Below are 230,686 nucleotides of genomic sequence, written 5' to 3' on the forward strand. Positions count from 1 at the left end.
TTGGGCAGAACTTATGGCTGCATTACCGAACATATTATTTGTTGAATTGACGATAAACAATATATTAGCTTTTTGTCCCAATTTTACTCGTTTTGAAAAATCATTAGGAATATCGAGGGCAATAAGTACTTTGCCTTCCAAAATTTGATTCTCCAAATCTTCCTGTGATTGTACATAAGTAATAATATTGTATCGTTCTGAATCATTGTATGCCTGGATGAGTGCCCGGCTTAATTTGCCTTGATCCTGGTCATATACAGCCATAGGAATATTATTGACAACGTTTTTTTCATATATGATGCCGAAAAGTATAGTGAACAATAATGGTACAAAAAAAATTATAAAAATAATAGGAAAACGGCCGCTAAAAATATACCTTGTTTCATCACGTAAAACAGTAAGAAAATTCATGAGATATCACCTGTAGCCTTAATTGTATTTGTAATAGAGCCGGATATTATACTGACTCAAAGTTTATTTGCAGCAATACAGTATAAGTTATTAATTTGGCTGGATTGAAGTTATTTTAATAATATATTGAACGTGTTCAAAAAATGAATAAAAAATATTGATATATGCAGATTAATTCATTTTTCAACTGGATAATCCCGCAAGTGGTTACCAATCCGCGACCATTCATCAGTTAAATTTTCAATTCTGCTAATTACATGAGTGATCTCGGACTGTTCAAAACCGAGAATATAAAGAGCTAAAGTAATACACTGATGACAACTTATCTGGTGATTTATTGGCCGTGTAAAATAAAATTCGGCAATGCAGCTTCGCATAGCGCCCTTGATAAGCAATGTCTTATGAAAGTAATCCTCTCTGGAACAGGCATGTTTTGTACCTGTAAATAGTGCCATTGCTAAATCTGTGAATTGTATTACCAATTGTTCAAATATCATGCGGGAGGAATATCCAGCAAAGTAACATTCCCGGACAATGGCATCGTTCTCTACAGCTTTTAGTTCCACAGCGCACACAGCTGCATAACGAAATTCAGGGGATTCTTCAGCGTAAATATCATCAATTTTTTTAATACAATTTTTAGTCAAAGATAAAATCAGGGCCTGAAAAATATCTTCTTTATTTTTATAAAGATAGTAGATACTTCCGGTTAATATACCGGATTTTTCCACAATTTGCCGAATAGTAGTCTTTTTATATCCTTGATGAGTGAAAAGATCCTTAGCACTGTTTAAGATTTTGTGCCGGACTTCTGTTAAATGGTCTTCCGAACGCTGCCGTTTTCTCATATTTTTCCTCCTGTTGTTGAATATGTTCTAGTAAATGATAAGATGAAGTTATACTTTTGTCAAGAATTTAATTAGGCAATGCTGAATTTTAGGTATCTATGTAAATTGTAATAGCGATTATAAGTAAAAAATTATATATAAAATATTTGAAGAGAAAATTTGTTTGTAAAAACTCACAGTTTAAATCGGGGAAATAAATAGACTGTGAGTTTTTTTTGTTAGATCAATTGATAAAATAAGCCATGTATAGTGCAATACCATATCAGTATTCCATGACCTCTTTTTGGAATTCGTACATCTAAGTCCCATTCGGGATATTGCTTGAGTAAATTGATTTGGCCTCCTGCAGTAAATGCAACAAATGAAATATAATGCGTTTTTGCCATAGGATGATTACTGGTAATATGCCAGTCGTCCTCTATGAATTGTACTGATAATTTTTCATTTTCCGGAGCTTTTTTAACAGTTTGTTCTCTTAATTGTTTGCCGCAGCATGAAACCGTTGCTCTACCAGTACAAAGTGAAATATTGTTGCATGACGGACAGATATAATATTTTGTATTTTTCATATTACCAGCTACAATATCATTTGGAGTTATATCACCAAGCAATAATTTCTGTGTGTCCACATTAAGAATATTCGAAAGTTGAGCTATAAGTGAAATATCTGGCCATCCCAGATTGCGTTCCCATTTGGAAACGGTCTTATCACTAATATTCATTTTATCTGCAAGTTGTTTTTGTGTCATATTTGCTTTTTGCCGCAATATGCGAATTACATTTCCTATTTTATTATTTTCCATTGAACAGTACCTCCATATTGAATTGTATAAAACTTTCGATTGTTTTTCAATAAACTTTCCGTAGAGTAAGACAAAAAGTATTCAACGGCAGGAGAGTTATTGAAAGATTAGGCGATATGCTCAATGGAAAAGTATTTTGCAGTATGAACATAATTGACAATACCTGAGAATTAAAGTACGCTATAACATATTAACATAAAGGGGGGATTACACATGAAAACAATTACGGCATTTTACTTGACAGATTGTCCTTATTGTCATAAAGCCAAGAAGGCTATTAAAGAATTGATAATGGAAAATGAAGATTATTCAGCTGTTCCTATTCAATGGCATGAGGAAAATGAAGAACCTGACGCCATAAAAGGATATAAATATTATTATGTGCCTTCTTTATTCATTGGCAGGGAAAAATTATATGAGGCTCAACCGGGACAAAGCTATGAAGAAATAAAAAAATATGTAAAAACAGCACTTGATAAAGCATTAAGTTAAGAGAATACAGCTCAAATAATAAAAGCGGGGCTGTCACACCGACGACATCGATCTCATAAAAAATGTAGCTTACCCTCATAGGGTTTTTTGTTTTCCTGGAATAGACAAGGAAAATGGGACAGCATTATTTGTGAATTGAAATGTTTGCATGTGGCAGCCCTGTTTTATGGTTTGTTTTAAAGAAGCATATTTGCTTTACTGAGAATGGCAGCTGCAGCCGTACAGGCTGGACAATCACAATATTTTGCTCCGGCAGATTGGATCTGCCTGGCATGAGCCGCAATATTTTTAGCCGTATCTGTACCAAAAACTTGTGCGCCTTTGTCTGATTCAACGAAGGCAATCAACATATTTATCGGCATGATATCGGCTTTTAGTTCAGTAATATATTTTTTTGTTTCAGCTGCCTGCTGGTTTGTACCGATGGCGGCTAACCAGGCATGAGCTGCTGCTTTTGCCTCATTGCAGCATGACGGGGCGTTTATTAAGTCATGTGTTCTGTCCGTTATATAGTCCAATAATTTTTTGTCCATAGTTGACATCTCCATTTTTTATTGTTTGTTCGTATTTTAGCACAACCAGTTTGCTTATACAAATTAGTCATTGAAAAAACATTTTATTGAAATATATCTATAATAGGAGTGTCACGGGTGATTCGTTGTTTTTTTATTGTGAAAAAATTTCTGTCAAGTTTTTTCAAATGGAATCACCTGTTTTGACTATAAATCATTATTATATTATTTATCTTATCCTTAGCTGCCAAAACGCAACAGCACTTGCAGCAGCAACATTAAGCGAATCGACCTGATGTGCCATGGGGATTTTTACTACATAATCGCAAGCAGCGATAATGGCCGGTGGCAGGCCATAGCCTTCGCTACCAAAAATTAAGGCCAGTCGTTTTTCAGCAGCTAATGATTTATCTTCAATACTGATGGAATTATTATTTAATACCAGAGCGGCTGTTTTAAACCCCCATTTTTTTAGTATGGATATATCCTTCACCAAATGAGACCAAGGCAGTTGGAAAACAGTTCCCATGCTGACACGTACTGAGCGTCGGCACAACGGATCACAGCAAGATGAGGTTATGAGTATGGCATCAATATTTAAAGCTGCCGCAGAACGGAATATTGCCCCAACGTTAGTAGAGTCTGTAATGCCATCAAGTATGGCTATACGCTGGGCTGAAGGTATTAGACTTTCGGCTGCGGGCAGTTTGGGGCGGGTCATGGCACATAAAATACCGCGTGTAAGTTTATAACCGGTTAATGTTGCTAATAATTCACGGTCACCTGTATATACGGGAACATTGCCATAGTTTTCAATAATATCATGTGCCTGACCTGAGATGCGTTTTCGTTCCATTAAAAAAGCCAGTGGTTTGCAGCCTGATTTTAGAGCCAGTTCAATTACCTTGGAACTTTCCGCAATAAATATACCCTTTTCAGGATCTGAGCGGTTGCGAAGCTGTACTTCAGTTAAACGATTAAATAATGCTAATTCCGGAGCAGTAAAATCATGTATTTCTATAATATTGGCCAAAAGATGTCAGCTTCCTCACATAATAGCAGCTACTAAATATGATGTTACAAAATTTCTTGAACTCTGCCGATGATTCCATTTTCAAGACGTACCTTTATACCTCTGTGGTGTATGGCACTATTTGTCAGAATGTCTTTTACAATACCTTCGGTTAATTGCCCGGTTTTTTGATGCTGTTTTTGTACGATTTTTACTTTTATTCCAGGGCGGATATTTTTTCGTTCTGTCCCGTTCATTATATACCTCATTTCTATTTTCATTAATGGATGTTCTTTTGAACTATATTGTATGCAATAAGCTGCAATGAAATGGCCGCCTATGATGTCAAATGGTCCAGTAGTAAATCACCCACCGAAGGATAGACTTTGACGGCAGTTTTTTTGATTAAATCTGCTGCACTTTCTACCGTATAACCTTGAAATCTCTCAATCATTGGTAAATCGTTTTTGTCATCTCCGATAGTCAAGAGCGGCATATGATTCCAATGCTGCTCTTGTAAAAGTTCTTGCAGTCCGGTTGCTTTATCAACGCCACATGCAGTGATGTCAACAAAACATTGGTTGGAACTTATATACAAACTGCCTGAGTAATGATTTTGCAGTATTGACTGGGCAACTGCTGTTTCTTCCGCATCAGGATAAAATAAAGTTATTTGTATAAGTCCGGATAGTCTGAAAGCTTCTTGCAACGTAATTTTGGGAATGTTCAAATTGGCCGAATCTATACAAATTTCATTATAAATGGGGTATAAATAAGCTTTTTTTGTAGTGAAAAATATAACATACTGGCAATGTTCGACCATCTTTTGTGATAGTAAATCTTGTTGGATTTGTGTAGGCAAGATATGATTTGCTAAAATATTAAGCTTGTCATCAAAAACTGCTGCACCATTTGTGCATACAAGAAAATCAAATGGAATATTATATTCATAAATTCTTTGCAAGATCAGAACTAGACCACGACCTGTAGCAATGCCAAATAGATTACCGGCTGCCCGCCAATGAGCAATAGCGGCAAGATCTTCCATTGTTACTTTTTGATTTTTTCGATATAAAGTACCATCAAAATCACTGGCTGCTATTTTCAAAGTATCATGCTCCCTACATTATTCTCTAATCATTATACTATAAAAAACAGAATATAACATTTTGTATTATTAAATGATTTATATTTTATTGCTTCAAATAAAATTGTTTTAGTTATTTGAATTTATAATGTGCCTGATGGTATAATAAAATCTATTTTCTCGAAGATATTGAATATAATGTTTTTAAAATCTTTACTGACGCTGTAAATAAAATGAACTGTCGCACAAACGGTATTGACCTCATAAAGATGCAATCAACCAACAGTTCTCTGTCTTTTGGAGAAGAGCAAAAAGAGGGGAATATGCATACTTATGAATAGAAAATGTCACGTGCGGCAGTCCCTTTTGCATTCTGAATTATGTATTGATTTAGTCTAAATTAGTATAAAAGCATAAACATACCAATAATCAGGGCACCAATCATGGGCAGGCAATTTCTTTTTGCGACTTCAACAGGATTGATTCCTGCAATACCGGCAACGATTATTGTTGCGCCTGCTATTGGTGACATTGTGCGTCCTAATGTTCCGGCCAAAGTAGCGGCACTGCCCATTTGTACAGGAGTCATGCCAAAAGCTGCTGCATGTGGCGTGATGGCTTCATTAAATGCAAATGTAGCGGCATCGCCTGATCCTACAAGAATAGCCAGAATAAATGGTCCGACAGCAGCGCAAAGTTTTACGATAGCAGGAGTGTTGAGCATAGCATTGATGAATAATTTGACTAAACCAATTGAGGTCAATCCTGCTACAAATACACCCGCTGAGATAATTATACCTAAAATAGAACCATAAGCTTTACCCATTCCGTCGAAAAAAGCTTTACCTAATGCAGATGGACTAGTACGAGTTACTAATAATGTCAACAAGGCACCGATTATCATCGCTTGCGGTACACCCATTTTAAAAATCGGCATGATGTGGGTTTCACCGAGTATTAATATAACTATTGGAACTATCGGCATGACTGCGTGTAATAAATTTACTTTAAAAGAACTATCTAGTGTAAGATTTTTTGAAACATAGCCCTTGTCCTCTTTTAACACATAAGCCAATGTGGTAATTAAAACAGTTGCCACTGCTAATGATGCAAGGTTGGCTTTATAGTGATAGCTGATAACGTCCATGACACCAACGCCGGCAATTTTTGCAACAAAGGGATTGTGGGCAAGACCTGGATTGAGCATGCTGCCATATGTCCCGCATTTGACAGCGGCAGCGGCCATTGCCGGATTTACACCACCGGCCATTAACAGCGGAACGAAAATTGCTCCTGCTGCAGCTGCTGTTCCGGCTGCACTGGGCAATGCTATATTTACCAAATAGGTGCAGATTACAACTCCGGGAATTAATAGTGGTCTGAATCTTTTTAAAATAAATGCCATGGCATTTATTAAATGTTTATCACACTCGGTGAAGCGTATGGCCATAGCAAACCCCATTACAGAACAAACTGCCTGTATTAAGCCTGAATTTGTCATACTCTTGGCAAATGCATTTAATGCTGCCATAGGAACTCCACCTATGCAGCTCATAAAAATTCCGGCACCAATCAAAACAACACGAGCGTCATACCCTTTAACAATAAGGTATACTACGGCAATGACTGTAATAATTCCTAAAATCGACATAAACACTATCATGATTACCTCTCCCTTATTATAAGTTCGCAGCACAACAAAAAAAGGATATACGCTGCCACATATTATTAAATATGCGTCATTGCATATATCCTATATAAACAATATTGTACTGCATGATTAATTGTTTAACGTAATTTATAATAGATAAATATTGTTAATTTGTCAACGTTAAAAAATAAATAATGTTATCAATGTGTCTGTCTGGTGTTAATTTTTTTATGTCATTTATTCGATGATAAGCAGCAGAGTGTTTCATATAATACATTTACACCTTGCTCAATATCATCCATGTCAGCCCATTCAGCCGGATTGTGACTGATACCATCACGGCAAGGAATAAAAATCATTCCGGCAGGTGCAAGTTGTGCTAAATGCATAGTGTCATGTCCGGCACCACTTGGCATTTTGTGATAAGTAATTTTTTTATTCTCACATATAGTTGCAATAGTATCTATTACCGATGGATTTAATTTCACCGGTTCCTCATTAGAAAGCATTTCAATTTTATAATCAATATTTCTGTTTTTTGTTATAGATTCTATACTTTTCTTTACATCAGCGGTTACATCAGTTTTTACCTGAGAATAAATGCTGCGAATATCTATGCCCAATTCAACTTTACCGGGAATTACATTCATGACATTAGGCGCTGCTTTTACGATACCGACGGTTCCCACAGCTGGCCGGACTGAGTTTGCTGCGGCATTTTCTACAGCAATAATGATTTCAGCTGCCGCACACAAAGCGTCATTACGCATCCCCATGGGGGTGGCACCAGAATGGTCGGCTTTGCCGGTAAGTATTAATTTCATTCTGGTAGGTGCGGCAATACCGGTTACAACACCGATGGTTTTATGCAATGTTTCTAAAACTTTTCCTTGCTCGATATGCATTTCAATGCAGGCTTTTAAATCACCTGGTTGAATTTCTTTTTGTACATTATCGGGGTGAAGATTTCTTGCCAATAATACATCATACAAAGAATTGTTTGATGCATCTTTTAATCGTTTCATTTCGTTTACAGTCAATTCACCGCACATAGCCTTACTGCCTAATGTAGCGACACCGAACCGGCTTGATTCTTCGCACATAAAAACTACGATTTTTAATGGATTATAATTTATAAACCCATTTTTGTTCATTCGGTTAATTGCCTCAATAGCTCCTAAAACCCCTAAAACACCATCAAAATTACCACCATGTGGTACGCTGTCTATATGAGAACCGCACATTACTGCGGGTGCGTGCGGATTCTGTCCTTCTTTGTGTCCAAATATATTGCCAAAGCTATCAATCCTTATGGAAAGACCGGCTTGTTTCATTAACCCTATAATAAAATCTCTGGCATTCCAGTCTTCATCGGAAAAAGCAAGTCGTGTTATACCATCGCCAGGTAATGAAAAATTTTTCATCGTAGCAAAATTTTTTGCTAAAGTAGTTGTCGAAGTCATATTATTTCCCCATTCCTAATCATGTTGTTAGTAAAATCTATAACGGTATTATCGCTATAAAATAATAATTTATTCAATATTTACAGGCTAAAGACGAAAGCACCTGCATTTATCCACAGCAGGTGCTTTCATCATATTTATCCACAAAATTTAATCTTAAAATGAATTTTTTCATTAAAAATGTCAAAGAAGAGGAAACTGCTGGTGGTAGTTTCCTCTTCTTTTTCTTCCACATTGCCAGCTTCTTTAAATTCATGCATGCGAAAGTGAGCGTTACCTGTAGTTTAATTTTTTCTAGGCCGCTCATTCTTGTATAACGCATTGCATGTTTTTCTTTTGCATCAGCAAAAACGCGCTCTATTGTTTGGCTTCTTAATTTATAAATATCCCTGTATTTAGGAACATACCGGTATTCTTCTGCAAGCTCCATATATTTTGACCATACATGCGAGGTTATGACTTTTACACAATTTTTACTATTAGTACACTGACTTAAAAGTGAACAGTTTTTACATGTTTTAGCATCACTTTTGTATTCACGGTAGCCTTCTTTATTGGTGGTTGAGTACTTTAAAACTTGGTTTGCTGGACAAATCATACAGTCATAATATTCATCATATACATACTCGTACTTACGAAAAAATCCCTGCTTAGTCATTGGTCGTTTATAAGGAACTGATGGTATTTTTCCATTTTTTATAATCTCTCTCATAATAGCAGGGGTTTTATAGCCGGCATCTAGCGCAACTACTTCATTTGTGTCATTGTATTTATCTAGTTTTTTATATACGCCATGAAACATTTGACTGTCATGGATATTGCCGGCTCCAACAACAAAATCCAATATGAAATTATTTTTATCACAAGCTGTATTAGCTACATAGGCAAAGCAACGTTCATGTTCTCCTTTTACAAATAATCCACTTTCTGGATCTGTCTTACTTTTGCAGATGCTTTTCCCTGATGGTGGCTTAGGCCCTTTTTTTGTAGGTTTTTTACCATGCTTTTTTCGATCAGCATCTATTTCTTTTTCCAATTCTTGCTGGTAATTTTTTATTGTTTGATCAACTTTTACACGTTCTTTTTTATTACGGTTAGCATTGGCCTTTATGTGAGTTCCATCTATAAAAATTGCACTGGTATCTACGAAACCTGCTTTTTGTGCTTCATCTAAAATCCTATAAAACACTCGTTCAAATATATCTGTACCTTCAAATCTTCGTTTGTAATTTTTACCAAACGTTGTAAAATGGGGGACTGACTCCATTAATCCGTAGCCTATAAACCAGCGGTATGCAACATTAACATCTATTTCTCTTATTGTTTGACGCATGCTTCTTATTCCAAACAAATATTGAATAAATACTATTTTAAATAAGGATACAGGATCTACTCCTAAATTGCCTTTTTGTGAAGTTGAGTACATTCCTTCCACTTCATCATAAATAAAACTAAAATCTATTGCTTCATCTATAGCACGAAGTATGTGATCTTTGGGAACTAAATCGTCCAGTGCTACAAATTGTATTTGTTTTTGTGATTGTCTATTTTTCTTTTCATACATAAAAAATTCCTCCCCAATATAATTTTACCATATTGGGGAGGAATTTGGGGTTATTGTCTACACTCTGGTATTTAAATATATTTAAATATATTTTGAAGGAGGAATATTATATGGGCTATAAAATTGCAGCAGCGTCTTCTGATGGGCAACAAGTAGATCGCCATTTTGGGCATGCTGACACATTTTATATTACAGAAGTTTTAGATGATGGCACATATTTCTTTTTGGAAAAGCGGATAGTAGAATCGCCCTGCCAACATGGAAACCATGATTCAGGGATCATGCAAAAAATGATAGAGAAAATTGACGACTGCAAATATGTTTTATGTGAAGCTATCGGTAGCGGTGCAGCAGCAATATTAGCTCAAAGGCATATAACTCCGCTGGAAACGGATAATATGATCAATAAGGCTATAGGTTATATTATCTTATATGATAAGCGTTTACAGCATGCATCATAGTAAAACGAAGGAGAAATGGAAATGAAGAAGACGACGAAAATGAATGTCTTGCGGGAACAGCATCCGTGTTTCGGTGTCAGAAATAATCGCGGCCGTATGCATTTGCCGGTATGCCCCGGATGCAATATTTTCTGCCGTTTCTGTGAACGCAGTATCAATGCTGAAGAAAACAGGCCAGGAGTTGCCGCAAAGGTGATAACACCGAGTGAGGCTTGTGAATATGTAGAACGAGCTATAAAATTCTGCCCGAAGATTACAGTAGTTGGGATAGCAGGACCTGGTGATACACTTGCGTCAGACAATGCCATAAAAACATTTGAGCTTATAGACAGGCAATTTCCCAAGCTTTTAAAATGCATGAGCACGAATGGGCTGCTTCTTAAGGAAAAGCTTCCGGATATTTTACGAGTAGGAGTAGATACACTGACAGTAACGGTCAATGCTGTTGATCCTAAGATCGAAGCTCAGCTGAATGATGGGATAGTTTATCATAAAGAAAAAATTATGGGTGAAGCTGGAGCGAAAATACTTATCGGCAATCAGTTCGCAGGTATCAAAGCTGCCGCAGATGCAGGGATAACAGTAAAAGTAAATACTGTACTTGTAAATGAGATAAACAGGTTTCATATAAAGGAGATAGCAAGAACAGTTGCAGAATGCGGCGCAGAAATTTATAACATCATACCTCTTATTCCGCAGCATAAGCTCAAGGATTTTTCTGTACCAAGTTGTATCGATATAGAAACAGTCAGATGCGAAGCCGGTAAATATATAGATGTATTTCGGCATTGTCAGCATTGCCGTGCTGATGCTGTAGGTATACCAGGAAAAAACAACTTTAGCCGGCAAGTATATCTTGATAAAATTTCCGTTAAAGAAACATTTTCACATGGTTAATCAAAAACAAAGGAGTATAAAAATTCATGGGTGATAAAAAAATTCGTCAGATTGCAATATATGGAAAAGGTGGTATCGGTAAATCAACAACGACGCAAAACCTGACTGCAGGATTGGCAGAACAAGGAAGGCACGTTATGGTTGTCGGCTGCGATCCGAAAGCAGATTCGACCAGGCTTTTATTGGGAGGATTGGCGCAAAAGACAGTTTTAGACACATTACGGGAAAAAGGACAAACTTTTGATATCGACAATATTGTAAAAGTCGGATTTAAAAATATACGCTGCGTTGAATCAGGCGGGCCGGAACCGGGCGTCGGATGCGCCGGGCGCGGCATTATAACATCTATAGGTTTATTGGAACGTATGGGAGCTTATACGGACGATCTGGATTATGTTTTTTATGATGTATTGGGCGACGTTGTCTGCGGTGGATTTGCCATGCCGATTCGTGAAGGCAAGGCAAAAGAGATATATATAGTAGCAAGCGGTGAGATGATGTCGCTATACGCTGCTAATAATATTTCAAAAGGAATCCAAAGATATGCAGTAAAGGGTGGCGTACGGCTAGGCGGAATAATCTGCAACAGCCGTAATGTCGACAGAGAATCGGAATTGCTGCGGGCTTTTGCCGAAGAATTAGGAACACAGCTTATTCATTTTATTCCGCGTGACAATATTGTGCAGCATGCTGAAATAAGACGCAAAACAGTCATTGAATACAAGTCGGATGCCAAGCAGGCTGATGAATATAGAGAGCTGGCCAGGGAAATTGAAGAAAATAAGTCTTTTGTAATACCTAAACCATTGGAACAGGACGATTTAGAAAAGATTTTAATGGATTATGGTTTGTATGACAATATAGAAAGCAATTATGCAATATAAATAGATTGCCATATAGATAAAGATAAAAATAATTATGAGTAAGATATAAGTTAATAGCAGAAAGTGAGCGAATTGGGACAATGTTAATAAACAAATGCTGCATTATGAATTGTAAATGTATGTGCAAAAATAAATACATTACTGCTTTGATATGAACATCCTGTTATAGAATAAATGTAGTAAAGGCAGGTAGTGTTTTAAATACCATGCCTTATTTTTTTATATATGTTTTTGTACAGAGAATAAAGATGTGATGTTTATTTGTCAATGGACGGGGAGAAATTTGCTATGGAAGAATTTATAAAAAAAATCAATAATCATCTTATTGATGCATTAGGCATAATTGTTTTTTTATTATTGTGGGAATTTTTACCAAGGGCAGGTATTATTGACGGACAATTCATCCCGCCTTTATCGAAAGTCATTGCGGCTATTATTAAACTGTTTCTGGCAGAGCATTTGATGCTGCATATTGCAGCTAGTCTGCAGCGAGTGTTTATTGGAGTGGTTTTGGCTGTCGTTTTAGCAGTACCTATTGGATTTTCTCTGGCGGCTTTTCCTAAAACAGCTGCTTACCTGCAGCCATTGTTGAAAATAGGTAGTCAAATTAATGCTTTTGCATTGTTCCCGATCTTCATTTTACTGTTCGGTATAGGAGAAACGGCAAAAATAAGTATTATTTTTTGTTCTGCTTTTTGGCCTGTATTATTTACCACTGTAGCAGGAGTAAGACAAGTCGATCCTCTGTATATAAAAAGTGCTAAATCAATGGGGGCGGGGCGATTTAGAATTTTTAAGGAAGTAATACTGCCAGGTACGACACCGTTTATTTTTACAGGTATCCATAATGGAACCACACACGCTTTTTTAATGCTGATTGCAGCAGAAATGATCGGAGCAAAGGCTGGTTTAGGATGGATAATTCTTAATTCTACAGCGAACAGTTTAATGCCGCGCTTATTTGCCGGCGGTATTATTATTGCGTTTTTAGGAATGCTTCTAAGTTATTTTATTTATTGGCTGGAGGATATTATCGTATATTGGCGGGAAGAAACTAATTGATTTTTGATGATGTTTTAGTCATAAGGAGGCAAGTTTTATGCAAACTATAGTAAAAGGACTTTCAATTCCAAAAGTTTGTCCGGTGAAGGTTAAGGCTTTGGGTATAGAGCTAAAAAAAATTGTGGTTTCTAATATTTCTATTGTAGCATTTTTTGTTTTTTGGGAAATTTTAGTAGATACAGGAATCGTTAAAGATACATTTGTAGCTTCTCCATCAACAATAATAATTACTATTTTAAAACTGTTGGAAAGCAATACACTTTTAGAGCATATCGGCATCAGCTTGTTTCGTGCTGTAGCTGGGTTTATTTTTGCTGTTGTAATTGCAATTCCATTAGGGTTCTTTTTAAGCGGACCATATACTATATTCCGGCGTATAGTTACACCGGTTATGCGGCTGATGAATGCTGCTAATCCATTTGCATTGCTGCCTGTATTTATTTTATTGTTCGGAATTGGTGAGATATCAAAGATAGCAATTATATTCTGGGTATGTTTATGGCCTATTTTGTTAAATACTATTGCCGGTATACGGAATGTTGATCCTTTATTGGTAAAATCAGCTCGTTCAATGGGAATGCAGGGGAGACCGTTGTTCTTTAAAGTTATTTTACCAGCAGCGGCGGCACCAATTTTCCATGGCCTTAAGATGAGCTGCGGGACGGCATTTTTTATGCTGATCGCAGCGGAAATGATTGGTGCTAGTACAGGCTTGGGCTGGATGGTATGGAATGCACAGATAAATTATCAAATACCTAAATTGTTTGCAGTTACTTTTATTATTTCAGTATTAGGGCTGTCTTTGAATTATTTGTTTGTCAGGATTGAAAAAAATGTTCTTTCTTGGCAAACGGATGACACAGAATATTGATTTTCAAAGTTAAAATATATTTACTTTTGTTGGTAAATAGGAGCGTGATGCCGGATATGAATAGAAACTTTAAAAAAATTTTGGCTGGTATAGTTGGGATCGTAATTATCGGTGCCGTAATTTATGGGGCCAATCATAGTGATCAGGCTCAGGGAAATGGACAAGATGCCACGGCAGATGACGGATTGTTTCCGATAAGAACATGGTCTCAAACCGATTGTTCTTCAACACCGTGGATTGTAGCTGACCAGAAAGGCTTTTTAGCGGAAGAAGGCCTTAAGGTGGTTTATACTGGCGATACTCAGCCAGCTCAGCAAATCCCTTCAGTAATGAACGGCAACAATGATGTTGGAGGCGGTACGCATCCAAATTCACTTGCAGTAGCTATTAACGGTGGGGCAACAATCAAGGCTGTAGTACCTGCCGGTATTGATCCTGGACCTGAAGTCGATCCTAAAATGCGTCATATGGCTTGGTATGTAAATCCGGACAGCGGCATAAAATCATTTGCTGATTTAAATAATATTCAGGGTAAAGTCAAATTTTCCACTATATCAACTAACATCTGTGCAGATTTTTTAGCAAATAACATTGCTGACAAAAATAACGTTCCCCGTGACAAAATTGAATGGGTAACGATGCCTGATATTCAAGCTGTACAGGCAGTAAAACAGGGATTAGTAACTGTGGCTGGTGTGCACCCGCCTTATTATAAGTCTATGGAAGATGCCGGTATGATAAAAATTGCTGATAGTTTTGATGCAGGTCTTGGGCCGACAGCAGGGCTTTCTTATTATTTCTTTAATGACGACTTTATTAAAAAGCATCCTGATATAGTTAAAAAGTTTGCCAAGGCAATGTCCAAAGCTGAAAACTGGGCCAATGAAAATCCAGAGGAGGCACGGGTCTTGACAGAAAACTGGATACATGTTCCTGTTTCAGCGACGCATTACTATTCTGGGAAGACTGATTTGAACCCACGCTTGGCTGATGTATGGATAAAAGATTTGGAGGATCATGGCGTTATTCCTGTGGGTAAGGTGAAATCTGAGGATTTGATGGCACTGGATATAAATCAATGACAAATTTGCCTAGTGAATACTAAAGAGGAGTGAAACAATATGGCTGATTTTAGTAATAATGCTCCTGCAAATGACGAAATAGATAAAATTATTGCTGTAAACATCAACAGAATATATAAAGTAAAAGAAAAGGACAGCAATGAATTAGCTGAATTTCAAGCATTGAAAAATGTGAATGTGACAATAAAAAAAGAGGAGTTTTTAGTTATTGTAGGACCAAGTGGTTGTGGAAAGTCGACTTTTTTGGATATGATTGCCGGGTTAGCACATCCAACATCTGGCGAAATCTACATGGATGGGAAGCTTATTACTGGCCCAGCGCTGGATCGCGGTATTGTTTTGCAAGGATATGCATTATTTCCTTGGCGAACTATCAGGAAAAATATTGAATTTGGTCTGGAAATAAAAAATATACCTAAGAAAGAACGGACAGAAATAGGTCAGAGATTCATTGATCTTGTTAATTTGAATGGGTTTGAGGATCGCTATCCGCATGAATTGTCCGGTGGGATGAAGCAGCGTGTGGCAATTGCCAGAGCATTGGCATATGATCCTGAGGTACTGTTGATGGATGAACCTTTTGCAGCGGTTGATGCCCAGACCAGGGAAACTTTGCAGGAAGAATTACTGCGTATCTGGGAGAAGACAAAGAAGACCATTATTTTTGTTACACATAGTATTGATGAAGCAATTTTTTTATCTGACAGAGTAGTGGTGATGTCAGCTAATCCTGGCACAGTCAGAGAAGTAATCAATGTTGATCTGCCGCGGCCGCGTGACGGTATTAGGGCATCAATTGAATTTGGCAGATTAAGGCAGCGAATATGGGAATTGCTGCAGAATGGACAGCAAAATACGGCAGGAAAATTGCATACAGAAAACAGTGTTGAAGATAAAGCGGTGTGATATGGGGATTTTGTACCAGTCAGCATAACTAATAGGAGTGATTATTAGGTGAGTGTTTATCAGGATACAGATGAAGTTGAAATAAGAGAAAGAAGACTTGATTCTATTCTTTCTTATAAAGGTGATGCTAAAACCCTTGACATACAGTCAAAAAACAGGAAGGTAAATTGTCCAGGCAGTTACTATAATCAGTGCAGCCAATGTGCTGAAGGCTGCGCAGAAACAATAACCTACCATGTTATTGATGCGGCAGTGATCAGCCATGCTCCGATTGGCTGCAGTATAGGCGTATCGTCACGTCATATTTTAGGTCGTGCGGTTGCTAAAGATCGTGGATTGCCTGAGCATAATGTGCATATGATCAGCAGTAACATTGATGAGGAAGATACTGTTTACGGGGCTTCTAAAAAGTTATTTGAGGCAATATATGAAGCTGATCACCGGTTTAAGCCTAAAGCAATTTTTATTCAGGCTTCGTGTGCTTCTGGAATTATTGGGGAGGATATGGAAAGCATTGCGAAGGAGGCAGAAAATAAACTTCATTATCCGGTTATTCCTGTGTATTGTGAAGGCTTTAAATCAAATATATGGTCAACTGGCTTTGATGCAGCCTATCATTCAATTTTGCGGAAATTAGTTAAACCGGCGAAAAAAAAGCAGAAAGATTTGGTGAATATATTTAATTTTGCAGGTTCAAACACATTTATTCCGTTTTTACATAAATTGAATTTGAAGGTAAATTATTTGGTGCCAATGGCAACATTGAAACAAATTGAGACAATGACAGAAGCTGCCTGTACAGCTCATATTTGTGAAACATTGGCTACATATGTAGCTGCGGCACTGGAGGAGCAATATGGCGTACCTGAAGTTAAAGCACCAGCCCCATTTGGTATTGACTGGACAGACAACTGGATAAGAGAAATAGCAAAATATACTGATCGGTCGGAATTGGCAGAAGAGGTTATTGCAAAGGAACATATAAGGATACTGCCGGAATTGATAAAACTAAGAGGGCAGTTAAAAGGGAAAACAGTTTATGTATTATCAGGAGATGCTTTTGCCCACAATCTGGCTAATATCGCTAAGAATTTGGACCTGAACATAATTGGACTGACTACATTGCACCATGATCTGCATTTTGAAACTGACCAACAGCCAGATACATTGGGAGCACTTATTAAAAGTAATGGCAATATAAAAAATGTAACGATATGTAATAAGCAGCCATATCGCATGATCAAGCTATTGCAGGATCTTAAGCCTGATATATTGATAGTGCGGCATCCTAATCTGGCACCTATCGGAATGAAGTTAGGAATACCTACTTTAAGTGAGGGCGATGGTAATTATAGTATTGGTTATGATGGCGTATTAAAATTTGGCCGGCGGTTGTTAGAATTATTGGCAGCTAAAAAATTATTCAGCAATATTGCGATGCATGCTAAACTGCCTTACAGCAAATGGTGGAGAGAAAATGACATTAGCAATTTTGACATCAGTGAAGGTAGTGAATTATGAGTACAATAATTGAACAGCCACGCCATGGCTGCGCTTTAAGCGCTCAACAAACTGTATTGGCAATTCCCCGTGCTATGCCTATTGTTCATGCCGGACCAGGGTGTGCTTCTAAATCATTTGGTTTTGCAGCTACTGGTGCTGGATTTCAGGGTGAAGGGTATGCTGGTGGATCTCATATATCATCTACGAATACGGGAGAACAAGAAGTTATTTTTGGTGGTGAACCTAGCTTGGATAAAGAAATAAAAGGTGCACTGCAGATTTTAGACGGTGACATGTTCGTTGTATTAACAGGATGCACATCTGATATTGTAGGTGATGATTCACAGTCTATAGCTGAAAAATATGCTGCTGATGGATATCCGGTAGTTGGAACAGAAACAGCAGGATTTAAGGGAAATAGTTACTATGGACATGAAATGGTTGTAAAAGCTATTATTGAACAATTTGTAGGTAATATAGTGCCAAAAGTGCGGCGCGGTTTAGTAAATGTGTTTGCAACAGTGCCTTTCCAGGATCTTTTTTGGCGAGGCGATTTGGAAGAAATCAAGCGTATTTTGACAAAAATAGGGCTTGAGGTAAATATTTTGTTTGGTAATGAATCTGCAGGAGTCAGTGAATGGCGGGATATTCCTAACGCGCAATTCAACTTATTGATATCACCTTCTACTGGTACTGAGGTCGTAAAGCTTTTGGAAGAAAAATATCAAACACCATATCTGCAATATCCTATATTGCCAGTCGGTGGCACTGAAACAAGCAGATTTTTGCGTGAGATAGCGGCATTTGCTGGATTATCTGCTGTGAGAACTGAGAAGGTTATAAAAGAAGAAGAAAAACGTTTTTATGATTACTTGGTTTCTGTATCAGATTTTATTGGCGAATATTGGAATAATCTACCGATTGATCTATATACTGTCGGTGACAGTATATATGCACCAGGTGTCAGTTCCTTTTTGGTAAATGAACTGGGGCTTGAACCTAAGGGCATTTATTTGACTGATGAGACAAAAGAGGATTGGCAGGCAGTTATAACTGATGCTTTAGCTGAGCGCGATACCAGATTAAAAACGTCATTAGTTTTTGAGAATGATGGTGGACGTATTGAAGCAGATATACGGCAAAAGTCAGATAAAGCTAGACATTCAATTATTTTGGGCAGCTCTTGGGAAAAATTTCTTGCACTGGATATTGGCAGCCTTTATGCCTATCTCAGTTTGCCGCTTGATGAAACAGTTATTTTAAATAATTCCTATCTTGGCTATAATGGCGGACTGCGTCTTATCGAAGAAGTATATTCGGCGGTATTTAAATGCAGGCCTGCGACAGCAAGATCAATTTATTGATACTGCGTGAAGTAAAAGACATATCATGTTTCACTAATAAAATTCAAATAATTTTTTTTTAGAAAGGAAGATTTATATGGCAAAAGATCGAATGTGCGGGATCAATACAGTATTAATACATGGAGGTATAGATGGTGATAAGCGGACGGGAGCAGTAAACGTGCCGATTTATCAGACATCCACCTATAAACAGTTACACTTGGGGGAAACTACCGGGTATGAATATTCACGTACAGGCAATCCGACAAGAGAAGCATTGGAAAAGCTTATCGCGCAGTTGGAAAATGGTAAATACGGATTGGCTTTTGCCTCTGGTATGGCAGCTATAGCCGCTGCCTTTACGCTGTTCTCCACAGGTGATAAAATTTTGATTTCGAGAAATGTCTATGGAGGAACTTTTCGTATTCTGGATAAGATTTTTTCTCATTTCGGTATAAAATATGAAATCATTGATACCGGAAATATTACAGATATAGAAACAAATATAACTGAAAATGTAAATGTTAAGGCAATTTTGATAGAAACACCAACTAATCCTTTAATGGAAGTAACGGATATAGCTGCCGTCACTAAGATAGCTAAGAAGCACAATGTGCTGACGATCGTAGATAACACTTTTATGTCACCATATCTGCAGAGACCATTGACACTAGGAGCAGATATAGTGCTGCATAGTGCTACGAAATATTTGGGAGGGCATAGTGATCTTATCGCCGGGATAATAGTGGTAAATGATGAAGAGTTAGCACAAAAATTCTATTTTATCCAAAATTCTACAGGAGGAATTTTATCGCCCAATGATTCGTTTTTGCTCATAAGAGGTATAAAGACACTGGGCGTGAGGATAGAACGTCATCAGGAAAATGCAGGAAAACTTGCCAAATGGCTGCAGACACAAGACTGGGTAACAAAGGTGTACTATCCCGGACTGCCGGATCATCCCGGGTATAAGACTCAGCTTGAACAGGCTGATGGTGCAGGCGGTATGCTTTCCTTTGAAATAAAAGAAGGATATAACTATGAAGCGTTTTTGGATAATTTAAAAATAATAACACTTGCTGAAAGCCTTGGCGGAGTTGAATCACTTATTTGCCAGCCGTCATCAATGACACATGCAGCTATACCTCCGGAAATACGGAAGCATATTGGTATTACGGATAGATTGCTTCGTTTATCTGTCGGTATTGAAAATTATGATGATTTGGCTGCAGATATAGAACAGGCTGCTAAGAAAGCGGGGGCATAGTGATGAAATACTATAATGGAATTCATTCATTGATAGGAAAAACACCGCTTCTTAAGCTTAATAATATAGGGCTGTCCTCCAATATTAATGTTTTTGCCAAGCTGGAGTTTTATAATCCAGGCGGCAGTGTAAAGGATCGTATCGGAGTATTTATGCTGGATGCTATGGAAAAAAGAGGAGAGATAAAGCCAGGAGCTACAATCGTAGAAGCAACAGCAGGAAACACCGGTATTGGGATAGCACTTGCTGCATTAAATAAAGGCTATAAAGTTATATTTGTAGTGCCGGAAAAGTTTTCTGTTGAAAAACAATGCCTGATGAGAGCGTTAGGGGCAGAAATCATAAATACACCGCGTGAGGGTGGAATGCTTGGGGCAAAAGAAAAGGCACTGGAAATAAAATCTAGATTATCAAATGCTGTTTCATTCGACCAATTTGATAATCTGGATAATACGCGGACCCATTATGAAACGACTGGTGTAGAAATATATGATGATTTGGACGGAAAAATCGATTATTTTGTGGCTGGTGCCGGAAGCGGCGGTACATATACAGGTGCTGCACGTTATTTGAAAGAGAAAAACCATGAAATAAAAGGAATATTGGCAGATCCTGTTGGCTCAACACTTGGCGGTGGTGAACATAGTGATTATGACATTGAGGGAATAGGCAATGATTTTGTACCGGCAACAATGGATTTAAAACTTGTTGATAAGGTCATCAAAATTTCTGATCAGGAAGCTTTGGACGGAGTGCGGCTGCTTGCTAAACATGAAGGTATATTTGTTGGGACATCATCAGGTGCAGCATTATCAGCTGTGTTGAAATTAACTAAACAAATAGATAAAGGTAATATTGCAGTTATATTTCCTGACCGCGGTGATCGTTACTTCAGCAAAAAGATATACGGATAGGTGATGATATGTTTGGCATTTATTGAAATCCATAATCTGGGGAAATGGTTTAAAAAAATTAGGTTATTAAAAATAATAAATAATACCAAATTCATGGGAGTAATCAGCTTTTACAGCGAGAATAACCCGGTTTTTGTAATAGAGGTTAATAAGTTGAATGAACAGGTTAATAGTGCAATAACTATCAATGGGAAGGAGATAATAATTTCCCCCATGGGACAAAAAGAATGTCAAATTATGGGTAAAATACTTAAAATATTATTTTTTGCTGATATTAGATTAATTGGGGTAAATGAATTATAAAATTTGATTGTGATAGTTGAATTATTCCAGCAGCGTGATCAGATAGGAGGCTTTTAAATTTATGAAAGAAAAAATTAATCTTGATATGCCGGAGGTGCAGCCTCGTGAACAGCGCTTAGGCACAATTATTGCTTGGGATGGCGATATAGATGAACTGCATCGTCAATCTGATTTCCTTGGCAGAGCATCAGGCTGCGACAGGAAGGCTGCCTGCAAGTTATGTGAGCTGCGGGGACCATTTTCGCAGGGATCAGTATGCAGTGAACAGATGGTCGAATGCCAGGCAGGAAATGTTCGTGACGCCGTCTTGATCCAGCATGCGCCGATAGGCTGCGGCGCTGGACAAGTCCCGTATAATTCCATTTATCGCAATGGACTTGCGATGCGCGGACATAAAGTGGAAAACATCCGGATAATAAATACCAATCTCGGTGAGGATGATGTAGTTTTCGGCGCTGCCGATAAACTGCGCACGGCTATTGATGATGCATGGACACGCTATAAACCTAAAGCCATATTTATTGCTACATCCTGTGCTACTGGTATTATTGGCGAAGATGTAGACAGCATTGCCAAAGAGAAACAGGAAGAGCTGAATATTCCCGTAATACCGATGGCCTGTGAAGGGTTTCGCTCAAAGCATTGGAGTACAGGCTTTGATGCTACGCAGCATGGGATTTTACGCCAGATAGTTAATAAGCATCCGCATAAACAGGAAGATTTGGTTAATGTAATCAATCTTTGGGGTTCTGATGTATTTACACCAATGCTTGCCAATCTGAATCTAAGAGTAAATTACGTGGTCGATTTGGCTTCTGTTGATGATCTGGCAAGAATGTCAGAAGCTGCAGCAACGGTCGGGTTTTGTTATACCTTGTCGTCATATTTGGCAGCGGCTCTTGAAAAGCATTTTGGTGTTCCGGAAGTTAAAGCGCCTATGCCATACGGATTTGCCGGGACGGATGCATGGCTGAGAGAATTGGCACGGGTAACTCACAGAGAAGAGCTGGCTGAAAAGTATATAAAAGCGGAACACGCCAGAGTTCGCCCACGTATTGCGGAATTAAAGAAAAAATTAAAAGGCATAAAAGGATATGTGGCTACGGGTTCAGCATATTCACATGGACTCATTCAGGTACTTAGGGAATTGGAAGTAGAAGTAAATGGTTCATTGGTTTTCCATCATGACCCTGTTTATGACAGCGGAGATGAACGGGAAGATTCATTGGGACATCTGTTAAAGCATTATGGCAATGTAGAAAATTTTCATGTCAGCAATCGTCAGCAGTATCAATTGTATGCTTTTCTGCAGAAAGTGCATCCGGATTTTATGCTGATCCGGCATAATGGGCTGGCACCTTTGGCATCAAGGCTTGGTATACCGGCGGCTCCATTGGGTGATGAACATATAGCTATTGGCTATCAAGGCATTATAAATTTAGGAGAAACAATTTTAGATATTTTAGCCCGCAAAAAATATCATGACAGCATCAAGAAGCATGTGACGCTTCCATATACAGATTGGTGGCTGAAACAAGAGGATGCATATATATTAGCAAGATAAAAATATATTTATAAGTGTGAGGTAAAAATGAGTACATGTGAAAATACCGGTTCCGGTTCGATTAATCAGGTGAGGTACGGCTGTGCCCTCGGAGCTTTTAATTCTGTGGTTGCCATTCCTGGTGCGATGCCTATTGCTCACTGCGGTCCGGGGTGTGTCGATAAGCAATATATGAGTCTGGATTTTTATAATGGTTTTCAAGGTGGAGGCCGATCAGGCGGGGCTGTCATACCAAGCACCAATCTGCAGGAAGAAGATGTTGTTTTTGGCGGGGCAAAAAGGCTGCATGAATTAATCGAGGCCACTTTAAAAATAATTAAAGCAGACTTGTTCGTTGTTTTGAATGGCTGCATTGGTGAATTGGTGGGTGATGATGTCGGTTCTGTCGTGGAACAGTTTCAGAAGCAGGGCGTTCCTATCGTGAATGCGGAAACAGGCGGCTTTAAAGGAAATAATTTTATCGGACATGAAATTGTTGTAAAAGCTATAATAGATCAATTCGTTGATAAATATGCTGCCAAGAATGTAAAACGACAAAAAGGACTTATAAATGTATGGTCGGAGCTGCCGTTTCAAAATACCTTTTGGCGGGGAGATTTTAATGAATTAAAGAGGATCCTTGAAGGCGCAGGATTTCAGGTGAATATTTTATTCGGCAATGGTTCAGGCGGAGTTGAAGAATGGAAGCATATACCTGAAGCACAATTTAATTTAGTCGCTTCTCCTTGGCTGGGATTGTCCATAGCTCAGCATCTTAATGATAAATACGGTCAACCATATCTGCATCTGCCTGTTTTACCGATAGGTGCAGGTCAAACGGCTGAATTTTTGCATAAAGTAGTGGAATTTGCCGGCATAGATTCTAAGCAGGCAGATGAATTTATTACGGCAGAAGAAAAAGAATATTATTACTATCTGGAGCATTTTACTGATTTTTATGCCGAATATTGGTGGGGACTGCCTTCTTCATATGCTGTGGTTGGCGATAGTACGTATAATCTGGCATTAAATAAGTTTTTGGTTACTCAATTGGGGTTGTTGCCGGTAAAGCAAATTATAACTGATAATCCGCCGCAGATATATCGTGAGCAGATACGCAGCGAGTATAAAAATCTGGATAGTGATGTTTCTACGGAAGTATCATTTTTGGAAGATGGATACAGAATCAACGATTTGCTGCAGCATTTAAATTATGGGCACAGGCCACCGATTATTTTTGGCACAACATGGGAACGTGATACTACTAAAAAATTAGGCGGAAGTATTGTGGAAGTCGGTTTTCCCGCATCATATGAAGTGGTCTTGAATAAAAAGTATATTGGATATCGCGGCGCGCTTAGTTTGCTGGAAAAGATATTCACCACAATAATCAGTAAATCAGCATGAATATATTTGAAATATACATCAGTATTTTGTTCGGTGGTAATAGGAGGTCAATATGAAAAAGATAGATTTAAATATGCCGGAAGTAGCTGTCAGAGAAATTCGCCTCGGTTCGATAACAGAATTCCATGGTAATGCTGAAACCTTAGTAAAAAACTCGTGTCGCGGTAAAATGTGCGATAAAGGCCGTTCTTTCAGTCAATGCCTTGACTGTTCCATAAGCAAGGCTACATGTATGGTGGCTTTGATACAGGATGCGGCTGTTATCTGTCATGGCCCGGTAGGGTGCGCATCGTGTCTGCATGAATTTGCCTTTACTTACAGGGTCAATGCACCTTTGCGAAATGTCGCCAATCCCACACAGCGCAGGATATTTTCTACTAATATAAGCGAAGAGGATACTGTTTACGGCGGCACAGAAAAGCTTGCGGCAGCGATCAGGCAGGTGTACAAGCGTACTCAGGCCAATGTTATTTTTGTGTTATCAACATGTGCTACCGGTATCATTGGTGATGATATTGAGAGTGTGGTAGATGATGCTGAAGCAGAGCTTGGCATACCGGTAGTGGCAATTTTCTGTGAAGGATTTCGTTCAACAGTATGGACAAGCGGGTTTGATGCCGGCTATCATGGCATTGCCCGCAAATTGATAAAACCGGCACGGGAACATAAAAAAGATATGATCAATGTTATTAATTTTTGGGGAAGTGATATTTTTTCAGAATGGCTGGCAGTATTTGGTGCAAAACCAAATTATATAACGCCATATTCGACTGTAGAAATTCTGTCGCATTCATCAGAAGCTATAGCTACGATACAGGCATGTCAGACACTGGGTTCATATTTGGGTGCAGCTTTGGAACAGGAGTTTGGTGTTACAGAAATAAAAACACCGCCGCCTTATGGAATAGCGCAAACCGATCGCTGGTTCCGTGAGCTTGGCAGATTATTGGGTAAAGAAAAAGAAGCCGAGCAGCTTATTGCTGAAAAAAAAGCAGTTTATCTGCCGAAAATAGAACAGATCCGGACTAAATTGAGGGGGAAGACAGCTTATGTGACAGCAGGAGCTGCGCATGGACATGCACTGCTTTCTGTTTTACGGGAACTTGGGCTGCGGGCTGTAGGCGCTGCAATATTCCATCATGATCCAATATATGACAGTAACACCGAAGTGTCTGATGGCCTGGCACAGAGTATACGTGATTACGGCGATGTACCAAATTACGATGTCTGTGATAAGCAGGAATTTGAATTGGTAAATATGCTTAATCATTTGCATCCGGATGTTCTTTTAGCCAGGCATGGGGGAATGACTTTATGGGGGGCCAAGTTTGGCATCCCATCACTGCTTATCGGTGATGAACATTTCAGTATGGGCTATGAAGGCATTGTAAAATATGGAGAACGGCTTATAGAAGTTATGGAAAATGATGAGTTTGTGAAAAATCTTGCACAGCATTCGATAAATCCTTACACAAAATGGTGGCTAAAACAGCCGCCATATAAATTTTTGAAAGGCGGAGAAGGATGTCAAAGATAATAGAGCAGGAACGGTATACATGTGCAATCGGAGCAATGCAGAGTGTAGTAGCTATTCCCAAGGCACTGCCGATTTTGCATTCAGGACCGGGCTGCGGAATGATGGTGCGGGGATTTTTTGAACGTTCAACCGGATATGCAGGAGGAAGTACTGCTCCGTGTACTAATTTTAGTGAGCAGGAGGTCGTTTTTGGCGGAATTGATAAGCTGCACTTGAATATTGAAAATTCGTATAAGGTATTGGAAAGTGATCTGCAGGTAGTTTTTACCGGCTGTACAGCCGGTATCGTCGGCGATGATGTTGAAAGCCTTGCTGAAGAGTTTCGTGCAATTGGCAAACCATTGGTAACAGTAGAAACTACAGGCTTTAAATGTAATAATTTTGTCGCGCACAGTGAAGTTGTAAATGCGATCATAGATCAATATGTACAGCTTTTTATTAAGAATAATCCTATACGCAGTGAAAAAAACACAGTAAATTTATTTGCTTCAATACCTTATCAAGATCCATTTTGGAAAGAAAATTTGAGAACATACAAATATTTATTGGAAAATCTTGGATTTAAAGTACATATACTGTTTGGTCCGGAATCAAGCGGTGTCACTGAATGGCAACAGATACCGCGGGCAAATTTCAACATATTGGTATCACCGTGGTATGGTCAGGAAATCGTTGAACATCTTGAGGCAGTATATGGACAGCCATTTTTTAAATTTCCTCATCTGCCTATAGGAGCAAATGAGACAGAAGAGTTCTTGCATGGTGTATTAGATATTGCAAAGCATTTGGAAATAGCAATTGATTATGACAATGCAGCTGGATTTATAAATCACGAAAGTGCTGCTTATTATGAGGAAGTGGATAATTTAGCGACATTTTTGTTGGAATTTCGTTATGGACTGCCGAACCATGTGCATATAATACATGATGCCGGATACGTTGTTGGTTTGTCGAAATTTCTTTTACATGAAACAGGAATCGTTCCGAAGGAGCAATTCATAGTTGATAATACACCGGAAAAATTCCAGCAGGCAATTGAAGAGGATTTGAAAACTACATCAAGCAAAAAAAGTATTCCTTTGACATTTGAGCCTGATGCAGGCAAGGTTCAGGATATTATCCGTGGCCTTTCACACGAAGGTAGGGGACTTATAATTGGCAGTGGCTGGGATAAACAACTGGCTAAAGAGAAAAAATATGATTTTATCTCAGCATCAGTGCCATCGCCATATCGTTTGGTCCTGACTACCGGTTATGTCGGTTTTCATGGCGGACTTAGAGTTATGGAAGATATCTTTAATTCCGTATTATCTACATATAAATAGGTCATTATTTTATACGAGGAGTGATTGATTTGAGTACGAAAGATTATGGTTTTGATACTGCACAGATACATGCGGGGTATAATGCGGATGAGCATAATTATTCAGTTTCTCCGCCAATTTATCAGACTGCCGCTTATGATTTTAAAAATGTTCAGAATGCTAAAGACTTATTTACGTTCAAGGAACTGGGCTGTGTTTATGCACGTGTTGGCAATCAAACAGCAGCAATTCTGGAAGAACGAATAAAAGCCTTAGATGGAGCTTCTGCTGCATTGGCAGTTAGCTCCGGTATGTCAGCAATAAGCTATACGCTGCTTAGCTTAACTGAAGGCGGCGGGGCTATATTGACGACACCATATTTATATGGCGGTACAGTTGATGATTTTAAAAAGACATTTCCCCGTTTCAATATACGTATAGATACTGCCAAAAATATAGAAACGCCATCTGAACTGGAAAAGGAAATTAAACCTGACACTAAGGCTATATTTATAGAAAGTATCAGCAATCCTAATGGATTTTTATTGGATGTAGAAGCTATAGCTGATGTAGCGCATCGTAATGGTATTCCATTGGTGGTTGATAACACTGTGGCTACTCCGTATTTATTCAATCCATTAAAGCATGGGGCTGATATTATTGTTTATTCCGCTACCAAGGCACTTAGCGGGCATGGCAATGTCATTGCAGGCTTGATTGAAGAAAGCGGCAGATTTGATTGGAATAATGGCAAATTCCCTCAGTTTTCCAAAAAATATTGGACATTGCGTGATGAAAATAATAAACCAAGAAGTTTTCTGGAAGTATTTCCTGATGCGCCGCTGTGTTTTCAAATTAGGAGGCATTATCTGGCATATCTTGGATCAACGCTATCCGCCCTTGATGCTTATTTGGTTTTAATTGGTTTAGAAACATTATCAGAACGTGTAGCCAAACAGACTAAAAATGCCGAAAAGATTGCCAGATTTTTAGCTGAAAATGAACATGTCGAATGGGTACGTTATGCTTCGTTAAAAAACAGTCCGCACAAAAAATTAGCTGAAAAATATTTTCCAAAAGGTGTAGGTGGTTTATTGGCATTTGGGTTTAAAGGAACACAGCTGCAGCGTGAAAAATTTATCGACAACATAGCTTTATTCCATTATCACGTAAATATAGGTGATGTTCGTTCATTGCTGGTAAACTCACCACAGACTACTCATGGCGAATTAGAGCCGAATGAGAAAATAACAGCAGACATTCCGGAGAATCTTATCCGTCTTTCGCTTGGACTTGAAGATCCAAAAGATTTAATAGAAGATCTGACACAGGCATTTAATAAAGCATTTGCATAAGATAATATAGAGATTTTACTAAGTCCGTTGTTTTATAGAGAAGGAAATAAAAATGGGATATAGGGGATGGCTTTTATTAGCAGCGCTGATATCAACAGGTTGCTTGTATTTAATGTATTTAGGAGGTGCGCATTAATAATGAATTTCAATAAGTTTCTTTTGTTGGCTTTTATTATATTTATCATAGGAATTATAACACTATACAGTGGTGTAAATAGGGCACCATTTAACGGTGCAAAACCTAAAATAGGGCCAAATCAGGAAAAATGTTCTTTCCTAATAATGGACAATACAAAAAATTATATAGCAACAAATGATAAAATTTGGCATATATAAGGAGGTGAGAAAATGAAACTTTATAAGCCATTAGCATGGATTTCTTTGATAGTCAGTATTGTTTTGCTGCTTTTGCCAAGAGTGGTGCCAATATGCACGGATTTGGCAGGTGGGATGAATTCTATGCGTTGTCATTATACATATCAGGCAGAATTTTTAGTTGGTCTTTTAGCAGTTATTATTTCTTTTAGCCTGTTTGTATTACATACACTGGAAGCAAAGAAATTAGCAAGCTTTATTATCTCACTTCTAGGCATTATTGTTACTCTTTTACCTCAACCATGGGTCATTGGCATTTGTGTTCATCCAGCTTCAGCATGTCATAGGACAACAGCCATTACAATTTGCCTTGGTATTATCCTTGTTTTGGTCAGTATAATTCAGCTTTTTTTGCTTTCTAAACAAAAAACATCTCAAGTAGAGGGATGATAAATATGGCATTTTTGATTTGGCAAAGTCTCCTGCACCGTAAGCTGCAAAATATGGCAATTGTTTTTTCTGTTGCTATTGGTGTAGGAATTGTATTTTGTATTATACCGATATTTTCCGGTGTTTCCAAGGGCATGGATTTATCAAGGCAGCGCATGGGAGCTGATATTGTTGTGGTGCCTGGTAATGCGGTAATGGAGGAACCCAGCTTGATATTGTTTAGCGGTGCGCCGGTTAATATATATATGCCTGAAAATATAACAGACGCAATACGAAAAATACCGGGCGTCAGCAATGCAACACCACAATTCTTTACCCATACATTGACGGCTGACTGCTGTTCTGTAGGCGACAGTATCCGCCTTATCGGTTATGACCCACCAAGTGACTGGATCATATCGCCTTGGTTAAAATCAGTTCGCCCTGATGGACTTCAGTCTGATGAAGTAATTCTTGGAGCTAAAGTTCAAAACATTTTAGGTGACAAAATAAGTATTTTGGGACAAATGTTTAAGATAGTAGCTGTACTGGAAGAAACAGGCACAAGTATGGATTATTCTATATTAACAAATATAGATGAAGCAAGAAATCTGGCTGCCAATAATCCACAGCTGAAAATAGCACTAAAAGATGTGGGCCCGACTGATGGATTGATTTCAGCTGTAATGGTAAAAGCTACTGAAGGAGCAAATTTGGAAAATATTGTAGAAAAAATTCAAGGAACAGGCTATGTCCATCCTATTGTGGCTTCAGAAGTAAAAAAGCATATTAATGATCAATTCAATCTTTTGCTATACCTATTAGGCGGTACAGGTATTTTGATTATTTTATTGTCGATATTCCAATTGTTTTCGCGATTCTATACATTGACGTGGGAGCGCCAGGCTGAATGGGGATTATATCTGGCATTAGGGGCGTCAGGGCGTGATATAGCTGTAATTGTCATTGGCGAGGCAATAAGTGTTGCTTTAGCAGGAACTATAATCGGTTTATTTGCAGGAGGAGCATTCCCGTTAAGTAAAAAATAGCGGGTTTGCAAAAAAAGAATACCTCACGTAGAATAAAGATTGTTAACCTGACCAGTTAATAAATCTATATTCAACGGAGGCATCCTTACTATGAATTATACACAGAATGAAAAGATTGAGCAAATCGCAGAAACAACTTTGGTAGTCGGCGTCGACATTGGCAGCAGAATCCATTATGCGCGTGCCTTTGATTGGCGAGGACGGGAACTGAGTAAAGTCCTGAAATTCGCTAATTGCAGAGACGGTTTTGACCGCTTCCACAAATGGATTGTGGAACTGCAGGCAGCACAGAAAAAAGATAAAGCTGTAGTCGGAGCAGAACCTACGGGCCATTACTGGTTCACGCTCAGAGATTATCTGGAGGCAGCTAGCATTCAGCTGGTACTCGTCAACCCGTATCATGTAAGGCAGAGCAAAGAAATGGATGACAACAGCCAGACAAAGAACGATCGTAAGGATCCCAAGGTGATCGCGAAGCTTGTTACGGAGGGCCGTTATGGCGTGCCGTACAGTCCGAAGGGCGCATACGCAGACCTGAGAATCATGTCGCCAATCCGCCAGCGGACGATGGAGCAGCTTATCAGCTGTAAGAATCGTCTAAATCGGTGGTTTAGCATATATTTTCCAGAATATGAGCAAGTCTTTGGCAGCTTTGAAGCCAAGAGCAGTATCATTCTGCTAAAGAAAGCTTGTATGCCAGCAGACATCGTAGAACTGGGAGCAGAGGGAGTCAACCGCATATGGCGAGATGCAAAATTGCGTGCAGTGGGAATGAAACGGGCAACGACCCTGATGAACGCTGCCAAAGTAAGCATAGGCCAGCGGCAAGGCTCCGAAGCGGCCCGGATGGAGATGGAACTCCTGTTGGAAGAATATGAACACCACAAGGTACAGTACGAGAAAGTCATGGAGAAAATCCAGGAACTGTGCAGCAAGATACCAGAAAGCAAGCAAATGCTAGCCATCAAGGGAATAGGGCTCATCACGGTAGCCGGGTTTCTGGCAGAGGTAGGAGACGTGAGGCGTTTCGACTCACCAAAGCAAATACAGAAACTGGCGGGACTCGCATTAAAGGAAAACAGCTCAGGAAGACACAAGGGGCAGACGACCATCAGCAAGCGAGGAAGGGCTAGGCTTCGAGCCATATTATTCAAGGGCGTCATCCCGCTGATCGCGAAGAACGAGGAGTTTCGTAGCATCCATGCGTATTACATTGGTCGCCCAGAGCATCCTTTAAAGAAAAAACAGTCCGTAATAGCCGTAGGATGTAAGCTGATCCGTATCTTTTATGCCATATTGACGAAAAAAGTAGTCTATGACGGACAAAAGATGTTGGAGGATATCCATCGGCCGCTCAAGGCCGCCTGAGCAAGAAAAGAAAATCTTTTGGGAAAACGTCCACCGAAAGGTGCCAGAAGAAAATAGATGCACAACAGCATAAGCAAAGAGCCGGTAGTCAGAAATTATTCCATTAGAGCAGAGACTCAGTCGAGGAGCATCCAGACACCCATATGTGGACAGGCCGAACGAGGGAATTCAGGACACTGGAAACAGAGGATCCCGTTAGACATAGGAGGTTGTGCCGCCGCAGGAAAAGTGGGCAAAGAGACGGCCTTTCAAAAAAAGAAAACAACGACGTTCTCTTTGTTGTACGCAAAAACCTGCGAATCCGAGCAGTAAATGCAGGATGAAGCCACATTGATAGCTCTTTTGTTTATGAAAAAGTGAGAAAAACAGAGATTTAAAGAGAAAAAGCAAGATTATATAAGGAGGATTATACTGGGCGGGGTTATGGTTGCTGAAGGCTCATCAATCATTTCCATTTATCAATCCATCTGGTGCTTTTTTCACTATACTGTCTTTGGCAATGCTTGTCGTGTTTTCCTGCATAGGAGCTTTAGCTGCATGGATACCTGCTTATCAAGGCAGTCATATTGATCCGAGCACTATTATGACTCGCGGCGAATTTGATTAAGGAGACTGATTATGGCTGAATTATTTGAACTTCGTGATGTAAAAAAAAATTACGCCGGAAATACGATATTAAATGGGATATCATTATCTTTGTTTAAGAAACACATTATTGCCATTACCGGAGACTCAGGTGCTGGAAAGACTACTTTATTGTCAATTATGGGACTTTTGCAACAACCAAGTTCAGGACAAATATTTGTTAATGGAACAGCAGTGAATAAACTACAGCTTAGTGAGCAGGCTAGGCTTAGAGGAAAATATTTTGGCTTTGTTTTTCAACGGGCAAGATTGATTGGATCATTGTCAGTTCTGGAAAATGTGCTTGTACCAGCGCATTTTGCCAAAACTGAAGATGATGTTATAAAGAGAGCCAAATTTTTATTGGAAAAATTTGACATGTCAAACCGTTTGAATTACAAACCGCAGGAACTTAGTGTCGGTCAGATGCGGCGTGTTTCACTGGCAAGAGCATTATTGTTTAGACCAAGCATTATTTTAGCAGATGAACCAACAAATGATCTTGATCCATCGTTGGCGGAAACTGTGGCTGAATATTTTTTACAGATACGTAATGATGGCACATCTGTTGTTATAGTAACGCATGATTATGTCTTGGCAAATCGTGCTGATCAGGTGTTTCGTTTGGAACATGGGCAATTATCACAGGTTACACATGCATAATATTTAATGAGTGCTGCACTAAAAGGGGGAACAATGATGAAAAGGTTTTTTTATTATCTACAGTATTAACAATGGTGACATTATTTATTTTGGGAAGTTCTGTTTTTGCTGAGGGACTCAGTGTCACTATAGTTAATGATTCGGGATTTAATTTAAGCGATTTAGCTATTAGTCCAGCGGGAACTAATCAGACGGGAAATGATGTTTTAAAGGATGCGATGCTTGGAGATGGACAAAGCAGGCAAGTGGTATTTGATAATTATGACACTTCTATTGTCAGCTGGGATATCATTGGACATGACTGCTGCGGTGAGGAACATGACTGGCAGGGTGTGCAATTGAGCCAAGGCCAGGCAATAACACTGAATAATACCGGTAAAGATGGAGCAGGAACAATGAATATGAAAGAGCCTATGAAAAAATCTCTGTAAACAAACTTCCACTCGAAGTCATAAGGTCTTCTATGGTACAATCTAATCATAGGAGGCCTTTTTATCATGGCAAAACAGCGGAAAGAGATTCACAAGGTTGAAATGACCGATGGGAAGCGGGCTATTATCCAGCAGCTCTTCCAAGAGTATAACATCGAGAAACCAAATGACATCCAAGATGCCCTGAAGGATCTGCTTGGCGGCACCATCAAAGAGATGATGGAGTCTGAAATGGATGAACACCTGGGCTATAGCAAATCGGAACGCTCCGACAGCGAGAACGCCCGCAACGGTTATAAACCAAAGCAAATGAACAGCAGTTATGGCAGCTTTCAGATTGACGTTCCTCAGGATCGGCAATCCTCATTCAAGCCACAGGTTGTCAAGAAGCGTCAGAAGGACATCTCTGCCATTGACCAGAAAATAATTTCCATGTATGCCAAAGGGATGACGAACAAACAAATTTCTGAAACCATTGAGGATATCTATGGGTTTGAGGCATCAGAAGGTTTCATATCGGATGTCACTGACAAAATCCTACCCCGGATTGAAGAGTGGCAGTGTCGACCACTTGCCAGCGTCTATCCTATTATCTTTATTGACACCATTCATTTTTCGGTACGTCACGACAGTATTGTCCGCAAGTTGGCTGCATATGTTGTGCTCGGTATCAATGAGGATGGCTACAAAGAAGTACTCGCCCTTGAAGTCGGTGAAAATGAAAACAGTAAATACTGGCTGGGTGTTCTGAACGGTCTGAAGAACCGTGGCGTGCAGGATATTCTTATCCTCTGCTCGGACGGACTCACAGGGCTTAAGGAAGCGATTGCTGCAGCCTTCCCAAAAACAGAACACCAGCGCTGTATTGTGCATATGGTACGTAATACCCTTAAATATGTAACCAAAATTTTGCCAGAGATCTTCGGACGAGATCTATACTGCTCCTGACGAAAAAACTGCTGTCAGACGGTTAGAGGAAGTAGATAAGAAATGGACGTCCCAGTATCCAGCAGCCATGAAACGGTGGCATGATCACTGGGATGTCATAACACCAATCTTTAAGTTTTCGATAGACGTTCGTACAGCTTTCTATACAACGAACACCATTGAGAGTTTAAATTCTTCCTACCGCCGTTTAAACCGTCAGCGAAGTGTTTTCCCAAGTTCACAGGCTCTGCTTAAGGCTTTGTACCTGTCCACTTTCGAGGCTGCCAAGAAATGGACTATGCCACTTCGGAATTGGGGAAAGGTAAGAGGTGAACTGGTCATCATGTACCCTGACAGATTACTGGCATGACAGTCCTAGCAAAATGACGATTTATTAACTCTTTATTAACTATCATAGAAGACCTTATTTACAGACTTTTATTCATAGTCCCTATTTCTACGGCTCCAGGCATTAAAAAAATAGCGTAATAAATATTAACAACTTAGTAGGCAGCTGACCTTTAGCTGCCTTTTTAATCTAAAGGAAGGGTTTAAAATAGCGATAGAACAGCGTGGTACGGATAGTTGGCGCATAATTATTTATGAAGGCTATAACTAACAATGGGAAAAAGCAGCGCAGGACGAAAACAATACATGGAAAAAGGATTGACGCAGAGCGCGAAGAAAAGATAATGATTGGTGAACTTGCCAAACAGCCATCAAAATTTACAAACCAAATGAAACTGCATGACTTTTTTCAATATTGGCTGGATAATTTTGCTAATGAGCATCTGGCACCAAAAACAGTTTTTGAGTATACTAAACTTTTTAAGCGAATAGATGCTGCTTTGGGACATAAGGCTTTGGATAAGATAGAACCAAGGTATTTATTGTTGTTTTATGCCAATCTAAAAGAGGCCCCACGCTTGGATGGCAGACCAGGTGGGCTTGGTGAAAACAGTGTTAGGAAACATCATGTATTTTTGCACTTACTCTTGGAAAAAGCGAAACGATGGGGATTTATATATATTAATCCAGCAGACAATGTTGATTCTCCAACATTTCATTATAGAAACAATAAAAAAATATTGAATTTATCAGAACTGAATCGGTTTATGTGTCTATTGGATGGTGAACCTTTAAAACACCGGTTATGGGTCCTGTTAGAAATATCTTTAGGCCTTCGTAAAGGTGAGATGTTTGGACTTCAATGGAAACATGTTAATTACAAGGAGAAGGCAATAACGATAAGTCAATCGGCACAATATTTGCCTCAAAAAGGTGTATTTATTAAAAGCACTAAAAATAAGTCATCCAATAGAATAGTATCAATGCCTGATGTCCTTATTCAATGTCTAAATAGTTATGAAGAAGAACAGAAAAAAATTGCAGTATCGCTGTCAAATAAATGGGAAGGTAGAGATATATCAAACTGGCAGGATAATTATATCTTTACTACTTGGAACGGACATCTGGCACATCCGGATTCGATAAATTCTTGGCTAAGTAAATTTGTGAAGAAACATGATCTTCCTCACATATCACCCCACAGCTTTAGACATATGGCTGCTACTTATTTAATTAATGCCGGCGTAGGTCTTGCCACAGTAGCTGGTAAATTAGGCCATAGCAACTCAACAACCACTCAGGTGGTTTATGTCACCTATTAAAACAGTCAGAGCGTGAGACAGCTAACATGATGGATAATATTTTAGCACCGCTTACAATATTTAATATAAATGATTCAGATAAAAAATAATTTAACCAGTTTTATAATCTTGGACCCCAAATTTGGACACCAAGGCAACAAAAAAAGGGGGCTGTGAAATAAAGTCCCAATAAAAACAAATGAGGATCACTGGCTGGAAATAGCCGGTGGTCCTCATTTTGTGGTAAAATTTTACGTACCAATGAAAAACATTACCCCTAATCATTCTAAAGTAAAACAGGCAGTTTTGCCACTATTTATTTCAGATTATCTGAATATCTGTGATCCCGTGCTGGTTTTTGACCGATTTATGGAGGGAATCGACTTGGAGAAGTACCTGAAAAATGTTCCGGAACACGTTACCGGACGCATCAGATACAACCCGACCAGTATGTTGAAAACAATCTTATTTGGATTTATGACAAATGGATATATCTCTCTGCGCGAACTGGAAGATTGCTGTAAAGTCAATCTTCGCTTTATGTACCTTATGGATCATGAGACACCTTCTTACCGAACTTTCGGATATTTCATCGAAAATATGCTCAATCCATCGGTTGAGGAATTGTTCAGCGATATCAATAAGAAAATCTTTGCCGAAGATCATGTGGATTTGAGCCATCTGTATATCGATGGTTCGAAATTTGAGGCAAATGCCAATAAATACAGCTGGGTATGGAAGAAAGCAACTGAAAAGTCCAGATACAGGCTTTTTGAAAAAATCACCGGGTTACTTGATGAAATCAACGATGATCTTGCCGGATTTAATATCAAAATTGATACGAATTCCGAATATGTTCCTGAATACCTGAATGAAGTAACAGATCGGTATGCCAAAATCTATGAAATAGATGAAACAAAATTTGTCCATGGAAAAGGCCATCGAAAAACATCCCGGCAGCGCTATTACGAACGGCTTCAGGAATATACAGCCAAACTCAAAGAATATGTTGAAAAAATAACTATTTGTGGTCCAGACCGGAACAGTTATTCCAAAACAGATCACTGTGCGACATTCATGCGGATCAAGACAGATTATATGGGCAACGACCAGCTCCTGCCAGCCTACAATGTTCAATTTGGTATTGCAGATGAATACATAGCTGTAGCTGATGTAAATCAATACCGTGCAGACATGGATTGTTTTGTTCCCTTACTGGAGAAATTTCATAATACCTACGGATTTTATCCAAAGTATCCCGCAGCTGACGCAGGCTATGGTTCATACAACAATTATATTTACTGTGAGCAGCACGGGATGGAAAAATACATGAAATTCACGATGTACAAGAAAGAAACCACAAATGCGAAGTATCGAGAGAATCAGTTTCGCCCAGTAAATTTCAAGATTGATGAAGAAGGTACTCTGCGTTGTCCCGCAGGACAGGCATTTCATCTGCAATACAGACAAAATGTAAAAGGAAATCGATACGGACGTCAGGAAGAAGTTTACCAGTGCGAAAATTGTACAGATTGTCCTTATGGTGCCGAATGTAAAAAGACGGACAAAAACAGGACGATTCGTCTTAACCAGGAACTAACCTCTATGCATCAAGAAGTTGTGAACAACTTAGAAAGCATTCAAGGAGCGCTTCTTCGTATGAATCGCTCGATTCAATCTGAAGGTACTTTTGGGATTATGAAAAATAACCGCTGGTACAAAAGAATTATTCGAAAAGGCCTGGAACAGGTACGTTTAGAGATTTTCCTGGTTTCCATTGGGCACAATCTTTATAAATACCACAATAAAAAACTACGCTTGAAGAAAGCCGCATAAACTGTAGAAAAGCAGTTTTTATGGGGAAAGGGGGATTATGCCATTTTTTCAGTAATTGCCTGCTTGTTGCCTCAAATTGTATAGAAAAAGAGGCTGTGGACAAAATGATTTCTCATTTTGTCACAGCCCCCTTGAATTTACTGGTGACCCACCGGGGAATCGAACCCCGAACCTGCTGATTAAGAGTCAGATGCTCTGCCAATTGAGCTAGTGAGTCAAATTGTTAAGTACTCCATCGAGTACCTTATAAATTATAAGGGATGAATTGGTGAAATGCAAGCTTTTTTTTAATTATTATAAAAACCTAAATTGCAAGGTTGATTGTATAATGAAATCGGACATATAAAAAGACAGGCAAAAGCTATATGGTAGAATGTTTTTAACCACAAAACAATACCAAAGGAGTTTTTGCCATGTCCCAAAAAGATTCTATCATAAAATGCCGTTCTTTTAAACACTTAACCGCATTTCAGCGAGGACAAATTGAAGCTCTCTTGATGCACAAAATGTTTCTAAGACAAAAATTGTCGAGCAGGTAGGCATAGCACGCTCCACCCTTTATGAAGAACTGAAGCGCGGTACAGCCCCACAACTAAAAAGTGACTTGATGTCTTACAAATGCTATTTTGGTCTTACCGGTCAGACTATCTATAAAAAGAATCGCAAGGCCTGTCGTAAGCCGTTTAAGCTAAAGCAAACACAGGCATTTGTAGAGTATCTTGAACATGAAATTCTAAAAAACAAGCTTTCACCCAACTGTTGCTGGGAATGATACAGTGGTGTATTTTGCGCATCTCTATTCTTCTGGTGGGCGCGGCACAAATGAGAAGCAGAATTCTTTGGTGCGACGTTTCATTCCTAAAAGAAAAGACATGTCTAACGTGACTCATTAATAAGGTAGAGGAATGGATTAACGAGTTACCACGAAAGATGTTTGGATACCGTTCTCCTCAAGCGCTTTTTGACGAACGATTATCCATGCTAAATATTTCCATATAGTTTTTGATAAAGTATCCGATTTGCCATTGCAATTAAGGAACTCAGTCATTTAGTTATCATCGTAAACTATTGTTTTGTTTCTACCACTGGATTTTGCTGAATATAATGCGGTATCAGCCTGCTTAATAAGTAAATCGGGTGTGGTAACTGAAGTCGGGATGATATGTGAGACACCAATACTGATAGTTATTTTAACATGATGCTGACTGTTGTCTACAAGAAAGACAGATTCAATAGTCTTTCTAATATTTTCTGCTAATGTTTTTCCACTTTTTGCTGAAAGGCCAACCAAAGTTATAATAAATTCTTCTCCTCCATAACGAGCAACAGAAACATTGTTCAAGTGAGATTTTTGTTCAATAATTGCCGCAGTTTTACTTAAAATTCTGTCTCCGAATTGATGACCATAAGTGTCATTGAATGTTTTAAAGTGATCTATATCAAGCAGGCATATTGTCAAATTTTTCTTTTGCTTTGAACAAATGTACCAATTCCTTTTTAAATTGTTATCAAAATAACGTCGATTGTAAAGTCCTGTTAAAGGGTCTATGTTTGCAAGATAAAAAAGATGATATTCATTTGAGTACATTTTTTGTGAAAAATATATGCCAATAAAGTTAACAAATATCATACCCATGTAAAAACTGCCAAAACCAAGTTCAGTTGGTGGAGTTTTATATAACATATATAAAATTATAGAAAAAGTACTTTGTAAAACTGGAGGAATAGTACGTAGTACATTATTATATTGAGGCATTATTAAATACATTGCCAGAAGCATTGGAACTTCAATTACAGAAGAAAGATAGTACGTTGTCGGCCTGGTAAAATCTGAAAAAGTACACATGACAGCAATACCGATTTCCCAGAAGAATACATAAAGATAATGATTTCTATTAATAGGTTTATGTTTTTGGGAAATAAGCCATAACAGGAAGTATATGGATGAACATATTATAATACCACGCATGATATAAACAACTATGCTGATAATAGTTATGCCCCGGCTGTTAAATAGGCAGGCATCATGGAAACTGCCGACAATGGTCAATAAAAGCATCATACTGATAAATATAATGCTGCTTTTGATGTCTTTTTGCCAATGATTATTATAATAATCAAGCTTATTAACTCGTATCAATTAAATATCACCTAATTAAAGTTTTACACCAAAATTGCCAATAATTAAAAATAGTAAATGAAAAATCATTAAAACAGTGTATCTGCCAGTATACTCGGATTATGCCAAAAGGCTGATTATTTGTGTTCTTTTCCAGTAATGTCATTTATTTGTATTCGCAGTATGTTAGTTTGGGCAAGTGACTTTTCGATATATTCTAAACCGGGTTCATAAAAATCATGACAATATTTGTTTAAAATAGCAATAAGCGCTGTCCTTTTTTCCTCAATGCTATTAACAAGTTCTGCCTTACCAAAAATGATGGCAGATTTAAAACGAGTTGAAAATTTTTCTTGGATAGTTACCACATCGGTTACTGTAGAAAAACAAACATTGTTATCATGGGCGATGTTATCCAATTTGGTGCCTGCTGTGGCACAATGTAAATAAATCATACCATTTTCATAAACAAAACTGATGGGTATGCCGTAAGGTTTATTTTCTGTATCAAGCATTGATAGTGTACCGTATTGAGCACTTTTTAAAACTTTTATTGTATCTGCTTCTGACATTTGCCGGTCTTTTCTACGCATTTTTTTATTCATTTTATCTGACCTTTCATAATGTGATAAAATATGTAATAATTAAAAATATCAACATATATTTATATTCTATCATAAATTATGGTAGTTTAGGTTAAGAAAAATATCTAAAAACTGTTGACAGTATCAATTGTTTTGAGTATAATATTTTCTGTTGGCAACATTCCTCGATAGCTCAGTTGGTAGAGCAATCGGCTGTTAACCGATCGGTCGTAGGTTCGAGTCCTACTCGAGGAGCCAATTTAATAATAATATTCCTTGATAGCTCAGTTGGTAGAGCAATCGGCTGTTAACCGATCGGTCGTAGGTTCGAGTCCTACTCAAGGAGCCATTACGGGCCTCTAGCTCAGTTGGTTAGAGCCACCGGCTCATAACCGGTTGGTCGCAGGTTCGAGTCCTGCGGGGCCCACCAATCCTGTAGATAATGCAAAGCGAGTTGCTTTGCATTTTTTTTAATGTAGTTATTTGCGATTTTTGTTAATAACTGATATAATACTCACCAAGTAATAATTGACAAGCTATATCAATCTAATGATTGATATGTTTATTGTGCGGCAGTGTAATAATTGATAAATTACCAGGAGGGTGTTACTATCAACTTTAAAGAATTAACTCAAGAAGACAAACCGGTATTTGATGCTTTTTTCAAAGCAGGATACTATGAAAATTCACATTTTACATTTACTAATCTGTTTATGTGGCGGAAACCGTATAATATGATGTGGCAAGTTGAAAATGGCGTGCTGTTTTTAAAGGCAAAATGGGAAACCGATGAGTTTGCCCTGCAGCCATTCGGTCCAAAAGAGAAAATGCAGTGGGCTATAGAAAAATGGGTGGAATATTTTAAAACGTTAGGTAAACCATTAATTTTTTATGGATTAGAAAAGTGGATGGCTGATGAATTGGAGAAATTTCCGTCAGCTGAATTTAATATTGTTTCTGATGTGGAAAATTTTGATTATGTGTATGACAGCCAGGACCTGATAAATTTGAGCGGGAGAAAATTTCATTCCAAAAAAAATCATTTGAATAATTTTCGCAAAAATTATCCTAATGCACATTATATTCCAATAAATAGTGATGTTATACTGCAATGCAAATTGACCGTTAATGGCTGGTACAAGATGCGCAGTCAGGATTTACCGGACGATCCGTTTATTGCAGCAGAACGTGATGCTATAATTGAAGTATTGAACAATTTTGACGGGTTGGCACTAAAGGGTGGAGCGATAATGGACAATAATCGTATAATTGCATTTACTTTTGGTGAACAATTGAATACTGATACGGCAGTTATTCATGTGGAAAAAGCAGATCCTGATATTAATGGAGCGTATACATTTATTAATCAGGCATTTGTGCTGCACGAATGGGCAGATATGAAATATATCAATCGCGAGGAAGACATGGGAATAGCAGGGCTTAGAAAAGCTAAGGAATCTTATCGACCTGTGAAATTGATATATAAATATAATGCGGAAATAAAATAATAATATTTATTATATAATTGTAGACTTAAGCTGATGCTGTCTGGCATTGGCTTTTTTATTGAAATTATTTGACTGTGCTTATTGGCTTTTAAGATGTGGTACGCTATAATATTTATATGTTTGTAAAAAAAGGAGCCATAATGGAAAAAGTCATTTTAAAGGTGGAAGGAACCCAGACAGATTTATTGGGAGAAAAAACAAGTTTGGAATTTCTTTCTGAGGGGCAGTACTACTGCAAAAATGGAATGAGTTATGTTTTTTATGACGAGTCTGACTCAAATGGAATGGAAGGTACAAAAACACTTTTAAAAATTGCTGGTGATTCATTGAGGCTGGTACGCAGAGGTACTATTGAGAATGAGCAGTTTTTTTCAAATGGTGTAAAAAGTGACAGTCATTATCATACGCCTTATGGCGATATAAAAATTTCGGTGGATACTAAGCAGATAGATATCACGATTGGTTCTATATCAAGCAGTATCCACGTTTTTTATGATGTATTAATAGATGGTAAATGGCAAAGCAATAATGAGCTCCATATTGAAATTGTTGCAGCAGACAGGCAAAGCAGGTATTTAAATTGATAGGGAGGAAGATTCTTTGAATATCCACGAACTGGTAATAAAAGAAATACAAGCGGCAGTGCAAAAGAACAGCACTATGAGTGTTTTTCCTGAGGTTAGGGAAATGCCGCCGGTAATACTTGAAATACCACCACAAAAAGAATATGGAGATTTAGCTACTAATTTTGCGATGCAGTCGGCAAAAGTATTTCATATGGCACCCAAAAAGATTGCTGAGGAATTGATAAAACAGATAGACATGACTTATCTCGAAAAAGTGGAGATAGCAGGTCCGGGTTTTATCAATTTTTATTTGAAATCAGATATAATTTATAGAGAACTCAAAGAGGCAATAAAACAAGGCAGAAATTTTGGAACAATGCCTTACAATGGCAGTAATAAAATACAAGTGGAATATGTCAGTGCTAATCCAACCGGGCCATTGCATGTAGGACACGGACGCGGTGCCGCTTTTGGTAGTTCTTTGGTTAATCTTTTGCGGGCTGCGGGTAATCAGGTAGAAAGTGAATATTATATTAATGATGCCGGCAGCCAGATCGATAATTTAGCTGCATCGGTAAATGCCCGGTATTTGGAATTATTGGGACATAAGACCGATTTTCCGGAAAATGGATACCACGGGCAAGATATTATTGAAACAGCTCAGCGTATAATTGACAAAGATTCTGATAAATATTTAAAAATGACTGATGAAGAACGGCTTACCGCGTTTAAAGAAGTAGCACTCAAAGAAAAATTAGCTGTACTAAAGGAAGATCTGGCAGCATTCAACGTTCATTTTGATGTTTGGTTCAGTGAACGGACTTTGCATCCGGCAGCAGTGAAAGCTGTATGTGATATATTGATAAAAAATAAAGCGATATATGAAAAAGATGGTGCTTTATGGCTCAAATCAACTGAATATGGTGATGATAAGGATCGCGTGGTAATACGGGAAAATGGGGTTCCAACCTATTTAGCGGCTGATATTGCCTATCACAAGAATAAATATGATCGTGGTTTTACAAAATTGATAAATATTTGGGGAGCGGATCACCACGGGTATATATGCCGGGTAAAAGCAGCCATGAAGGCATTAGGATATTCAGCCGATAAGCTTGATGTACTGTTGTTGCAGATGGTGAGCCTTTATCGTAATGGTGAACTGGTAAAAATGTCTAAACGAACGGGACAAAGTGTCACATTAGCTGAGCTTATTGAAGAAGTTGGCGTTGATGCGGCTCGTTATTTTTTCATAATGAGGTCGCTGGACAGTCAACTGGATTTTGATCTTGATTTGGCAAAATCTGAATCCAGTGAAAACCCGGTTTACTATGTTCAATACGCATATGCACGCATATGCAGTATTTTTCGTCAAGCAGCAGAAGCAGGGATAAAATCGGACGAAGCTGTTGATTTGGAATTATTGACTGATGATACTGAAATTGCTCTCATAAAAAGGATATTATCATATCCTGATGAGATTAAGACGGCAGCAAGAGACTATGCACCACACCGCATAGCCAATTTTTCGCATGAACTGGCAGCTGATTTTCATAGTTTTTATAACAGATGCAGGATTATTGGAGTTACCCGGCCGCTGGCCCAGTCTCGTTTGGCGTTAGCTGGTATGGCAGGGAATGTAATTCATCATTCGCTTGATATTTTAGGTGTAAGTTCACCAGAAAAAATGTAACTAATTATGAAGGGACGATATCAATGGATTTTACTAACAAAACTGAATCGGATGTAGCTTATTACATATTGAATGAAGCAGGAGATGCAATGTTTTATAAAGACCTCATAATGAAAGTTATAGAAGCCAAAAATAAACCGGTGCAATCGCTGCCAATTGCTATTTCAGAGATATATACATTGATAAATATGGATAGCCGCTTTCGCCATGTCGGCAGCGGTATGTGGAAATTAACGGAATGGCTGCCCACCGATACCAAGGGAACTTCAAAAAGTTCATCATCATCGACATCAGGTGGTGCAAAGGGAAAAAATAATACGCAAAGACGCATGAAATTGTTGGAGGGAATTCAAGATGATACACATTAATTGATAGTCCAAAAATGTATTATCTTGTTAAATAAAATAATTATAGATGGAGGAAAAAATGGCAAAGTATATTTTTGTTACTGGTGGGGTCGTATCTTCTTTAGGAAAGGGTATCACGGCTGCCTCTTTGGGACGTTTATTGAAAAGCCGCGGTATTAAGGTAACCATTCAAAAATTTGACCCATATATCAATATCGATCCGGGAACGATGAGCCCGTATCAGCATGGTGAAGTGTTTGTAACAGATGATGGAGCGGAAACAGATCTGGATTTAGGTCATTACGAACGTTTTATTGATATTAATCTTACTAAGGGGTCCAATGTTACTACAGGGAAAATTTATTGGTCAGTCCTCACCAAGGAACGTCGTGGTGATTACTTGGGCAGTACAGTTCAGGTAATTCCTCATATAACTAACGAAATTAAACAACGCGTATATGATGTTGCTGCATCGGATAATGCAGATGTAGTCATAACTGAGATAGGTGGAACCGTTGGGGATATCGAAAGTCAGCCATTTTTAGAAGCCATTCGTCAGGTAAAAAAAGAAGTAGGAAAAAATGATGCCCTATATATTCATGTGACACTTATTCCGTATATTTCTGCTGCTGGTGAATTGAAAACCAAGCCAACACAGCATAGTGTAAAGGAATTGAGAAGTATTGGTATCCAACCGGATATTCTTGTATGCCGCACTGACAAATCTATTTCTGCCGATATGAAGAAAAAATTGGCATTGTTTTGTGATGTTGACGTTGATGCTGTTATAGAAAACCAAACAGCTTCGACCATTTATGAAGTACCGCTTATCATGCAAAAGGAAGGTTTGGACAAAATAGTCTTACAAAAACTTAATATGGATTATAGTCCTGCCAACATGGAAGAGTGGGAACGCATGGTTTATAAAATAAAAAATCCTAAGCAGCGTGTAAAAATTGCTGTGGTCGGTAAATATGTGGACTTGCCCGATGCGTATATATCTGTGACAGAGGCATTGCATCATGCAGGTATATCTAATGAAGCAGATGTAAAGATAACCTGGGTGGATGCCGAAAAGATTGAAATGGAAGATTTGGAGCTAGATGAGGTATTTGCCGGTTGCAAGGGCATCTTAGTACCGGGTGGATTTGGTTATCGTGGTGTTGAGGGGAAAATTGCTGCTATCAAATACGCTCGGGAAAATAAGATACCGTTTTTGGGATTATGTCTTGGCATGCAGTGTTCGGTAATCGAATTTGCCCGCAATGTTTGTGGAATGAGTGATGCAAACAGTACCGAATTCAATAAAGAGACCGATTATCCGGTAATCGATTTAATGGAGTCTCAGATAGATGTAGAGGATAAGGGCGGAACTATGCGTCTGGGATCATATCCCTGCAAGTTAGCGGAAAATACAAAAGCCATGGCGGCCTACAACAAAAAACTAATACATGAACGTCACCGGCATCGGTATGAATTAAATAATAAATTCAGACAAAAATTGATTGATAATGGGATGGTTGTAGCCGGTACACTGCCTGATAACAGCTTGGTAGAGATCGTCGAAGTGAAGGATCATCCATGGTTTGTTGCATCTCAGTTTCACCCGGAACTAAAATCAAGACCTAATAGGCCGCATCCATTATTTAGGGATTTTGTGAGTGCGGCGTTGAAATACACTGGTTTATGATGCAGATATTTTTCAGGGATGATAGCAAAAATATACATCATGTAATGAGTTAAAATATTTTGGTGCTGAAAATAAAAATTATCTTGATATATGGTATAGAATAATTTAAATGCAATTATTTTGTGGAAAAATATAATAACAGGCATTGTTCTTGGATAATTCCGGGGAGATGTCTATAAAAATGAAAGTGCCTAATCTTCTTTTAAATTAAGAGATTAGGCACTATTTTATTGCCCTTGACAAAGTTTATCCGATTTAAGCAATCAGTTTTTTAAACAATCGGGTCAAGAAAAATGGCAATAAATTTTTTGCTTCTACAAATAATTTTATGCCATATAAAATTATAACAATTAAAAATACTTCCGATATCTATGGATACCAGAAGTATTAAATATTTTACATTATAATGTTGTTCTTAATCAGTGAATAATCTGGTCACAAGTATTTTATCGATACGATTGCGATCCATATCAGCTATTTCAAAGCGTAGATTATGCCATATTTTATATTCAGCAGCTTTAGGAATATAGCCAAAATACGATAATAAAAATCCGCCTACTGTTTGATATTGAGCTCTTTCCTCACCGGGGAGTTCGTCAATATCAAAGCGTTCTTTGAAGTCGTCAATATCATAAAGCCCGTCGATATACCAGGAATTTTCATCGCGTTGTATTATTTGGGCAGTATCTTTTTCTTCTGGATATGATATATCACCAATGATTTCTTCAATAATATCTTTTAAGGTAATAAATCCAACTACACCACCATATTCATCAGCAACTACAGCTTCGTTTACGTTATTTTGACGGAATTTTTCTAATATGCGAAAAGATTCCATAGAGCGGGGAATGAAAACAGGTTGTTTGATAAATTTTTCTAAATCATGTAAATCGTTATCGATAGCAGCTTTTAATATATCTTTTGCATAGATGATCCCAATCAGGTTATCCAGATTATCCCGACCTATAAGAAAAACATCGTCAGGACTATCTTTGATCAATGTAAGATTTGTCGATAAGTCATCTTCCAAATCTATCCAGTTTATTTGTGTACGCGGAGTCATCAGAGAATATGCGGTCTGATCACTCATGTGAAAGATACTGCCGACCATATCTTGTTCAGCTTTTTCAAATGTTCCTTCTTCAGTACCACGTTCTATGAGATCTTTTACTTCATCTTCAGTGACTGAGTCAGCAGATGGTGGATTGGTACCTGTAATCATTAAAAGAATATTTGCAATATGAGACATCATATTTATTAAAGGACGGATAGTTATCCTGAACAATAATAGAAAAGATAAATATTTGGTTAAATAATATTCAGGACGTATTTGTGCCAACTTATTAGGTATTACTATACCTAATAATATACAGATAAATAATAACAGAATGAATGATATTACAAATGTTATTTCATATATATATGGGATAAAAGAAATATTTGCCTGAAAAAACGAATATATACAAGGGATGATTATCATACCTGATGATATTCCTATAGCAAAATAACAACAAACGGAGCAAATCGTTAAAGCTGAGAATAGTTCATCAGGCGAATCAATTAGGTCACAAATTGATTCAAAACGGGAATCATCTTCCGGAATTATTTCATCAAGCTGACTTTTGTGTGATTCGGAAAGAGCCGTTTTTAAAAGCACCAGAAAAGTATTGAAAAAAAGTAAAACAACAGTTAAAATTAAAAAGAAATCAGTCTCGGGAACATCCAAGAGAAAGTCACATCCTTATTTATAATTATCTATTATCATTATAGCATAAAAAAACTAAAATGCTATTGACATTTATTTTTTTTCCTGTATAATGGTATCCGTTGCCATGATTGTGCTTATGCGGAAGTAGCTCAGTGGTAGAGCACCACCTTGCCAAGGTGGGGGTCGCGAGTTCGAGTCTCGTTTTCCGCTCCATTAATGCGGGAATAGCTCAGTGGTAGAGCACCACCTTGCCAAGGTGGGGGTCGCGAGTTCGAGTCTCGTTTCCCGCTCCATTTAAATTGCGGAAGTAGCTCAGTGGTAGAGCACCACCTTGCCAAGGTGGGGGTCGCGAGTTCGAGTCTCGTTTTCCGCTCCATCTAAGGATAGTAGCAGCCCGGCTTTATGCCGGGCCTTTTGTTTTGCTTGTATTTGCATAATGTTTATGTTATTATGCTTATAGTATATTAGGTGTATTGCGGTCTGTTCAGTACTATCTTCTGCCGCTATGCATTATATTTTAGGAGGTTATTTTATAATATGAAAGTCAGTATAGAAAAAGCAGACAACCAGAAATTGGTGTTAACTATAGAAACACCAGCAGATGAACTGGGAAAATCTGTTGATGTAGCATGTAAACAGTTGGCTAACCGTGTGAATATTCCTGGGTTCAGAAAGGGACATGCACCTAAACAAATCATTGTACAGCGTTTGGGTGAAACGGCCATTTTGGATGAAGCTTTTGAAATTCTTGCACCGAAGGCTTTCGATGATGCACTTGTTGAACAGAAAATTGAACCTGTTGACCGTCCTCAGATAGAAATAGTTACCTTGGAAAAGGGTAAGAATGTTGTTTTCAAGGCTACTGTAACACCTAAACCGGAAGTTTCCTTAGGGGAGTATAAGGGACTTAAGGCGCAAATGCCTGCAGTTGAAGTCAATGATGAACAAATTGCCGAACAAATAAAAAATATGCGTACTCACCATGCCAAAATGACGGATGCTGCGGCTGATGCTGTAGTCGAAAAAGACAATTTTATAACATTGGATTTTTTGGGAAAAGTTGATGATAAACCTTTTGACGGTGGTGAAGGTAAGGATTATCCGTTGCAGATAGGTTCCAATAGTTTTATTGCCGGTTTTGAAGATCAGCTTATTGGCATGAAGCTTGGTGAAGAGAAAGATGTAAATGTAACTTTTCCGCAGGATTATCAAGAACCTTCTTTAGCTGGAAAACCTGCTGTATTTCATTGTAAAATAAATAGCATCAAAATTCAGGAACTACCGGAACTTAATGATGAATTTGTCAAAAAATCAACATCATATGACAATGTTGAAGATTTGAAAAAAAACTTACGGGAAATTATGTTGAAATCAGCTCAGACTCGTGCTGAAGGCGAATATAGGACTCAGGTGATGAAACAAGTAGCTGATAATGCTGCCGTTGATATTCCTGAGGTTATGGTTGATAATCGTGTGAACAGTATGTTGAATGAACTTTCTGCTAATTTGCAAAGCCACGGTATGAATATGGAACAATATCTTAAATACAGCAATACTGATATAGCAAAATTACGCGAAACATATCGTGAAGCAGCTAAGGAAGCTGTGAAATCCGATCTTGTATTGGAAAAAATTGCCAAATTAGAGAATATAAAAGTTGAAACTAGGGAAGTCGATACCGAAATAGCGATGATGGCAGCTCGCTATGGCAGCACACCTAAAGAAGTCAAAAAGATAATAACTAAAAATGGATATATAACCAGTCTTTTTGATACAATCGGCAGAAAAAAAGCAGCTCAATTTGTTATGGACAACCTAGCAAAATAGTTGTATAATTCTCCGAAAAGGGAGGAGTGATCTATCATATGAATTATGTACCAATGGTTGTTGAACAATCAAGCCGCGGCGAACGTGCATATGATATTTATTCGCGCTTGCTTAAAGATCGCATAATTTTTTTAGGCGGCCCTATTGATGATAATGTTGCTAATGTTGTAATTGCACAGTTATTGTTTTTAGAATCGGAAGATCCTGATAAGGATATACATTTATATATAAATAGTCCGGGAGGGGTAGTTACCGCAGGACTAGCTATTTATGATACTATGCAGTATATAAAACCGGATGTCTCGACTATTTGTATGGGACAGGCGGCTAGTATGGGGTCGCTGCTTTTGACAGCAGGCGCCAAGGGTAAACGCTATGCGCTGCCATATTCGCGAATAATGATTCATCAGCCATTAGGCGGGGCTCAGGGTCAATCTACGGATGTTCAGATACAGGCCAGAGAGCTTTTGCGCGCGAGGGAAATTCTTAATGAAATATTGATACGTCATACGGGGCAGGATGAAGCTAAAATCATGCTGGATACTGAACGTGATAATTTTATGTCGGCGAAAGCGGCTAAAGAATATGGATTGATTGACGACGTAATTGTTCGCCCTGATGATTTAGGGAAAAGTAAAACAGATAGCAAGTAATAATTGTTCTGTTTTGTTTCCGAGGGAGAGGTGATAATATGTTGAAATTCGGTGATGATAAGGGACAGCTCAAATGTTCATTCTGTGGTAAACCGCAGACGCAGGTGCGTAAATTAGTGGCAGGCCCGGGAGTTTATATCTGTGATGAATGTATTGAGTTGTGTAATGAAATAATTGAGGAAGAATTAACCGATGGAGTTGAAGTAGAACTCAGGGATGTACCGAAACCTAAGGAGATAAAAGCTATACTTGACCAATATGTAATTGGTCAGGAAGAAGCAAAAAAGACTTTATCTGTGGCCGTCTATAATCATTATAAGCGGATAAATGCGGGATTAAAGAATAATGATACTGATTTGCAAAAATCAAATATTCTCATGCTTGGACCTACCGGTAGTGGTAAGACTTTGCTGGCGCAGACAATGGCACGTATTTTAAATGTACCATTTGCCATTGCCGATGCGACATCATTGACTGAAGCCGGTTATGTTGGAGAAGATGTTGAAAATATTTTACTAAAATTGATACAATCAGCGGACTATGACATTGAAAAGGCCGAAAAAGGGATAATCTATATTGATGAAATTGATAAAATTGCCCGTAAATCAGAAAATCCATCAATAACACGTGATGTTTCAGGAGAAGGTGTTCAGCAGGCTCTGCTTAAAATATTAGAAGGAACTGTTGCAAATGTTCCACCGCAGGGTGGTCGTAAACATCCGCATCAGGAGTTGCTGCAGATTGATACCACTAATATTTTATTTATTTGTGGCGGGGCCTTCGATGGATTGGAAAAAATTATAGAAAATCGGCTTGGACGAAAAAATGTAGGCTTTGGTGCTGAAATAAAAAGCCGTCATAGTCAAAATGCCAGTGAATGGTTAAAACATGTACTACCAGAGGATTTTCTTAAAAGTGGATTGATTCCTGAATTCGTTGGCAGGTTACCTATTGTTGTTACCCTTGATGCTTTAAATAAGGATGCATTAGTAGATATTCTTGTTAAACCTAAAAATTCGTTAGTTAAGCAGTATCAAAAGCTGTTGGAAATAGACGGCGTTTCATTGGATTTTGATGATGCGGCATTGCAGCTTATAGCTGAAAAAGCATTGAAAAGAAAAACAGGAGCACGTGGTCTGCGTTCAATAATTGAAACGACGATGCGTAATGTTATGTATGAAATACCTTCGGTTAAGGGAGTTACTAATTGCCGGATAACCAGGGAAACTATTGAAAAGGGTATAGATCCTTTACTTACGTATGGGAATAAGAAGAAACAGTCAGCTAAAAAATCAATAACAAGTGAAGAATCAGCTTGATTATTCCATTGTGAAACTATTATGGGGTAATGAAATTAGAAATAGTAGCAGATTACCCAATGGATAGGTCAGTATTATTCAATAATAAATAATTTGTGCAGACAAATTGTGAATTTATATAATTTTGTATTATATGAGGATGTTTAATATAAGTTGTTGTATCTATTTTTCAGCAAAACCTTTTATAATCAGGCTTTGTTGCGATAGTTGTAGAAAAGAGCAGTTGCAATCTTGCAAACTCATTTCTGTAAAATAGATATAGCAGCTTTTTTTTGATAAATAAAACTTGCAAGGGAAGTGCCCGAGAGATGAAAAATGAGAAAGATTCGTTGACCTTACCTTTATTGCCCTTACGTGGGATTGTCGTTTTTCCCTATGTGATAGTGAATCTTGATGTAGGACGTGACAAATCTATTGCGGCTTTAGAAGATGCAATGATCCATGAACATAAAATTTTACTGATTGCTCAGAAAGATCCAGCGGTAGGTGAACCAAAGCAGGAAGATATGTACAAAATGGGAACAGTCGCTGAAATAAAGCAACTGTTAAAGTTACCTGGTGGTTCAGTTCGTGTACTTGTGGAAGGTTTATATCGTGCTGAAATGCAAGAGATGATTGATAATGGTAAGTATTATGAAGCTAGAATTATTGAATATAAAGAAGAAGTAAAAGATGCCTCCATAGACATGGAGGCTTTGATAAGAGCTGTAGTCCATAAATTTGAACAATGGGTAAAGCTGAGTAAAAGAATTCCGCCTGAAACTCTTGTATCGGTGGTTATGATAGATGACGGAGGTCATTTATGTGATTTAATCGCCAGCCATATGAGTATGAAATTGGAAGATAAACAAAAGCTGCTTACATTGGTTGATCCGGCTAAGCGATTGGAATGCCTGTATGATATACTGGCACGGGAGCTGGAAATTCTCGATATTGAAAAGACAATCAGTGATCGTGTTCATCAACAAATGGGAAAAACGCAAAAAATGTATTATTTGCGTGAACAGTTAAAAGCCATTCATAAAGAGATGGGCGATGGTGATAACGGTTATACCGAGACAACGAAGTATAAGACAAGGATGATGGATGGTAAATATCCGGCACCTGTGCGTGAGGCACTCAGCCGGGAAATTGATCGGTTGGATGAAACTTCCAGCGCGTCACCGGAAGCAGGTGTAATACGTACTTATATTGAATGGCTGCTGGACTTGCCTTGGAAACACACCAGTCGTGATAAACTTGACATAAAAATGGCTGAGGAAGTTTTGAATAAAAATCACTATGGCTTGGAAAAAATTAAAGAACGTATATTAGAATATATAGCTATCCGCAAACTATCCAATCATACTAAAGCTCCTATTATTTGCTTAGTTGGGCCGCCTGGTGTCGGGAAAACATCTTTGGCAGCATCTATTGCCAAAGCCATGGGAAGAAAATTTGTCAGGGCATCATTGGGCGGTATGCGTGATGAAGCGGAAATACGCGGTCACAGACGTACCTATGTCGGTGCATTACCGGGACGGATAATTAATGGTATAAAAGTTGCCGGAACCAAAAATCCGGTGTTTTTATTAGACGAAGTTGATAAAATTGCTGCCGATTTCCGTGGTGACCCATCGGCAGCATTATTGGAAGTTCTTGACCCGGAGCAAAATAATACATTTTCTGACCATTATATTGAATTGCCATTTGATCTGTCACAGGTTTTTTGGATCGTTACAGCAAATAATTTAGCACAGATTCCGCGCCCTTTACGAGACCGGATGGAAATAATTATACTTTCAAGTTACACTGAGGCAGAAAAATATCAAATAGCTAAGCAATATCTGGTGTCTAAGCAGTTGGTGGCGAATGGTTTGGAAAAAGCACAATTGCAATTTATGAATGGTGTTTTGCAAAAAATAATAGCAGATTACACCCGCGAATCCGGTGTACGGGAATTGGAACGACAAATAGCGAAAATATGCCGGAAAACTGCTAAAAAAATTGTTGAAGAAGGAAAAGCCCGAATACGTATAACAACTAAAACATTAGCAGATTATTTGGGAAAACCTAAATATACCCATACTCATGCAGAGAATAAACCTCAGGTCGGAGTATGTACTGGCATGGCTTGGACTGAAGTAGGTGGTGATATTTTACCAACCGAGGCAACTGTATTGGCCGGTAAGGGGAATCTTATACTTACAGGACAACTGGGTGACGTGATGAAAGAGTCAGCTCAGGCAGGATTGAGCTACATAAGAAGCCGCAGCGGGAAATTGGGTCTGGATGACAAGTTTTATGAAAAAAAGGACATTCATATTCATTTACCAGAAGGAGCAATTCCCAAGGATGGTCCATCGGCAGGTATTACCATGGCGACTGCTGTAGTATCGGCGCTTACAGATAAAAAAGTCAGAAACGATGTTGCTATGACTGGGGAAATTACTCTCAGAGGCCGGGTTTTACCAATAGGCGGTTTAAAAGAAAAAGTTATAGCAGCATACCGTGAAAAAATATATAATATCATTTTGCCGAAGGAAAATGAGCGTGATACTGATGACGTACCTGAAGAAATACGTCAAAAGATAAATTTTATTCCGGTAGAAACCATGGATGAAGTATTAAAATATGCTTTGGTGAAAGAATGACGAATAATAATAGTAAAATGGTAAATATAATCCGAGCTGAATATATTGCATCCGCTGTAAAAAATGATCAGTTTCCCTGCGAAAAACTTTTGGAAATAGCTTTTATCGGACGGTCTAATGTAGGAAAATCTTCTTTGATTAATTCACTGACGCGTGTACGTAATCTTGCCCGTGTCAGCGGTCAGCCGGGTAAGACACAGACGATAAATTTTTTTAAACTGCGTGCTAAATATTATGAAAACGAAATAATAAAAGATTTCTATTTAGTCGATTTACCCGGTTATGGTTATGCTAAAACAGGTCAAGCAAATAGAAAACGATGGGCTGCATTTATTGAAAAATATCTTTTGTCTTCTAAACGGCTTTATTGTGTATGCCAACTTGTTGATATACGGCATGAACCGATGGAAGCGGATATCAACATGTTTAAATGGCTGGTAGAAAATAATCTGCCGGTATTTGTAATAGCTACAAAGGCTGATAAGATAAGTAAAAATTTGGTTAAAAGTAATATTGACCGTTTAAAAAAAGCCTTTTGCGTACCAGAATTGACAATACTGCCTTACTCTTCTACGAAAAATGAGGGGCGTTCATATTTACTTGACTTTATAGGACAAGCTTTGGTAGAATAGATATATAAATTATGAATCTGATTCAATTATGCAGTTCATAATGATGGAGTTATTTTGTACAGTGTTGCTGTATGAGGTGGTTTATTGCCCGCAAGGCTCATCGATATGCATGATGAAAGCCTGGCAATAATGATTTATGAGGTGTTATATGCTGTCGGTATCGGATAAGAAAATACTCAATGTAATCCAAACAAATCTACCGCTTGTTTCCCATCCGTTTGCCAGACTTGGTGAAATGGTTGGGTTATCAGAGGACATGGTCATTGATCGATTAAAAAAATTAAAAGAAGCAGGCTACATTCGTCGTATAGGACCATTTTTTGATTCAGGGAAATTGGGTTATGTAGGTACTTTAGTAGCGTTAAAGGTTAAAGACGGCTATATGGAAAGTGTTGCTGAAGCTGTCAATACCTATGAAGGAGCTACTCATAATTATGAGCGCAGGGGGAAATATAACCTGTGGTTTACTTTGTTGACACCGGATGAAGCGCAGCGCGATAAAATTTTGTATGACGTTCGCATGCTGCCCGGTGTGGAATCGGCAATGAGTTTGGTTTCGCGCAAAAAATATAAGGTCAATGTAAAATTTAACTTGAAGTAGGTAATGTAGATGGATGCATTGGACAAAAAGATTATCAAAGTTATGCAAAATGATTTTCCGCTTGTGGCAAAACCGTATGAAGAATTGGCAGATCGTATAGGAATCAGTGAAGCTGAATTGCTGGAAAGATTGAAAAAATACAAACAAAACGGTCAGATACGTAAAATGGGGGCTGTCTTGGGCCATTATACAGCAGGCTTTTCGGCAAATGTACTTTGCGCATGGGTTGTCCCAAAGGAAAGAATGGACGAAACAGGCCGGGCGATGGCGGCAAATGCTGCAGTATCACATTGCTATGATCGTACTACTACACCTGAATGGCCATACAATGTTTATACTATGATTCATGCCAAAACACACAATGAGTGTAATGCTATTGTTGACGAACTGGCACGAGAAAATAATCTTGACAGACGGGTAATGCTGTATAGTGTCAAGGAATGGAAAAAGACTAGTATGCATTATTTCCAGGATGAAAAAATAGCACAGTAATGTGCGTTTATTGAGTAACAGCTGCTTTTAAAGCCTTAGATTAGTTCTAAGGCTTTTTGTGTTACATATATTGAAGAGAATATTCAAAGATGTTACAATAAAAAGAAACTGTAAATTAGTAATGAAGGATTGATTAAATGATTGCACAGGCAATGTATGAATTGGGTACAAAAAAATCTACGATACGTACTATTTTTGAGTATGGCCGCAAGCGGGCAGCTCAAGTTGGTGAAGACAATATTTATGACTATAGCCTGGGAAATCCTAATGTTCCGGCACCAAATTTTATTAAACAGGCCATATTTGATATTTTAAATGAGGAAGATCCCTGCGCTGTCCATGGTTATACGATAGCAGCCGGATTACCCATTGTACGGGAAAAATTAGCACAAAGTGTAAATCGCCGTTTTAAAACAAATTTTACTGCTAAGAATTTCTTTATGACAGGCGGTGCTGCCGGAGCTATAACAATAACGTTTAAGGCGCTTAGTGAACCGGATGATGAATTTATTACATTTGCACCGTATTTCCCCGAGTATAAATGTTTTGTCGAATCGACCGGTGCAAAATTGGTAGTAGTGCCCGCCCAACCAGCTGATTTTCAGATTGATTTTGCGGCATTTGATAAATGTCTTTCGTCTCATACCAAAGCGGTGATTGTTAATTCACCCAACAACCCCAGTGGAGCAGTGTATTCGGAGGCTACGATAAAAAAACTGGCAGCAGTAATGACTAAAAAGGCGCAGCAATATGGACACCCCATATTTTTAATATCGGATGAACCGTATCGGGAAATAGCCTATAATGGGATTGATGTTCCTTATCTGACACATTACTATGCTGATACGATTGTTTGTTATTCATACAGCAAATCTTTTTCACTGCCGGGTGAGCGCATAGGTTATATTATTGTCCCTGATGAAACAGCTGATTATGAAAAAATATATGGAGCTGTTGCAGGAGCGGCCAGAGTGCTTACACACGTAAATGCGCCTTCGCTGTTTCAGCGGGTCGTGGCACGTTGCTGTGATTTGCCTTCCAATATAGAAGCTTATAGAAAAAATGGTGAATTGCTGTATAATGGTTTGATTGATGCAGGTTTTAAATGTTTGAAACCGCAGGGAGCATTTTATCTATTCCCGGAATCTTTAGAAACTGATGATTATGCTTTTTGTAAAAGGGCACAGTCATTTGATTTATTGCTCGTTCCTGGCAGTGATTTTGGTTGTCCTGGTCACTTTCGTGCATCATATTGTATAAAAGAGTCGACTATAAGAAAGTCTTTACCCATTTTTAAAAAATTGGCGCAAAGTTATAAAATATAATAAGGAAGCGATAATTTTGTTTGAGGTGCCGGATAAAACAGATTATGTTGGCAATAATCCTCATTTAAGGACGGAAAAACTTACCCCGCTGACGGAAAGAATGCCGCAATTTAATCAGCAGTTGCTGGCTTTGCAAGATATTATCGGTGGGACTGATTTCACTAAATATGTGCAGAATATCCATAATATAGCGCAAAATAATAACACTTTATTAATAACTGTAGGCAATGAGCTGCAACGTATGCATGTTCAGAATATGGGGGCTGCATTGAAAAAGGTGTTTAATGTAGAACGAGTGCAGGTAATCGGGATAATGAAAACTATTTTTTAAAACAAGAGCTGCCGTACGAATGGCATTGACCTCATAAAAATGCAATCTAATGCCGCTATGCGGTTTCCCGTCCTTTTGAAATGACAGGAGGAACGGAATATTGCATATTTTATGAATGAAAATGTTTATGTTCGGCAGCTCCTTTGTTTTATAGGGAGATAATAAATATTTGTTAAGATGATACTGTCAGTAATAATTGGCATATCTGGTTTTATATTGCTAAAAATCTTGTTAAAGCTTATAATTTACGTTATACTGTTTTTGACTTATATATAATTGTTTGATAAACTTTTATGTAGTTTGGGCAAATTTGCGGGGAATGACTGATAAATTTGCTGAAGAAAATATTTCTGCTTTATATATAGTAAGAGGTGACAATATTTGTTTGGTTTTTTAAAAAGTTTGCTGGGTGACAACAATGAAAATGAAATAAAACGTATGCGCGTCATCGTTGAAAAAATAAATTCATTGGAACCGGAATATAAAAAAATGAGCGATGGAACATTATGCGGTAATACTAAGTTATTTAAAGAACGTATTGCTAATGGGGAACCATTGGATTCTGTTTTACCGGAAGCCTTTGCTGTGGTGCGTGAAGCTTCACGCCGCACGTTGGGAATGCGGCATTTTGATGTACAGATGATTGGCGGCATCTGCCTGCATGAAGGTAAGATTGCCGAAATGAAAACCGGTGAAGGTAAAACTCTGGTAGCAACAGCGCCTGTATATCTTAATGCGCTATCGCAAAAAGGTGTTCATATGATTACGGTCAATGATTATCTGGCTAAACGTGATAGTGAATGGATGGGTAAGCTGTATCGTACCTTGGGTTTATCAGTGGGACTTGTTACACATGATATGGATTTTGCAGAACGCAAATTTGCCTATAATTGCGATGTAACATTTGGTACGAATAATGAATTTGGTTTTGATTATTTGCGTGACAATATGGTTATTTACAAAGATCAGATGGTGCAAAGAGATCTGCATTATGCTATTGTTGATGAAGTTGACAGTATTCTCATTGATGAAGCCAGAACACCGTTGATTATTTCCGGTCCCGGCAGTAAGTCAACTAATATGTATTCTATCATGGCGGGAGCTGTTGCACCATTAAAAGAAAATGAAGATTACACTATTAATGAAAAAGAAAAAACTGTGTCTCCGAGTGAAACGGCTGTTGCAAAAGTTGAAAAGACATTAAACATAAGTAATTTATATGATCCGGCTAACATTGAAATGTCACATTGTTTTACTCAGGCGTTGCGCGCTAAAGCGTTGATGAAACGTGATAGAGATTATGTAGTGCGTGATAATGAAATAATTATAGTTGATGAATTTACCGGACGCTTGATGTTTGGACGTCGTTATTCTGATGGGCTGCATCAGGCCATTGAGGCAAAAGAAAATGTGAAAATACAGCGTGAATCGCAGACGCTTGCTACAATTACTTTTCAGAATTATTTCCGTATGTATGAAAAATTAGCTGGAATGACTGGCACAGCGAAAACAGAAGAAGATGAATTCATAAAAATATATAAGCTGCCGGTTATAGTTGTTCCCACTAATATGCCTGTTTTGCGTACAGATTATCCTGATGTTATTTATAAGACGAAGAAGGCAAAACTTAAGGCGGTAATTCAGGCAATAAAGGATTATCATGCAAAAGGACAGCCGGTACTTGTCGGTACTACATCTATCGTCCAATCAGAAGAAATAAGTGCATTGTTAAAAAAGACACATATACCGCATAATGTACTCAATGCCAAATATCATGAAAAAGAAGCTCAGATAATTGCCGGTGCAGGGCAAATAGGAGCTGTGACTATTGCTACTAACATGGCCGGGCGTGGTACAGACATTACATTGGGTGATGGAGTTGCAGAAAACGGCGGACTTCATATAGTAGGTACAGAACGTCACGAATCACGCCGTATTGATAACCAGCTGCGCGGCCGTGCCGGTCGTCAGGGTGATCCGGGTTCTTCCAGATTTTATCTATCGCTTGAGGATGATCTGATGCGTTTGTTCGGTTCTGATAATATTGCTAACATAATGGATAAACTGGGAATGGGTGAAGATGATCCGATTGAACATAAACTGGTAACCCGTTCTATTGAACAGGCACAAAAAAAGGTTGAAGCACGTAATTTTGATATACGTAAACATGTTTTGGAATATGATGATGTGATGAACCAGCAGCGTGAGGTGATTTATGGTCAACGCCGTAAGATTCTGACCGGTGATAATTTAAAAGAAAATATTTTAAACATGATTCATGAAATTATCGATCATGAAATGGAGATTTATGCTAATGAGAAAGTTTATCCAGAAGAATGGAATCTTAAAGGACTTATTGATGATGCAGTAAAAATTTATGCACCTAAAGATACATTAAATATAGAAATATTGGGTAACTTTAGTCGTGATGAACTTAAGGAGTTCCTGTGTAAGACAGCTGATAATGCATATGCCGAACGAGAAAAATTATTTGGCGAAGAAAATATGCGTGAGTTGGAAAAAATTGTAATGCTTAAAGTAGTCGATAGCAAATGGATGGAGCATCTTGATGCTATGGATATGGTACGGGAAGGCATTGGACTGAGAGCTTACGGACAAAAGAATCCACTGGTTGAATATAAGATAGAGGCATATGATATGTTCCAGGCGATGATTGCCAGCATTCAGGAAGATATTGTAAAACTGATGTACCGGGTAAATATTGTTCGTCAGGAACAACCAACTTTGGAAGATCATTTAAAAGGTGCTACTACGTCGCATGGTGATACAGAAGAAGGTACTAAAAAGAAACCTATTGTGAATAATAATACTGTCGGACGTAATGATCCGTGCCCATGCGGCAGTGGCAAGAAGTATAAAAATTGTTGTGGACGCAATAAATAATATATGGGATGTGAGAAACAGTGCTGGAAGATTTACGCGTAACAATCGTGGATTTAAAGAAAAAACTGGATGAAATGGGGGCTTCACTTTGACGTCGCCCACAAAAAGGAAAAGATAGCCGAACTCGAATATAAAATGGGTGAGCCGGCTTTTTGGGATGATGCTCAAAAAGCGCAGAAGATATCTACGGAACTAAATTCACTGAAGGATAATGTTGATCGTTATGAGAGTATGCTCAGTAAGTACGATGACATGGAGATACTTTGGCAGATTAGCATGGAAGACAAAGATGAAAGTGTCTGTAGTGAAGTTGAAAATGAAATTGCAGCGATAAATACTCAGATTGAAAATCTGGAATTGGAAATATTGTTGTCAGGCAAGTATGACTCCAGTAATGCTATCTTAACTTTACATGCAGGTGCCGGTGGTACTGAAGCACAGGATTGGACGCAGATGCTGCTGCGCATGTATGGCCGCTGGGCGGAAAAACGGGGTTTCAATGTTGAAACGGTTGATCTGCTGCCGGGTGACGAAGCGGGTGTCAAATCAGTGACTTTAATGATTAAGGGGCATAATGCATATGGTTATCTGAAATCAGAAAAAGGGGTACATCGCTTGGTTAGGATTTCGCCTTTTGATGCCAATGCCCGGCGGCATACATCTTTTTCGGCTTGTGATGTTATGCCGGAAATAGATGATGATACTGAGTTTGATATAAATATGGCGGATGTTCGTGTCGATACTTATCGTGCCAGCGGTGCCGGTGGTCAGCATATAAATAAAACTGATTCGGCGGTACGTATGACTCATATACCAACAGGTGTTGTGGCACAATGCCAAAATCAGCGTTCACAGCTGCAAAACAGAGAACAGTGCCTTAAAATACTACGGGCCCGTCTGTTTGAATTAGAGATGCAGAAGAAAGAAGCTGAACTTGCTAAATTAGAGGGAGATCAGCAAAAAATAGAATGGGGCAGTCAGATTCGTTCTTATGTTTTTCATCCTTATAATCTTGTTAAAGATCATCGGACAAATGTTGAAACCAGTGATACTCAAGGAGTAATGGATGGTAATATTGATTTGTTTATCGAAAGTTATTTAAAAGCTAAGGCCAACAAACAAATATCGTGACGGTAGCGATGCAGGCTGTTGGATTTAAAGAAAACGAGAACTCCATTATGGCAGGTGATTGATTTGCGTAAAATTTTGGTTTTTGTCTCACTGTTGATTATAGCTCTGGCCGTATTCACAAATATGTTTTTGCCAGGATTTATTTCTTATACAATAGAAAACCATCTGGAAAAGGATATAAAAGCGCAGAATTTGCAGGGAGAGATTCAAACTCATCCGGCGTTTATGATAATAACAGGTCGGATAAATGATCTGCAATATAAGGCAGATAGTGCCATAATCGGAGAAACAGAAGTGCGTGATGTATCTTTGACCGGCAGTAACATAGTAGTAGATATGCCTAAATTGCTGGAAAAACAGCTGGTAGTTGATAAGGCAGAGAATATGACACTGACATGTGCTATCGATAAAAAATCACTTGAGAGATTACTGGTCAAGCGCATAAGTCGTCTGCATAATGCCACTGTGGAAATAAAACCGCAGGGAATAACAGTTCAGGCTGATATTCCTTTGCTTGGCAATAATATAGCAACAGTATTACAGGGAAAATTATACACTAAGGATGGAAATGTTTATTTTAAAATAACTGAATTTGATGTAGAAAATGATTTACTGGGTAAGTTTACTATTGACAGCAAAGAAGATATATTGTTGTTGGATAAAAGTAAGCTGCCATTTGATTCTAAAATTGACTCTGTGATGCAGGAAGAAAATCAAATATTGATAAAAGCAAGTGCTCACAAAGAATAATAAGGTGGGGAAAATTTTGAGGGTTTTCAATTATAACCGATGGTTTGTGCTGCTAATTGGAATAGGTCTTATTGCTGGGCTAATAATAAGTTTTCAGCGTTATAATGTGGAAAAAAATAATATGACGGTAGAGTTGGCACTTGATTATGAAGACTTGTTGAAATTGGCAGAAGACGAAGGTTTACCGCCCGCTGAAGTGCTTGCGGAAGCTAAAAATGCAGGGATAACTTCACTAGCTGTTTATGAAACTACATTTAAAAAATTAAATGCTAATGGAAAAGCGTCTGCTACTGCCGGCAGTACGATTTTACAGCAGTATTACAGTGGTTCGCTTACTGATCCGTCTTGGCGTGCATTAGTAAGTGACGGGGAAATAAAGGCTGCTGATATTTACGTAACAGGACATGACCAACAGACTTTTAATGAGTTGAAAGAAGATTTGCCGTTGCGCCTTGGGGCAGATCGGGTACATCCTATACAGGTTGGCAATGAAGAGGTTTTAGTAGTTAAGGCAAATTATGAAAACTTTTTGAAAATGAATTTGGGAATGCCCACTGATGAAATGAAGGCAGTAAATGCTGCTGGTTTTTATGTGATTGCTCGGCCAAGTAATTATACTGATGTAGATGAAACAGAGATAGACGCTGTTTTTAACAGGTTAAAGGGCATTAAGGTGTCTGATATTGTTTTTTCCGGCCCGCAAACTTTGGGGGCACCAAAACTAGTTGATTATACTGTAAACAAAATGAAGAAACAGAATATAACACTTGGCATGATCGAAAATGTTTCTCAGTTGCAATTTTATCCACAGGATGGACTTACCGATATAGCGAAAGAGCTTGATTATAAAGCGGCACGACTTTATACGATCCCTAAAGATGAACAACCTAAATTAAAGCTGGCTGATGCTGTAGAACGGTGGAGTAATACGGACGAAGAACGTAACATTCGCATAAATCTAATGCGCCCGTATGATAAACCATCACCGGGATTATCTGTTATGCAGACTAATATGCAGTATTTTTCTGCTACACGTAATAAATTGGAAGCCAAGGGATTCAGCATAGGTCCGGCCAGTACATTTACCAGTTACAATGGCAGTCCGTTGCTGCGGGCACTGCTTATGCTTGGAATTTGCGCTGCTGGTACATTATATTTGTCATTAGTTATTCCTGGATTTAAGATAAAATATCAATATTTATTATTTGCTTTAACAGCGGTGATTTGTATAGTTCCATTTATTATGGGACATGGCAACAAAATACGTGTCATCGGAGCTTTGGCTGCAGCCAACCTGTTCCCGGCCCTGGCAATGATAGGTTTGCTCGATAAATTACGTTCTATGAAACGAAGTAAAACCTTTTCTTTTAAACGAATTATAGCTTTTTCGTTTATTGCCATTGTTTTGACAAGTGCGGTTTCTTTGATGGGAGCAGCATATTTATCAGGGTTATTGTCAGATGTAAGATATTTCTTAGAAATAGACATATTCAGAGGCATAAAATTGACTTTTGTTCTGCCGATGATTTTAGTAGGAATAGCTTTGTGTCAGCGGTTTAATATTTTTGATGAAGATAATTCATTGGTACCCATGCCATTGAAAAAACAAATTATTGAATTTCTGAATATCAAAGTATTGGTAAAGACTTTAATGATTTTTTTGTTCTTAGTGGCAGCGTTAGTAGTATTTATCGCCCGTTCCGGACATACGGCGGGCTTTCCTGTTCCCGGAATTGAATTGAAAATACGGGCACTATTGGAACGAGGTTTTTTTGCCAGACCGCGTTCTAAAGAATTATTTATTGGACATCCGGCATTTATGATCGTAATCATGGCATGGCTGAGAAAATGGCCGATAGCGTTTTTTGCTGTTATGGTTTTTGCTGCAACTATCGGGCAAGGTTCGATGGTGGAAACATTTGCTCATATGCGTACACCCGTTTATATGTCTTTGGTTCGCGGCATAGATGGTATGGTACTGGGAGCTTTGCTGGGGCTGGCCGTGCTGATTGTCGTTGAACTATGGAGATATGCAGCTTCCTCACGGGAGAGGAGGAAAAATACTGAGCATGAATAATGTTGTCGTCTCAGGGTATTACGGTTCGAAGAATGCCGGTGATGAAGCGATGCTGGCTGCTATGCTGGAAGTATTTGCTGACCTTGATCCCAAAATAAAATTTACAGTCATATCAGCGAATCCCATGGATACGACAGAGCGACATGGCGTTAAAGCGGTAAATTGGCTGGATCTTTTTTCCATCATAAAAACACTGCGAAAAGCCGATCTATTAATAAGCGGTGGTGGCAGTCTTTTGCAAAATGTAACAAGTGGCCGCAGCTTGTATTATTATATGGGAATTTTATTTTTGGCAATGCTGGTCGGAACACCGGTCATGCTTTATGCACAAGGTATTGGTCCTGTTTATGGCTGGTTGCCGCGTAAACTTATGTGTTGGTTCGGCAATCATGCAAAACTTATTACGGTGCGTGATGAAGGTTCATTGGCAGAATTAGAAAAGATGAATATTCATCGGCCTACTATAAAAGTTACAGCTGATCCGGTTCTGGCTATACATTCTGTAGAAAAAACGATTGGGCAGAAGATTTTGGTAAAGGCTGGTATATCTCGTACGAAACCGATAGTGGGAATTTGTGCGCGCGAATGGCGGGGCCTGAGACATTATAAGCAAGTATTATCAGAGGCGCTTGATAAAATAAATGCTGATTTTGGTGTACAAATAGTATTTATACCAATGCAGTATCCCGAGGATGTCAAGGCAGCTGAGAAAATTGCCGCACATATGAAATCAAGGGCAATATTGTTGAATGATGAGTATACTACCAGTGAACTTTTGTCGATAACTGGTAATCTGGATATGCTTATTTCTATTCGGCTGCATGCGCTTATTTTTGCCGGAGTAATGGATGTACCGATGATAGGTCTTTCATATGATCCTAAAGTTGATAGGTTCTTGAATTCTATCGGGGAAAAAACTGCTGGAAACTTAGAAAATGTCACAGCGGGAAAAATTATGAGACAATTTATAGATAAGTGGCAAAATAAAGAGGAAATAAGGGTAATTAATCGGCAAAGGCTGGCTGAATTACGCGCATTGGCTTCTAGTAACGCTGAAATGGCACTGGATGTGCTGCAAAAAAATTGACGAATATAAAAAAACGCTGTAATGAATTTTAATTTATTCATTACAGCGTTTTTTACGGTGCCTAGAAAGAACACTAACAGACAAATATCCTGAATCTCATAGTTATATGAATATGTCTGAAAAATATGAGACATTTTATTCATATTAAATTATTTGATCGCGTATACCGAACGGCAGATGCAGTGGTATGAGAGGAAAGTCTATTTAATTAATGAATGACCTTCTACCCGATAAATCAATAATCAAAATGATATGCTGTAGACGCTTTATAAATATTTCCCGCTCTTAGTATAGGAGTAATAAAAGATGGAATATTGACTGCGTTGGGAAAGTATTGACTTTCGAAACAATAACCAGAACGGCGCTGCAAAGGAATATTGTTTTTACCCTTTACCTTGGGATCAAGATAATTACCGGTGTAGAATTGAAATCCTGGCAATGTAGTGAAGGCAGTCATGGTTATATTGGTTTTATCACTATGGGCACAGGCAATTTTTTTGTTGTTGCCATTGTATTCAGGTACGACGAAGTTGTGATCATAACCACCGGCTGCCTGTATAGTTGGAAAATCGGCATCCCAGCCATTTTTTATAGCAGACGGATCATGTAGGTCGAAGGGAGTTTTTTTGACCGGTAAAATCTTACCGGTGGGTATTGACAATTCATTGACCTCAGTGTATTCATCAACAAATAATTGAACAGTCTGATCTCCTACATTGCCGCTATCATAACCGGACAGATTAAAATAACTATGATTGGTGAGATTGCATAACGTATCTTTGTTTGACCAGGCAGTGTAATCAAGTGTGAGTGTATTGCAGTCAAGCAGACGATAGATAACGTTGACGGATAATTGTCCAGGATATCCTTCTTCACCATCAGGACTTATATACGATAGCTTTATAGCATTATCTTTCATTATTTCTACTGACCATATTTTTTTATCAAAACCTATTTTACCACCATGTAAATGATTGTGACCATTAGTATATAAATCATATGTTTGGTTATTTAAAACAAAATGTCCTTTTTCGATGCGATTACATACTCTGCCGATAAGTGAGCCGATATAAGTATCCTGCCGTTCATAGGATGCAGCATTATCATAACCCAGAACTATATCCACTGGTTTTGCTGCGGTCGGGATGATTATATTGGTAATTGCTCCGCCAAAACTGGAAATGGAAACTGTCATACCATTTTTATTGGTTATGGTATACAAATTAATATTTTTTCCAGTAGAGATCCTGCCGAAAAAACTTTCTTTTACACTCATTAAAATACCTCCTGATTATTATAATTATTAAAAGTAAACCTTTTCTGCATAATACCACTGTTATGTAAATTATGTCAATTTTATATTTTTTGAAAAAATATAATTAATAAGTTAACAAATGATAATAAATAGTATATAATGTATAACAACAATTTTATATATCATACATATTAGGAGGATACTATGTTAGATAATTTAAAAAAAAGCGTGTTTGAAGCAAATCTGCTACTGCCAAAATACAAAATGGTGACATTTACGTGGGGAAACGTATCTGGAATAGATAGAGATAAAGGACTTATGGTCATAAAGCCATCAGGTGTGAATTATGAAAAAATGAGAGCTGAAGATATGGTAGTGGTTGATATGACGGGAAAAGTAGTTGAGGGGGATTACAATCCTTCTTCAGATACTGCTACTCATATTGAATTGTATAAGGCCTGTTCCGCTATTGGCGGTATAGTGCATACCCATTCCCGGTATGCTACTTCATGGGCGCAGGCATGCCGCAGCATACCGGCACTTGGGACTACTCATGCAGATGATTTTTATGGACCTGTTCCCTGCACCAGAGCCATGACAAATGAAGAAATTGCCGGGGATTACGAGAAGGAAACAGGAAAGGTCATTATAGAAACTTTTCGGGAAAAGAAAATAGATATGATGTCTGTACCAGGTGTTTTGGTTTATTCACATGGCCCTTTTGCCTGGGAAAAAGATCCCATTGCCGCAGTGAAAAAGGCGGTTATTCTTGAAGAAATAGCTTTGATGGCATATAATACTCAAATGCTTTGCAAAGATAAATTGTCTATGCAGCAGGAATTGCTGGATAAACATTATCTGCGCAAACATGGTGCAAATGCTTATTACGGACAAAGTAAATAAAACCATTTTGACTGCCACAGATACGGTATAACTTATAAATATTGCAGTATAGCAGTATGGTTGTAAGTGAATTACCTTCGTGTGACAGTTTTTTTATATGTATGGTAAAATATGGGCACAAATCTGTATTTATTTATTCAATGAGCAATTATATATTCGATTTAATGGAGTTGGCGCACGCAGCTATTTTCATTCATATATGCATGTTTCTGCCCCGCTGTCCGGTCCTTAGAAGGACAGGGAACCGCATAGCAATGTGGCACCTTATGAGGTTGAGGTCAATGTTGTTAACGTGACAGCCCCGCATGTAAAATGGTATGCTGGAAAAATTAATTTTGGCTAATTTTGATATGGCAGTTACAACTATGTCAATATAAATGTAGACAAATTGGGATAAATCATTCATAATTACTAGAAAAGGTGGAGTTGATTATAAATGAGGCATTTGGTCGTATGAAAAGCATACCAAAATATGTAGAATTGATGAAGTGGCTGGAATCAGCAATTATTAACGGTGACTTGGCAGCAGGTGAGCGCCTTCCGTCGGAGAATGAGCTTGGCGATAGATTTTCTATAAGCCGTCAGACTGTACGTCAGGCAACAAGTATTTTAGAAAGCAGAGGGCTATTGGAAAGGCGTCGTGGATCCGGTACATATGTAAAGTATTCTGCTGAAAATCAAATAGCATTACCTCATTTAGTGAAAACGATTGGTGTTGTGACAACTTATCTTAATGAATATATTTTCCCGGCTATCATAAAGGGAATAGATGATATTTTAGTTGCTAATAATTATTTTGTGCAGTTGTCACTTACGTATAACAAGATGGAAAGAGAGGCTGACGTTCTTAGCAAACTATTGGCTCAAAAAGCAGAAGGATTGATTATAGAACCGGCTAAAACCGGATTGCCTAATACTAATAAAAAAATATATAGACAGATAACGCAGGCTTCAATACCGTGCGTTTTTATAAATGCGTCTTATCCTGATATGGATATTCCTTGTGTTGCGATGGATGATTATGCATGCGGGCAGGCGGCAATCGAACATTTGATAAAATGTGGTCATAAAAAAATTGGCGGATTATTTAAGCTCGACGACATGCAGGGCAGATTGAGATATGCAGGATGTGTAGATGCACTGCATAAACATCAGATGAATTTTGTTGAAAATAGTCTTATTTGGTATACTACAGAAGATAGAAATGAAGAGTTCATGCGATACTTTGGCGATAGAATTTTGAAGATAAACAACTGCTGCACTGCTATGGTATGCTACAATGACCAAATAAGCAGGGAAATCGTACGCGTTTTGTACAGTAATGGGAAAAAAGTTCCGGAAGATATTTCTTTGGTGAGTTTTGATGATTCAAATTTTGAATTTCAAATGGAATTTGGTTTTGGTCTTACAACTTTCCGACATCCCAAAGAGGAATTGGGGCGTGTCGCAGCAAGCATGTTGCTTAAATTGATAAAGGGGGAACCCGTAAAAAGTATAAAATTCCCACCTGAACTCATTGGAAGGACATCGGTAAAAAGAATAATATAAGAGAGCACCGTGCGTAAAAACATTTACAGATATGCAGTGATTATGGCTTTTGGGAATCTTTTCAAAAGCATAGGCTGCATTTAGGTTAATGTTATTCGTACGGTGGTTTTTTTATTCCATTTGGGAAAATATAAGTGTTTGTAATAGTGAAAAAATTATCAATAATTTTTTTTATTTGCTTATTTACATAATATAGAATAAGTTGTATTATATATATAAAGTTGTATGATATATTTTCCGGAAAATAATAACTTTAAATTAATGTCAGGAGGTGTACTATTTTTGATGAGCCTAATTGAGATAGCTGAAGCAATACAAAAGGGACATGTTTCACTGGGAATTGAGCTTGGTTCCACGCAAATAAAATCAGTCTTAATTGCTGATGATTTTAATACGATAGCCTCTGGTTATTATACTTGGGAGAATCAGTACAAAAATGGTATATGGACTTATTCATTAGAACAAGTTTGGGAGGGTATCAGGACAAGTTATAAACAATTGGCTGCCGATGTTTACAGCAAGTATCATCAGCCTCTTATCAAGATAGGAACTATAGGCGTTAGTGCGATGATGCATGGTTATTTGGTATTTTCCCAAGATGGGAATTTGTTAACACCATTTAGAACATGGAGAAATAACATAACAGGACCGGCTGCAGATGAATTGACAAGTTTATTTAAATTTAATATACCGCAACGCTGGTGTATTGCACACTTATATCAAGCCATATTAAATAAAGAACCCCATGTAAGGCAGATAAGATTTATTACTACTCTGGCAGGATATGTGCATTGGAAACTGACTGGCGAAAAAGTGTTGGGAATAGGTGACGCCTCTGGGGTATTTCCGATTGACGAAAAAACTTGCAGCTATGTTGAACCATTATTGCAGCAATTCAGCCAATTGCCGGAAGTGAAGAAATATTCATGGAATATACACGATATTCTGCCTAAAGTGCTTAAGGCCGGTGAGATAGCAGGCAGGTTAAGTGCTAAAGGAGCCAAACTGCTGGATATAAGTGGACGGCTGGATGCAGGTAGTGTAATGGCTCCACCAGAGGGAGATGCCGGTACCGGTATGGCAGCCACTAACAGTATTAGAAAAAAAACCGGTAATATTTCAGTCGGAACATCGGCCTTCTCGATGATTGTTTTAGATAAACCGCTTAAACAAGTGCATCGTGACATAGACATAGTAATGACACCGGATGGTTCGCCTGTTGCAATGGTGCATGTTAATAATTGTTCTTCAGATATCAATGCCTGGGCAGAAATATTCAGACAGTTTGCTGATCGTCTTGGAGTCAATTTAACAGCTGACGAATTATATGAGGCATTGTTTCTTGTATCGGCTAAGGCTAGTCCGGATGCAGGCGGTTTAATTAATTACGGCTATTTGTCGGGTGAGAATATTACAAAAATATCCGCTGGAAGGCCATTATTTGTCAGAACGGCAAATTGTGAATTTACCTTAGGTAATTTTATTCTAACGCAGCTTTATGCGGCGTTTGCCCCATTAAAAATTGGCATGGATATTTTGATAAATAAAGAACAGATAGAAACGGAAGTACTTATTGCTCAAGGCGGGCTATTTAAGACTCCGGTAATTGCACAGCAGATTTTGGCAAATGCACTCAACACGCCGATTACTGTCATGAAAACAGCAAGTCAGGGCGGCCCGTGGGGAATGGCTGTGCTGGCGGCTTATGTCAAAGAAACCGATAATATGGACCTTTGTGATTTCTTGGATAAAAAAGTATTTAAATTTCCCGAAACATTTACACTTAGCCCGGAACCAATTGGTGTTACTGGTTATAAAAAATTTATTACTGGATATGAAGACGGTCTGGCCGTTGAAGAAGCAGCAGTTGATAATATCAGTGAAAGATGACTATAGGCAGTATCAATTATTTTTATAAACACTAATAATGCGAAAATTGCAAATTTAGTAATTATTATTTTTAAATAAAAGGAGTAATGAAAAATGTTATCAATTTCTAAATATGAATTTTGGTTTGTTACCGGAAGTCAATTCCTTTATGGAAAAGAACAGTTGAAACAAGTTGCTGAAGATTCACGGGATATAGTAAAAAAATTAAACGCAAGCGGTAAGCTGCCTTACAAAATTGTTTTTAAGGATGTTATGACAACTGCCGACAGTATAACTAAATTCATGAAAGAAGCAAATTACAATGATAATGTGGCTGGGGTAATCACTTGGATGCATACTTTTTCGCCGGCCAAGAATTGGATTCGCGGTACTAAATTGTTACAAAAGCCATTATTGCATTTGGCAACACAGTATTTGGATAGAATTCCTTATGACACAATTGATTTTGATTATATGAATCTCAACCAAAGTGCACATGGTGATCGTGAGTATGGATATATTAATGCCAGACTGCATAAGAATAACAAAATCATCTATGGCTACTGGGGAGATAATGAAGTTCAAGAAGAAATTGCTCGCTGGGAAAATGTTGCAATAGCATATAATGAAAGTTTTAAAATAAAAATTTGCCGTTTTGGCGATACTATGCGCAATGTTGCTGTTACTGAACTGGATAAAGTCGGGGCGCAAATTACACTGGGATGGACGATCGATTACTATAGCGTAGGAGATTTAACTGAAGAAATAAATAAAGTCAGCGAAGAAGACATTGATAAAGAATATGATCTTTTGCAAAAAGAATACACACTTACTATAGGTAATAATAAGCCGGAAAAATTCAAGCATTCGGTAAGGGGGCAGCTGAAAGAATATATCGGAATCAAACGCTTTTTAGAACGCGGCAATTATACAGCTTTTACTACCAACTTTGAGGATTTACACGGGTTGGAACAATTACCGGGACTTGCTGTTCAATTGTTGATGCGTGACGGATACGGTTTTGGGGCTGAAGGTGATGGGAAGTCGGCAGGCTTAAGCAGACTGCTTAAGATTATGGCACGTAATGAAAAAACAGCATTTATGGAAGACTACACGCTGGACTTGCGCAAGGGGCATGAAGCGATATTAGGTTCACATATGCTGGAAGTAGATCCATCCATAGCGAGTGAAAAACCACGTGTCGAAGTTCATCCGCTTGATATCGGCGGTAAAGAAGACCCGGCCCGGTTAGTGTTTACCGGTTCGGAAGGTGCAGCGATAGATGTGACATTATCTCATTTTGCCGATGGATTCAAGTTACTCAGTTATCCGGTAAACGGCAATAAACCGGAAGCTGAAACTCCCAATTTACCAGTGGCAAAACAATTATGGACACCTAAAATCGGATTGAAAAAAGGCTCCATAAAATGGATCGAAAATGGTGGCGGACATCATTCTGTATTTTCATTTGTACTGACGGAAGGACAAATTACTGATCTGGCTAAAATGTTTGGCATAGAATCAATAGTGATAGATTAACAGGCGATTGACAATAAAGGTCAGAAGATAATTAGAAATTGTAAAAAATGATATTTTCTGACTTTTATAATGTAATCCATAATGAAGGAGTGCAGAAATTGGAAGGTACAAAGAAAATATCAAGTAGTTATATCTACTTTTTTGGTGCATTTGGCGGTATCCTCTTTGGATATGATATTGGTGTTATGACCGGGGCTTTGCCATTTTTGACACATGATTGGAATTTAGTGGATGCGTCGACAATCGGCTGGATCACCTCTGCCGTTATGTTTGGTGCAATATTTGGTGGTGCTTTGGCAGGACAGTTGGCTGATAGGTTAGGCCGCCGTAAAATGATTTTACTTTCAGCCGTATTGTTTGCAATTTTTGCCTTATTGTCAGGTTTAGCTCCCGACAATGGTAAAACATATATGATTATAGTTCGCATGTTTTTAGGTTTGGGAGTTGGTGCTGCTTCAGCCCTGGTTCCGGCATATATTTCCGAGCTGGCACCGGCACGACTGCGTGGACGCCTTTCCGGAATCAATCAGACAATGATTGTCTCCGGGATGCTGATTTCCTATGTTGTCGATTTCTTTTTAAAGGATATGCCAGGAGAAATGTCATGGAGATTGATGCTGGGATTTGCCTGTTTGCCCGCAGTCATCTTATTCTTAGGCGTTTTGCGCTTACCTGAATCACCACGTTATTTGATAAAGAATGGACATTATGATGAAGCTAGAAAAGTATTGGGTTATGTTCGTCCAGAGAATGAAATTGATGCTGAACTCAAGGATATTAAAGAAACTGCCGCATTGGAAAATCAAGCTGAAAATCAAACCAGCTGGGGTAGTCTGCTAAGTAAAAAATATCGCTATTTGATTACAGCCGGTGTTGGTGTGGCGGCTTTTCAACAATTTCAAGGAGCTAATGCTATTTTTTATTATATCCCATTGATTGTAGAAAAAGCGACTGGCAGTGCAGCAACCAACGAACTAATGTGGCCAATTATTCAGGGTATAATACTTGTTCTGGGTTCACTGGTATATATCTGGATTGCAGAAAAATTTAACAGGCGGACACTTTTGATGGTTGCCGGATTCATCATGGGGCTATCATTTATTTTGCCGGCTGTTATTAATTGGCTTATACCGGGAGCCAGCCCAATGATGATTGTATTTTTCTTGTGTATATATGTTGCCTTTTATTCGGCTACATGGGCACCAATTACCTGGGTATTAGTGGGAGAAATATTTCCATTGGCAGTTCGCGGCCGCGCGGCTGGTCTGGCTTCGTCCTTTAATTGGATAGGTTCATGGCTAGTCGGGTTATTATTTCCTATTATGACGGCAGCTATGCCGCAGGAAGCGGTATTTGCTATCTTTGGTGTTATTTGTATGCTGGGGTGTTTATTTGTAAAGACGCGCGTACCTGAAACACGCGGCCGTACATTGGAAGAGATTGAACGCCAGGAAACAAATAAGTAAGCTGTTAAACAATTAACGGGGCTGCCGCATGAACAGCATTGACATCATAAATATGTAATACTTATGAATGAAAATGATTACGTGCGACAACCCCATTAATTTTAGATATGAATGTTAGGAATAAACATATAAAACGGATGGTACCGGAAAACATATGCTAAATGTCGTTTTGTGTATCAATATACATGACTAAAAAGATCGGTCATGTTATATAAAGATAGATTAATCGACCTTGTCCTTATTGAAAGCCTTCATTACATATTCGACCGGACGGCTCCAATCAACATAAATATTGGTGTTTTCCCATAGACGAGTCAGCGCCAATTTGAAATTTTCCAGGCTTTCCAAAGGATTTATGGTGACCTGAGTGAAGTCATGTGCTGTTTTATGTGGTATCTGCATTGTCAGAGCCTTGGCAAAAAAGTTTCTCACAGTTTGTACAGCTTCTTCTGATTTTAGAAAGATATCAGCTTTTTTATCGGCTATATTATATTCTATATAACCAACGTCACTGTAGTCTTTTAAGTCATAACGGCTTATTGCCACACGAAATACATTTTCCATTGTAGAACAATACCTCTTTTTCTATAGCAATTATTAATTGAATTTACTTGTATAAAACTATATCCATTCTATCAAAAAAATGCTTATAAAACAACTTAATATAAAAGATTGCTACCTGTCAAGTCTTGCACGGCATATTTATTTATGCTATTATTTATTAAAAGATTACATATGCCTGCGATGTACGTAAGCTTTTTAAATATGTCTAACCTTACTCTTTTCAAAATGGAACCTGATTTTAGCATATAGCTGCTGGATCGTCTTGAACGAATAGCAAACGTATTGTCTTAAAGGTACCGCCCTGCATATATGCAGGTATAGGCATGTAAAAAGATACGGCACCATGGGCATAAAAAACCGCCATTCTTATGAATGGTGGTTTTTTTAGTGCGCCCGGCATGGGCGCAGTCTAACGGGTGAAAGTCCCGAGCACACCCGGTAGTGGGAAGTGCATAGCCAAGAGCAAGGGTGTCCATTGTGAGGTGGAATCTGAAGGAAGCTGGCGACAAATCTCTGGTCTGACGAACAGGAATCACATCAGGCGGTGTTGACGGATAAGGCTGCTAAACAAGTCGAAGTCCAATAACTACTCGGAAGTCAATGACGTAAATGTGGCAGATAGATGGAGAGAAAGACTGCGTTCTTACCTGGGGAGGTCTCACGAACACGGCAAGACAAATTCTCGAGCCGTGGTTGAAACAAGATTTATCGTGAGAAGTCAGCCGAAGCCATAGTACCAAGCGGCTATAGACGCGAGGGAAGGGCTGAACTCTAGGAGATGGAAGTAAATGAAGATTACTGAATATGGGATTAAGGATAGACAACTTCAAAAAGAAGGCCATGCGCAAAAGGCATCTGCGGAACAGAAAGAATATGAGCAGGCATCCGGCCATAAGAGGATAACTGAAAACAACACCGTCATTGCAAAACATCAGGGAAGCAGACTGTTGGAAAAGATACTGGAAAGGGACAATATGAACCTAGCCTATCTAAGAGTTAAAAGAAATAAAGGAGCCGGAGGAATGGACGGAATGCAGGTAGATGAACTTCTGCCCTACCTGAAAGACCATAAGGACGAACTCTTACAGCAGTTAAAGCGAGGAAAATACAAGCCTAATCCAGTCCGCAGGGTAGAAATACCAAAGGAAGAAAGGGGTAAATTTCGCAAGCTGGGAATACCAACAGTCGTAGACCGCGTCATCCAACAAGCCATAGCGCAGGTACTGACGCCAATCTATGAAACTCAATTCTCGGAACACAGTTATGGTTTCCGACCAGGTAGAGGAGCGCATGATGCGCTCAAAGCCTGCCAGAAAATAGCAGACAGGGGAAATGTGTATACCGTAGATATGGACTTGGAGAAGTTCTTCGACACAGTGAGTCAAAGCAAGCTCATCGAAGTACTATCAAGAAGTGTAAAAGACGGCAGAGTCATCTCGTTGATACACAAATATCTGAACGCTGGAGTACTGGAGCATGGAATCTATGCGAAAACACCGCAGGGAGTACCACAGGGCGGACCGTTAAGTCCGCTATTGAGCAACATCATGCTCAATGAACTGGATAAGGAGATTACCCGGCGTGGGCATGAATTTATCAGATATGCAGATGATTGTGTAATCCTGTGCAAGAGTCGGAAAAGTGCAGAAAGGACTTTGGAAAATCTACTACCATTTATCGAAAGAAAGTTATTCCTAAAAGTGAACCAGGAAAAGACGAAACTAGCGCACATCAGCCAAATAAAATATCTTGGGTATGCATTGTATCGTAGCAAAGGGAAATACAAATTGCGGATACACCCTAAATCCATTGCGAAGATGAAGGGAAAAGTCAGAGTATTGACAGCCCGGAGCAATGGATGGAGTAACGAAGGGCGAAAAGATAAAATCAATCAATTTGTCCGGGGGTGGGTGCAATATTTTCGGCTAGCAGACATGAAAGGGATGCTAAGAGAGATAGATAAATGGGTAAGAAACCGGATACGTCTTATCTATTGGAAGCAGTGGAAGAGAATTCGTACGAGATTTGAGAAGTTAAAACAGTTTGGAATTGAGGCAAGGGAAGCTTGGAAATTTGCTAACACAAGAAAAGGATTATGGAGAACAGTGCACAGCCCAATTCTTAGCAAAAGCCTTGAAAATAAAGAAATAGCCAGTCTTGGCTATATGACCATGACTGACTATTACCTGAAAGTATGCGAAAACTAGAGAACCGCCGTGTACCGAACGGTACGCACGGTGGTGTGAGAGGTCGGTCGCTCAAATAATGGGCGACCTCCTACTCGATTGTGTCGAAATAATTAATATAATTTATTTATATGTTGCTGTGCTTTACCGAATCGAAAATATTGATGATTTCTTTACTAGGCGGAGTATCAAGGAGACTGACGACAATTATTGCCAGTAGTGAAAATAAGAAACCGGGTATTATTTCGTATAACCCCCAAATGGCAAAATGTTTCCATAATATAACAGTTATACCACCAATAATGATGCCGGCGATTACACCTTTATTGGTCGTTCGCCGCCAAAATAGAGAGGTAAGAAGTGCCGGACCAAAGCAGGCACCAAAACCAGCCCAAGCATAAGCAACCATATCTAAAATCAGATTATCAGGATTTATTCCCATAAGTATGGCAATGACGGATATGACTATAACAGATAATCGACTCACCCAGACGAGTTCTTTTTGATTATTTGTCTTATGAATAAGAGTTTTGTAAAAATCCTGGGAAAAAGCGGAAGCTGCCACTAGCAATTGTGAAGATGCCGTACTCATGATTGCAGCCAATACTGCCGATAATATCAGGCCGGCAACAAAGGGAGAAAAAAGATCATGGCTCATAACTAAAAATACAGTTTCTGTATTGCTGCCGGTGAGTGGTTCTGTTAAATAAATTTTGCCGACCATACCGACCAGGACTGATGCGACTAAAGAAATAATTACCCATGTCATGGCAATATGAGAAGCTCTGGTGAGTTCGGAAGAAGCTTTTATGGCCATGAATCGTACTAAAATATGCGGCTGGCCAAAGTAACCCAGGCCCCAGCCAAGCAGTGATATTATTTCGATGAAAGTCATACTGGAATTATCCGGTTTCAAAAATGGATTGAAAACTTGTGGATCAAGCATGTGCATGGCTGTAAAACTGGTACTGAAACCACCCAATAAAAATATAGCGAATAATGGCACGACTACAATCGCTAAGAACATCATTACACCTTGGATAAAATCTGTCCAGCATACAGCAAGAAATCCCCCGGCAAAAGTATAAAAAACGATTACGAATGCACCCAGTATAAGTGAGTATACATAGGGAATACCAAAAACCGTGTTAAATAATTTTCCTCCGGCAACAAAACCTGATGAAGTATAAATGATAAAAAATATCAAAATGAAAATGGCAGAGATAATGCGGAGTAAATTATTATTACTATGAAATCTGTTTTGGAAAAAATCTGGTAAAGTCAACGAGTTATTGGCTAATTCTGTGTATTTTCTGAGGCGTTTGGCTACAAACTGCCAATTTGCCCAAGTCCCTAAAATCAGGCCGAGAGCGATCCAACCGGCATTTAGACCGGCAAGATAGGCAAAACCGGGTAGACCCATCAGCATCCAACCGCTCATGTCAGATGCTTCGGCACTCATTGAGGTGACCCAGGGACCGAGTTTCCTGCCACCCAGAATGTAGTCGGACATGTTATGAGTGCGGTGATAGTAATAAGCGCCAATGAACATCATGAGCAGCAGATAACAGGCAAATGCAAGAATAATGGCGATGTTGTTGTACAAATAATCCACTTCCTATGTTAGTTAATGTTATAAAAATATTACCGCCAATGTGATGAATTAATTTGAGATAGTTACGAAGGGAAATACAATTCATCGACGATATTATAATTATATTATTTTTTTATATGTTATTGCAAGGGTGAATAATATAACACGCAAATGAAAATTACCATGATAAAGATGGTACAGATGAGATTTAATCCATAAAATATTTGGGTTTGCAATGGTCATCTGTAAATAATAAAACTGAGTTTATTCAGTGTATGCAATTCAACTGAATAAACTCAGTTTTATCGTTTTTTAATGCCGCCTGATCTTGTTGCAGATAAGGTCATAACTGCAGGTATTTATGGTATTTTGACGAATCAATACTGATCGCAGAGCTTTTTACATTGGAGTTGCTAAAATAACTTATTATAAATATCTGGATCCTCCTTCAATATGGATGGTTTCACCGGAAATATTTCCGGCACTCTACAACAGCTGCGTATTGGAGGATTAGGTAATCTAGTGACTTATTTTCTTCCCAGATATATAGAGAGATTAAGAGCGAAAGGGAAAAATCAAGTAATTGTTGATATTTGTCTTTCTAATCAAGAGTTGGTCGAAGGTGTTGAGAATGGCAAGTTTGATATGGTATTGCTTTCCAACGCAGAACCACAGAAGGATGTTGCAGTAATTCCTCTTATGACGGAGCCGCTTTACGTGGTTTTTCCAGTAAAACATCCGCTGTATCATCGGAAAAAGATCAGTTTCTTGGATGTTGTGCTGCAGGAAAAATTAGTGCTGTATAAAGATCCGTGTACAATCCGAGCATCTATACGCAAAGCATGCAACCGTATAAAGGTTATACCTAATGTTGTATTGGAACTTGACTTGACGGAATCTTTACTTAGTTATGTAGGTAGAGGAAAGGGGGTTACGATTCTGCCTTCGATTGTAGCTAAAGCAATTAAGACACCGTATATTGCTGTGCGGGAAATTAATCAAATACCTATTTATCGTGAAATTGCCGTTGCTATGAAGAAGGAAAATATAGTTGCGTATCTGCCGATGTTTTCTGATAGTGACGAGATATTTTAAATATAAAAACCATGATGATGGAATTATTATTCCACATAAAATCATGTCTGATTTAAATAAGAAAATAAATTTATGAGGGCAGCTGTGAGGGGATTCTATTTTATTTCAAATTTTGTTTCCATATATGAAACTAGTCGGGAAATGGTAAGTGTCATGATCAGGTATATAATTGCCACACTGAGCCAGATTTCCATAGAACCATATGTGCGTGCTATGATCAGCTGCCCTCTGCGGGTAAGTTCTTCGAATCCGATAACTGAAACGAGTGATGAGTCCTTTAATAAAGCGATAAATTCATTACCCAATGGCGGTATAACGCGTTTAAATGCCTGCGGCATTATTACTAACTTCATAGTTTGTGTCCAGTTTAATCCTAGAGAGCGACCAGCCTCCATTTGACCATTATCTATTGACTGGATACCAGCTCGAAAAATTTCTGCAATATACGCACCACTGTTTATACCACAGGTAAAAATTGCTGAAAAGAAAGGACTTATTTTCAAACCTGTAAGCAGTGGCAATGCAAAGTATATAAAGAATAATTGTACTAACAATGGTGTGCCGCGCATAAAATTGATATAAATCATAGCTGCAATGCGAAGAAATTTAATATTTGAAATTCGTACTGTACCTGAGAGCAATCCCACTGCCAAACCTATTATAATGCTTAATACGGTTATTTTTATTGTAATCAGTGCTCCTTCTAAAAGTAATGGCAGCGAAGTTATGATCAATGAATAGTTTAATTCCATTTTGCAGAACACCTCTGTTATTAATAAATTATTTATAATAAGACAAAAAGGCCCCTGATTATTCATCAAAAGCGCCTTTGCTAAAAATGTATTTTTATATTATTTTAATATATGAGATTATGCTGCCAGACTTAATAAAATCTTTCTTGTAGCTTGGACTACTGCTGCCATTTCGAGCATAGTACCGACAGTAATACGAAGAAAATTTCTTATCCTGTCCGGTTTTTTATAATGACGGGCTAGTATACCATGTTCTTTTAATCTAATATTATATTCTTCAGCACTTAACCATGGGTGGCTTACAAAAACGAAATTTGTATTTGATTCTAAGACATAAAAGTTCATTTTACGCAATTCATTTGTTATATATATTCTTGCCTCAATTACAGCCTGTACGGTTTGCTGTAGATATTTTCTATCGAGCATAGCAGCTGTTCCTACTGCCATACTTATATCGCTTAAATTAAAAGGATTGAGTACTGATTTTATTGATTCTATATCAGCAATGAGTTTTTTATTGGCAATGCAGTATCCTATGTGCGCACCAGCTAGATTTCTTGATTTGGACATAGTATGTATGACCATCAGATTGTCATATTTTTTTACAAGAGGAATTGAACTTTCATTTCCATAGTCTATATATGCTTCATCGACTATCACTAATCTATCTGGTTTTGACCTTACAATTTTTTCTATTTCTCTGATAGAAAGGGCATATCCGGTAGGTGCATTGGGATTGGCTAAAATTATATGACGGTTTGTCTCTATAAATTGATTTATATCAATAGTGAAATCTTTTTTTAATTTAATTTCTTCTGCATCTATATCTAAGGCTAATGCTAATGTTGCATAAAAACTGTATGTTATATCGGGATAACATATATGCTTGTTTTCAAAAAAAGTCAGAAAAATATATCCAAGTATTTCATCAGAACCATTACCAACAAAAATTTCTGCCATTGATACATCGAATGTATCTGAAACTGCTTTTTTTAATTCTCGGGAATGTGGATCTGTATACATTCCTAATTGTTTCATTCTGTCACTTTTTAATACCTCGAGTACCTTGGGGGATGGTGGACGTGAAGTTTCATTGGCATTAAGTTTAATATAAATTTTGTCTTTTGGCTGTTCACCGGGAATATACGGTTTTAGATTTCTGTAACGATTGCTCATGAATTTTCCCATTATTATTGTCATCTCCTTAAAAATAAAAAGGTGCTTGAAATAAAATCATATCATTATTTCAAGCACCTTTGCTTTTATAAATCAAAATCGTATTTAGTTTCTTTTAGTATAATTTATGTTAATAGTTTTTTCTATTTGCTTTTGACTAAAAATTTGACCTTATTTTTATACAAACTGAAAAACTTTGCTCCAAATCGTTTTTTTTGTAAAAAGAAATTAATATATATTATAATGGTAGCATACTAATACAGAGGAGAATGACTTGTGTTGCAAATAAATGAGGTCATGAATCTTACAATCTTTAGGAACTTCAGATTAATAGCCGGTAAAAATGGATTGAATCGTGAAATTACTAATGTAGATATTTTGGAATATGAATGGTTCAACGATGGATTTGAAGTCTTTAATAAGGGAGATTTTATAATAACATCATTATTTTTTGCTAAGGATAATCAGGAGCTGATAGAAAAAAGTTTTATACGGTTAATAGAAAAAAAAATATCCGGCATTGCCATAAAAACAATTTTTTTTAAAGAACTATAATGGACCCAAGGATTCAGACCAGTACTGAAAATTTTAAGAGCACATGATATAGTATAGGTAACAAAATAGGAGGTTGTTATCATGCCAAGAAAAAAGTACACTGCTGAGTTCAAAACAAAGATGGTTTTGTCGATTCTTCAAGGCGATAAGGAATTCAATGTTATCTGTTCTGAGAACGACTTGAATCCGAGCATGGTCCGAAAATGGAAGCAGGATTTTCTAAAAAATGCCCATCTCGCCTTTGGTATAGATTCTGAACGTAAGGCCGTTCAGAGAAAGGAGGATGACCTGAAGAAAAAGAACGACCAGATGCTTAAGACCATCGGTCAGTTGACGCTGGAACGCGACTTTCTTCAGGACTGCTTTTGCCAAGCTGGAGAAGCCATCCCACAAATCCCAGAATATGATTCAAAGGGATAATGAGCTCTCCATACGTCGTCAGTGCGAGCTGTTGAGGCTGAATCGCTCCGGCCTGTATTACAATGCCATCCTGCCGGATGCAACAGCTGTTGAATTCGAAGAGTCTTTAATGGCGCGTATCGACCATTGGCATACCAGATGTCCTTATCTTGGATCTCGTAAAATTATCATCAAGCTGCTGGAAGACGGCTTTCCCGTATGTCGTAAGACTGTGCGCCGGTTAATGCTGAAAATGGGGATCTATGCCGTTTATCCTAAGTCCAATCTATCCAAAAGAAATTTCAAGGAGGCTATCGTGCCATATCTGCTACGCGATTATACGGCATCATATCCTAATCAGGTCTGGTCTATCGATATCACCTATATTCCAATGCCGCATGGTCATATGTACCTGACAGCAATCATTGACTGGTATAGCCGACGGCTGGTTGGACACTATCTCTCTGACACATTAGATGCGACTTCTGTCATTTATACAGTAAAGGAAACCGTAAAAAAGTGTGGAATTCCCGCCATTATCAATTCAGATCAAGGAAGTCAGTTTACCAGCGATGACTATAAGGCATTGCTTCACAGTCTTAATATCCGACAAAGCATGGATGGTAGAAGCCGCTGGGCTGACAACATCATGATTGAGCGATGGTTTCGTAGTCTCAAGACAGAACAGCTCTATCCCAACGAATACCATTCACCAAGAGAGTTGCGTCAGCTGATTAACACGTATGTAGATGACTATAACAACATACGCCCCCACCAAGCCTTAGGTTATAAGGTCCCAAATGATTTCTACTTCGGCAGTTTTGCTGCGTAGACTTACTTTGTTTGATGACACGCTTAAAAATTTACGAAGTGGTCTTGACAAGGGGCCCATTATAGATTTACTGGCGCCATATCTTGATGAAAAAAATTTTTATGAATATATTTTCATTTTTATGAATCTATATTTATTGAAGGTAGAATAAAATCAACAGGTTACCAATAAAGCTTTCAGTGTAGAAAAATTATACTGATAACAAAAGGACTGCCGTACATAGGCATTTCCATTCATAAATATGCTGTAACATTTTCCTTATCTTATCTGTCACTGAAAAGGCAGGAAAACAGCAGTAGTTATGGAGTCAATATTTGTGCGGTAGTCCTTTTTGTTATTTGATGCAGTCAGCCTTAATTGTCACAGTGCAAAATGGAGTATATATTATCCCCAATTTACTTCATTTCCATAGTATATGTTGCGGATAAATATTTTCATATCATCAACAGATACTTTTATCGGATTGACCATAGTCGAACCCAGCATGGCGTTTTCTACCAATTTGTCATAATTTTTGACAAAATCTTTCTCATCGACACCGGCCTCCTTTATGCAGGCTGGAATATTGATTTCTTGGCTTAATTCACGCACTTTTTCAATAATATCACCGTCTATTGCATGTGATATTATTTTATATTTTTTGGCAACTGCAATACTCCTTTTATTATAATCCATAGAATAAGGCAATATGACAGCATTGGTCAATCCGTGCGCCAGATTATACATCCCTCCAAAGGCATGGGAAACACCATGGACCATACCAAGCCCAGCATTGGAAAAAGCCATGCCAGCCATACATTGAAAAGCATGCATTTTCTGGCGGCTTTCAAGCGTGCCTTGTTTGCAGGAAATCGGCAGCCAGTGTAAAATACCTTCGATTGCTGATTTAGCTAGTGCATCGGTGAAATCATCACCACCTGTATTAATATAACTTTCCAGTGCGTGGGTCAAAGCATCCATACCGGTTTGGGCCGCTATATGCGGTGGCAGACTCATGGTGATATTGCCATCAAGTATTGTTATATCAGGGCGCAGACATTCTGCTTTTATTGCCAATTTTAAATTTTCTTCAGGATAAGTTATTACTGATACGTGCGTAACTTCGCTGGCAGTGCCCGATGTCGAGGGTATAGCGATAAATTTGGTCTTTTTCCTTTCAATCGGCAATGTTTTATCAAATACATTATCAAAGTTAAGTTCGGGAAATTCATAAAATAATAGTACTGCCTTTGTAGCGTCCAGTGGAGATCCACCGCCAACGGCAATAAAAGTATCCGGTTTAAAAAGCTTTGCTGTTTCTAATGCTGCATTTACTTGATATTTCGTAGGATTTTTACTTATTCCAGAATATATTTTAAGAGTGCTGTTTGGTTTTTCCATATATTTTTTTATCTTGTCGATTATTCCAGACTCATACATTGATTTACCGCCGGTTATAACCATAGCTCTTTTATATGTGATCTTTTTTAAATATGCCAATGAACCAACGCCATTAACAATATTTTCACCATGGAATCTCAATATTTTCATTTTTGCGCCTCTTTTAAATTTTTACCGACAAGGGGAGCTATTTCCTGCCAGTTTACTATTTTGAATACTTTATCATATTCATGTTTTAGATAATGTGCCACATTTTCACAAGAAATGCGCTGTAGATCATTCAATGATTCTCTTGAATAAAAAGCTGCATGCGGTGTTATTATAACATTTGTCTTGTTTGTTAATTCGCAGTCAGCTAGATCTGGATTCTCCTGACTTAAAACATCCAGTCCCGCCCCACTTATAAGTCCTGAGTTCAATGCCTGTACTAAATCTTTCTCACATACGCATTCACCGCGTGCTGTATTTATAAAAATAGGATTTTTTAGCATTTTTTCAAATCTGTCTTTATTAAAGAAATGATAGTTTTCTTTTGTTTGCCGCATATGATTAGTTATAATATCAGCATTTTGGCAGGCTGCATCAGCGTCGACTAGTTCTATACCAAGTCTTTTTGCCATTGCCATATTGGCAAACGGATCGAATGCCATTATCCGCAGACCGAATGCCATAGCACGTTCAGCTACAGCACGGCCTATTTTGCCAAGTCCGAATATGCACAAAGTTTTCCCAGTCAATCTTTCCAATAATATTGAATGATACTGCCATTTTTTTTTCTTGTCGATATCATTTATATAGTGTTTGATTCCGCGGCTCAGGGATAAAATCAGTGCCAGTGTATGATCTGCGACTTCGTTGGTGCAGTATTCGGCAATAGGTATTATTGCTATACCGCGTCTGGTTGCTTCGTCATAATCTATAAAATTATATCCTGTAGAATTGAAACCAACACATTTCAATTTTGGTGCCTGATCCATAACGACGGCATCTATTCGCAGAAAAGCTGTCAATAAGGCATCTGTATCTTTGATTATATTATAAAATTCGGCCTTATCAACATAACTGTAAGTTACAATTTCGATATCAGGTATATGCTTTTGCAGTATGGCTTTTTCATAATCAAGATTGCGTTTAATAACGTCAGGATAATCAGCAATTACTATTTTCACAATATTTTCCTTTCGAGCATTACTTTTGTAATTCTTCAGCTATTGTTTTGTCGAGAATATCTAGCGCAAAATCAATTTCCTTTTTAGTAACTATTGTCGGGGCAATAAAGCGGATAACGTTATGGTACGTACCGCATAACAATAACAATAATCCTTTTTCCAATGTTTTTTCTTTTATTTTGGCTGCCAGTACTGCATCAGGTATGGCATCCTTTTGTACTATTTCAATGGCAAGCATTAATCCGATGCCGCGCACGTCACCAATCACTGCCGGGTATTTTTTTTGCAGTGTGGAAAGTTTATTTTTCATATATTGTCCGGTTTTGACGGCATTATCCAGCATACCGTCATTTATCAGCACATCTAATGTAGCCAGTCCTGCTGCACAAGCTACCGGATTGCCACCAAAGGTACCGCCATGTGCTCCAGCCGGCCATTTCTCCATATATTTTTTACGTCCGATAATTGCGCTGAGTGGGAATCCTGATGCAATGCTTTTAGCCAAAGTAAAAACGTCGGGGCGTACACCAAAATTTTCGTAGGCAAATAATTTACCGGTACGTCCCATACCTGTTTGAATTTCGTCAAAAATCAGCATAATGTTATACTTATCACAGATTTCTCGTATATAATGCATAAACTCGACTGGTGGTACGATATATCCGCCTTCACCCTGTATTGGTTCCATAATAATTGCGGCGACACAATGAGGATCTATTAATGTTTCAAATAATCTTTCTAAGCATTCACGATACTCTTTAGGATATGGGCCATCTCCCTTTTTGTATGGCGTACGATATAAGTTAGGATATTCTGTAAAATAAATACTAGGCAGCAACGCTTCGTAATTTTTGCGATAAGCAGAATTAGATGATGTCAGTGATATAGTCCCTAATGTACGTCCATGAAAAGACCCTCTGAATGCTATAACAGCCTGACGCTTTGTAACATATTTGGCAAGTTTTATTGCACCTTCATTAGCTTCAGCGCCACTATTGCTGAAATATACCATGGTATCTCCACCAGATAGTTGAACTAATTTTTCAGCGAGCTTTACATAGCTTTCATAATATACAACATTGTGTCCGCCATGTATCAGTAAATCTATCTGTTTTTTTGCTGCGCTGACGACCTTGGGGTGATTGTGCCCTATATTGCATACGGCAACACCGCTGGCAAAATCCAATACCTTTCTTCCGTTTTCATCTATAAGATAGCATCCTTCACCTTTTACCACTCCCATAGTTGTTGCTCTTTTAGCTATCGGTGGCATTACTCTCATACATCTTTCATATAAATTCATATCAAATTCCTCTTTTATTATTAGAATTTCAAAAATTTTTTTATTGTATATTCAATAAAATATGGTAATACACCAAAAGAATATGGCATATATACACGTTCGGTCCATTTGTGTGCATCTTTACCAAAACAACCATAATTTATAGCTGGAATAGCAAGTTTTTTAATGTTTTTCAGCGGTATTGGATGCAGTATACTGAATGCAGGAAAATTTTTTAGTAAACTATCAATTGAGGCATCATCGTCATCTATTGATAGATAACTGCTATCTGATAAGCTCTGGAAAAATTGTTTTATTTCATACTTTTCGCCTGATATTATAGCAAACTCGTTAATGGTGTTTTTTAGTTTTGTATAGAGTGCATTTTGCTGCGGTTTTTCTTCGTGGATAGTATTATGTGGACAGTATGGTGCGGCAAAAAATAATACTGCCGATGGATTTTTTATTCTGGCTATATCAAAGAGTTTTTGCGTCATTTTCAATGGTATTTCACGTTTATCTGTATTATCTGCCAAGCAATCAGCTAATATATTATCCAAAATTTTATTTATATCACCATCGTATTTATTCTGTGCTGCAGTATATAGTTCATCATAAGTTAAAACCTGCAGTTCATATTCAAATGGCTGATAGTCGATATCGGAAATTTTGCAGAATTTCTTATATTGTTTATTAATATCTGACTGTACATTGCTTAGCGCTTGTTTAGCCGCAGATGTGAGTTTATTTATGATATCCTGTATTGATGTATTATGGATAAAATAATTGAAATATATAAAAGCTGAAACAGCGGTTTGCACATTATATGATGTTTTCAGGTCTTTGATTTTCAAAACTGAAGGAGGTAAAGTATATTCATCGCGATATTCATCACAAAAATCGCAATTTAAATTGATTATGCGTATAAGTTCTGCTGCCACCATTGATGCATCAAAACCCTCAAAACATTGTCCTACATGAGTTTCTTTACCATTAATATAGAAACATGGCAGTAATTTGCCGACTGCACCTGTGTAAACATATCGAGTCTTGTCATTCGGATATAACGGACATATATAATCATTATTGATGGCAAATAAATAATTCAGTCCTTCTTTTTCCTTTAGTTCGGTCAAAATTTCCAGTCCGTCAATCATACCTGTGTGGAGATTTTCTTCCACTGGATTAAATGATAATAGTATATTGCCGCTGAATTCATTGACGCGCGTGCTGAACCATTTAGCCAAAACTAAAAATACAGCATCGCCTGATTTCATGTCACAGGCACCACGACCAAACAAATAATCGCCGGAATTGAGATCAGCGCGGACCTCATCGCTTAGATCGAGTTCAGATAGTTTTTCCATTAATTTTTCGGAGTTAAATGCAAACTTACTCAATAAACCATAATCGTCAATACCAACTGTATCAATGTGTCCGTGCAGTAAAATTGTATCTTGTGAGATGCTTTTTTCACCTTTTATCAAAGCAAAAACATTATATCTACCTAATTTATCATTTTTCAAGTTCTGTATTATTATTTGTTCAGGATGGTTTTCGAAATATGGAAAAGCACGTAAATAGGTTTTAATATAGGCCGCTATCTTTTTTTCGCCTTCCCCCGCAGAATTTATACTGGAAATCGAAACCAATTTTTTTGTAAGCACAAGGATCTCATTGTACAAATCATTGTTTTTTTCTTGTGTATTATTCAATATTTATCAACTGCCTTTGAGCAGATCAATGTATGAGCATACGGCGATCGACGTTGGTCAAATGATGTGACATTGCCTGAATTGCTGTCTCAAAATTACCTGTTTCGATTGCATCCAGTATATCTTTGTGTTCCTGGCTTGCAACTTGGCAATATTTTGATAGTGTTCCGGATAATATCAGATACCGTTTAATAATAGTATTTACCCATTCTACTGTTTCAGCTAAAAAATTATTTTTTGTGCACCGGGCGATCTTAATATGAAATAAATAATCCATTTCGATATATTCTTCAAAATTATTTTCTGCGGCAGCTTCACATTTTTTTTCATCGATTTTTTTTAGTTCATTGATCTGTTTTTTTGTTATATTATTTTTTAAAAGTGATACGGCTAATTCTTCTAGACAACGGCGAACCTGGGTTACCTGCTGTACATCATGGGCAGTTATATTGGAAACTACTATGCTGTTATTGATGTTGACTGTAGCAATGTTTTCATGGACAAGCTTTATCAATGCAGATTTTATTGGTGTTCGGCTGATTTCAAGCTGTTCAGCAAGCTTTTCTTCTGTCAATATTTCTCCAGGTTTAAGTTCATTTTTTATAATAGCCCGCTTTATAATTTCATAAGCCTGATCAGAAAGTTTTTTAGTTTTTTTGACCGTTGCCAGTTTGGACATTATAGTTCCTCCATAATTGTTTATTCTCTGCTTAGAGGAAAAGTCATACAATGTGGTCCGCCACCAGCTTTTACGATTTCAGTTATATCGACTTCAATAACATTTATTCCGTGTTTATCCAGCTGGGTATTCACATATTTATTACTTTTTAATGATATGACTTTTTTATTTCCTAAAGCTTCTACATTGCATCCCAGCTGAAATACCTTTTCATCTGGGATATCAATTGTTTCAATTTCTTTTTGGTTTAATATTTTTAAAAAATCTTCTGGCAGAGCTTTTTTATAAACCAATGCCAGTTTTTCATCAACCAGATTAAACAGCAGGTCCAAATGCAAATAAGAGGTATCACATGGGACAGGCACTATTTTGTAATCATATTTACTGATGCCATTACGAATTTCTTCTATGCCTCTGGTATCGGTACGAGCTATCATACCGATTGCTAGTGTATTGTCGTCTAAAAATGAGAAATCGCCGCCTTCAAATAAACCATCTTTTACTTCTGCAATCAAAGGCAGGCCTATTTCCTCCATTTTTCTGCGATATGCTTCTTTTTCAAGAAATCTAATCGGTTCTTTAAAATTACCTAAAACATATCCTTCACGCAGACAGCAACCAAAATCACGTGAAAAAACAGCATTAGGACGTTTGGCGCCTGCATCCAATGAAACTACTTCTACACCGTTGTTTTCATAAGCTTTAAGTAATGCAAAATATTCATTTTCCATTATAACACGGTTCAATTTCGTATGCGACCACTGTACGGCAATCTCGTTTATTGGGGCTGCCTGTAAATATGTCGGGCGGCACATCAGAACTTTTTTTAATACTCCGCTGGAATTTTTGACAAACATATTTATACTTCCCATCTGTAGTTTATTTTTAACAAGTTGATCAAATTGGCTTTGCATCAATGCAGGTATCATTATTGTGCATTAGAATTGGCAAGTTTACTGTATTCTTTAATCCATTTATTAAAATTGCCATTGTCTTTATTTTCCTTGATAACTTCATTTATTATTTCTAGTAGGTCATCATTACCTTTTGTCACGGCAAGTGCTGTATCTTTATTATCGTTTTTGAACGCTGCATCACTGAAAGTCAGATCAGGATTAGCGGTCAGATACTGCTGTGCCACGATACTTTCGACAACGATGCCGTCGATTTTTTTATTAGTTAATTCAAGTACAAGGCTTGGGACTTTGTCCAATGCTACCAAAGAGGAGTTTGGCATTTCAGATTTAGCCAGTTTTTCCTGCGTAGTGTTCTTTTCTGCGCCTATTGTCTTTCCATTGAAGTCATCTAATGCTTTAAATTTATCAGCGTCTTCTTTTCTTATCAGCAATTTTTGGTGCGAGGTCAAATATATATCGGAAAAATCAACAGTTTTTTTTCTTTCATCAGTCGGATTTATACCGGCAATGGCTAAATCAACTTTTCCTGCGGTCAATGAAGATAGAAGAGCATCAAAGCTCATATCTTCAATTTTTAATTTTACGCCTAATTTGTCGGCAATAGCTTTAGCTAAAGCCATGTCAATTCCTGCCACATGATGATCACTGCTGGCTGTATCGACAAATTCATATGGCGGGTAACCAGATGCCGTACCTACGACAAGAACGCCTTTATCCTTGATTGACTGCATCAAGCCTGTTTTGTTTGCTGTTTGCTCACCAGAACCACTTCCGGTACTACCACCGCTGTTGCTACAGCCGGTGATCATAAATGCTGTCAGCAGCGTTGCCATAATACAAAATACCATTTTTTTCAATTTGATTTTCATACCATTCACCCCTGTTTTATTGACAAAATCATAAATATTAATTGCTTTTACTCATATATCTTTCCATAAATCTGACACCATAAGAAATAGTAAATGTTATTATAAAATAAATGGCTGCGACTATAATCAATGGCGGCATCGGCTGAAAACTTATTCCTTGTATCGTATTGGCAGTGTACATAAGATCAGCCATGCCAATCACAGAAACCTGCGATGATGTCTTGATTATTGTGACAAATTCATTTCCCAATGCAGGCAGTATATTTTTTATCGCCTGCGGTAATACAACCAAACGCATTGCAGAATGGCCATTAAATCCAAGTGATCTTGCTGCCTCCATTTGACCCTTTTCAACTGACTGTATCCCGCTGCGCACTATCTCACAAATATATGCGCTGGTATTAACTGTAAGTGCCATTATACCGGAAAGCATTCGATCAATGCTTACCCCGCCTATATCAATCGACGGTAAATTGATACCCAGCATCGGCAAGCCAAAAAAAGCAATGGCAATTTGAACTAAAACCGGTGTACCGCGGATTAATTCAACATAAGCATTGGATATCCAGCGAAGGCCTTTGACCTTACTGATTTTCATCAGTGCCAAAATTATACCGATGATAAGACCGCCTATAATCGAAAAAAACGATATGCTGATAGTCATTTTTGTTCCAGCCCAAAACATATCACTGTATTTAAAAAACACATCTAAAATTGACATCTCTCCACCTCTTTATTTATTGTATACAGAATTCCAAACTCCGAATACAGAAGACTGGTAAAAAAAACGTTAACAGCATTTAACTTATTAAATTACTTTTTGTAAAAAGGATCTTACACGCTTATTATCGCTGCTATTAAATACATAATTTGGACTGCCTTTTTCGATTATTCTGCCAGAATCCATAAAAACTACATTGGAGGCTACTTCACGCGTAAATCCCATCTCGTGGCTTACAATGATCATTGTCATTCCGGTTTTGGCAAGATTTTTCATTACCTGCAGTACTTCTCCGACCATTTCGGGATCCAGTGCTGATGTAGGTTCATCAAATAGCATTACATCAGGATTCATTGCCAATGAACGGGCAATGGCGATACGCTGCTTTTGTCCGCCTGATAACTGGCTTGGATACGCATCTTTTTTTTCAGCCAGACCTACTTTATTCAAAAGTGATATACTAATTTCTTCAGCATTTTTTTTAGACATTTTTAATAAATTTATTGGTGCCAGTGTAATGTTTTCCATAACTGTAAGATGTGGAAATAAATTAAAATGCTGAAAAACCATACCTATTTTTTGACGAATAGTATCAATATCGGAAGATTTATCCACTATTGAACGGCCATTATAGCAAATATCTCCATTATCGATACTTTCCAATTGATTTATGCAGCGCAGAAGTGTACTTTTTCCTGCTCCTGACGGACCTATTATAGTCACGACTTCACCTTTTTTTACAGAAAGGTCGACTTCCTGAAGAACATGCAATTTTTTAAATGTCTTAAACACATTTTTTACATCAATAACAGTATTAAATTCACTGGTATTTAATTCAGTTGTATCAGAATTATGCATATTGAACAAATTAAACAATTTTCTCCCACCCTTTCTACAGTGTAATTGAAATGATAAAAAAAAACGCCCTGATAGTAAATCTATCAGAACGTCTTTGTTCATTTTATTGTGATAAGTATACTATGCACAAATATACTTGTCAATGATATATTTTTTTATTTTTGGATGATTTTATAAATAATTTTCCTTGACACCGCATGGGTTTATCAGTATTCTTTATTGTATACTGAATACTGATAAGGAGCATTGCTGATATGCTGCAAATTATAGATCAAATGATAATTTTGATACTGTTGACATTGCTTGGTTTTGTCTGTTTTAAAACCGGTATTATGAATGAAATGTCCAATAAATACCTCTCCAAATTAATTATAAGCATAATGTGTCCGGCAATCATTATCGATTCCGTGGTCAACATGCAGCATGACGAGTCACAGGCAGCAGTACTGTGGGTATTTGGTGCTGCTATTGTGCTTTATTTTACGTTACCTTTACTTTCTAAATTATGTTGTTTTGCATTCGGCATAAAAGCACCTCAAGCAAAGCTTTATGAGGCCATGCTGACATTTTCTAATGTCGGTTTCATGGGAATTCCCGTAGTGCAGGCTGTGTATGGGAATAAAGCTATTTTCTATTTATCAATTTTTATTTTTGTTTATAACATGGTTGTATTTACTTATGGTACTTATTTAGTCAGTCATGGTGTGACTGAAAAAAAATTTGCCTTGAAAGATACATTAAACACTGCTGTAATAGGTTCATTATTGGGCATATTGATTTATTTTCTGCATATAGATTTACCATTCACAGTGTGTAAAGCTGTCGGCATGATAGGACAGACTACTACGCCGCTGGCCATGATTGTAATCGGTTCAACGCTTGCTGCCACTTCGGTGGAATCTGTCTTCAATATTAAGCATTTATATTTAATGAGTATTGTGAAATTGTTGTTTATCCCATTGGTAATACGGTTGCTGTTTGGCCTTTTTATCACTGATCAAATGATATTAGGAGTTTCTGTTATTGTTGCCGGAATGCCTGTTGCCAGTAATCTCGTTATGCTTCGCAATCAATATGGCGGGGATAGTTCACTGTTGGCAAAGGGAAGTTTTATGACCACTATTTTATCAGTATTTTCTATTCCTTTGGTGGTGTGGTTTATCATGCTCCCCCTGTAATTAAATATGGTTATGGTGAACGTGATAAACCAGCAGTGCATTGTAATTTTTCCGGGAATATAAATAATCGGTCATATGGATAGGCTATTTTTGACAGGTTAGGAGTTATTTTTGCTGCCGATGAAAAGAAAACATTTGATTTATGTCCATGTAAAAGTCAAATGGAAGAATTTTTCAGTAGTGAAATCTGACAACAGTTTTCGTATCCATAACAAAGATTAAGAGTTATAGAACTCCTGTTGACATATTGGCAGAAGTTTTTTGCGTGGAAGGGAGTAGTAAAAATTATCTAGTTTGTCTGTATAAAAATATCATATAATAAAACACCCCAAATTTTCTGGCTGATTTACAGCATTCATATATTTGGGGTGTTTTACTGATAATTAAAGCAATGATTAAAAAATATAACAAGAAAAACAGAGATAATTATTTATTGTTGAGAAATCCCTGAGCTTTCATTGTCGGATACACAGCAGGAAAATATACTTGCTTGTAAATATCGGCTATCTGCCGGCTCCAGTTAGTATCTTTGTCACCGCGCTGCCGATAATATTTTTCCATTGTTTTATCGTATTCATCAATGACTGTTCTGACATTATGTGAATCATAACTTTCTTTGTGAATAAATGTCTTAAATGGCAATCTTGGTTTTATGGCAGGTTTATCTGCCGGATAGCCGATAGCCAGCCCGACTATCGGACAAGTATATTTGGGAAGTTCAAGAAGTTCTATCATCTCAGCAGGATTATTCCTTATGGCACCGATGGGGACAATACCCAGACCCAGCGATTCAGCAGCAACAATAGCAGCTCCTAGTGCGATACCAACATCGATAGCGCCTACCAAAGTACCTTCAAGACTTTCCTGGATGATTTGCTTTTGCCCATTTTTTTCACAGGCGATACTTGAGCGGTAAAAATCAGCTGTAAAAACAAGAAATACCGGGGCTTTGCCAATCCATTGCTGATTGGCAGCCAGTTTGGCAATCTTTTGCTTTTTGGCAGTATTTTTTACTACAATAATTGAACACTGCTGCCCATTTATCGAAGTGGGCATAGCCTGTGCGGCTTGCAGTACTTGATCTAAGACTTCGTCAGCTATTGGTTTATTAAGATAACTGCGTATTGAACGGTGTTGTTTCATAGTTTCAATGGTATTATCCATATAATCACATCCTAAATATTATTGTGATTTGATAATACAACGATATAAGCTATTAGTAAAGTAATTACCTTTTTAATACTTACTTACCAATACTATATTATAAAGAAAATAAAAAAAAGCTGTCGCATGAACAGCATTGACCTCATAAAAATGCAATCCACCACTGCATAGCGGCTCCCCGCTTTTTAAAAGTGGACAAAGAAAGTGAAGTATTACATATTTATGAATGAAAATGGATACGTGCGACAACCCTTTTTGGTATGGAATATTAATTATTTTTTTGCTTTTTTCCTTTTCGGGGCAACATTCATTTTTTCTTTAAGGTTCTTACCAATTTTAAAGGTTGCAGTTTTTGATGCAGGAATCTTGATTTCGGCACCAGTCTGAGGATTGCGGCCTTTTCTTGCCGCGCGTGTCTTTGCTTCGAATGTTCCGAAACCGATGAGCTGTACATTGTTACCGCTGACAAGTGATTCGCTAATTGCTGTGAAAACGGCAGTTACTGCTAATTCAGCATCTTTTTTGGTGGTATCCATTTTTTGAGCCACTTCAGTGATCAATTCTGTTTTGTTCATATTATCCCTGTCCTTTTTAAAAAATTATGATTGATTTATAGACTATTTTATCATATATATTTGAATTTTTCCTCTAAAAATTGCAAATTTTATAAGAAAGTTTTTTAAATTTCAATAAAGTAGTCGATAAATTGAGCTAATGACCATAAAATCGAGTATAATCAAGCATTGTCGTTAAATTATTTGACCCTATAAAAACAGTCTGTAAATTTATCTGATAACAGATGTTTATTGACATGCCCAAATAATTTATGTAAATGATATTTTTCCCCAAATGGTAATATAATAGTATATACAGATGTTAAGCAAGGAGAAATATATGGATAAATGTTTAGGATTTAAGCCTATAGTAAATAAAAATGCTCAAATATTGATTTTAGGTTCCATGCCCAGTGTAGTTTCATTAAAACAGCAGCAATATTATGCTCATCCGCAGAATAGATTTTGGCGTTTAATGGCAAATTTGCTTGGTTATAATAATGCTCCAACAAACTATGATGAAAAGATAAAGATGCTGCAGGATAATCATATTGCGCTGTGGGATGCCATCGCTTCCTGCAGACGAGAGGGGAGTTTGGATTCCGCTATAGAAAATGAAATTCCCAATGATTTTACCGGTTTTTTACGAAAGTATCCGGCAATACGGACAGTGTGCTTCAATGGAGGGAAATCTTATCAGTGCTTTAAAAAATACAATAAACGGCTTTTGCAGGATAATAGCTATACTTTTTTGCCTATGCCTTCAACCAGCCCGGCTAATGCCCGTTTCCGCTTAGAAATGCTGGAAAAAACATGGGGGAAAATGTTTCAGCAGACAAAATAGGACGGCAGTTAATTATCAGCGTGCTGTAATGGGAATTTTATTGTAAATGTGGTGCCCTGTCTTGGTTCACTGGCAACAAATATTTTACCATCAAATAGTTCCACAAGAAACCGTACTAATGAAAGACCAATGCCTGAACCTCCGATATCCTGGCGTACACGAGATTTGTCACTACGGTAAAACCGATCGAAAATAAATGGAAGTTCTGATTTATCAATGCCTATACCGGTATCTTTTATGGTAAATACGGCAGTGTCTTTTTCGATTTTGCAGGAAAGATAAATGTTTCCTGCAATTGGAGTATATTTTATTGCATTTTCCATCAGATTGATAAAGATCTGTGTAAATAGATCAGGATTAGCTTTTATCAATATCGTTTTGTCAGGAAAATCTGTATTCAAATGTTGTTGTTTTTTTTCTAATAATGGAGTCATAGTTTTGCCGGCCTTAGCTAAAGCAGTCAGACTGTCGATATTAGTTGTGATAATTTGTTTTCGATAGTCATGGCTGTTTAATTTTGCCAGTTGCAGCAGATTTTTTACCAGGTATTGCATACGACAGCTTTCATCATAAATAATTTTTAGAAAATGCCGCGTTGTTTCACTGCTATTTGAATTTTCGTCAAGCAGAGTTTCACTGAATCCTTTTATTGAAGTGAGCGGTGTTGAAAGCTCATGAGCAGCATTGGCAACAAAACTATTCTGTCGGTCGGTTATTTCCTGCAGCAATGATATATCATGAAAAACACAAACGATATTTTGTCGGTCTTCTATGGCAAATGGGGCAAAAAAAGCGATGAATGTCTTTTCAGCATGTCCCAATCTGATTCGAAAAGTGGTTTTCTTATTTTGGTTTTCACGGGCACAATTTTTAGCGGTATCACTGATGATGGTACTGCCGATACAATTGATGCTGTAAGTATTTATGATGTCTGATGTTATGGCAAAAGTTTTTTGAGCTTGTTTATTAGCCTGAATAATGAGACCTTTTTCATTTAATAAAATCACGGCATTATCCATATTGTCGAGAATCAGGGACAAAGTATGGGCTTTTGCTTGAGAATCATTAATTTTGCGAAGCAGTCGACTGGTAAGTTTATTTATTGTGACTGCGAGAAATTCTAATTCGTCACCGGTTGTGATATGCAGCCGGGTATTTAAATCACCATTGATTATTTTTTGGGCGTCATTGGTCATTTGTTTTATTGGTTGAATAAAGCGGCGGGTTAAAAATATACCGATACTGATAGCAGCAATGGTGACAATTAAAAATATGAATAAGATATTATTTTTCATATCATTATAAGATTTTTCCAAAGGTGCAATACTCATAGCCGTCCGGCATACCCCAACTAATACACCCTTATTATAGACAGGAATAGCGACATAAAGAAGATTTTTCTGCAAAGTCTGGCTGAAACGTATGGAAGATCCGAGACCTGTATTCAGTGCGTCTTGTATTTCAGTGCGGTCTTCATGATTGTCCATGGATTCGATATCATAAGAAGAATCATATATAACAGTGCCAATGCTGTTTATCAGGGTGATGCGCAGGCCTGTGTCATCACTGACTGAATGCAGTAAAGCGGCACCATCATCTTCAGGATCGGTAAAGTATTTTTGTGAGATGTCGGCAATAGTTTTGGCTTGATTTTCTAAAGAAGTGGTTCTGTCTGTGATATTTATTTGATAGAAATAATTGACAATATAGATACTGCAAATCAGCAAAGGTAAAATTACTAATACCAGTGAATAAAGTGTAAGCCGCCGGCTGATACTTGATTTTAGCATAATGAGAATCCTCTCTAAGAATGTTTATTATAATATAACGCAAATCTTGTCGTTATAAAAGTGATAGATTTTGTAAAGAGAGATTTGTATGGATAAATTGTAAACGTTTAAAAATACTTTTTGCCTCAATAAAGCAGCGATATGGACTGAATGGTTGGAACAATACAGATAGATAATATTTTCATAAAAAAAAGGCTGCCACATGCAGGTGTTTTCATTCATAAGCATACACTATCCCGTTGACTTTATCCCCTTTGGCAGGGGATAACCGTATAACGGCGGTAGCAGTATCTGATGAGGTCAATACCCTTCATGCGACAGCTCCTTGCACTGAAGATAACGGTTATTTGATTTTTTTTGTTTTGCGGATGCGTTCGGCCGTTTCGAGATAAATGACCCATTCAGCAATATTTGTAGCATGATCACCAATTCTTTCCAAATAACGTGAGATAAATACCAATTCCGGTAGTGATTCAACACTGGTATAATTTGATATTTCAGTCAGAGTTTTGGCAAAAAGTGAATCAGCATTATCATCCTCATGACAAACCTGTTCGGCCAGACTAACATCACCATCTTTATAAGCTTGGATTGACATGTTGATCATCGTGACGGCACAATCAGATAATTCTTTTATGTAAGATTTATTGAAATTAAAAGGTTTTTTTAAATTACGGGTGATTCTGGCTATGTCAAAAGCATGATCACCAATACGTTCCAAGTCAGTGGATATTTTAAAGGAGGTGGCTATTATTCGTAAATCGTGAGCTATAGGCTGCTGTTTAGCAATCAGCAGTATGCAGGAATCTTCAATATCAATAAGTAATTTGTCGATTATGTCATCGTTGTTCATTACCTGGGCAGCAAGATCCTTGTCAAAATTCAATAACGCCTTAATTGAATCCCGAGCCGCTGCTGAGGCTGTCGTTCCCATATCGACTATTTTTTTTTGTATTTTTAGTAAATCTTCGGTATAGGCTTTGCGTGTCATTTGTTGATCCATAGTTTACATTCCCTTCTTAGCCGAAACGACCGGATATATAGTCTTCAGTTTGCTTGTCCGACGGATTGGTAAAGATTACATCGGTGACATCATGCTCGATTAATTTACCGTTGAGAAAAAATGCCGTATAGTCAGATACACGTGCTGCCTGCTGCATATTGTGTGTGACCATTACAATAGTGTATTTCTTTTTTAATTCAGTAACTAGTTCTTCTATTTTCATTGTGGAAATAGGATCAAGTGCAGAGCAGGGTTCATCCATCAAAATGACTTCCGGTTCGACTGCAAGAACGCGGGCTATGCAAAGCCGTTGCTGCTGGCCGCCGGACATTCCCATAGCAGAATCATTAAGCCGGTCCTTTACTTCATCCCAAAGAGCGGCATTATGCAGACTGCGCTCAACAATTTCATTTAATTTGGCCTTACTGTTCAGTCCGTGGATGCGCGGCCCGTAAGCAATGTTTTCATAAATGGACATAGGAAAAGGATTAGGACGCTGGAATACCATCCCGACGCGCTTACGCAGATAAACAACGTCGTTATCAGGTGCATAGATGTCATTGCCATCCAGATATACGTCACCGTCAATATGGACACTGTCAATTAAATCATTCATGCGATTGAGAGTTTTTAAAAAAGTCGACTTACCGCAGCCTGACGGACCGATAAGTGCAACGACCATATTAGACGGTACATCAAGTGAAATATTATATAAAGCCTGCTTACTGCCATAATATAGATTTAGATTTTTGGCCTGCATTTTATACTGCATTGTAGTACCTCCTGGACATGTCTTCCTCGTAAATATAGCATATAATAGCGATATCATTGTTAGCTGAATGTTAATTTTTTGTAAAACTATCTGACTGCTGAAGTGTATTGTTTTGTTGCAGGAAAAAGACCTGACTGTCAAATGGGGCGGTTTTACTGATGATTTTCTGATAATTGCCGTCGGTATCCAATGATCGCCCCTTAACTGTGTCCTGCCACATTATCAATAAATTTTTATAAATGCTTTCTTTCAGTGACTTGTCATATATGGGACAGGCCAATTCTACCCTATGTTCAGTATTTCTGGTCATCCAATCGGCAGAAGAAATATAAATTTTAATGTCTGCATCGCTGCCAAAACAAAAAACGCGGGAATGTTCTAAGAACCGCCCGACAATGCTTCTTACCTTGATATTTTCTGTTTTGCCGGCTATACCAGGCTTTAAGCAGCAAATGCCGCGAATGATCATTTTTATTTCTACACCGGTTTGCGATGCCGCTGCCAGTGCATCGATGAGTTCACGGTCAGTCAGGGAATTTATCTTTAGCAGAATATGTGCGGACTTACCTTGTGCAGCCTGCAGCTGTTCATGCTTGATTAGAGCTAAAAGACCGCTTTTAAGACCGTTCGGGGCTACTAGAAAGTGTTTGTAGCTGCCATATAAATTATCGGTGCCCATATTTTGAAAAAATTGTACAGCATCCAGACCGATACCTTCCGAAGCAGTGAAAAAAGCAAGATCTGTATACGCTTTAGCCGTTTGCTCATTATAATTGCCGGTGCCTATTTGAGTGATGTATTCAATTTTATCGCTTTGACGACGCATTATAAGGCATATTTTCCCATGTACCTTAAAACCTTCCATGCCGTAAATTACTTTACAGCCGGCATCTTGCAGCAGTTCAGCCCAATTTATATTGTTAGCCTCATCAAAACGGGCCCGTAGTTCCATTAGTACGGTGACGTCTTTGCCGAGTTCAGCAGCGATGCTTAACAGTCGGATTAATTTTGTTTTTTGACCGCCGATGCGGTAAATAGTAATTTTTATAGCAAAAACAGTTTCATCATAAACAGCTTCTTTTAATAATTGTAAAAATAAATCAAAACTTTGATAAGGATAGTTTAAAAGTAAATCATGTTCACTTATATAATCAATCATGCGGCACTTTTCTGGAACGGCGCATTTTTCAGATGGATTGAATGCCGGATAAGTTGAATCTGATGACGCTGCCAGTTTATGTTGCAGTAATGTCAAATAGGTAATATTTATCGGTGCTCGGCAATGGAAGATTTGTGCCTTTTTTATTTTTAAATGTTTTGCCAGAAAATCTACCATAAAGGGAGTAGTATTTCCGTTTAATTCTAATCGTACAGCGGCAAGCCTAGACCGCCTTCTCAGGCTTTTACGAGCATGCTGGAGATAATCTTCTCCCAATTCAAAGTCCTCGTCATCAAGACTTATATCGGCGTTTCTTGTGACACTGATGACTGCGGTGTTTTCTATGGTGTACATATCAAAAATTTTTTTGGCAAAATATTGAATGACATCTTCCATTAGAATATATTTTATTTTTTTGCCCGGCAGATACAATAATTTTGGTAAGTTTTTTGGTACTGGAATAATTCCAAGTATGTAAGATTTTTTTTCTCTTAAAATGGCTGTAACATACAGTGCTTTGTTGATTAAATGGGGAAAAGGATGGCGAATATTTATCACCAATGGGGAAAGCAATGGCATTACCTGCATACTGAAATATTTTTCAATAAAAATTTGTTCCAGTTTACCGAGCCTGACAGCGGTTTTATGCTGTATGCCGGCAGTCTTGCAAATTCGTTCTAGTTTGATAAACAAGGCATCGCGTTTTTTATATAATAAGCGTGTTGCTGAGAATATTTTGTCAAGTTGCTGTGCAGGAGTTAAGAAACTTTTATTGTCAAATTTAACTTTGTCTTCCAGAGATAAATCATACAGGCTGCCAACGCGTATCATGTAAAATTCATCTAAATTGCTGTTGAATATTGATAAAAAATTCAACCGTTCGCAAAGCGGTACTGTTTCATCAGAGGCTTCTTCCAATACCCGTTCATTGAATTTTAGCCATGATAGTTCACGATTTTGTGTATATGTCGGATGAAATTTTTTTACCATATATCACACCTCGATGTCATCAAATTCTTTTAGAACTATTTTTGACAGATAACCTTCCCGTACACCTGCCTGGCTTACAAATATATTTTGCGCTGCGAAATGTTCGACCAGAGCTTCCAATATAATTGTACCGGGCAGAATAGTACGTATTCGTTCAGGAACTATATCCAATAGAGTATCAAGTGAACTGCGGTCAATATGATTTTTGTTCTTCTTGCTTAAAAACGGTTTGATGATGTTGTTGATATATTTAGCTTGTATCGTGTTATTTTGCGGGCTGAGACTAAATATCTGGTTATATAGTTTTTTAGCTGCACGGATAGTCCCACCGACTCCGCAGATATTTTGGTATTCGGCAGCAAAGTTAATTTGTTTTTCTGCTTCCAGTAAAGATAAGATTTTGCTGCTGATTTTTTCCCGTTCGTCTTTATTGGGGAAAAAATGATTGGTATATTTATTATAAGCACTAAGCGACCCCAATGGCAGGCTGACGGCCTGTTTTATTTTCATATTTTCATAAGCGACCAGTTCAGTGCTGGCACCGCCAATATCGATCATCAGACCGCTTTTTAGTGCGGCCGTGCCGGCTATACCGATAAAATCAAGAGTGGCTTCTGTTCTGCCGCTGATTACATCTATTTTAAGACCGGTGCGGTATTCTATTTCCTGTACGGCTTGATTACTATTAGCTACATTTCGCAAAGCAGCGGTTGCAAATGCATATACATTGCTTATATTTAGTTCATTGACAATTTTTTTAAAAGTGGTCAAAGCATGACAGGCCTTGTCAATACCGGCTCCACTCATCATATTGTCATGAACGTAAGAGGCCAGCGCAGCCATTTCTTTTTTATTTAGTAAGACGGTATACGAGTTGTTTTCTGCCTTGTAAATGACCAAGCGTATTGTGTTAGAGCCAATGTCTATTATTGCATACATAAAAATCACCTCGTTAAAATTAGTGCAGTAAATAAATGATAACAGATGTTATATAAGGATATTCGGGAGTGTTATTTTTTATAATTTTGTCTGGTAAATCGATAACCGACTCCACGTACGGTTTTTATGCCGTCGCATATATCAGGTGCTGATTGCAGTTTGGCACGCAGGTGACGGACATGGACATCAACAGTTCGTGTATCACCGTAGTATTCATAACCCCATACTTTTTCTAACAGTTCATCACGCGAAAAAGCTTTTCCTTCATTGGTTATAAATAATTTTAATAGATCGTATTCCTTGGGTGTCAGCATCAGCTGTTCATCATCAAGATAAGCGGCATACCCATTAAAATCAATTTTTAAATGCCCCAGGATCAATTCACCATCGGAAGATTGTTGATGAGTGTTACTGCGTCGCAGTACAGCTTTGATTCGGGCTATAAGCTCACGCATACTGAAGGGCTTGGTCGTGTAGTCATCAGCGCCCAGTTCAAGGCCAAGTACCTTGTCTATTTCTTCGTCTTTAGCCGTTATCATTATAATTGGGATTTTAGAGGTGTTTTTATTCTGTTTCAGGCGGCGGCACACTTCAAAACCATCGATTTGCGGCAGCATGATATCCAGCAGAATAAGTGCAATGTCGTTTTGCTGGGCCAGCTCAATGGCACTAAATCCGTCTGCAGCGGTCAACACTGTATAACCATTCTTTTTTAGATTAAAAGACAGTAATTCACGAATCGGAGCTTCGTCATCGACAACTAAAATTTTCATATAAACTCTCCATACTAAATTAATTAAAATGAATTCAAAGTATAACTTTCGCTAAATTTCCTGAATATCCTATTGATAAATGCAAATATCACGATAGTTAACATAATATTAACAAATGCATAACAAGCAGTATTGAAATATACGTTAAAATGAATTTGAAGCATAAAGGATATAGTTCTGCAAAATGAGTAACAGGGAATAAATCAGGTTAGATGCCGATGAGAATTATCTGGTCGGTTTTAAATTTAATTAAATTTATTTGGAGGGTTTAGGATGCTATTTAGCGGAAAGAAAAAATTATTAGCTTTATTGGGAACAATGGTATTAGGAACAATGTTGCTTGCAGGCTGCGGGGCTGATAAAGCGGCGTCGGGCAGCGGAGATAAAGCAGCGTCGGCACTGGAAGGAAAAGTAACGGCTTCCGGGTCAACTGCCTTGCTGCCGATGCTTAAACCGGCACAGGAAGCATTTGAAAAAGCTCATGATAAGGTTACTGTAAATATTGCTGGCGGCGGTTCTTTCACTGGAATGAATCAGGTAGCCGAAGGTGCTGTTGATATCGGTGATTCAGATGTTGATTTACCGGATCAGTACAAGGATAAAGGCTTGGTTGATCATAAAGTCGCTGTGGCACCGTTTGTTTTGATAACCAACACTGAAAATAAAGTAGCTAACCTTACAATACAACAGGCATCTGATATTTTTACCGGTAAGATAACCAACTGGAAAGATGTCGGCGGTGATGATCAGCCAATTACAATTATTCATCGTGCTAAGTCATCCGGTTCCCGTGCAATTATTACGGCCACTATATTGAAAGGACAAGAATTTACTGATAATGCCTCTATTCAGGATTCTAACGGAGCTGTGTTAAAAGGTGTGGCAACTACGCCAGGAGCAATAGGATATGTAGATGCCGCTTATGCTGATAAAAGTGTAAAAACTTTCTCACTTGATGGTGTGGCATATTCAGCTCAGGCAGTTATTGATGGTAAATATCCTATCTTCGGTTATGAACATATGTACACAAAAGGTGAACCTAAAGATGCTGTAAAAGCTTTTATTGATTATGTAATGGGCGATGAATTCCAAAATTCACAGGTAGAAAAATTAGGATTTATCCCGATAAGCAAAATGAAAAAATAATTATAGAAAAATCATTGCAAAGGTAAAAACATGGAAAAAGATTTTAATCATCAACGAAAATTAATATATGACCGTTATGTGCGGTATTTGTTTATCGCCTGCGCAGCATTGATGACCATAATAATTTTTTCCATAATATTTTTTGTCGGAAAACAGGGGCTGATGACATTTCATGATGTCAGCCCTATTGAATTTTTTTTGACTGATAAATGGAATCCGTCAATCAATAAATATGGGGCATTGAGTTTTATATTGGGCTCTGTGGCAGTAACAATGCTGGCGATAGTTATTGGGACACCTTTGGGGCTTTTGGGTGCTGTATTTATGTCCAAGATAGCACCGCGTAAACTCAGAAATATTATGCGTCCGGCTGTTGATTTATATGTGGCGATACCATCGGTGGTTTATGGTTATATTGGTCTTACTGTGCTTATACCATTAGTAAGAAATTTATTTGATGTCAATATGGGCTATGGTATTTTTGTGACAGCGGTAATATTGTCTGTGATGATTTTACCGACGATAATAAGCATTAGTGAAGATGCTTTGGATGGGGTGCCAAAACCTTTAGAAGAGGCATCTTTGGCATTGGGGGCAACTTATTGGCAGACTTTATATAAAGTCGTTGTACCTGCAGCCGCACCGGGAATACTGACGGCAGTTGTGCTGGCAATGGCCAGAGCAGTGGGAGAGACAATGGCTGTGCAGATGGTAATTGGTAATACACCGCTTTTACCGAAAAGCTTATTTACACCGACAGCAACCTTAACCAGTGATATTGTCATTGAAATGGGCAATACTCCCTTTGGTTCACCATGGGGAAACGCATTGTTTTTAATGGCTCTGGTTTTGCTTGTGGTTTCATTGTTGATGATTTTGCTGATAAAGCGTATCAGTGCCAGGAGGTATGCCTGATGAGTGCCAGATTGATAAATAAAATAGCTATGCTGATATTATGGCTGACCGGATTTTTCATCATTGCGCTGTTGTGTGTATTCTTAGGGTACATTTTATACAAGGGAGTGCCGGTGCTCTCGGTGCATTTTATATTCGGCAAATCAAGTGATATATCAGCAGGTGGCGGTGTAGGCGCACAATTGTTCAATTCATTTTATATGCTGTTTTTATCATTGCTGATTTCTGTACCGGTTGCTTTGGGAGCCGGCATTTATTTGGCTGAATATGCCAGAAACAATGTTGTGACAAAAATTATCAGGCTCAGTACGGAAAGTCTTGCTACAGTACCATCGATAGTACTGGGACTTTTTGGCATGATCGTGTTTGTCAATATGGCCGGACTGGGATTTAGTATATTAAGCGGTACTTTTACTTTGGTACTTTTGAACTTACCGCTTTTAGTAAGAGTTACGGAAGAATCTATAAAACTTGTACCGCAGGCTTATCGTGAAACCAGTTTGGCAATAGGAGCCACTAAGTGGCAGACAATTTATAAAGTAGTGTTGCCATCGGCACTAGCGGGGATTATTACCGGGATCATTTTGACTGCCGGACGTGCATTAGGCGAGACGGCTATTTTGATTTTTACAGCTGGTACGACAGTATCAAGGTATATGTTTGATACTGATGTAATGGCTGCCGGTGAGACTTTAGCAGTGCATTTATGGTATTTGATGTCGGTAGGTCTGGTACCGGACAGAGGCTTGATTGCTGATGGTATTGGTGCCTTGCTCATAATTATGATTTTATTGTTTAACCTGGTGCTTACAATACCACTCAGGATAATTCAAAAACGCATGGGAATAATAAAGTAAAACAATAAAAATAAAAAATGCAGCAAACGAAAATTAATCGCTTGCTGCATTTTTTTATTTTAAGGTATTATTTTTGTAAAATGGTTTCTGTTATTTTTGTTAATTCGTCTTTGGCAGGAATATTTTTGATGCTTATTTTATCAAGCCATATTGAAAAACCGCACTTTTTAAGTTCATCTTCGACCTGGCCGATACTTTGTCCACCCCAGCCGTATGAACCAAAAGCAAAAGTGAGTCTGCTTTTGTTTTTAGGAGATAATCCCTTCAGATAACACAAAAAGGAGGCAACTGTGGGCATCATATTATTGTTTAAAGTAGGAGACCCTACGGCAAGATATTTTTTTGTCAATATTTCAGTTACTATATCTGAAATATGGTTTTCTTTTAAGTCATAAAGCTGCGCGGGGATATTTCTACGAACAAAGGCTTCAGTTATGGTTTTGGCCATTGTTTCGGTAGAATGCCACATACTGTCATAAACAATAACTGCTTCTTCGGTTGTTTCATCGGCAGACCATTTTTTATAATTGGCGATGATTTCGGCGATATGTTTTCGCCAAATTATACCATGTCCGGTAGCAATGGTTTCAATATCAAGATTGGCAACATCTTCAAGGGCCTTTTTTGCCTGACGATCGTAAAGCATCAAGATGTTGGCATAATATTTTTTTGCTTCATACATGAGAACGTTGAAATCAACTTGATCATCAAAACGCTGAACAGATGCAAAATGCTGACCAAAAGCATCATTAGAAAATAAAATTCTTTCTTCAGGACAATAAGTGAACATACTATCCGGCCAGTGCAGCATCGGTACCGGAATAAACTGCAAGGTGCGGCTGCCGATATTGAGAGAATCTCCGGCTTTGACACCTGTATAATCCAAGTCACCATAAAATTTTGGAATATTTTTCAAACCATTGGGAAAACAAGTATAAATTTTAGCATTAGGACATTTTGCCATAATACTGGGAATGGAGCCGGAGTGATCCTGTTCAAGATGGTTGCAGATTATATAATCAATCTTTGCCGGATCAATGACGGAGCTTATCCGTTCCAATATTTCGTCGTGAAAGGTATCTTTTGCCGTATCGATTAAAGTTATTTTTTCATCAAGTATCAGATAAGCGTTATAAGAAGAACCTCTGCTGGTTTGATAGCCATGAAAATTGCGTAAATTCCAATCGATAACACCTACCCAGTAAATCCCTTTTTTTATTTCAACTGCCTGCATAGTAATCCTGCCTTTCTAATATAAGATATAAAAATAATATATTATTATTATAACACCGCTAATGAATAGATACAATTAATCAATATATTGGTATTGGGCTAATGTACATCAGGTGTATCATAAAACATTTTCAGTTCATCATCACTGATGTCCACATCGACTGAACCATCATTTTCAGCTGCTGTTTCGATAATACGCTGCCAGTTAGCATTGATTGTCCGTCCCATAATTTCTTTACCATTGTCATCCAAGTGCAGTCCGTCCAACGCATATTCAGTAGGCAGTACATCAGGTGGAGTCGGAAAATCAGCCGCTGTATCAATATAAAGCTGTGTACGGATATAAGCATTGACTTTATTAAATTCATCAGCCCAGCCGGATGCTGTACCTTCATTGAATATTTTTTTTATGTTGATTGGATTTATTGGCGGTAATGTTAATAATACAGGCGTTATGTTATTTTGATAACATTTTTGTTGCAGCATTTTTAAGCCGACAATGATTTTATCGGCCGGTACACCTGCCCGCAGGCTGTTGCTGGCTCCCATTATGATTAAATATTTGGGTGCAAACGGCAGGACATCTTTATCAAATCGGTTTACCATCCTTTCAATGGTATCACCACTTTCTGATAAATTTATTGTAGGGAAATTGAGATAATGGGCATAGCTGAATTCAAAATCTGCCGGACTGTATGACATATGTCCTCCTCCATGGCTGATGCTGTCACCAAAGATACCGACATTGTAATGGGCAGCCGGATCATTACTGAATTTTTCAGTTTGTGAGTAGTCACCTACAGGCTGTCCGCTGTCATCAAGTCCGCGTACCCGCCAATAATATGTGCCAATGCGGGGAAATGGGTCATAATATTCACAGGCGAAGTCTATGGTATGGGAATAGACTGGCTGCGATGAGTCAGTATTGTCAGTTTCCGGCGGAGAAGACAGTATTTCTATTTCGAATTTGCTGGCACCGGCATTAGGTATCCATTGGTAAACCGGATATAAAAGGATACTGCCGTTACCTGAATCATAATCAGCGTCAGGAATTGGTGAATTTATTTTAGTGGGATGATTGTCAGTATACAAAACTTCCATAGAAGAAAAATTAGTAATCGGCCTGTTGTCGATATCCATTGCGCGAACCCGCCAATACAGCGTTGTTGGGACATCATGGTCAAGATTTTTCAAATCAAGATTAAAAGCATTTATAAATACCTGATTAGTGAAGTAAACATGTTCAGGTGAAGGCGCATTAATTTTTAGGTCTGTAGGAATTTTGTTAAAAACTTCCAGCTCATAGTAAACAGCCTGAGTGTTTTTATTCCATGCCAAAAGAGGTGCATCGGAAGCAGGTACAGCCTGGGTATAATGTGTACTTATTTCCGGCGCGGGATAAAGCTGTCGGAAGCTGTAAGCATCGCCTGATAAAACAGCAATAATGCTGAGTACCAGAAAAAAAATCGTATACTTCATAAACTGCCCCTCCCTTCAGCGGGCATTGAAACAATGAGAAAATGAGAATAAGATGCGGTCAAATATTCTAAAGTGCATATTTTTCAATAGCGATGGCTACACCATCATCTGCGTTGCTGACAGTGCTGTACTTAGCGGCTTTTTTAGCTTCGAATACGGCGTTTGCCATAGCCACTGAATAACCGGCATATTCCAGCATTGACACGTCATTGCTGCCATCACCGATTGCCATTACTTCGTCCGCTGCGGCGTGGAGCATTTGAGCCAGCTTGGATAAGGCTGTTCCCTTGCTGGCAGTCATACTGTTGAACTCCAGGTTAGCTTCTGTGGAGCCGGTCATTATTGCCGGCAAATCTTTGCACTTGGTACGGATATCCTCATAATTATCAGACTGGTAAAAAAAAGCATTTAATTTATATATTGGTTTTTGCCAATCCTGACGGAATAAGGCTTTAAGATTATCAAGCGGCGTACGTGTGTCCTTGACAAGCTGAACGAATTGCTTTGGTACATATTTTACTGCATGCTCGTAACATGATCGGGACGTGTATATTTGCTCATTGGTATATACCTCAAGCATCACTGGATATTCCCGTACGATTCGATAAATTGTGTTGGCGGCAGAAAAGGACAAGGGATCAGATAAAATAGTCTTATCAGCTTGTTTATCATATATTTTGCAGCCATTGCCATTTATGAAATACCGGATATCGGGCAGCTGATTTATAATAGGCAGCAACTCTGTATTGCAGCGGCCGGTGCAGACTGCCACGGCGATGCCTTTTTCCCGGGCTCTATGTATTGCTGCGTGATTCCTTTGCGATACTATATTTTCGTTATTCAGTGTAGTTCCGTCCATGTCAAGGGCGATTAATTTTACTGCCATTGTATGACTCCTTTCACATCTGATATTTTATGATTATGATAATATTTTACAATAAATAGTATGCATTGGCAATGACACGAAAAATTGAAAATAACGTGACTTTTTGCTATACTAAATTTTGTTTATATATGCAGATTTTATTTGATAATAATAAACGGATATTAAGCCGGTGAAATAGAATTCAGATAGAGAATTGATATTTAATCTATATGTTTTGCAAACCAGTATTAGAATATTGTGGATATTAATATGAAAATCATGGGGAATTAATAATTGGAACAAAAGAAAATAAAGTATAAACGAAGTTATCATCGCGTTATAATGCTGGGTATTATTTTGCTGCTGATGATTGCGGCGGCTATGGCTTATGCTTTTACCAGATATAGTACAACTAAAAATACTTTGGGACAAGCCGGCAATGAAAAAACAACGATAATGGTAATGGGAGTGGACAGTCGGGCTGACGATGTGGGGCGCAGTGATACTTTGATGGTATTTACTGTTGATGAAAAAAAAGATGATGTATCTGTGCTGTCAATACCGCGCGATACCCGGGTTAAGATAGATGGACATAATTACGACAAAATAAATCATGCCTATGCTTATGGGGGACATCAGCTGACGCAAAAAGCGGTTGAAGACCTGCTGAATGTTCCAATGAATTATTATGTATTGATAAATATTCAGTCATTCGCCAAAATTATTGATGCCATCGGCGGTGTGGATATTGATGTGGAAAAAAGAATGTACTATGATGATCCGTGGGATGATAATGGTGGCCTGCATATTGATTTATATCCGGGAATGCAGCATATGGATGGGAAAAAAGCCATTGAATATGTACGCTTCCGGGATGGCGAGGGAGACATTGGCAGGATAGCCCGTCAACAGCATTTTATAAAGGCTGTTCTGGCTAAAGTACTGACGCCGGCTGTTTTGCCTAAGATACCGGAGATAATCAAGGAAGTCAGTTCAACAGTAAAGACAAATTTGTCTTTTACTGATATGCTAAAATTTGCCAGGCTGCTGCCGGGGATGAAAGATGGTGGCGTCACATCATCGATGCTTCCTGGTAAACCAGCTTACATTGATGATGTGAGTTACTGGCTACCTGATATTGAAGAGTTGCGCCGCAATATGGCAGAGACAATGGATGTTGTGATGACAAGTCAGATGGAAGCCGATGCGCAGCAAACAGCTGAAGAATATAATAAATCGCTGCCTGATGGTTTAAAACTGCTTAGTAAGGGACCTGAAGAAAAAGTAAACAACAGCGATGCTGTCGAAAATAATACTGAGAAAAAAGATAGTCCGATGAAACCGGAAGATATTACTGTTATGGTGATAAATTCCAGCGGAATAAATGGCGCGGGGGCGGCTGTAGCTGAACAGCTGCAGCGTAAGGGTTTTAAAATCTCAAGTGTTGAAACTGGCCGCACTTCATCTAATCAGCAGACGAAAATCATGACTAATGATAACGCTGTAAATCTGTTCTATGGAATGTCATTCCCTTGTGTAATTATGACTGGCAGCGGTACAGGCCAGGCTGTAGTAAATATTGGCAGAGATTATAGAAGATAGCACATGCAGGTGGCGAAAGCTTATCATATAATTTGATTTGAAAATGATTTTAGCTATCATGAGATGCAGCGGTATGACAAATAAATTTAAGTTAGGATATAAAAATTGAGCACATTACATATACAAGATCTGGCGAAGGCATTTGGTATAAGACAACTATTTAATGACGTGACATTTGACATTGACAAAGGTGACAAAATTGGCCTTATCGGTGCCAACGGTGTTGGTAAAACAACACTTCTTAACTGCATCATGGGGATAGAAGACTATGATGGCGGTATTATTAAACTGGATCCGGCTGACCGAATAGGGTATGTTCAGCAGCAGGCTGAATTTACCGGTGCAACGCTATATGATGAATTCCTTACTGCTTTTGAAGATGTGTTATTATTGGGCGGCAGGAAAAGTCAATTGGAAAAAGCTATTGATACGGCGGCGCAGACAAATACATCGCTTGATGATGTAGTACGTGAATATGCGAAAGTCGCTGAGGAGTTTGAGCGCCGCGGTGGTTATGAATATGAAAATGATATTCGCCGGATTGCTTTTGGATTAGGTTTTAGTGAAGCCGAACTGCATAAATCGCCGTTGAATTTTTCCGGTGGGCAAAAGACACGTATCTGTCTGGCTAAGGCACTTTTGCGTGAACCGGATTTCCTTTTTCTTGATGAACCTACAAATCATCTTGATATTTCCATGATTGAATGGCTGGAAGATTTTTTGAAGAATTATAAGGGCGGAGTACTGATGATTTCTCATGACCGTTTTTTCCTTGATAAGGTAACTACTTCGATAATGGAACTGGTAAATGGGAAAATAGATAAATATGAGGGTAATTATACCCGGGCTCTGCAGGTGCGTAACGAACGTCGGGCAGCATTGGAATCAGCTTTTATCAAGCAGCAGGAACATATAAAAAAGACAGAAGAATATATTCGGCGTTATAAAGCCGGAATAAAATCAAAACAAGCTCGTGGACGGGAAAAGCAGTTGAATCGTTTGGAAAGAATTATTCTGCCGCCCGATGCCAGCGGTTTTAATTATTTTTTATTTAACCCTCCAGTCGAATGCGCTCAAAAAGTATTGGAAGTCGAAGATGCCGCTTTTTCTTTTGGTACGGAAAATGTATTTAGAAATATTTCACTGACAGTAAGAAAAGGCGACGGGGCTGCATTGGTAGGACCAAATGGAGTGGGCAAGACCACGCTGTTAAAGTTGGTAGTCGGTGAGTTAGAGCCTGACAGTGGTCGGATTAAGATTGGCAGCCGGGTAAAAATAGGTTATTTTTCCCAGTATCATGATGAACTTAGCGGGGAAAATAATGTTTTGCGGGAAATAACCGATAATTATGGTGTTACTGATGAGCAGGCCCGAAATTACCTGGGAACTTTTCTATTTAGAAGTGATGATGTCTACAAAATAGTAGCTGATTTATCAGGCGGAGAAAAATCGCGACTGGCATTGTTAAAGCTCATGATGGATGGGGCAAATTTTATAATTCTCGATGAACCTACCAACCATCTTGATATACCAGCCCGTGAGGCAGTGGAGAAAGCATTGATGTCTTTTCCAGGAACTTTTTTAGTCGTGTCGCATGATCGTTATTTTTTAGATAAAGTAACTAATTGTACTTATGAGATGGAAAATGGCAGCTTGACGCAATATGATGGGAATTATAGTTATTATCGTTTAAAAAAAAGCGAAAATATTAGGGCAATGGATATCGATAATGGGAAGATATTAAAAAACGCTAAATCAGCTAAAAGCAATAATAAAAAAAATACAGAAAAAATTAAGACCGGTGTAAAAGAAAATCATAGTATTGCTTTTGCCAGTGAAGATAAAAAACAACAGCTGCAGCAGCGTTGTGAAGCGCAGATTGCTATGCTGGAGGTCGAATTAAAGGGACTGGAACGAGAAATGAATGATCCGCTGAAACAGCAGGACCTTCAGGAAAGTCAGAAAATAGCGCGTGACTACGCAGCCAAGCAGCAGGAAATAGATGCAAAATACCAGGAATGGGATAAGCTGCTGGAATGATATTAAAAAAATGGTATAAATGGTTATCTTTTTATTGTTTTTTCTCTGCACCAAAGAAAAGATAGTACAAAAGGTAGTATAAATATATTATTAATCAGGGAAAAATTATGGAAAAAATTGAGGGCAGTGTTCAATCAGTGATATTTGCCAGTAGTGATGGCAGATTCTGTGTATTTCGCCTGCAGCCGGAACAACAAAATACTTCTATCACCGCTACGGTAAACGCTCCGGCACCATTAATCGGGCAAAATGTATGTGTGGAGGGAGAATGGGTAAGCCATCCGCGATTTGGACAACAGTTTAAAGCCTGCAGGATAACGGTATCGGCACCAAGCAGCGCTGATGGGATAGAACGTTTTTTGGCATCGGGAGCTTTAGATGGCATTGGTCCGGTGATGGCTAAGCGAATAATAAATAAGTTTGGCAAGGATACACTGCAGATAATCGAAAACGAACCGGGTCGTTTGTGTGAGATCGGCGGCATTGGCAAAAAGACATTAAAAAAAATTATTGATTCTTATAATGAGCAGGGAGAACTGCGTGATATAATGATCTGGCTTGAAGCGCATGGTGTGTCATCGACTTATGCCGGGCGAGTATTTGATGTTTATGGGTCTTTTGCCATTGAATTAATGGAAAATGATCCATATAGGCTGGCGTCGGATATTGACGGCATTGGATTTTTGACGGCAGATCAGGTAGCCGGCCAACTGGGAATTCAAAAAAACGATGATAACCGCATAACGGCAGGCATTGATTTTTCCCTGCAGCAGATTGCCGGCAACGGACATTGCTGTGTGCCGGAAGAAATGGTTGTTGCCAAGACAGCAAAACTTTTGAATGTTGATGATGAAAATGTTCGATTAAGGCTCAAGGCCGAGATTACTGCCAACCGATTGTATACAGAATATATTGGAGGGGAACAGCTCATTTATCCGGATTATCTTTATTTTGCCGAAAAACAGGTCGCACAAAAACTGCTGGATTTAAATAATAATGCGGATTCGCTGTCATTGGATAGTGCTGCTGAGATTACCACTAAATGGGAGCAAAGCAGCAACATCACATTGGCGCAAAAACAACGTGAATCTATTGATGCGGTACTTCAGCACGGCGTATTTGTGCTGACAGGAGGTCCCGGAACAGGTAAAACCACAGTAATTAGGGGCATCCTTGCCGTATTGCAGCATTTTGGATTACAGATATTACTGGGAGCACCTACCGGCCGAGCTGCCAAACGGTTGACAGAGGCTACAGGGCAAAGAGCCGTAACAATACATCGATTATTGGAAGCGACCGGGATCAATTATGACGATGAAGCAGCTTTTGGCAAGGATAGTGACGAACCCTTGGATGCTGATGTAATAATAATAGATGAGGTGTCAATGGTCGATATTGTACTGATGCAGCATTTTTTGAATGCTGTTCCCACAGGTTGTCGTATTGTTCTGGTGGGGGATGTTGATCAGCTGCCAGCAGTGGGACCGGGTGCTGTTCTTAAAGATATATTGCGGTCGCAGGTGATTTTTTCTTTAAAACTCGATGAAATATTTCGTCAGGCCCAGGAAAGCATGATAATTCATAATGCTCATGCAATCAATGCCGGCAGAATGCCGGATTGTTCTTCAAGCAAGGACTTTATTTTTCAGGAAATTGAAAATGATGAACTTACAGCACAGGAAATAGTCACACTCTGCAAGGATAAATTACCGCAAAATGGTTACAATTCACTCATTGATGTGCAAGTGCTTTCACCGATGCATCGTTTACCATGCGGAGTGAGTAATTTGAATAAACTTTTACAGGCGGCTTTGAATCCGGCGACACGGGATAAAAAAGAATATAAAACAGCGGTTCAGTCTTTTCGTGTCGGGGATAAAGTCATGCAGACAAAAAATAATTATGAAAAAAATGTATTTAACGGAGATATTGGATTTATCAAAGAAATAACAGCGGAAAAAATAGTTGTTAAATATGCCGAGGCAGACGTGGATTACCAGTTGGCTGAATGTAATCAATTGATTTTGGCTTATGCGATGAGCGTGCATAAAAGTCAGGGAAGTGAATATAAAATTGTTATATTGCCATTGACTGCCGGCCATTTTATAATGCTGCAGCGTAATTTATTGTATACGGCAGTGACCAGGGCCAAAGAGAAAGTTATCATATTGGGAACTAAGAAGGCATTGTTTACCGCAGTGCAGAACAATCGTACACAAAAACGCTATACTCTTTTGGCAGAACGATTGGCACATAAAATAACTTGATTTTATGAGGTTTATACAGATGGACATTCTGGATTATATAGCGACATTTTTATACCCGCCGCGTTGTCCTTTATGCCGGCACTATCTGCCGAATATTGGCAGCTGGTGCAGTAAGTGTATGGATAGTACTGTTCAGGCACATGTTGTTGCAATTGATCGATGGGAATATCAAAACTTTAACAGAATTTGGGCATTGGGAAGATATCACGGAGTGTTGCGCCGATTGATAATACAGCTTAAATATGGCGGACGGAAAAGCACGCTGCCATATTTAGGCAGCTTTATTGAGACAGCAATAAAAAATATTGAACTGCCCGAAGACATCGATATTGTTATCTGCGTTCCACTGCACCAAAAAAGGTTAAAAGAGCGCGGGTTCAATCAGACGGAACTGATTTTTAAAAAATGGCTTGCAAAAAAGCATTTTAAATGTGAAAATAACTTAAAGAGAATATTTTTTACACAAGCACAATATAAATTGCGTCGGCAGGAACGCTTAAAAAATCTGCAGAATGCTTTTTCACTAAAAGAAGGAATGACAGTAAGCGGGAAGAATTGTCTGCTGCTGGATGATATATATACGACCGGTGCCACGCTGTCAGCTTGTGCCAAGGTTTTAAAAAGGCATGGTGCGGTTAAAATATATGGTCTGGTTCTGGCAACAGATGCTGAATAATAGTTTTTGTTTAATGATATGAAAAATGTTTTAGAGAGACATTATCCTGGAGGTAGTAATATGGCTAACAAAATGAGAAATTGTCCGGAATGCGGCAGGCTGTTTATTGATACAGGGGCAGGGATGTGTAGTGATTGTGTTGCTGAAGAGGAAAAAAAAGAACTTGTCGTCAGCAGTTATCTTAGAGATAATCCGGGCAGTACTATCAGACAGATATATGAAGCCACAGGAATAAAAGAAAAAACAATAATGAGGATGATACGGGCCGGTCGGTTTATCGGCAAGGGTTCAATAACCTATCCTTGTGAAAGATGCGGCGAACTTATCAGCGAAGGCCGTTATTGTGTTAAATGCACTCAGGAATTACAAAATGATATTAAAAAAATGAGTGATGTTATGAATAAAAAACAGCAAAAAATTCGTGACTCAAAACTTGACAGTCGTGGTATGTATTCAAAATAAATACTTATGACCATTAACCTGCGAAAATTAAAGAAAACGAATGATTTGCTTAGAAAATATAGAAAAAATAACTAAAAACGCTATTTAATTGAATTATTGCAATCACCGATATTCTGTTTAGCAGGCAGTATCGGTAATTTTTTTAAGGAGGGGTGCATAATGATTTCTAATAGCGGTCATATTCAGTCAATTACCGGCATATATTTAAACGGTATTGATAAGACAGCTGCAAAACCGCGAAACAATATTGACATCAACAAAACTGATGACGGCGATAAAATTGTTTTGTCAAATGAAAGCCAGGAATTTTCTTCATATTTGAATAAACTTAGATCCATGCCGGATGTTCGGATGGATAAAGTTAATTTTTTCAGTGCCCAGATAAATAATAATGATTATAAAATTGATTCCCAAAAGATTGCCGGGAAAATTTTAAATGGCTAACTTAAGATAAATAGAGGATAATATTATGTGGCAGGAATTAATAAATGTATTGCTGAAACTTATAGAAACATATGATAATCTTTTTATTCTCAATGAAAATAAACGCAAAGCTATAGTAGAAATAGATATGCATAATTTGGATAAAATTGTGAATGAAGAACAAAAGATAGTGAATAAAATTGTTTTTATTGAAGCTGAACGCAGGGGCATTTTGAAAAAAATGGCTGAAAAAGATCCTTTGATAAATCAATTATCGAACAGTAAGACATTAACAGCATTTTGCCCGCAGGAATATAAGGAAAAGTTTTCAATTGCAAATACGAAATTATCAATGTCCGTGAAAAAGGTAACTGATATAAATGATGCTAACCGATTGCTGATGAGGGGAGCATTGACGGCAATAAATTTGAATATAAATTCAATATCACAATTAAAAGCTGATCCTAATTATAAGGGAAATGGGAATCAAGGTTTTTCTCCGCACAGAGAAGAACTGGGTTTTAAGGTTTAAAAGTGTTATGACAAAATTAATAGATATATTAAAAAAACAAGTGGAAAAGTATGAAGCTTTAAAAAAGAATATGGAAATGCAAAAAAAATTATTAATAGAGAAAAATGTAAATAATAAACTTTTCCATACGACAACCTGCAATCTGGAACAATTAATGAACGAAATAAAATTATTAGAAAGAACTAAGCAAAACATTCTGCAGTCAAATACCACAATATCAGATAATGAACAACTTGAAGTTGATGAAATTACAAAAAAAGTATGGGAACAAGCTAAATCAATAAAAAAAATAAATGAATGCAATAAATTGCTTTTGAAGAATAAAATGGAATGCATTCAGTTTAATATTAATGTATTAACTAAAACTACGGCTAATGTACCATATCAATCACATGGTGATATGTCTGATAAAGGTATAAATAAAATAAAGATGTTTGATGAAAGTATATAAAAAGGAGAGGCAAAATGCGGACAACATTTTCTGGATTGAATACAGTATTTAGTGGACTCCAGGCACATCAGCTGGGACTGGATACTGTTGGACAGAATTTAAGCAATGATAGTACTGAAGGCTATTCCCGGCAAAGTGTGAATTTGGTTGCGACAGCACCCTTGACACAAAATACTCTCTATGGAACAGGCTATGTGGGCAGTGGAGTGACAGCTGCTTCTATAACGAGGGCCCGGGACATATTTGCCGATAAGAATTATTGGAAAGAAAATGCCACAAATTCTTACTACACACAGTGTCAAAATAATTATACAGTGGTTGAAAATGTTTTTAATGATTCTGAAGTTAACAGTACCGACGTCGGTTTGAAAAGTTCTATAAATAGTTTTTGGTCGGCATGGCAGAAACTGGGTACTGCAGCCAGTACGCCGGCAAATAGAATAAGTGTTCGCGATACGGCTGTTACTATGGCTGATAAAATAAAGACGATGGCATCGGATATGCAGTCGCAGATTTCTACAAATTATGGGCAGCTGCAATCTGATGTCAATAGTGTTAATACGATAACGTCACAGATTGCAGCTCTTAACAAAAACATTGTACAGCTTGAGGCAAATGGTGGTTCGGCAAATGATCTGCGGGATCAACGTGATGAATTGGTGGATAATCTTTCCAAATATTTAAAAGTTAACGTTTCAGAAAAAAGCAACGGAGCATATACCATCAGCTGTGATGGCAGTAATATGGTAGATGAGGGGAGCAGCACTGATCTGGCTTTGCAGGCTGAAAATAATTCAGATTATGGCATCACTGATTATACACTGACTTTTAAAGATACCGGCGCTATCTTTAATCCTAGTGACGGTGAAATCAAAGGAATACAGGATAATGTGGCGACCGATAAATCTTATATGGATAAATTGGCCGATTATTCGGCGTTTTTTCTTACGACATTTAATGCCCAGCATAAAGAAGGCTATGGGATAGATGGTGCCAATAACGGGAATGGGACGACAGATTTAAATTTCTTTGGTGAAACGCAGAACTCATATCAATGGGCTGATGAAAAAAGCAGTGCATCGGAAGGCTATGAGTCAGCCTGCGTAGAAAAAACTGACAGCAGCGGTACAACGGAGAAGCTGCGCGGTATCAATATAATTAATGAACTGACGGTCAATAGTAAAATAACCGGTGACGGAGGAACGGATTATATTGCTGCCAAAGGGGCCAATACGACGACTGATGCTAATGGTAACACATACTACACTGATGCGAATGGCAATCAGGTGACCTATGCTAACAGGATACCGGCTAAAAATGGGACCGCGGGTATTGCCGACGGTTCCAATGCAGTGCTTTTAAGCAGTTTATTTAGTACATCGCTTTCCAATGCTAAAATAACCAGTACGATAAAAACAGCCGCAGGAATGTTGGATTCAAGCGGAAATGCGACGAAATTCAGCTCAACAGAAAACTTATCATTAAATGATTATTATGATAATTCAATGGCGAAACTGGGAGATGATTCTAGTAATGTCGATGATTATGTTACGAAGACAACATCTACCCTTACACAGCTGGATAATGCACGGCAATCAGTTTCTGGTGTCAACTGGAATGAAGAACTTACTAATATGATAAAATTTCAGCAGGGATACTCTGCTTGTACCAGAGTACTCACAACGATGGATCAGATGCTTGATAAATTAATAAACAGTACAGGTGAAGTAGGAAGGTGATGATTAGATGCGTGTAAGCAGTGCAATGATGATTAATAATTATATAAATGCTGTTAATGGTAATTATGCAACCCAGGCTAAGTACGTGGAGCAGAATTCTACACAGCAAAAACTCAATCGTCCGTCTGATGATCCGGTGGATTATGCTAAATATCTCAGCTATACAACAGATGATGTAGAAAATAGTCAATATACTTCGAACGCCCAATCAGCTGTATCGTGGATGACGGCCAGTGATAATGCACTTACTAATATATATCAGCAATTTAAAACTTTTATAGAGCAGACCAATCAGGCGGCAAATGGAACTAATCAAACATTTGACGGCAGTTCGACAGCTACACAATTGCTCAGCATATTACAGGAAACAGTCAGCCAGGCTAATAGTGATCAAGGTGGCAGATATCTGTTTTCGGGGCAGTCGGATAAGACACAGCCGTTTACTATGTCAACCGATAAGGTCCAGCGCGGCCTTACAAAGACACTCGATGAAAATCAATCGGCATTTTTTGGCAAAACTGTGAGCATAGGCGGGGTCACTACAAAAGTTGACGGCGGAACACAAGTCAATGGAATGGATCAAATGTTGAGCCTTAAGGGCAGTGACGGTAATGATTATTATCTGGATCCCAGCACAGGATATGTTTTCAGTAAGGATTTTGTCCAAAGTGGGTATAAAGATAAAATAAGCGCCGGGCAGACCAGCGTGACGGCTGATGATGCAGTGGGACGAATTACTTTGACCAGTAATTCTACCTTAGCGGATCTGCCGAAAACTGCTGCCGATTTGGCTGCGGGAAATTTAAATGCCACGACATATACTGACGAAGGAACTTATGAAAGTCTTACGACAAATGTGCGTAAGGATTTTATAAATAAATATTTTAATACTACCAACGGGGCAATTACCGATGCCGGAAAGGCATTGCAGACAACGGGGCTGTCAGTCAGCGGAACGAGTACGACATTTTCTTTTAACACCGTTGAACAATATGTAGTCAGTTATGCCGGTGACGATAATAAGATATCTATGGTAAAATTAAACGGTGGCGTCGATACAACACGTGACAGTGTTAATGTTACCGGCAGCGATATGTTTGGCGACAGCGATATTTTCGGTGCATCACATGGCACGGCTACATTAAATGATATGCTTACCGTCGTGGCAGAGATGGATAGCGGCAATCAAAACTGGTTGTCAAGCGATGGCATCACCCTTGCCAACAACGCGTCTAACTATCTTAGTGAGGCTCAGACGGGTCTGGCTTCCAGAAGCTCGGCATATAGCGCGGCTGTCACCACTTTAAATGATCAAAACACTGTTATACAGGGTAATATAACTGATGTGAATGGTATAAATGTGGCTGAGGTCGCTACTAAATTGTTGACTGCCCAGACAATATACAATATATCACTGGCCATAAGTAAAAATGTACTTCCTGGAACAATAGCAGATTATTTAAGTTGATATCGACACTTTTAGTATTACGAAGGAACGATGAATATGCTTACTTTAAATATCAGGACGACAGATTTTGCATCACAGATGCATACGGATTGGGGGAAAGCAGATGCAAGTTTTGGACAGCCCAGTGGTAAGGGGGAATATATACAGCCGCAAAACAAGTTAGTAGTCACTTCGGTGGAGGTAAAAATAGATTCATCAGCATGCAGAGAAGCGCTGGGACTGTATACGAATACCAGATGGGCACAAAAATATGGTGCGGAGGGGGAACAAAAACTCGCTGACAACATTGCCCAGACGATGAAAGAAGCCCGTGAAGTTATGAAAAAGGGAGCTAGAAGCAATGCCATCATCAATGTTGAACGTCAGCATCTGCTCCCTGAGCAAAAGCAGTTTAAAATAGCTTCAATGCCATCTGCCAAAATAACAGTTACCCCTTCTGAAATCAAAGGGGTAATTGATCCCGGCAGTGATATGATTGAATCTGTCCCTGGAAAATATCATCTTGATTATAGCCCGGCCAGTGTGGACATATCTGTAAATAGTTATTCATCGGTAAAGATGTGGACCACCGGAAATAAATATAGCATCTATGCTTAGTGGAGGCAGTAAATGTGAGAAGCATTAGTACCGTTAGATTCGGTAATATAAAGATTGATGAGACTAAAATAATAAAATTTTCTCATGGTATACCATCTTTTGAAGATGAACATGAATTTGTTATTATTCCCTATAGTGAAGAAAGTCCGTTTTTGTTTCTTCAGTCAATGAGTACAGCACGGCTGGCTTTTTTGATGGTAAATCCATTTATGTTTTTTAATGACTATGAGTTTGTTGTAAACGATGATGTAATGAATGAACTTCAGATAAAAAAACGGGAAGACATATTGATTTTTTCGCTTTTGACAATACCAAATAAAGATATAAAAATGACAACGGCGAATCTTTTAGCACCAATTATAATAAACCAGAGTAATTATGAGGGGCTGCAGTTGATTTTAGAAAATACAAATTATACTACTAAACATTTGTTGGTAGAGAAAAAAAATGTGGAGGATGATGAATAATGTTAGTACTTACGCGTCATCCGGGTCAATATATAACGATAGGCGACGATATCGTCATCCATATTTCAGATGTACAGGGTGCTAATGTCCGTATGGCAATAGATGCTCCACGGAATATAAAAATATATCGTGGAGAGATTTATGAAGCAATAATCGAAGAAAATAAAAAATCAGCGACACAGCCTGACAATATAGATTTGAATCAATTAATGCCGTCAAAGGATGATAAAAAAGATTGAAATTGGGATAAATTTGTAATTAAGGACAGCAGGATTCTTCAGGGAGGGAGTAATCATGATTAATAATTTATCGAATATCAATTTATCTAATGGTCAAGTGGAGAAAAATGATAATTCCTTGAGTCTAAGTGAACCGGCAGCAAGTGGCTCTTCTGATATGACAGCGGGAAATACTTTACCGAAAAATGCTGCGGCAGCTGGCAGTGAAAAATCAGCGTCAGATAATTTATCTGACGAAAGTGTGAAAAGTATGACCGAGAAGCTCAATAAAATGACAAAGGACATGAATCTTCAGCTTGAATTTGTCTGGTATAAACAATTGGATCGCTTGGGAGTGAAAATGGTTGATATTAATACCAATAAGACGATTAAATCATTTCCCCCTGAGGAAATCATGAATGCCCTTGTTCGGACTAAAGAATGGGTCGGAAAATTTTTGGACAAAGAAATATGATAACAGGAGATGACTATTATGGGAGTAAATGGTATATATGGTCTGGCATCGGGACTGGATATTGATTCACTTGTCACCCAGGCAATGAAGGGGAAACAGACGCAGTATGATTCCATTTATAAAAAAGAACAAAAGGCTGAATGGATGAAAGATGCATATAATACATGGTATAAGAAACTCATTGATTTTCAAAATAATACCCTTTATAAGTATGCTCTGTCCAGCGGTATGGATCCTAAAACGGCATCAAGTTCAGATACCAGTGTCGTAACAGCGACAGCCGGTGGTGCTGCGGCTTCGCTTTCCCATCAGGTATCGGTAAACAGCCTGGCGTCAAATGCATATTTGAAGAGTACCGGTACAGTGACAAGAAATACATCTGATTCGACAAGTATTAAACTATCTGACATTATAGGAATGTCAAATGTAAAGCTTACATCATCTACTGCCGATACAGCAGCAAAAGATACCCTTACTTTTACGCTGAATGGGCAAAATGTCACCTTGACCGGATCGCAGATGGATGAGACAGCTGTCAGTTTCACTGTCCGTGACGGTACAAATGTGACTAATACAGACAATAGTACTCAGACAAAGAACTATAAAACGATTTCCTATACTTACAGAGATTTGGCTGAGTCTACGTTGAATGATTTGGGCAATGATATAAGTAACAGCGGGACCAATATATCAGGCCAGTACGATTCTGTGAATGATTCCTTCAGTATTTATAATAAAGCCGGCGGGACGGGTAATATGGTCGATCTGACCGTGGATACGGTGACCAATAACCTTACCGGAGAGAATGTTACATCCAGCAGTAATGATAATACCCGTAAGCTTTTATCTGCGCTTAATTTAGGGGTTTATAATGCTGCCAGCAATACACTGGGAAGCGCTATTAATGCTGGTTCGTCAGCCAGCCCAACAGGTTTTGATGATACGCCGGCTGATGTAGGCAGTATAAATACCGCAGACAGCAGTACTGCTATTGCCGGTACAAACGGCAGTGTTACGATCGATGGCAAGACCTATGACAAAGTCACAGGAACTCAGATCAGCGTGGACGGGGTAACATATAATCTTGTCTCTGCCAATGCTGTTGGCAAAACAGCGACGGTCACAATAGGCAATGACACGGATACTGTCGTAAAAAATGTCCAGCAGTTTGTCACTGATTATAATGCGCTGCTGACCAGCTTGAAAAATGATGCATATACAAGTCCTGATAGCAATTATCAGCCCCTGACCGATGCTGAAAAGAAAACTATGACGACGGACCAGATAACCCAGTGGGAAACAAAAGCTAAAACAGGACTTTTATACAAGGATCCTGCATTATCTGACTTGATTGACAGCATGCGTTCGGCGGTCAATACAAAAATATCTGGGCTAAGCGGCAGCTATACCAGTTTGGCCAGCCTGGGTATTACTGTATCAGCCGATTGGAATCAGGATTCGAGCGGTATGCTGACTTTGGATACAAGCACTCTGCAAAAAGCACTGGCCAGCGATCCTGAGGCAGTGTATAAAGTTTTTGATAATCCGGATTATGATAAAAATGACAGCTCTACATATGGAGTGGTTAAAAGGTTGAATACGGCGCTGTCAACAGCAATTGGCAGTGGATCACTGGGAAGTAATGCTACAGGATTATTGGAAGATGCTGGTACTACTGATTCAAGCAACTATTCTGATCAAAGCTATTGGGGCGATAAGATAACTGATTTAAAGAAGCAGTTAAGTGATTTTCAGGATGCAATGAATAATTACCAGGATAGTTTATATAGCCAATTTGATGCTATGGAAACGGCCATATCAAATTTAAATTCACAATATAGCTTTATATCCAGTTATAGCAGCTAAAAAGGATAGGCACAAGGAGATTATGTAGATGCAAAATGCTTCTTATACTGCTGAAGCATATAAAAGGCAGCAGATTTTGACGGCTAGTCCGGAGATGCTCACACTGATGCTCTATAATGGGGCTGTAAAGTTCATTAATGAAGGAATCAAACATATCGGTGAAGAAGACTGTATAAAGTCCAATAAAGTCCTGATTCGTGCACAGAATATAATAATAGAACTTATGTCATCACTTAATATGGAATATGATATAGCTAAACAGTTGTATCCTATTTATAACTATATATATCGCATTCTGATAGAAGGCAATATGAAAAATGATGCCGATAAATTGGAAGAAGCAAAAAAACTGGTATTGCAGTTACGGGATACTTGGGCTCAGGCGATGAAAAAGGCGCATCAGACCGAGTAAGATATATAGTTATTGATATTTCAGTGGACATTATCGGTATATGCGCAGTTATCGTCGTAGAAAAACGTGAGGATACTGTTGATTTTATCACGAAATAGTTTGTTTTTAGTATTGCAACTTGACAAAATAGGTTATATAATGAATGAAGTTGGAGTATATTATGGAAAACAGTGATGCAAAAGCAGAAGTTTTATGGAAGAAGTTTTATATGGTGACGACGGAGATGTATCGTTTTATCAAGAAAAATGATACGGATATGTTTCTCAGCCTTTTGGATCAGCGTTTGGAACTGCAGAAACAACTAGAGCAGCTTAATAATAAAACTTATCATAAAACGGAAGCCGGTAAGGCATTGATCAGGCAGATCAATCCGCTTAATGTCAGAATTCGTGCTCTGGCGCAGTCCTGGCTGATAAGTCATCGCAATTTAAATAATAAGGTACATTCTTATGATGCAGCGATGTCTTTGTCAGGAAATTTTTTTAACGAAAAACTATAAAAGCTATTAAGTTTGAATTAAAATGACACGATAGTATTATTGAGGTTGGAAATTATATAAGCCGAGCGATCGGCGGCTGTATAATTTTTAATTATATATACCGTTCAGGATGAGCGGAACAAATTAAATTATCAGGGAGGAATTTCTCATGGCTTTAGTAGTAAAAAATAATATGTCAGCACTTAACACGCTGAATATAATGAGTAAAAACAACAAAAATTTGGCAGCTAGTCTGCAGAAGGTATCATCTGGTCAGAAAATCAACAGCGCTGCCGATGATCCGGCAGGATATGCTATTTCTCAGCGCATGCAGACTCAGATTCGTTCACTGAACCAGGATAATGAAAATGCAGCAAATGGTCAGAATATGTTAAAGACAGCAGAAGGTACTGTTTCTTCAACAGTCGATATCTTGAAAACGTTGAAGGAAAAAGTTCTTGATGCTGCCAATGATACCAATACCACATATGATCGTGATACTATTCAGGATTATCTGAACCAGGCAGTTGACCAGATTAACGATAATGCTAATGTAACGTATAATGGCAAGTTGCTGGTTGATGGTTCAATGAATCAAAAAGGTACAGCTGCAACTGTCACATACACTAATGAAAGTTTATCAACAGGTACAGCATTTTCTTCCAGCTTAACAGCTTTACTAGATCGTAATGGCAATTCTCTTAATATTCTTGGCGCAGATCAGGTTACTATATCTTATGTGAGTAACGGTAAGACTATGACAACAAGCTTTAGCGCCAGTGGTGCTACCTTGCAGTCAATTTTCAATGCGTCTTCACAAGCAGATGGTGCATCTGTGACTGGTTTTGGAGATGCCAATTATTTAACTGGCATGGATGCTAATAGTTTTATCGGTCTAAATGCACAAGGTGTATCCGTATATACGGCAGATGGTTCAAGCGTATTGTCGGTTGCTTCGACTAAGGCAGGAGTTGGCGGAAATATATCAGGTTTTACTATCAGCATAACTGGTACAGATGGTAATGTTAAAAAATCAGTTAATAGTGTACTTGATGCTTGGAATGAACAGATTAATGCGCAGGATAAATCAAATGATAATTCGATTACCCTGCAGGTTGGCACTAAAGCTAATCAATCTATCCGTGTAGGTCTTGGAGATATGCGTGCTCGTGCACTTGGACTTCAAGGTGTCTCTGCTGATGGCAGTGTACAAAATCTTGATGTCAGCACACGTAGTAATGCTAATGCTGCTGTTAACGTTCTTGACAATGCAGTACAAAAAGCTCTTAAAGAACAGACCCAGATCGGTTCTGTGGAAAGCCGCTTAGATTATACACAGGATAACTTGACAACGGCCAGTCAGAATGTACAGGCTTCTGAATCAACCATTACTGATGCTAATATGGCTCAGGAAATGACTGAATACACGAAGAACAATATTCTGATGCAGGCTTCACAGGCAATGCTTGCTCAGGCTAACTCGGGTAGTCAGAACATACTGCAGTTGTTGCAATAATGTTTGCCGGTTGTCCTTTGACGGACTTATTAAGACGGATGTTAATTTTAACATCCGTCTTAATTTTTATCTGCTTAATTAAAAGTTGAATAGATAAAAATTAAGATGGATATTAATAGGCAGTGGGGGATATATGTATATATCAGCTTGTGTCATAGTTAAAAATGAAGAAAAAAATATAAAGAGATGGTACAATTCTGTAAAAGACTGCAGCGATGAACAAATAGTTGTGGATACCGGATCTACGGATGGAACGATAGCCATTTTAAAAACATTACCGGTGAAACTTTATTATTATAAATGGCAGAATGACTTTGCCGCTGCAAAAAATTTTGTAATAGATAAGGCTTGCGGAGAGTGGATTCTATTTCTGGATGCAGATGAGTATTTTAGTGAAAATTCCATAGCAAATCTTCGCTCGGAGATTGACCGAATAAGTTATCTTCATCAGGAAGTAAATGCCTGCTTATGCTTGAAAATTAACTTTGATAAAGAAAATTATGAAGAAATCAGTCGTTTCTATGATTTATGTATTTTTCGTAACATTGAAGATTTACGTTACAAGGGAAAAATACATGAACAGTTGTTTAATTGTGATAAATTACCACAAGTGATTAAGAATAATAACCTTGTTATATATCATACAGGATATTCCGGTAATCTTATAAAGGATAAGGCCAGACGCAATCTCGAAATTTTGTTGACAAAATCTTATGCTGAAAATGAAATTATTCCAGTGCATTATATTGCAGAGTGTTATTATGTCTTAGGTGATCTTTGTAAAGCATTGGAATATATTGAAAGATATTTATATCAAAAACAATATAAAGTATTTAATGGTGAAAGTGGTATATGGCGCAATTATATAAATATAATGATATTATTACATAAACCCATTGAGAAAATTTTACCGCTGGTATTCAAGGCAATTAAGAAATTTCCTGATATGGCTGATTTTTATGCATTTGCTGGCTGGTTATATTGGCAGAAAAAAAATTATATATATGCAGGTCGGTGCTTTGTAAAAGCCATTAAAAAATTCGAGACTTATAACGGCATTCAAGAAACATATTTTGCTGCCGATTTACCTAAAGTGAAAAAATATTTAGAACAAATAGATAAATATTATTACAAGAAATTGAAAAAGAGAGATAGAATATTTATATCTGCATGTATTATTGTTAAAAATAATGAAAGAGATATAAAAAGATGGTTTAATTCGGTACAACAACTTAGTGACGAAATTATTGTTGTAGATACAGGTTCAACAGATAATACTGTTAATATTTTAAATGAAAAAAATGTTTCTGTTTATTATTTTCAATGGTGTAATGATTTTGCTGCTGCTAAAAATTTTGCTTTGAATAAAGCCAGGGGAGAGTGGATAGTTTTTCTTGATGCCGATGAATATTTTTCTGATAATGTAAATATTAGAAATAAACTTCTTCAATTAGTTGATCAATCTGTTAATGCTGTTTCATGCAGGATGATTAATATTGACATGGATAATAATAAGAATGAAATAAATCGTTTTATGCAGATACGAATATTTCGTAACTATCAGGGTATATATTACCAAGGGAAAATTCATGAACAGCTTAGGGCGGATAAAATAAGGCTAAATATTATTCAAAGAAAAGATATTGTAATATACCATACTGGATATTCCCAAAATATATATTTGGAGAAGGTTAGGAGAAATTTAAAAATTTTGCAAGAATCTATCAAAAAAGATGGAGAAAATAAATATTATTTCAGATATTTAGGTGATTGTTATTATGCTTTATTAGATTATAAAAAGGCAATCAGGTATTATGAAAAACATTTGGAAAGTAAGATATATTCATTGGGCAATGAAAATGATGTTTATTTTAATTTGATTGATTCGATGATCAAAGAAAAATATTATTATCAAGATATTTTTGCAGTTATAAAAAAAGCCTATAGAAAATTTCCTAATTATCCCGAATTTACGGCACAATGTGCAGCATTAAGTTTTGTTAATAAACATTATGGGGCAGCTAAAAGAGCTTTTGAAAAATCGCTGATTATTTATAAAAAAGAGAGAGAATTATCATCGGATAATTTCACGGCTGTATTGCCAGAAGTATATAGATATTTATCTCAAATATATTTACATGAAAATAATAGAAAACAAGCGTTCCATTTTGCAAATAAAGCTTTACTAATTGACAAATATAATTATAAAGCTTTACGGATTATGTGTAAGTGTTTACAGGAGATAGCTATAAAAGATGCTGTTAAATGTTTGGGACAATATTATGGCAAAAACGTAAAAGACAGGTTATTTGTTTGCCGACAATCATTTTATTCAGGTGCAGAAAAATTATTTATTTATTATAACAAAGTATTATTTAATGAGTTTGGTATTTACTCGGAAAATTGGAGGCTGTGGAATATATTTATGAATGAGAAAAATAAAGATGTTACTTTTGATAAGTTATTAATGCAAGTGGTAGAAAAAGTTCAATTATTGGTTATTTCTTTATTACTTATGAGAGAATTACCAGAAAAATATCATAGTATATTACCAGAGAGTATTTGGCGATGCTTAAGTGGATATTATAATAAAATGAATATAGAAGAAAGCGATTTTGAGGCATATGCAGCATTGTTACCAATAGTTGTTTCGCACACCAATGATGAAGTATTAAAAAAATATATCACTCTTGGGGGAAAATTTGCATTAAATAAACGTTGTCAGATAGCAGATAAATTATGTGAATTAGAAAAATGGCAATATTTAAATCTATTATTGCCTGCAATAATAAAAGAACAATCTGGCAGTAATATAGAATATATATTTAAAATGGGGAAATGTGCTTATTATAATAATAAATTTAACGACGCTGAGCTTTTCTTCAGGCAGGCTTTAGATGCCAATTATAATATTGATGAGTCTTCTGCATATTTAACATGGATTAATGACAGGAGATCGGGAAAATGGTGAAATTGACTGCATGTGTAATTATAAAAAATGAAGAAAAAAATATTATCACATATTTAAAACATATTAGACCAATAGTTGATGAAATTGTTATTGTGGATACAGGATCTACAGATAATACCTTAAATATATTAAAATCACTAAGAATGAAATTTTACCAATATCCTTGGCATGATGATTTTGCTGATGCTAAAAATTTTGCTATAAGCAGGGCAAGTGGGAATTGGATATTATTCCTTGATGCTGATGAGTATTTTGTTAATACTTCTAAGGATAAAATTAAAAAAAATATTGCTGGAATACCCCAAAATACAAAAATTTTCATGTGTAGATTAACTAATATTAATGAACATAGGGAAAATAAAGATACTGTATATGTAGTTAGAGGATTTAGAAATGACCATAAGTTGTGTTACCAAGGAAAAGTTCATGAACAATTGTTTTATGATAATAAAGAAATCACTGATATAGCCGTGATGCCTGATGTAGAAATTTATCATACAGGTTATTTTTCAGAAAATATTACAAGTAAATTACAACGTAATCTGAAAATAATCAACGAAGATATAAAGAATAATGGAGAAAATCCACGATATTACTCCGCATTAGCTGATTGTTACTATGGATTAGGCAATTTTGATAAGGCAATTATTTATGCGGAAAAATTTATTGAATCAGGGTTGAAAGTAATAGGCGGAGAAGAGCAGATTTATTTAACACTCATTTCAGCAATGCGTTTGTCAGGTAAAGAAGAAAAAGACATATTGACAGTACTGAATAGATATAATAAAAAAGATTTATATGTTAAATTGACAGCAGAAAAGAAAAAATTAATGGATGATATATATTATTTTAAGAATGAGAAGAAGAAAGTGTTTTTGTCGGCTTGTGTAATTGTAAAAAATGAAGAAAAAAATATTATTACATATTTGGAGCATATTAAACCGGTAGTTGATGAAATTATTGTCGTTGATACTGGATCAACTGATAAAACTTGCGATATTGCAAAAAAAGAAGGCGCAATAGTATACAAATTTAAATGGTGTGACGACTTTGCGGCAGCTAAAAATTTTGCTATTGATAAAGCAAATGGTAAATGGATAATTTTTCTTGATGCTGATGAATATTTTCCTGAAGAAGATGGGAAAAAAATTGTAAATTATATAAAAAAACATGATTTGGATCTAAATATTGATGCAATAGTTTGCAAATTAATTAATATTGATGCCGATAGAAATAATGAATTTATTGGTAGTTTTTATCAATTACGCGTTTTTCGTAATTCTTCCGATATGAGATATGAGGGAAAAATACATGAGTCATTGCAGGGGGAAAATGGGAAAAATATAAAATTAACTATATTAAAAGATAATATAAATATATATCACACAGGCTATTCGTCATCGGTAATGCAGGAAAAGGCAAAGAGAAATTTAATTCTTTTGAATAAAGAAATAGCTGAAAATGGCGAGAAACCTAAGTATTATGCGTACTTGGCAGATTGTTATTATGGGATGCAGAATTATGAAAAAACACTTTATTATGCTAAAAAATTTATTGCTAGTGGATTAAACATGATTGGGGCGGAAACTAATATATATATGCGTCAGGTCGATGCTTTGATTTTAACTAACCACTCAGATGATGAGGTTATAACTGCTCTGGATTTAGCTATAAATAAATTTCCTGATATACCAGATTTTTTATTTATGAAAAGCCGGTTTTTAATAAAAAAAGCGTATTATGTTGAGGCGGAAAAATGTTTAAGTAAAACTTTTAGACTCTGGCATATGGGAGAAAAACCAGTTACATCATCAGCGATGCCACGATTACTCACTACTTTTTATGAGACGGCAGGAATTTTAGCACAAATAAAAAATAATATCCCTGATGCTATAAATTATTATATTAAATCATTAAAAGAAAATAAGTATAATATAAATTCCTTTAAAAAACTTTATGAAAATATAAAAAAAAGAAATTTGGGAGTAATAATTAGAATTTTAAATAAAATATATGGAACAGAGGAAGAAAATATAAAATTCTTATTAAAAATGTTAGGAAATTATTCCTTGGGAGCAGTGTTTTTATATTATAGCAATGTGGCACAGAAAAAATATTTATCTGATATTTCCATAGAATATGATTTGCTGGCAAAAGAGAAGTATACAGAGATGAATGATATGTTAGTAATTGAGCTGGAAAAAAATTATAAAACATTAATGCTTGAAATTTTAACTGATAACAGTACTAAGAAATATCAGCAAATATATGCGATCTTACCAGATGCATATAGAAAAATACTGGATAGAGCTATTGAGCACTTTAACTAATTTTTAAATAAAGCTGTTAATTATGATTGGTAGGTGAGATGTATGCCTGAATTAAATAAAAATGTCTTATTAAACTGTTATTTAATAGGTGAAAAAGAATATATAAAAAAAAATTATAATGTTGCTGAGAAAAAATTTAGATTTATTTTAGAAAATTACAGCAGAAGCTTAAATGAGGTTATCCCAAATGATAAATTATATAATATTTATACGTATATTGGAAACATTGCTTATATAAAAGGTGATAAAAAAGATGCTGTAAAATATTATAAAATTTTATTGCGAAATAAACCATATGATAAAGATATATTGATAAAATTTTATAAGTCATTGAATCCTTTAGATGAGGTGGCTAAAATAGAAGTATTGAATGATATCTATGGCAGCACGATTAACGAATTGGAATTTTTGGTATATGTATTTTGTGAGGTTTTATTTACTAAGATTGGTTTATATTACCGGCAGGTTTTACAAAAAAAATGCAAATTGCAGTTAGAAAAAAATATGGGAAAAGATTTTATTGTGACGAAAAATTATAGAATGGCCGCTGGGCTTGCAATTGAAGAACTGTCAGATGATTATGAGTTTATAATTGCAATTTTAATGGGGAATAACAATTATAATTATGATAATACTGAAAAATTATTACCCGATAAATATCGAATATTTTTAATGGATAATAATTATATAGATGATAAAAATATAGACGGTAAGGATATAGAACTTATATTGAATAATTTTAGAAATTGGGAAAAATAACTATATGAAAGAGATTAATGCTGGGAGGATAGCTATGGAGGGTAAAATAAGTGTCTATCGTAAAAGATTACAATATGCCTGCAGTCAGGGGAAATATAGTGAAATATTAGATTTAACAAAGAAGATACTTTATATAGTGCCAGATGATTATCAGGCACTGATTATTGCAGCAGAAACATATATGACTATCAATGAAAATAATCGTGCAATAAAAATTTTGGATAAAATGATGGAATTGTATGGAGAAAATAATTGGAACATAATGTATTGTGCAGCAAGATTAAAATTGCAAAAATTTGATGAGGTAGGAGACATAAGACCAACACAAAAATTATTTAAAATACAAGGGTTAAATACTGATAAGAAATATAAGATATGTAATTTGTTGAGAAAAAATTATATGTTTAGAGGAGATATAGGGTTAAGTTTAAAATATTTTAAAAGATGCATTAAATATTGTACTGATTATAAACAAAAACAACATGAATATACAGGATTTTTATTTACTTTACATTATTTGCATAATATTAAAGCGGAACATATGTATAATGAACATAAATATTTTAATAGGTTTTTTAATAAAATACCTATTTATAACCATGAACTTTCTCCTGCAAAAAAGAAATTGCGTATAGGTTATATATCACCTGATCTTCGTTATCATGCAGTGGTCTTTTTTGCTTATCAAATGTTCAAAAAATATGATAAAAAATATTTTGAAGTTTATTGTTATGCTAAATGTAAAGAAGATAAAATCAGTGAGGGAATAAGAAAAAATGTTGATTGTTGGAAAAATATAAACAATATGTCTGATAAACATATTGCTCAAATGATTTATGATGATAAAATCGATATACTTTTTGATTTGGCCGGGCATAGTAAAAATAATTGTTTAGCAGTTTTGGCATATAAACCAGCTCCTATACAAATTTCCGGTATAGGTTATTTTGATACGACAGGATTAGAAACAGTAGATTATTTTTTAACTGATACATTTTGTGATGAGCGTGGAAGAAATGATAAGTATTTTTCTGAAAATTTACTTTACATGCCGCATTCTCATCTGTGTTATACACCTGCTGATGTTTCATTAACCCCACAAAAGGCACCCTGTTCAAAAAATGGATATATAACATTCGGAAGTATGAACTTTTTAATAAAAATAAATTCTGTAGTAGCAAGAGTCTGGCAGACTATTTTGGACAAAGTGCCTAATTCAAGATTGTTATTAAAAGATAGGATGATAACAACACCTTTTGCTTTAGAACAATTAAAAAAAAGATGGCAAAGAGCTGGACTTGACATTGACAGGGTCGATTTTGAACCATGGTCGCAAGATTATTTAAAATCATATTATAAAATTGATATAGCTCTTGATACATTTCCCTATCCAGGAGGAGCTACAACTTGTGATGCGTTATATATGGGAGTACCAGTAATAACATTAGTTGGTCAAAAACATGGTTCTCGTTTTGGTTATAGTTTACTTAGTAATATAGGAAGTATGGACGACTGCATTGCATATACACCTGAAGATTATATAGATAAGGCTGTTCAATTAGCCCAAAATGGTAATAGAATAAATTTTATGCATTTATTCTTACGGGAACATATGCAGCTATCAGTTTTGATGAATGGTTACGCATATATGCAGGATTTGGAACATAAATATTTTAAAATTTGGAAAAATTATGCTGGTTATGAAATAGAGCGTTCTTTTGATGATAGATTACGTTCCGCAGAGATTTATCGTCAGACTTATCAATATAAGCAAGAGTATGATATTTTGGGTGGATTAGTAAACAGAACATCAGATAATAATAATAATCTTTATCAAGAGATGGCTAATTGCTGTATCAAACTAGGTCATCCAAAAAAAGCATCACAATATTATTTGCTAGCAGCAAAAACATCAGATAATGTCTGCATTCAAATAAAAAATTATAGTGCATATCTTTTAAGCTTGCTGTATTATGAAAAAAATCTTAAGAAGATTTATATGGAACATAAAGATTATCAACAATTTTTCCACAATGTGAAACAATTTCCTTATAAAAAGCATTATAATAGTAAAATAAGAGTTGCCTATATTTCAGCTGACTTTCGCAAACATGTAATGTTTTCTTTTTATCAAGCTATGCTTTGTACTTATGACAAATCGAAATTTGAAATTATTTGTTATTGTTTAAATAAAGAGGACAATGATTCGGAATATTTAAAACGGCAGGTAAATGAATGGTATAACTTATATGGGATACCATGGGGAGATATTGGGCAAAAAATTTATCGGGATAATATTGATATTTTGGTCGATTTATCGGGACATACAATAGGAAACGCCCTACCTGTATTTGCTTATAGGCCGGCATCAATACAAATATCAGGGCTAGGATACATAGGTCCTATAGGTTTATCAACAATTGATTACTATTTAACAGATAAATATTGCTGCCCATCGGGGCTTCCAGACAGGTATTTTAGTGAAAAACCGCTAAAATTGATGAACAGTCAATTTTGTTATACCGAAAATGTAAAATTACCAATTTCAAAGGGGACACCTGTTTTAAGGAATAAGTTTATAACATTTTGTTCATTTAATAATTATGCCAAAATAACAGATGAAGTGTTAATAATATGGAATAAAATATTAGAACAAGTTCCTGGGTCAATTTTTATTTTAAAAAATCAAACATTTGTAAGTAATGATGTGAGACAAAGTTTTCATACGCGTTTAAAAAAATTAGCTATAAAAGGAGAAAAATTTTATTTGGAATGTGCAGATTCTCTTTATATGCAGCGATATTTGGATGTGGATATAGCACTTGATACTTTCCCATATAACGGTGGCGGAACGACTTGTGAGGCCCTTTTTATGGGAGTTCCCGTCATTTCACTTTCTAATGGGGCGTATGTGAGTGGCATAGGGAATAGTATATTAAGTAATATAAATATGGATGAACTTGTGGTAAATAATATAAATGATTATATAAAAAAGGCGGTTGCCTTGGCGAATGATTTGGAATTACTTGATTTACTCCATAAGAACATGAGAAAAATTATGCTTGAATCGTCATTAATGGATAAAAAATTATATATGAAAAATTTAGAAGAAAAGTATATAAAATTAATCGAAGAAATGCCTGATAAGAAAATATAAATATGTTATTTAAGTGATGAATAGCAGGAAAAACAGTAGAAATGACGAATTTAAAAGTTATTCGAAAAATAAATAAATTTAACGGTGATTAATGATGAAAAGGAAAAGAAACAATAAAAAGAATATCATGAGTAAATGTAGCGATGTAAAAAATATCATTAATAATGATACAAATAAAATGGATGATTTAAATGTTGAAAGTATAAAAACACAAGAGGACATCAACAGATGCAGAACAGCAATTATTGAACTAAAAAAAGAACGAAAGTATAATGCTGCCATGGAAAAAATAATAAGTTTGTTTAACGCTGGGTACACAGATGCGGATTTGATGCTGGATTTGGCACAAATATATTATAATACTCAAGACTATACGCGTGCCGAATCATGGGCACGTAATTCATATAATAAAGATGGCAGCACTGATACGTTGATTTTTTTGGCCAAAATATATTCTTCTGATGATAAAATGGAAAATATGGCTGAAATACTAAACGAAATTTTAGAAAATAATTATGATGCTTTTTCTGATGAACAAAAAAAGTTGATTGATGATCTTATATTCTATGTTGAGCTCACTTATGAATTAGGTGAAATAAATAAAAAATTTCCCAATATAGCAAAGTGGATGAATAGAAATGACGCAATTGACGACAGTTTTGAAGAACCAGAAGCTACCGATAACAAAGAAGATGAAGCTTTTAATGATAATATAAATAATGAACAACAGGATGAGTGTGAAAATGATAGTAGTATAGAAGAAAATATAACTGAATCATTTGGTAATGATGAATCTGAAAAAAAAGTTAAAGATATTCTTGTAGAACTAGCAAGTGGAGAGAGTATTTCAGATAAAGAAGTTGATTATCTAATACAACACAATGCATCTGGATTAATTGGAGCAATAGATAGTTTATCCGTAAGTCTGAATAAAAAAATTTTAACAGATAATTTTATAGCAGCTGCCTATTATGAAAAAGGAAAACCCGATGAGGCAATATTATTGTTAAAAGCAGCGCTCAATATTGATGATCAAAATGATTTGATTTTAAAAAATATTGGTTTTATTTTTTGGACACAAGGAGACAGGAGAAAAGCTCAGATTTCTTTGCAGGCTGTTGAACATAAAGATTTTATGGTATGTGATATATTAAAAAAATGTAATAAATAATTAAAAACCTCTAGAGAGAACTTCTTTAGAGGTTTCTAATTAGGATGGAGAATTAAGAATTATATGTACACTAAAACCAGTATTATAATATTGACACATAATCAATTAAAATATACTCAGATATGTATAAAAAGTATAAGAAAATATAGTAGATCTTTAAAATATGAAATTATTGTCGTAGATAATGCATCCAATGATCAAACTAATGAATGGCTCCGCGGACAAAATGATATAAAGTCAATTTTTAATATTAAAAATATGGGGTTTGCTGCTGGATGTAATCAAGGAATAAGAATAGCAACAGGAACTGAAATATTGCTACTCAACAATGATACTATAGTTATGCCTAATTGGTTAGATAATTTAAAAAAAGCGTTATATAGTTCTGAAAAAATTGGTGCAGTAGGTCCGGTAAGTAATAGTTGTTCTAATTGGCAGTCTATAAAAGTTGATTACGATAATACTGATTTATTACAGGCAATGAAATTTGGCAGTTTGTATAATAAAAGCAGCATTCCACAAAAATGGCAAAAAAAAATTAAACTTATAGGTTTTTGCATGCTGATAAAAAAATCAGTAGTTGATAAAATTGGTTTTTTAGATGAAAGATTTTTCCCTGGTAATTTTGAGGATGATGATTATTCATTAAGAATTGTAGAGGCTGGATATGATTTACTGCAATGTAATGACACGTTTATTCATCACTTTGGCGGTACGTCATTTAAAGGATATAATCAGCAGTATGCAGGTATTCTTTTAGATAATCAGAGACGATTCTTTGATAAATGGGGAATAAATTTTGTTTTTTCGACGATGGATTTAGAAGAATATAAGCATATAAAATTAAAACCAAAGGCAAGAATATTAGAAATCGGTTGTGCATGCGGTGCTTCATTACTGGAGATAAAAGCAAAACTTCCGGATGTGTCTGTTTATGGCATAGATAAAGCTCCGAAAGCAGCACAAATTGCCGGCCATTATTTCCCAACTGTATGTGGTGATGTCGAGACAATGAATTTGCAATATTCTCCTTGTTTTTTTGATTATATAGTTTTCCCGGACTTGCTGTCTTGTGTAATAGATCCATTGACAGTATTGAAAAAAATGAAATCATTTTTAAAAGATGATGGGCGCATTATTGTAAGTTGCCATAATGTGATGCATTATGACAATATCAGGAAACTTTTATCAGGGGAATGGAAGTATGAAAATAGTTTGTTTAATAGTACTTTTACGTGGGAACATTTACGGTTTTTTAGTTTGAAATCTTTGAATGAACTTGCCGATAGGGCAGGTCTGGTGATAAAAGAATGTCAAGCATTGACAAAGATTCAGGAAGATTTGAGATCTGATAACCTTTTGGTAAAAAAATTATTATCTATGAATTTAACACCTAAAGAGAAAGTATGGGAACTTAAAGCGTATCGTTATATATTACAGATGCAAAAATCCTAAATGTCGATGAATAGCAGCTTATTTGACCGTCTAAATTCGGGAGGAACAGTGTATTATGATTTCAGAAATTAATTATGCTAATTTTGATACAAGTGTCAGAAAATTAAATGTAGATGACAATAATCAAACAATAGCTACTCTGGGACCAGGTTCGTATCTGGTAAATGGTAGTTTCGAATATGGCAGTCCAAGGGCACATCTATTGATCGGTAGATATTGTTCTTTGGGACATCGTCTAATTTTTGAAATAGGGCTTAATCATAATTATAAAAAAGTGTCATCATATCCGTTCAATGAAGTGAACACAAAAATCAATTCGGGAACGATAAATCATGATTTTGGGGCAAATCATTATCAAATTATTATAGGAAATGATGTATGGATAGGGTGCGATGTCATAATACTGGGAGGAGCACATATTGGTAATGGCGCTATTATAGGAGCAGGCTCAGTGGTAGCTGGAAGTATACCTCCCTATGCAATTGCAGTTGGGAATCCGGCCAAGGTAATCAAGTATAGATTTTCTCATGATATAATAGAAAAATTACAAAATATAAAATGGTGGTATTGGGATAAAAATAAAATTAAAGATAATTTATTTCTGATGGAGACACCAAAAAAGTTTATAGAAAAATTTTATGATGATAATACTGATGTTTCTCACGAACAAAATATAATATTGCAATTACAGCAAATGAAAAAGGAAGGATACAGACTGTATTATTTTGTTGCAGATTTTGAAGAAACGCTTATTCCTGTGTGGAAGAATGTTCTTAATAAATATTTAAAACAATTTACTATAAAAGATAAAATAGCTCTTATTTTTGAATTTTATAAACATAATTTCTATACTAAAGAAATAGAAATAATTAATGATTTAATTGTTGATAATGGTACTGATACACCACTCATTCTCAGCCACTGTGGTGAAAAAGAATTTTCTCAGGAAATTATTGAAAATGTTGATTTTTTTATTACCAGTAAAGAAGATATATCTTCAATATGTGCAGATTATGCCAGTGGCTATATGAAAAAATTGATTTATGGTTTAGATGAGAATATCTTTGGGGAGACATTATAGTGGATGCATATGAAATACTGTTTATAATAGAACAAATAGATGGTGTAAATTATCAGCGATGTGTAAATTCAATTAAGGGGCTGCATATTCCAAATGGGTATGTTGTAAAAATAAACACATGGAAAAAAGAAAAAAGAATAAATAGAACCCAGATATATAATTGTATTTTGCAGCAGTCGAGTGCAAAATACAAAATTTACATAAGCGAAAACATATACCTAATCAATAAGAATCTTTTGCGGGATATTTTAGCAATTTTTGAATCCGATGAAACTATAGGACTTATCGGTGTCAGTGGTATCAAATATGTTCCAATATATGAAAATGATCAAGCGGCTACTTACAGATATGGAGAATATTATTATTTAGACAAAAATAATAAACCTCGAAATTGTAAATATAATTCAATTTCTTCAAAATATGAGATAGTGCAAGGTATAAGCAATATAATGCTTGCAACACAATATGATTTACCGTGGCGGGAAGAATTACCGGATATGGAATTATACTATAATGTTTCCTATTCAATGGAATTTATCAGGAAAAAGCTGAGAGTGATTGTCCCCATGCAGCTAAAACCTTGGTGCCTTAATATGAATAGGGATGGTATATGCGATGACGGTATAAATTTTCCAAATTCTTTTTATAAAGAATATGCAGGTTATCTGAAAGCTTTAAGTAATAAAGACAAGACTGGGTATCTACTATATAGCTTTGGAAATAATTCTCAAATAATGCCATATTGTAATTTGAATTTTGCAAACAAAATATTCATTGGTGACAATGTCTGTATCAATTCTGGTGTACGTTTAGAAGCTTTAAGCAGTTCGGAAGATATATTGGGCATTATAATTGAAGATGGTTGTAGTATAAATAGAAACTGCACATTATTAGCTGCAAAAAAAATACATTTGGGAAAGTATGTAAGCTTATCGGAAAATGTTTATATAACTGCATACAACTATGGTTATACATCGGTAGGAATCCCGGTCTGGCAACAAAAAAACGATTGTGCTGCCAATGAAGTCAATATTGGCAGAGGAACAAGAATAGAGGCAAATGTTGTCATTGAGGGCAACATACATATAGGAAGAGGCTGTTTGATTATGGCAAACAGCGTTATAAAGAATGACATTCCGGATTATTGTGCTGTCGCTGGAAATCCTTCTAGAATAATAAATTTTTTTGATATACAGCTTGGAGAATGGACAGTGGTTGATGGACCTAAAATGCTGAAAACTCTTATTGAAAAAAGAAAAGCTGCCCGGCCTGTATTGACCATAGGAATTCCCACATTTAATCGTTCTTACTATTTAAAGAAATGTCTGAAGGCAATTTATGATGAAATCGGTAATGATTCTTTATTTGAGGTATTGGTATCGGATAATTGTTCTGAGGATGATACACAGATTATAGCAGAAAAATATAAAGAGAAATACAGCAATTTCAGGTATAATAGAAATGTTACTAATATAGGACCCAAGAAAAATTTTAAGATAATATGGGAAAATTCCATTGGTGAATATGTTATTGTTCTTGGTGATGATGATTATTTTTGTCCAGATACTATATATAATTTAGTGCATTGTATATATTTGCATAGAGATTCTTCCATTATAAGTTTATTAGGAGATAATAAAAATGTTTTTAAAATTTTTTGCGGACAGGGTATAAATGAATTTATCAAGAGGGTATCCTTTATTACCACATACATATCTGCCTTAGTTATGAGACGTGAACTATTTGAACAAATTGACGACAGGGATAAATTTAATGATACATTATTAGAGCAGGTTTATATGCAGCTCAGTATTTTGGAGAGTAATCCTAACTTTTCTATTTTGTATGGATCTATATTCGAAAAAGATTCTGGTGAGTCTGTATTTAGTGATAAAAAAATAGATAGTGGCAACAAGGAAAATTTATGTCATGTGTTTATTCAGGAATACTTTGACATATTGAGTAGCTTTTTAGGGCATGGATTAGATTTAAACACGTTACATATGGATAAAAAGAATGTCTTGGAGAATATGATTTTACCATGGCTTAACATTATAAAAAATAGAGAAACGCGGTGGAAAATAGATAATAATATTATTGAAATATATAATAAATATTATAAAAGTGAACCTTATTATGAAAAAGGTAAGGAGATTATGAAAAACTTTTAGAAAAATGGGTGTATTAAATGGAAAAGCTGAATTTATTGTGAAGGATAAGAAAATGAAAACTACTCAGTTATTAGATTGTACACTTCGTGATGGTGGTTATGTCAATGATTGGGAATTTGGACATGATAAAATTGCAGAAATTTTTGAACGACTTGTGAGTTCTGGTGTGGAATTTATTGAGATTGGCTTTTTAGATGAGCGTCGTTCATTTGATACTAACAGGACGATTATGCCAGATACGCAGTCGGTCAATAAAATTTTCTCAGGGGTAAATAAGGGTAATGCAATTATTGTTGCAATGATAGATTACGGAACCTGTGATATAACGCATATTCAGCCCTGTGGGGAAACATTTTTAGATGGAATTAGAGTTATTTTTAAGGAACATCTAATGTATGAAGCTTTGCAATTTTGCAAGCAGTTACAGGATTTGGGTTATAAAGTTTTCGCTCAAATGGTTTCTGTTACCACCTATACTGATAGAAAACTAATGGAATATGCTAAGCTTGTAAATTCAATTATGCCATATGCTACTTCAATGGTTGATACTTATGGGCTTCTTAATGGGCAGAAGTTATTGCATATTTTTCGTATTTTAGATACATACATAGATGTTCGCATAAAAATAGGATTTCATGCGCATAATAATTTTCAGCTTGCATACGCCAATGGTATGAGTTTTTTGTCAGCAGATACAAAACACGATCTTTTAGTGGATGGAACATTGTATGGTATTGGTAAAAGCGCAGGAAATGCACCCATAGAACTTTTAATGATGTATATGAACGAGCATAAAAAGACAAATTATGATATAACTCAGGCATTGGAGGCAATCGACAATGTGATTATGGACATTTATACCAAACAGCATTGGGGATATAATATGTTTTTTTATATTGCAGCATCTATGCATTGCCATCCTAATTATGTATCATACTTGATGAATAAGAGAACTTTATCTGTAAAACAGATTATGAATATATTGGATAACCTTAAAATAAGTAAAAAGTTAATGTATGATGAAAATTATGTGGAAGAAGTATACATGGATTATCAAAATATTTTTTGTGATGATAAGAATGCACTTAGTAGTCTAAAAGAACAATTTAAAAATCATAAAATTTTATTGATTGGTCCAGGTAGTAATATTAAACGCCAAAAGTGGCGTGTTGAAAATTTTATTAAAGATAATTCTCCACTGGTTATTGCGGTTAATTATGTTCCATCAGATATAAAAATAAATGCGATATTTCTCACAAAATCTAAGCGTTATACACAACTTTTGACTGATTTAAAGAAAGGTATAAATAGTAAAGTAAGTATTATCGCAACTTCAAACGTTACAAAAACAGCAGGAAAATTCAAATATGTACTTAATTATAAGTCACTAATTGATGAGAAAACGGAAATTAGTGATAATTCTTTGGTGATGTTACTGAAAACTATGATTGAAATCGAGGTCAAAAAAGTATATCTTGCTGGTTTTGATGGTTATTCTGGTTGCAATGATAATTATTTTAATATTAGCAGAGAATATAGTTTTGTTAAAGAGAAAGCCGATTATTTAAATCGTTATGTTAAAAATTTTCTTACTACAGTTTCTGATAGAATTGAAGTGGATTTTATAACAGATTCCTATTATAAATCTAAAATAGGTGTAGTATGAAAAAGCATAATGTGGTTATATTCGATGTAGATGGCACAATTTTAAATACAGCAGAAGGCATTATTTCCTCTGCCGTATATTCAATTAAATATATGGGATATAATATCCCTTGCCCTCAGATATTAAATAGTTTTATTGGTCCACCCATACAGGATTCGTTTAAAAAAATATTTGATATCGAAGAAAATAAATTAATAGAAATGACAAATGTATTTCGAGAACACTATAAAGATGTAGATTTATTGAAAGCGGAAAAATATTATGGTGTAGACGAACTTTTTACAGAGCTTTGTGCAAATAATTATTCTGTAGGTTTTGCCACTTATAAAAGGCAAGATTATGCAGAAAAACTTATTAGATATTTTGGTTTTTTTAAATATACAGATGTGATATGCGGTTCTGATTTTGCAGGAAAATTAAAAAAGCATGATATTATTGAAAATGCTATAAATCAACTTAGAATTAATAAGCGAAGTCAAGTAGTTATGATTGGTGATACGATACACGATGCTATAGGCGCTGAACAAGCTAATATAGACTTTATAGGTGTTACATATGGATTTGGTTATAAGAAGGGAGATATTAATCCTTCTAAAAGAAAAAATTTAATTGCTCTAGTAGACAGTCCTATGGAAATTATTGATCTTTTGGCTTTGTAAAGTAAACATGAAAGATTAACAAACAGAAACAGCCAATTACTTTAAGCAACGAACAAAAGCTTGTGTTTACTTCTGGTAGAAAGATTTAGCACTGCAACTTGTGCCGGAGTCAAACTGTTAAGAGCGGAATTGAAAGAAGAAAATTCCTGTTTGGTTTTATACCATGCTTTGAAATGCTTGTTAAAGCATTCGATCAGGTTGTTGGTGATATCGTCACTGAAGCTGTGGACACGGATATGGTTTCACGTTCAGTGTTTTCACAGGAACTTTGTAGGCACTGTAACGGTCGGTCACGACGGCTCTGGTTTTGCCAAGGTGCTTAAGAAATTAAGCAAGGAAAAAACCTGAGGACTATCCCTGTGTTTGGAAAGATGAAAGCCAAGGACAAAACGTGTTTTGCTGTCCACAATTAACCAAAGATAATATTTTACGCCACAGATTTTCACCGCGGTTTCGTCCGCGTGCCATTCATCGGAGTCGGAATTGAGCGTTGGTATCAATTCAAGTGCAATGTTGTGAAACAAAGGGGCAAATTTCGTACACCAGTTGCTGATAGTGGTGTGAGAAACCTGAATATTCATGACCGTACGCACAATAAGAGCAATATTGCGGAAAGAATTCTTGCCTAAATAAAATATTGACAATGCCGTCAGAATAACATACACAGAATAACGTATTTGTTTGAAATTGGTTTTTTCCGACAATTTCGACATGGAAGGTGATGTAATAGCAGCTTGTTTCGGGACAAAAAGGGAATGACCGCATTTCTTGTCACCACATTGGTAGTTTGAATAATACTTGTGTTCATGATGAAGAAACATGGATTTCCCGCAGATAGGGCTTGGGTAAGAACGTATGCGTGGCCTTCATGATTTGCCGGTTGCATGTGTATCTGGTATAAATCGATGTCCGCATACACGGCAAAGATATTTTTGGTTTCTATCTTTATCTTTGCCATAACGATAAAAGTTTTGATAGTTGTTGCATTTTGGACAGTAAATCTGATATGATTTTGTCATGAGGACTCATCTCCTTTCGGGAGGTACAGTGTTTGTGATAAAACTATTGTACCAGAAGGGCTGACGAGTCCTCAACTTTCATTTAACTTTACAATACGGATTTTTTATATGGGAGAAATTTGAATGAAAATTAAGGTTGCAAATTATATTGCGGACTTTTTGGTAAAAAATAATATCAAGTATAATTTTACGGTAACAGGTGGCGGAGCAATGCATCTTAATGATGCATTGGGACATAATAAAGATATCAAATCTATCTATAATCATCATGAGCAAGCTAGCGCTATGGCAGCAGAAGCATATGCTAGATTAACTGGTAAGCTGGCCTGTGTTTGTGTAACAAGTGGACCTGGAGGTACAAATGCTATCACTGGTGTATTGGGAGGCTGGTTAGACTCTATTCCAATGCTTGTTTTATCTGGACAAGTTAAACGAGAAACAACAGTGTGGGCTACAGAGTTACCTTTGCGTCAATTAGGAGATCAAGAATATAACATCATTGAATCGGTAAAATCAATGACTAAGTATGCACATATGATTACTAATGCAAATGAAATACGTTATCATTTAGAAAAAATGTTCTATTTAGCTATGAACGGACGAAAAGGTCCTGTATGGCTTGATGTTCCGTTGGACATACAAGCTGCAATAATAGAAACCGACGATTTGCAGGGTTTTAATTCTTCTGAATTGGTAGGGATAGAGAACCCTATTTATGATAGGGCACTTACTAAAGTAATAATTAATAAATTACAAAATGCGAAACGTCCGGTTGTTTTAGCAGGAAGTGGTATTAGATTAAGTTCATCATATGATTTATTTATTAAATTAATAAATAAATTAAAAATACCAGTTGTTACAGCATGGAATGCTCACGATAATTTATGGGATGATCATCCTTATTTTTGTGGAAGGCCTGGAAGTGTTGGCACAAGAGGGGGAAATTTTATTGTAGAAAACAGTGATGTTTTATTAGTTTTAGGATGCAGGTTAAATATACGACAGATAAGTTATAATTATAAACAATTTGCAGCTAAGGCTTACAAAATTATTGTTGATATTGATAAAACTGAATTAAAAAAGCCCACACTTAGTGTCGATTTTCCAGTTCATGCAAATGTTAAAGATGTAATAAATGCAATGCTTGACGAAGATTTTACGAATACAAATTATCATAAAAAGTGGTTACATTGGAGCCGCACTATTAATAAAAAATATCCAGCGGTGTCGCCTAAATATTATGAGGTAGCAAAACCGGTGAATCCATATGCATTTATAGCAGAACTTTTTAATAAATTGCAAGAAGGTGATGACATTATATGTGGCAACGGTAGTGCATGTGTTATAACTTTTCAAGCAGCACATTTGAAAAAGAACCAGCGCCTTTTTACTAACTCTGGGTGCGCAGCGATGGGATATGGATTTCCAGCAGCTATTGGTTGTGCCGTGGCTAATGGGAAAAAACGTACTATTTGTATTGATGGTGATGGCAGTTTTCAAATGAATATCCAAGAATTGCAAACTGTTGTATATAATAAATTAAACATTAAAATTATTTATCTTAATAATAATGGGTATCATTCTATTAGGCAGACACAAAGTAATTTATTTAAACCACCTTTGATTGGAGTTAGCAAAGAAAATGGGATAAGCTTTCCTGATGCAGAAAAAATTGCTAGTGCATATGGAATTCCTTTTGTTCGTATTGATGATATTAATGATGCACCGATGAAAATAAACCAAGTATTAACAACGAATAGTGCTGTTTTTTGTGAAGTTATCATAGACAGCAGACAAAATTTCGAACCTAAACTTTCATCAAAAATTCTTCCTGACGGGGAAATAGTTTCACCACCAATTGATGATATGTATCCATTTCTCAATAGAAAAGAGTATATAAAAAACAAAGATATATCTCTGATATAAAATATTTTTACTAATGAGAGGTGAAGGCAAAAATGGCTAGAACTGAATTGCTGGTACAATTAAAAGAAGCATTAGCTGAAAACTCAAAAAAAGTAAGAAATATTATCAAACCTGATATGGATAATAGTGATTTTTGGCGTGAGAAATACTACTAGCTTATATCAGAAGTGTTTCTTGAAGGAAAATATACGACCAAAATATTATACTGATAATAATGAGAGTAAATGGGGGAAATTATTCTATAATATACCAGTTTTACCGCCAAATGAATTAAAGAATGAAAAAGATAGCTTATTTCTAATTTGTTCCGCTAATAGAGAAACTAATGATGAAATTGGAATGCAATTAACTGATCTTGGAGTATATTGATTACGTGTTGTGAATGTCAATGAAAAAGTGAGCCACTTGGCAATGAATTTTTGAACCACTCTGGCAACAAAAAAGTGAGCCACACGCTAACGAATTTTTGAGCCACTAGCGCTTTTCAGGCGATAGGAATCACCATTCATATTCAACACATGTGAATGGTATGTCAGACGATCCACCAGTGCAGCTACCAAAGTCTCATTAGCAAAAAGTTCTGGCCAACGGGAAAACTCCAGATTGATAGCATATAATGAAGTTCGCAAAAGAGAATAGGAAAAACCATCGTTAACTCCGAAAAAGGTAAGTGACCAAACAAACCCAAAAGGAGTTGAAAACCGATGGCTTATTCCCATTCTAACGTACCTTTGGAAAAAATGCTATTACAATTCATGACCGAAGACGATCCCCTGCTCGCTATGCTCAAGTGGTTTTGTGAAAAGCTCATGGAAGCCGAAGTGGATGCAAAGATTAATGCTGTCAAGTCGGAAAGAACCGATGAACGGTCTGGATACCGTAGCGGCTACCGCGTTCGCCGCTACGACACTCGCCTGGGAACCATGTATTTGTTCGTTCCAAAGCTAAGAAAAGGCGGTTATATTCCTTTTTTCGGCTTTGTAAAGTAAACATGAAAGATTAACAAACAGAAACAGCCAAATACTTCAAGCAACGAACAAAAGCTTGTGTTTACTTCTGGCAGAAAGATTGAGCCCTGCAACTTGTGCCGGAGTCAGACTGTTAAGAGCGGAATGAGGACGGACAAAATTGTAAAAAAAGAGAAAAACCGCAATAAGATTGTTGGCGGAATTGAAAGAAGAAAATCCCTGTTTGGTTTTATACCATGCTTTGAACTGCTTGTTAAAGCATTCGATCAGGTTGTTGGTGATATCGTCACTGAACTGTGGACACGGATATGGTTTCACATTCAGCATTGCTTTTACAGGAACTTTGTAGGCACTGTAACGGTCGGTCACGACGGCTCTGGTTTTGCCAAGGTGCTCAACGGAATTAAGCAGGGAAGAAGCCTGAGGACTATCCCTGTGTTTGGAAAGATGAAAGCCAAGGACAAAACGTGTTTCGCTGTCCACAATTAACCAAAGATAATATTTCACGCCACGGATTTTCACCACGGTTTCGTCCGCGTGCCATTTATCGGAGTCGGAATTGAGCGTTGGTATCAATTCAAGTGCAATGTTGTAAAACAAAGGGGCAAATTTCGTACACCAGTTGCTGATGGTGGTGTGAGAAACCTGAATGTTTATGACCGTATGTACAATAAGAGCAATATTGCGGAAAACAATGCCGTCAGAATAACATGCATAGGATAACGCATTCGCTTGAAATTGGTTTTTCCTGACAATTTCGACATGGAAGTTGTTGTAATAGCAGCTTGTTTCGGGACAAAAAGGGAATGATCGCATTTCTTGTCACCACATTGGTAGTTTGAATAATACTTGTGCTCATGATGAAAAAACATGGCTTTTCCGCAGATAGGGCTTGGGTAAGAACGTATGCGTGGCCTTCCTGATTTGCCGGTTGCATTGGCATATGGTAAAATTGATGCCCGCATACACGGCAAAGATATTTTTGGTTTCCATCTTTATCTTTGCCATAACGATGAAAGTTTTGATGGTTGTTGCATTTTGGACAGCAAATCTGATATGATTTTGTCATGAGGACTCGTCTCCTTTCGGGAGGTACAGTGTTTGTGATAAAATGTACCATAAGGGTTGACGAGTCCTCAACTTTCATTTAACTTTATAATACAGAAACTGTATAGGGAGAAATTTTTATGAAAAAAGAAACATTATTACCATTTTCAGTAGCTTATCAGGCAGATAGAATTCGACTTATTGATAAGGTGCCTTTAGATATTCCTTTGTGTGTTAGCATTGAACCCACAAATATTTGTAATTTTAAATGCCTGATGTGTTGGCAAAGTACTGATGAATATAAGAAAAATGGCGGACCATTTCAGAATATGGAATTAAAATTGTTTTATAAAATATTACAGGATATTAAAGATTTTTGTGAACTAAAAAATACAAAAATAAAACTTATTAAACTATATTCGACAGGTGAGCCGTTACTTAATCCGCATATAAGTGAAATGCTACGAGAAATTAAGGCGGCAAATGTTTCCTATCAAGTGGAAATTACCACTAATGCAGCACTTTTAACTCCTCAATTATCCAGAAACATAGTAGATTATGGATTAGATTATTTACGAGCCTCAATTTATTCGGTGATTACTGATAATCAAAAACGTATTACACAATCTAATGTAACACCAAAACAGATTCAGGATAATATAGCTTACTTACGCAACTATCGTGATAAAAAAGGATCGAATAAACCTTATATTTCTGCTAAAATTATGGATACACATTGTGACGAAAATGATATTTTTAAAAAAGTGTATAAAAATATTACAGATGAGCAATATATAGATATTCCATGGATATTACCCAAGCTTAAAGAAAACGCACTTGACCGTCTCTATGGGGATAAAATCAAGGGCAGTATAGCACAGAAAACATATATTGACTCTGCAGTATACAAAAAGAGAAAAGTATGTCGTTATCCATTCACTCATATGACCATTCGGAGTAATGGAGATGTAGTAGTTTGTTGTACGGACTGGGCTCGAGATACATTGCTTGGGAATATAAAGGATAAATCACTCGAAAAAATTTGGAATTCCAGGAAATTATATGATTTTCGCGTAATGCAACTAAAAAACAAAGGATGTAACCATGTATTGTGCGGTACTTGTGAAATTCCACTTAAGGATAGCAGAGAAGATAACTTGGATAACCTTCCAATTGAACGCTTGCATTATGATGATAAATCTGCAAAATAAAAATTTGCAGATGCAGTAATTATATGTACTCGAATAAATGAAGGAGTATTATTATGAATAAATATTTTATGGGGAGCGCTATAATTGAGGAAGATATGCAAGATATTTACCAACGGAATGTTAACTGGAGTGATTTTTATAATCGAACAGTTCTAATAACAGGGGCAACAGGGATGTTGGCATCTTATATAGTGTATTTTTTTATTTATTTAAATGAAATGCATAATGCTAATATCAATATCCTTGCATTGGCGAGAAATCAGGCTAAATGTTATCAAAGATTTGGTCTTTATGCCATGAAAAAATATTTTCAGATTATTAATGATGATTTTACAGTACCTGTAAAAATCAAGAAGAAAGTAGATTTTATAATTCATGCAGCTAGTTTAGCAAGTCCTCAATATTACAAGTCAATGCCTATAGAAGTTGCAGCACCAAATGCCGTTGGTACTTATTATTTATTACAATTTGCACAAAAACAACAGGTGAGAGGATTTCTTTTTTTTAGTACAGGTGATATTTATGGATATATACCATCACCAAATATAATTACGGAGGATATGGTAGGTAGTATGGATCCACTGGAGTTGCATAGTTGCTATGGGGAAAGTAAGCGAATGGGAGAAACATGGTGTGCAGCATTTGCACGTGAACAAGAAGTGCCAGTACATATTATTCGTATTGGACATACATATGGCCCAACAATGGATATTGAGAACGACCCAAGAGTATTTGCGGCTTTCATGAAATGTATCTATTATGGAAAAGACATTATGATGTTGAGTGATGGCACGGCTAAACGGTCATTTTGTTATATTGCTGATGCGATAGCAGGTTTTTTATTAGTATTACTGGAAGGTGAAATTGGAGCTGCTTACAATGTCTGTAATTCCAAAGAGTTTATCAGTATCAGTGAGCTAGCAGAGTTGATGCTTCGATTACGTCCAGAGTTGAATCTCAGGGTAATACAAAAACAACGTACCGATTCTGAGTCTTATTTAGAAAATAAAAATAACAAGGCAAATAAACTGACAGAGAAAAAATTAATAACATTAGGATGGGAATGCCACTATAATAGTTACGTGGGTTTTCGTAATGTACTGAAATATTTGCAAGGTGTATAAAACAAAAGGATGTTTCTATAATGAAAATGAATGAGTTGATGGAAAATTACAAACAACAAAATTGTAATAAACGAATGTATTGGAAATTGATGCGCGAGCGATTATTACCGCTTTTGGAATACCAAAAAATTATAGCTGATAATAGGAACTGTGAGTCTATAGAAATACGGAAAAACGGCATTATTCTATCAGTATCAGGTGTAAAATTGTATTTTGATTTTTCACAAATAGTATGTAGAGCTGAAGTTATACTATCGAAAAGTGAGAATGAAGATTGGGATTTTATTCGATGTTTAGTTCCAAAATTTGGTACGATTTTTGATATAGGAGCTAACGTAGGATGGTTTAGTTTAAATATTCGGGAGTGTATAATAAACTGTGTAAATAGGAAAGAAACAGTTTAGATATACACCCCAGTTGGGGAAGTCAAACACATGCGGAGGTAATAAATTTATGTCAAAGAAACAACCCACACGTGGCGAATCCCTGGCTAAAGCGATTATCAGTGAATATAAGCCAAAAAACGTCGAAGATATGCAAAATGCGCTTAAAGATGTTTTTGGGCCTATGTTCGAGGCCATGCTGCATGGTGAAATGGAAAATCATCTCGGCTATGACAACAATGAACGTGGTGAAAAGGAAACCGCCAATCGCCGCAACGGCTACAACCATAAAACTCTCAAAACATCCGCAGGTGAAGTCCCGATTAATGTCCCTCGTGATCGTGACGGTTCTTTTGAGCCGCAGGTTGTGCAGAAGCGGCAGACCGATGTTTCCTCGATTGAGGGCAAGGTGCTTGCTATGTATGCTCGTGGCATGAGCCAGCGTGACATTTCATCGACGATCGACGACATCTATGGATTCAAGCTATCAGCTGGACAAATTTCCAACATCACAGATTGTGTCTTAGATGAATTGAATGAGTGGCAGAATCGACCGCTGAAAGCTTTTTATCCCTTTATCTTTGTGGATTGCATATACGTTTCTATGCGTACGGAGCAGGGCGTTTCTGACCAGGCTGTCTACGTTATTCTGGGGTATGATCTAAACGGCGGGAAAGATGTACTGGGCTTATGGACGGGCGATACAGAAAGCAAGCATCGCTGGATGCAGGTGTTCGATGAAATAAAATCCCGGGGTGTTCAGGACATAGGCTTTATTTCTATGGACGGTGTAAGTGGTCTTGAAGATGGCGCTAAAGCGATCTTCAAAAATGTTGTGGTGCAGCGCTGCATTGTACACCTCATCCGCAACTCTCTGAAATACGTACCCAGTAAGGATTACAAAGCCTTTACAGCGCAGCTAAGGAAAATCTATGGTGCCATCAACCTGAAAGGAGCACAAGCTGCATTTGAACAGTTCTGTGACGCGTGGAGCAAATATCCTGGTGCCATCCGCGTGTGGAAGGATAATTTTCGGCACGTGGAACAGCTTTTTAACTATGGTAGTGATGTGCGTCGGGTTATGTACACGACCAATGCCATAGAAAGCGTTAACTCGAGCTTCCGCAAGGTTACGAAACAGGGCGCTTTCAGCAATGAAACAGCTATTTTTAAAGTGTTTTATTTACGGATTAAGGAACTTTACCAAAAATGGCGCGGTCACTCCATTCGCAATTGGGCCATGGTGATGAATCAGCTGGTTATTGACGAACGGATCGGCACCATGGTACAAAAATATCAGGCTTCAACTTAAAATCATTTACACACTTTACTTGACAATCCCAAATATTCATGCAAAATGGCCAAACACTAAAATATATGCTTTTGAACCAGTTAAGACTACTTTTAATAATATGCAGAAAAATATTATCTTAAATAATGTTCAACATGGAATTGAGACTTTTAATATAGGATTTTATAATGAAAAAGACGATTTTAAATTTTTTGTGCCACCAGCAAGTGAAGCTGCTTCTTTACGTCCTATTACAGATTCCTTTTATACACAGTATGGTAATGTGGGAAAAGGGAAAATCGGTGAGGAAGTGCGAGAAATTATTTGTCATGTGGAACGATTAGACGATTTTATAGAAAAAAATAATATCCAGAATATTGATTTTCTAAAATGCGATGTTGAAGGTGCGGAAAAGATGGTATTTACAGGAGGTGAGAAACTTTTCAGAAGATATCAGCCAATTGTTTATACAGAGATGTTACGAAAACATGCTAAAAGATTTGGCTATCATCCCAACGAAATAATTTTATTGTTTCAAAAATGGGGATATGAATGTTTTATTGTAGAAAATGGTAAAATAAAAAAATTTGAAAAGATGGATGCTGAAACAGCAGAAACGAATTTTTTCTTTTTCCATATACAGAAACACCAAAAAATTATTAATAAATATAAATAATAAGCATTATTGTAATTGGAAATATCATTTGATTGAGGTTTATAGTCAGAATTTATTGCTTAAATGTTTTAAATTAATTAAATATGTATTATGGTATTTACATTATTGCGGATCGTGAAACACTTTACGGAAAGAATATAACGATTTTGTATTGAAGAATGCATGGACAATCTTCAATAAGTTAAAGGAAGTAAAAAATGACAGCAAATCAAAACGTAACAGCTCAAGCGAAAATAAGGGAAAAGATACTTGCATCTGTCCGGGAATATTACAGCAGTACTTTTGTTCCAGGAAAAGGATTTACTCCGGGGGACAAAATCAATTATGGTGGACGCTTCTTTGATGAAAAGGAGTTAGTTAATCTTGTTGATGCTTCACTTGATTTTTGGCTTACTACCGGTAGATATTGCTCTGAATTTGAAAGTGACTTTGCCAAATTTTTGGATGTTAAATATTGTTCATTGACAAATTCGGGTTCGTCTGCTAATTTACTGGCATTTATGGCACTTACTTCTGCAAAATTGGGTGAAAGAAGAGTAAAAAAGGGAGATGAGGTCATTACGGTTGCAGCGGGATTTCCTACTACCGTTGCACCTATAATCCAATATGGCGCTGTTCCCGTATTTGTAGATGTCACATTGCCTGAGTATAATATAGATGTTTCTATGCTGGAAAAGGCATACAGCAAAAGAACAAAAGTTGTAATGGTGGCACATACATTAGGGAATCCTTTTGATTTGCAGACGGTAAAATCGTTTTGTGATGAACATAATTTGTGGTTGATAGAAGATAACTGCGATGCTCTTGGTAGTGAATATTATATAAATGGTGCGTGGAAATATACCGGAACAATAGGTGACATAGGGACATCAAGTTTTTATCCACCGCATCACATGACTATGGGCGAAGGTGGTGCGGTATATACAGATAATTCTCAGCTTCATAGAATCATCAATTCTTTCCGTGACTGGGGGCGTGATTGCTGGTGTGCTTCAGGACACGACAATACATGCCAAAATAGATTTTCACAGCAGTTCGGTGAGTTGCCACTTGGGTATGATCATAAATATGTTTATTCGCATTTCGGATATAATTTGAAGGCCACAGAGATGCAGGCTGCCATCGGCTGTGCACAGCTAAAGAAACTTCCTTTTTTTATAAAGAAAAGAAAAGAAAATTGGCAATTCTTGTGGGAGCATCTAAATGATTTAAGTGAATATTTTATTTTACCGGAAGCAAGTCAAAACAGTAAGCCAAGTTGGTTTGGTTTTTTAATAACAGTGCGTGAAACAGCGAAATTCAGTAGGAATGAAATTGTCACATATTTAGAAAAACATAATATTCAGACACGAATGTTATTCGCCGGAAATCTTATCAAACATCCTTGTTTCGATGAAATGCGTGGTAATAATCAATTATATAGAGTAGTTGGTAGTTTAGATAACACGGACTGTATTATGGAACGAACTTTTTGGCTGGGAATATATCCTGGTATAGATGAGCTGCGATTGAGGTTTATGCTCACTACGATAAGGGATTTTCTAAAAAGTAAGTAAATTTTTGTATTATATAGTCGAAAATAGATTTTAAATTTTTAAAGGCGTGATTTTATGAAAGTAGTCTTACTGGCCGGTGGATTGGGCACACGAATTGCTGAAGAATCTGATATAAGACCAAAACCAATGGTCGAAATTGGCGGAATGCCTATATTGTGGCATATAATGAAAGAATACAGCTATTATGGTTTTAATGAGTTTATAGTTTGTGCGGGATATAAGCAGCATATGATAAAAGAATGGTTTGCTGATTATTTTTTGCATACCTCTGATATTACCTTTGATTTTACGCAAGGCAATAAAATGATTGTGCACAATCAGTATACAGAGCCGTGGAAAGTTACTGTCGTTGATACAGGACTCAATACTATGACAGGTGGGCGGATTAAACGCATCCAAAAATATGTTGGTGATGAACCATTTATGATGACTTATGGCGATGGGGTATGTGATGTAAATATTCGTAAATTGCTGGAATTTCATAAACAAGCACATAAGATAGCTACTCTTACAGCAGTTATGCAAAAACAGCAGAAGGGGATTTTGGATATTGGTGGTGATGATGCAGTTCATGCCTTTCGTGAAAAGACAGCTGATGATGGAATACCGATTAATGCCGGTTATATGGTGCTGGAACCAGATGTTTTTGATTATATAGAAAATAGTGATGATGTGGTTTTTGAGCATGAACCATTAGAAAGATTAGCAACCAAAGGACAGCTAATGAGCTATAAACATACGGGTTTTTGGCAGTGTATGGATACTTTAAGAGAAAAAATAGTTTTAGAACGATTATGGCAGAGCAATAATGCGCCATGGAAGGTTTGGAAGGATAAATAAAGTTATAACTAAGAGGGCTAAACCATTTTGGAGAAAATGATAAATGATTGATAAAAAATTCTGGCGGAAAAAGAAAATATTTATAACAGGACACACAGGATTTAAGGGAAGCTGGCTTTCTTTATGTCTTTCAGAGCTGGGAGCTGAAGTTTATGGTTACTCTTTGAAACCACCGACTAAGATAAATTTATTTGATTGTGCCGAAGTGAAAAAATGTTGCAAAAGATCTTTTATTAATGATATAAACGATTTTGACAGCCTGAAAAAAGCTATGGCTGAATCTGATCCTGATATAGTAATACATATGGCAGCACAGCCTTTAGTCAGACGATCGTACGATGATCCGATTTATACATATCAAACTAATGTGATGGGAACTGTGAATTTTTTAGAAAGCATAAAAAATTGTAAAAATATAAAAGCGGCATTAATTGTTACTACGGATAAATGCTATGAAAATAATGAATGGTGCTGGGGATACAGGGAAAATGACAGATTGGGAGGCTATGATCCGTATTCGTCCAGTAAGGCTTGTGCAGAGCTTGTCACATCGGCTTATCGACGGTCTTTTTTTAATAAAACAAATGTTGCCCTGGCAAGTGCGCGAGCTGGAAATGTCATAGGTGGAGGCGATTGGGCTGAAGATAGATTGATTCCTGATTGTTTCAGGGCAATTTCTGAAAAACAATGTATAAAAATACGCAATCCAAGGGCAGTTCGTCCGTGGCAGCATGTTCTTGAAGCTTTACATGGGTATTTATCACTGATGGAGCATTTATATTTCGGGGGGCAACATTTTGCAGAAAGTTGGAACTTTGGGCCGAATGATGAATCAGCTGCAGAGGTTAAGACTGTAGTTGATATGTTATGCAATAAATTAGGCGGTACTTATGAAATATGTGCAAGTGATAATATTAGACATGAAGCCGGGTATTTGAGACTGGATTGTTCAAAGGCACACAGTCGGTTAAAGTGGCAGCCAGTTTTGACGCTTGCTGAAGCGATGGATTGTACCGCTTTATGGTATAAAGCTTATTTGCAAGGTGATAATATGCATAAACTGACATTAAAACAAATAAAAATGTATATGAAGATGTTATAGTAAATTTAAGGAATATAATATTTAAATAATTAAGGGGTTTATCTTTATGCAAACGAACATTTATGTGGGTAATCCATTTTCTAGTGAAATACGTAGTATTAATTTATTTGGCATAAATATTATTACTCTAGGAAAAGGAAGTTATATTGGTGGTGTATCATATGAAGGCGGGAACAGTGCTAGCCATGTTCTTATTGGTAATTATTGTTCAATTTCCTATAATAATGTTTTTCTTATAGGAATGGATCATAATTTTCATTCATTATCCACTTACCCATTGATGCAATTAGATACTAATGCCACAGATGATTTTGTTAAGAACTATAAAAGTGAATTGTACGGCGGAAACAAAGATCAATTAATTATTGGTAATGATGTATGGATTGGCCGTGGCTGTACAATCATGGGAGGAGTATATATAGGAAACGGTGCCTGTATAGCTGCCGGTTCTGTTGTCACTAAAGATATACCGCCATATGCTGTAGTGGGAGGCGTTCCTGCTAAAATTATTAAATATAGATTCAGCAAAGATATAATAAATAAATTGCAAAAAATTAAATGGTGGTACTGGGATAAAGAAAAAATTCAGTCAGTTGTAAAAAATATTAACACAGAAGAACAAGTAAAAAGTTTTGCTGATAAATATTTTATTGAAACAAAATCAGAAGATAATAATGATGAAATAGAAGCATATTTACATGACATAAAAGATAAAGGTTATGTTTTGATATATTTTCCGTTGCAGTCCGATGATGTTACACTTCTAAGGCATGTTGCTAGTTCATATATAAAAATGTTTGGATATCAGGATAAAATTGCATTAATTATAGATGTTAATATACCTGATGATAAACTACAAATAATAATGAATAAATATATTATCCCTAAAGGTGAGAATGCACCCTTATTATTTTCCCATAATACGAATGGAAAAATATCTGCAAATGTTTTGAGTACCATAGATTATCTTATTACCACAAAAGATTTTATTAGTTTAGTGTATAGTGATTATGGAACAGATTATGGTGTAAAATTAATTTATGGTTATAATAAAAACATTTTTTCATCAATATTAAAAAATGATATCTCAAAAATATCCTTATCTGAAGAAAAAAGGAAAGTTCGTTTTTTAGTAATAGGTAATTCCATTACAATACATGGCATTTGCGAGTATTGGTGGGGAGAATGGGGTATGGGGGCATCAAAGCAGAGTAAAGATTATATACATTTGATAGCAAAATATTTAAAACAAAAATATGATGTTGAATTTGAATCAGTAAATATGGCCTCGTGGGAAACTATGTACTATGATAGATCAGAGACACTGTCATCACTTGATCGATATTTAAATAAAGAATACGATTTCATTATTTTTCAATTAGGAGAAAATATAAGCGAATCCAGTACGCTGGAAAATGACTTTTGCGAGTTAATAAGGTATATAAGAAAAAATTCATTGTCAAGAAAAGCAAAATTGATTATAATAGGACAATTTTGGCAAAATAATAGTATTGATAACATAAAAAGAAGGGTATGTAAATCAAATAATGCATCATTTGTGGATTTAAGCGATATTCAAGAAAATGATATTTATCGAGTGGGTATTAATAACATAGTTTTTGGCAATGATGGGAAAGAGCATTATGTTCAGCATTCTGGTGTAGCTCTGCATCCCAATGATGTTGCAATGAAAATCTATGCCCAAAAAATTTTAAACATAATGAATTTATAAATATGTTGTAAGGAAAAATGATGGATATTTATATGTTGCTGGGACAGCGCTTTTATGATAGCGGTGAGTATGAAAAATGTATTACATTGCTAAGTAAAAGTAAATACAAATATGAAGAAAAAGTTTTATTATTAATGGCTGTCTCCTATAGAAATCTGCATAAGTATGATAAAGCCATATGCATTATTGAACATATTTTAAAAAAAAATCCGGCATATATACCGGGACATATGCAGCAGGCATATGTATATAAAGATAAAAAGCTGTACATCACTGAAATAAAGCTGCTTGTAAAAACGGTTAAATTTATTGACCAGCAGAGATTAACTGGTCAAATTGATAATGAACTATATCTGGCAGAGATATATAGTATGCTGGCCTCTGCTTACGTAAAAATTGGCAAAAGTAAAAAGGCATGTCAGTATTTTTTATATTCGTCACGAAAAGAGAATAACTATACAAAGAAGATAGAAGAGTACAGTAATGCTCTATTTGTGATGAATTATATTTATACTGTCAGTGATGAGGCAGTATATAAATTACATATAAATTATCAAAGATTTTTTAATAATAATATGCAATATCATGATTTCACTGTTAATAAGTCTGTGAGAAAAATAAAGATAGGTTATATATCACCTGATTTTCGCAGGCATCCTGTACTTTCTTGGACTTTCAGTCTACTGTTGAATTATACCAAAAATCAATTTGAAGTTTATTGTTATTCTGCCGGTTTGGAAGATGATATAACAAAAAAATTACAGCAAATGACTGATTTGAATTGGCGTAATATCAACGGTTTTTCGGCAAATAAGGCTGCTGAATTAATACATAATGATAAAATAAATATTCTTTTTGATTTTTCTGGTCATACAGCTAATAATTGCCTGCCTGTTTTGGCATACAAACCCGCACCGGTGCAAATTAGTGGTATAGGTTATTTTAATACTACAGGATTAAATACTGTTGATTATTTTTTATCCGACTGTTATTGTGCTTCTGATAATATGTCTTCCTATTTCTGCGAGAAAATAATACGTATGCCACATTCTCATATCTGTTACACACCATTGGGTCAAATGCCAAAGGTAGAAGATGCACCTTGTTTGAAAAATGGATATGTTACCTTTGGCTGCTTTAATAATTTTAATAAGGTAAATGATTTTGTACTGTCTTTATGGGCAAAAATTTTGGCTGAAATTCCTGCGGCAAGATTAGTACTGAAAAGCAGTATATTTGATAATAATCAGGGAAGACAATATGTTAATAGACTTATGAAAAAATATAAAATAAATATTGATCGAGTGCTATTGCGGCCGTTTACAAAAGAGTATTTGAATGAATACAATGACATCGATATTGCTTTGGATACATATCCGTATACTGGCGGAGTTACTTCCTGTGAAACACTATATATGGGAGTACCATTGATAAGCCTGTGCGGCAAACGCCATGGTGCAAGATTTGGTTGCAGTATCTTGAAAAATATAGAGATGGATGAATTGATCGCTTATTCGGCGCAGGAATATATAGATAAAGCTGTATATCTGGCAAATAATATAAAATTAATAGATATTTATCATAAGACATTGAGAAATAAAATGAATAAAAGTTCATTGATGAATAACAGGTTATATATAAAAGATATCGAAAATATTTATAAATCCATTTGGAATGAATTTATATTGAAAAATATTAACAAGCGTTAGAATGGAAAAAATCGATTTTATTTGTAGTGGTTTGAGCTAAAAAATCGACTCATAATAAAAGCATAGAATTATTTATAAGTTTGTACGGTGTGAAAATTATATTTAAACTAACTTTGGGAAATTTAAGGCATGTTGACATTCTAGTATATATTCAATGGGTTGGTTTATTGCATTTTGCCAGCATTGTGGTGGTGGATTACGAACTAATTTATTATTAAAAAAATGAGAAAACACGGGGGAAGTTGCAAATAGTTTTGTGCTTTTATCTTAGTTAAGATAAAGTGAATTTTACTTTATCAGGGGAAAACGGATAACTGCAATAGAATTTGTTCCCAATTATATTTTATTTTTAATAAAAGAGGACTTTGTAAAACTTTGTCAAATTAAAAACATATTATATTTGGCTTTGTAAAGTAAACATGAAAGATTAACAAACAGAAACAGCCAAATACTTCAAGCAACGAACAAAAGCTTGTGTTTACTTCTGGCAGAAAGATTGAGCCCTGCAACTTGTGCCGGAGTCAGACTGTTAAGAGCGGAATGAGGACGGACAAAATTGTAAAAAAAGAGAAAAACCGCAATAAGATTGTTGGCAGAATTGAAAGAAGAAAATCCCTGTTTGGTTTTATACCATGCTTTGAACTGCTTGTTAAAACATTCGATCAGGTTGTTGGTGATATCGTCACTGAAGCTGTGGACACGGATATGTTTCTTTATTTTTGGCATATGGAATAAATTGTGATGAATATTATAAGGGGGAAATATGTGTTTAATAATACTGATAGGGTGTACGTTATTTTTTTTGCTCATAATTGCTGTGGCTGCAATAGGCAGTGTAGGTGGGATATTAGTAGTTGGAATAATATTACTAATAATTCTTTATAAAATGTATCAAAATAATAAAAATAAGGAATTTAAACATATTCGACAAATAAAAACAAAAACAATTACTGAAACTACTGATGAAAAAGGTGAAAAAATAACTGTTATAAAAGAAGTTTCAGAACCACAGACAGAGTATAAAAAAATATTAAAAGGCCCTTCTGGTAAGGATAGAATGGAGACTGTCATGCTTACTATTCTTGGATTTTTGGGTTTTGCTGGATTGGGCAGAATATATGTTGGTCAATATGTCACAGGTTTAGTTTATTTTTTTACATTAGGATTTTGGGGATTGGGAACTATATACGATCTAATTTTATTGTATAATAAAAATTTTACTGATGCATATGGACGAATAGTAGTAAAAGATGCAATAATTTATTCACATTATTGCATTATTGCTGAAATATTTCTTATCATAGGTTGTTATTTAATGATTTACATAAATACTGAAAATTTATAATAAAAATAGATTGATAGTATAATAAAAGTGTTGCGGATGAATTTGTAAAATGAGACAGATTTAATTCATTAAGGATAAAGATAAACGATTGCATTGGAATATATTTATTTTTTATTCACAATGTGTCGATTGATAAAGGGTATAAAATAATGAATAAAAAATCTATCGTTCTTGGAATTATTAGTTTATTATTAGCAATAGGTGTGGGCGTTTATGCTGCTGTGCAAACTGATTCAAATCGTCAATCGGCACATAAACAAGAAGGAAGGAAAGTAAATAAATCTGTATCGGGAATATATGATATAAATCTAACGGAAGAGGAATTTCGTGATCGTTATAATAGTGTTATCAATACAGAATTTCCCGGGATGTCATTAAATTTGAAAAAAGCACCAGAATATCATGGAGTGAATGCTAATGTTTATGAGTATCATTTCATGGATGCTTTGTCGATGATGGTTTCATATTATCCAGATACTTATAAAGTTAAAGGAGTTATCTTGACAATTACATCAACGGATGAGGTCGTTGCTGATAGGATGCTATCGGCTATGGTCGCATTAGTGATTACAGTGAGCCCTGATTTGACTGCTGATGGAAAACGGGAACTTTTTCAGAATATGGGCATGTTTCAGAAAAATCATCATACAGATTATAAGACTATTGATAGATCTACTACACACAATGGCATAACCTATTTAATTAAAGGTAGTGGCGGTAATGGAGTGGGGTTTTTTATTCGGGGGAAAGATGTACAATTAGGTGGTGAATCAGTTAATGATCCTCATGACTTATTAGCTGACTTAGCGCAGTATTTAACATGGTCAAATAGTAATTCATCAGATAGTATAACTTCTAATTACAATAATACTATGATTCAAAAATATGTACATCTTAAAGAAACTTATGATGGAAATATTGTTGCTATAGCTAATCAATGTAATCAATCACCGTCACGAGAAAAAGCTAAATTCCTACATGATTCGGCATTAAAACTTCATAATGATATTGAAATAACTAAAGTCCAATTAATGAGTGAGACAGATATAGATGCTAAGGTAAAGGATATGCTTTCACATGTGCTGGAAAGTGAGTCTGAACGTGCTTATTATTTGTCTGGTGGATTATTGGCTGTATCATTAGGGCAGGATCCTTTGCCAGATTATAAATCTGGTGGAATAATGAAGGATGAATATGATCTTTATAATCAAAAACTTCAAGCATTATTAAAATAGAAAGAAAATGGAAGATATATCAGGAAAATAGAATTTGTATTAAGAATGCAGAGAGTTAATCCATGAAGAGAAAATATAAGTATAGAAAGGTTTTACGGATGTTTGAAGAGGGGAGATATGAGTGATAATAATCCTGTGAATATGAAAAAGAATGGCACAGGGCTCACACAGTGCTTGTGTAAGGGGGAAAAATGAAATATACGATTGATGTAATGAAATCATGTGACTGGGAAGAAGTAAGAGATATTTATTTACAGGGCATTAAGACGGGTATGGCAACTTTTCAGACCGAAGCGCCTTTGTGGAAAGATTGGGATAAAAGTCATCTTAAGGTATGCCGGTTTGTTGCCCACTCGAAGGATAAGGCGCTGGGATGGGTGGCATTAAGCCCAACTTCGGGCAGGGAGTGTTACCGAGGTGTAGTAGAAATTAGTCTTTATATTGGTGAAGCATATAAAAATCAAGGTATCGGAACGGCTCTTTTAATGGAACTGGTAAAAAAATCTGAAGAAAATGGGATTTGGACGTTGTATGCTTCGATTATCAGAAAAAATAATGCGAGTATAGCGGTGCATAAAAAATGTGGGTTTAGGGAAATTGGCATAAGGGAAAAAATTGCTAAAATGAGTAATGGCATATGGTATGATACAGTTTTAGTGGAAAGAAGAAGCAAAAAAATCGGGATAGATTAACTGTGATTTTAGTATGGAGAAAAATATGTAATCAAGTGTTTTATTGAATACCGATTTTTGTATATTGTGCATATAAGATAAAGAGCTATCACATGAATATCATTAATTTCATAAAGCTGTAACCCGCTATCACTACACGATTCCCTGTGTCCTTCTGTGTACGGACAAAAAAGGCGGCAATTGAGGGTTTATGAATGAAAATTAATTACATGAGATAGCTGCTATAAAACAGGTGGAATAATGAAAAAAGTTGCTTTTATTTGTGTTCATAATTCGTGCCGTTCGCAAATGGCGGAGGCTTTCGGCAAAGTGATGGGGCTTAATGTGTTTGAGTGTTTTTCTGCAGGGACAGATGAGTGGGATTATATTAATCAGGATGCCGTACGTATTATGAAAGAAATCGGCATAGATATGGAGTTAAGCCAGAACCCTAAACTTCTCCAGGATATTCCTGAAGTTGATATTGTGATAACCATGGGCTGCAATGTACAATGTCCGGTTTTGCCATGTGCATACCGTGAAGATTGGGGAATTGAAGATCCATCAGGAAAAACTGATAAGGAGTTTAGAGTAATTAGAAATACTATAAAAACAAAAATGGATGATCTTGTTAGCCGACTACGAGCTGGTGTGATATAACTCAAGTAATGTTTATAGGGAAAATCATAGACCATGTGCTGACACATATATTATAAAGAATTTATGCATGCATTTATAACAATGTGACCATCACAATAATAGTGGCAGCAAGTGTGGGTAATGCGTTCCTTTTTGTTATTTCAAATGGATTCACATTTGCCATTTTTGCAATAAGGATAGCGGAGCCGGCAACGGGACTCATTGTTCTTCCAAGGCCGGCACCTATCTGTGCCATTGAACCTAACTGTATGATATTATAACCAAAATCAGCTGCATGTGGGGTGATTGCGCCGTTAAAAGCCAGTGCAGCTGCATTACCTGTGCCTGAAATTGCACCGATGATAAAAGGACCGAAAGCAGAAGCAAATTGTGCTATATGTTGAGAATTTTTCATGACATCAATTAGTGAATCCGTAAGGCCTATTGTTTTCATGCCGGCAGTAAAACAAGCCGCTGCAGCGATAATGCCAACTACGTCGCACATACCGTCACCGGTACCACGGAAAAATTTTTTTGTAGCTTCTTTCAGATTAGGTCTCACCATTATAAAACCTATAGCCGTTCCTATTAACATAGCAGTTGGAACGGAAACATATGGAGTCAGGCCAATTTGTTTACTGCCAGTTATCAGCATTATTAAGGGTATTATTGGTAAAATCGCATAAATATAGTTTACCTTGAAATTGTCAGTCGTTAAATGTTTTTTATAATCGGCAGATTTATAACCGATGTTTTCCTTTTTGATAACAGCCAATATAGTTAATATAATGGAAGCAATAACTGCGGCCAATAAAACCTGCACGGAAAATGAACTGATGACTGTCATGACATCTGTTCCTGCCATTTGAGCAATTTGGGGATTAAACATAAGCCCTGGGCTCATTACGCTGCCCCAAGTACCCAGGAAAATGGCAGAAGCAGCCATTTTTGGGTGTATACCTGTATTTATTAGTGCAGGTATAAGTAACGTACCAACAGCTGCTGCACAGCCTGCGGCACTTGGTAGTGCTATATTTACAAAAAAAGTTACCATAACTGCACCGGGGATTAGGATAAATTTGAATTTACTTAGTATTCTGGTTATAAATGTAACCATATGTTTTGAGCATCCGGTATAATCCATTACATAACTGAATCCTAGCACAGTACAAATTGTCGGAACCAATCCGACATTTGTAAGTTCTTTTATAAATGCGTTGCTGCCTGCAATAGTATTTCCACCTATAAAACACATCACAATACCGGATATGAATAATACCAGCCTTGTTTCATAGCCTCTTATGATGGCGATAAAAGTTATTAAAACCAACAATATACCTGTTAAAATCATTTAAATTTCCTCCATATTCAAAAAAGATGTCACTTTATGTTGCATTTTATAAAGTCCCATTCCCAGTCACAATATGGGGCAGTGATTTCTATATCATCACGCAGTTCTATACCGAGACCGGGACCTTCTGGAACTTCTATACAACCATTTTCTATTTTGAAAGGAGTTTTGATTTCTTTTTGTATTTTATCCCATTCGCTTGTTATCGGGCATGTTTCCAATACCTCAAAATTGGGAATAGCAGCAGCTAAATGAAGATTTCCTGCGAGGTTTATACTGCCGGTAGCGGTGTGAGGAATAACATTGACATAATGGCTTTCAGCGATGGCGGCAGCCTTTTTGCAGCCTGTTATTCCTCGCATGAGACAGATATCGGGGCGTATAAAGCTTACACTTTCATTTTGCAAGAGCATTTGTATATCTTGAATACAGAAGCCTCTTTCTCCTGCACTGATAGGAGTTTTTGTTTTTTCTGTTACAGTTTTTAAAGAAAAGTAATTTTCGTAGTTTATAGGATCTTCGAAGAAAAGCAGATTGCAATCTTCTACCATTTTAAGTAAAGTAATACTTTCATGTGGCTGTAATGCCCGGTGGATTTCGCAGCCAAGATCCACATCGAGACCGATTGCATCTCGGATGGCATGAATCATTTCACTCATGGCGTTCATGCGGCGGGCGTAAGTTCCTTTAGCTTCTTCTATATTGGTAGGGTTAAGGCGTATACAAGTGTACCCTTTTGCTTTTAACTCTTTTGCGGATTTAATGCTGGAAGAAATGTCCCTGCCGTCTACTACACCCCAAAGGCGTATTTTTTTACGTACAGCTCCTCCCAATAATTGATATATCGGTGCATTATAATATTTTCCCTTGATATCCCATAATGCTATATCTATAGCAGAAATAGCTCCGCCTATTACTGTGCCGCCAAATTTAAAACGTTTATAGAGCTCATCATTGATATATTCTATGCGTAGTGGATCTTGCCCTATTAATGGTTTTTCCATGCGATTGATGGCTCCGACAACAGCTTCACGAAATCCCCAATTGCCACTTTCACCTATACCTGTAATTCCTGTGTCAGTATGTACTTTTACAAATAGACGTCTGGAACCGGTTAGAATAGAATCAATTTTAGTAATTTCCATTGTAAATCCTCCATAAAATACTATTATTTTTTTATTTATATTAATTATTACATTGCTTGAAATATAATTCAAATAGTATATTATATATAATAATATAGGTTTAACAATATATTTATTATGGAGGTAGTGTGATGGAATTTCGCGACATTAAATATGTATTGAAGGTAGCAGAAGAGAAAAGTATCTCTAAAGCTGCTCAAAAGCTTTTTGTAACTCAGCCTTCTTTAAGTCAGTCAATTGGACGTATTGAAAATTCCCTGGGAGTACAGTTGTTTGATCGCAGTAAAAAACCACTGATATTGAGTTTTGCAGGAAAGCAGTTTGTTAAAACAGCGTATTATATTATGAATTATGAAAAACAGCTCAGCAGGCAGATGAAGGATATAGCTGATTTGAAGAATGGTCATATTACGCTGGGAATTTCTCAGTTTAGGGGAAAATATTTTCTACCGAAAGTTTTGCCTGCTTTTTATAAGGAATACCCTGGTATAACTGTATCCATACACGAAGATCAGGCAGCTGAATTAGAAACAGCTATCTTAGCGGGAGATTTGGATTTCAGCATTGAAATTTTACCGGTAAAAAGTAAAGAATTGATAAGCTCAGTTATCAGTGAAGAACAACATTTATTGGTATTACCAAAGGAACATCGTTTAAATAACAGGAAAAGAATTGTAGATAATGCAAAATATCCTTTTCTTGATGTGTCAGAATTAAAAAACGAAACATTCATTTATCTTAAAGCTGATTCTCCATCAAGAATACAACTGACAAAATTTTTTAAAAAAAGTAATTTTGTTCCCAAAAATGTAATTGAAATAAAAGATATGGAAACTGCACATGCGTTAGCCGTTGCCGGACTGGGCGTGGCATTTATATCTGAGCTGTTAATTCCTTATTGTAATAGCGCACATCGTGGGGTGTATTATAGATTGAAAGATTGTGTACCGGACAAATTACAAGTCGGTTTTGTTTACAAAAAAAATTCATATCATTCGAAAGCGGTAAAAGCCTTCTTTGTATTGGTAAGTGAGGTATTTTAAGTATTTATTTAAGAAAAATTATCTTTACTAAAATTTCAAATAAATATAGTATGTAAAAATTGTTGATTTCTATAGATTCTCAATGTTATATTTTGGAATCAAGACATTATTCCATAAATAGATGTTCATTTAATTAAATAATAACCATAATGTATCTTCTCATTAAGATAATTATAATAGCTAGGACGCGTTGCAACTTTGTTTTAATTATAATTTGTATCACAAATGATAGCGACGGAATGTAAGGTTAGTACGATATGAGGTTAATCAAATATTTTTATATTTTACTAATTTATTATGCAAAGGTATTTGAGATATTTATCAAACTAACCAGTAAAATCCAATTTTTACTGTATAAAAGAAATCTTACTAGACATTTATTTGATGAATATGATTGTAATTTTAAGTTAGTTTATTTATACTTGAATCAGTTTAATATTTGCTGTTTTCTTTAGAATAAGATATTTAGAAACACAGCTCATGACCTTTTTGGTAATGCATTTTATTGACTATATAATGTAAATAATGATATTCAGGCGGTCTACCGAAGGAGTAATAATGGAGCAGTCTAATTTTTTTATTAAGTATTTGCCTATGAAGATATTACTGACATCTGTGAAAAAAGCTGTATTGCCGGAATATCTTGGTTCTACACTTCGTGGAACCATCGGGCAGGCTTTACATATCAATCCGGTTGCCTTTAATTATATTTATAATAATCGCATTTTAAGTGACAATAAACAGGATATTATAAATCCGTATATGATAATACCTCCCGCAATACATAAAACACCTTATCAGGCTGGAGAAGATCTCAGCTTTTATATGATACTGCTGGGTAATGCAATACAGTATGCATCATCAGTAATAGATGCACTGGGCAGTCTTGAGAAATTTAAATTAGGGGCTTCAAGATATCCCTTTATTTTAAAAAAGATAGTTCATAGCTTAGATCAACGAGTAATTTGGCAGTCAGGACTTTTCTATGGGACTGCTATTCGGAGTGCTGTTGTTCCATATAGATGTTTGAGCGATATTGAGCAGTTGACTATTAATATAAAGACACCGTTGCGTATCCGTCGCAATGGTATGTTGCTTGAAAGCATAGATTTTCCGACAATTATTCGCAATATTATACATCGAATCGAAGCAATTACCCAGCGCTACGGTGGTTGGGTGAATACCACAGAGGCAGTGCGTATTCAAACACTTGCTTCAGAAATCCCGGTTACTCAGAGCCGCCTAGCGCTTAAACAAATGTCCCGATATTCAAATAGACTTGGCGAAAAGATGGACTTTAGCGGATTGCTTGGCAGTATTCGTTGTAAAGGGGTATTGACTCCATTTGTCCCTTGGCTGTATGCCGCACAAGTTTTGCATATCGGGCGCAATACTACTTTTGGTATGGGACAAATAGAAGTAGAATTTATTTGAATTATCTATATAGTCTCATTATATAAATGTATAAATTTAAACTGAAAAACAAGGAGCAATTGACGATGTGTGATACAGAAAGTCCGAATTTACCTGCCAATGATACCATCCGCAATATTATCAATAATTATCTTCAAAATGAAAAATCACTTGTAAATCAGCTGTATTTTACTACTTCCCACGGTCCGACTATCGGCGGATTCCGTGAAGAAATATGGAAGGGGATGTTTGAACAAATTATTCCTAAAAAATTTGTTATTGAGCAATCGGTATTCATTATTGATTCGAATGGTAATGTATCACATGAAGTCGATCTTGCGATTTTCGATGAGACCTATACCCCTTATATATTTCATTACGGGAAATTAAAATTTATTCCTATTGAGGCTGTAGCAGTCGTCATTGAATGTAAAAGTAATTCCATTAAGGCAAAAAAATTAAAGAGTTGGGCAGAACGTGTATCAGCATTGAAAACATCATCCGATTCATATACCAGAACCATCAGTCAGATTGTTGTTGGTAAAGAGATTCCCAGTCCAACGCAAACTTCCACACGTCCTTTGCGTATTTTATGCTGTTTAAAAGAATGCATAAGTAATGAAAAGCTTGGTTCTGGAGAAAAATCCTTTGATTTCATTATTCGATCAAAAGGTAAAAGACAAGGATTACAAATAGATATAAATGATTCGAAAAAAAATTTATACGATTGGTATCTTGATTTAAATCATAGGAATCAACCAGAAAAATCTGCTGAAGGAGACGATAAAAAAAGAAGCCACGAAACATACAGTTATAAGCTTAAAGATGTATCACTTGACAAATACCAAGTAGAAATAGCTGAAAAGCCTGTAGCCCTCTTAACCTTGAATTTGCAGCTGAATCAGCTACTTATGCTCATTAACAATCCTATGCTTTTCCCTCACAGGGCATACGCAGATATGTTTAATAAATGTAAACTGGAGGATAAGGTTAATGGTAAATAAATATGTTGCAGGGCTTTCCATTGATAAAATTCAAACATACTTGACGAAAGCGATTCACGCGCATGTACAGGAAAAGCAGACCGAGGAAGCCACATTAAAAAGCATAGTAAACTCTTCTAGAGAAATATCAGACGATTTTTTTACTGCAATTAAAAACAAATTTAACGAGTACAAAATTGAAAAACTCATGTCATGTTCAGGAGTGTATATATTTTCTTGTACAATCGCTGAGTCTGATGAGCCTGTTTTAGAGGAATTGCTTAATGAATTATTTTTGCACTATTATCACATCTCGCAGGGAAATAAGCTATTACACTATGTGTTTTTTAAGGATGACGGACGTACAGAAATTGAGGCTATTCAAGAAGCTAAAAAACGTCTTAAGCAGAATAAATACTTTACCCAAATAATAGAAAAAAACAAATCACAGCTGTTTTCTTTTTGTAAAATCGAAAAATCAGGCACTATCTCTGCAGTTAATCAAAAAGATTATCCGATGTTTGTTAAGGATATCAATGCACTATATCAGGACAAAGATACTGATAGTGAAGATACAGGAAACAGCAATCATTTTCGTATAGCTGTGATTAAAGCCGATCTTGACGGAATGGGCGATATGTTCAGCGGCATAAAAGAGTATAAGGAATATACTTTGACGAGCAAGGTGCTGTCTGAGACTGTTTCCTTACGTGGCCTGCATGAAGCAGTTGCTGAGGTTTGCCGGACGGATAATCAATCATATACAACTGGTGGTTGGCTTTTTCCTTTTTACATTGCTGGAGATGATATATTTTTTGCAGTAGCGGTGGCAAATTTTTTAAAAGGTATTGAGGTATGCCAGTATTTACTGAAAAAAATTAAAAATGAGCTTGCTGGAAAACTTTCTGACAAATTTTCTAATAAAATCTCCATGAGCATCGGCGTGGAAATCACCTTCAACAGAGAGCCCATACGCTATTATCTTGATAGGGTAGAAGATCAGCTGGAAAATGCCAAAGATGATAAAACCTACCTAAATTTTGATAGTTTAAAACCATTTCTTAATTCTAAAATATCAATCGGCAGACTCACTTTTTTGGATATTGATTACGCTCAATTTAAAAATTGTAAAAAAAATGCCTCCAAAGAGAGAAAATCAAAACTCAATAGTGCTATTAATTCTGCGCCCATATGGCAATTTTTTATCAGTGATGTTTGTTTACTTCTTTTTATAAAAAATGATGCTGATTGTAAAGAGTTCCTTGGTACACCAAGCTTCTTTTATTCTCTGCTTGAAAGGCTTTCAGATGAAGTTATTCGTTGCGATGATAAAAAATACATAAATCATTTATTATACTATCTGCTGCCGAATTACTTGGGAAATCCCAATGAGCATCTGTGGCAAGCTGAACTACTATTGAATGCCGCAATATTAAGACAACTATACATAAAAATCCCTAAAAAAGGGTTCAAAATTGATTTGTCTGATTATAAAAAACACCGTATGGAAACCTATCTGCGCCTGATGCTTTTGTTTTCTGATCCTCGTTTTCAGATAGTTAAAAATCAAGTTTCAGATACCGTTTTATTAAGTAAAAAAAATATAGATAATGCCAGGAAAAATTTACTTACAAAGATCCGTCACTGTTTATATGAGACTATTTCACATAAAACTCTGACAAGCTGCTTTGTAAAACAAGATAAGTTTACAATACCTGCAGACAATACCCGTGCGAGTAATAAAAAACCTCTTATAATATCCTATTATAAGACTGTCCGTGTTGAAAAGTCCATGTTCTTTAGATTGCGCAATACAGAAAAAATCCCTTTTTCTAAAGCTGCAACCATGCTTTCCATGAACAATCCCCCAGAAGATCCTTTAAAAGATGGTCATAATGGCATAGCTGGTACTACTGCACCGCAATTAGATAAACCTATTTATAGAATGTCTTTTAAAAAACAAGAATTTTGTGATGAACCGCAGATAGATAAAAAATGGAATTCAGACTTCATTGATTCTTTAATGTTGTTTTATCAATACAATGAAGCCGTCATTAAATATAAAATTATTACTGGTAATAGTAAAAATTATAAAAACAAAAGGGGTATCCGTGATGTCAGACATAGTTAAATATAAAGTAAAAACATTATCTAATTTGTTTATCGGGGGCGCACCGCTTCCTTTTGAGATCGGGGGAATAGACCAGCAGACCACCCTGGATCAGGAAGGCTATCCCTACATCCCTGCTTCTTCTGAAAAAGGTAGCGTTCGCAGCATAGTGCATGAGGATAACAGCGACGAAAAAACAGCTATTACTAAGCTATATACTGAGTATTTAAAATCCGAAGAGATAAAAAATCGAGATAAAATAAAAACACTGGTAAAAGAGGATGAAGCGTTAGCCCGTGTTCGGGAAAGATATAAAGAAGCACAGAATGCGGTATCTGCTGAATACCTTTTTGGTATCAGCGGTTTCAATAATACACCAAAATTAATGTTTAGTGATTTACGTTTATGTGAAAAATTTCGTGATGAAAAAAGCTGTTTTTCTATTGATATGAAAAACTCTATTACTGCTAACGGTACCACACTCACTTCTAATCCTCGTACTTACAAGGCTGCTCGAAGTGGATTGACTTTTACCGGTGAAATTCGTCTTCACAAGATAGATGCCTTGGGAAAAGGTGCTGAACAGCTGTGTAAGGATTATATTATTTATATCTTAAAAAAATTTAATGAAGGAATTTATCGTCTTGGAAATTCTAAAAGCCGGGGTTATGGAAAAATCGGTGTAAGTATTGAGACAGAGGAGCAATAATATGGATATTTATGAAGTGCAGCTTCTGTCAACAGGTCCTCTGACACAACTTCCAGATTCTCAAAAACTATTCGGAGCTTTGGTTTATATGTATTCCGAAAAATACGGTGACACATCTGCGTCAACACTGACAAAAAAGCTTTTAAATAAAGATATTTATCTTTCACTGTCGAATCTTATGCCGCAGGGATATATTATTACACCCCTGGACTATATCATCGACTGTATAGCTTCTCAACCATCCAAAGATCAGAGCGATAAGGATAAAAATCTGAAAAAGAAACGCAAGGCCCTAAAAAAGCGAAGCTATATACTGCCAACCAAACTAGAGGAGATTTTAAATGATCTAACATTTGGTAAGCAATCAGATATTGAAAATATTTTCCCTTATATCAAGCTGGACGATAACCAACAACTTCGTGCTTCTATAGAAAGCAGCTTCTATGATATTCCGGGATTAGACAGCAGACTTTATTCAGTACCTACTATTAACATAGCAGAGATAACCTCTGATCAAAAGTCCAGGCCTGTAAATAGATTTTGTTTTTATTTACGGGTAGACAGTAGCGAAATTTGTACCAATTTACTAAATATGATACAAGAAGCAGTCCGGCGTTCGACAATCGTAATATTAGGAAAAAGAGCCTCACAGGGATTGAATACTTTTAAATTTCAGGATATCAGCAGGCAAAATATACATTATGAATCCGTAAAGCATTTTATAAATACAGGTATGCTATTGCCCGAGAATATTGATTATACAGCTTCAACTTTAAAGTTATTTACCTCAGAACGACGTCCTTTTAATATTCCCGGTGGCTGGGATAGTAATTTCACCAGATACTATATCAGCTTTATTGCTGAGGGCAGCGTCATCACGGCTTCTCAAGGAGCAGATAATACCGGAAAATCTATAGCATCACCATTTAATCCTCAAAGGGATATCGTCTTTGGCAATGCATTTTTATATCCGCTGCCGATACAGAAGGGACAGGTGCAGGCATGCAAAAAATAAAATATAAACTGACTGCACAGTCCAGTTTGATTGTATCACCCAGAATGAATACAGCTTTATATAAGGAATTAGATGAGTTCTCTCTGAAGCAGCTAACAACTAATGATAACTATCTTGATAAAGATAAACTAAATATTATTTATCCATTTTATCAGTATGGTGAATATACAAAATATGCTCCTGAGCGTGCAAAATATTATCTGCCCGGCAGCTCTATCAAAGGAGCCTTGTGCCAGAAGCGCTCCTCTGATTCTGGAAATATAATGGTCGATGATATCAAAGTCAGTAATGATGATGTTGTTTTACGCAATTTATATAAGGCGCAGTATGTTAATGATGAACAAAAGGCTGATTTTGCTGCTTTCTTTCCTAATGTTGGTGTTGAAATGATAAAAACCCGTGCAACATTAACTGGTGATATTTATGTAAAAGATAAAAATTATGCGATATCACTTATAAAATCAGCAAATGATTCTGCAAAGAAGAAGTTAGAGCAAATGCTGGTATATCTTGATAGGCTCAAAGGACAGAAAGAACATTTTTTACTTCATTTAAACTGTGCTAAATTTAAAATAACAGCTATAAAAGACAGTGATGATATTTTTTTAGTGGGAGGATATAAAGGTCTGTTGAATTCTATTGAAATTGAAAAAGCTCAGCAGGAAATAAACAGTGTCATTTTTCAGGAAATAAACAGTGCCATTTTTTTAGATCAAGAAACTGGTCTGCCGCATGGTATTGTGAAAATCAAATTGATTTAGGGTGGGGGAATATACATAAAAACAGTTTGAATATTTAGCAAACCTATGAAAAAATTTCTATAAAAAAACTTCCCCTCTAAGTCATAAGGTCTTTTATAGTGCTATCTAATCATAGGCGACTTTTTTATCATGGCAAAGCAGATAAAAGAGATTCATAAAGTTGAAATGACAGATGGAAAGTGGGATATTATCCAGCAGCTCTTCCGAGAATACAGCATCGAGAAATCTAACAACATTCAAGATGTTCTGAAGGATTTGCTTGGCGGACACCATCAAGGAGATGATGGTGTCCGAAATGGGCGAATACTTGGACTACAGCAAATCATAACGCTCCAATAATAAGAATGGCTGAATGGCTATAAAACCAAGCAAATGAATAGTCATTATGGCAGTTTTCAGGTTGACGTTTCTCAAGATCGTCAATTTTCCTTATTCTGCCCCGGATTGAAGATTGGCAGCGTCGGCCTCTTGCCAGTGTCTGTCCCAATTAGCTTTATTGATGCTATTCACTTTTCGGTATGTCATGATAGTATTGTCAGCAAGTTAGCTGCATATATCGTGCTCGGCATCAATGAGGATGGTTGCAAAGAAGTATGCACCCCTGAGGTCGGTGAAAATGAGAACAGCAAATACTGGGTGTTTTGAATGATCTCAAGAACCGTGGTGTTCAAGATATACTCATAAATGGTGCGGTAATTCCGATAGACGGAGGCCGCATGGGAAGGTAAAAAAAGAAGTGCATCGGGGATTTTCCCGGTGCACTTTTTGGTTAGCATGACCAATATGTTTTAAAGTTGGATTAAATTTGTAAATCGTAGTTTTTAAGTAAAAACTCTCTTTGGGCATTTAGATGTATTATCATGCCGTTTTTGGCACCGGTAGCATCACCTGCGGCTATAGCCTTAGCTATCTGACGATGCGTGATGACCGTTTCCTGGCACAGAGAATTATCTGTTATGAAGATATTTTTCTTTATGGAAGCATGGATTATCTGTGTTATTTTATAGATGATTTTATTGCCGCTGGCATTGCCGATAGCTGAGTGAAAAAGATTGTCCTCATCATCGTAATTTTTACCCGCTTTGATCAGGCCTTCTACTACTAAACACAGTTCATTGATCTGGCGTATGTTTTTTAACGTGGCTTTTTGCGCAGCTATTGCAGCTATTGCGGGTTCAAAAATGAGCCGCACTGTAAGCAGGTCAAATATAGTGGAAATATCATTGCCCATAAGTCCAAGGCCAAGCGGATCATTGCTTATCCCCTGCTTTTTGGAAACGAATGTGCCGGCTCCCTGACGAATGGTTAATATGTTTTGGGTAGATAAAGCTTTTAAAGCTTCACGGACGGTACTGTGCCCAACTTTGAATTTTACTGATAATTTATCCACTGTCGGCAGTTTATCACCGGGCTGCATGTTGTTGTTTTTCAAAAGATCTAAAATATTATTTATTGTTGTATTGACGAGTGAGGCTCCCATAAGATCCCATCCTGTACTAATGATTTATCAGAATAATTAAATTGTTTTAATGAAAATCCTTGGCTGTAAATGCAATAAAATATCACTTCGATGAAAAAAGATAACTATTCATCATATGTATAGATTGATTACAACAAAATTATACTCAAATATAATAGCATAAAATGAACCCTTCTACAAGTAAAGAAGATATATAGATATTCATTGTGATCTGTTTGATAAAGAGTTTTATATAAATCTCAGCAGTTGTAATTGGTTATTATTGACTTTTATATTTATAAGATGTATTATAATATTCATCTGATGATTATGATGCATAAATAACTTTTTACTGGGGGTGATATTTAATGTCTGAGGGATTGATTTTGGCTGGTGAACCTATGGGGCTTCTTATAGCACAAAGTGAAGGCTCATTGGACAGTGTGTCTGGGTATTCGTTGGCTGTAGCCGGAGCGGAGTTTAATGTAGCAGTGGGAACAGCACGTCTGCATCATCGAGTGACATATATGACAAAATTGGGTAAAGATCCTTTCGGTAAACGTGTAATAAGAGTGTTGAACGAAAATGGAATCGGTAATGAATTTGTAAGTTTTTCTGACGAGCACAAAACAGGTTTTATGCTCAAGGGTAAGGTTAATAAAGGAGATCCTGACATTTTTTATTTTCGTGCCGGTTCGGCAGCATCTACGATTTCGCCGGCTGATGTGGGAAAAATTGATATGAGGAATTATTCTTATATTCATCTGACAGGAATCTTGCCGGCTTTATCAGATGAAACCCGGGCAGCTGTTTATCTGATGTTTGACAAAGCACGTGCTGCCGGATTGACGATAAGTTTTGATCCAAATCTGCGGCCGCAGCTATGGCCTTCTTTGAAAATCATGCGGGAAACCATCAATGATATGGCTTCTCGCGCCGATATTGTTTTGCCGGGAATTGCAGAGGGAAAAATATTAGTGGGCAGTGATGATCCAAAGAAAATAAATGACTTTTATCGTCAAAATGGTGCCGGGATTGTCATCACAAAATGTGGTGCCGAAGGGGCATTTGTAACGGATGGCAATGAGAATTATAAAGTTGAAGGGTATAAGGTCAGGCAGATAATCGATACTGTGGGTGCCGGTGATGGATTTGCCGTGGGAATAATTACCGGATTAATGGAAAATTTACCGTTGTATGAAGCTGTTAAGCGCGGTAACGCTATAGGAGCTATTCAGGTCATGAGCCGTGGGGATAATGAAGGTTTGCCTACTCCGGAAGAACTGGCAAATTTTATGAAGCAGGATGACTGCGTTGGGAGAAAATAAAATGATTAGCAAGAATATGCAGAATGTTTTCAATATAGGTCTGGTACCGCTTATATCACTTGATGATGCCGATGATGCAGTGGTACTGGCACAAACATTGGTAAAAGGAGGTATTCCTGTTGCCGAAGTAACTTTTCGCACGGCTGCGGGACTTGCTGCAATAGAAAAAATGGCGGCCCAGGTACCGGAGATTATCGTTGGTGCCGGTACTGTTCACGATGTGGAGCATGCCCGTCAAGCTGTGGCTGCCGGTGCAAAATTTATTGTTACACCAGGGTTCAATGCTGCAGTGGTAAAATGGTGCATTAACAACGATGTCGATGTGATACCGGGAACGGTATCACCTGCTGATGTGGAAGCCGCGATGGCAATGGGGCTGGATGTATGTAAATTTTTCCCGGCAGAAGCATATGGCGGAGTGAAAACACTGAAAGCCTTTTCCGGACCGTTTGGTAAAATGAAGTTTATGCCGACAGGTGGCGTAAATGAGGAAAATATGCTGGAGTATTTTTCTTTGGGTAATGTCGCTGCGGTGGGTGGCAGTTTCATGGTGCCTGCTGCGGCAGTCAAGGCTAAAGATTGGAAAAAGATAGAACAGCTTTGCCTCCATATAATCGGAAAAATGTTTGGTTTTGAACTGGCACATGTAGGTATAAATTGCACAAATGCAGCGCAGGCTGATTCGATAGCAGGCAGATTATCGGAGATTTTTCTGCAGGAAAAAGCGGAATACAGCGGAGCCTACTTTGCGGGAAATATAGCTGAAGTACTTAAAGCGCCCTTTTGGGGAGAAAAAGGCCATTTATGTATAGATACCAATGATATGGTGCGGGCAGTTGCTTATTTTACCCGTAAGGGTATAAAATTTAATAATGACACATGGATAAAAGATGAGCAGGGCAGGCCGCAGGTAGTTTATCTTGCAGAAGAAATCGGCGGTTTTTGTGTTCATTTGCGGCAAAAATCGAAATAAAGGTCAAATAAATTGGAAATATTAAATCTTTGAAGATGTGGAGATGATATGGTGAAAATCATTATAACTGACTGTGATCACAAAAACATTGATATAGAAACAAGTATATTCAAAAAGGCAGATATCCCTTTTGAATTAAGACAATGCCATACAGAAAAAGCGGTTATAAATGAATGCAAGAATGCACAGGCACTTATTGTGCAATATGCCCCCATAACGAAAAAAGTAATGGAGAATCTGACTGAATTAAAAGTGATTGTGCGATATGGTGTAGGTGTTGATACTATTGATATAACAGCGGCGACAAAATATAAAATACAAGTCTGCAATGTACCCGATTATGGGATAAATGAAGTAGCGGATCATGCGATTGCCTTAATGATGGCATTCACACGTAAAATTGTGCTGATGAACACTTTTACCAAAAAACAAAAATGGGATTATACGCGCAGTATACCGGTGCATAGAGCTAGCAGCCAAACGGTTGGAGTTGTGGGATTGGGCCGTATCGGTAAAAATTTTGCGGAGAAAGCGCATGCTTTGGGATACAATATTATTGGTTTTGATCCTTATTATAAAGAAAGAGCGAAAACTGAATTTATTAAAGTAGTACCATTGGAAGAACTTATCAGGCAGGCTGATGTTATTTCTCTGCATATTCCTGCCGACGGTAATAAAAATTTGTTTGATAAGGCTGCTTTTAAAAAAATGAAAAAGTCAGCTGTTTTACTCAATGTCGCACGCGGCGGTATTATTAATGAGGACGATCTTTATGAAGCATTAAAAAATGGAGAAATCGGCGGAGCAGGAGTTGACTGTGTATCGGATGAACCAATGAATCCCGGCAGCAGGCTTTTTGAATTGGATAATTATATAGCTACACCGCATATGGCATGGTATTCGGAGGAAGCAGCGCGGGAACTTAAATGCAAGGCAGCTGAGGAAGCCGTAAGATTTTTAAATGGTGAAAAAATTCATTATCCGGTAAATAAATTTTGATTTTAAATATATTCTGATTTATCATAAAATACCCGTTCAGTTTGTTTTGACTGGACGGGTATTTTTAGTGTGCACATTTCTAAGGTAAAAAATCCCGGGAAGGACAAAATCCATTAACTGTTTGGGATGTTAAGAAGTAGATATGGTAAATATATGGAAAAAATACGGAGATTATCAGAATTCTGCAGCGGGATATGGTTAAAATAAAATGAGAATAGCAAAATGGAGTTGGGATGCAAATACTTTATTTTCACTGTACTGAAAAGTTAAAATTGAATGTGCTTTTTTCGGACGATTTCTCTTTGCTTGTGTTTTATAATAAATAAAGAAAGTCAAAAAACTTCGCAGCAAATAAACGCAAATTACCAGCAGCTGATGCGGCGAAGGGGTTTTTCTTCCTATTATGTTTATGTTATTATGTGTTAATTGAATCGATGAAAAGAAAGAGGTTTTTTGATGGCGTGGTTTACAATTCCACGTGAAGTATATTATGGGCCTGGTGCAATGAAGGAACTGAAAGTATTAAAAGGACACAAAAAGGCTATAATCGTTACTGGTACTAATTTTATGATTGAAAATGGAAGCCTCGAAAAGCTGATCGGTATTTTGAAAGAAAATGGAATGCAGGTTCAGGTTTTTGATAAGGTAGAAAGTAATCCCCGGATTTCTACGGTATACTGTGGTGCTGAAATAATGAGAGATTATGAACCTGATGTTATTGTGGCTCTTGGCGGTGGTTCTCCTGTGGATGCGGCAAAGGCGATGTGGATATTCTATGAAAATCCTGAACTAAAGTTTGATGATGTTAAGACCCCGTTTAGTTTACCCAAAATGCGCAGAAAAGCTATTTTTGCAGCAGTAGGTACTACTTCTGGGACGGGAACAGAAGTGACATCTTTTTCTGTTATAACCGAAGATGATACGAAGATTAAATATCCGATTGCAGATTTTGAAATTACTCCGGATATTGCAATCGTGGATACGGAAATTCCGTTATCCATGTTAGAAACGCTTACAGCTGATTCTGGGATGGATGCATTGACACATGCAGTGGAAGCTTATGTTGCCACTGCACAGACAGATCTCACTGATTGCTTGGCAATCAAGGCGGCACAAATGGTTTTTGAAAACCTTGTGGATTCTTATCACGGCAGTGCAGAAGCACGTAAAAATATACATGTTGCACAGAATTTAGCTGGCATGGCTTTTTCAAATGCCTTACTTGGTATAGTGCACTCTCTCGCTCATAAAGTTGGTGTTACCTATGGCGTTACACATGGCCGCTGCAACGCGATAATGCTTCCATATGTGATTGAGTATAACAGTGTAGTGACAGAAAAACGCTTTGCGAATATTGCCCGTGCACTTGGCCTGAATGGTGCGACAAATAAACAATTGACCAATTCATTGGTGGAAGCAATCAAAATATTGAATGGACAGTTGGGTATTCCGCTTTTCTACCAAGCGGCTGGTGTGGATGAAAAAATATTTCTGGATACTCTTGATACAATGGCTGAAGCTGCTTGTGGTGATCCTTGTACATTGTTTAATCCTCGCAAAACAGAATTTGAGAACATGAAAAAAGTACTTAGGTGCTGTTACTATGGTACAGATGTAAATTTTTGATTGCAGAACCCCTGGCTGGCGCTGGGGGTTATTGCTGTATTTCGCATCCGTAACAAAGCATCGGGAAGGAAGAAAGCTGTGTCTGCACCACTTTATTATTTGAAGGATGACTTTGAACCTTATCGTTCGTTGTTTTTAGAGCAACTTTACCAAACACGCCATTATAAAACAGGAGAAATTATATGTAAATCGCATACAGTATGGCATAATATGATGTATTTAAATTCCGGAAGGGTGAAAGCTTCAATCATACAAAATGACAAAGAAAAGTTGCTCGCATTTTACGGACAGGGGTATTTAATTCCGTATTACGTCCCCTCAGAGGTGAAGATCACCCATTTGATTCAGTTTACTGCGGTATCAGATGTGACCGCTTTGCAGATAAACAGAGAAAAATTTGAAGAATTGCTCTCGCAGCATCTAAAGTTGCGAGATGATATGTATTTATCAGCTTGGCGCTTGATTCACTTGCTGACTCATGAAGTGGAAAGCCAAACCTTGGATTCAGGCCTTGAACGGGTGGCTACTTTTTTATATACATATTTTGAAAATACCGGACATGCGTTATTTGAAATCTCTACGCGTGATTTGCAGTCTTTTGTCGGATTGAATCGAACTAATCTTAGTAAGTATCTTTCATTTTTGATCAATGCACATGTTATAGAAAAAAAACGAGGACTTATTAAAATAACGGCACCGGAAAAACTAAGAAATTTCTGTTCGGAACGCGTGATACATTGTGAAATTATGCCTGTTGTCCATAGTAGTATATCAGAAGAAAATAAATGGAAGGCAATTAAAGACAGAGACAAAAGTTATGATGGAGTTTTTTGGTATGGTGTGAAAAGTACGGGTATATTTTGTAATCCGTCCTGCCGATCCAGACAGCCTAATAAAGAAAATATCGAATATTTTGATACACCACAGAAAGCATTGAATGCCGGATACCGCGTATGTAAACGCTGCAGGCCGGATGTATTATCTTATAATCCAAATCGGGATTTCATTGAACGAGTACGAAAATATTTAGATATACATTTTAATGATAAAGAAATTATTACAAAATATTTGAAAAATTCAGCTATAAATTCGAAATATTTGAATAAATTGTTTAAAATACAATATGACATCACACCACATGCTTATATACAGGAAAAGAGAATTGAAAAAGCAGTGTACTTATTAACACAAACAGACAGACGTGTTTTGGATATTGCGCTTTCTTCCGGGTTCAATAGTATGTCAAGTTTTTATAGTATATTTAAAAATAACTATGGAATGTCACCGACACAGTACAGAAATAGTGAAAAAAATGAATAAATTTGCGACTTGTAAAAAATGTTGTGATAATGAATTTTTATAAAAATTTATTTGACAAATTGAATGATGCAAAATCGGAAGACAGATAAAAAAGTATCGGGTATATTAAAAATGTAAGCAAGCCTTATTGTAAAGCTCGTTTATTGTTTTCATTGAAAGCTGAGAAGTGTAAGATATGCTGCGGTACAGGAAGAACGGGAGGTAGGTTTATGAAACATACGAGATTTATGGAAACAGCTTTGGGATTGATAGAAATTTCTGAAATAGATGGTTTTGTTACAGAATTATTTTTTGCGAAAAATACACAAAAAACGGCAGACGGATCGCAAACTCCGGTGTTAAAAGAAGCTGAAAGGCAGATTACAGAGTATTTGTCAGGGAAGCGTAAGGTGTTTGATTTGCCGCTTGCTGCTGATGGAACGGACTTTCAGAAAGTAATTTGGGAGGCTTTGCGTAAAATTCCGTATGGAGAAACACGCAGCTATAAACAAGTTGCAGAAATGATTGGAAAACCGAAGGCATCCCGAGCTGTGGGGATGGCAAATAATAAAAATCCAATCTTGATTGTGACGCCATGTCACCGCGTCATTGGCGCAAATGGGAAATTGGTGGGTTATGCGGCTGGTTTGGCAGTCAAGGAAAAATTATTGAAATTGGAACAAGCACATGCCAATAGTTGAAACAAAATATTTTGATTATGGAAGAAAAGAAATGGAATATCTCGCTGCTGCAGACTCGGTATTAGGTGCTGCAATGGTAAGGCTTGGCAGAGTGGAACGCGAGGTGATTCCTGATTTGTTTGCAGCAATGATTTATGCTGTTGTAGGTCAGCTGGTCTCTGTACGCTCCGCAAAGACCGTCTGGACGCATATGCTGCAAAATATCGGCGATATTACACCAGAAAATCTGTCATGTGTTTCCGATGATGCGATTCAGCATTGCGGTATGACTATGAGGAAGGCCACTGTGATTACTACGTTGTCAAAAAAGGTTGTACAAGGCAGTATTTGTCTTTCTGATTTGTGGAATTTATCGGATCAGGAAGTTATCAGGCGCTTGACCGCAATAAAGGGAATCGGTCTATGGACGGCACAAATGCTGCTGATTAACTGCATGGAACGTCCAAATGTTGTTAGCTGGGGTGATGTTGCTATCCGCAGAGGAATGGAGAAACTTTATGGGTTTCCAAAATTGACAAGAGATCAATTCGAAATATGTAAGAACAGATATTCACCGTACGGCTCGGTAGCTTCCATTTATTTATGGAAGATTTCTTTTTTTTAGGCTGGACTGTATCAGACTATGGAATTCTAAAATCAACTGATAAATTGCGGCAGGGTATGCAAAAAAATTTTTGAAAACGAAATGCAAAGACAGGCTAAGTAAATAGGGAAGTAAATAAAAAGGAATAATAGCGTTGAGCAGCGAAAAAAATAATATATTGAAAGAGCAAATGTTTTTTAGTGCTCTGAGTTTACAATTATCGGCAATTGTTTCTGTAATATAGCTTACGTTTTTTGCTGCATTAATGAGAGATGAAGTATGCTGCCGGAAAAATATCCTGTTCAAAAGATGGCGCCGCTGTTTTTGTTTGTTCTTGTTATCGGCTTATCATCGCACAGCTGGTTTTAGGCGAAAAACTTTCCGTTGCGTAATGGATAGTGCGGTCATTTTTGTCAGTAAATATCGAATGAATAGTAGCATCCGGTAGGTTTTAGAGCATAAGGAGAAGAATGGATGCAAAATGAGATTAGAAAACAAATTGAAATACTGGTAGAAGAAAGTTATCGTATTTTTTCCTCAGGACTGCTTCCGAATATAAAACATGTTTTGGGAGTTCGTCTTCCATTGCTCCGAAAAATGGCAAAGCAGATTTCAAAGTCGGACTGGCGTAGATATTTGCAAACAGCGCAAGACACTTCATTTGAAGAGATCATGCTGCAGGGAATGGTTATTGGCTGTATAAAGTGCCCACCGGAAGAACGATTTTTATATATACAAACTTTTGTCCCTAAAATTGATAATTGGTCGGTATGTGACAGTTTTTGCAGGGGACTTAAATTTACGAAAGAATGCCCGGCGCAGATGTGGAACTTTTTGCAGCCGTACTTAAAGTCAGATAAAGAATTTCATATTAGGTTTGCAATTGTTATATTGATTTTTTATTATATTGATGAAGATCATATTGTGGAGGTTATCAATCGACTGGATAAGGTGCAGCATGATGGGTATTACGTGAAAATGGCAGTTGCATGGGCAGTTTCGATTTGTTATGTTCAGTTTCCAGTAATTACTATGCAATATCTGCACCGTAATCATTTGGATGATTTTACTTATAATAAAGCATTACAGAAAATCACAGAATCTTTAAAAGTGGATAGAAAAATAAAAAAACGAATCAGAACTATGAAACGTGGCCCGGTGGGAAAATCAAAAGAAGGGGAAAGTAAGTCATGACGGAAGAAGAAAGATGGAAAGCAGTTTTGTCTTGTGACACTACATACGATGGACAATTTTTTTATGGTGTGAAGACAACGAGAATTTTTTGCCGGCCTTCTTGTAAATCCAAAAATCCTAAACGGGAAAATGTAATATTTTTTGATACGAAAGAACAGGCGGAAAGAAGCGGTTTTCGCCCATGTAAGCGATGTCGTCCTGATTTGTCAGAGTTTCAGCCTCAAAAAGAAAGCGCTGAAAGAATAAAATTTACCTATAATCGTTATTTTTCCGACCATAATCAGTTAAAAGAAGAATTAAAAAAGCTTGGTTTTAATAGAAACCGTATAATTCAGTTATTTCAGAATCAGTATGGAAAAACTCCAGTAGAATATTTAAACGAATTGCGCATAACCAGCGCAAAAAAATTACTTGTTGACACGCAGGATACTATTTTACAGATTGCATTACAAAGTGGATTTGAAAGTCTTTCCGTTTTTTATATGCAGTTCAGGCGTTTAATGGGGATTTCACCAAATTTATACCGGAAACAAGCCTCCGTTAAGTCACTCGGCTACAGTGAAGATAATCTTTAAATTTATATAAACTGGCAATTCTGGCTGCCTTTTTACTACATGTACATTGAAATCTATATGACAGGGTGATATTATGGTTATACAAAATGCCGTAGTTTTTAGAAAAAGTTCTCAGATATCTGCATAAAATATAATAATACATATGGTTGATTTATAAATTTTGCAGTAGTCAGGAATCCATAATAAATTTGGCAGGTGAAAATCGAAATGCCGAAAATACAAATGGCAATAGTAGGTCCTTCTGATTCTGTTGCCCTGCTGAACGAAATTGCGAAAGAGTGGGCGGATATATTGAATGTCAGTCCACTCATTTATGAAGATGCTTCCGAAATTTCCCAAATTGTCGCTCAATATAAGGAATCTTTTGACGTCTGGGTTTTTTCGGGTATTGTACCTTATAGGCGTGCCTCTGCATTACAAATTCATGCCCCGTTATTTTATATTCCCCATAATGGAGCCAGTTTGTACAGGACACTGCTTCAGATTAATTATACATGTCATACACCTATCAGGGGGATCAGCTTTGATACATTTAGTGAAAAGGAAATAACGGAAACATTTACGGATGCCAATTTGCCCTTGCCTAAAATGTTTATTTATCATAGCGAAAATATCGTATTAGCTGACGAAATTACAAATTATCACTATCAGTTATGGGAAAAAGGACAGACCAGTATTGCGGTCACATGCATTTTTGCTACATACAACCATTTAAAAAAGATGGGGGTACCCGTATGTAGAATATGGCCGACCCGCAGCAATATCCGTACTACACTGGATATTGCCATTCATGCGTTTGAGGCAGAACGATTTAAGGGTGGACAGCTGGCGGTTCAGCAGATCGTTATAGAAGATTTCGGCAGTCTTGTCCGCAGCCATTCCAGTTATATGGCAAAAAAAATTGAATTAAAACTTTATGAGATTTTAGTTGATTATGCGGAAAAACTACAAGGTTCCATTGTAAGTCGTGGTGATGGACAATATACGATTTATTCCACTCGGGGAATTATTGAAAAATTAACTGATTCTCTCACGGTAGTGCCTATTTTGGATGCTCTTGCCAGAGATGTTGCTACTGATGTCAGTGGTGGTATTGGTTTTGGACTTACCGCGTACAGCGCTGAGGAAAACGCTTTTCGTGCCCTTGGCCTATCTAAGCAAAGAGGGCAGAATATATGGATGGCCGTAACTGATGAAAAAGAAGTTATTGGACCATTAAGTTCGCCTGTTCATCTAAGATATTCATTTCATTCGGATGAAAAACACTGCCAGAAGATAGCCAATCTATTAAACAGCAGCGCAACTACTATAAACAAGCTTTTAGCAGCTCTTGATAAGCTGGATCGTGACACTATAGGTGCCGAAGATTTGGCTGTATATCTTTCGATAACTAAACGCAGTGCGCGGCGTCTTCTTTTGAACCTTGAAAGGACAGGATTTGCCTCTGCCGCAGGAGAAGAAATGATTGGACGGGGACGACCGCGCAAGCTGTATCAAATTCATCTGCAATCACTGCTGCAGTCTATGTAGAGAAAAGTTTCTATTAAGAAGTGTAATTATAATAGATTTAATAAAATTGCTTGATAAGCGAAAAATTATTGACAAATATCTTTTATATTCCTATAATAAACTTAATATTTTCTTTTGGAGCAATGGAGCTTCCGTTTAATAGCGGGAGCTTTATTTATATTTGTTGTTTATTTTGGGAAATGTCTTTAAAATGTCCTAATATAATGATAAAATTAAAACAATATTTAACAATAAACATCTAAAGGGAGATAGAAAAAAGTGTGTAATGAAGCTGTATCACAACAGTTGATAAAATGGAGACGAATGTTTCATCGTAATCCGGAATTGAGTAATCAGGAAAAACAGACGTCGAATGCAATAGCCGGCGAATTGGAAAAAATGGCTGTTCCTTTTGCTACCTTCACACGAAACTTTGGTTTGTGTGCTGTGATAAAGGGAGTGCATCCGGGGCCGGTAATTGCTTTTCGCGCAGATATGGATGCACTGCCGATACCAGAATGCAGTCAGGCTGCATACTGCTCGCAAAATTCTGGTATTATGCATGCGTGTGGGCATGACGGGCATATGGCAGTGGTTCTTGGGCTTGCACAGATGTTTATGTCTGTACGCTCAAAGTTAGCCGGAACAATAAAACTTATTTTTCAGCCGGCAGAGGAGGATGCACCTACAGGTGGTGCGTCACGTGTTTTATCCAGTGGTGTGTTGGATGATGTATCAGCAATTTTTGGACTTCATGTTTGGCCGGATGCACCTTGTGGGGAGATTGGCATTCGAGTCGGTTCCATGATGGCAGCTTCCGATCGCCTGACTATACGGCTTAAGGGAAAATCATCACACGCCGGTAAGCCGCAGCAGGGGGTTGATGCCATCACTATGGCCGCAGATGTATTGGAAGGATTGGGACATATTGTCAGCCGCCAGTTAAATCCATTATCGACGGCAACCATATCAATTGGTACGATGCACTGTGGAGAACGGTATAATGTGGTAGCTGATAATGCACTTTTAGAGGGAACCGTCCGTACATTAGATGAGTCGATACGCAGAGAGATGCCAAAAAAAATTGAACGTCTTCTCGCTGGAATGACTACTGCCCAGGGTGGTGATTATGATCTTAAATATCAATTTGGCTATCCTATACTGACTAATTGGCCGGAACCTACAAAACTTGTTATAACTGCCGCACAAAAAGTAATAGGTAAAGACTCTGTCCATACGGATGTACACCCTGAATTGACAGCGGAAGATTTCAGCCGTTATTTAGAGAAACTTCCCGGTGCCTTTTTCTGGCTTGGATGTAAAAAAGATGGTGACTTATATGGCGGTTTGCACAATCCGACCTTTGATATGGACGAGTCAGCTTTATTTATTGGAATGAAAATTCTGTATCATACCGGTTTACTGGCACTTGCCCATTACAATAAGTAAAATATAAAAATTATTTGAGAAATAAGTGTTAACTGAAACATACCAGGTATGTAATAATTTACAAAAAAATTAAAGGAGGTCTTTTTTATCCATGAGTTCATCATCAGCTGTAGAAAAAAGACAATTTCAGCAGGTTGGCTTTCTTCGCAAACTCGAAATTGTCGGTAATAAATTGCCTAATCCTTCAATTCTTTTTCTCTTGCTAATTATTGTTTTAGCTGTATTGTCATTGATTCTTGCTTCTATGCATGTAAGTGCGATTCACCCTATGACACATAAAGTCATTTATGTGAAAAGTTTAATCAGCCGGGAAGGGCTTCAGTGGATCATGACTGACATGATAAAAAATTATATTAATTTTCCTCCTTTAGGCATGATTATAGTATTGACCATGGGAATTGGCCTTGTTGAAAAGACCGGCCTTATGGAAGCTATCCTAAAGGGAACTATTCACTCAATTCCGAAAAAATATATTACATTTACTATTATCATTTTAAGCTTTATGAGTCATCTTGCCTCTGATGCAGCTATAGTGGTTGTTCCACCGATAGCAGCTATGGTATTTTATTCCATGGGGCGGCATCCTTTTGTTGGTTTTGCGGCTTCGCTCGCAGCAATTTATTCTGGTTTTACAGCCAATATATTGATAGTAACGACGGATGTATTGTTATCCGGTATAAGTACGCAGGCTGCTAAAATAGTCGATGCCAATATGATAGTAACTCCTGTGGACAATTGGTATTTTATGTGTTTTTCAGTTATTTATCTTGCGGTTTTAACTACATTTGTAACAGAAAAATTTGTAGAACCGCGTATGGGAAAATATGAAGGTATCCAGCCAGTGCAATTGGATAAACCGACTCCTGCACAACAGTCAGCTTTAAAAGCAACAGGAATTGCAACATTTATTTTTATTGTCGTTTTACTTCTTCTGGTCGTTCCGGAAGGTGCGTTGCTGCGTAATCCTGAAACGGGGGGAATTGCGGGCTCACCTCTTATAAAAGGAATTGTTCCGTTGTTGTTGCTTTTCTTTTTGACGGTTGGTTTGACATACGGTATAAAAATTAAAAATATAAAAAGCGGTGATGATGTTGTACATATGATGACCGAATGCATGAAGGGATTATCGGGTTTTTTAGTCATGGTTTTTGCTATAGCTCAATTTATTGCCGCGTTTACATGGACTAATATTGCCACCTTGATTGCCACTTCCGGTGCCGAATTTTTAAAAAATATCGGGATGACTGGTTTACCGGCACTGCTTTGTTTTATGTTGTTTGGACAATTTATGGGGCTTTTTATTGCCAGTGGTTCAGCTATATGGTCACTGCTTTCTCCAGTATTTGTTCCGATGTTCATGCTGCTGGGCTATCATCCGGCTTTTGTACAGGTTGCATTTAGGGCAGGAGACGGTGCGTTTAATACAATTCAAATAGTCAATCCATTTTTGCCGCTTTTTCTGGAAACTTTAAAAAAATATAAAGAACAAAGTGGTATTGGTACGTATTTATCACTTATGCTGCCATACGCTATTTCCTTTTTTATTATGTGGTATATTTTATTTATTTTTTGGTATTTAACCGGATTACCGGTTGGTCCCGGTGTGCCACAGCGCTTATGGTAGATAGCAATAATGAAATATTAACTTTATGATAACAAAATCTCTCCGATAACATGTTATATTAAAATTGCTGGTTTAAATAACAATGTATTGGAGAGGAAGATGCTTTGCTGATGAGGATATTCAGAAAAGAGAAAAAGATGGCGGCAATTTACACGGCGGCAGTACTGTGTGTGGCTTCTACCGGGTGGGCAGCTACAAGTCATTGGAATGATGCCTCGGCAATTCCGCAGCAGATGACACAGACATCTGTGAACAAAGATACTAACTGGCAGCAATGGAAAGAAAATTGGAAAACAATTGGAAACAATTATGAACAAGTATCATTAGCACCGGGCAGGGACAGTTCCAAACTGAATTTTGGCTGGTATTCCCGGGAGCAGGCCGATAGGGCAGAAGTGCGCGTTGCCAAGCAGCAGGATATGAAACAAGCAAAACTTTTTTCGGGAAACAGTGCAGCCGGGACAGTTGTCAATGGAGTTACCTATTATTCTAATAAAGTAGAAGTGGAAGGTCTCACACCGGAAACAACTTACTGGTATCAGGTAAATCTTAATGGCAAATGGCAAAAAGAACAACAGTTTCATACCGGAAATCCGGATGATTTTTTCTTTATGTATGTGGGAGATCCGCAGATCGGTGCTTCTATCGGTCAAGTATCAGCGGAAGGGGCAAAGCAGGATGGTGAACTTGCAACCTGCAATGATGCTTATAATTGGAATAAGACTTTGAATGGGGCACTTTCCCAACATCCGGAAATCAATTTTTTGGTATCACCGGGAGATCAGATAAATGAGCCGGCGGCAGATCATAAGGCACTTATAGAAAAAGCGGTGAAGGCTTATCCAAAAGCTAAATGGCGGGTTGTTGTAATGCATCAGGACATATATGGCAGCGGACTGGATCATTCCGACTCTGACGGCATTTTGCTTCGCACCCAGTTGACACCAATTTATGATGCCAATCATATTGATGTGGTACTGCAGGGACATGATCATACTTATGCCCGTACCTATCAACTAAGTAGTGACGGTGGGAAACATGCGGATTTTGCCGAATATAGATCCAACGGGCAAAGTGGTCAGCAGCATAATATGCTTGACACAGCACTAAAGAATAAAGATACCCAAAATTATTATGCTTCGCAGAATTTATGCTATACCATTGCGGATATGAATCAAGGAACACTGGTCAATCCCAAAGGGGTATTTTATATGTCAGCTAATTCAGCAACAGGTTCTAAGTACTACGAACTTATCCCTCAGCAGCAGGACTACATAGCTGCCCGCAGCCAGACATGGCGTCCGACTTACTCAGTTGTCCATATCACCGCAGATGCATTTTCAATTGATACCTATGATGTAATGAGCGGAACACCAATCGATGATACCTATCGCATTATTAAGCAATAATAATTAGTTATTTATCAGTGTAAAAAAGACTGTTGTATTTTGTGCAGCAGCCTTTTTTATTGGGAAGAAGGAGCAGAAGAAGAAAAAAATATGGAAAGCGGACAGAAATATAGAAAAAAGGTTATTACAATAATATTTATAGTATGTCTGCTGGTTTTTGCCGGTCAGTATGCACAGATAAAGCGGCCGGTACTTGTCAACACACAGGGACGTACTTTTGAAACGGCTGTGGTTATAGAGATTTTACGGGATAATCTGCAAAATGACGGCAGTCGGGCAGGAGATCAAATAGTATTACTCCGACTTACCAGCGGCAATCAGTCAGGGCAGGCACTGGAAGCTAACTGTCCCAATGGTATGCTGTTTGGAACGGTTTGCGAACCAGGTAAAAAGGTCATTGTAATTTCCAGCCAGATTAAATCATTGGAAATACATACTGTTTACAGTCTGGATCGTTCATTGCCGATACTGTTGTTTGTCGGAGTTTTTTTCTTGCTGTTATGTCTGGTAGGAGGACGTAAAGGGGTAAAATCAGCTGTTGCATTGCTGATTACCTTTTGTTGTTTTTTATTTTTATTTTTTCCAATGCTGCTGCGCGGAGTCGCTCCGATTTGGGCAGCAGTATATACTTCATTGCTGATATTGGTAATTACTATTTGGTTGATCAACGGTAGTACGTGCAAAGCTTTAGCTGCCGGAACATCTGCTTTTGGCGGTGTGCTGACAGCTGGTATTGCGGCCGGATTATTTGGTTATGCGGCCGGATTATCCGGTTACAATGTATCCAATATAGAGGCTTTGATGTTTATTGGACAAAGTACATCTATTGATGTTGGGCAACTGTTGTTTGCCGGTATTTTGTTTTCCAGCCTTGGTGCTGTCATGGATATTGCTATGGATGTATCTGCGGCAGTGGATGAAATGCATCGGCTCAAACCGGAGATGCAGGCTTCGGCATTATTTACAAGTGGGATGAATGTGGGCCGGGATGTAATGGGAACAATGGCTTCAACTTTGATTCTGGCTTTTTTTGGCGGTTCACTTGGAATATGGGTATTGGACTATGTATATGCCCTGCCATATTTGCAGCTTATTAATTCAAATGCTATTGGTATCGAATTAATGCAAGGTTTATCTGGCAGCTTTGGTGTTATTTTTACGGTTCCGCTGGCAGCTTTTTGTTCGGCATGGCTGCCTAAATGGCTGGGACGAAGATAATGATGTAATTAATAAAGAATTGATTATTATTTTATGCAGATTAGATATCAATTTTAAAATAATTGCCGGTTTAGTTGACAAATAAATAAATTTATAATATATTATATAAGCAGTTATTATATAGGGTATGACTTAGTTGGACAGAGTGTTTGCTGACATGGTCAGGGTATTCTATAAATGTTATTTATGTCGGGTTATCTCAGTTGGTTAGAGTACATCGTTGACATCGATGTTGTCGGCAGTTCGAATCCGCCACCCGACACCAACATTGATTTTAGTCTTTTTGGAAGTCTTGCGGCTACTATAGCAGGGCTTCTTTTTTATTTAATAGGAAAGTCTTCGAAAAAAGATGTGAAAAAAGAAGAGGTAAAAAAATAAGCCCATAAAAAGCGGGCGCAGGAAAGCAGAAAGTGGTTTAAACATAAAAACCATCTTCTGGTTCACCATCAAAATCATCATCTTCAGTTAAAAAATAGTGCATATCTAAAAGATCAGAATCAGTCATAATTTTGACCAGTTTCGGAGTCATACCATCAGGAGGATCATCAATGTATTTTTACCTAAGATCCTCTACCCCCTTTTTATCTATATGTAAATCATCTCCTATCTGCAAAAATAATTATGAATCCAGTATGGAGCAGACAAGAGTGAAAATCAAGAGGAATGGCATAAAGCTTTAAGCTTTGCTTTCTCGAAAAATTGTTCAAGAGAAATATGACGATGGTTGTAATGGATTTCAGCGAGTATAACATATTGCTGCCGCATACAGGGCAGCAAAGAGGATTATAACCAAAAGATAAAAGGATATTATAGCGCCATTTAGAAAAAGAACGGAAAAGCTTGTGCTTGGATTAATCATCATATTTGTGAATATTTATACCGAAAATATGATATAAAGGCATTAAGTATGCTTGCGGGTAAAGCGATTTTCCGAAATGAGCAGACCGCTGAGCGTTAAAATACAGCCAATGATAGTGGTAACGGATATTTTTTCATCAAGGAAAACGGCAGCGGTGGTTATAGTGATAACAGGCCCGAGATAGATATAGGCAGTGCAATCGGTGGCACCAAGATAATCAATGGCCAGATTCCATGTGACAAAACAAATCGCTGAAGCACCAATGCCTAAAAATAAAATATTCAGCAGATAGTTGGTGTTGGTAAATTCAGTAAAATCAATTACAGAACCTTGGTAATAAAAAATTGGCAGCATGAATAGCAGACCATAAAAAAACATTTTGCGGGTGGCTGTGATCATATTGTAATTCATTACGGCTATCTGCTTGGTCAGTATGGAGTAGACGGCCCAGATAATGGCCGCTGCCACTGCCAATAAGTCTCCCAGCGGATTTATATGGAGGTTGAAACTGTTATTAAGGGTTATTAGAATTATACCGCTTATGGCAAGGATAAAACCGATAAAAAAAGTTTTGTGCAATCCTTCACCCGGTAAGAAAAAATGGGCGGCAATGCCTGTGAAAATCGGTGCAGTCGATACGATGATACCGACATTGGAAGCCAAAGTGTAGGTTAAGGCGATATTTTCCAATAAGTAGTACATGGTAACGCCGGTCAGGCCGGCAGCAGCAAAATAAAGTTCACCTTTTTTGTCAAATTTCAATAACTCGCGTGGATAGATTATACATAAAGTGATAAAGCCCATGATGAAGCGAATAAATAGTATGTCTATCGGAGTGAAAACCTGCAGTAAGTATTTAGTGGAAACAAAAGTTGTGCTCCAAATAAGTGACGTGGAAAATGCCAATATATGGCCGGTAGGTCTGCGTTTCATTCAATTACCTCTTTTCAATGAATTTGTATAACTGTACAAAATATGTAAAGTAAACAATATTATGTTATAATTTAAATTGTATCGGTTAATATGGGTTTATGAAGATATATTGCTGAATGTTAATCATAAAATGAATAATTAGCTTGTTTTAATTCCGGTGCTTGGTTTATATCCACTTTTTGATGAATAAAAAACGGGAAGTGGTAAGCATGACGGAAAATATGGCAGTCTATATAACAAGCAGCAGCTTTTATTAAATAACACAATGCAGATTATAATATTGTAGCACATTATTTATTAAGTGCGAAGGTGTGCTTAACCGAATAAATTATCACATAACAGGATAAATTACTATATATTACAGGAAGAATGAACAATGGTTTTAACAATAGAGAATCTGGCTAAAACATATGGTGAAAAGACATTATTTACAGATGTAAACTTTTCTGTTGATAATGGAGATAAGATAGGCGTAGTTGGTGTTAATGGAACCGGTAAGTCAACGCTATTGCAGGCAATAGCCGGAATAATACCGATTGATGCTGGTGCTTTTGTCACTATGAAGAATATCAGGATCGAGTATCTACCGCAGGATAGGCAGGTTGATAGGGATAATGCTGTTTTGGCGGAAGCTTTTCGTGGAACACAGCCAATAATGCAGGTGCTTCGAGAGTATGAAGATTTATATGGAAGTATTGCGGACAGTACAGTGAAAAATCAGCAGCTGGCAAAATTATCAGAAAAAATTGATGAGCTTGATGGCTGGCAGTTGGAAAGTGATGCCAAGACAATACTGACTAAGCTTGGAATAACGGAGTTTGACAAAAAAGCCGGTGATTTGTCTGGCGGACAGCAAAAACGTCTGGCATTGGCATCTGCGCTTATTCAGCCATGTGATCTGCTGCTTTTGGATGAACCGACCAATCATTTGGACAGCGAGACCATTGTATGGTTGGAAGAGTATCTGATGAAGTTGAAATGCGCCGTTATTTTAGTAACACATGATCGGTATTTTTTGGATAATGCTGCAACGAGAATAATTGAGCTGGATAAGGGGAAATCATATGTATATGCGGGAAATTACACTTCTTTTCTGGAGCAGAAGGCAGCACGAATTGAAAGAGAAAATGCTTCGGAAGAAAAACGGCAGAATTTTTTGCGTAATGAATTGAAGTGGATGCGGCGTGGAGCTCAAGCCCGATCTACTAAACAAAAAGCCAGAATACAACGTTTTGAGACGATAAAAGAACAACAGCCTGATCTGGAACGTCCCGATGTTCAGATAGGTTTGGGTGCCAGTCGTTTGGGGCGGACTGTAATTGAAATAAATAATATTTCTTATTCGATAGATGGCAAAAATATCATCAAAAATTTCAGCTATACTATTTTGCGCAATGATCGGGTAGGTATTTTAGGACCAAATGGCATCGGTAAATCAACTTTACTGAATCTCATTGCCGGCAGACTGCAGCCGTCGGGTGGCAGCATAAAGATTGGTCAGACTGTTAAAATTGGCTATTTTACTCAAAAAAACATGGAAATGGATGAAAAACTGCGGGCTGTGGAATATATAAAAGAAGCAGCCAACTATATCACTTTGGCTGACGGCACACGAATAACAGCGGGAAAATTGATGGAAATGTTTTTATTTGATAGCGATTTGCAGTGGATGCCGATAGCCCGCCTGTCAGGTGGAGAAAAAAGACGTTTGTATTTGTTGCGGATCCTGATGGAAGCACCTAATGTGTTGTTACTTGATGAACCGACTAACGATCTGGATTTGCAGACAATGGCTGTCTTGGAAGAATTCATTGACAGATTTAACGGAGCAATAATATTTGTTTCGCATGATCGATTTTTCATCGACCGGTTGGCCGATAAAGTATTCGTTTATGAGAATAATGGACATTTACGGCAATATCCGGGCGGTTATTCTTACTATAAACAGCTTTTGCAACAAAAGAATGACCAGCAGGTCAAGACTGTTGGCAATGAAAAAAATATGGCCGGTAAAAAAATGAAGACAGTTGATGCACATAAAAAATTTACTTATAAGGAAAAATGTGAATACGAACAGATAGAAGCAGTGATAGCACAGACAGAAGGCGCTTTACAGGCGGCACATCTGGAAATGGAAAAAAACGCGGCTGATTATGTAAAAATAAAAGAACTTAATGAATGGCAAAATGAATTGCAAACTAAGCTGGATAAATTGATGGAACGCTGGGTTTATTTGGAAGAAATTGCGGAAGCAATGGAAAAATAATCTCACTCACATAATATCAAAAATATACAGGAATACAGACAGTATGAGGCGAATTATTTATAATAAAGTTTTGTCTGGTAATGCTGGATCAATGTAAAAATAACATATTTTGGAGGGGATCATTTTGAAAAAGAAAAAAACTTTAGATGGGGAAGATATATGCCTGAATATCATCAAGTCGGCCAATAGTGCTAAAGTTGGTTATTTGCAGGGTATTCAGTTAGCTAAACAAAAAGAATTTAAAACGGCCGTAGAAAAAATCAATGCAGCTGATGAAAATTTTAATCAGGCCCATGATATTCATACTAAGCTTTTACAATCGGAAGCTGAAGGCGGTAAAACTGGTGTTGATTTGCTTTTGGTTCATGCGGAGGACATTATGATGAACGCTGAAATGTGTAAGATATTTGCCATGGAAATTGTTGCATTATATCTAAAAATTTCTGAAAAATCCTGATGTGGCAGTCAGGGGTTATAAGGCTTGTTTTTGAGAGCAGGGTTTCACATAATGATATAAAAATATTGGTAATAAAGAGGAGAAAATATGCAAACTGTTCTATCACCTTCAATTTTATCAGCCAATTTTTCCTGTTTGGCTGATGATGTGCAGCGGCTGGAAAAAAGCGGCATAAAGGATATACATCTTGATATTATGGATGGACACTTTGTTGATAATATTACTTTTGGTGTAGGTATAATAAAATCATTGCGTCCATGCACAAAGACAAATTTTGACGCTCATTTAATGGTGACAAGACCTGATGCCCTCTTGGCAGGATTGGCTGATGCCGGTGTCAATTCTGTAACCGTACATAAGGAAGCCTGTCTGCATTTGTATCATACTTTGGAAACAATAAAAAAACTGGGCATGAACGGCGGTGTCGTACTAAATCCGGCTACCGATTATGAGTCTTTGAAGTATGTAGCGGAAGACGGACTGCTGACGAGAGTGCTTATCATGTCCGTTGAACCTGGTTTTGGCGGACAGGCTTATCTGCCGATGAGTACAAATAAAATCAAAAAATTGGCCAGATGGCGTGCCGATAATGGTTTTGATTTTGTTATTCAGGTGGATGGCGGCATAAATGTCAACAATATAAAAACAGTTATTGAAGCCGGGGCAGATGATATTGTTATTGGTTCGGCAATGTTTAAAAATCGTAAGATCGAAGAAAATGTGCAATCTTTCCGTAAATTGGTTGGTTTGTGCTAAAAACTCAATTACTGAAGAGACTGCCGTACAAACGGCATTGACCTCATGAAGATGCAGCTTTTCACCACTATGTGGTTTCCTGTTCTTTTATAGGCGGACAGGGAAATGGAATATTTGCATATTTATGAATGAAAATGCTTATGTGGGCAGTCTTTTTTTGCACCAATATTTTCAATTGAGAGTAAATACCGGATTGATTTTGATATTAGATATTAAAATATGACTGATAAGAAGTATAATGATATAGTATATAATAAATAGAATTATGTATTTATCATTGGATTCTACAGACGGCATTGACAACAAAATATGTATAAGTGTAAAATAATATGGACTTTTATTATAAGGAAATGATTAAATGATTAAAAAAGCAATTGGCAAAAGCAGCGATTTGCGCTGGATAACAATAACTACGCTGCTTCTGGCAATCGGAGTGATACTGCGTATTATTTCACCTAATTTAGGAGGCATATCTCTCAATTGGAATATAGTTATGTATGCAACGGCTATTTTATTATGCCGGCCATCTCCGCGACAAGGTCTGGGAATCGGAATTGTTTCCGGAATAATAGCCACAATGACGTCAAAAGCTGCGTTGCCTTATGCGAACCTGATAAGCGATCCGGTAGCGGCCTTTATTTGTGCACTGCTGGTTAGGTGGCGCGTTTTTGATATAAAACTGGGTCGGCTGCAGATAGAACCTTTGGTGATAATATTCATAACTACGTTTATCAGCGGGGGTATATTTGTTACTTTGACTAAAGTAGTATTATCTTTACCGATGCCGCTTTATCTATATGCAATGCTGCCGGCGGTACTGTTGGTGGCAGCACTTGGTTCGGCTGCGGGGCAGTTGTTGTATTTTCCGGCAGCCAGGATATTCAATAATGATGGAATAAATAAAGAAGCATTTTTTCTGCAAAATATCGATCTGACAATTTCTAAAGGTGAGTTTTTTGTTTTGATCGGTGTAAATGGCAGCGGCAAGACAAGTTTGCTTTTATCGTTGGCCGGGGCAAAACCGTCGTATCTTGGTGGATTTAAGAATTCTGATATACATATTGATGATATTGATATAGTAAAGGCCAGACCTGAAATTTTAAATAATCAGACAGGTCTGGTAATGGCTGACTACGAGGCACAGCTGGTTACTGAAACAGTAGACGATGAAATTGCATTTTCCTTGGAAAACAAAGGTATGCTGCCGCAGCAGATTATTGAAAAGCAGCATGATGTTTTAAAAAAAGTCGGCTTAGAAAATATGGGCGGCAGGAAGGTCACTTCCTTGTCGGGTGGGCAAAAGCAGCGTTTGGTAATTGCTGCCGTGCTGGCAATGGATACTCCTATACTGGCTTTGGATGAACCTGTAGCAGCTGTTGATCCGGAAGGTGCCAAGGAGATATATGATTTATTGTACCGTCTCAACAAGGAAGATGGTAAAACAATAATAGTTGCCGAGCATGATTTAAAATATGTGCTGGACATTGCTTCACATATGGCGGTTATTGATAAAGGACAATTAAAATTCAGCGGTGAGAAACAAGTCTGCCTTGAATATATGTATACCAATAAAATTTATCCGGAAGTTATACCGCTGCGTTGGAAGATCCGCCGGGAAATGGGGCAGGAAGTATGCTGAATTTAAAAAATGTAACCTTTTCTTATTCATCAGGCAGTAAAATATTTGATGACATCAGTATCAATATTGACACTGATGCAATAACAGCGGTGGCAGGTCGTAATGGTACGGGAAAAACAACATTGACCAGATTGATTATGGGAATAATACATCCGCAAAGTGGTGTTATTGAATTTGATGGTAAACTTATCAGTGATAAACCGTCATACGTATTGGCAAAAAATATAGGCTATGTATTTCAAAATCCTGACCATCAGTTATTCGCCGCTACTGTTTACGATGAAGCAGCTTATGCACCGATGCAGCTTGGAATGGAAACAAAGCAGATACGAGAATGTGTTGATGGTGCTCTTGCGGCCACCGGATTGTCAGAAAAAGCGCACCTCATGCCGCAAACCTTGTCACTGGGTGATAAGCAGCGTTTATCAGTAGCTTCGGCACTGGCAGCCAAGCCACGGATATTGATACTTGACGAACCTACCTCGGGACAGGATTGCCGGGAACGTACAGTGCTCTTACGCCTGATGCGGAAATTAAACAGTACTGGCCTGGGAATAATTTTAGTCACACATGATATGGATATCTTAGCGGAACACGCTGATAAGATGATAGTACTGGCTGACAAAAAAATAGCATATGCGGGGACACCGCGGCAACTGTTTGCCGATGAAGAAAAGACTGTAAAGCTGGGGTTGGAGTTACCGGAAGCAGCTGTTATCGCAGCGGAAATGGGATTGGAACTTTGTCTTACACCTGATGAGCTATATGGAAAAATGGCCGTATGGAGGGAGAAGAATGCCTGAAGAAAAAAATAACACAGATTTTGCTCCATTGACAAAATTATTCATGGCAATTACAGCATCTGTGGCAGCTTTATGCACTATTAATTTATATGCTTTAGCAATTTTGGCGGGACTTGAGATGATAGCAGCGGCAGTAATGGGTGGTGGCAGGGCACTTTGGAAGGGTATTAGTATCTTAGCTGTTTTTGCAGTGATTTTGGCTGGGATTCAACTGCTTTTTACCACACCATTATTTTTGTCTGTCGGTTCGGCGTATAAGATGTTTATAATGGCAGTATCACTTTTTATACTGGTGGCTACAACACCGACACAGGCAATAACAGCGGCACTTGTCAAACAGTGCCGCTTACCGTATGATTATGCTTTTATGATAACGGCGGTTTTGCGTTTTGTACCGGATTTGCTGAAGGAAAGCAAAGAAGTACGAGAAGCGCAATCATGTCGAGGATTCCATCCTTCGAGAAATCCATTGCGCCGTATCATTGATTATATGATGATTATAAAACCTATGGTGTTTAAAGCGATATCGCGCAGTGAAAATATGGCGATAAGCTTGACTCTGCGAGGATTTTCCGGTAAAAACAAACGAACCTTTATGGCAGCGACACAGCTTTGCGGCAGCGATTATACAATTATGCTGGTAAATTTATTTATTTGTATTGCCGTAGTCAAATATTTTTGATTGTTGGATCGTTTTGCATATTGTTTATAATAAATTGGCAGCTATGCAGCGGAAAAGTAAATTTTTCCGCTGTATTTTTTTCTATGGTAATTGTATTGATTGAAAAATTTACTGTCAGCGGTAAAGTCAGCAGTGCATTTTCGTTAAGTGGATTGGGTATGCGGTCGGGGACGAAACTATGCCGGCAGTTAACAGAATCGATAATGTTTATAATATCGATTGTCTTTAGCTGCTGAAGAGCACCGCTTTCAGTGAAAATCAATGAACCGCTGTCGGCACTGAGGCCAATGCTGTTGGGATCGCAACAGGTTAAGTGACCGATTGGTGTTAGTAATTTTTGCGCCGAAGCCGGTTCGGCAGAACACAGCTGGCCGTCTTTATATAGCGAAAAACCACATTTGATTTTTAAGTGTCCGACTGGTGTGTTTATGGTAATGCGCTCAGTCGACTGTAAGGTAAGACTTTTTAAGTGACCATTTTTATAAAAATGAAAACACATGGGGCGGGTGGTGAAAGTACCCACAGATAAAGGAAAAGTCATTTTACCGAGTAAATTTATTTCGCGGTCTTCACTCCAATAGGCACTTATTTTACCATTGAGAGGGAAAACGCGGCACAATCCACCATCGGGGTAAAAGGTAATCAGCTCTGCGGCAGTAAGGCCAAGCGGTGTATTTATTGATACTTGTTTTTCCAGATAGACAGACTTTAGAGTGCCATCAGGATAAAATTTTATCGATGGAGATAGTTTGCGGCGTTCATTTTCAGTGTAATAGGGCAGCAAAGTCAAATTATTCAGGCGTATAAGACTCTTATTTTGGCATATACATTCCGCAACATGGCCATTTTTATGGTAAGCAATATTGCGGCAGTTGTATAATCTGCCATAGTTCGTATCTATATCCATATATACAATCCTTTCATAAATATTTCTGATATCAGTATGAGTGTGAATAATCGGAGCATTTTTTGCTGATAGAGACGAGCAGGGAGGTACCGCTGCTGCGTGTTGTTATTACTAGTTTTTCTGCATATTCAGCTGTATTTAACCAGGCCGGGATATGTGAACAGACAAGGTCCAGTTGTATAAATGGTGTGTTATCAAGAAAGGAGCGCAGAGCTTTTTTTGAAGAAATATCAGGATGTGCGTGTTGTAGTTTTATCAAATCAAGATAATAGATGCCATTGGCTGTTTCCACCGGCGAAGTCGGTACAGACGCACCGGCATTGATATTATGCAGATTATTGTAAAGATCATTTACGATTTTGTCGAACATGGCAGCATCAAGCGATTCTATTTCAAAAATCGCAAAACGCATGCGGTCGAGTACATTGTAGATAAGTCCATTTACTGCGGCAGAAGCGATAATTTTGCAATCATCCAGTTTTAAGATCAGATTGCGGGTCTTGTCTCGTATTTCCTGCGCAGTTTTTATACCTGAAAAAGCGAAGGGAAATTTTTTACGTATTTCCCAATGATTATTGTTGTATTCAAAAATAATCATATGAGTCAAACCAATAAAATCCGTGAGCTGGTCATTGTCATCACAGGTTACAGCAATTTTTTTGTCCATGATAAGTTCTCCTTATACCGTTTTGTTTCTATGAATAATGGTAATAACAGCGGCAAAAAAAGTCAATAGAGGTTGATTTTACAGCGTTTATGATAAAAATGACAATTACTTTATTTACCTAAAAAATGTTTGGTATTTATTATTAAAAGAAATTTTTTATAGGAATATATAAGTGTTTGTTAAGAAAAAAAATTAATTTTAAAAAATTGTTTTCAGTAAGGAAAATCAGTACAAAAAAATACATAAAATTTTAATAAAAATTTACTTAAAAATAGTAATTTAAAAAATTAAAATTAAGTATGACAGTATATTAAAATATAAGCAAAATGTGTCGAGAGATTTAAAATGAAGGGTATAAAAAATATTTATAAAGAATTTTCAGAAAAATATTCAGAATATGACTCGGGCACAGTCTATTGACAAGCTGAAAATGATGATTTATAGTTACAGCATCAACAAAACTTAACATATTTACAAATGATTGCACTGCAATTGTTTGCAGAGGACAAAGAAGTCCTGTCACAAGATGAAATGTGACAGGCTTTTATTTTTCAATAATGTTATCAGAAATTGTTGATAGGAAAATTATTATTTGTAATATTTGTACATTGGAGGGTTTTCTCATGAGACAGGTTGCTATTTATGGTAAAGGCGGAATTGGTAAATCAACAACTACACAAAATCTCAATGCAGGTTTGGGTGAAATGGGCAAAAAAATCATGATAGTCGGCTGTGACCCTAAAGCCGATTCAACACGGTTGATTTTAGGCGGCCTGGCTCAGCAAACAGTGCTTGATACACTGCGTGAGGAAGGTGATGACGTTGATCTGGATATGGTTTTAAAAGAAGGCTTTGAAGGCATAAAATGTGTGGAATCAGGCGGACCGGAACCAGGTGTTGGCTGTGCTGGCCGCGGCATAATAACTTCAATAAATCTTTTAGAACAGCTGGGAGCGTATGAGGAAGATTTGGATTACGTTTTTTATGATGTATTAGGAGATGTTGTCTGTGGTGGTTTTGCCATGCCGATACGTGAAGGAAAAGCTAAGGAAATATACATTGTTTGTTCGGGTGAAATGATGGCACTGTATGCAGCAAACAACATTTCCAAAGGTATAAAAAAATATGCTGAAACGGGTGGTGTACGCTTAGGCGGTCTTATCTGCAACAGTCGTAAAGTTGATGGAGAAGCTGAGTTGGTAGAAGCTGTTGCTAAGGAATTGGGAACACAGATGATTCATTTTGTACCGCGTGATAACATGGTACAGCGAGCTGAAATTAATCGTCAGACAGTTATTCAATTTGATCCCTCCTGTGGACAGGCTGATGAATATCGTACTTTGGCCAATAAAATAGATGGCAATGATATGTTTATCATTCCTAAGCCTTTGACTCAGGATCGTTTGGAACAGCTGCTGATGGAACATGGACTGGATACCTGAGCAATTTAATACGATATAATGGCGACCAATGCAAAAAGGGACTGTCGCATGGATGACATTGATTTCATAAAGATGCAATCCACTGTACTATGCAGGTTTCCCCCTCTAAGGACGGGGAGGAAAATGGAATATTGCATATTATGTGCGACAGTCCTTTTGAAATAGGAGGAACAAAAATGAGTGATTTATTAATGATTCGTGCAGTAGTCCGCCCGGAAAAGTCGGCTGATGTACTTGCAGAACTCTTGGATGCCGGTTATGTGGGGGTAACCAAAGAGGAAGTATACGGCCGCGGCCGGCAAAAAGGGATAGTAGTTGGTGAAGTGCATTATGATGAACTGCCGAAAGAATTGCTGATAATTATTGCTGAAGCTGCGGATAAAGAAGATATAGTGCGTATCATTATGAAAAATGCCCGTACCGGTGAGAATGGCAATTTCGGTGATGGCCGTATTTTTATAAATAAAGTTGAAGAAGCTTATACAATAAGTTCCGGCAAAGCCGGTCTGTAGGGAGGTTCGAATAATGAAAGAAATAATGGCGTTCCTGCGGATGAATAGGATAAATGATACTAAGGCGGCTTTGGCAAAGGCCGGATATCCTTCTTTTACAGTGTCAAAGGCAGTGGGGCGCGGCAAAAAACCATTGGCGACGGAAGCAATAAATGTAATAGTTGAAAATGCCGGAGAGGTACCGGCCAATGCCATTGGAGTGCATCTTTCCGAAGGCACACGGCTAGTGCCGCGTCGTTCATTTTCTTTAATTGTTGATGATTCACAAGTGGAACTCGCTGTAAATACAATAATTACCATTAATCAGACCGGACAGCCGGGTGATGGTAAAATTTTTGTAATGCCCGTTACAGGTGGTTACAATATTAGAACAGGTCAATATCAAGAAGTTGAAATGCTGCAGTTAGGAGAGGATTGAAATGGACGCACGTGAAGCTGTTTTAGATAAATATTCCGGTCGTGTATTCAAGAATAGAAAAGATCATATCATTGAATTAGATGAGGCCGGTATACCAAAAGAAATAGCAGCCAACAGTCGTTCTGTTCCGGGACTTATGATCAACCGGGGCTGCTGCTATGCAGGTTGTAAAGGAGTTGTATTGGGACCTTTGCGTGATACGGTGGTGATAACACATGGTCCTATTGGCTGCGGATATTATACGTGGGGGACAAGGCGCAATAAGGCAGATGCTCCGGATGGCCGCAATTTCATTCAATATAGTTTTTCAACCGACGTGCAGGAAACGGATATAGTTTTTGGTGGTATGAAAAAACTTCATCAAGCGATAAAAGAAGCTGTGGAAATATTTCATCCTCGTGCCGTTATGATTTGTTCAACTTGTCCGATAGGACTTATTGGTGATGATACCAAAGCGGTGGCCGCTGAAGTAGAAAAAGAGTTTGGCATTACCTGCATTGCTTATAGTTGCGAAGGGTATAAAGGCGTAAGTCAATCAGCTGGACACCATATTGCCAACAACGGTCTGATGCAAAGGGTAATCGGTTCAGCAAATGATGAAGTGAAGGAAAAAGCTTTTCGTATAAATATATTGGGTGAGTATAATATTGGCGGTGATGGCTGGGAACAGGAACGCCTGCTGAAAAAAATCGGCTATGAAGTGGTTGCTGTATTGACCGGTGATGGTTCTTTTGAAGCTCTTACCCACGCCCACACAGCTAATTTGAATTTGGTGCAATGTCATCGTTCTATAAATTACATCGCAGAAATGATGAAAACTAAATATAATATTGACTGGATAAAAGTTAATTTTATCGGTATTGATGAAACAATCAGGACCTTGCGGGAAATAGCCGATTATTTTGATAATGACGAAATAAAAAAACGCACCGAAGAGGTAATTGGTGAGGAACTTGAATCTATAGCCGAAGAAAGAAAATTTTATCGGTCAAAATTAGAAGGTAAAACAGCCGGTGTTTTTGTCGGTGGTTCACGTTCACATCATTATCAAAATGTGCTGAAGGATTTTGGTGTCAAAACTGTCATAGCCGGCTACGAATTTGCGCATCGTGATGATTATGAAGGTCGTGAAGTCCTTCCCAATATAAAACTTGATGCCGACAGTAAAAACATTGAGACGATAACTGTACAGCCTGATAAAGAATTTTATCATGTGGCATTGGATAAAGAAAGATTTGAAGAATTGCGCAGACAAAATGTCGAACTTGAATATTATAAAGGTATGTTTAAAGATATGGGAGACGGAACTATAACTGTTGATGATTTTAATCATTATGAAACAGAGAAAGTGCTGGATATATTTAAACCTGATATTTTTTACTCTGGAATAAAAGATAAATATATGATACAGAAAAAGGGATTTCCTTCTAATCAGTTACATTCCTATGACTACAGCGGACCTTATGCCTGTTTTAAAGGTGCGATAACATTTGCCAGAAATACGTATTTGAGTATTTATGCACCGGCTTGGAAAATGATTGTACCGCCTTGGCGGACAAAACCAACTTTAGAAGGTACGATGGGAGATGAAAATTATGCTTGATATGACACCAAAAAAATTGGCAGCCAGAAAAGCATTGAGGATAAATCCGGCTAAAACCTGCCAGCCGGTGGGTGCAATGTATGCCGCACTGGGAGTACATCGCTGTATGCCGCACAGTCATGGCTCACAAGGCTGTTGTTCATATCATCGGACCTTTCTCGCACGCCATTTTAAAGAACCGGCTATTGCCACGACAAGTTCCTTTTCGGAAGGTGCTTGCGTATTTGGTGGCGGCAGTAACTTGAAAAAAGCGGTAAAAAATATCTTTGATATATATAATCCGGATATTATTGCCGTGCATACCACCTGTCTCAGTGAAACTATCGGTGATGATCTTAATACACTTATCCAGCAGCTTGATATACCGGCAGGGAAAATAGTTGTTCATACTAACACGCCCAGTTATGTCGGGTCACATATCAATGGCTTTGCCAATATGATGAGTGGTTTTATAAAGTATCTCAGCGAAAAAAATGCTGTACCAAACGGGAAAATAGGCATTTTCCCCGGTTTTGTCAATCCGGGTGATATGCATGAATTAAAAAGAATAGCTAAATTGCTCGGTGTCAAGTATATAATGTTCCCCGATACTGACGGAACAATGAACTCTGCACTTACAGGGCACTATGAAATGTATCCTAAGGGCGGGACGACAATACAGGAAATACGTGAATTGGGCGGTGCACAGCATGTTTTGGCTCTGGGCGAAATAACCAGCTGTACACCGGCCATGGATCTCAAGCGGAAATGCGGTGTGGATTTTACAGCATTGCCGCTGCCGATTGGTGTGGAAGCCACTGATAGATATATTATGGCTTTATCGCATTTGAGCAGACGGGAAGTACCAGCGGAAATTGAAGAAGAACGAGGTCAGCTTCTTGACATCATGATAGATTCACATGCTTATTATGGTGATAAAAGAGTGTCCATCGCCGGAGATCCTGATACGGTTCTGGGATTGGCGGCATTTTGCTTGGAATTGGGCATGAAACCGCGTTATATGATAACCGGAACACCTGATGAAAAATTTAGCAAAAAAGCCAAAGAACTTCTTTTGAAATACGGTGTGACTGATTGCATTGCCAAAGCTAATACGGATCTGTTTGAACTGCATCAGCTGATGAAAAATAAACCGGTGGACTTATTGATCGGCGGCACGCACTGTAAGTATATTGCCCGTGCAGAAGATGTACCGTTTGTCAGAGCCGGGTTTCCCATACTGGATCGTTATGTTCATCCCTATATGCCGCTTGTCGGTTATCGGGGAGCCATGCGGTTGATTGAACTCATTTGCAATACGTTGCTTGATCGTCAGGATCGTGATGCAGCTGATAAAGATTTTGAGTTGGTAATGTAGATGAGAATAATCAAAGCATTATTAAAAAGTTTCAAAAACAATAAAAAAATATAATGCATAGAACAGAATTATTTATTTTTATTATCTTTATAGACAGACAATATATATAACACATATTATATAATTATTGCTTATTTTATTAAATATAGACTATTGTATTCTTGTAAAGTTTTGTGTATAATAAATAAAAATGAATAATAATTATAAAGAGCTTGCCGATAGCCCTCTAATACAATGATGTATTGATGTATTAGGGGGTTTTCTGTTTTTTAGCAAAAACTGAAACAAGCTGGGTAAAAATGTACTGTGCAGTGAGGGGAAGGTGCAGGTTATGGGTGAAGAAATCTTAGAAGTGCGTAAAAAATCGATAATGGTAAAAACTCTTGGCTGCAGCAGTACCGGAATAGAATGTGATAAAGCCAGTGTGTCGGGGTCTGTGAGTCAAAGGGCCTGTGTTTATTGTGGCGCTCGTGTTGTACTGAATCCGATAACAGATGCTTTTCATATAGTCCATGGACCGATTGGCTGTGCCAGCTATACTTGGGATATACGTGGCAGTTTATCCAGTGGCAGTGATTTGTATCGTAATAGTTTTTCCACTGATTTACGGGAAAAAGATATAATTTTCGGCGGTGCCGCTAAATTAACAGCGGCAATTGATGAAGTGGTACAAAAATATCAGGCTAAGTTGATTTTTGTTTATGCAACCTGCATTGTCGGAGTTATTGGTGATGATGTTGGGGCTGTCTGCACAGCGGCCGAAAAAAAATATAAAATACGGGTTATAGCGGTAAAGGCACCCGGCTTTTCCGGAACAAAACGGCAGGGATATAAACTGGCCTGCGATGCCATGATGCGCTTGATTAGGCCATACCAATTATCGAAAGATACATTGCATCATGGGGTAAATATACTTGGTGATTTTAATCTTGCCGGAGAAATTTGGTTGATAAAGAATTATTTTAAAAAAATTGGAATAGAAGTGATATCAACTTTTACCGGTGATGCTTCATATGAAAAACTAATAAAAGCACCATCAGCGGCATTGAATATTGTACAGTGTGCCGGTTCATCAATGTACCTGGCCAAGCTGATGGAAGAGGAGTTTGGTATCCCATATATGAAAGTGAGCTTCTTTGGCATTGAGGACACCAGTGCATCAATTATGCGAGTGGCACAAATGCTTGGTGATGCCGGTGTGGTAGAAAAAGCAGTGAATTTGACCAAGCGGGAAAGCTGCCGCTTGAGAAGTTTCATGGAAAAATACCGACCATATCTGGCCGGGAAAAAGGCAGCTATATATGTCGGCGGTGGGTTTAAGGCTATTTCTTTAATAAGGCAGTTTAATGAGATGGGAATCGAAACGGTAGTTGTCGGCACACAAACCGGTAAAAAAGATGAATATGAAGTTATCCAGAGTATTGTCAATGATGATACGGTAATCTTGGATGATGCCAATCCGGCCGAACTGGAATTTTTTATGAAACAAAAAAAAGCGGATATATTGGTAGGCGGTGTGAAAGAAAGACCATTAGCTTACAAATTGGGTATTGCCTTTTGTGACCATAACCATGAAAGAAAACATGCACTTGGTGGTTATGAAGGTGTGGAAAACTTTACCAAAGAGATAAATTTGAGTATAAACAGTCCTGTTTGGGAGTGTATGACAGCAATTTAATATCAGTGGTTTTTTAAAGAAGGGAAGAACAGTTATGGAAAATGCCGTCAATTTAAATGTAAATCCATGTAAAATGTGCGTCCCGTTGGGTTCAGTGACAGCTTTGTACGGCATTGCCCGCTGTATGTCTATTCTGCATGGCTCGCAGGGATGCAGCACATATATAAGACGTCATATGGCAACCCATTATAATGAACCGGTGGATATTGCCTCGTCTTCATTAACGGAAGAAGGCACGGTTTTTGGTGGAGAAAAAAATCTTTTATCAGGATTGGAAAATCTTATCAGGCTTTATTCCCCGGAAGTCATTGGTGTCTCTACGACTTGCCTGGCAGAGACCATTGGGGAAGATGTTCCGGGAATAATAAAAAAATTTTATGAACTGCATCCGGAATGTACTGCTGAAATAATTCCCGTTTCCTCACCCAGTTATGCAGGGACACATTTTGATGGATTTTTTCGGGCAACAAGAGCAGTTGTGGAAAATGTGTCAATGGATATTAGGAAAAATAATAAGGTGAATATCGTGACCGGTATGATTTCACCGGTAGATACCAGATACTTGAAACATTTACTGAATATGATGCAGATTGATTATATACTGCTGCCGGATATATCAGATAATCTTGATGGAGTTCATCTGGAGAAGTATGATCGTTTACCAAAAGGAGGAACATCACTCAGTGATATAAAAAAGATGGCTGGTGCTAAATACACTATTGAATTGTCAACTTTTAACAATGACGATTTTTCACCGGCTGTTTATTTGCAGCAGCAATATGGAGTTCCTTATTGCCGATTGGATTTGCCGATTGGGATAAAAGCCACGGATGCATTGATAAATAAGTTAAAAGAATTGGGCGGTATGATACCTGAAGAGTTGCAAAAAGAGAGGGGACGCTGTCTGGATGCCATGATTGATTCCCACAAATATAATGCCATGGGTAAAGCTGCAATATTTGGTGAACCCGATATTGTTGCGGGAGTAGTCAATATCTGCTGTGAGAATGGCGTTATACCGGTCGTTTGTGCAACCGGTTCAGTGTGCCATGCCTTTGATAAAAAACTGCGTGAGAAAGTAGAAAAAACTGCTAAAGTGCAATTTGTAGAGAAAATAAGGATTAAAGATGATGCTGATTTTACAGAAATAGAAAATTGTGTGATTGAGTGTGAAGCAAATATAATGATTGGCAGTGGTGACGGATATCGTATTGAAGAACGTACTGATATACCGCTCCTACGCTGTACATTCCCGATACATGACCGGGTGGGAGGACAAAGAGTACGTCTGCTGGGATATGATGGTGCCATGCAGATGCTGGACAATATTGCTAACACACTCTTAGCAAAACTGGAAGGATCGTATCGCCAAAATTTATATGATAAATATTTTCGGCCGGAAAATGAAAGTGCGACTGTTAAATTATCAGCAGACAATATTGTTGACATAAATCAACGTCAGGTATTGAAAGAAAAAACATTGCGTCATCCTTGCTATACCTGCGGCAGTGGTCAGTATGCCCGCATTCATCTGCCGATTGCTCCTAAGTGCAATATTCAATGCAATTACTGCATCAGAAAATATGACTGCCCTAATGAAAGTCGTCCGGGAGTTACTACGGAGATATTGTCACCACAAGAAGCCTTTGAAAAATATATGCTGGTTAAAAAACGTTTACCTAATCTCACAGTAGCAGGCATTGCCGGACCCGGTGATGCTTTGGCCAATTTTGAGCAGACCCGGCAGACCTTGTATCTGATAAGACAAGCCGATCCGACGGTGACTTTTTGTCTTTCCACCAATGGGCTTATGCTGCCGCAATATGCTCAGGAGATAATTGACCTTGGTGTAACTCATGTAACAGTGACACTTAATGCCGTTGATCCTGAAATCGGTGCCAAAATATATAAGCATATAGATTACATGGGGCAGCGCTACACCGGGATAAGCGGTGCCGGCATATTACTCGGCAACCAGCTCAATGGCATACGTTATCTCACCAGACATGGGGTAATATGCAAAATTAATATTGTCATGCTTAAAGGAATCAATGAAGAACATATTGTTGCCGTGGTAAAAAAAGCAAAAGAACTCGGTTGCGAAATCACTAATATAATGCAATTGATACCGGTTAAAGGCAGTGCTTTTGAAAACATGCCACTTGTTTCTAATAAGGAAATAATGGATATGCGGAAAAAATGCGGGCTGTATATGAAGCAAATGTATCATTGCAGGCAATGTCGTGCCGATGCTATTGGAACATTGGAAAATGACCTTTCTATTGAATATAGAAATATCAGTGCTGCAAAGGAGAAGCCAGCGAGAAACAGCCCATATCGTTTTGCGGCAGCTAGTAAAAGTGGTATGATCATTGACTGCCACTTTGGACAGACAGAAGAATTTTATATATATGAAAGTGATGGCATTGATTTGCGTTTTATTGAAAAACGTAATGTTGAAAAATATTGTCTAGGTAAGGAAAACTGTGGTAACAAAACTGACAAAATAGAAAAAATAATAATTACAATAAAAGATTGTACAGCAGTTATTGCCCTGCGTATTGGTGAAGTACCGCGGCAACGGCTTAAGGATGTTGGTATAGAAGTAATAACAACTTATGATCGTATTGAAAATGCTGTAAAAAAAGCGGCGGAATCAAAAAATGCAGCTAATGAAGTTTGGAATACAGCATTGTGATTGTCGGTCATCCGGCAGCGGCGGGTTTTGCTGATAATTTATTTTAGGCAACAGATGCCGTTGATCGGATGATTGATTTTAAGGAGGGGCAACATGATAGTGGATGCTACTTTATGCTATATGGAAACGTCAACAGCAAAACAGCAGTATATGATGCTTATGGCTCTCACCCGACTGCCGATTGATGCCATAGAAATGACTGTAGTAGTATACAATAATATTGTTAAAATGAAATTGCCCCGGCAAAAATATATTTTACGGGTAAAGAATGAATATGATATAGAAAATTATCCCGGCTTTCATTACTACGTGAAGTCGATTAATATAGATAAAGATTCTGATAAGAAATGGATAGAACAGGTTATGTATGATACATCGGGCAGAGCTGCAGCAAGACGTATTATTGTTATTGATGAAGTGTCAGTAATTAACATGTGTGAACAGTTTTGCACATGGATAAGAAATGGAAAGCTTTACTTGGAACCGCTTAACTATATCGAACAGGCGACAGCATTGGCATATACGTGGTTGAAATGCGGGGGAAATTCAGTTATTACTGCTTTTTGCGGTCTTGGCAACCATGCACCTTTAGAGGAAGTGCTGATGACACTTCATGTAACGGGGATAAAAAGACTTATGAAGCCACTTAATTTCAGTGAATTGAAAAAGGCGGCAGGAAATATTGCGATATCACCGGTTAAACCAGTTGTGGGAGCAGAAATATTTGCAGTGGAATCAGGAATACATGTTGATGGAATAAAAAAAAATCCCCAGTTATATGAACCATATCCACCTGAATTAGTGAATGCCAGTCGCCGTATTGTTCTGGGTGATATGTCTGGTAAAAGTTCTATTGAGGCTAAATTAAAAGAGTATAATTTGGTCTGTGGCAAAATTGATACAGTGAAAATTCTTGAGATTGTAAAACAAAAATCACATGATTTGCACAGAGCAATAACTGATGAGGAGTTTTGTAATTTAGTGAAAATGATAGGATGTGCTGGCAGTGCAGAAAAAAAAATTTCATATAGTAGATACAACACTGCGTGACGGAGCTCAAAGTCCGTTGGTTATGTTTGATTCGAGAGAAAAAATTGCTATAGCTGAGATGCTGGATGATAAAAATATTTATCAGATAGAAGCAGGTATTCCCATAATGGGCAAAGATGAACTGGCAATCATCAGCAAAATAAAAAAAAGCTGTTTCCATGCAAAAATCTCTACATGGAACAGATTAAATAAAAATGATCTTATAGCAGCGGCAGATTGTGAGGCGGATATTGTACACATAAGCGTGCCGGTATCACAACGGCAGATTTATGAGAAGCTACAAAAAGATGTAAAGTGGCTGCTGGCACAGTTGGAAGATGTATTGGCATTTGCTGCCAGCTATTTTACCGAGATAACTATCGGTATGGAAGATGCTTCAAGAGCAGATATGAAATTAATGCTGACTGTAATAGAAAAAGTAAAACAATTTGCAGTGAAGAGAGTGCGGTTTGCCGATACTGTAGGAATTATGACACCAAGTGCAGTTTATGAGCAGATACGTGAAATAAAAGAAAAGACAGCAATACAGATAGAATTTCACGCTCATAATGATCTAGGTATGGCTGTGGCAAATTCTATTGCTGCTGTACAAGCAGGTGCAGATTTTATCGACACTACTGTACAGGGAATAGGGGAACGTTGCGGCAATTGTGATATGGAGAAATTTTTGTCCGCCGCGGCAATAATATTTGGCAGTGATAATAGGAGAGGATTAATGTGAATAAAATGGATAAAACAGATAAGGCAATATTGAAAAATTTACAGAAAAATGCACGTATGACAATTTCTGATTTAAGTGCGGCAATTTCTTTGTCAATGCCGGCAGCAAGTGAACGTCTGCGTAAGTTGGAGACTTCCGGAGTTATAAAACAGTATACAGTGATCCTGGATCCTGAAAAAATAAATAAAAACTTGACGGCCTTGATGTTTTTGCGTTTTGAAAGTACATGCAAAGGAGAGGATTTTGCTGAATATGCCAAGACTGAGGCAGAGATAAATGAATGCTACTATATTACCGGAGATTTCGATTATTTTATAAAAATAGTAACAGAAGACGCACGTACATTAAAATCGTTGCTTTCCCGTATAAAAAATTGTGCCGGACTGGTAAAAACTTCCAATTTGGTAGTATTGTCTAATATTATTGATAATGTATCCATAATGTCAGATTAGTAATTCTTAAGTAATAAAACAGGCTTATTTTGTTGTGATAACTATGATTGGAGGTTTTTATTTCATAATGAGCGTCGGGTATAAAAAAATATGATATTCCATTTATTATAAAAGATATGTTTTCATGAAATAAATATGTTCTGCATTTAATTTCAAAGGTAATTTATATATCGAATTATTTTAATATTTAGTTTGACAATCCGTGATGAAATATCAAATAAATACAGTATAATAAAGATTCAATTGGATTGCATATTGCATTTTTTGAGGTCAGTGCCATTTATCGTACGGTTTTTTACTGATATAAAGGGGATAGAGTGAAGAACTACTGCTATTTTATCCACTCTGTCAGCTCATTTAGTGCTATTTTTGGGCGCTCATATGGTTTTTGATTGGGATAGCCGATAGCTACTGCCGCCATCAATTCATTGGGCTCACTAAGCCATTCGGAAATTTCTTTGTCACATTGGAAAATATCACAAATCCATAATGATCCCAGATTAAAGGCTTTTGCCGCCAAAATTATATTTTGGACAGCAGCTCCAATTGATTGTGTATCCATAAGATATTTGTAGTGGTCATAATTTTGCTCATGTTTGGAAAACCTATTGTATACTAATATGACAGCACTGGCTTCTTTAATCGCATTGCTGCTTATTTGCAGACTACCGATATCCGCGGAACCACTCTGTTTGGTTAATGCCTTTTCATCCATCAAGTCCGTTAGTCGGTTTTTAGCTGATCCTTCTAAAATCTTAAAGTGCCAAGGTTGTCTGTTTTTACCTGATGGGGCTTTAGTTCCCATTAAAAGTATGTTTTGCATGATATTGCCGCTGACAGCTTTGTTTTTAAATGAGCGTATGCTGCGCCTGCTTTTTATCGTTTCTAATACATTCATATAGCTGTCCTTTCTGTCGGAGATTCTTGTTTTGTGTCTGTGCAAAATATTTAAAAGCAAAGAAGAATAAAATGATTGACAGTTATCAAAATGAATATTGAATATATTTATTATAAATTACTGGGATGATGCTGTATTGGCAGATAAATAGTAAAAGTGGTGCCCTTGCCTAATTCGCTTTTGACGGTAATCTGACCGGAATGTTTGTTGACAATAATATCATAAGCAATACTCAGTCCCAGACCGGTACCGACTCCCACTGGTTTGGTGGTAAAAAAAGGAGTGAATATATTGTCTATGTTTTCCTCCGGAATACCTTTTCCGTTATCGGTTATTACGCAGCAGACAAAATTATCTTTGGTAAAAGTTTTTATGTTGATGACACCTTCGTGGGAAGATTCTCTTATGGCGTGGACAGCATTTATAATGAGATTCAGCAGTACTTGGTTAATTGCTCCGCCGGCAGCTTTTATATAGGGAATGTCACCTAAATCTTCAATTATTTTCGTAGTGTATTTAATTTCATTATTGGCTACGGCTAAGGTATCTTTAATGCCTTTGTTCAGATTATATTCTTCAAATTCCAGACTGCTGACCCTGGAAAATCCCAAAAGGCTTTTAACGATTTTTTCTATTCGTGTCAGTCCGCTCATAGATTCATCGATTATATCATTCAAATCTTCTGTAATGTAATTGATTTTATTTTCTTTCAAAGCTTTTTCAATAATTTGGAAAAGTTCTTGTAAATTTGCGTCAGAATCTGTTTCCAGAGTTTTTTCAACGCGACTAAGTGTGCTGAGAAAAGAACTGACTTTTTCCAGATATTTTTTTAATGTGTCCATGTTGCTTTGAACATATCCGAGCGGATTGTTGATTTCGTGTGCTACTCCAGCTGATAACTGCCCGATGCCGGCCAGTTTTTCCTGCTGGATAAGCTGGCTTTGCAGCATGCGGATTTTTTCCATATTTTCATTGTATTCTTTGGAACTGATATCTATACTGCGTTCTAACAATGAACGTTCTTTGTCATGATTGATATATGCCTGGTTTACTGCTTCGATAAAAGTTTGAAAATCATTATCCAATTTAATATCATGCAAATAAATTTTTATTTGTCTTTTCAACAGGCGATGTATATTATCCATTTCAAACCTCCGTTATTAATGTAATCGTCATTGTTTGATTATGTAGTTCACAGATTCTGTTTTTTATGGATGAAACTATTTCACCGTAAGAATAAAAACCTGTAAATACAGTGTTGGAACCTAAGGTATTGCGTGCGGCGTCAATTTCCTCACTGACCATTTGGCTGAGTATCAATTTTCTGCCTACGCAGCTTACCAAAACGGCTAGACAAGACGCAGTATCATTATCAGGAATAAATGAGAGGCTGAGCTGGGCTGCCTGACGTGAACCGTCAATGAGATCATCAAAATTGGTTCGCATTAATTTGGAAAGATATCCCTGAGGGACATCACCAGAAAAAATTAAGGCTCGTTCTTTTTCATCAATTCGCTGAATTGTACGTATAAAAGTGTGATTGTCGTCATTGGAACGTACCATGAGAGGAAAATAAAGACCTGCCGCAGGAAGCTCGTCGGCATATTCACCAAGATATGCTTTATATAAATCCAGTGCGGGTTTTTCATCAAATTTGTACAATATATTGTTTGTCGATTTTGTGATTACACGTTCAATCCCAAAAGGTGACCAACCACCGGCCGAAGCACAGCCTATTTGTACGTGGGTACCATAAAATCCAATAGCGGCAAGCATATTTTTTTGTGGATAATCATTGGCAATGACAAATGTTTCCTTATATGATGTACCGTCACCGGCAAGTCCGCCTGATATGGTGACATCGTCGGGTAAACTGGCAGCAAGTCCATCGACAAGCTTACTGCCATTTATGTTTATACCCTCGGAAATAATGAATATATGCTTAAGCCCTTGAAGGGGAAATTGTGCTATTAAATCAGCAGATGCTTTAAAATATTCATTATTTTTAATAGCAGCCGAGGCAAAACGTATCGGCGTTTGCTCCATATGAACTGCTGTTGCAGAAAGACTCATATCAGCAGCAACATTGTTATATATTTCTCCGGCTGTTGTTCCGCCGATAAGATAGGCACCGGGATATAAAGATCTTAATTCGTTGTAAATTTGCTGGTTTAGTAAAAGTTCTTTTGCTCCAAAAATCATGACAAATTGAGCTGAAAACTTTGAATGTTTATCCGGGTGTTTGATTATTTGTCCTGTATTGTCATATATTGACTGTTCGATTTTCATTCTTCTTACCTCCGACCGCAAAATTGATATACTGATGCTTATGGTATATTTGTTAATAAATATATCTTAAATATTTCGGTTTAATACTGCTGATTCCTGCCCACGAAAAATTATTCATTACTATTGAACGATTGCGATAAACTATGCTTATTCGGTAAAAGGATACTTAAATAATATGTCGAATTTGTAATGTAATAATTAGAAATGTTGGGCAGAGAATGAAAAAATTGAACCTGGGGTGATAATATGAGTGAAAATACGGTGTTATTTGTTGATGATGAAGTCAGTGTCTTAAGGGCAATTAAAAGGGCAGTTATGGATGAAAAATTTGTGTCCTTTTTTGCTAATAGTGGTGAAGAGGCATTGACTGTTTTGGGAAAAAATAAAATCGATGTTATTGTGACTGACATGCGGATGCCAGGCATGGACGGACTAAAATTGTTAAAAATTGTCAAAGAAAAATACCCCAAAACAGTGCGGGTGGTTCTTTCCGGCTACACTCAATTATCACAGATGCTTGTAACAATCAACCAGGGAGAAATATTTAAATTTATTACTAAGCCTTGGACAACAGAAAATGAACTGCTGCCGGTTATTAAACAATCAATTGACTATTATAATCTTCAAACTGAACGAGATTCACTCAATGAAAAGCTGACTGCTAAAAATGCTGCCTACCAGAGAATATTTAAGACCATAGAGGATAAAAAAATACAAGAAAGAGAAGAACTTCGGCATTTATATAAAATCAGTGTATTATTATTTTCGTTACTGCGGAGAAATATTGGCTCTAAAGACACTATTGAACAGGATAATAATAAAGAACAAAGCAAAATATTTCACATGGCTGAAGTGATTTATTTAACATATTTAGGACACTTGCCGGCTGTGGTGGATAGCAAACCTTTGGCTAAACTTATTGATGATATTGTTGTGAACTGTGATAACCGTATTTCTATTGAGCCGGTTGAGGGAGAAACATTTAATACTAAAGGAAATCATAAATATCTGACAATTGTGTTCAAAATATTGATCCATATTTTACCGCATAAGCGTGAAACGTTTAATTGCAGATTAAGTCAGAATAAACAAGAAGATGAAATGATAAAATCAGTATTCAGTATTGACCTGTCATCATGTCAGTTTAGCATACATGATGAAAATCAAATAAAAATTGCAGCGGCATTATTGAGCAAAATTGGTGCTTTTTATGATATAAATGTTGCAGCTGAATATGCTGAACAAAAATTAAATCAGATTTATGTGGAATGGATAACAGAAAAAAATTGATGTTTTGAATTGAAAGATCATAATTATTAGCGATAAAAACACCCTGATAAGTCTGGAATAAAAATCCAACTTATCAGGGTGTTTCTGTTATAATCGCGAATATTTTTTATTGTATTGATATGAATGAAGAAAATAATTGTTATAGCGTGCAGAATTTTACGATGACACTAAAAATAACTATTTATTATTTTTAATTTTATAGCAGGCGGCGTACATTGTTGGCAGTACCAAAAGCGTAAGTACAGTAGCAACCAGAAGGCCGCTGCCAATTGCCACTGCCATTGGACCCCAAAATGGACTTGTCATAAGAGGCAGCATACCTAAGATAGCCGCCGCTGCTGTGAGCATAATAGGGCGGAATCGCAGTATTGCGGAATCGATGACAGCATCCCATGGTGATTCGCCGGAAGCCATATGTTTTTGTATCTGGTCAATTAAAATTACTGAATTTCTGATAATCATGCCGCTTAAAGCAAGAATACCCAATTGAGCTACAAATCCCATTGCTTTATTCATAAGAAGCATTCCAAAACATACGCCTATGAGACCTAATGGGGCAGTTAGCAGAGTCAACACTACCAGCTTGCCATTTCTGAGCTGCACCATCAACAAGGTTATGATGACAAGAAGCATGATTGGAACAGGCACTAAAAGAAACTGCATTGCTTCATTACTGTCTGATAACGCTCCGTCGATATCTATACTGTAACCGAGCGGCAATTTATCACGCAGGCTTTTGGTAGCATTATAGGCCTTTTGTGTGGCGTCATTAGCTGTGCCATCCTTTATATCAGCTTCGACAGTTATAGTTGGTTTTAAGTTATAACGCCAGATAAGGCCGTCCTCTGCTCCATAACTTATTTTGGCAATTTGTGACAGAGGTACATAGCCGGCACTGCCAAGGTAAACAGGAATATTTTTTATATCAGTTAAATGTTGCCGATCATTATTATCCAGCCGCATTGTTATATTTATGGTGCGGTCACCATCATAGTATTGGGCTACTGAGGCCCCAGAAATTTCGGTGTACAATGTTTGTGCTACGGCTTGTCCTGACAGCCCCATGGCTCTCAGTTTATCCTGGTCAAGCGACAGATGCATGATTTTGCTTTTTTCATTCCAATTAAAATGTACATCTTCATTATTAGAATCACTGGCAGTAATATCAGCAACTTTTTCAGCAATAGTACGTACTTTATCTTCATCATAGCCAGATACACGAAGCATAACAGGATAATCGGCCGGCGGACCAGTTTGAATAAATTTGATGTCGCTGCGTACATCAGGATAATTATCAGCTAATTCTTTTTCAATTATTTTAGCAAGCTGTTTTCGATTGTCAACATCTTTGGAAACAATTACAAATTGACTGTAATTATCTGCCGGCAGTTGTGGATTTAATGTGAGAACAAAACGTGGTGCTCCTTCGCCTACATAATAGGAAAAGTTTTTAATCTTATCGTTTTGTGTATTTAAAAAAGCGGCAAATTTATTGGCATGTTCTTCTGATGAACTTATTGATGATCCTTCAGGTAACCGCATTTCAACAATTATTTCAGGACGCAGTGATGGCGGGAAAAATTCCTGCTTGATAAATTTGAAGGAGAAAACAGACACTATAAATAATCCCAAAGTAGAAGTGATTATGATTTTTTTATGATTTAAACACCAGACAAGAATTTTGCGAAATAACAGATAAAATCTGCTCTGGTAAGGATTTTTTCCGGCAGCTGCCGGTTTTTTAACACGTATCAAATAGTAGCCAAATAATGGTGCTACCATCACAGAAACTATCCAGGACAGGCAAAGTGCTATACCTATGACCGGAAATAGACTTTTGCAGAATTCTGAAGCCATGCCGTTGGCAAAAGCTACCGGGATAAAACCGGCACAGGTTATTAAAGTACCGGTAAGCATAGGCTTGGCTGTTGAATTAAAAGCATAGCAGGCAGCTTTAAATCGATCAAATCCCTCTTCCAGTTTCACACTCATCATTTCCACGGCAATTATTGCATCATCTACCAACAAACCTAACGCAATAATCAATGCACCCAGTGATACTTTTTGCAAATCGATTCCCAAGGCATACATCATTGAAAAGACACCGGCCAGTACCAAGGGGATACAGCCGGCAACAACCAATCCTGTTCGCAGCCCAAGGCTTAAAAAGCTTACGGCAAGTATTATGATTACAGCTTCCCTTAATGTACCGACAAATTCACCGATGGACTCTTTTACAACTGTTGGCTGGTCAGATACCTGGTTTATTTCCAAGCCCAAAGGAATATCCGATTTTATTTTATTCAGTAATGAACTCAGGTTGTTGCCGAGGGTAAGTATATTCCCGCCCGGTTCCATTGATACGGCAATGCCAACGGCTGGTTTACCATTAAAATACATTTTGGGATCGGCTGGTTCTGAATAGCTGCGGTCTACTCGCGCTATATCACCAAGGCGGAATATTTTATTATTGGCCTTTATTGGCAGGTTTTCGATATCTTGAATGTTGCTGAACATACCGGTGAATCGCAGGTAGACATTATCGGAAGATGTTTCTACCATACCGGCAGGAGTTATTTCATTTTGTGTTTTTATTGCATTGGAGATGGTCTGCGGGCTTATACCAAGTTCAGCCAATTTTACATTTGTTATTTCCACATATACTTTTTCAGTTTGTACACCAAGCAGTTCTACTTTTTGTACACTGGGTACGTCAAGCAGCATCCGGCGGATTTTTTCTGCATGCTGGCGCAGTTCTTCATATGAATAACCATCTCCACTTAGAGCATATATTGAACCGAAAACATCGTCAAAACGATCATTGTAAAAAGGGCCGTAGACACCATCCGGCAAATCCGTTTTTTCATCTTCGCAAAGATTACGGACTTCTTTCCAGGTATCGCGTATTTTGGAATTATCAATATCCTGACGAAGTGTTACATATATTATTGAAGTACCAGGTCTGGATGAACTTTTTAAATAATCCAGCCCCGGCGTATCTTGAAGTTTTTCCTCAAGTTTGTCAGTTACCTGTTCTTCCATTTGTTTGGCTGTGGCACCCGGCCAGCTGACGGTGACGACCATTTCTCTTATGGTGAAGGCAGGGTCTTCCATACGGCCAAGTTTCGTGTAGGAAAATATACCGGCAATAATTACGACGATGATAAAATACCATACAAGATCTTTATTTTTTAAAGAAAGTTCGGTTAAATTTTTCATGATGCATCTCCTACGGCATCATCATTTGTACGTACTTTTTGTCCTTCACGCAGCTTTTGTACGCCGGCAGTCACAACCATATCGCCTTCATTTAACCCCGATACTTTTACATGATTTTCATCGAAGTCAGCTACTTGAACCTTTTGCAGGGATACTTTGTCATCTTTATCAACAAGCCATACTTCGGGTGTGTCACCGGTTTGATAAATAGCCGAAAGCGGTAGAATATAAGAAGTTTTATCGGAATTATCAGAAGGCAGGCAAATGACACTGGCAGTCATCCCCAGTTTTAATCCGGCAGGCGGATCGGGCAGAGAAATTTTTATTAAATATGTACGTGCTGTTGCATCAGCTATAGGGGATATTTCTCTTACTATTCCGTTGACAGATGAATTGTTCAATGCCCAGAAGGATACTGTTACTTTTTTACCTTCACTTACGTCACCTATGTGGTTTTCCGGTATATTGACATCGACTTCAAGTTCATTAGTCTGGACAAGAGTCAAGACTGTCTGTCCGGCAGAGACAACCTGTCCTGCCTCCGCGTTGATTGCTGAAATAACTCCGTCTGTATCAGCAGTAAGATCAGTATAAGAAAGGGCATTGTGTTCCTGTGAGGATTGTGCCTCTGCCTGCTGATATGCAGCTGAAGCAGAATCATAAGAAGTTTGATATTGATCCAGCTGTGCCTGCGGTACGGCATCTTGTGCGTATAATTGCTGATATCTTTTTAAATTAGCGGCAGCAAGGTTCAGTTCAGAAGATGCCGCCTCTACTTTGGCATTGCTTTGATTTACTTGTTGGATAATATCTTTATTATCCATTACCATAAGAGTGTCTCCGGCATGTACACGATCACCTGTCTGTACATTGCGGCGTAATATTTTACCGCTTACCTGAAAGGATAAGTTTGTTTCATAGCGCCCGTGAACGGAGCCGGCATATGTAAAGCCGTCAATATTATTTTTTGTGGATATCTGCTGGGTCCTCACTAAGGGTGGAGGAGTGGCTTCTTCTTTTTTACCACAGCCGGCAACGAACACAACTGCAATAATAGACAGACACAAAATTTTTAAAAAACGGTTTTGCATAAAACAGACCCCCTGATTGGTGATTATTTAGTGATAAACAATATATAATATATGAATAACGTTTAATTATAAGAAAAATTTGTTAATTTAGTAACATATATTATTATACTAAATGTTTCGATAAAAATAAATCATTTAAATTAGACAGTGAGAAAATATAATTTTGTGAAAAAAATTATAAAATATAAAATAATAATGCTGGCAGGGCAAAGTAGGGGCCATAAGCAAAATAAGCTTTGCGATTTTTTTGTCTTGCCAGACATAAAAAAATGGCGGCAATACCTCCTAATGAAAAACCGATAAGAATAACTAAGATTAAGTTAATGATTCCCAGCCATAATCCCAATGTAAAGATCAGTTTAATATCACCGCCGCCGATACCGCCGTGGGTCAAAACGGACAACAGGAAAAAACAAAGCCCACCGCCAAAAGCAGCAATCACACAGTCTATGGCATTAGATAATTGAAAAAAAATTGGTAATAAGGAAAAACAAGCAAAATAAAGCAGCATTTTATCGAAAATAACCTGTTGCTCGAAGTCGGTGCAAATTATAAGCAGCAAAAAAGCGGCAACGATAAAACGCAGTGTAAAAATAACTATTGAGGTCATTTGTGAAAGATAACAAAATAGTGTTGTAAAAGCGATAGTTAAAAGTATCTGTCTGAATTTAGCACGTTCAAACTGTCTATCAGGAAATGACAATATTGCACAATTTTTTCGATAAAGCGTATCTATCCATATTGAGCTAAGGAATGCCATCAGATATGACAACCAGAAAAATAGGGGAATTTGGGCAATAATCAAAAAATACATCGAAATGACTCCTTACAGATATTGTTTTAAAGTGATTTGTGGGGAAAGTCTAGGTTTATCCGGTTGATTCAGCGAATTGGTATTTTTATGGTTAGAATATAAAAAATAAATCAAGAAAATTATAATGTGTTTATTTATTCTAAATAAGATATACTTTTATATAAATAAGATATATGCTATACTAATAGCAGTAATAATAATGGATAGGGAAGTGTTAAAATGAAAATGGGTCAGAATAGGCAAAAAGGTGCAGTAGCCGTAATATTTGCACTTGCAATTCCTATTTTATTGGTTTTTACAGGACTGGCTGTCGATTTTGGCAATGCTTATTTTCATAGACAGCAGCTGCAAAATATGGCTGATGCCGCAGTGCTGGCAGCTGCCGATAAATACAGTAAAACCAGTAGTGAAGCAGATGCTCAGACAACTGCCCAAAAATATATTGATGATATGAAGAGCATCAATGGAAACCGTGGTTATGAAAATCCGACGGCCCGTGGCAGTTCCTACCCGATAATTACTAGTAAAGACGGTATAATAAAGCTTAAATTGGTGCTTGACGATACGGTACCGACTTATTTTATAAAAATACTCAAACTTTTTAATAATGGCGGTCAATATGATTCCATGCCGATAGCGGTGACAGCGGTGGCTAAAATCACCGGTTCCTCATTATTTGACGGATTGATTACTTATAAATATGAAATGCAGGTTAACCAGGGATATCAAAATGGTAATAATCAGACTACTTTCGACGGAAAACTTTACTATGCCGGTCCGGATCCTGATTCGGCAAAGAGTGAAAACTATAATGCAACGGGGAAAAATGATAACAATAGCAAAAATGTTTATTCATCACCGGGTGGTTTTGTTTCATCAGATCAGTTAAAGACAAATACACCCGTTCCCGGTGAAATGCCAAAGCTGGACGGCACGCCATATGCCTTTGATACACTGAAACAAAGTGCAGATCAAACGATAACCAATGAACAGACAGTTTATACGGACGATTTAAAAGGCAATATAATCTCAATCAATTCGCCCAATATTGACATTATAATCGACAAAGCACTGATAGGATCTGATGATCCGGCGTTAAAAAATAAACCGATATTTATAATTTACGGAAAAAGTGAAAATGAAACGGGAACAATAAATTTACACGTCAATCATGATACTGTAAGGCCGCTTATCATTTATTATATGGGTACAACTTTTCATTATAATCCGGGACCGGGCAGTCCAGAATTGCGCGGCGTGATTTATGCACCGAATGCTGACGTACTGGTGAATGAAAATGCGGCTAAATTCCATGGCAGTATCTATTGTAATAATTTTTCTTCACAGGTACAGGGTTCATATACGGGTCCCGATTCCAATGATACCTTTACCGGCAGCGGTACGGCACGCTTGGTGGATGATGACGATTAATCAAAGGATTCTTTTTTTAAGAGTTGAAGACCGACATGGTACCCCGATAATTGAGCTGTGCCGGCAGTTACTTCCAGTACGGCATGGGCTCTGAAACACAGACTGATACCCAGCCATGGCTGCAGGTGCCGGACAATTCTAATGATACGGTTATCCCTATCGAGGTATACGGCGTCGATGGCAAAGCGCATGAATAACATATGGATGCTGTTGCATGGTGATAACAGCATACCTTGATCCGGTGGCAGTTTTTTTCTGCCCATCAGACCGATAAGACGTTTAAGAAAAGTATCCGCTGCTTCGATTCGAAGCGGCGGATACTTTTTGTTCTGCACAATAAAATATTTCAAAGCGGTCATTCCTTTTTCTATAGAAAGTCATGGATGCATTGATTTTATAAACACCAGCAGTGACGGCATCAGGACAATGACAAATAATGCGGGAAAAATAAATAATATCAAGGGGAAAAGTATCTTTATCGGTGCTTTTAAAGCGGCTGCCTTAGCTGACTGCATGCGCCGTTCACGAGTATTATCTGCCTGTGCCAGCAGTGTCTTGCTCATACTGGTGCCGAGTTTTTCTGATTGAATAACGGCTGTCGTAAATAAATGGACTTCCTGGAGATTGCAGCGTTTCGACAAGTTCTGCAGAGCAGTGCGTCTGGTCATGCCCATGCGCACGTCACGGAGCATTTTTTCACATTCATCAATATAAGGACCGGTCATTTGAGTGGTTATTTTCATTAGTGACGCGTCAAATGACAGCCCGGCCTGTACACTTACACATAACAAATCAAGTACTTCGGGCAGCTGGTGCAGGATAAGTTTTTGTCGGCGCCGGATTATGGTATTCAAGGCAGAAAATGGCAGCAATGCACCCACAGACAGTCCCAGCAGTAAAATTATAATGCGCTGGGCAAATGTAAAAGTACCGGTATGAGAAACATATAGAAAGGCCAATAAGAATCCTGTCCCCATAGAAAGTACCCAAGCTGTGGCAACGGCATTTACACTCCAAATGTTTTGCTTACCGGCATAGATAATGCGTTGGGCAAGACTTTGCCTTATTGCATGGGGAGCAAAAGCCAGTAAATGCCGTTCAATATTATGGTATAACGGTAAAAAAACACGCTGTGTCAGTGAAGTGTCCCCTTCAGGATTTGCTGCCGCGGTATTGCTGGTATTGTCGGCGAATTTGTCGGGATATTTATTGATGGACTGCAGACGTTCCTGTACGAATTCCTTTTTTTTCAGCATGGTTGATATGAACAAATAAAGAATAGTAAAGATTATGGCACCACAGCCACCGGCTATTAATAAAAATTTCATTTGATATCACCTAGTTTAATCTATTATACAAGCAGATTTAATGCTGACATGAGAATTTATAGGGAAGTTTCAGGAATATTGTTGATGCTGAAAAGCTCGGGCGGCAGATCAATCCCGTTGATGCGGAACTTTTCGATGAAGGAAGGCTGTACCCCGGTTGCAGTGAAGTAACCGAGTGCTTTGCCTTTTTCATCATAGCCGGTCTGGACGTATTGGAAAATGTCCTGTAAAGTGATGGTATCGCCTTCCATATGCTGTACTTCAGTAATATAGGTTATTTTGCGGCTGCCGTCACGGATACGTGACTGGTGCAGGATGAGGTCGATTGCTGAAGAAATCTGTTCACGGATGGCCCGCACCGGCAGTTCCATGCCGGACATGAGCACCATAGTTTCCAGACGGCTCAACGCATCGCGCGGATTATTGGCGTGTGCTGTAGTAAGAGATCCGTCATGGCCGGTATTCATTGCCTGCAGCATATCGAGTGCTTCACCGGAGCGGACTTCCCCTACTATAATGCGATCGGGACGCATACGCAGGGCATTGCGTACAAGATCACGGATGGTAATGGCACCGGTGCCTTCAATATTGGCGGGACGCGCTTCCAAAGTGACCACATGAGTCTGCTGCAGTTTAAGCTCGGCGGCATCTTCAATGGTGACGATGCGTTCATCTTCAGGGATGAACGATGATATCACATTAAGTGTGCTGGTCTTTCCTGAACCGGTGCCGCCTGATACAAGAATATTGAGCCGTGCTTTAACACAGGCTCGCAGAAAGGCTGCCATGTTACGGTCAAGCGTACCAAAATCAACGAGGTTTTCTATTGTCAGCGGTTTATGGGAAAACTTGCGGATTGTTACACAAGGACCGACAAGTGAAAGCGGCGGGATGATTATATTCACACGGGAGCCATCTTCCAAGCGGGCATCAACCAGCGGTGAAGATTCATCGAGACGGCGTCCTATGGGAGTGAGGATACGCTCAATAATGTGCATCAGGTGCTCGTCACTTTGAAAACTGACATTGGTCAGATGCAGCTTGCCCAAACGTTCCACAAATACTGAATGAGGACCGTTGATCATTATTTCCGTTATGGAATCATCTTTCAGCAGCGGTTCGATAGGCCCAAGGCCGAGAATCTCATTACGGATATCGGTTACCAGAGAAACCTGCTCAGATCGCGGCAGGAGAAATGGCTGTTCGGTAAGGACCTGCTGGCAGTAAGTTGTGATTATACCTTCAAGTTCTTCTTTCTGCGATTCATCGTGAAAATTGCTGTTGAGAAGCTGGTCGTGACTGGTAGTCATCTCATCTACGATGCGGCGATGTATTTCCAGTTTGATTTTTTGATAGTTATTTGTTGAATTATCGGTTGTACGGTCACCAAAAATCTGTTTGGTTTCGTTGATTCCATTTGATCGGCCGAGCCGCTCAAGCAATGACATAATGAACACTCCCAAAATAGTATGTAAAGCAGCTTGCAGACTGCGCAATTGTCGTATTTAGTATTATTTTTCCTGATGCATTTTGCAGGATACTTTAAGCTCGGAAGGCAACGTTAGTATATTGCCGTAAACAGCCGTATTGGCAGCAGTTGCCCGCAGGTTGACAAGAACATAGGTGTTATCCG

At 37.2% G+C, this 230,686-nt stretch carries 200 protein-coding genes, 8 tRNA genes, 1 other RNA gene and 6 pseudogenes (2 of these 215 running past the window's edge); 156 read left to right on the top strand and 59 right to left on the bottom strand.

Going from position 1 to position 230,686, the window contains the following annotated elements; genetic code table 11:
• From F8M42_RS03270 to F8M42_RS03280, 3 genes are all read right to left on the bottom strand, one after another.
• A protein-coding gene (locus F8M42_RS03270) for an ABC transporter permease (RefSeq protein ID WP_182187950.1) crosses the window boundary here: on the bottom strand, nucleotides 1-411 show its beginning. It extends 741 nt beyond the left edge of the window; only the first 411 of its 1,152 coding nucleotides appear in the window; the start codon lies at nucleotides 409-411; its stop codon lies beyond the left edge, outside the window.
• Nucleotides 412-587: 176 nt separating this feature from the next.
• Nucleotides 588-1,259, bottom strand: a complete 672-nt coding sequence (locus tag F8M42_RS03275) for a TetR/AcrR family transcriptional regulator (protein ID WP_182187951.1) — start codon at nucleotides 1,257-1,259, stop codon at nucleotides 588-590.
• Nucleotides 1,260-1,477: 218 nt separating this feature from the next.
• Nucleotides 1,478-2,062, bottom strand: coding sequence for a helix-turn-helix domain-containing protein (locus tag F8M42_RS03280; protein WP_182187952.1), 585 nt, complete (start codon nucleotides 2,060-2,062; stop codon nucleotides 1,478-1,480).
• A gap of 213 nt (nucleotides 2,063-2,275) precedes the next feature.
• Between F8M42_RS03280 and F8M42_RS03285 the strand changes: the two genes are divergently transcribed.
• Nucleotides 2,276-2,554, top strand: a complete 279-nt coding sequence (locus F8M42_RS03285; protein WP_182187953.1) for a glutaredoxin family protein — start codon at nucleotides 2,276-2,278, stop codon at nucleotides 2,552-2,554.
• A 176-nt stretch (nucleotides 2,555-2,730) separates the two neighbouring features.
• Here the strand turns inward: F8M42_RS03285 and F8M42_RS03290 are convergent, their stop codons facing one another.
• The 7 genes from F8M42_RS03290 to F8M42_RS03320 all read right to left on the bottom strand — a co-directional run bounded on the left by F8M42_RS03290 (nucleotide 2,731) and on the right by F8M42_RS03320 (nucleotide 9,843).
• Nucleotides 2,731-3,087: a molecular chaperone Hsp90 gene (locus F8M42_RS03290; protein ID WP_182187954.1), complete on the bottom strand. Its 357-nt coding sequence runs from the start codon at nucleotides 3,085-3,087 to the stop codon at nucleotides 2,731-2,733.
• A 208-nt stretch (nucleotides 3,088-3,295) separates the two neighbouring features.
• On the bottom strand, nucleotides 3,296-4,099 hold the full coding sequence (locus tag F8M42_RS03295; RefSeq protein WP_182187955.1) for a TrmH family RNA methyltransferase: 804 nt from the start codon (nucleotides 4,097-4,099) through the stop codon (nucleotides 3,296-3,298).
• Nucleotides 4,100-4,143: 44 nt separating this feature from the next.
• Nucleotides 4,144-4,335: a YwbE family protein gene (locus F8M42_RS03300; protein WP_182187956.1), complete on the bottom strand. Its 192-nt coding sequence runs from the start codon at nucleotides 4,333-4,335 to the stop codon at nucleotides 4,144-4,146.
• Nucleotides 4,336-4,415: 80 nt separating this feature from the next.
• Nucleotides 4,416-5,186, bottom strand: coding sequence for an HAD-IIB family hydrolase (locus F8M42_RS03305; RefSeq protein ID WP_182187957.1), 771 nt, complete (start codon nucleotides 5,184-5,186; stop codon nucleotides 4,416-4,418).
• 379 nt (nucleotides 5,187-5,565) lie between these two features.
• Nucleotides 5,566-6,828: a C4-dicarboxylate transporter DcuC gene (gene dcuC / locus F8M42_RS03310; RefSeq protein ID WP_229711421.1), complete on the bottom strand. Its 1,263-nt coding sequence runs from the start codon at nucleotides 6,826-6,828 to the stop codon at nucleotides 5,566-5,568.
• A gap of 221 nt (nucleotides 6,829-7,049) precedes the next feature.
• Complete coding sequence (locus F8M42_RS03315; protein WP_182187958.1) at nucleotides 7,050-8,279, bottom strand: M20 family metallo-hydrolase; 1,230 nt, start codon at nucleotides 8,277-8,279, stop codon at nucleotides 7,050-7,052.
• Between the two features lie 109 nt (nucleotides 8,280-8,388).
• Entirely contained in the window at nucleotides 8,389-9,843 is a 1,455-nt protein-coding gene (locus F8M42_RS03320) for an IS1182 family transposase (protein ID WP_182187276.1), read from the bottom strand.
• Nucleotides 9,844-9,953: 110 nt separating this feature from the next.
• On the opposite strand from F8M42_RS03320, the gene F8M42_RS03325 reads away from it, so the two are divergent.
• The 27 genes and pseudogenes from F8M42_RS03325 (at nucleotide 9,954) to F8M42_RS03455 (ending at nucleotide 37,773) form a co-directional block, all read left to right on the top strand.
• The gene (locus F8M42_RS03325; RefSeq protein WP_182187959.1) at nucleotides 9,954-10,304 is read left to right on the top strand and encodes a NifB/NifX family molybdenum-iron cluster-binding protein; all 351 of its coding nucleotides are present in this window, start codon (nucleotides 9,954-9,956) and stop codon (nucleotides 10,302-10,304) included.
• Between the two features lie 21 nt (nucleotides 10,305-10,325).
• Nucleotides 10,326-11,201 carry a radical SAM protein gene (locus tag F8M42_RS03330; RefSeq protein WP_229711423.1) on the top strand — a complete coding sequence of 292 codons (876 nt, stop codon included), beginning with the start codon at nucleotides 10,326-10,328 and terminating at the stop codon, nucleotides 11,199-11,201.
• A 41-nt stretch (nucleotides 11,202-11,242) separates the two neighbouring features.
• On the top strand, nucleotides 11,243-12,085 hold the full coding sequence (gene nifH, locus F8M42_RS03335) for a nitrogenase iron protein (RefSeq protein WP_196594972.1): 843 nt from the start codon (nucleotides 11,243-11,245) through the stop codon (nucleotides 12,083-12,085).
• A 288-nt stretch (nucleotides 12,086-12,373) separates the two neighbouring features.
• Nucleotides 12,374-13,147: an ABC transporter permease gene (locus F8M42_RS03340; RefSeq protein WP_182187961.1), complete on the top strand. Its 774-nt coding sequence runs from the start codon at nucleotides 12,374-12,376 to the stop codon at nucleotides 13,145-13,147.
• 37 nt (nucleotides 13,148-13,184) lie between these two features.
• Nucleotides 13,185-14,018: an ABC transporter permease gene (locus F8M42_RS03345; RefSeq protein ID WP_182187962.1), complete on the top strand. Its 834-nt coding sequence runs from the start codon at nucleotides 13,185-13,187 to the stop codon at nucleotides 14,016-14,018.
• Nucleotides 14,019-14,074: 56 nt separating this feature from the next.
• On the top strand, nucleotides 14,075-15,100 hold the full coding sequence (locus F8M42_RS03350; protein WP_229711425.1) for an ABC transporter substrate-binding protein: 1,026 nt from the start codon (nucleotides 14,075-14,077) through the stop codon (nucleotides 15,098-15,100).
• A 39-nt stretch (nucleotides 15,101-15,139) separates the two neighbouring features.
• Entirely contained in the window at nucleotides 15,140-16,006 is an 867-nt protein-coding gene (locus tag F8M42_RS03355) for an ABC transporter ATP-binding protein (RefSeq protein WP_182187964.1), read from the top strand.
• Between the two features lie 48 nt (nucleotides 16,007-16,054).
• The gene (locus tag F8M42_RS03360) at nucleotides 16,055-17,527 is read left to right on the top strand and encodes a nitrogenase component 1 (RefSeq protein WP_182187965.1); all 1,473 of its coding nucleotides are present in this window, start codon (nucleotides 16,055-16,057) and stop codon (nucleotides 17,525-17,527) included.
• On the top strand, nucleotides 17,524-18,873 hold the full coding sequence (locus tag F8M42_RS03365; RefSeq protein ID WP_182187966.1) for a nitrogenase component 1: 1,350 nt from the start codon (nucleotides 17,524-17,526) through the stop codon (nucleotides 18,871-18,873). The genes F8M42_RS03360 and F8M42_RS03365 overlap by 4 nt, the downstream gene beginning before the upstream one ends.
• Nucleotides 18,874-18,949: 76 nt before the next feature.
• Complete coding sequence (locus F8M42_RS03370; RefSeq protein WP_196594965.1) at nucleotides 18,950-20,119, top strand: trans-sulfuration enzyme family protein; 1,170 nt, start codon at nucleotides 18,950-18,952, stop codon at nucleotides 20,117-20,119.
• A 2-nt stretch (nucleotides 20,120-20,121) separates the two neighbouring features.
• The gene (locus F8M42_RS03375) at nucleotides 20,122-21,033 is read left to right on the top strand and encodes a PLP-dependent cysteine synthase family protein (protein ID WP_182187967.1); all 912 of its coding nucleotides are present in this window, start codon (nucleotides 20,122-20,124) and stop codon (nucleotides 21,031-21,033) included.
• Between the two features lie 12 nt (nucleotides 21,034-21,045).
• Nucleotides 21,046-21,336, top strand: a complete 291-nt coding sequence (locus tag F8M42_RS03380; RefSeq protein ID WP_182187968.1) for a hypothetical protein — start codon at nucleotides 21,046-21,048, stop codon at nucleotides 21,334-21,336.
• Nucleotides 21,337-21,397: 61 nt separating this feature from the next.
• Nucleotides 21,398-22,900, top strand: coding sequence for a nitrogenase component 1 (locus F8M42_RS03385; RefSeq protein ID WP_182187969.1), 1,503 nt, complete (start codon nucleotides 21,398-21,400; stop codon nucleotides 22,898-22,900).
• A 27-nt stretch (nucleotides 22,901-22,927) separates the two neighbouring features.
• Entirely contained in the window at nucleotides 22,928-24,286 is a 1,359-nt protein-coding gene (locus F8M42_RS03390) for a nitrogenase component 1 (protein ID WP_182187970.1), read from the top strand.
• A gap of 52 nt (nucleotides 24,287-24,338) precedes the next feature.
• Nucleotides 24,339-25,823 carry a nitrogenase component 1 gene (locus F8M42_RS03395; protein WP_182187971.1) on the top strand — a complete coding sequence of 495 codons (1,485 nt, stop codon included), beginning with the start codon at nucleotides 24,339-24,341 and terminating at the stop codon, nucleotides 25,821-25,823.
• The gene (locus tag F8M42_RS03400; protein ID WP_182187972.1) at nucleotides 25,811-27,148 is read left to right on the top strand and encodes a nitrogenase component 1; all 1,338 of its coding nucleotides are present in this window, start codon (nucleotides 25,811-25,813) and stop codon (nucleotides 27,146-27,148) included. The genes F8M42_RS03395 and F8M42_RS03400 overlap by 13 nt, the downstream gene beginning before the upstream one ends.
• 29 nt (nucleotides 27,149-27,177) lie before the next feature.
• Nucleotides 27,178-28,482 (top strand): O-acetylhomoserine aminocarboxypropyltransferase/cysteine synthase family protein, encoded by a 1,305-nt coding sequence (locus tag F8M42_RS03405; protein ID WP_182187973.1) that lies wholly within the window; start codon nucleotides 27,178-27,180, stop codon nucleotides 28,480-28,482.
• 138 nt (nucleotides 28,483-28,620) lie between these two features.
• Nucleotides 28,621-28,818, top strand: coding sequence for a hypothetical protein (locus F8M42_RS03410; protein WP_182187974.1), 198 nt, complete (start codon nucleotides 28,621-28,623; stop codon nucleotides 28,816-28,818).
• Nucleotides 28,819-28,830: 12 nt separating this feature from the next.
• Nucleotides 28,831-29,247, top strand: a complete 417-nt coding sequence (locus tag F8M42_RS03415) for a DUF4418 family protein (protein WP_182187975.1) — start codon at nucleotides 28,831-28,833, stop codon at nucleotides 29,245-29,247.
• Nucleotides 29,248-29,252: 5 nt separating this feature from the next.
• Entirely contained in the window at nucleotides 29,253-30,275 is a 1,023-nt protein-coding gene (locus F8M42_RS03420) for an ABC transporter permease (protein WP_182187976.1), read from the top strand.
• A 90-nt stretch (nucleotides 30,276-30,365) separates the two neighbouring features.
• Nucleotides 30,366-31,643: an IS110 family RNA-guided transposase gene (locus F8M42_RS03425; protein WP_182187977.1), complete on the top strand. Its 1,278-nt coding sequence runs from the start codon at nucleotides 30,366-30,368 to the stop codon at nucleotides 31,641-31,643.
• Between the two features lie 427 nt (nucleotides 31,644-32,070).
• Nucleotides 32,071-32,250, top strand: coding sequence for a hypothetical protein (locus tag F8M42_RS03430; protein WP_182187978.1), 180 nt, complete (start codon nucleotides 32,071-32,073; stop codon nucleotides 32,248-32,250).
• Between the two features lie 11 nt (nucleotides 32,251-32,261).
• Nucleotides 32,262-32,930 carry an ABC transporter ATP-binding protein gene (locus F8M42_RS03435; RefSeq protein ID WP_182187979.1) on the top strand — a complete coding sequence of 223 codons (669 nt, stop codon included), beginning with the start codon at nucleotides 32,262-32,264 and terminating at the stop codon, nucleotides 32,928-32,930.
• A gap of 71 nt (nucleotides 32,931-33,001) precedes the next feature.
• On the top strand, nucleotides 33,002-33,361 hold the full coding sequence (locus tag F8M42_RS03440) for a hypothetical protein (RefSeq protein ID WP_182187980.1): 360 nt from the start codon (nucleotides 33,002-33,004) through the stop codon (nucleotides 33,359-33,361).
• A gap of 66 nt (nucleotides 33,362-33,427) precedes the next feature.
• Nucleotides 33,428-34,658, top strand: a pseudogene (locus tag F8M42_RS03445) (IS256 family transposase).
• A 232-nt stretch (nucleotides 34,659-34,890) separates the two neighbouring features.
• Complete coding sequence (locus F8M42_RS03450; protein WP_182187981.1) at nucleotides 34,891-35,958, top strand: site-specific integrase; 1,068 nt, start codon at nucleotides 34,891-34,893, stop codon at nucleotides 35,956-35,958.
• 219 nt (nucleotides 35,959-36,177) lie between these two features.
• Nucleotides 36,178-37,773: a transposase gene (locus F8M42_RS03455; protein ID WP_229711427.1), complete on the top strand. Its 1,596-nt coding sequence runs from the start codon at nucleotides 36,178-36,180 to the stop codon at nucleotides 37,771-37,773.
• 141 nt (nucleotides 37,774-37,914) lie between these two features.
• On the opposite strand, the gene F8M42_RS03460 is transcribed toward F8M42_RS03455, so the two are convergent.
• The 3 genes from F8M42_RS03460 to F8M42_RS03470 all read right to left on the bottom strand — a co-directional run bounded on the left by F8M42_RS03460 (nucleotide 37,915) and on the right by F8M42_RS03470 (nucleotide 40,497).
• Nucleotides 37,915-37,990: transfer RNA gene (locus F8M42_RS03460), tRNA-Lys, on the bottom strand.
• Nucleotides 37,991-38,821: 831 nt separating this feature from the next.
• On the bottom strand, nucleotides 38,822-39,913 hold the full coding sequence (locus tag F8M42_RS03465; RefSeq protein ID WP_182187982.1) for a GGDEF domain-containing protein: 1,092 nt from the start codon (nucleotides 39,911-39,913) through the stop codon (nucleotides 38,822-38,824).
• A gap of 116 nt (nucleotides 39,914-40,029) precedes the next feature.
• On the bottom strand, nucleotides 40,030-40,497 hold the full coding sequence (locus F8M42_RS03470) for a pyridoxamine 5'-phosphate oxidase family protein (RefSeq protein ID WP_182187983.1): 468 nt from the start codon (nucleotides 40,495-40,497) through the stop codon (nucleotides 40,030-40,032).
• Nucleotides 40,498-40,658: 161 nt separating this feature from the next.
• On the opposite strand from F8M42_RS03470, the gene F8M42_RS03475 reads away from it, so the two are divergent.
• From F8M42_RS03475 to F8M42_RS03510, 8 genes are all read left to right on the top strand, one after another.
• Nucleotides 40,659-40,734: transfer RNA gene (locus F8M42_RS03475), tRNA-Asn, on the top strand.
• A 15-nt stretch (nucleotides 40,735-40,749) separates the two neighbouring features.
• Nucleotides 40,750-40,825 (top strand) — tRNA-Asn (locus F8M42_RS03480).
• Nucleotides 40,826-40,829: 4 nt separating this feature from the next.
• Nucleotides 40,830-40,906: transfer RNA gene (locus F8M42_RS03485), tRNA-Ile, on the top strand.
• Between the two features lie 154 nt (nucleotides 40,907-41,060).
• Nucleotides 41,061-41,984 (top strand): DUF2156 domain-containing protein, encoded by a 924-nt coding sequence (locus F8M42_RS03490; RefSeq protein ID WP_229711430.1) that lies wholly within the window; start codon nucleotides 41,061-41,063, stop codon nucleotides 41,982-41,984.
• A gap of 140 nt (nucleotides 41,985-42,124) precedes the next feature.
• Nucleotides 42,125-42,568 carry a DUF1934 domain-containing protein gene (locus F8M42_RS03495; RefSeq protein WP_182187984.1) on the top strand — a complete coding sequence of 148 codons (444 nt, stop codon included), beginning with the start codon at nucleotides 42,125-42,127 and terminating at the stop codon, nucleotides 42,566-42,568.
• A gap of 16 nt (nucleotides 42,569-42,584) precedes the next feature.
• Complete coding sequence (gene argS, locus F8M42_RS03500; RefSeq protein ID WP_182187985.1) at nucleotides 42,585-44,243, top strand: arginine--tRNA ligase; 1,659 nt, start codon at nucleotides 42,585-42,587, stop codon at nucleotides 44,241-44,243.
• 23 nt (nucleotides 44,244-44,266) lie between these two features.
• A complete protein-coding gene (gene rpoE, locus F8M42_RS03505; RefSeq protein WP_182187986.1) occupies nucleotides 44,267-44,611 on the top strand; it encodes a DNA-directed RNA polymerase subunit delta in 345 nt (114 codons plus the stop codon).
• A 58-nt stretch (nucleotides 44,612-44,669) separates the two neighbouring features.
• Nucleotides 44,670-46,280: a CTP synthase gene (locus tag F8M42_RS03510; protein WP_182187987.1), complete on the top strand. Its 1,611-nt coding sequence runs from the start codon at nucleotides 44,670-44,672 to the stop codon at nucleotides 46,278-46,280.
• Between the two features lie 415 nt (nucleotides 46,281-46,695).
• Here the strand turns inward: F8M42_RS03510 and F8M42_RS03515 are convergent, their stop codons facing one another.
• Nucleotides 46,696-48,006 carry a hemolysin family protein gene (locus F8M42_RS03515; RefSeq protein WP_182187988.1) on the bottom strand — a complete coding sequence of 437 codons (1,311 nt, stop codon included), beginning with the start codon at nucleotides 48,004-48,006 and terminating at the stop codon, nucleotides 46,696-46,698.
• Between the two features lie 120 nt (nucleotides 48,007-48,126).
• Between F8M42_RS03515 and F8M42_RS03520 the strand changes: the two genes are divergently transcribed.
• The 17 genes from F8M42_RS03520 to csaB all read left to right on the top strand — a co-directional run bounded on the left by F8M42_RS03520 (nucleotide 48,127) and on the right by csaB (nucleotide 65,750).
• Nucleotides 48,127-48,201 (top strand) — tRNA-Gly (locus tag F8M42_RS03520).
• A gap of 5 nt (nucleotides 48,202-48,206) precedes the next feature.
• Nucleotides 48,207-48,281: transfer RNA gene (locus F8M42_RS03525), tRNA-Gly, on the top strand.
• Between the two features lie 8 nt (nucleotides 48,282-48,289).
• Nucleotides 48,290-48,364: transfer RNA gene (locus F8M42_RS03530), tRNA-Gly, on the top strand.
• 161 nt (nucleotides 48,365-48,525) lie between these two features.
• On the top strand, nucleotides 48,526-49,815 hold the full coding sequence (gene tig, locus F8M42_RS03535; RefSeq protein ID WP_182187989.1) for a trigger factor: 1,290 nt from the start codon (nucleotides 48,526-48,528) through the stop codon (nucleotides 49,813-49,815).
• A gap of 38 nt (nucleotides 49,816-49,853) precedes the next feature.
• The gene (gene clpP / locus F8M42_RS03540; RefSeq protein ID WP_182187990.1) at nucleotides 49,854-50,468 is read left to right on the top strand and encodes an ATP-dependent Clp endopeptidase proteolytic subunit ClpP; all 615 of its coding nucleotides are present in this window, start codon (nucleotides 49,854-49,856) and stop codon (nucleotides 50,466-50,468) included.
• A 38-nt stretch (nucleotides 50,469-50,506) separates the two neighbouring features.
• On the top strand, nucleotides 50,507-51,787 hold the full coding sequence (gene clpX / locus F8M42_RS03545) for an ATP-dependent Clp protease ATP-binding subunit ClpX (RefSeq protein ID WP_182187991.1): 1,281 nt from the start codon (nucleotides 50,507-50,509) through the stop codon (nucleotides 51,785-51,787).
• 308 nt (nucleotides 51,788-52,095) lie between these two features.
• Nucleotides 52,096-54,420 (top strand): endopeptidase La, encoded by a 2,325-nt coding sequence (gene lon, locus F8M42_RS03550; protein WP_182187992.1) that lies wholly within the window; start codon nucleotides 52,096-52,098, stop codon nucleotides 54,418-54,420.
• Nucleotides 54,417-55,052 (top strand): ribosome biogenesis GTP-binding protein YihA/YsxC, encoded by a 636-nt coding sequence (gene yihA / locus F8M42_RS03555; RefSeq protein ID WP_182187993.1) that lies wholly within the window; start codon nucleotides 54,417-54,419, stop codon nucleotides 55,050-55,052. The genes lon and yihA overlap by 4 nt, the downstream gene beginning before the upstream one ends.
• A gap of 148 nt (nucleotides 55,053-55,200) precedes the next feature.
• Entirely contained in the window at nucleotides 55,201-55,653 is a 453-nt protein-coding gene (ahbA, locus tag F8M42_RS03560) for a siroheme decarboxylase subunit alpha (protein WP_182187994.1), read from the top strand.
• A 9-nt stretch (nucleotides 55,654-55,662) separates the two neighbouring features.
• A complete protein-coding gene (gene ahbB / locus F8M42_RS03565) occupies nucleotides 55,663-56,145 on the top strand; it encodes a siroheme decarboxylase subunit beta (protein ID WP_182187995.1) in 483 nt (160 codons plus the stop codon).
• Between the two features lie 137 nt (nucleotides 56,146-56,282).
• Nucleotides 56,283-57,470 (top strand): pyridoxal phosphate-dependent aminotransferase, encoded by a 1,188-nt coding sequence (locus tag F8M42_RS03570; protein ID WP_182187996.1) that lies wholly within the window; start codon nucleotides 56,283-56,285, stop codon nucleotides 57,468-57,470.
• 16 nt (nucleotides 57,471-57,486) lie between these two features.
• Nucleotides 57,487-57,801 carry a hypothetical protein gene (locus F8M42_RS03575; RefSeq protein WP_182187997.1) on the top strand — a complete coding sequence of 105 codons (315 nt, stop codon included), beginning with the start codon at nucleotides 57,487-57,489 and terminating at the stop codon, nucleotides 57,799-57,801.
• 381 nt (nucleotides 57,802-58,182) lie between these two features.
• A complete protein-coding gene (gene secA, locus F8M42_RS03580; RefSeq protein WP_182187998.1) occupies nucleotides 58,183-60,705 on the top strand; it encodes a preprotein translocase subunit SecA in 2,523 nt (840 codons plus the stop codon).
• Between the two features lie 20 nt (nucleotides 60,706-60,725).
• A protein-coding gene (gene prfB / locus F8M42_RS03585) for a peptide chain release factor 2 (protein ID WP_182187999.1) occupies nucleotides 60,726-61,836 on the top strand; the annotation gives its coding sequence in 2 pieces (ribosomal slippage) (nucleotides 60,726-60,794 and nucleotides 60,796-61,836; 1,110 coding nt in all).
• Nucleotides 61,837-61,899: 63 nt separating this feature from the next.
• Nucleotides 61,900-62,586 carry an LmeA family phospholipid-binding protein gene (locus F8M42_RS03590; protein WP_182188000.1) on the top strand — a complete coding sequence of 229 codons (687 nt, stop codon included), beginning with the start codon at nucleotides 61,900-61,902 and terminating at the stop codon, nucleotides 62,584-62,586.
• Between the two features lie 16 nt (nucleotides 62,587-62,602).
• A complete protein-coding gene (locus F8M42_RS03595) occupies nucleotides 62,603-64,663 on the top strand; it encodes a DUF5693 family protein (RefSeq protein WP_182188001.1) in 2,061 nt (686 codons plus the stop codon).
• Nucleotides 64,656-65,750 (top strand): polysaccharide pyruvyl transferase CsaB, encoded by a 1,095-nt coding sequence (gene csaB, locus F8M42_RS03600; protein WP_182188002.1) that lies wholly within the window; start codon nucleotides 64,656-64,658, stop codon nucleotides 65,748-65,750. The genes F8M42_RS03595 and csaB overlap by 8 nt, the downstream gene beginning before the upstream one ends.
• Nucleotides 65,751-65,985: 235 nt before the next feature.
• Here csaB and F8M42_RS03605 read toward each other — a convergent pair whose 3' ends face one another.
• Nucleotides 65,986-67,026: an aldose epimerase family protein gene (locus F8M42_RS03605; protein ID WP_182188003.1), complete on the bottom strand. Its 1,041-nt coding sequence runs from the start codon at nucleotides 67,024-67,026 to the stop codon at nucleotides 65,986-65,988.
• 183 nt (nucleotides 67,027-67,209) lie between these two features.
• Here F8M42_RS03605 and araD point away from each other — a divergent pair, with 183 nt between their 5' ends.
• The 5 genes from araD to F8M42_RS03630 all read left to right on the top strand — a co-directional run bounded on the left by araD (nucleotide 67,210) and on the right by F8M42_RS03630 (nucleotide 74,330).
• The gene (gene araD, locus F8M42_RS03610) at nucleotides 67,210-67,908 is read left to right on the top strand and encodes an L-ribulose-5-phosphate 4-epimerase (protein WP_182188004.1); all 699 of its coding nucleotides are present in this window, start codon (nucleotides 67,210-67,212) and stop codon (nucleotides 67,906-67,908) included.
• Nucleotides 67,909-68,361: 453 nt separating this feature from the next.
• Nucleotides 68,362-69,456, top strand: a complete 1,095-nt coding sequence (locus tag F8M42_RS03615) for a GntR family transcriptional regulator (RefSeq protein WP_182188005.1) — start codon at nucleotides 68,362-68,364, stop codon at nucleotides 69,454-69,456.
• Between the two features lie 285 nt (nucleotides 69,457-69,741).
• Nucleotides 69,742-71,346, top strand: coding sequence for a xylulokinase (locus tag F8M42_RS03620; protein ID WP_182188621.1), 1,605 nt, complete (start codon nucleotides 69,742-69,744; stop codon nucleotides 71,344-71,346).
• 93 nt (nucleotides 71,347-71,439) lie between these two features.
• Nucleotides 71,440-72,864, top strand: coding sequence for an L-arabinose isomerase (gene araA / locus F8M42_RS03625; RefSeq protein WP_182188006.1), 1,425 nt, complete (start codon nucleotides 71,440-71,442; stop codon nucleotides 72,862-72,864).
• 98 nt (nucleotides 72,865-72,962) lie between these two features.
• Entirely contained in the window at nucleotides 72,963-74,330 is a 1,368-nt protein-coding gene (locus F8M42_RS03630; RefSeq protein ID WP_196590661.1) for a sugar porter family MFS transporter, read from the top strand.
• Between the two features lie 222 nt (nucleotides 74,331-74,552).
• On the opposite strand, the gene F8M42_RS03635 is transcribed toward F8M42_RS03630, so the two are convergent.
• Nucleotides 74,553-74,894, bottom strand: a complete 342-nt coding sequence (locus tag F8M42_RS03635) for a hypothetical protein (RefSeq protein ID WP_182188008.1) — start codon at nucleotides 74,892-74,894, stop codon at nucleotides 74,553-74,555.
• A gap of 169 nt (nucleotides 74,895-75,063) precedes the next feature.
• Here F8M42_RS03635 and ssrS point away from each other — a divergent pair.
• Both ssrS and ltrA read left to right on the top strand, forming a co-directional pair.
• Nucleotides 75,064-75,248: non-coding RNA, 6S RNA (gene ssrS, locus F8M42_RS03640), on the top strand.
• A 434-nt stretch (nucleotides 75,249-75,682) separates the two neighbouring features.
• Nucleotides 75,683-77,101, top strand: coding sequence for a group II intron reverse transcriptase/maturase (ltrA, locus tag F8M42_RS03645; RefSeq protein ID WP_182188009.1), 1,419 nt, complete (start codon nucleotides 75,683-75,685; stop codon nucleotides 77,099-77,101).
• Nucleotides 77,102-77,207: 106 nt separating this feature from the next.
• On the opposite strand, the gene putP is transcribed toward ltrA, so the two are convergent.
• Nucleotides 77,208-78,686: a sodium/proline symporter PutP gene (putP, locus tag F8M42_RS03650; protein ID WP_182188010.1), complete on the bottom strand. Its 1,479-nt coding sequence runs from the start codon at nucleotides 78,684-78,686 to the stop codon at nucleotides 77,208-77,210.
• 441 nt (nucleotides 78,687-79,127) lie between these two features.
• Here putP and F8M42_RS03655 point away from each other — a divergent pair, with 441 nt between their 5' ends.
• Nucleotides 79,128-79,769, top strand: a complete 642-nt coding sequence (locus F8M42_RS03655; RefSeq protein ID WP_182188011.1) for a LysR family transcriptional regulator substrate-binding protein — start codon at nucleotides 79,128-79,130, stop codon at nucleotides 79,767-79,769.
• Nucleotides 79,770-79,864: 95 nt separating this feature from the next.
• Here F8M42_RS03655 and F8M42_RS03660 read toward each other — a convergent pair whose 3' ends face one another.
• Both F8M42_RS03660 and F8M42_RS03665 read right to left on the bottom strand, forming a co-directional pair.
• Complete coding sequence (locus tag F8M42_RS03660) at nucleotides 79,865-80,521, bottom strand: amino acid ABC transporter permease (protein WP_182188012.1); 657 nt, start codon at nucleotides 80,519-80,521, stop codon at nucleotides 79,865-79,867.
• A 117-nt stretch (nucleotides 80,522-80,638) separates the two neighbouring features.
• Nucleotides 80,639-81,709 carry a pyridoxal phosphate-dependent aminotransferase gene (locus F8M42_RS03665; protein ID WP_182188013.1) on the bottom strand — a complete coding sequence of 357 codons (1,071 nt, stop codon included), beginning with the start codon at nucleotides 81,707-81,709 and terminating at the stop codon, nucleotides 80,639-80,641.
• 264 nt (nucleotides 81,710-81,973) lie between these two features.
• Here F8M42_RS03665 and F8M42_RS03670 point away from each other — a divergent pair, with 264 nt between their 5' ends.
• The 3 genes from F8M42_RS03670 to F8M42_RS03680 all read left to right on the top strand — a co-directional run bounded on the left by F8M42_RS03670 (nucleotide 81,974) and on the right by F8M42_RS03680 (nucleotide 83,483).
• On the top strand, nucleotides 81,974-82,252 hold the full coding sequence (locus tag F8M42_RS03670) for a PucR family transcriptional regulator ligand-binding domain-containing protein (protein WP_182188014.1): 279 nt from the start codon (nucleotides 81,974-81,976) through the stop codon (nucleotides 82,250-82,252).
• An 81-nt stretch (nucleotides 82,253-82,333) separates the two neighbouring features.
• Nucleotides 82,334-82,672: a transposase gene (locus F8M42_RS03675; protein WP_182185465.1), complete on the top strand. Its 339-nt coding sequence runs from the start codon at nucleotides 82,334-82,336 to the stop codon at nucleotides 82,670-82,672.
• A complete protein-coding gene (locus F8M42_RS03680; RefSeq protein ID WP_182185463.1) occupies nucleotides 82,656-83,483 on the top strand; it encodes an IS3 family transposase in 828 nt (275 codons plus the stop codon). The genes F8M42_RS03675 and F8M42_RS03680 overlap by 17 nt, the downstream gene beginning before the upstream one ends.
• Before the next feature lie 384 nt (nucleotides 83,484-83,867).
• On the opposite strand, the gene F8M42_RS03685 is transcribed toward F8M42_RS03680, so the two are convergent.
• From F8M42_RS03685 to F8M42_RS03725, 9 genes are all read right to left on the bottom strand, one after another.
• Nucleotides 83,868-85,013, bottom strand: coding sequence for an iron-containing alcohol dehydrogenase (locus F8M42_RS03685; protein ID WP_182188015.1), 1,146 nt, complete (start codon nucleotides 85,011-85,013; stop codon nucleotides 83,868-83,870).
• Entirely contained in the window at nucleotides 85,010-86,032 is a 1,023-nt protein-coding gene (locus F8M42_RS03690; RefSeq protein ID WP_182188016.1) for an NAD(P)-dependent oxidoreductase, read from the bottom strand. The genes F8M42_RS03685 and F8M42_RS03690 overlap by 4 nt, the downstream gene beginning before the upstream one ends.
• 19 nt (nucleotides 86,033-86,051) lie before the next feature.
• A complete protein-coding gene (locus F8M42_RS03695) occupies nucleotides 86,052-87,335 on the bottom strand; it encodes an aspartate aminotransferase family protein (RefSeq protein ID WP_182188017.1) in 1,284 nt (427 codons plus the stop codon).
• A 20-nt stretch (nucleotides 87,336-87,355) separates the two neighbouring features.
• Complete coding sequence (locus F8M42_RS03700) at nucleotides 87,356-89,029, bottom strand: M20/M25/M40 family metallo-hydrolase (protein ID WP_229711432.1); 1,674 nt, start codon at nucleotides 89,027-89,029, stop codon at nucleotides 87,356-87,358.
• Between the two features lie 25 nt (nucleotides 89,030-89,054).
• Nucleotides 89,055-89,708 carry a GntR family transcriptional regulator gene (locus F8M42_RS03705; protein ID WP_182188018.1) on the bottom strand — a complete coding sequence of 218 codons (654 nt, stop codon included), beginning with the start codon at nucleotides 89,706-89,708 and terminating at the stop codon, nucleotides 89,055-89,057.
• 20 nt (nucleotides 89,709-89,728) lie between these two features.
• Nucleotides 89,729-90,565, bottom strand: a complete 837-nt coding sequence (locus F8M42_RS03710) for a dimethylarginine dimethylaminohydrolase family protein (protein ID WP_182188019.1) — start codon at nucleotides 90,563-90,565, stop codon at nucleotides 89,729-89,731.
• Between the two features lie 71 nt (nucleotides 90,566-90,636).
• Complete coding sequence (locus F8M42_RS03715; RefSeq protein WP_229711434.1) at nucleotides 90,637-91,494, bottom strand: transporter substrate-binding domain-containing protein; 858 nt, start codon at nucleotides 91,492-91,494, stop codon at nucleotides 90,637-90,639.
• Nucleotides 91,495-91,531: 37 nt separating this feature from the next.
• Complete coding sequence (locus tag F8M42_RS03720) at nucleotides 91,532-92,215, bottom strand: amino acid ABC transporter permease (RefSeq protein WP_182188020.1); 684 nt, start codon at nucleotides 92,213-92,215, stop codon at nucleotides 91,532-91,534.
• An 87-nt stretch (nucleotides 92,216-92,302) separates the two neighbouring features.
• A complete protein-coding gene (locus F8M42_RS03725; RefSeq protein WP_182188624.1) occupies nucleotides 92,303-93,073 on the bottom strand; it encodes an amino acid ABC transporter ATP-binding protein in 771 nt (256 codons plus the stop codon).
• A gap of 254 nt (nucleotides 93,074-93,327) precedes the next feature.
• Here F8M42_RS03725 and F8M42_RS03730 point away from each other — a divergent pair, with 254 nt between their 5' ends.
• Nucleotides 93,328-94,251 (top strand): AEC family transporter, encoded by a 924-nt coding sequence (locus tag F8M42_RS03730; protein ID WP_182188021.1) that lies wholly within the window; start codon nucleotides 93,328-93,330, stop codon nucleotides 94,249-94,251.
• A 426-nt stretch (nucleotides 94,252-94,677) separates the two neighbouring features.
• Here F8M42_RS03730 and F8M42_RS03735 read toward each other — a convergent pair whose 3' ends face one another.
• The gene (locus tag F8M42_RS03735) at nucleotides 94,678-95,415 is read right to left on the bottom strand and encodes an NADPH-dependent oxidoreductase (RefSeq protein WP_182188022.1); all 738 of its coding nucleotides are present in this window, start codon (nucleotides 95,413-95,415) and stop codon (nucleotides 94,678-94,680) included.
• Between the two features lie 272 nt (nucleotides 95,416-95,687).
• Entirely contained in the window at nucleotides 95,688-95,990 is a 303-nt protein-coding gene (locus F8M42_RS03740) for an HU family DNA-binding protein (RefSeq protein WP_182188023.1), read from the bottom strand.
• A 319-nt stretch (nucleotides 95,991-96,309) separates the two neighbouring features.
• Here F8M42_RS03740 and F8M42_RS03745 point away from each other — a divergent pair, with 319 nt between their 5' ends.
• Nucleotides 96,310-96,813: a DNA-deoxyinosine glycosylase gene (locus F8M42_RS03745; RefSeq protein WP_182188024.1), complete on the top strand. Its 504-nt coding sequence runs from the start codon at nucleotides 96,310-96,312 to the stop codon at nucleotides 96,811-96,813.
• Nucleotides 96,814-96,821: 8 nt separating this feature from the next.
• Here F8M42_RS03745 and F8M42_RS03750 read toward each other — a convergent pair whose 3' ends face one another.
• The 6 genes from F8M42_RS03750 to F8M42_RS03775 form a co-directional block, all read right to left on the bottom strand.
• Complete coding sequence (locus tag F8M42_RS03750) at nucleotides 96,822-98,603, bottom strand: ATP-binding protein (protein ID WP_182188025.1); 1,782 nt, start codon at nucleotides 98,601-98,603, stop codon at nucleotides 96,822-96,824.
• Between the two features lie 343 nt (nucleotides 98,604-98,946).
• A complete protein-coding gene (gene phoU / locus F8M42_RS03755; RefSeq protein WP_182188026.1) occupies nucleotides 98,947-99,606 on the bottom strand; it encodes a phosphate signaling complex protein PhoU in 660 nt (219 codons plus the stop codon).
• A 16-nt stretch (nucleotides 99,607-99,622) separates the two neighbouring features.
• Nucleotides 99,623-100,378, bottom strand: coding sequence for a phosphate ABC transporter ATP-binding protein PstB (gene pstB / locus F8M42_RS03760; protein WP_182188027.1), 756 nt, complete (start codon nucleotides 100,376-100,378; stop codon nucleotides 99,623-99,625).
• A gap of 70 nt (nucleotides 100,379-100,448) precedes the next feature.
• A complete protein-coding gene (gene ppk1 / locus F8M42_RS03765; protein ID WP_182188028.1) occupies nucleotides 100,449-102,527 on the bottom strand; it encodes a polyphosphate kinase 1 in 2,079 nt (692 codons plus the stop codon).
• Between the two features lie 3 nt (nucleotides 102,528-102,530).
• On the bottom strand, nucleotides 102,531-103,466 hold the full coding sequence (locus tag F8M42_RS03770; RefSeq protein ID WP_182188029.1) for a Ppx/GppA phosphatase family protein: 936 nt from the start codon (nucleotides 103,464-103,466) through the stop codon (nucleotides 102,531-102,533).
• A 71-nt stretch (nucleotides 103,467-103,537) separates the two neighbouring features.
• Complete coding sequence (locus F8M42_RS03775) at nucleotides 103,538-104,239, bottom strand: response regulator transcription factor (RefSeq protein ID WP_182188030.1); 702 nt, start codon at nucleotides 104,237-104,239, stop codon at nucleotides 103,538-103,540.
• A 273-nt stretch (nucleotides 104,240-104,512) separates the two neighbouring features.
• Here F8M42_RS03775 and F8M42_RS03780 point away from each other — a divergent pair, with 273 nt between their 5' ends.
• From F8M42_RS03780 to pstA, 3 genes are read left to right on the top strand one after another with little or no spacing between them, the layout of a single operon-like run.
• Nucleotides 104,513-105,385: a phosphate ABC transporter substrate-binding protein gene (locus tag F8M42_RS03780; protein WP_182188031.1), complete on the top strand. Its 873-nt coding sequence runs from the start codon at nucleotides 104,513-104,515 to the stop codon at nucleotides 105,383-105,385.
• 30 nt (nucleotides 105,386-105,415) lie between these two features.
• On the top strand, nucleotides 105,416-106,300 hold the full coding sequence (gene pstC, locus F8M42_RS03785) for a phosphate ABC transporter permease subunit PstC (RefSeq protein ID WP_182188032.1): 885 nt from the start codon (nucleotides 105,416-105,418) through the stop codon (nucleotides 106,298-106,300).
• Nucleotides 106,300-107,157, top strand: coding sequence for a phosphate ABC transporter permease PstA (gene pstA, locus F8M42_RS03790; protein WP_182188033.1), 858 nt, complete (start codon nucleotides 106,300-106,302; stop codon nucleotides 107,155-107,157). The genes pstC and pstA overlap by 1 nt, the downstream gene beginning before the upstream one ends.
• 67 nt (nucleotides 107,158-107,224) lie before the next feature.
• Here the strand turns inward: pstA and F8M42_RS03795 are convergent, their stop codons facing one another.
• From F8M42_RS03795 to F8M42_RS03805, 3 genes are all read right to left on the bottom strand, one after another.
• Nucleotides 107,225-108,391, bottom strand: coding sequence for an FprA family A-type flavoprotein (locus F8M42_RS03795; protein WP_182188034.1), 1,167 nt, complete (start codon nucleotides 108,389-108,391; stop codon nucleotides 107,225-107,227).
• A gap of 98 nt (nucleotides 108,392-108,489) precedes the next feature.
• Nucleotides 108,490-109,869 carry an SGNH/GDSL hydrolase family protein gene (locus tag F8M42_RS03800; RefSeq protein ID WP_182188035.1) on the bottom strand — a complete coding sequence of 460 codons (1,380 nt, stop codon included), beginning with the start codon at nucleotides 109,867-109,869 and terminating at the stop codon, nucleotides 108,490-108,492.
• A gap of 67 nt (nucleotides 109,870-109,936) precedes the next feature.
• Nucleotides 109,937-110,755, bottom strand: a complete 819-nt coding sequence (locus F8M42_RS03805) for a Cof-type HAD-IIB family hydrolase (protein WP_182188036.1) — start codon at nucleotides 110,753-110,755, stop codon at nucleotides 109,937-109,939.
• 273 nt (nucleotides 110,756-111,028) lie between these two features.
• Between F8M42_RS03805 and F8M42_RS03810 the strand changes: the two genes are divergently transcribed.
• The 28 genes from F8M42_RS03810 (at nucleotide 111,029) to F8M42_RS03945 (ending at nucleotide 145,843) form a co-directional block, all read left to right on the top strand.
• Nucleotides 111,029-112,336, top strand: coding sequence for an LCP family protein (locus tag F8M42_RS03810; RefSeq protein ID WP_229711436.1), 1,308 nt, complete (start codon nucleotides 111,029-111,031; stop codon nucleotides 112,334-112,336).
• A 105-nt stretch (nucleotides 112,337-112,441) separates the two neighbouring features.
• Nucleotides 112,442-114,376 carry an ABC-F family ATP-binding cassette domain-containing protein gene (locus tag F8M42_RS03815; RefSeq protein WP_182188037.1) on the top strand — a complete coding sequence of 645 codons (1,935 nt, stop codon included), beginning with the start codon at nucleotides 112,442-112,444 and terminating at the stop codon, nucleotides 114,374-114,376.
• A 107-nt stretch (nucleotides 114,377-114,483) separates the two neighbouring features.
• The gene (gene recD2 / locus F8M42_RS03820) at nucleotides 114,484-116,643 is read left to right on the top strand and encodes an SF1B family DNA helicase RecD2 (protein ID WP_182188038.1); all 2,160 of its coding nucleotides are present in this window, start codon (nucleotides 114,484-114,486) and stop codon (nucleotides 116,641-116,643) included.
• Between the two features lie 19 nt (nucleotides 116,644-116,662).
• Nucleotides 116,663-117,319, top strand: a complete 657-nt coding sequence (locus F8M42_RS03825; RefSeq protein WP_182188039.1) for a ComF family protein — start codon at nucleotides 116,663-116,665, stop codon at nucleotides 117,317-117,319.
• 60 nt (nucleotides 117,320-117,379) lie between these two features.
• Nucleotides 117,380-117,781 (top strand): flagellar protein, encoded by a 402-nt coding sequence (locus F8M42_RS03830; RefSeq protein ID WP_182188040.1) that lies wholly within the window; start codon nucleotides 117,380-117,382, stop codon nucleotides 117,779-117,781.
• Between the two features lie 159 nt (nucleotides 117,782-117,940).
• On the top strand, nucleotides 117,941-118,225 hold the full coding sequence (gene flgM, locus F8M42_RS03835) for a flagellar biosynthesis anti-sigma factor FlgM (RefSeq protein WP_182188041.1): 285 nt from the start codon (nucleotides 117,941-117,943) through the stop codon (nucleotides 118,223-118,225).
• Between the two features lie 25 nt (nucleotides 118,226-118,250).
• Nucleotides 118,251-118,736, top strand: coding sequence for a flagellar protein FlgN (locus tag F8M42_RS03840; RefSeq protein WP_182188042.1), 486 nt, complete (start codon nucleotides 118,251-118,253; stop codon nucleotides 118,734-118,736).
• Between the two features lie 7 nt (nucleotides 118,737-118,743).
• Entirely contained in the window at nucleotides 118,744-119,187 is a 444-nt protein-coding gene (flgN, locus tag F8M42_RS03845; RefSeq protein ID WP_182188043.1) for a flagellar export chaperone FlgN, read from the top strand.
• 14 nt (nucleotides 119,188-119,201) lie between these two features.
• The gene (gene flgK, locus F8M42_RS03850) at nucleotides 119,202-120,926 is read left to right on the top strand and encodes a flagellar hook-associated protein FlgK (protein WP_182188044.1); all 1,725 of its coding nucleotides are present in this window, start codon (nucleotides 119,202-119,204) and stop codon (nucleotides 120,924-120,926) included.
• Between the two features lie 7 nt (nucleotides 120,927-120,933).
• Nucleotides 120,934-122,394, top strand: a complete 1,461-nt coding sequence (locus F8M42_RS03855) for a flagellin N-terminal helical domain-containing protein (RefSeq protein WP_182188045.1) — start codon at nucleotides 120,934-120,936, stop codon at nucleotides 122,392-122,394.
• A gap of 36 nt (nucleotides 122,395-122,430) precedes the next feature.
• The gene (locus F8M42_RS03860; RefSeq protein ID WP_182188046.1) at nucleotides 122,431-122,991 is read left to right on the top strand and encodes a DUF6470 family protein; all 561 of its coding nucleotides are present in this window, start codon (nucleotides 122,431-122,433) and stop codon (nucleotides 122,989-122,991) included.
• Between the two features lie 14 nt (nucleotides 122,992-123,005).
• A complete protein-coding gene (gene fliW / locus F8M42_RS03865; RefSeq protein WP_182188047.1) occupies nucleotides 123,006-123,458 on the top strand; it encodes a flagellar assembly protein FliW in 453 nt (150 codons plus the stop codon).
• A complete protein-coding gene (csrA, locus tag F8M42_RS03870) occupies nucleotides 123,458-123,697 on the top strand; it encodes a carbon storage regulator CsrA (protein WP_182188048.1) in 240 nt (79 codons plus the stop codon). Before fliW ends, csrA begins: the two co-directional genes overlap by 1 nt.
• 55 nt (nucleotides 123,698-123,752) lie before the next feature.
• The gene (locus F8M42_RS03875) at nucleotides 123,753-124,151 is read left to right on the top strand and encodes a flagellar protein FlaG (protein ID WP_182188049.1); all 399 of its coding nucleotides are present in this window, start codon (nucleotides 123,753-123,755) and stop codon (nucleotides 124,149-124,151) included.
• 18 nt (nucleotides 124,152-124,169) lie between these two features.
• Entirely contained in the window at nucleotides 124,170-126,017 is a 1,848-nt protein-coding gene (gene fliD, locus F8M42_RS03880; RefSeq protein ID WP_182188050.1) for a flagellar filament capping protein FliD, read from the top strand.
• Between the two features lie 28 nt (nucleotides 126,018-126,045).
• The gene (fliS, locus tag F8M42_RS03885; protein ID WP_182188051.1) at nucleotides 126,046-126,429 is read left to right on the top strand and encodes a flagellar export chaperone FliS; all 384 of its coding nucleotides are present in this window, start codon (nucleotides 126,046-126,048) and stop codon (nucleotides 126,427-126,429) included.
• A 160-nt stretch (nucleotides 126,430-126,589) separates the two neighbouring features.
• Nucleotides 126,590-126,928, top strand: a complete 339-nt coding sequence (locus F8M42_RS03890; protein WP_182188052.1) for a hypothetical protein — start codon at nucleotides 126,590-126,592, stop codon at nucleotides 126,926-126,928.
• Between the two features lie 148 nt (nucleotides 126,929-127,076).
• Complete coding sequence (locus F8M42_RS03895; protein WP_182188053.1) at nucleotides 127,077-128,423, top strand: flagellin N-terminal helical domain-containing protein; 1,347 nt, start codon at nucleotides 127,077-127,079, stop codon at nucleotides 128,421-128,423.
• Between the two features lie 133 nt (nucleotides 128,424-128,556).
• Nucleotides 128,557-131,394, top strand: a complete 2,838-nt coding sequence (locus F8M42_RS03900) for a glycosyltransferase family 2 protein (protein WP_182188054.1) — start codon at nucleotides 128,557-128,559, stop codon at nucleotides 131,392-131,394.
• Nucleotides 131,388-133,724, top strand: a complete 2,337-nt coding sequence (locus F8M42_RS03905) for a glycosyltransferase family 2 protein (protein WP_182188055.1) — start codon at nucleotides 131,388-131,390, stop codon at nucleotides 133,722-133,724. Before F8M42_RS03900 ends, F8M42_RS03905 begins: the two co-directional genes overlap by 7 nt.
• Nucleotides 133,725-133,766: 42 nt before the next feature.
• Nucleotides 133,767-134,483 (top strand): tol-pal system YbgF family protein, encoded by a 717-nt coding sequence (locus tag F8M42_RS03910; RefSeq protein WP_182188056.1) that lies wholly within the window; start codon nucleotides 133,767-133,769, stop codon nucleotides 134,481-134,483.
• A 34-nt stretch (nucleotides 134,484-134,517) separates the two neighbouring features.
• The gene (locus F8M42_RS03915) at nucleotides 134,518-137,640 is read left to right on the top strand and encodes an O-linked N-acetylglucosamine transferase, SPINDLY family protein (protein WP_182188057.1); all 3,123 of its coding nucleotides are present in this window, start codon (nucleotides 134,518-134,520) and stop codon (nucleotides 137,638-137,640) included.
• A 127-nt stretch (nucleotides 137,641-137,767) separates the two neighbouring features.
• Nucleotides 137,768-138,811: a tetratricopeptide repeat protein gene (locus F8M42_RS03920; RefSeq protein WP_182188058.1), complete on the top strand. Its 1,044-nt coding sequence runs from the start codon at nucleotides 137,768-137,770 to the stop codon at nucleotides 138,809-138,811.
• 63 nt (nucleotides 138,812-138,874) lie between these two features.
• Nucleotides 138,875-140,266, top strand: coding sequence for a glycosyltransferase (locus F8M42_RS03925; protein WP_182188059.1), 1,392 nt, complete (start codon nucleotides 138,875-138,877; stop codon nucleotides 140,264-140,266).
• 55 nt (nucleotides 140,267-140,321) lie between these two features.
• Complete coding sequence (locus F8M42_RS03930) at nucleotides 140,322-141,347, top strand: CatB-related O-acetyltransferase (protein ID WP_182188060.1); 1,026 nt, start codon at nucleotides 140,322-140,324, stop codon at nucleotides 141,345-141,347.
• Nucleotides 141,347-143,518 carry a glycosyltransferase gene (locus F8M42_RS03935; protein WP_182188061.1) on the top strand — a complete coding sequence of 724 codons (2,172 nt, stop codon included), beginning with the start codon at nucleotides 141,347-141,349 and terminating at the stop codon, nucleotides 143,516-143,518. Before F8M42_RS03930 ends, F8M42_RS03935 begins: the two co-directional genes overlap by 1 nt.
• 52 nt (nucleotides 143,519-143,570) lie before the next feature.
• Nucleotides 143,571-145,184 (top strand): aldolase catalytic domain-containing protein, encoded by a 1,614-nt coding sequence (locus tag F8M42_RS03940; RefSeq protein WP_182188062.1) that lies wholly within the window; start codon nucleotides 143,571-143,573, stop codon nucleotides 145,182-145,184.
• Nucleotides 145,181-145,843: an HAD-IA family hydrolase gene (locus F8M42_RS03945; protein ID WP_182188063.1), complete on the top strand. Its 663-nt coding sequence runs from the start codon at nucleotides 145,181-145,183 to the stop codon at nucleotides 145,841-145,843. Before F8M42_RS03940 ends, F8M42_RS03945 begins: the two co-directional genes overlap by 4 nt.
• A gap of 41 nt (nucleotides 145,844-145,884) precedes the next feature.
• On the opposite strand, the pseudogene F8M42_RS03950 reads toward F8M42_RS03945, so the two are convergent.
• Nucleotides 145,885-146,862: pseudogene (locus F8M42_RS03950) on the bottom strand (IS6 family transposase).
• A 123-nt stretch (nucleotides 146,863-146,985) separates the two neighbouring features.
• Between F8M42_RS03950 and F8M42_RS03955 the strand changes: the two are divergent.
• Both F8M42_RS03955 and F8M42_RS13730 read left to right on the top strand, forming a co-directional pair.
• A complete protein-coding gene (locus F8M42_RS03955; protein WP_182188064.1) occupies nucleotides 146,986-148,788 on the top strand; it encodes a thiamine pyrophosphate-binding protein in 1,803 nt (600 codons plus the stop codon).
• A 32-nt stretch (nucleotides 148,789-148,820) separates the two neighbouring features.
• Nucleotides 148,821-148,943 (top strand): hypothetical protein, encoded by a 123-nt coding sequence (locus F8M42_RS13730; protein ID WP_268233959.1) that lies wholly within the window; start codon nucleotides 148,821-148,823, stop codon nucleotides 148,941-148,943.
• Between the two features lie 300 nt (nucleotides 148,944-149,243).
• Here the strand turns inward: F8M42_RS13730 and F8M42_RS13600 are convergent, their stop codons facing one another.
• Nucleotides 149,244-149,507, bottom strand: coding sequence for an ATP-binding protein (locus F8M42_RS13600; RefSeq protein ID WP_229711438.1), 264 nt, complete (start codon nucleotides 149,505-149,507; stop codon nucleotides 149,244-149,246).
• On the opposite strand from F8M42_RS13600, the pseudogene F8M42_RS03965 reads away from it, so the two are divergent.
• A pseudogene (locus tag F8M42_RS03965) lies at nucleotides 149,493-149,762 on the top strand (transposase); the annotation flags it as partial. The gene F8M42_RS13600 and the pseudogene F8M42_RS03965 overlap by 15 nt on opposite strands.
• Before the next feature lie 51 nt (nucleotides 149,763-149,813).
• Here the strand turns inward: F8M42_RS03965 and F8M42_RS03970 are convergent.
• Nucleotides 149,814-150,825, bottom strand: a pseudogene (locus tag F8M42_RS03970) (IS6 family transposase).
• A 118-nt stretch (nucleotides 150,826-150,943) separates the two neighbouring features.
• Between F8M42_RS03970 and F8M42_RS03975 the strand changes: the two are divergent.
• The 10 genes from F8M42_RS03975 to F8M42_RS04020 all read left to right on the top strand — a co-directional run bounded on the left by F8M42_RS03975 (nucleotide 150,944) and on the right by F8M42_RS04020 (nucleotide 162,427).
• The gene (locus F8M42_RS03975; RefSeq protein WP_182188065.1) at nucleotides 150,944-152,014 is read left to right on the top strand and encodes a radical SAM/SPASM domain-containing protein; all 1,071 of its coding nucleotides are present in this window, start codon (nucleotides 150,944-150,946) and stop codon (nucleotides 152,012-152,014) included.
• Between the two features lie 53 nt (nucleotides 152,015-152,067).
• The gene (locus F8M42_RS03980; protein ID WP_229711440.1) at nucleotides 152,068-153,138 is read left to right on the top strand and encodes an NAD-dependent epimerase/dehydratase family protein; all 1,071 of its coding nucleotides are present in this window, start codon (nucleotides 152,068-152,070) and stop codon (nucleotides 153,136-153,138) included.
• A 20-nt stretch (nucleotides 153,139-153,158) separates the two neighbouring features.
• On the top strand, nucleotides 153,159-153,542 hold the full coding sequence (locus tag F8M42_RS03985) for a hypothetical protein (protein ID WP_182188066.1): 384 nt from the start codon (nucleotides 153,159-153,161) through the stop codon (nucleotides 153,540-153,542).
• A 49-nt stretch (nucleotides 153,543-153,591) separates the two neighbouring features.
• A complete protein-coding gene (locus tag F8M42_RS03990; protein ID WP_182185656.1) occupies nucleotides 153,592-154,833 on the top strand; it encodes an IS256 family transposase in 1,242 nt (413 codons plus the stop codon).
• A gap of 100 nt (nucleotides 154,834-154,933) precedes the next feature.
• Nucleotides 154,934-155,488, top strand: a complete 555-nt coding sequence (locus tag F8M42_RS03995) for an FkbM family methyltransferase (RefSeq protein WP_229711442.1) — start codon at nucleotides 154,934-154,936, stop codon at nucleotides 155,486-155,488.
• A 197-nt stretch (nucleotides 155,489-155,685) separates the two neighbouring features.
• Complete coding sequence (gene rfbH / locus F8M42_RS04000) at nucleotides 155,686-157,044, top strand: lipopolysaccharide biosynthesis protein RfbH (RefSeq protein ID WP_182188068.1); 1,359 nt, start codon at nucleotides 155,686-155,688, stop codon at nucleotides 157,042-157,044.
• A 54-nt stretch (nucleotides 157,045-157,098) separates the two neighbouring features.
• Entirely contained in the window at nucleotides 157,099-157,884 is a 786-nt protein-coding gene (gene rfbF, locus F8M42_RS04005) for a glucose-1-phosphate cytidylyltransferase (RefSeq protein WP_182188069.1), read from the top strand.
• A gap of 43 nt (nucleotides 157,885-157,927) precedes the next feature.
• A complete protein-coding gene (gene rfbG, locus F8M42_RS04010; protein ID WP_182188070.1) occupies nucleotides 157,928-158,986 on the top strand; it encodes a CDP-glucose 4,6-dehydratase in 1,059 nt (352 codons plus the stop codon).
• A 64-nt stretch (nucleotides 158,987-159,050) separates the two neighbouring features.
• On the top strand, nucleotides 159,051-160,718 hold the full coding sequence (locus F8M42_RS13775) for a hypothetical protein (RefSeq protein WP_326832818.1): 1,668 nt from the start codon (nucleotides 159,051-159,053) through the stop codon (nucleotides 160,716-160,718).
• A 17-nt stretch (nucleotides 160,719-160,735) separates the two neighbouring features.
• A complete protein-coding gene (locus F8M42_RS04020) occupies nucleotides 160,736-162,427 on the top strand; it encodes an O-linked N-acetylglucosamine transferase, SPINDLY family protein (RefSeq protein ID WP_182188072.1) in 1,692 nt (563 codons plus the stop codon).
• Between the two features lie 453 nt (nucleotides 162,428-162,880).
• Here F8M42_RS04020 and F8M42_RS04025 read toward each other — a convergent pair.
• Nucleotides 162,881-163,138: pseudogene (locus F8M42_RS04025) on the bottom strand (integrase core domain-containing protein); the annotation flags it as partial.
• Between the two features lie 52 nt (nucleotides 163,139-163,190).
• Here F8M42_RS04025 and F8M42_RS04030 point away from each other — a divergent pair.
• The 4 genes from F8M42_RS04030 to F8M42_RS04045 all read left to right on the top strand — a co-directional run bounded on the left by F8M42_RS04030 (nucleotide 163,191) and on the right by F8M42_RS04045 (nucleotide 166,338).
• A complete protein-coding gene (locus F8M42_RS04030; protein ID WP_182188073.1) occupies nucleotides 163,191-163,772 on the top strand; it encodes an NINE protein in 582 nt (193 codons plus the stop codon).
• Nucleotides 163,773-163,921: 149 nt separating this feature from the next.
• On the top strand, nucleotides 163,922-165,007 hold the full coding sequence (locus F8M42_RS04035; protein WP_182188074.1) for a hypothetical protein: 1,086 nt from the start codon (nucleotides 163,922-163,924) through the stop codon (nucleotides 165,005-165,007).
• 191 nt (nucleotides 165,008-165,198) lie between these two features.
• Nucleotides 165,199-165,699, top strand: coding sequence for a GNAT family N-acetyltransferase (locus F8M42_RS04040; protein WP_182188075.1), 501 nt, complete (start codon nucleotides 165,199-165,201; stop codon nucleotides 165,697-165,699).
• A gap of 240 nt (nucleotides 165,700-165,939) precedes the next feature.
• Nucleotides 165,940-166,338, top strand: a complete 399-nt coding sequence (locus F8M42_RS04045) for an arsenate reductase ArsC (protein ID WP_182188076.1) — start codon at nucleotides 165,940-165,942, stop codon at nucleotides 166,336-166,338.
• Between the two features lie 73 nt (nucleotides 166,339-166,411).
• Here the strand turns inward: F8M42_RS04045 and dcuC (F8M42_RS04050) are convergent, their stop codons facing one another.
• Nucleotides 166,412-167,668 carry a C4-dicarboxylate transporter DcuC gene (dcuC, locus tag F8M42_RS04050; protein WP_182188077.1) on the bottom strand — a complete coding sequence of 419 codons (1,257 nt, stop codon included), beginning with the start codon at nucleotides 167,666-167,668 and terminating at the stop codon, nucleotides 166,412-166,414.
• Nucleotides 167,669-167,697: 29 nt separating this feature from the next.
• Nucleotides 167,698-168,813 (bottom strand): mandelate racemase/muconate lactonizing enzyme family protein, encoded by a 1,116-nt coding sequence (locus tag F8M42_RS04055; protein WP_182188078.1) that lies wholly within the window; start codon nucleotides 168,811-168,813, stop codon nucleotides 167,698-167,700.
• Nucleotides 168,814-168,944: 131 nt separating this feature from the next.
• Here F8M42_RS04055 and F8M42_RS04060 point away from each other — a divergent pair, with 131 nt between their 5' ends.
• From F8M42_RS04060 to F8M42_RS13615, 9 genes and pseudogenes are all read left to right on the top strand, one after another.
• Complete coding sequence (locus F8M42_RS04060) at nucleotides 168,945-169,856, top strand: LysR family transcriptional regulator (RefSeq protein ID WP_182188079.1); 912 nt, start codon at nucleotides 168,945-168,947, stop codon at nucleotides 169,854-169,856.
• Nucleotides 169,857-170,414: 558 nt separating this feature from the next.
• The gene (gene cas6 / locus F8M42_RS04065; protein ID WP_196603110.1) at nucleotides 170,415-171,290 is read left to right on the top strand and encodes a CRISPR system precrRNA processing endoribonuclease RAMP protein Cas6; all 876 of its coding nucleotides are present in this window, start codon (nucleotides 170,415-170,417) and stop codon (nucleotides 171,288-171,290) included.
• A 65-nt stretch (nucleotides 171,291-171,355) separates the two neighbouring features.
• Nucleotides 171,356-172,273: a DUF6602 domain-containing protein gene (locus F8M42_RS04070; protein WP_182188081.1), complete on the top strand. Its 918-nt coding sequence runs from the start codon at nucleotides 171,356-171,358 to the stop codon at nucleotides 172,271-172,273.
• Nucleotides 172,263-174,383: a Cas10/Cmr2 second palm domain-containing protein gene (locus F8M42_RS04075; protein ID WP_182188082.1), complete on the top strand. Its 2,121-nt coding sequence runs from the start codon at nucleotides 172,263-172,265 to the stop codon at nucleotides 174,381-174,383. The genes F8M42_RS04070 and F8M42_RS04075 overlap by 11 nt, the downstream gene beginning before the upstream one ends.
• Nucleotides 174,367-175,071, top strand: coding sequence for an RAMP superfamily CRISPR-associated protein (locus F8M42_RS04080; protein WP_182188083.1), 705 nt, complete (start codon nucleotides 174,367-174,369; stop codon nucleotides 175,069-175,071). Before F8M42_RS04075 ends, F8M42_RS04080 begins: the two co-directional genes overlap by 17 nt.
• A 1-nt stretch (nucleotide 175,072) precedes the next feature.
• Nucleotides 175,073-176,086: a hypothetical protein gene (locus F8M42_RS04085; RefSeq protein ID WP_182188084.1), complete on the top strand. Its 1,014-nt coding sequence runs from the start codon at nucleotides 175,073-175,075 to the stop codon at nucleotides 176,084-176,086.
• Nucleotides 176,074-176,847, top strand: coding sequence for a hypothetical protein (locus F8M42_RS04090; RefSeq protein WP_182188085.1), 774 nt, complete (start codon nucleotides 176,074-176,076; stop codon nucleotides 176,845-176,847). Before F8M42_RS04085 ends, F8M42_RS04090 begins: the two co-directional genes overlap by 13 nt.
• Before the next feature lie 129 nt (nucleotides 176,848-176,976).
• Entirely contained in the window at nucleotides 176,977-177,186 is a 210-nt protein-coding gene (locus F8M42_RS13610; protein WP_229711445.1) for a hypothetical protein, read from the top strand.
• A 92-nt stretch (nucleotides 177,187-177,278) separates the two neighbouring features.
• A pseudogene (locus F8M42_RS13615) lies at nucleotides 177,279-177,530 on the top strand (transposase); the annotation flags it as partial.
• Nucleotides 177,531-177,646: 116 nt separating this feature from the next.
• On the opposite strand, the gene F8M42_RS04100 reads toward F8M42_RS13615, so the two are convergent.
• The gene (locus F8M42_RS04100; protein ID WP_182188086.1) at nucleotides 177,647-178,327 is read right to left on the bottom strand and encodes a FadR/GntR family transcriptional regulator; all 681 of its coding nucleotides are present in this window, start codon (nucleotides 178,325-178,327) and stop codon (nucleotides 177,647-177,649) included.
• Nucleotides 178,328-178,674: 347 nt separating this feature from the next.
• Between F8M42_RS04100 and F8M42_RS04105 the strand changes: the two genes are divergently transcribed.
• The 15 genes from F8M42_RS04105 (at nucleotide 178,675) to F8M42_RS04175 (ending at nucleotide 195,058) form a co-directional block, all read left to right on the top strand.
• Nucleotides 178,675-179,634 (top strand): sugar kinase, encoded by a 960-nt coding sequence (locus tag F8M42_RS04105; protein WP_182188087.1) that lies wholly within the window; start codon nucleotides 178,675-178,677, stop codon nucleotides 179,632-179,634.
• A 1-nt stretch (nucleotide 179,635) separates the two neighbouring features.
• A complete protein-coding gene (gene eda / locus F8M42_RS04110; RefSeq protein WP_182188088.1) occupies nucleotides 179,636-180,607 on the top strand; it encodes a bifunctional 4-hydroxy-2-oxoglutarate aldolase/2-dehydro-3-deoxy-phosphogluconate aldolase in 972 nt (323 codons plus the stop codon).
• Between the two features lie 48 nt (nucleotides 180,608-180,655).
• Complete coding sequence (locus tag F8M42_RS04115) at nucleotides 180,656-181,606, top strand: C-terminal binding protein (RefSeq protein WP_229711450.1); 951 nt, start codon at nucleotides 180,656-180,658, stop codon at nucleotides 181,604-181,606.
• A gap of 456 nt (nucleotides 181,607-182,062) precedes the next feature.
• Nucleotides 182,063-183,232: an iron-containing alcohol dehydrogenase gene (locus F8M42_RS04120; RefSeq protein WP_182188089.1), complete on the top strand. Its 1,170-nt coding sequence runs from the start codon at nucleotides 182,063-182,065 to the stop codon at nucleotides 183,230-183,232.
• 78 nt (nucleotides 183,233-183,310) lie between these two features.
• Nucleotides 183,311-184,552 (top strand): Ada metal-binding domain-containing protein, encoded by a 1,242-nt coding sequence (locus tag F8M42_RS04125; RefSeq protein WP_182188090.1) that lies wholly within the window; start codon nucleotides 183,311-183,313, stop codon nucleotides 184,550-184,552.
• Nucleotides 184,553-184,761: 209 nt separating this feature from the next.
• Nucleotides 184,762-185,232, top strand: coding sequence for a methylated-DNA--[protein]-cysteine S-methyltransferase (locus F8M42_RS04130; RefSeq protein WP_182188091.1), 471 nt, complete (start codon nucleotides 184,762-184,764; stop codon nucleotides 185,230-185,232).
• A complete protein-coding gene (locus F8M42_RS04135) occupies nucleotides 185,219-185,836 on the top strand; it encodes a DNA-3-methyladenine glycosylase family protein (protein WP_182188092.1) in 618 nt (205 codons plus the stop codon). Before F8M42_RS04130 ends, F8M42_RS04135 begins: the two co-directional genes overlap by 14 nt.
• Before the next feature lie 453 nt (nucleotides 185,837-186,289).
• Nucleotides 186,290-187,009, top strand: a complete 720-nt coding sequence (locus tag F8M42_RS04140) for a DNA alkylation repair protein (protein WP_182188093.1) — start codon at nucleotides 186,290-186,292, stop codon at nucleotides 187,007-187,009.
• Nucleotides 187,006-187,584, top strand: coding sequence for a bifunctional transcriptional activator/DNA repair enzyme AdaA (locus F8M42_RS04145; protein ID WP_182188094.1), 579 nt, complete (start codon nucleotides 187,006-187,008; stop codon nucleotides 187,582-187,584). The genes F8M42_RS04140 and F8M42_RS04145 overlap by 4 nt, the downstream gene beginning before the upstream one ends.
• A 207-nt stretch (nucleotides 187,585-187,791) precedes the next feature.
• Nucleotides 187,792-189,114, top strand: a complete 1,323-nt coding sequence (locus F8M42_RS04150) for a helix-turn-helix domain-containing protein (protein ID WP_182188095.1) — start codon at nucleotides 187,792-187,794, stop codon at nucleotides 189,112-189,114.
• A 258-nt stretch (nucleotides 189,115-189,372) separates the two neighbouring features.
• A complete protein-coding gene (locus F8M42_RS04155; RefSeq protein WP_229711452.1) occupies nucleotides 189,373-190,542 on the top strand; it encodes a M20 metallopeptidase family protein in 1,170 nt (389 codons plus the stop codon).
• 91 nt (nucleotides 190,543-190,633) lie between these two features.
• On the top strand, nucleotides 190,634-192,166 hold the full coding sequence (locus tag F8M42_RS04160; protein WP_182188096.1) for an AbgT family transporter: 1,533 nt from the start codon (nucleotides 190,634-190,636) through the stop codon (nucleotides 192,164-192,166).
• A gap of 110 nt (nucleotides 192,167-192,276) precedes the next feature.
• The gene (locus F8M42_RS04165) at nucleotides 192,277-193,575 is read left to right on the top strand and encodes a fibronectin type III domain-containing protein (RefSeq protein WP_229711454.1); all 1,299 of its coding nucleotides are present in this window, start codon (nucleotides 192,277-192,279) and stop codon (nucleotides 193,573-193,575) included.
• A gap of 90 nt (nucleotides 193,576-193,665) precedes the next feature.
• A complete protein-coding gene (locus F8M42_RS04170) occupies nucleotides 193,666-194,793 on the top strand; it encodes a YibE/F family protein (RefSeq protein WP_182188097.1) in 1,128 nt (375 codons plus the stop codon).
• 188 nt (nucleotides 194,794-194,981) lie between these two features.
• Nucleotides 194,982-195,058: transfer RNA gene (locus F8M42_RS04175), tRNA-Val, on the top strand.
• A 636-nt stretch (nucleotides 195,059-195,694) separates the two neighbouring features.
• Here F8M42_RS04175 and F8M42_RS04180 read toward each other — a convergent pair.
• The gene (locus F8M42_RS04180) at nucleotides 195,695-196,585 is read right to left on the bottom strand and encodes a DMT family transporter (RefSeq protein ID WP_182188098.1); all 891 of its coding nucleotides are present in this window, start codon (nucleotides 196,583-196,585) and stop codon (nucleotides 195,695-195,697) included.
• 376 nt (nucleotides 196,586-196,961) lie between these two features.
• On the opposite strand from F8M42_RS04180, the gene F8M42_RS04185 reads away from it, so the two are divergent.
• The 6 genes from F8M42_RS04185 to F8M42_RS04210 all read left to right on the top strand — a co-directional run bounded on the left by F8M42_RS04185 (nucleotide 196,962) and on the right by F8M42_RS04210 (nucleotide 203,188).
• A complete protein-coding gene (locus tag F8M42_RS04185; protein WP_182188099.1) occupies nucleotides 196,962-198,851 on the top strand; it encodes an ABC-F family ATP-binding cassette domain-containing protein in 1,890 nt (629 codons plus the stop codon).
• Nucleotides 198,852-198,975: 124 nt separating this feature from the next.
• Nucleotides 198,976-199,308: a PTS lactose/cellobiose transporter subunit IIA gene (locus F8M42_RS04190; protein ID WP_182188100.1), complete on the top strand. Its 333-nt coding sequence runs from the start codon at nucleotides 198,976-198,978 to the stop codon at nucleotides 199,306-199,308.
• An 87-nt stretch (nucleotides 199,309-199,395) separates the two neighbouring features.
• On the top strand, nucleotides 199,396-200,064 hold the full coding sequence (gene rpe / locus F8M42_RS04195) for a ribulose-phosphate 3-epimerase (protein WP_182188101.1): 669 nt from the start codon (nucleotides 199,396-199,398) through the stop codon (nucleotides 200,062-200,064).
• A gap of 358 nt (nucleotides 200,065-200,422) precedes the next feature.
• Entirely contained in the window at nucleotides 200,423-201,703 is a 1,281-nt protein-coding gene (locus tag F8M42_RS04200) for a tryptophan transporter (RefSeq protein ID WP_182188102.1), read from the top strand.
• On the top strand, nucleotides 201,697-202,506 hold the full coding sequence (locus F8M42_RS04205; RefSeq protein ID WP_182188103.1) for an energy-coupling factor ABC transporter ATP-binding protein: 810 nt from the start codon (nucleotides 201,697-201,699) through the stop codon (nucleotides 202,504-202,506). The genes F8M42_RS04200 and F8M42_RS04205 overlap by 7 nt, the downstream gene beginning before the upstream one ends.
• Complete coding sequence (locus F8M42_RS04210; protein WP_182188104.1) at nucleotides 202,499-203,188, top strand: energy-coupling factor transporter transmembrane component T family protein; 690 nt, start codon at nucleotides 202,499-202,501, stop codon at nucleotides 203,186-203,188. The genes F8M42_RS04205 and F8M42_RS04210 overlap by 8 nt, the downstream gene beginning before the upstream one ends.
• On the opposite strand, the gene F8M42_RS04215 is transcribed toward F8M42_RS04210, so the two are convergent.
• Entirely contained in the window at nucleotides 203,175-204,095 is a 921-nt protein-coding gene (locus F8M42_RS04215) for a hypothetical protein (RefSeq protein WP_182188105.1), read from the bottom strand. The two genes, F8M42_RS04210 and F8M42_RS04215, sit on opposite strands and share 14 nt — an antisense overlap.
• A gap of 31 nt (nucleotides 204,096-204,126) precedes the next feature.
• Nucleotides 204,127-204,762, bottom strand: a complete 636-nt coding sequence (locus tag F8M42_RS04220) for a Fe-only nitrogenase accessory AnfO family protein (protein ID WP_182188106.1) — start codon at nucleotides 204,760-204,762, stop codon at nucleotides 204,127-204,129.
• Nucleotides 204,763-205,385: 623 nt separating this feature from the next.
• On the opposite strand from F8M42_RS04220, the gene nifH (F8M42_RS04225) reads away from it, so the two are divergent.
• The 10 genes from nifH (F8M42_RS04225) (at nucleotide 205,386) to F8M42_RS04270 (ending at nucleotide 216,693) form a co-directional block, all read left to right on the top strand.
• Nucleotides 205,386-206,204: a nitrogenase iron protein gene (nifH, locus tag F8M42_RS04225; RefSeq protein ID WP_182188107.1), complete on the top strand. Its 819-nt coding sequence runs from the start codon at nucleotides 205,386-205,388 to the stop codon at nucleotides 206,202-206,204.
• Between the two features lie 176 nt (nucleotides 206,205-206,380).
• On the top strand, nucleotides 206,381-206,716 hold the full coding sequence (locus F8M42_RS04230) for a P-II family nitrogen regulator (RefSeq protein ID WP_182188108.1): 336 nt from the start codon (nucleotides 206,381-206,383) through the stop codon (nucleotides 206,714-206,716).
• Between the two features lie 13 nt (nucleotides 206,717-206,729).
• The gene (locus F8M42_RS04235) at nucleotides 206,730-207,134 is read left to right on the top strand and encodes a P-II family nitrogen regulator (protein WP_182188109.1); all 405 of its coding nucleotides are present in this window, start codon (nucleotides 206,730-206,732) and stop codon (nucleotides 207,132-207,134) included.
• Nucleotide 207,135: 1 nt separating this feature from the next.
• Complete coding sequence (locus F8M42_RS04240; RefSeq protein ID WP_182188110.1) at nucleotides 207,136-208,737, top strand: nitrogenase component I subunit alpha; 1,602 nt, start codon at nucleotides 207,136-207,138, stop codon at nucleotides 208,735-208,737.
• Nucleotides 208,730-210,094 carry a nitrogenase component 1 gene (locus tag F8M42_RS04245; protein WP_182188111.1) on the top strand — a complete coding sequence of 455 codons (1,365 nt, stop codon included), beginning with the start codon at nucleotides 208,730-208,732 and terminating at the stop codon, nucleotides 210,092-210,094. Before F8M42_RS04240 ends, F8M42_RS04245 begins: the two co-directional genes overlap by 8 nt.
• A gap of 331 nt (nucleotides 210,095-210,425) precedes the next feature.
• On the top strand, nucleotides 210,426-211,772 hold the full coding sequence (nifE, locus tag F8M42_RS04250; RefSeq protein WP_182188112.1) for a nitrogenase iron-molybdenum cofactor biosynthesis protein NifE: 1,347 nt from the start codon (nucleotides 210,426-210,428) through the stop codon (nucleotides 211,770-211,772).
• Nucleotides 211,773-211,806: 34 nt separating this feature from the next.
• On the top strand, nucleotides 211,807-214,470 hold the full coding sequence (gene nifB, locus F8M42_RS04255; RefSeq protein WP_182188113.1) for a nitrogenase cofactor biosynthesis protein NifB: 2,664 nt from the start codon (nucleotides 211,807-211,809) through the stop codon (nucleotides 214,468-214,470).
• A gap of 93 nt (nucleotides 214,471-214,563) precedes the next feature.
• A complete protein-coding gene (locus F8M42_RS04260) occupies nucleotides 214,564-215,520 on the top strand; it encodes a homocitrate synthase/isopropylmalate synthase family protein (protein WP_182188114.1) in 957 nt (318 codons plus the stop codon).
• A complete protein-coding gene (locus tag F8M42_RS04265; RefSeq protein ID WP_182188115.1) occupies nucleotides 215,477-216,241 on the top strand; it encodes a beta/alpha barrel domain-containing protein in 765 nt (254 codons plus the stop codon). Before F8M42_RS04260 ends, F8M42_RS04265 begins: the two co-directional genes overlap by 44 nt.
• A gap of 5 nt (nucleotides 216,242-216,246) precedes the next feature.
• Entirely contained in the window at nucleotides 216,247-216,693 is a 447-nt protein-coding gene (locus tag F8M42_RS04270) for an Lrp/AsnC family transcriptional regulator (protein WP_182188630.1), read from the top strand.
• Nucleotides 216,694-217,024: 331 nt separating this feature from the next.
• Here the strand turns inward: F8M42_RS04270 and F8M42_RS04275 are convergent, their stop codons facing one another.
• The 3 genes from F8M42_RS04275 to F8M42_RS04285 all read right to left on the bottom strand — a co-directional run bounded on the left by F8M42_RS04275 (nucleotide 217,025) and on the right by F8M42_RS04285 (nucleotide 219,880).
• Nucleotides 217,025-217,591, bottom strand: a complete 567-nt coding sequence (locus F8M42_RS04275) for a nitroreductase family protein (protein WP_182188116.1) — start codon at nucleotides 217,589-217,591, stop codon at nucleotides 217,025-217,027.
• A gap of 110 nt (nucleotides 217,592-217,701) precedes the next feature.
• Complete coding sequence (locus F8M42_RS04280) at nucleotides 217,702-218,736, bottom strand: sensor histidine kinase (protein ID WP_182188117.1); 1,035 nt, start codon at nucleotides 218,734-218,736, stop codon at nucleotides 217,702-217,704.
• Between the two features lies 1 nt (nucleotide 218,737).
• Nucleotides 218,738-219,880 carry an FIST signal transduction protein gene (locus F8M42_RS04285; protein WP_182188118.1) on the bottom strand — a complete coding sequence of 381 codons (1,143 nt, stop codon included), beginning with the start codon at nucleotides 219,878-219,880 and terminating at the stop codon, nucleotides 218,738-218,740.
• Nucleotides 219,881-220,126: 246 nt separating this feature from the next.
• Between F8M42_RS04285 and F8M42_RS04290 the strand changes: the two genes are divergently transcribed.
• On the top strand, nucleotides 220,127-221,170 hold the full coding sequence (locus tag F8M42_RS04290) for a response regulator (RefSeq protein ID WP_182188119.1): 1,044 nt from the start codon (nucleotides 220,127-220,129) through the stop codon (nucleotides 221,168-221,170).
• A 177-nt stretch (nucleotides 221,171-221,347) separates the two neighbouring features.
• Here F8M42_RS04290 and F8M42_RS04295 read toward each other — a convergent pair whose 3' ends face one another.
• The 3 genes from F8M42_RS04295 to F8M42_RS04305 form a co-directional block, all read right to left on the bottom strand.
• Nucleotides 221,348-224,389, bottom strand: coding sequence for an efflux RND transporter permease subunit (locus F8M42_RS04295; protein WP_182188120.1), 3,042 nt, complete (start codon nucleotides 224,387-224,389; stop codon nucleotides 221,348-221,350).
• The gene (locus F8M42_RS04300; protein ID WP_182188121.1) at nucleotides 224,386-225,480 is read right to left on the bottom strand and encodes an efflux RND transporter periplasmic adaptor subunit; all 1,095 of its coding nucleotides are present in this window, start codon (nucleotides 225,478-225,480) and stop codon (nucleotides 224,386-224,388) included. Before F8M42_RS04300 ends, F8M42_RS04295 begins: the two co-directional genes overlap by 4 nt.
• A 175-nt stretch (nucleotides 225,481-225,655) precedes the next feature.
• Nucleotides 225,656-226,294, bottom strand: a complete 639-nt coding sequence (locus tag F8M42_RS04305) for a prepilin peptidase (RefSeq protein ID WP_182188122.1) — start codon at nucleotides 226,292-226,294, stop codon at nucleotides 225,656-225,658.
• 219 nt (nucleotides 226,295-226,513) lie between these two features.
• Between F8M42_RS04305 and F8M42_RS04310 the strand changes: the two genes are divergently transcribed.
• Nucleotides 226,514-227,725 carry a TadE/TadG family type IV pilus assembly protein gene (locus F8M42_RS04310; RefSeq protein ID WP_182188123.1) on the top strand — a complete coding sequence of 404 codons (1,212 nt, stop codon included), beginning with the start codon at nucleotides 226,514-226,516 and terminating at the stop codon, nucleotides 227,723-227,725.
• Here F8M42_RS04310 and F8M42_RS04315 read toward each other — a convergent pair.
• The 4 genes from F8M42_RS04315 to F8M42_RS04330 all read right to left on the bottom strand — a co-directional run.
• Entirely contained in the window at nucleotides 227,722-228,075 is a 354-nt protein-coding gene (locus F8M42_RS04315; protein ID WP_229711456.1) for a DUF192 domain-containing protein, read from the bottom strand. The genes F8M42_RS04310 and F8M42_RS04315 overlap by 4 nt on opposite strands.
• 27 nt (nucleotides 228,076-228,102) lie before the next feature.
• Nucleotides 228,103-229,053, bottom strand: a complete 951-nt coding sequence (locus tag F8M42_RS04320) for a type II secretion system F family protein (protein ID WP_182188125.1) — start codon at nucleotides 229,051-229,053, stop codon at nucleotides 228,103-228,105.
• Between the two features lie 56 nt (nucleotides 229,054-229,109).
• Nucleotides 229,110-230,501, bottom strand: a complete 1,392-nt coding sequence (locus tag F8M42_RS04325) for a CpaF family protein (RefSeq protein ID WP_182188126.1) — start codon at nucleotides 230,499-230,501, stop codon at nucleotides 229,110-229,112.
• A 63-nt stretch (nucleotides 230,502-230,564) separates the two neighbouring features.
• On the bottom strand, nucleotides 230,565-230,686 hold the end of the coding sequence (locus F8M42_RS04330; protein ID WP_182188127.1) for a TadE/TadG family type IV pilus assembly protein. The gene runs 304 nt beyond the window's last position; the window shows 122 of its 426 coding nt (coding positions 305-426); its start codon lies off the right edge, out of view; its stop codon occupies nucleotides 230,565-230,567.

This window comes from Pectinatus frisingensis (assembly GCF_014076555.1).
Lineage (GTDB): Bacteria > Bacillota > Negativicutes > Selenomonadales > Selenomonadaceae > Pectinatus > Pectinatus frisingensis.

Bases quoted from the DNA above. Each gene is read 5' to 3' on its own strand.
- F8M42_RS03275 (WP_182187951.1), bottom strand. From the start codon at position 1,259: ATGAGAAAACGGCAGCGTTCGGAAGACCATTTAACAGAAGTCCGGCAC.
- F8M42_RS03280 (WP_182187952.1), bottom strand. From the start codon at position 2,062: ATGGAAAATAATAAAATAGGAAATGTAATTCGCATATTGCGGCAAAAA.
- F8M42_RS03285 (WP_182187953.1), top strand. From the start codon at position 2,276: ATGAAAACAATTACGGCATTTTACTTGACAGATTGTCCTTATTGTCAT.
- F8M42_RS03290 (WP_182187954.1), bottom strand. From the start codon at position 3,087: ATGGACAAAAAATTATTGGACTATATAACGGACAGAACACATGACTTA.
- F8M42_RS03300 (WP_182187956.1), bottom strand. From the start codon at position 4,335: ATGAACGGGACAGAACGAAAAAATATCCGCCCTGGAATAAAAGTAAAA.
- dcuC (WP_229711421.1), bottom strand. From the start codon at position 6,828: ATGATAGTGTTTATGTCGATTTTAGGAATTATTACAGTCATTGCCGTA.
- F8M42_RS03315 (WP_182187958.1), bottom strand. From the start codon at position 8,279: ATGACTTCGACAACTACTTTAGCAAAAAATTTTGCTACGATGAAAAAT.
- F8M42_RS03320 (WP_182187276.1), bottom strand. From the start codon at position 9,843: ATGTATGAAAAGAAAAATAGACAATCACAAAAACAAATACAATTTGTA.
- F8M42_RS03325 (WP_182187959.1), top strand. From the start codon at position 9,954: ATGGGCTATAAAATTGCAGCAGCGTCTTCTGATGGGCAACAAGTAGAT.
- F8M42_RS03330 (WP_229711423.1), top strand. From the start codon at position 10,326: ATGAAGAAGACGACGAAAATGAATGTCTTGCGGGAACAGCATCCGTGT.
- F8M42_RS03340 (WP_182187961.1), top strand. From the start codon at position 12,374: ATGGAAGAATTTATAAAAAAAATCAATAATCATCTTATTGATGCATTA.
- F8M42_RS03345 (WP_182187962.1), top strand. From the start codon at position 13,185: ATGCAAACTATAGTAAAAGGACTTTCAATTCCAAAAGTTTGTCCGGTG.
- F8M42_RS03350 (WP_229711425.1), top strand. From the start codon at position 14,075: ATGAATAGAAACTTTAAAAAAATTTTGGCTGGTATAGTTGGGATCGTA.
- F8M42_RS03355 (WP_182187964.1), top strand. From the start codon at position 15,140: ATGGCTGATTTTAGTAATAATGCTCCTGCAAATGACGAAATAGATAAA.
- F8M42_RS03365 (WP_182187966.1), top strand. From the start codon at position 17,524: ATGAGTACAATAATTGAACAGCCACGCCATGGCTGCGCTTTAAGCGCT.
- F8M42_RS03370 (WP_196594965.1), top strand. From the start codon at position 18,950: ATGGCAAAAGATCGAATGTGCGGGATCAATACAGTATTAATACATGGA.
- F8M42_RS03375 (WP_182187967.1), top strand. From the start codon at position 20,122: ATGAAATACTATAATGGAATTCATTCATTGATAGGAAAAACACCGCTT.
- F8M42_RS03385 (WP_182187969.1), top strand. From the start codon at position 21,398: ATGAAAGAAAAAATTAATCTTGATATGCCGGAGGTGCAGCCTCGTGAA.
- F8M42_RS03390 (WP_182187970.1), top strand. From the start codon at position 22,928: ATGAGTACATGTGAAAATACCGGTTCCGGTTCGATTAATCAGGTGAGG.
- F8M42_RS03395 (WP_182187971.1), top strand. From the start codon at position 24,339: ATGAAAAAGATAGATTTAAATATGCCGGAAGTAGCTGTCAGAGAAATT.
- F8M42_RS03400 (WP_182187972.1), top strand. From the start codon at position 25,811: ATGTCAAAGATAATAGAGCAGGAACGGTATACATGTGCAATCGGAGCA.
- F8M42_RS03410 (WP_182187974.1), top strand. From the start codon at position 28,621: ATGAATTTCAATAAGTTTCTTTTGTTGGCTTTTATTATATTTATCATA.
- F8M42_RS03415 (WP_182187975.1), top strand. From the start codon at position 28,831: ATGAAACTTTATAAGCCATTAGCATGGATTTCTTTGATAGTCAGTATT.
- F8M42_RS03420 (WP_182187976.1), top strand. From the start codon at position 29,253: ATGGCATTTTTGATTTGGCAAAGTCTCCTGCACCGTAAGCTGCAAAAT.
- F8M42_RS03425 (WP_182187977.1), top strand. From the start codon at position 30,366: ATGAATTATACACAGAATGAAAAGATTGAGCAAATCGCAGAAACAACT.
- F8M42_RS03435 (WP_182187979.1), top strand. From the start codon at position 32,262: ATGGCTGAATTATTTGAACTTCGTGATGTAAAAAAAAATTACGCCGGA.
- F8M42_RS03440 (WP_182187980.1), top strand. From the start codon at position 33,002: ATGGTGACATTATTTATTTTGGGAAGTTCTGTTTTTGCTGAGGGACTC.
- F8M42_RS03450 (WP_182187981.1), top strand. From the start codon at position 34,891: ATGAAGGCTATAACTAACAATGGGAAAAAGCAGCGCAGGACGAAAACA.
- F8M42_RS03470 (WP_182187983.1), bottom strand. From the start codon at position 40,497: ATGAATAAAAAAATGCGTAGAAAAGACCGGCAAATGTCAGAAGCAGAT.
- F8M42_RS03495 (WP_182187984.1), top strand. From the start codon at position 42,125: ATGGAAAAAGTCATTTTAAAGGTGGAAGGAACCCAGACAGATTTATTG.
- rpoE (WP_182187986.1), top strand. From the start codon at position 44,267: ATGGATTTTACTAACAAAACTGAATCGGATGTAGCTTATTACATATTG.
- F8M42_RS03510 (WP_182187987.1), top strand. From the start codon at position 44,670: ATGGCAAAGTATATTTTTGTTACTGGTGGGGTCGTATCTTCTTTAGGA.
- tig (WP_182187989.1), top strand. From the start codon at position 48,526: ATGAAAGTCAGTATAGAAAAAGCAGACAACCAGAAATTGGTGTTAACT.
- clpP (WP_182187990.1), top strand. From the start codon at position 49,854: ATGAATTATGTACCAATGGTTGTTGAACAATCAAGCCGCGGCGAACGT.
- clpX (WP_182187991.1), top strand. From the start codon at position 50,507: ATGTTGAAATTCGGTGATGATAAGGGACAGCTCAAATGTTCATTCTGT.
- lon (WP_182187992.1), top strand. From the start codon at position 52,096: ATGAAAAATGAGAAAGATTCGTTGACCTTACCTTTATTGCCCTTACGT.
- yihA (WP_182187993.1), top strand. From the start codon at position 54,417: ATGACGAATAATAATAGTAAAATGGTAAATATAATCCGAGCTGAATAT.
- ahbA (WP_182187994.1), top strand. From the start codon at position 55,201: ATGCTGTCGGTATCGGATAAGAAAATACTCAATGTAATCCAAACAAAT.
- ahbB (WP_182187995.1), top strand. From the start codon at position 55,663: ATGGATGCATTGGACAAAAAGATTATCAAAGTTATGCAAAATGATTTT.
- F8M42_RS03570 (WP_182187996.1), top strand. From the start codon at position 56,283: ATGATTGCACAGGCAATGTATGAATTGGGTACAAAAAAATCTACGATA.
- csaB (WP_182188002.1), top strand. From the start codon at position 64,656: ATGAATAATGTTGTCGTCTCAGGGTATTACGGTTCGAAGAATGCCGGT.
- F8M42_RS03605 (WP_182188003.1), bottom strand. From the start codon at position 67,026: ATGAGTGTAAAAGAAAGTTTTTTCGGCAGGATCTCTACTGGAAAAAAT.
- araD (WP_182188004.1), top strand. From the start codon at position 67,210: ATGTTAGATAATTTAAAAAAAAGCGTGTTTGAAGCAAATCTGCTACTG.
- F8M42_RS03615 (WP_182188005.1), top strand. From the start codon at position 68,362: ATGAAAAGCATACCAAAATATGTAGAATTGATGAAGTGGCTGGAATCA.
- F8M42_RS03620 (WP_182188621.1), top strand. From the start codon at position 69,742: ATGAGCCTAATTGAGATAGCTGAAGCAATACAAAAGGGACATGTTTCA.
- araA (WP_182188006.1), top strand. From the start codon at position 71,440: ATGTTATCAATTTCTAAATATGAATTTTGGTTTGTTACCGGAAGTCAA.
- F8M42_RS03635 (WP_182188008.1), bottom strand. From the start codon at position 74,894: ATGGAAAATGTATTTCGTGTGGCAATAAGCCGTTATGACTTAAAAGAC.
- ltrA (WP_182188009.1), top strand. From the start codon at position 75,683: ATGAAGATTACTGAATATGGGATTAAGGATAGACAACTTCAAAAAGAA.
- F8M42_RS03655 (WP_182188011.1), top strand. From the start codon at position 79,128: ATGGATGGTTTCACCGGAAATATTTCCGGCACTCTACAACAGCTGCGT.
- F8M42_RS03660 (WP_182188012.1), bottom strand. From the start codon at position 80,521: ATGGAATTAAACTATTCATTGATCATAACTTCGCTGCCATTACTTTTA.
- F8M42_RS03665 (WP_182188013.1), bottom strand. From the start codon at position 81,709: ATGGGAAAATTCATGAGCAATCGTTACAGAAATCTAAAACCGTATATT.
- F8M42_RS03675 (WP_182185465.1), top strand. From the start codon at position 82,334: ATGCCAAGAAAAAAGTACACTGCTGAGTTCAAAACAAAGATGGTTTTG.
- F8M42_RS03680 (WP_182185463.1), top strand. From the start codon at position 82,656: ATGATTCAAAGGGATAATGAGCTCTCCATACGTCGTCAGTGCGAGCTG.
- F8M42_RS03685 (WP_182188015.1), bottom strand. From the start codon at position 85,013: ATGAAAATATTGAGATTCCATGGTGAAAATATTGTTAATGGCGTTGGT.
- F8M42_RS03695 (WP_182188017.1), bottom strand. From the start codon at position 87,335: ATGAATTTATATGAAAGATGTATGAGAGTAATGCCACCGATAGCTAAA.
- F8M42_RS03705 (WP_182188018.1), bottom strand. From the start codon at position 89,708: ATGTCCAAACTGGCAACGGTCAAAAAAACTAAAAAACTTTCTGATCAG.
- F8M42_RS03710 (WP_182188019.1), bottom strand. From the start codon at position 90,565: ATGTTTGTCAAAAATTCCAGCGGAGTATTAAAAAAAGTTCTGATGTGC.
- F8M42_RS03715 (WP_229711434.1), bottom strand. From the start codon at position 91,494: ATGAAAATCAAATTGAAAAAAATGGTATTTTGTATTATGGCAACGCTG.
- F8M42_RS03720 (WP_182188020.1), bottom strand. From the start codon at position 92,215: ATGTCAATTTTAGATGTGTTTTTTAAATACAGTGATATGTTTTGGGCT.
- F8M42_RS03725 (WP_182188624.1), bottom strand. From the start codon at position 93,073: ATGCATAATTCTGATACAACTGAATTAAATACCAGTGAATTTAATACT.
- F8M42_RS03730 (WP_182188021.1), top strand. From the start codon at position 93,328: ATGCTGCAAATTATAGATCAAATGATAATTTTGATACTGTTGACATTG.
- F8M42_RS03735 (WP_182188022.1), bottom strand. From the start codon at position 95,415: ATGGATAATACCATTGAAACTATGAAACAACACCGTTCAATACGCAGT.
- F8M42_RS03740 (WP_182188023.1), bottom strand. From the start codon at position 95,990: ATGAACAAAACAGAATTGATCACTGAAGTGGCTCAAAAAATGGATACC.
- F8M42_RS03745 (WP_182188024.1), top strand. From the start codon at position 96,310: ATGGATAAATGTTTAGGATTTAAGCCTATAGTAAATAAAAATGCTCAA.
- F8M42_RS03750 (WP_182188025.1), bottom strand. From the start codon at position 98,603: ATGCTAAAATCAAGTATCAGCCGGCGGCTTACACTTTATTCACTGGTA.
- phoU (WP_182188026.1), bottom strand. From the start codon at position 99,606: ATGGATCAACAAATGACACGCAAAGCCTATACCGAAGATTTACTAAAA.
- pstB (WP_182188027.1), bottom strand. From the start codon at position 100,378: ATGCAGTATAAAATGCAGGCCAAAAATCTAAATCTATATTATGGCAGT.
- ppk1 (WP_182188028.1), bottom strand. From the start codon at position 102,527: ATGGTAAAAAAATTTCATCCGACATATACACAAAATCGTGAACTATCA.
- F8M42_RS03770 (WP_182188029.1), bottom strand. From the start codon at position 103,466: ATGTATGCAATAATAGACATTGGCTCTAACACAATACGCTTGGTCATT.
- F8M42_RS03775 (WP_182188030.1), bottom strand. From the start codon at position 104,239: ATGAAAATTTTAGTTGTCGATGACGAAGCTCCGATTCGTGAATTACTG.
- F8M42_RS03780 (WP_182188031.1), top strand. From the start codon at position 104,513: ATGCTATTTAGCGGAAAGAAAAAATTATTAGCTTTATTGGGAACAATG.
- pstC (WP_182188032.1), top strand. From the start codon at position 105,416: ATGGAAAAAGATTTTAATCATCAACGAAAATTAATATATGACCGTTAT.
- pstA (WP_182188033.1), top strand. From the start codon at position 106,300: ATGAGTGCCAGATTGATAAATAAAATAGCTATGCTGATATTATGGCTG.
- F8M42_RS03795 (WP_182188034.1), bottom strand. From the start codon at position 108,391: ATGCAGGCAGTTGAAATAAAAAAAGGGATTTACTGGGTAGGTGTTATC.
- F8M42_RS03800 (WP_182188035.1), bottom strand. From the start codon at position 109,869: ATGAAGTATACGATTTTTTTTCTGGTACTCAGCATTATTGCTGTTTTA.
- F8M42_RS03805 (WP_182188036.1), bottom strand. From the start codon at position 110,755: ATGGCAGTAAAATTAATCGCCCTTGACATGGACGGAACTACACTGAAT.
- recD2 (WP_182188038.1), top strand. From the start codon at position 114,484: ATGGAAAAAATTGAGGGCAGTGTTCAATCAGTGATATTTGCCAGTAGT.
- F8M42_RS03825 (WP_182188039.1), top strand. From the start codon at position 116,663: ATGGACATTCTGGATTATATAGCGACATTTTTATACCCGCCGCGTTGT.
- F8M42_RS03830 (WP_182188040.1), top strand. From the start codon at position 117,380: ATGGCTAACAAAATGAGAAATTGTCCGGAATGCGGCAGGCTGTTTATT.
- flgM (WP_182188041.1), top strand. From the start codon at position 117,941: ATGATTTCTAATAGCGGTCATATTCAGTCAATTACCGGCATATATTTA.
- F8M42_RS03840 (WP_182188042.1), top strand. From the start codon at position 118,251: ATGTGGCAGGAATTAATAAATGTATTGCTGAAACTTATAGAAACATAT.
- flgN (WP_182188043.1), top strand. From the start codon at position 118,744: ATGACAAAATTAATAGATATATTAAAAAAACAAGTGGAAAAGTATGAA.
- flgK (WP_182188044.1), top strand. From the start codon at position 119,202: ATGCGGACAACATTTTCTGGATTGAATACAGTATTTAGTGGACTCCAG.
- F8M42_RS03855 (WP_182188045.1), top strand. From the start codon at position 120,934: ATGCGTGTAAGCAGTGCAATGATGATTAATAATTATATAAATGCTGTT.
- F8M42_RS03860 (WP_182188046.1), top strand. From the start codon at position 122,431: ATGCTTACTTTAAATATCAGGACGACAGATTTTGCATCACAGATGCAT.
- csrA (WP_182188048.1), top strand. From the start codon at position 123,458: ATGTTAGTACTTACGCGTCATCCGGGTCAATATATAACGATAGGCGAC.
- F8M42_RS03875 (WP_182188049.1), top strand. From the start codon at position 123,753: ATGATTAATAATTTATCGAATATCAATTTATCTAATGGTCAAGTGGAG.
- fliD (WP_182188050.1), top strand. From the start codon at position 124,170: ATGGGAGTAAATGGTATATATGGTCTGGCATCGGGACTGGATATTGAT.
- fliS (WP_182188051.1), top strand. From the start codon at position 126,046: ATGCAAAATGCTTCTTATACTGCTGAAGCATATAAAAGGCAGCAGATT.
- F8M42_RS03890 (WP_182188052.1), top strand. From the start codon at position 126,590: ATGGAAAACAGTGATGCAAAAGCAGAAGTTTTATGGAAGAAGTTTTAT.
- F8M42_RS03895 (WP_182188053.1), top strand. From the start codon at position 127,077: ATGGCTTTAGTAGTAAAAAATAATATGTCAGCACTTAACACGCTGAAT.
- F8M42_RS03900 (WP_182188054.1), top strand. From the start codon at position 128,557: ATGTATATATCAGCTTGTGTCATAGTTAAAAATGAAGAAAAAAATATA.
- F8M42_RS03905 (WP_182188055.1), top strand. From the start codon at position 131,388: ATGGTGAAATTGACTGCATGTGTAATTATAAAAAATGAAGAAAAAAAT.
- F8M42_RS03910 (WP_182188056.1), top strand. From the start codon at position 133,767: ATGCCTGAATTAAATAAAAATGTCTTATTAAACTGTTATTTAATAGGT.
- F8M42_RS03915 (WP_182188057.1), top strand. From the start codon at position 134,518: ATGGAGGGTAAAATAAGTGTCTATCGTAAAAGATTACAATATGCCTGC.
- F8M42_RS03920 (WP_182188058.1), top strand. From the start codon at position 137,768: ATGAGTAAATGTAGCGATGTAAAAAATATCATTAATAATGATACAAAT.
- F8M42_RS03925 (WP_182188059.1), top strand. From the start codon at position 138,875: ATGTACACTAAAACCAGTATTATAATATTGACACATAATCAATTAAAA.
- F8M42_RS03930 (WP_182188060.1), top strand. From the start codon at position 140,322: ATGATTTCAGAAATTAATTATGCTAATTTTGATACAAGTGTCAGAAAA.
- F8M42_RS03940 (WP_182188062.1), top strand. From the start codon at position 143,571: ATGAAAACTACTCAGTTATTAGATTGTACACTTCGTGATGGTGGTTAT.
- F8M42_RS03945 (WP_182188063.1), top strand. From the start codon at position 145,181: ATGAAAAAGCATAATGTGGTTATATTCGATGTAGATGGCACAATTTTA.
- F8M42_RS03955 (WP_182188064.1), top strand. From the start codon at position 146,986: ATGAAAATTAAGGTTGCAAATTATATTGCGGACTTTTTGGTAAAAAAT.
- F8M42_RS13730 (WP_268233959.1), top strand. From the start codon at position 148,821: ATGGCTAGAACTGAATTGCTGGTACAATTAAAAGAAGCATTAGCTGAA.
- F8M42_RS13600 (WP_229711438.1), bottom strand. From the start codon at position 149,507: ATGGGAATAAGCCATCGGTTTTCAACTCCTTTTGGGTTTGTTTGGTCA.
- F8M42_RS03975 (WP_182188065.1), top strand. From the start codon at position 150,944: ATGAAAAAAGAAACATTATTACCATTTTCAGTAGCTTATCAGGCAGAT.
- F8M42_RS03980 (WP_229711440.1), top strand. From the start codon at position 152,068: ATGAATAAATATTTTATGGGGAGCGCTATAATTGAGGAAGATATGCAA.
- F8M42_RS03985 (WP_182188066.1), top strand. From the start codon at position 153,159: ATGAAAATGAATGAGTTGATGGAAAATTACAAACAACAAAATTGTAAT.
- F8M42_RS03990 (WP_182185656.1), top strand. From the start codon at position 153,592: ATGTCAAAGAAACAACCCACACGTGGCGAATCCCTGGCTAAAGCGATT.
- F8M42_RS03995 (WP_229711442.1), top strand. From the start codon at position 154,934: ATGCAGAAAAATATTATCTTAAATAATGTTCAACATGGAATTGAGACT.
- rfbH (WP_182188068.1), top strand. From the start codon at position 155,686: ATGACAGCAAATCAAAACGTAACAGCTCAAGCGAAAATAAGGGAAAAG.
- rfbF (WP_182188069.1), top strand. From the start codon at position 157,099: ATGAAAGTAGTCTTACTGGCCGGTGGATTGGGCACACGAATTGCTGAA.
- rfbG (WP_182188070.1), top strand. From the start codon at position 157,928: ATGATTGATAAAAAATTCTGGCGGAAAAAGAAAATATTTATAACAGGA.
- F8M42_RS04020 (WP_182188072.1), top strand. From the start codon at position 160,736: ATGATGGATATTTATATGTTGCTGGGACAGCGCTTTTATGATAGCGGT.
- F8M42_RS04030 (WP_182188073.1), top strand. From the start codon at position 163,191: ATGTGTTTAATAATACTGATAGGGTGTACGTTATTTTTTTTGCTCATA.
- F8M42_RS04035 (WP_182188074.1), top strand. From the start codon at position 163,922: ATGAATAAAAAATCTATCGTTCTTGGAATTATTAGTTTATTATTAGCA.
- F8M42_RS04040 (WP_182188075.1), top strand. From the start codon at position 165,199: ATGAAATATACGATTGATGTAATGAAATCATGTGACTGGGAAGAAGTA.
- F8M42_RS04045 (WP_182188076.1), top strand. From the start codon at position 165,940: ATGAAAAAAGTTGCTTTTATTTGTGTTCATAATTCGTGCCGTTCGCAA.
- dcuC (WP_182188077.1), bottom strand. From the start codon at position 167,668: ATGATTTTAACAGGTATATTGTTGGTTTTAATAACTTTTATCGCCATC.
- F8M42_RS04055 (WP_182188078.1), bottom strand. From the start codon at position 168,813: ATGGAAATTACTAAAATTGATTCTATTCTAACCGGTTCCAGACGTCTA.
- F8M42_RS04060 (WP_182188079.1), top strand. From the start codon at position 168,945: ATGGAATTTCGCGACATTAAATATGTATTGAAGGTAGCAGAAGAGAAA.
- cas6 (WP_196603110.1), top strand. From the start codon at position 170,415: ATGGAGCAGTCTAATTTTTTTATTAAGTATTTGCCTATGAAGATATTA.
- F8M42_RS04070 (WP_182188081.1), top strand. From the start codon at position 171,356: ATGTGTGATACAGAAAGTCCGAATTTACCTGCCAATGATACCATCCGC.
- F8M42_RS04075 (WP_182188082.1), top strand. From the start codon at position 172,263: ATGGTAAATAAATATGTTGCAGGGCTTTCCATTGATAAAATTCAAACA.
- F8M42_RS04080 (WP_182188083.1), top strand. From the start codon at position 174,367: ATGTCAGACATAGTTAAATATAAAGTAAAAACATTATCTAATTTGTTT.
- F8M42_RS04085 (WP_182188084.1), top strand. From the start codon at position 175,073: ATGGATATTTATGAAGTGCAGCTTCTGTCAACAGGTCCTCTGACACAA.
- F8M42_RS04090 (WP_182188085.1), top strand. From the start codon at position 176,074: ATGCAAAAAATAAAATATAAACTGACTGCACAGTCCAGTTTGATTGTA.
- F8M42_RS13610 (WP_229711445.1), top strand. From the start codon at position 176,977: ATGGCAAAGCAGATAAAAGAGATTCATAAAGTTGAAATGACAGATGGA.
- F8M42_RS04100 (WP_182188086.1), bottom strand. From the start codon at position 178,327: ATGGGAGCCTCACTCGTCAATACAACAATAAATAATATTTTAGATCTT.
- F8M42_RS04105 (WP_182188087.1), top strand. From the start codon at position 178,675: ATGTCTGAGGGATTGATTTTGGCTGGTGAACCTATGGGGCTTCTTATA.
- eda (WP_182188088.1), top strand. From the start codon at position 179,636: ATGATTAGCAAGAATATGCAGAATGTTTTCAATATAGGTCTGGTACCG.
- F8M42_RS04115 (WP_229711450.1), top strand. From the start codon at position 180,656: ATGGTGAAAATCATTATAACTGACTGTGATCACAAAAACATTGATATA.
- F8M42_RS04120 (WP_182188089.1), top strand. From the start codon at position 182,063: ATGGCGTGGTTTACAATTCCACGTGAAGTATATTATGGGCCTGGTGCA.
- F8M42_RS04130 (WP_182188091.1), top strand. From the start codon at position 184,762: ATGAAACATACGAGATTTATGGAAACAGCTTTGGGATTGATAGAAATT.
- F8M42_RS04135 (WP_182188092.1), top strand. From the start codon at position 185,219: ATGCCAATAGTTGAAACAAAATATTTTGATTATGGAAGAAAAGAAATG.
- F8M42_RS04140 (WP_182188093.1), top strand. From the start codon at position 186,290: ATGCAAAATGAGATTAGAAAACAAATTGAAATACTGGTAGAAGAAAGT.
- F8M42_RS04145 (WP_182188094.1), top strand. From the start codon at position 187,006: ATGACGGAAGAAGAAAGATGGAAAGCAGTTTTGTCTTGTGACACTACA.
- F8M42_RS04150 (WP_182188095.1), top strand. From the start codon at position 187,792: ATGCCGAAAATACAAATGGCAATAGTAGGTCCTTCTGATTCTGTTGCC.
- F8M42_RS04160 (WP_182188096.1), top strand. From the start codon at position 190,634: ATGAGTTCATCATCAGCTGTAGAAAAAAGACAATTTCAGCAGGTTGGC.
- F8M42_RS04165 (WP_229711454.1), top strand. From the start codon at position 192,277: ATGAGGATATTCAGAAAAGAGAAAAAGATGGCGGCAATTTACACGGCG.
- F8M42_RS04170 (WP_182188097.1), top strand. From the start codon at position 193,666: ATGGAAAGCGGACAGAAATATAGAAAAAAGGTTATTACAATAATATTT.
- F8M42_RS04180 (WP_182188098.1), bottom strand. From the start codon at position 196,585: ATGAAACGCAGACCTACCGGCCATATATTGGCATTTTCCACGTCACTT.
- F8M42_RS04185 (WP_182188099.1), top strand. From the start codon at position 196,962: ATGGTTTTAACAATAGAGAATCTGGCTAAAACATATGGTGAAAAGACA.
- rpe (WP_182188101.1), top strand. From the start codon at position 199,396: ATGCAAACTGTTCTATCACCTTCAATTTTATCAGCCAATTTTTCCTGT.
- F8M42_RS04200 (WP_182188102.1), top strand. From the start codon at position 200,423: ATGATTAAAAAAGCAATTGGCAAAAGCAGCGATTTGCGCTGGATAACA.
- F8M42_RS04205 (WP_182188103.1), top strand. From the start codon at position 201,697: ATGCTGAATTTAAAAAATGTAACCTTTTCTTATTCATCAGGCAGTAAA.
- F8M42_RS04210 (WP_182188104.1), top strand. From the start codon at position 202,499: ATGCCTGAAGAAAAAAATAACACAGATTTTGCTCCATTGACAAAATTA.
- F8M42_RS04215 (WP_182188105.1), bottom strand. From the start codon at position 204,095: ATGGATATAGATACGAACTATGGCAGATTATACAACTGCCGCAATATT.
- F8M42_RS04220 (WP_182188106.1), bottom strand. From the start codon at position 204,762: ATGGACAAAAAAATTGCTGTAACCTGTGATGACAATGACCAGCTCACG.
- nifH (WP_182188107.1), top strand. From the start codon at position 205,386: ATGAGACAGGTTGCTATTTATGGTAAAGGCGGAATTGGTAAATCAACA.
- F8M42_RS04230 (WP_182188108.1), top strand. From the start codon at position 206,381: ATGAGTGATTTATTAATGATTCGTGCAGTAGTCCGCCCGGAAAAGTCG.
- F8M42_RS04235 (WP_182188109.1), top strand. From the start codon at position 206,730: ATGAAAGAAATAATGGCGTTCCTGCGGATGAATAGGATAAATGATACT.
- F8M42_RS04240 (WP_182188110.1), top strand. From the start codon at position 207,136: ATGGACGCACGTGAAGCTGTTTTAGATAAATATTCCGGTCGTGTATTC.
- F8M42_RS04245 (WP_182188111.1), top strand. From the start codon at position 208,730: ATGCTTGATATGACACCAAAAAAATTGGCAGCCAGAAAAGCATTGAGG.
- nifE (WP_182188112.1), top strand. From the start codon at position 210,426: ATGGGTGAAGAAATCTTAGAAGTGCGTAAAAAATCGATAATGGTAAAA.
- nifB (WP_182188113.1), top strand. From the start codon at position 211,807: ATGGAAAATGCCGTCAATTTAAATGTAAATCCATGTAAAATGTGCGTC.
- F8M42_RS04260 (WP_182188114.1), top strand. From the start codon at position 214,564: ATGATAGTGGATGCTACTTTATGCTATATGGAAACGTCAACAGCAAAA.
- F8M42_RS04270 (WP_182188630.1), top strand. From the start codon at position 216,247: ATGGATAAAACAGATAAGGCAATATTGAAAAATTTACAGAAAAATGCA.
- F8M42_RS04275 (WP_182188116.1), bottom strand. From the start codon at position 217,591: ATGAATGTATTAGAAACGATAAAAAGCAGGCGCAGCATACGCTCATTT.
- F8M42_RS04280 (WP_182188117.1), bottom strand. From the start codon at position 218,736: ATGGATAATATACATCGCCTGTTGAAAAGACAAATAAAAATTTATTTG.
- F8M42_RS04285 (WP_182188118.1), bottom strand. From the start codon at position 219,880: ATGAAAATCGAACAGTCAATATATGACAATACAGGACAAATAATCAAA.
- F8M42_RS04290 (WP_182188119.1), top strand. From the start codon at position 220,127: ATGAGTGAAAATACGGTGTTATTTGTTGATGATGAAGTCAGTGTCTTA.
- F8M42_RS04295 (WP_182188120.1), bottom strand. From the start codon at position 224,389: ATGAAAAATTTAACCGAACTTTCTTTAAAAAATAAAGATCTTGTATGG.
- F8M42_RS04300 (WP_182188121.1), bottom strand. From the start codon at position 225,480: ATGCAAAACCGTTTTTTAAAAATTTTGTGTCTGTCTATTATTGCAGTT.
- F8M42_RS04305 (WP_182188122.1), bottom strand. From the start codon at position 226,294: ATGTATTTTTTGATTATTGCCCAAATTCCCCTATTTTTCTGGTTGTCA.
- F8M42_RS04310 (WP_182188123.1), top strand. From the start codon at position 226,514: ATGAAAATGGGTCAGAATAGGCAAAAAGGTGCAGTAGCCGTAATATTT.
- F8M42_RS04320 (WP_182188125.1), bottom strand. From the start codon at position 229,053: ATGAAATTTTTATTAATAGCCGGTGGCTGTGGTGCCATAATCTTTACT.
- F8M42_RS04325 (WP_182188126.1), bottom strand. From the start codon at position 230,501: ATGTCATTGCTTGAGCGGCTCGGCCGATCAAATGGAATCAACGAAACC.